209 protein-coding genes, 2 tRNA genes, 3 pseudogenes and 5 riboswitches (2 of these 219 running past the window's edge) are annotated in these 230,686 nt (G+C 54.1%); of the genes and pseudogenes, 135 read left to right on the forward strand and 79 right to left on the reverse strand.

Features of this window, described 5'->3' with window-relative positions; translation table 11 throughout:
- The 4 genes from JC200_RS16960 to JC200_RS16975 form a co-directional block, all read left to right on the forward strand.
- Positions 1 to 440 carry the 3' portion of a GNAT family N-acetyltransferase gene (locus tag JC200_RS16960; protein WP_274432874.1) on the forward strand. It extends 109 nt beyond the left edge of the window, so 440 of the gene's 549 nt are visible here — the last part of the coding sequence; its start codon lies beyond the left edge, outside the window; it ends in the stop codon at positions 438 to 440.
- Positions 441 to 665: 225 nt separating this feature from the next.
- Positions 666 to 1,487 (forward strand): MerR family transcriptional regulator, encoded by an 822-nt coding sequence (locus tag JC200_RS16965; protein WP_274432876.1) that lies wholly within the window; start codon positions 666 to 668, stop codon positions 1,485 to 1,487.
- A complete protein-coding gene (locus tag JC200_RS16970) occupies positions 1,480 to 2,394 on the forward strand; it encodes an ABC transporter ATP-binding protein (RefSeq protein WP_274432877.1) in 915 nt (304 codons plus the stop codon). The genes JC200_RS16965 and JC200_RS16970 overlap by 8 nt, the downstream gene beginning before the upstream one ends.
- Positions 2,391 to 3,137 (forward strand): ABC transporter permease, encoded by a 747-nt coding sequence (locus JC200_RS16975; RefSeq protein WP_274432878.1) that lies wholly within the window; start codon positions 2,391 to 2,393, stop codon positions 3,135 to 3,137. Before JC200_RS16970 ends, JC200_RS16975 begins: the two co-directional genes overlap by 4 nt.
- A gap of 70 nt (positions 3,138 to 3,207) precedes the next feature.
- On the opposite strand, the gene JC200_RS16980 is transcribed toward JC200_RS16975, so the two are convergent.
- From JC200_RS16980 to JC200_RS17000, 5 genes are all read right to left on the reverse strand, one after another.
- Entirely contained in the window at positions 3,208 to 3,936 is a 729-nt protein-coding gene (locus JC200_RS16980) for a hypothetical protein (RefSeq protein WP_274432879.1), read from the reverse strand.
- A gap of 123 nt (positions 3,937 to 4,059) precedes the next feature.
- Entirely contained in the window at positions 4,060 to 5,334 is a 1,275-nt protein-coding gene (locus JC200_RS16985) for an APC family permease (protein ID WP_274432880.1), read from the reverse strand.
- A gap of 396 nt (positions 5,335 to 5,730) precedes the next feature.
- Complete coding sequence (locus tag JC200_RS16990) at positions 5,731 to 6,642, reverse strand: hypothetical protein (RefSeq protein ID WP_274432881.1); 912 nt, start codon at positions 6,640 to 6,642, stop codon at positions 5,731 to 5,733.
- Between the two features lie 81 nt (positions 6,643 to 6,723).
- Positions 6,724 to 7,443 (reverse strand): hypothetical protein, encoded by a 720-nt coding sequence (locus JC200_RS16995; protein WP_274432882.1) that lies wholly within the window; start codon positions 7,441 to 7,443, stop codon positions 6,724 to 6,726.
- On the reverse strand, positions 7,436 to 7,930 hold the full coding sequence (locus JC200_RS17000) for an RNA polymerase sigma factor (RefSeq protein WP_274432883.1): 495 nt from the start codon (positions 7,928 to 7,930) through the stop codon (positions 7,436 to 7,438). Before JC200_RS17000 ends, JC200_RS16995 begins: the two co-directional genes overlap by 8 nt.
- A 273-nt stretch (positions 7,931 to 8,203) precedes the next feature.
- On the opposite strand from JC200_RS17000, the gene JC200_RS17005 reads away from it, so the two are divergent.
- Entirely contained in the window at positions 8,204 to 8,839 is a 636-nt protein-coding gene (locus JC200_RS17005; RefSeq protein WP_274432884.1) for a CPBP family intramembrane glutamic endopeptidase, read from the forward strand.
- An 81-nt stretch (positions 8,840 to 8,920) separates the two neighbouring features.
- On the opposite strand, the gene JC200_RS17010 is transcribed toward JC200_RS17005, so the two are convergent.
- The 6 genes from JC200_RS17010 to JC200_RS17035 all read right to left on the reverse strand — a co-directional run bounded on the left by JC200_RS17010 (position 8,921) and on the right by JC200_RS17035 (position 15,068).
- Entirely contained in the window at positions 8,921 to 9,562 is a 642-nt protein-coding gene (locus JC200_RS17010; protein ID WP_274432886.1) for a hypothetical protein, read from the reverse strand.
- Positions 9,563 to 9,656: 94 nt separating this feature from the next.
- Positions 9,657 to 10,298: an alpha/beta hydrolase family protein gene (locus JC200_RS17015; RefSeq protein ID WP_274432887.1), complete on the reverse strand. Its 642-nt coding sequence runs from the start codon at positions 10,296 to 10,298 to the stop codon at positions 9,657 to 9,659.
- Positions 10,299 to 10,549: 251 nt separating this feature from the next.
- Positions 10,550 to 11,113, reverse strand: a complete 564-nt coding sequence (locus JC200_RS17020; RefSeq protein ID WP_274432888.1) for a thermonuclease family protein — start codon at positions 11,111 to 11,113, stop codon at positions 10,550 to 10,552.
- A gap of 64 nt (positions 11,114 to 11,177) precedes the next feature.
- On the reverse strand, positions 11,178 to 12,440 hold the full coding sequence (locus tag JC200_RS17025; RefSeq protein WP_274432889.1) for an ATP-binding protein: 1,263 nt from the start codon (positions 12,438 to 12,440) through the stop codon (positions 11,178 to 11,180).
- A 78-nt stretch (positions 12,441 to 12,518) separates the two neighbouring features.
- On the reverse strand, positions 12,519 to 13,673 hold the full coding sequence (locus JC200_RS17030) for an MFS transporter (RefSeq protein WP_274432890.1): 1,155 nt from the start codon (positions 13,671 to 13,673) through the stop codon (positions 12,519 to 12,521).
- A 135-nt stretch (positions 13,674 to 13,808) separates the two neighbouring features.
- The gene (locus tag JC200_RS17035) at positions 13,809 to 15,068 is read right to left on the reverse strand and encodes an MFS transporter (protein WP_274432891.1); all 1,260 of its coding nucleotides are present in this window, start codon (positions 15,066 to 15,068) and stop codon (positions 13,809 to 13,811) included.
- A 232-nt stretch (positions 15,069 to 15,300) separates the two neighbouring features.
- Here JC200_RS17035 and JC200_RS17040 point away from each other — a divergent pair, with 232 nt between their 5' ends.
- Entirely contained in the window at positions 15,301 to 15,687 is a 387-nt protein-coding gene (locus JC200_RS17040) for a hypothetical protein (RefSeq protein ID WP_274432892.1), read from the forward strand.
- Positions 15,688 to 15,784: 97 nt separating this feature from the next.
- Here the strand turns inward: JC200_RS17040 and JC200_RS17045 are convergent, their stop codons facing one another.
- The gene (locus JC200_RS17045; RefSeq protein WP_443111918.1) at positions 15,785 to 17,473 is read right to left on the reverse strand and encodes a formate--tetrahydrofolate ligase; all 1,689 of its coding nucleotides are present in this window, start codon (positions 17,471 to 17,473) and stop codon (positions 15,785 to 15,787) included.
- A 177-nt stretch (positions 17,474 to 17,650) separates the two neighbouring features.
- Here JC200_RS17045 and JC200_RS17050 point away from each other — a divergent pair, with 177 nt between their 5' ends.
- The 3 genes from JC200_RS17050 to JC200_RS17060 all read left to right on the forward strand — a co-directional run bounded on the left by JC200_RS17050 (position 17,651) and on the right by JC200_RS17060 (position 23,637).
- A complete protein-coding gene (locus tag JC200_RS17050; protein ID WP_274432894.1) occupies positions 17,651 to 18,472 on the forward strand; it encodes a DNA alkylation repair protein in 822 nt (273 codons plus the stop codon).
- Positions 18,473 to 18,649: 177 nt separating this feature from the next.
- Positions 18,650 to 19,945 (forward strand): exonuclease SbcCD subunit D, encoded by a 1,296-nt coding sequence (locus tag JC200_RS17055; protein ID WP_274432895.1) that lies wholly within the window; start codon positions 18,650 to 18,652, stop codon positions 19,943 to 19,945.
- On the forward strand, positions 19,942 to 23,637 hold the full coding sequence (locus JC200_RS17060) for an AAA family ATPase (protein ID WP_274432897.1): 3,696 nt from the start codon (positions 19,942 to 19,944) through the stop codon (positions 23,635 to 23,637). Before JC200_RS17055 ends, JC200_RS17060 begins: the two co-directional genes overlap by 4 nt.
- A 194-nt stretch (positions 23,638 to 23,831) precedes the next feature.
- Here JC200_RS17060 and JC200_RS17065 read toward each other — a convergent pair whose 3' ends face one another.
- Positions 23,832 to 24,200 (reverse strand): winged helix-turn-helix transcriptional regulator, encoded by a 369-nt coding sequence (locus tag JC200_RS17065; protein WP_274432898.1) that lies wholly within the window; start codon positions 24,198 to 24,200, stop codon positions 23,832 to 23,834.
- Between the two features lie 373 nt (positions 24,201 to 24,573).
- Here JC200_RS17065 and JC200_RS17070 point away from each other — a divergent pair, with 373 nt between their 5' ends.
- From JC200_RS17070 to JC200_RS17110, 9 genes are all read left to right on the forward strand, one after another.
- The gene (locus JC200_RS17070; protein WP_274432899.1) at positions 24,574 to 25,242 is read left to right on the forward strand and encodes a GntR family transcriptional regulator; all 669 of its coding nucleotides are present in this window, start codon (positions 24,574 to 24,576) and stop codon (positions 25,240 to 25,242) included.
- A 42-nt stretch (positions 25,243 to 25,284) separates the two neighbouring features.
- Complete coding sequence (locus tag JC200_RS17075; protein WP_274432900.1) at positions 25,285 to 26,499, forward strand: CaiB/BaiF CoA transferase family protein; 1,215 nt, start codon at positions 25,285 to 25,287, stop codon at positions 26,497 to 26,499.
- Positions 26,496 to 27,386: a hydroxymethylglutaryl-CoA lyase gene (locus tag JC200_RS17080; RefSeq protein WP_274432901.1), complete on the forward strand. Its 891-nt coding sequence runs from the start codon at positions 26,496 to 26,498 to the stop codon at positions 27,384 to 27,386. Before JC200_RS17075 ends, JC200_RS17080 begins: the two co-directional genes overlap by 4 nt.
- Positions 27,383 to 28,264 carry a branched-chain amino acid ABC transporter permease gene (locus tag JC200_RS17085; RefSeq protein ID WP_274432902.1) on the forward strand — a complete coding sequence of 294 codons (882 nt, stop codon included), beginning with the start codon at positions 27,383 to 27,385 and terminating at the stop codon, positions 28,262 to 28,264. Before JC200_RS17080 ends, JC200_RS17085 begins: the two co-directional genes overlap by 4 nt.
- 6 nt (positions 28,265 to 28,270) lie before the next feature.
- The gene (locus tag JC200_RS17090) at positions 28,271 to 29,266 is read left to right on the forward strand and encodes a branched-chain amino acid ABC transporter permease (RefSeq protein ID WP_274432903.1); all 996 of its coding nucleotides are present in this window, start codon (positions 28,271 to 28,273) and stop codon (positions 29,264 to 29,266) included.
- Entirely contained in the window at positions 29,244 to 30,020 is a 777-nt protein-coding gene (locus tag JC200_RS17095) for an ABC transporter ATP-binding protein (RefSeq protein ID WP_274432904.1), read from the forward strand. Before JC200_RS17090 ends, JC200_RS17095 begins: the two co-directional genes overlap by 23 nt.
- A gap of 4 nt (positions 30,021 to 30,024) precedes the next feature.
- The gene (locus JC200_RS17100; protein ID WP_274432905.1) at positions 30,025 to 30,732 is read left to right on the forward strand and encodes an ABC transporter ATP-binding protein; all 708 of its coding nucleotides are present in this window, start codon (positions 30,025 to 30,027) and stop codon (positions 30,730 to 30,732) included.
- Between the two features lie 37 nt (positions 30,733 to 30,769).
- Positions 30,770 to 32,050: an ABC transporter substrate-binding protein gene (locus JC200_RS17105; protein WP_274432906.1), complete on the forward strand. Its 1,281-nt coding sequence runs from the start codon at positions 30,770 to 30,772 to the stop codon at positions 32,048 to 32,050.
- Between the two features lie 65 nt (positions 32,051 to 32,115).
- Positions 32,116 to 32,907, forward strand: coding sequence for a class I SAM-dependent methyltransferase (locus JC200_RS17110; protein ID WP_274432907.1), 792 nt, complete (start codon positions 32,116 to 32,118; stop codon positions 32,905 to 32,907).
- A gap of 80 nt (positions 32,908 to 32,987) precedes the next feature.
- Here JC200_RS17110 and JC200_RS17115 read toward each other — a convergent pair whose 3' ends face one another.
- Entirely contained in the window at positions 32,988 to 33,191 is a 204-nt protein-coding gene (locus JC200_RS17115) for a DUF378 domain-containing protein (protein WP_274432909.1), read from the reverse strand.
- Positions 33,192 to 33,349: 158 nt separating this feature from the next.
- Positions 33,350 to 33,494: riboswitch (cyclic di-AMP (ydaO/yuaA leader) on the forward strand.
- Between the two features lie 7 nt (positions 33,495 to 33,501).
- Between JC200_RS17115 and JC200_RS17120 the strand changes: the two genes are divergently transcribed.
- Positions 33,502 to 34,335 (forward strand): LysM peptidoglycan-binding domain-containing protein, encoded by an 834-nt coding sequence (locus tag JC200_RS17120; protein ID WP_274432910.1) that lies wholly within the window; start codon positions 33,502 to 33,504, stop codon positions 34,333 to 34,335.
- A gap of 141 nt (positions 34,336 to 34,476) precedes the next feature.
- Here the strand turns inward: JC200_RS17120 and JC200_RS17125 are convergent, their stop codons facing one another.
- A complete protein-coding gene (locus tag JC200_RS17125) occupies positions 34,477 to 34,779 on the reverse strand; it encodes a hypothetical protein (RefSeq protein WP_274432911.1) in 303 nt (100 codons plus the stop codon).
- Between the two features lie 157 nt (positions 34,780 to 34,936).
- On the opposite strand from JC200_RS17125, the gene JC200_RS17130 reads away from it, so the two are divergent.
- Positions 34,937 to 35,200: a hypothetical protein gene (locus JC200_RS17130; protein ID WP_274432912.1), complete on the forward strand. Its 264-nt coding sequence runs from the start codon at positions 34,937 to 34,939 to the stop codon at positions 35,198 to 35,200.
- Between the two features lie 5 nt (positions 35,201 to 35,205).
- On the opposite strand, the gene JC200_RS17135 is transcribed toward JC200_RS17130, so the two are convergent.
- From JC200_RS17135 to JC200_RS17145, 3 genes are read right to left on the reverse strand one after another with little or no spacing between them, the layout of a single operon-like run.
- A complete protein-coding gene (locus JC200_RS17135) occupies positions 35,206 to 35,508 on the reverse strand; it encodes a hypothetical protein (protein ID WP_274432913.1) in 303 nt (100 codons plus the stop codon).
- 56 nt (positions 35,509 to 35,564) lie between these two features.
- Positions 35,565 to 37,499 (reverse strand): ABC transporter ATP-binding protein, encoded by a 1,935-nt coding sequence (locus JC200_RS17140; RefSeq protein ID WP_274432914.1) that lies wholly within the window; start codon positions 37,497 to 37,499, stop codon positions 35,565 to 35,567.
- Entirely contained in the window at positions 37,496 to 39,220 is a 1,725-nt protein-coding gene (locus JC200_RS17145) for an ABC transporter ATP-binding protein (RefSeq protein ID WP_274432915.1), read from the reverse strand. The genes JC200_RS17140 and JC200_RS17145 overlap by 4 nt, the downstream gene beginning before the upstream one ends.
- A gap of 174 nt (positions 39,221 to 39,394) precedes the next feature.
- On the opposite strand from JC200_RS17145, the gene JC200_RS17150 reads away from it, so the two are divergent.
- Together JC200_RS17150 and JC200_RS17155 are read left to right on the forward strand one after the other, a co-directional pair.
- A complete protein-coding gene (locus tag JC200_RS17150) occupies positions 39,395 to 40,357 on the forward strand; it encodes a DMT family transporter (protein WP_274432916.1) in 963 nt (320 codons plus the stop codon).
- Positions 40,358 to 40,379: 22 nt separating this feature from the next.
- Entirely contained in the window at positions 40,380 to 41,174 is a 795-nt protein-coding gene (locus JC200_RS17155; RefSeq protein ID WP_274432917.1) for an ABC transporter ATP-binding protein, read from the forward strand.
- Here the strand turns inward: JC200_RS17155 and JC200_RS17160 are convergent.
- Together JC200_RS17160 and JC200_RS17165 are read right to left on the reverse strand one after the other, a co-directional pair.
- Positions 41,171 to 41,560 (reverse strand): VOC family protein, encoded by a 390-nt coding sequence (locus JC200_RS17160; protein WP_443111919.1) that lies wholly within the window; start codon positions 41,558 to 41,560, stop codon positions 41,171 to 41,173. The two genes, JC200_RS17155 and JC200_RS17160, sit on opposite strands and share 4 nt — an antisense overlap.
- Positions 41,561 to 41,591: 31 nt before the next feature.
- The gene (locus tag JC200_RS17165) at positions 41,592 to 42,380 is read right to left on the reverse strand and encodes a phosphosulfolactate synthase (protein WP_274432919.1); all 789 of its coding nucleotides are present in this window, start codon (positions 42,378 to 42,380) and stop codon (positions 41,592 to 41,594) included.
- A 293-nt stretch (positions 42,381 to 42,673) separates the two neighbouring features.
- Here JC200_RS17165 and JC200_RS17170 point away from each other — a divergent pair.
- Positions 42,674 to 42,760, forward strand: a tRNA-Leu gene (locus JC200_RS17170).
- 488 nt (positions 42,761 to 43,248) lie between these two features.
- On the opposite strand, the gene JC200_RS17175 is transcribed toward JC200_RS17170, so the two are convergent.
- The 5 genes from JC200_RS17175 to JC200_RS17190 all read right to left on the reverse strand — a co-directional run bounded on the left by JC200_RS17175 (position 43,249) and on the right by JC200_RS17190 (position 49,014).
- The gene (locus tag JC200_RS17175) at positions 43,249 to 44,172 is read right to left on the reverse strand and encodes a hypothetical protein (RefSeq protein WP_274432920.1); all 924 of its coding nucleotides are present in this window, start codon (positions 44,170 to 44,172) and stop codon (positions 43,249 to 43,251) included.
- A gap of 138 nt (positions 44,173 to 44,310) precedes the next feature.
- The gene (locus JC200_RS24500) at positions 44,311 to 44,424 is read right to left on the reverse strand and encodes a zinc ribbon domain-containing protein (protein ID WP_443111920.1); all 114 of its coding nucleotides are present in this window, start codon (positions 44,422 to 44,424) and stop codon (positions 44,311 to 44,313) included.
- Between the two features lie 1,142 nt (positions 44,425 to 45,566).
- Positions 45,567 to 46,379 (reverse strand): MerR family transcriptional regulator, encoded by an 813-nt coding sequence (locus tag JC200_RS17180; RefSeq protein ID WP_274432921.1) that lies wholly within the window; start codon positions 46,377 to 46,379, stop codon positions 45,567 to 45,569.
- Between the two features lie 296 nt (positions 46,380 to 46,675).
- A complete protein-coding gene (locus JC200_RS17185) occupies positions 46,676 to 47,953 on the reverse strand; it encodes a putative bifunctional diguanylate cyclase/phosphodiesterase (RefSeq protein ID WP_274432922.1) in 1,278 nt (425 codons plus the stop codon).
- A gap of 605 nt (positions 47,954 to 48,558) precedes the next feature.
- Positions 48,559 to 49,014, reverse strand: coding sequence for a hypothetical protein (locus JC200_RS17190; RefSeq protein WP_274432923.1), 456 nt, complete (start codon positions 49,012 to 49,014; stop codon positions 48,559 to 48,561).
- 175 nt (positions 49,015 to 49,189) lie between these two features.
- Here JC200_RS17190 and JC200_RS17195 point away from each other — a divergent pair, with 175 nt between their 5' ends.
- From JC200_RS17195 to JC200_RS17230, 8 genes are all read left to right on the forward strand, one after another.
- Positions 49,190 to 50,761, forward strand: a complete 1,572-nt coding sequence (locus JC200_RS17195; RefSeq protein ID WP_274432924.1) for a spore germination protein — start codon at positions 49,190 to 49,192, stop codon at positions 50,759 to 50,761.
- Positions 50,758 to 51,948, forward strand: coding sequence for a Ger(x)C family spore germination protein (locus JC200_RS17200; RefSeq protein WP_274432925.1), 1,191 nt, complete (start codon positions 50,758 to 50,760; stop codon positions 51,946 to 51,948). The genes JC200_RS17195 and JC200_RS17200 overlap by 4 nt, the downstream gene beginning before the upstream one ends.
- A gap of 3 nt (positions 51,949 to 51,951) precedes the next feature.
- A complete protein-coding gene (locus tag JC200_RS17205) occupies positions 51,952 to 53,094 on the forward strand; it encodes a GerAB/ArcD/ProY family transporter (protein ID WP_274432926.1) in 1,143 nt (380 codons plus the stop codon).
- A gap of 510 nt (positions 53,095 to 53,604) precedes the next feature.
- Positions 53,605 to 55,191 carry a spore germination protein gene (locus tag JC200_RS17210; protein ID WP_274432927.1) on the forward strand — a complete coding sequence of 529 codons (1,587 nt, stop codon included), beginning with the start codon at positions 53,605 to 53,607 and terminating at the stop codon, positions 55,189 to 55,191.
- Positions 55,188 to 56,345, forward strand: a complete 1,158-nt coding sequence (locus JC200_RS17215) for a Ger(x)C family spore germination protein (RefSeq protein WP_274432928.1) — start codon at positions 55,188 to 55,190, stop codon at positions 56,343 to 56,345. The genes JC200_RS17210 and JC200_RS17215 overlap by 4 nt, the downstream gene beginning before the upstream one ends.
- Positions 56,342 to 57,502: a GerAB/ArcD/ProY family transporter gene (locus JC200_RS17220; RefSeq protein WP_274432929.1), complete on the forward strand. Its 1,161-nt coding sequence runs from the start codon at positions 56,342 to 56,344 to the stop codon at positions 57,500 to 57,502. The genes JC200_RS17215 and JC200_RS17220 overlap by 4 nt, the downstream gene beginning before the upstream one ends.
- A 125-nt stretch (positions 57,503 to 57,627) precedes the next feature.
- Positions 57,628 to 58,113, forward strand: a complete 486-nt coding sequence (locus tag JC200_RS17225; protein WP_274432930.1) for a MarR family winged helix-turn-helix transcriptional regulator — start codon at positions 57,628 to 57,630, stop codon at positions 58,111 to 58,113.
- A gap of 24 nt (positions 58,114 to 58,137) precedes the next feature.
- Positions 58,138 to 58,581, forward strand: a complete 444-nt coding sequence (locus JC200_RS17230) for an AbrB/MazE/SpoVT family DNA-binding domain-containing protein (protein WP_274432931.1) — start codon at positions 58,138 to 58,140, stop codon at positions 58,579 to 58,581.
- A gap of 315 nt (positions 58,582 to 58,896) precedes the next feature.
- Here the strand turns inward: JC200_RS17230 and JC200_RS17235 are convergent, their stop codons facing one another.
- Positions 58,897 to 59,031: a hypothetical protein gene (locus tag JC200_RS17235; protein ID WP_274436657.1), complete on the reverse strand. Its 135-nt coding sequence runs from the start codon at positions 59,029 to 59,031 to the stop codon at positions 58,897 to 58,899.
- 308 nt (positions 59,032 to 59,339) lie between these two features.
- On the opposite strand from JC200_RS17235, the gene JC200_RS17240 reads away from it, so the two are divergent.
- Positions 59,340 to 59,879 carry a hypothetical protein gene (locus JC200_RS17240; RefSeq protein WP_274432932.1) on the forward strand — a complete coding sequence of 180 codons (540 nt, stop codon included), beginning with the start codon at positions 59,340 to 59,342 and terminating at the stop codon, positions 59,877 to 59,879.
- A 119-nt stretch (positions 59,880 to 59,998) separates the two neighbouring features.
- Here JC200_RS17240 and JC200_RS17245 read toward each other — a convergent pair whose 3' ends face one another.
- The 7 genes from JC200_RS17245 to JC200_RS17275 form a co-directional block, all read right to left on the reverse strand.
- A complete protein-coding gene (locus JC200_RS17245; protein WP_274436579.1) occupies positions 59,999 to 60,937 on the reverse strand; it encodes a C39 family peptidase in 939 nt (312 codons plus the stop codon).
- A 173-nt stretch (positions 60,938 to 61,110) separates the two neighbouring features.
- On the reverse strand, positions 61,111 to 62,220 hold the full coding sequence (locus tag JC200_RS17250) for a GerAB/ArcD/ProY family transporter (RefSeq protein WP_274432933.1): 1,110 nt from the start codon (positions 62,218 to 62,220) through the stop codon (positions 61,111 to 61,113).
- Between the two features lie 24 nt (positions 62,221 to 62,244).
- Positions 62,245 to 62,463: a hypothetical protein gene (locus JC200_RS17255; protein ID WP_274432934.1), complete on the reverse strand. Its 219-nt coding sequence runs from the start codon at positions 62,461 to 62,463 to the stop codon at positions 62,245 to 62,247.
- Positions 62,460 to 63,677, reverse strand: coding sequence for a Ger(x)C family spore germination protein (locus JC200_RS17260; protein ID WP_274432935.1), 1,218 nt, complete (start codon positions 63,675 to 63,677; stop codon positions 62,460 to 62,462). The genes JC200_RS17255 and JC200_RS17260 overlap by 4 nt, the downstream gene beginning before the upstream one ends.
- Positions 63,674 to 65,143 carry a spore germination protein gene (locus tag JC200_RS17265; RefSeq protein ID WP_274432936.1) on the reverse strand — a complete coding sequence of 490 codons (1,470 nt, stop codon included), beginning with the start codon at positions 65,141 to 65,143 and terminating at the stop codon, positions 63,674 to 63,676. The genes JC200_RS17260 and JC200_RS17265 overlap by 4 nt, the downstream gene beginning before the upstream one ends.
- A 275-nt stretch (positions 65,144 to 65,418) precedes the next feature.
- Entirely contained in the window at positions 65,419 to 65,610 is a 192-nt protein-coding gene (locus JC200_RS17270; RefSeq protein ID WP_274432937.1) for a hypothetical protein, read from the reverse strand.
- Between the two features lie 648 nt (positions 65,611 to 66,258).
- Complete coding sequence (locus tag JC200_RS17275) at positions 66,259 to 66,594, reverse strand: aspartyl-phosphate phosphatase Spo0E family protein (RefSeq protein WP_338000178.1); 336 nt, start codon at positions 66,592 to 66,594, stop codon at positions 66,259 to 66,261.
- 507 nt (positions 66,595 to 67,101) lie between these two features.
- On the opposite strand from JC200_RS17275, the gene JC200_RS17280 reads away from it, so the two are divergent.
- Positions 67,102 to 67,431, forward strand: coding sequence for a winged helix-turn-helix transcriptional regulator (locus tag JC200_RS17280; protein WP_274432938.1), 330 nt, complete (start codon positions 67,102 to 67,104; stop codon positions 67,429 to 67,431).
- 28 nt (positions 67,432 to 67,459) lie between these two features.
- On the opposite strand, the gene JC200_RS17285 is transcribed toward JC200_RS17280, so the two are convergent.
- Positions 67,460 to 68,800: a pilus assembly protein TadG-related protein gene (locus JC200_RS17285; protein WP_274432939.1), complete on the reverse strand. Its 1,341-nt coding sequence runs from the start codon at positions 68,798 to 68,800 to the stop codon at positions 67,460 to 67,462.
- 102 nt (positions 68,801 to 68,902) lie between these two features.
- Positions 68,903 to 68,989, reverse strand: a riboswitch (cyclic di-GMP riboswitch).
- A 193-nt stretch (positions 68,990 to 69,182) separates the two neighbouring features.
- On the opposite strand from JC200_RS17285, the gene JC200_RS17290 reads away from it, so the two are divergent.
- From JC200_RS17290 to JC200_RS17320, 7 genes are all read left to right on the forward strand, one after another.
- Entirely contained in the window at positions 69,183 to 69,617 is a 435-nt protein-coding gene (locus JC200_RS17290; protein ID WP_274432940.1) for an acyl-CoA thioesterase, read from the forward strand.
- Positions 69,618 to 69,680: 63 nt separating this feature from the next.
- Positions 69,681 to 69,755: transfer RNA gene (locus JC200_RS17295), tRNA-Val, on the forward strand.
- Positions 69,756 to 69,965: 210 nt separating this feature from the next.
- Positions 69,966 to 70,670 (forward strand): response regulator transcription factor, encoded by a 705-nt coding sequence (locus JC200_RS17300; RefSeq protein WP_274432941.1) that lies wholly within the window; start codon positions 69,966 to 69,968, stop codon positions 70,668 to 70,670.
- 14 nt (positions 70,671 to 70,684) lie between these two features.
- Complete coding sequence (locus JC200_RS17305) at positions 70,685 to 72,025, forward strand: HAMP domain-containing sensor histidine kinase (RefSeq protein WP_274432942.1); 1,341 nt, start codon at positions 70,685 to 70,687, stop codon at positions 72,023 to 72,025.
- Between the two features lie 166 nt (positions 72,026 to 72,191).
- Positions 72,192 to 73,160: a carbohydrate ABC transporter permease gene (locus JC200_RS17310; protein ID WP_274432943.1), complete on the forward strand. Its 969-nt coding sequence runs from the start codon at positions 72,192 to 72,194 to the stop codon at positions 73,158 to 73,160.
- Positions 73,161 to 73,178: 18 nt separating this feature from the next.
- Positions 73,179 to 74,000, forward strand: a complete 822-nt coding sequence (locus JC200_RS17315) for a carbohydrate ABC transporter permease (RefSeq protein WP_274432944.1) — start codon at positions 73,179 to 73,181, stop codon at positions 73,998 to 74,000.
- 40 nt (positions 74,001 to 74,040) lie between these two features.
- Positions 74,041 to 75,354 (forward strand): extracellular solute-binding protein, encoded by a 1,314-nt coding sequence (locus JC200_RS17320; RefSeq protein WP_274432945.1) that lies wholly within the window; start codon positions 74,041 to 74,043, stop codon positions 75,352 to 75,354.
- Between the two features lie 118 nt (positions 75,355 to 75,472).
- On the opposite strand, the gene JC200_RS17325 is transcribed toward JC200_RS17320, so the two are convergent.
- The 4 genes from JC200_RS17325 to JC200_RS17340 form a co-directional block, all read right to left on the reverse strand.
- Positions 75,473 to 75,820, reverse strand: coding sequence for an arsenate reductase family protein (locus JC200_RS17325; protein WP_274432946.1), 348 nt, complete (start codon positions 75,818 to 75,820; stop codon positions 75,473 to 75,475).
- A gap of 33 nt (positions 75,821 to 75,853) precedes the next feature.
- Entirely contained in the window at positions 75,854 to 77,659 is a 1,806-nt protein-coding gene (locus JC200_RS17330) for an ABC transporter ATP-binding protein (RefSeq protein WP_443111831.1), read from the reverse strand.
- Positions 77,656 to 79,413, reverse strand: a complete 1,758-nt coding sequence (locus tag JC200_RS17335) for an ABC transporter transmembrane domain-containing protein (RefSeq protein WP_274432947.1) — start codon at positions 79,411 to 79,413, stop codon at positions 77,656 to 77,658. Before JC200_RS17335 ends, JC200_RS17330 begins: the two co-directional genes overlap by 4 nt.
- Positions 79,414 to 79,555: 142 nt before the next feature.
- Positions 79,556 to 80,572 carry an NADP-dependent oxidoreductase gene (locus JC200_RS17340; protein WP_274432949.1) on the reverse strand — a complete coding sequence of 339 codons (1,017 nt, stop codon included), beginning with the start codon at positions 80,570 to 80,572 and terminating at the stop codon, positions 79,556 to 79,558.
- A 321-nt stretch (positions 80,573 to 80,893) separates the two neighbouring features.
- On the opposite strand from JC200_RS17340, the gene ytxC reads away from it, so the two are divergent.
- The 27 genes and pseudogenes from ytxC (at position 80,894) to JC200_RS17475 (ending at position 111,776) form a co-directional block, all read left to right on the forward strand.
- Complete coding sequence (gene ytxC, locus JC200_RS17345; RefSeq protein ID WP_274432950.1) at positions 80,894 to 81,766, forward strand: sporulation protein YtxC; 873 nt, start codon at positions 80,894 to 80,896, stop codon at positions 81,764 to 81,766.
- Between the two features lie 544 nt (positions 81,767 to 82,310).
- Complete coding sequence (thrS, locus tag JC200_RS17350) at positions 82,311 to 84,266, forward strand: threonine--tRNA ligase (protein ID WP_274432952.1); 1,956 nt, start codon at positions 82,311 to 82,313, stop codon at positions 84,264 to 84,266.
- A 275-nt stretch (positions 84,267 to 84,541) separates the two neighbouring features.
- Positions 84,542 to 85,075, forward strand: a complete 534-nt coding sequence (gene infC, locus JC200_RS17355; protein WP_274436582.1) for a translation initiation factor IF-3 — start codon at positions 84,542 to 84,544, stop codon at positions 85,073 to 85,075.
- Between the two features lie 99 nt (positions 85,076 to 85,174).
- Positions 85,175 to 85,375: a 50S ribosomal protein L35 gene (gene rpmI, locus JC200_RS17360; RefSeq protein ID WP_274432953.1), complete on the forward strand. Its 201-nt coding sequence runs from the start codon at positions 85,175 to 85,177 to the stop codon at positions 85,373 to 85,375.
- Between the two features lie 47 nt (positions 85,376 to 85,422).
- Positions 85,423 to 85,782 carry a 50S ribosomal protein L20 gene (gene rplT, locus JC200_RS17365; protein ID WP_274432955.1) on the forward strand — a complete coding sequence of 120 codons (360 nt, stop codon included), beginning with the start codon at positions 85,423 to 85,425 and terminating at the stop codon, positions 85,780 to 85,782.
- A gap of 63 nt (positions 85,783 to 85,845) precedes the next feature.
- Complete coding sequence (locus JC200_RS17370; protein ID WP_274432956.1) at positions 85,846 to 86,652, forward strand: TrmH family RNA methyltransferase; 807 nt, start codon at positions 85,846 to 85,848, stop codon at positions 86,650 to 86,652.
- 43 nt (positions 86,653 to 86,695) lie between these two features.
- The gene (locus JC200_RS17375; RefSeq protein ID WP_274432957.1) at positions 86,696 to 87,229 is read left to right on the forward strand and encodes a divergent PAP2 family protein; all 534 of its coding nucleotides are present in this window, start codon (positions 86,696 to 86,698) and stop codon (positions 87,227 to 87,229) included.
- Positions 87,230 to 87,335: 106 nt separating this feature from the next.
- Complete coding sequence (locus JC200_RS17380) at positions 87,336 to 87,551, forward strand: spore coat associated protein CotJA (RefSeq protein ID WP_274432958.1); 216 nt, start codon at positions 87,336 to 87,338, stop codon at positions 87,549 to 87,551.
- Positions 87,551 to 87,814 carry a spore coat protein CotJB gene (locus tag JC200_RS17385; RefSeq protein ID WP_274432959.1) on the forward strand — a complete coding sequence of 88 codons (264 nt, stop codon included), beginning with the start codon at positions 87,551 to 87,553 and terminating at the stop codon, positions 87,812 to 87,814. The genes JC200_RS17380 and JC200_RS17385 overlap by 1 nt, the downstream gene beginning before the upstream one ends.
- 566 nt (positions 87,815 to 88,380) lie before the next feature.
- The gene (locus JC200_RS17390) at positions 88,381 to 89,013 is read left to right on the forward strand and encodes a YhbD family protein (RefSeq protein WP_274432960.1); all 633 of its coding nucleotides are present in this window, start codon (positions 88,381 to 88,383) and stop codon (positions 89,011 to 89,013) included.
- 6 nt (positions 89,014 to 89,019) lie between these two features.
- On the forward strand, positions 89,020 to 89,625 hold the full coding sequence (locus JC200_RS17395) for a polymer-forming cytoskeletal protein (RefSeq protein WP_274432961.1): 606 nt from the start codon (positions 89,020 to 89,022) through the stop codon (positions 89,623 to 89,625).
- 36 nt (positions 89,626 to 89,661) lie between these two features.
- On the forward strand, positions 89,662 to 90,267 hold the full coding sequence (locus JC200_RS17400; protein ID WP_274432962.1) for a bactofilin: 606 nt from the start codon (positions 89,662 to 89,664) through the stop codon (positions 90,265 to 90,267).
- A gap of 40 nt (positions 90,268 to 90,307) precedes the next feature.
- Complete coding sequence (locus JC200_RS17405) at positions 90,308 to 91,834, forward strand: MDR family MFS transporter (RefSeq protein ID WP_274432963.1); 1,527 nt, start codon at positions 90,308 to 90,310, stop codon at positions 91,832 to 91,834.
- Between the two features lie 88 nt (positions 91,835 to 91,922).
- Positions 91,923 to 92,492 (forward strand): manganese catalase family protein, encoded by a 570-nt coding sequence (locus tag JC200_RS17410; protein ID WP_274432964.1) that lies wholly within the window; start codon positions 91,923 to 91,925, stop codon positions 92,490 to 92,492.
- Between the two features lie 127 nt (positions 92,493 to 92,619).
- Positions 92,620 to 92,943 (forward strand): annotated as a pseudogene (locus JC200_RS17415) (alpha/beta hydrolase fold domain-containing protein); the annotation flags it as partial.
- 218 nt (positions 92,944 to 93,161) lie between these two features.
- On the forward strand, positions 93,162 to 94,178 hold the full coding sequence (locus JC200_RS17420; RefSeq protein ID WP_274432965.1) for a LacI family DNA-binding transcriptional regulator: 1,017 nt from the start codon (positions 93,162 to 93,164) through the stop codon (positions 94,176 to 94,178).
- A gap of 100 nt (positions 94,179 to 94,278) precedes the next feature.
- Positions 94,279 to 95,961 (forward strand): ABC transporter substrate-binding protein, encoded by a 1,683-nt coding sequence (locus tag JC200_RS17425; protein WP_274432966.1) that lies wholly within the window; start codon positions 94,279 to 94,281, stop codon positions 95,959 to 95,961.
- Between the two features lie 63 nt (positions 95,962 to 96,024).
- Positions 96,025 to 97,017: an ABC transporter permease gene (locus JC200_RS17430; protein WP_274432967.1), complete on the forward strand. Its 993-nt coding sequence runs from the start codon at positions 96,025 to 96,027 to the stop codon at positions 97,015 to 97,017.
- Between the two features lie 8 nt (positions 97,018 to 97,025).
- Positions 97,026 to 97,871, forward strand: coding sequence for an ABC transporter permease (locus JC200_RS17435; protein ID WP_274432968.1), 846 nt, complete (start codon positions 97,026 to 97,028; stop codon positions 97,869 to 97,871).
- 4 nt (positions 97,872 to 97,875) lie between these two features.
- The gene (locus JC200_RS17440; protein WP_274432969.1) at positions 97,876 to 98,844 is read left to right on the forward strand and encodes an ABC transporter ATP-binding protein; all 969 of its coding nucleotides are present in this window, start codon (positions 97,876 to 97,878) and stop codon (positions 98,842 to 98,844) included.
- Positions 98,841 to 99,875: an ABC transporter ATP-binding protein gene (locus tag JC200_RS17445; RefSeq protein WP_274432970.1), complete on the forward strand. Its 1,035-nt coding sequence runs from the start codon at positions 98,841 to 98,843 to the stop codon at positions 99,873 to 99,875. Before JC200_RS17440 ends, JC200_RS17445 begins: the two co-directional genes overlap by 4 nt.
- Before the next feature lie 6 nt (positions 99,876 to 99,881).
- Positions 99,882 to 102,275, forward strand: coding sequence for a beta-galactosidase (locus JC200_RS17450; protein WP_274432971.1), 2,394 nt, complete (start codon positions 99,882 to 99,884; stop codon positions 102,273 to 102,275).
- Positions 102,272 to 104,497: a glycoside hydrolase family 2 protein gene (locus JC200_RS17455; RefSeq protein ID WP_274432972.1), complete on the forward strand. Its 2,226-nt coding sequence runs from the start codon at positions 102,272 to 102,274 to the stop codon at positions 104,495 to 104,497. Before JC200_RS17450 ends, JC200_RS17455 begins: the two co-directional genes overlap by 4 nt.
- A 1,583-nt stretch (positions 104,498 to 106,080) precedes the next feature.
- A riboswitch (cyclic di-GMP riboswitch) is annotated at positions 106,081 to 106,165 on the forward strand.
- Positions 106,166 to 106,268: 103 nt separating this feature from the next.
- Positions 106,269 to 107,369 (forward strand): class D sortase, encoded by a 1,101-nt coding sequence (locus JC200_RS17460; protein WP_274432973.1) that lies wholly within the window; start codon positions 106,269 to 106,271, stop codon positions 107,367 to 107,369.
- 13 nt (positions 107,370 to 107,382) lie between these two features.
- The gene (locus JC200_RS17465) at positions 107,383 to 109,434 is read left to right on the forward strand and encodes a hypothetical protein (RefSeq protein ID WP_274432975.1); all 2,052 of its coding nucleotides are present in this window, start codon (positions 107,383 to 107,385) and stop codon (positions 109,432 to 109,434) included.
- Positions 109,435 to 109,537: 103 nt separating this feature from the next.
- Positions 109,538 to 109,626: riboswitch (cyclic di-GMP riboswitch) on the forward strand.
- Between the two features lie 95 nt (positions 109,627 to 109,721).
- Positions 109,722 to 109,805: riboswitch (cyclic di-GMP riboswitch) on the forward strand.
- Between the two features lie 168 nt (positions 109,806 to 109,973).
- A complete protein-coding gene (locus JC200_RS17470) occupies positions 109,974 to 110,621 on the forward strand; it encodes a hypothetical protein (RefSeq protein ID WP_274432976.1) in 648 nt (215 codons plus the stop codon).
- A gap of 63 nt (positions 110,622 to 110,684) precedes the next feature.
- Entirely contained in the window at positions 110,685 to 111,776 is a 1,092-nt protein-coding gene (locus JC200_RS17475; RefSeq protein WP_274432977.1) for a glycosyltransferase, read from the forward strand.
- Between the two features lie 200 nt (positions 111,777 to 111,976).
- Here the strand turns inward: JC200_RS17475 and JC200_RS17480 are convergent, their stop codons facing one another.
- Positions 111,977 to 112,960, reverse strand: coding sequence for a hypothetical protein (locus tag JC200_RS17480; RefSeq protein ID WP_274432979.1), 984 nt, complete (start codon positions 112,958 to 112,960; stop codon positions 111,977 to 111,979).
- A 263-nt stretch (positions 112,961 to 113,223) separates the two neighbouring features.
- Complete coding sequence (gene abc-f / locus JC200_RS17485) at positions 113,224 to 115,044, reverse strand: ribosomal protection-like ABC-F family protein (protein ID WP_274432980.1); 1,821 nt, start codon at positions 115,042 to 115,044, stop codon at positions 113,224 to 113,226.
- A gap of 364 nt (positions 115,045 to 115,408) precedes the next feature.
- Here abc-f and JC200_RS17490 point away from each other — a divergent pair.
- Positions 115,409 to 115,573: pseudogene (locus JC200_RS17490) on the forward strand (hypothetical protein); the annotation flags it as partial.
- Here JC200_RS17490 and JC200_RS17495 read toward each other — a convergent pair.
- Together JC200_RS17495 and JC200_RS17500 are read right to left on the reverse strand one after the other, a co-directional pair.
- The gene (locus tag JC200_RS17495; RefSeq protein ID WP_274432981.1) at positions 115,532 to 116,449 is read right to left on the reverse strand and encodes an ABC transporter permease; all 918 of its coding nucleotides are present in this window, start codon (positions 116,447 to 116,449) and stop codon (positions 115,532 to 115,534) included. The pseudogene JC200_RS17490 and the gene JC200_RS17495 overlap by 42 nt on opposite strands.
- A complete protein-coding gene (locus JC200_RS17500) occupies positions 116,446 to 117,342 on the reverse strand; it encodes an ABC transporter permease (RefSeq protein ID WP_274432983.1) in 897 nt (298 codons plus the stop codon). Before JC200_RS17500 ends, JC200_RS17495 begins: the two co-directional genes overlap by 4 nt.
- Before the next feature lie 1,253 nt (positions 117,343 to 118,595).
- Here JC200_RS17500 and JC200_RS17505 point away from each other — a divergent pair.
- Positions 118,596 to 119,273, forward strand: a complete 678-nt coding sequence (locus tag JC200_RS17505; RefSeq protein ID WP_274432985.1) for a hypothetical protein — start codon at positions 118,596 to 118,598, stop codon at positions 119,271 to 119,273.
- A gap of 580 nt (positions 119,274 to 119,853) precedes the next feature.
- Here the strand turns inward: JC200_RS17505 and JC200_RS17510 are convergent.
- Positions 119,854 to 120,570 (reverse strand): SDR family oxidoreductase, encoded by a 717-nt coding sequence (locus JC200_RS17510; RefSeq protein ID WP_274432987.1) that lies wholly within the window; start codon positions 120,568 to 120,570, stop codon positions 119,854 to 119,856.
- Positions 120,571 to 120,866: 296 nt separating this feature from the next.
- Between JC200_RS17510 and JC200_RS17515 the strand changes: the two genes are divergently transcribed.
- Entirely contained in the window at positions 120,867 to 121,250 is a 384-nt protein-coding gene (locus JC200_RS17515) for a DUF2512 family protein (RefSeq protein WP_274432988.1), read from the forward strand.
- Positions 121,251 to 121,263: 13 nt separating this feature from the next.
- Here the strand turns inward: JC200_RS17515 and JC200_RS17520 are convergent, their stop codons facing one another.
- The 11 genes from JC200_RS17520 to JC200_RS17570 all read right to left on the reverse strand — a co-directional run bounded on the left by JC200_RS17520 (position 121,264) and on the right by JC200_RS17570 (position 131,413).
- Positions 121,264 to 121,797 carry a YhcN/YlaJ family sporulation lipoprotein gene (locus tag JC200_RS17520; RefSeq protein ID WP_274432989.1) on the reverse strand — a complete coding sequence of 178 codons (534 nt, stop codon included), beginning with the start codon at positions 121,795 to 121,797 and terminating at the stop codon, positions 121,264 to 121,266.
- Positions 121,798 to 121,815: 18 nt separating this feature from the next.
- Positions 121,816 to 122,007, reverse strand: a complete 192-nt coding sequence (locus JC200_RS17525; RefSeq protein ID WP_274432990.1) for a hypothetical protein — start codon at positions 122,005 to 122,007, stop codon at positions 121,816 to 121,818.
- 53 nt (positions 122,008 to 122,060) lie between these two features.
- The gene (locus tag JC200_RS17530) at positions 122,061 to 122,702 is read right to left on the reverse strand and encodes a hypothetical protein (RefSeq protein WP_274432991.1); all 642 of its coding nucleotides are present in this window, start codon (positions 122,700 to 122,702) and stop codon (positions 122,061 to 122,063) included.
- Positions 122,702 to 124,570 (reverse strand): cytochrome c oxidase subunit I, encoded by a 1,869-nt coding sequence (locus JC200_RS17535; RefSeq protein WP_274432992.1) that lies wholly within the window; start codon positions 124,568 to 124,570, stop codon positions 122,702 to 122,704. The genes JC200_RS17530 and JC200_RS17535 overlap by 1 nt, the downstream gene beginning before the upstream one ends.
- A 31-nt stretch (positions 124,571 to 124,601) precedes the next feature.
- Positions 124,602 to 125,414, reverse strand: a complete 813-nt coding sequence (locus tag JC200_RS17540; protein WP_274432993.1) for a cytochrome c oxidase subunit II — start codon at positions 125,412 to 125,414, stop codon at positions 124,602 to 124,604.
- A gap of 44 nt (positions 125,415 to 125,458) precedes the next feature.
- Positions 125,459 to 126,094 carry a cupredoxin domain-containing protein gene (locus tag JC200_RS17545; protein ID WP_274432994.1) on the reverse strand — a complete coding sequence of 212 codons (636 nt, stop codon included), beginning with the start codon at positions 126,092 to 126,094 and terminating at the stop codon, positions 125,459 to 125,461.
- Positions 126,095 to 126,118: 24 nt separating this feature from the next.
- Positions 126,119 to 126,664 carry a sulfocyanin-like copper-binding protein gene (locus tag JC200_RS17550; RefSeq protein ID WP_274432995.1) on the reverse strand — a complete coding sequence of 182 codons (546 nt, stop codon included), beginning with the start codon at positions 126,662 to 126,664 and terminating at the stop codon, positions 126,119 to 126,121.
- Between the two features lie 90 nt (positions 126,665 to 126,754).
- Positions 126,755 to 127,543 (reverse strand): cytochrome c oxidase assembly protein, encoded by a 789-nt coding sequence (locus JC200_RS17555; RefSeq protein ID WP_274432996.1) that lies wholly within the window; start codon positions 127,541 to 127,543, stop codon positions 126,755 to 126,757.
- Between the two features lie 49 nt (positions 127,544 to 127,592).
- Entirely contained in the window at positions 127,593 to 130,028 is a 2,436-nt protein-coding gene (locus JC200_RS17560; protein ID WP_274432997.1) for a heavy metal translocating P-type ATPase, read from the reverse strand.
- The gene (locus JC200_RS17565) at positions 130,016 to 130,750 is read right to left on the reverse strand and encodes a sulfite exporter TauE/SafE family protein (protein ID WP_274432998.1); all 735 of its coding nucleotides are present in this window, start codon (positions 130,748 to 130,750) and stop codon (positions 130,016 to 130,018) included. Before JC200_RS17565 ends, JC200_RS17560 begins: the two co-directional genes overlap by 13 nt.
- A gap of 39 nt (positions 130,751 to 130,789) precedes the next feature.
- The gene (locus tag JC200_RS17570; protein ID WP_274432999.1) at positions 130,790 to 131,413 is read right to left on the reverse strand and encodes a hypothetical protein; all 624 of its coding nucleotides are present in this window, start codon (positions 131,411 to 131,413) and stop codon (positions 130,790 to 130,792) included.
- 206 nt (positions 131,414 to 131,619) lie between these two features.
- Here JC200_RS17570 and JC200_RS17575 point away from each other — a divergent pair, with 206 nt between their 5' ends.
- From JC200_RS17575 to JC200_RS17600, 6 genes are all read left to right on the forward strand, one after another.
- Positions 131,620 to 132,738, forward strand: a complete 1,119-nt coding sequence (locus JC200_RS17575) for an ABC transporter substrate-binding protein (protein WP_274433000.1) — start codon at positions 131,620 to 131,622, stop codon at positions 132,736 to 132,738.
- Positions 132,716 to 134,524, forward strand: a complete 1,809-nt coding sequence (locus tag JC200_RS17580) for an ABC transporter permease (RefSeq protein WP_274433001.1) — start codon at positions 132,716 to 132,718, stop codon at positions 134,522 to 134,524. The genes JC200_RS17575 and JC200_RS17580 overlap by 23 nt, the downstream gene beginning before the upstream one ends.
- 46 nt (positions 134,525 to 134,570) lie before the next feature.
- A complete protein-coding gene (locus JC200_RS17585) occupies positions 134,571 to 135,674 on the forward strand; it encodes an ABC transporter ATP-binding protein (protein ID WP_274433002.1) in 1,104 nt (367 codons plus the stop codon).
- Positions 135,675 to 136,137: 463 nt separating this feature from the next.
- Complete coding sequence (locus JC200_RS17590; protein WP_274433003.1) at positions 136,138 to 137,076, forward strand: heme-dependent oxidative N-demethylase family protein; 939 nt, start codon at positions 136,138 to 136,140, stop codon at positions 137,074 to 137,076.
- Positions 137,073 to 137,621, forward strand: coding sequence for a hypothetical protein (locus tag JC200_RS17595; protein WP_274433004.1), 549 nt, complete (start codon positions 137,073 to 137,075; stop codon positions 137,619 to 137,621). Before JC200_RS17590 ends, JC200_RS17595 begins: the two co-directional genes overlap by 4 nt.
- A 23-nt stretch (positions 137,622 to 137,644) precedes the next feature.
- A complete protein-coding gene (locus JC200_RS17600; RefSeq protein WP_274433005.1) occupies positions 137,645 to 138,607 on the forward strand; it encodes a PDR/VanB family oxidoreductase in 963 nt (320 codons plus the stop codon).
- Positions 138,608 to 138,647: 40 nt separating this feature from the next.
- Here JC200_RS17600 and JC200_RS17605 read toward each other — a convergent pair whose 3' ends face one another.
- Positions 138,648 to 139,802, reverse strand: a complete 1,155-nt coding sequence (locus JC200_RS17605; RefSeq protein ID WP_274433006.1) for a UDP-N-acetylmuramoyl-tripeptide--D-alanyl-D-alanine ligase — start codon at positions 139,800 to 139,802, stop codon at positions 138,648 to 138,650.
- 176 nt (positions 139,803 to 139,978) lie between these two features.
- Between JC200_RS17605 and JC200_RS17610 the strand changes: the two genes are divergently transcribed.
- Complete coding sequence (locus tag JC200_RS17610) at positions 139,979 to 141,034, forward strand: CapA family protein (protein ID WP_274433007.1); 1,056 nt, start codon at positions 139,979 to 139,981, stop codon at positions 141,032 to 141,034.
- Positions 141,035 to 141,119: 85 nt separating this feature from the next.
- Here JC200_RS17610 and aceB read toward each other — a convergent pair whose 3' ends face one another.
- Complete coding sequence (gene aceB, locus JC200_RS17615; protein ID WP_443111921.1) at positions 141,120 to 142,763, reverse strand: malate synthase A; 1,644 nt, start codon at positions 142,761 to 142,763, stop codon at positions 141,120 to 141,122.
- Positions 142,764 to 142,941: 178 nt separating this feature from the next.
- Positions 142,942 to 144,588, reverse strand: coding sequence for an L-lactate permease (locus tag JC200_RS17620; RefSeq protein WP_274433009.1), 1,647 nt, complete (start codon positions 144,586 to 144,588; stop codon positions 142,942 to 142,944).
- A gap of 219 nt (positions 144,589 to 144,807) precedes the next feature.
- Here JC200_RS17620 and JC200_RS17625 point away from each other — a divergent pair, with 219 nt between their 5' ends.
- From JC200_RS17625 to JC200_RS17645, 5 genes are read left to right on the forward strand one after another with little or no spacing between them, the layout of a single operon-like run.
- Positions 144,808 to 146,151 (forward strand): FAD-binding oxidoreductase, encoded by a 1,344-nt coding sequence (locus JC200_RS17625; RefSeq protein ID WP_274433010.1) that lies wholly within the window; start codon positions 144,808 to 144,810, stop codon positions 146,149 to 146,151.
- Between the two features lies 1 nt (position 146,152).
- The gene (locus JC200_RS17630; RefSeq protein WP_274433012.1) at positions 146,153 to 147,493 is read left to right on the forward strand and encodes a (Fe-S)-binding protein; all 1,341 of its coding nucleotides are present in this window, start codon (positions 146,153 to 146,155) and stop codon (positions 147,491 to 147,493) included.
- 14 nt (positions 147,494 to 147,507) lie between these two features.
- Entirely contained in the window at positions 147,508 to 148,986 is a 1,479-nt protein-coding gene (locus JC200_RS17635) for an FAD-linked oxidase C-terminal domain-containing protein (RefSeq protein WP_274436584.1), read from the forward strand.
- 24 nt (positions 148,987 to 149,010) lie between these two features.
- Entirely contained in the window at positions 149,011 to 149,790 is a 780-nt protein-coding gene (locus JC200_RS17640) for an IclR family transcriptional regulator (RefSeq protein WP_274433013.1), read from the forward strand.
- 21 nt (positions 149,791 to 149,811) lie between these two features.
- Positions 149,812 to 150,729: an oxidoreductase gene (locus JC200_RS17645; protein WP_274433014.1), complete on the forward strand. Its 918-nt coding sequence runs from the start codon at positions 149,812 to 149,814 to the stop codon at positions 150,727 to 150,729.
- Between the two features lie 39 nt (positions 150,730 to 150,768).
- Here the strand turns inward: JC200_RS17645 and JC200_RS17650 are convergent, their stop codons facing one another.
- On the reverse strand, positions 150,769 to 152,085 hold the full coding sequence (locus JC200_RS17650) for a glycosyltransferase family 87 protein (protein ID WP_274433015.1): 1,317 nt from the start codon (positions 152,083 to 152,085) through the stop codon (positions 150,769 to 150,771).
- A 222-nt stretch (positions 152,086 to 152,307) separates the two neighbouring features.
- Here JC200_RS17650 and JC200_RS17655 point away from each other — a divergent pair, with 222 nt between their 5' ends.
- The 3 genes from JC200_RS17655 to JC200_RS17665 are packed head-to-tail and all read left to right on the forward strand — an operon-like array spanning position 152,308 to position 154,783.
- The gene (locus tag JC200_RS17655) at positions 152,308 to 152,907 is read left to right on the forward strand and encodes an FMN-binding protein (protein ID WP_274433016.1); all 600 of its coding nucleotides are present in this window, start codon (positions 152,308 to 152,310) and stop codon (positions 152,905 to 152,907) included.
- 23 nt (positions 152,908 to 152,930) lie between these two features.
- A complete protein-coding gene (locus JC200_RS17660; RefSeq protein WP_274433017.1) occupies positions 152,931 to 153,884 on the forward strand; it encodes an FAD:protein FMN transferase in 954 nt (317 codons plus the stop codon).
- Entirely contained in the window at positions 153,860 to 154,783 is a 924-nt protein-coding gene (locus JC200_RS17665) for an RnfABCDGE type electron transport complex subunit D (protein ID WP_274433019.1), read from the forward strand. Before JC200_RS17660 ends, JC200_RS17665 begins: the two co-directional genes overlap by 25 nt.
- A 25-nt stretch (positions 154,784 to 154,808) precedes the next feature.
- Here JC200_RS17665 and JC200_RS17670 read toward each other — a convergent pair whose 3' ends face one another.
- The 3 genes from JC200_RS17670 to JC200_RS17680 form a co-directional block, all read right to left on the reverse strand.
- Positions 154,809 to 155,918, reverse strand: a complete 1,110-nt coding sequence (locus tag JC200_RS17670; protein WP_274433020.1) for a KamA family radical SAM protein — start codon at positions 155,916 to 155,918, stop codon at positions 154,809 to 154,811.
- 98 nt (positions 155,919 to 156,016) lie between these two features.
- The gene (locus JC200_RS17675; RefSeq protein WP_274433021.1) at positions 156,017 to 158,407 is read right to left on the reverse strand and encodes a Lon protease family protein; all 2,391 of its coding nucleotides are present in this window, start codon (positions 158,405 to 158,407) and stop codon (positions 156,017 to 156,019) included.
- A gap of 54 nt (positions 158,408 to 158,461) precedes the next feature.
- On the reverse strand, positions 158,462 to 158,875 hold the full coding sequence (locus JC200_RS17680; protein ID WP_274433022.1) for a universal stress protein: 414 nt from the start codon (positions 158,873 to 158,875) through the stop codon (positions 158,462 to 158,464).
- A gap of 181 nt (positions 158,876 to 159,056) precedes the next feature.
- Between JC200_RS17680 and proB the strand changes: the two genes are divergently transcribed.
- Together proB and JC200_RS17690 are read left to right on the forward strand one after the other, a co-directional pair.
- Positions 159,057 to 160,184: a glutamate 5-kinase gene (gene proB / locus JC200_RS17685; RefSeq protein ID WP_274433023.1), complete on the forward strand. Its 1,128-nt coding sequence runs from the start codon at positions 159,057 to 159,059 to the stop codon at positions 160,182 to 160,184.
- A complete protein-coding gene (locus tag JC200_RS17690) occupies positions 160,181 to 161,485 on the forward strand; it encodes a glutamate-5-semialdehyde dehydrogenase (RefSeq protein ID WP_274433024.1) in 1,305 nt (434 codons plus the stop codon). Before proB ends, JC200_RS17690 begins: the two co-directional genes overlap by 4 nt.
- A gap of 31 nt (positions 161,486 to 161,516) precedes the next feature.
- Here JC200_RS17690 and JC200_RS17695 read toward each other — a convergent pair whose 3' ends face one another.
- Positions 161,517 to 162,263, reverse strand: coding sequence for a gamma-glutamyl-gamma-aminobutyrate hydrolase family protein (locus tag JC200_RS17695; protein WP_274433025.1), 747 nt, complete (start codon positions 162,261 to 162,263; stop codon positions 161,517 to 161,519).
- 138 nt (positions 162,264 to 162,401) lie between these two features.
- Between JC200_RS17695 and JC200_RS17700 the strand changes: the two genes are divergently transcribed.
- The gene (locus tag JC200_RS17700; protein WP_274433026.1) at positions 162,402 to 162,995 is read left to right on the forward strand and encodes a nucleoside recognition domain-containing protein; all 594 of its coding nucleotides are present in this window, start codon (positions 162,402 to 162,404) and stop codon (positions 162,993 to 162,995) included.
- Positions 162,995 to 163,546, forward strand: coding sequence for a spore maturation protein (locus JC200_RS17705; RefSeq protein ID WP_274433027.1), 552 nt, complete (start codon positions 162,995 to 162,997; stop codon positions 163,544 to 163,546). The genes JC200_RS17700 and JC200_RS17705 overlap by 1 nt, the downstream gene beginning before the upstream one ends.
- On the opposite strand, the gene JC200_RS17710 is transcribed toward JC200_RS17705, so the two are convergent.
- Positions 163,539 to 164,372 (reverse strand): EamA family transporter, encoded by an 834-nt coding sequence (locus JC200_RS17710; protein WP_274433028.1) that lies wholly within the window; start codon positions 164,370 to 164,372, stop codon positions 163,539 to 163,541. The two genes, JC200_RS17705 and JC200_RS17710, sit on opposite strands and share 8 nt — an antisense overlap.
- A gap of 27 nt (positions 164,373 to 164,399) precedes the next feature.
- Between JC200_RS17710 and JC200_RS24505 the strand changes: the two genes are divergently transcribed.
- From JC200_RS24505 to JC200_RS17730, 5 genes are all read left to right on the forward strand, one after another.
- Positions 164,400 to 164,684 (forward strand): hypothetical protein, encoded by a 285-nt coding sequence (locus JC200_RS24505; protein WP_443111832.1) that lies wholly within the window; start codon positions 164,400 to 164,402, stop codon positions 164,682 to 164,684.
- Between the two features lie 85 nt (positions 164,685 to 164,769).
- Positions 164,770 to 165,405, forward strand: a complete 636-nt coding sequence (locus JC200_RS17715; RefSeq protein WP_443111922.1) for a VanW family protein — start codon at positions 164,770 to 164,772, stop codon at positions 165,403 to 165,405.
- Between the two features lie 249 nt (positions 165,406 to 165,654).
- Positions 165,655 to 166,968: a TrkH family potassium uptake protein gene (locus tag JC200_RS17720; protein WP_274433030.1), complete on the forward strand. Its 1,314-nt coding sequence runs from the start codon at positions 165,655 to 165,657 to the stop codon at positions 166,966 to 166,968.
- Between the two features lie 13 nt (positions 166,969 to 166,981).
- A complete protein-coding gene (locus tag JC200_RS17725; protein ID WP_274433031.1) occupies positions 166,982 to 167,644 on the forward strand; it encodes a potassium channel family protein in 663 nt (220 codons plus the stop codon).
- A gap of 90 nt (positions 167,645 to 167,734) precedes the next feature.
- Entirely contained in the window at positions 167,735 to 168,970 is a 1,236-nt protein-coding gene (locus JC200_RS17730) for a cation:proton antiporter (protein WP_274436585.1), read from the forward strand.
- A gap of 117 nt (positions 168,971 to 169,087) precedes the next feature.
- On the opposite strand, the gene JC200_RS17735 is transcribed toward JC200_RS17730, so the two are convergent.
- Positions 169,088 to 169,621, reverse strand: a complete 534-nt coding sequence (locus tag JC200_RS17735) for a DUF7130 family rubredoxin-like protein (RefSeq protein WP_274433032.1) — start codon at positions 169,619 to 169,621, stop codon at positions 169,088 to 169,090.
- 175 nt (positions 169,622 to 169,796) lie between these two features.
- Between JC200_RS17735 and JC200_RS17740 the strand changes: the two genes are divergently transcribed.
- From JC200_RS17740 to JC200_RS17755, 4 genes are all read left to right on the forward strand, one after another.
- Positions 169,797 to 171,905 carry a S9 family peptidase gene (locus JC200_RS17740; RefSeq protein WP_274433033.1) on the forward strand — a complete coding sequence of 703 codons (2,109 nt, stop codon included), beginning with the start codon at positions 169,797 to 169,799 and terminating at the stop codon, positions 171,903 to 171,905.
- 127 nt (positions 171,906 to 172,032) lie between these two features.
- Complete coding sequence (locus JC200_RS17745; RefSeq protein ID WP_274433034.1) at positions 172,033 to 173,040, forward strand: aldo/keto reductase; 1,008 nt, start codon at positions 172,033 to 172,035, stop codon at positions 173,038 to 173,040.
- A 99-nt stretch (positions 173,041 to 173,139) separates the two neighbouring features.
- Entirely contained in the window at positions 173,140 to 173,532 is a 393-nt protein-coding gene (locus JC200_RS17750) for a hotdog fold thioesterase (protein ID WP_274433035.1), read from the forward strand.
- 31 nt (positions 173,533 to 173,563) lie between these two features.
- Positions 173,564 to 174,766: an acyl-CoA dehydrogenase gene (locus tag JC200_RS17755; protein WP_274433036.1), complete on the forward strand. Its 1,203-nt coding sequence runs from the start codon at positions 173,564 to 173,566 to the stop codon at positions 174,764 to 174,766.
- Between the two features lie 350 nt (positions 174,767 to 175,116).
- Here JC200_RS17755 and JC200_RS17760 read toward each other — a convergent pair whose 3' ends face one another.
- From JC200_RS17760 to JC200_RS17770, 3 genes are all read right to left on the reverse strand, one after another.
- The gene (locus tag JC200_RS17760; RefSeq protein ID WP_274433037.1) at positions 175,117 to 175,749 is read right to left on the reverse strand and encodes a permease prefix domain 1-containing protein; all 633 of its coding nucleotides are present in this window, start codon (positions 175,747 to 175,749) and stop codon (positions 175,117 to 175,119) included.
- A gap of 166 nt (positions 175,750 to 175,915) precedes the next feature.
- The gene (locus JC200_RS17765) at positions 175,916 to 176,533 is read right to left on the reverse strand and encodes a permease prefix domain 1-containing protein (RefSeq protein ID WP_274433038.1); all 618 of its coding nucleotides are present in this window, start codon (positions 176,531 to 176,533) and stop codon (positions 175,916 to 175,918) included.
- On the reverse strand, positions 176,534 to 176,872 hold the full coding sequence (locus JC200_RS17770; protein ID WP_274433039.1) for a PadR family transcriptional regulator: 339 nt from the start codon (positions 176,870 to 176,872) through the stop codon (positions 176,534 to 176,536).
- A 639-nt stretch (positions 176,873 to 177,511) separates the two neighbouring features.
- Between JC200_RS17770 and pheS the strand changes: the two genes are divergently transcribed.
- The 4 genes from pheS (at position 177,512) to JC200_RS17790 (ending at position 181,930) form a co-directional block, all read left to right on the forward strand.
- Complete coding sequence (gene pheS / locus JC200_RS17775; protein ID WP_443111923.1) at positions 177,512 to 178,537, forward strand: phenylalanine--tRNA ligase subunit alpha; 1,026 nt, start codon at positions 177,512 to 177,514, stop codon at positions 178,535 to 178,537.
- A gap of 13 nt (positions 178,538 to 178,550) precedes the next feature.
- Entirely contained in the window at positions 178,551 to 181,052 is a 2,502-nt protein-coding gene (pheT, locus tag JC200_RS17780) for a phenylalanine--tRNA ligase subunit beta (RefSeq protein ID WP_274433040.1), read from the forward strand.
- 77 nt (positions 181,053 to 181,129) lie between these two features.
- The gene (gene zapA, locus JC200_RS17785) at positions 181,130 to 181,402 is read left to right on the forward strand and encodes a cell division protein ZapA (RefSeq protein WP_274433041.1); all 273 of its coding nucleotides are present in this window, start codon (positions 181,130 to 181,132) and stop codon (positions 181,400 to 181,402) included.
- A 27-nt stretch (positions 181,403 to 181,429) separates the two neighbouring features.
- A complete protein-coding gene (locus JC200_RS17790) occupies positions 181,430 to 181,930 on the forward strand; it encodes a CvpA family protein (RefSeq protein WP_274433042.1) in 501 nt (166 codons plus the stop codon).
- Between the two features lie 88 nt (positions 181,931 to 182,018).
- Here the strand turns inward: JC200_RS17790 and JC200_RS17795 are convergent, their stop codons facing one another.
- Positions 182,019 to 182,366, reverse strand: coding sequence for a phage holin family protein (locus JC200_RS17795; protein WP_274433043.1), 348 nt, complete (start codon positions 182,364 to 182,366; stop codon positions 182,019 to 182,021).
- A gap of 172 nt (positions 182,367 to 182,538) precedes the next feature.
- Here JC200_RS17795 and JC200_RS17800 point away from each other — a divergent pair, with 172 nt between their 5' ends.
- On the forward strand, positions 182,539 to 184,905 hold the full coding sequence (locus tag JC200_RS17800; RefSeq protein ID WP_274433044.1) for an endonuclease MutS2: 2,367 nt from the start codon (positions 182,539 to 182,541) through the stop codon (positions 184,903 to 184,905).
- A gap of 109 nt (positions 184,906 to 185,014) precedes the next feature.
- Here the strand turns inward: JC200_RS17800 and JC200_RS17805 are convergent, their stop codons facing one another.
- Positions 185,015 to 187,864, reverse strand: a complete 2,850-nt coding sequence (locus JC200_RS17805) for a transglycosylase domain-containing protein (protein WP_274433045.1) — start codon at positions 187,862 to 187,864, stop codon at positions 185,015 to 185,017.
- 150 nt (positions 187,865 to 188,014) lie between these two features.
- Here JC200_RS17805 and yunB point away from each other — a divergent pair, with 150 nt between their 5' ends.
- The 17 genes and pseudogenes from yunB to yajC all read left to right on the forward strand — a co-directional run bounded on the left by yunB (position 188,015) and on the right by yajC (position 203,438).
- Positions 188,015 to 188,719 (forward strand): sporulation protein YunB, encoded by a 705-nt coding sequence (gene yunB / locus JC200_RS17810; RefSeq protein ID WP_274433046.1) that lies wholly within the window; start codon positions 188,015 to 188,017, stop codon positions 188,717 to 188,719.
- Between the two features lie 153 nt (positions 188,720 to 188,872).
- Positions 188,873 to 190,084, forward strand: coding sequence for a LysM peptidoglycan-binding domain-containing protein (locus JC200_RS17815; RefSeq protein ID WP_274433047.1), 1,212 nt, complete (start codon positions 188,873 to 188,875; stop codon positions 190,082 to 190,084).
- Between the two features lie 5 nt (positions 190,085 to 190,089).
- On the forward strand, positions 190,090 to 191,121 hold the full coding sequence (locus tag JC200_RS17820; protein ID WP_274433048.1) for a phosphotransferase: 1,032 nt from the start codon (positions 190,090 to 190,092) through the stop codon (positions 191,119 to 191,121).
- Between the two features lie 76 nt (positions 191,122 to 191,197).
- Complete coding sequence (locus tag JC200_RS17825) at positions 191,198 to 192,124, forward strand: nitrilase-related carbon-nitrogen hydrolase (RefSeq protein ID WP_274433049.1); 927 nt, start codon at positions 191,198 to 191,200, stop codon at positions 192,122 to 192,124.
- Positions 192,121 to 192,972: an NAD+ synthase gene (locus JC200_RS17830; protein ID WP_274433050.1), complete on the forward strand. Its 852-nt coding sequence runs from the start codon at positions 192,121 to 192,123 to the stop codon at positions 192,970 to 192,972. Before JC200_RS17825 ends, JC200_RS17830 begins: the two co-directional genes overlap by 4 nt.
- A gap of 129 nt (positions 192,973 to 193,101) precedes the next feature.
- Positions 193,102 to 193,717, forward strand: a pseudogene (locus JC200_RS17835) (IS607 family transposase).
- A 7-nt stretch (positions 193,718 to 193,724) separates the two neighbouring features.
- Positions 193,725 to 194,849, forward strand: a complete 1,125-nt coding sequence (locus JC200_RS17840; RefSeq protein ID WP_274436587.1) for an RNA-guided endonuclease InsQ/TnpB family protein — start codon at positions 193,725 to 193,727, stop codon at positions 194,847 to 194,849.
- A 155-nt stretch (positions 194,850 to 195,004) separates the two neighbouring features.
- Positions 195,005 to 195,739, forward strand: coding sequence for a YebC/PmpR family DNA-binding transcriptional regulator (locus tag JC200_RS17845; RefSeq protein WP_274433051.1), 735 nt, complete (start codon positions 195,005 to 195,007; stop codon positions 195,737 to 195,739).
- Between the two features lie 146 nt (positions 195,740 to 195,885).
- Positions 195,886 to 196,194: a hypothetical protein gene (locus tag JC200_RS17850; protein WP_274433052.1), complete on the forward strand. Its 309-nt coding sequence runs from the start codon at positions 195,886 to 195,888 to the stop codon at positions 196,192 to 196,194.
- An 85-nt stretch (positions 196,195 to 196,279) separates the two neighbouring features.
- Positions 196,280 to 196,888, forward strand: coding sequence for a crossover junction endodeoxyribonuclease RuvC (gene ruvC / locus JC200_RS17855; protein ID WP_274433054.1), 609 nt, complete (start codon positions 196,280 to 196,282; stop codon positions 196,886 to 196,888).
- The gene (gene ruvA / locus JC200_RS17860) at positions 196,885 to 197,511 is read left to right on the forward strand and encodes a Holliday junction branch migration protein RuvA (protein WP_274433056.1); all 627 of its coding nucleotides are present in this window, start codon (positions 196,885 to 196,887) and stop codon (positions 197,509 to 197,511) included. The genes ruvC and ruvA overlap by 4 nt, the downstream gene beginning before the upstream one ends.
- Positions 197,512 to 197,579: 68 nt before the next feature.
- Positions 197,580 to 198,599 (forward strand): Holliday junction branch migration DNA helicase RuvB, encoded by a 1,020-nt coding sequence (ruvB, locus tag JC200_RS17865; protein WP_274433057.1) that lies wholly within the window; start codon positions 197,580 to 197,582, stop codon positions 198,597 to 198,599.
- Between the two features lie 129 nt (positions 198,600 to 198,728).
- Positions 198,729 to 199,475, forward strand: coding sequence for an RNA polymerase sigma factor SigI (gene sigI, locus JC200_RS17870; protein ID WP_274433058.1), 747 nt, complete (start codon positions 198,729 to 198,731; stop codon positions 199,473 to 199,475).
- A 20-nt stretch (positions 199,476 to 199,495) separates the two neighbouring features.
- On the forward strand, positions 199,496 to 200,668 hold the full coding sequence (locus JC200_RS17875) for an anti-sigma factor domain-containing protein (RefSeq protein WP_274433059.1): 1,173 nt from the start codon (positions 199,496 to 199,498) through the stop codon (positions 200,666 to 200,668).
- A 183-nt stretch (positions 200,669 to 200,851) separates the two neighbouring features.
- Positions 200,852 to 201,901 (forward strand): tRNA preQ1(34) S-adenosylmethionine ribosyltransferase-isomerase QueA, encoded by a 1,050-nt coding sequence (gene queA / locus JC200_RS17880; protein ID WP_274433060.1) that lies wholly within the window; start codon positions 200,852 to 200,854, stop codon positions 201,899 to 201,901.
- Positions 201,898 to 203,067 carry a tRNA guanosine(34) transglycosylase Tgt gene (tgt, locus tag JC200_RS17885; protein WP_274433061.1) on the forward strand — a complete coding sequence of 390 codons (1,170 nt, stop codon included), beginning with the start codon at positions 201,898 to 201,900 and terminating at the stop codon, positions 203,065 to 203,067. Before queA ends, tgt begins: the two co-directional genes overlap by 4 nt.
- A complete protein-coding gene (gene yajC, locus JC200_RS17890; RefSeq protein ID WP_274433062.1) occupies positions 203,064 to 203,438 on the forward strand; it encodes a preprotein translocase subunit YajC in 375 nt (124 codons plus the stop codon). The genes tgt and yajC overlap by 4 nt, the downstream gene beginning before the upstream one ends.
- Positions 203,439 to 203,542: 104 nt before the next feature.
- On the opposite strand, the gene JC200_RS17895 is transcribed toward yajC, so the two are convergent.
- A complete protein-coding gene (locus JC200_RS17895) occupies positions 203,543 to 203,947 on the reverse strand; it encodes a TIGR04086 family membrane protein (RefSeq protein WP_274433063.1) in 405 nt (134 codons plus the stop codon).
- A 210-nt stretch (positions 203,948 to 204,157) separates the two neighbouring features.
- Here JC200_RS17895 and JC200_RS17900 point away from each other — a divergent pair, with 210 nt between their 5' ends.
- Complete coding sequence (locus JC200_RS17900) at positions 204,158 to 206,320, forward strand: sensor domain-containing diguanylate cyclase (protein WP_274433064.1); 2,163 nt, start codon at positions 204,158 to 204,160, stop codon at positions 206,318 to 206,320.
- An 81-nt stretch (positions 206,321 to 206,401) separates the two neighbouring features.
- Positions 206,402 to 207,226, forward strand: a complete 825-nt coding sequence (locus JC200_RS17905; RefSeq protein WP_274433065.1) for a DUF421 domain-containing protein — start codon at positions 206,402 to 206,404, stop codon at positions 207,224 to 207,226.
- Between the two features lie 10 nt (positions 207,227 to 207,236).
- Here JC200_RS17905 and spoVB read toward each other — a convergent pair whose 3' ends face one another.
- Positions 207,237 to 208,829: a stage V sporulation protein B gene (spoVB, locus tag JC200_RS17910; protein ID WP_274433066.1), complete on the reverse strand. Its 1,593-nt coding sequence runs from the start codon at positions 208,827 to 208,829 to the stop codon at positions 207,237 to 207,239.
- 171 nt (positions 208,830 to 209,000) lie between these two features.
- Between spoVB and JC200_RS17915 the strand changes: the two genes are divergently transcribed.
- The 10 genes from JC200_RS17915 to JC200_RS17960 all read left to right on the forward strand — a co-directional run bounded on the left by JC200_RS17915 (position 209,001) and on the right by JC200_RS17960 (position 220,075).
- Positions 209,001 to 209,381, forward strand: a complete 381-nt coding sequence (locus JC200_RS17915) for a post-transcriptional regulator (RefSeq protein ID WP_274433067.1) — start codon at positions 209,001 to 209,003, stop codon at positions 209,379 to 209,381.
- Positions 209,382 to 209,489: 108 nt separating this feature from the next.
- Positions 209,490 to 210,767, forward strand: coding sequence for a protein translocase subunit SecD (secD, locus tag JC200_RS17920; RefSeq protein WP_274433068.1), 1,278 nt, complete (start codon positions 209,490 to 209,492; stop codon positions 210,765 to 210,767).
- On the forward strand, positions 210,764 to 211,675 hold the full coding sequence (secF, locus tag JC200_RS17925) for a protein translocase subunit SecF (protein ID WP_274433069.1): 912 nt from the start codon (positions 210,764 to 210,766) through the stop codon (positions 211,673 to 211,675). Before secD ends, secF begins: the two co-directional genes overlap by 4 nt.
- A 4-nt stretch (positions 211,676 to 211,679) precedes the next feature.
- Positions 211,680 to 212,633 (forward strand): cation diffusion facilitator family transporter, encoded by a 954-nt coding sequence (locus JC200_RS17930; RefSeq protein WP_274433070.1) that lies wholly within the window; start codon positions 211,680 to 211,682, stop codon positions 212,631 to 212,633.
- Entirely contained in the window at positions 212,630 to 214,696 is a 2,067-nt protein-coding gene (locus tag JC200_RS17935) for a single-stranded-DNA-specific exonuclease C-terminal domain-containing protein (protein ID WP_274433071.1), read from the forward strand. Before JC200_RS17930 ends, JC200_RS17935 begins: the two co-directional genes overlap by 4 nt.
- A 10-nt stretch (positions 214,697 to 214,706) precedes the next feature.
- On the forward strand, positions 214,707 to 215,219 hold the full coding sequence (locus JC200_RS17940; protein ID WP_274433072.1) for an adenine phosphoribosyltransferase: 513 nt from the start codon (positions 214,707 to 214,709) through the stop codon (positions 215,217 to 215,219).
- Positions 215,220 to 215,279: 60 nt separating this feature from the next.
- Positions 215,280 to 217,511, forward strand: coding sequence for a RelA/SpoT family protein (locus tag JC200_RS17945; protein WP_443111924.1), 2,232 nt, complete (start codon positions 215,280 to 215,282; stop codon positions 217,509 to 217,511).
- 45 nt (positions 217,512 to 217,556) lie between these two features.
- Complete coding sequence (dtd, locus tag JC200_RS17950) at positions 217,557 to 218,006, forward strand: D-aminoacyl-tRNA deacylase (RefSeq protein ID WP_274433075.1); 450 nt, start codon at positions 217,557 to 217,559, stop codon at positions 218,004 to 218,006.
- Between the two features lie 18 nt (positions 218,007 to 218,024).
- Positions 218,025 to 218,660: an MBL fold metallo-hydrolase gene (locus JC200_RS17955; protein WP_274433076.1), complete on the forward strand. Its 636-nt coding sequence runs from the start codon at positions 218,025 to 218,027 to the stop codon at positions 218,658 to 218,660.
- A 275-nt stretch (positions 218,661 to 218,935) separates the two neighbouring features.
- Entirely contained in the window at positions 218,936 to 220,075 is a 1,140-nt protein-coding gene (locus JC200_RS17960) for an alkaline phosphatase family protein (protein WP_274433077.1), read from the forward strand.
- 77 nt (positions 220,076 to 220,152) lie between these two features.
- On the opposite strand, the gene JC200_RS17965 is transcribed toward JC200_RS17960, so the two are convergent.
- Positions 220,153 to 221,325 carry an alpha-hydroxy-acid oxidizing protein gene (locus JC200_RS17965; protein ID WP_274433078.1) on the reverse strand — a complete coding sequence of 391 codons (1,173 nt, stop codon included), beginning with the start codon at positions 221,323 to 221,325 and terminating at the stop codon, positions 220,153 to 220,155.
- 101 nt (positions 221,326 to 221,426) lie between these two features.
- Positions 221,427 to 222,614 carry an acyltransferase gene (locus JC200_RS17970; protein ID WP_274433079.1) on the reverse strand — a complete coding sequence of 396 codons (1,188 nt, stop codon included), beginning with the start codon at positions 222,612 to 222,614 and terminating at the stop codon, positions 221,427 to 221,429.
- A gap of 165 nt (positions 222,615 to 222,779) precedes the next feature.
- On the opposite strand from JC200_RS17970, the gene JC200_RS17975 reads away from it, so the two are divergent.
- Complete coding sequence (locus tag JC200_RS17975; protein WP_274433080.1) at positions 222,780 to 223,415, forward strand: cation efflux transmembrane domain-containing protein; 636 nt, start codon at positions 222,780 to 222,782, stop codon at positions 223,413 to 223,415.
- 70 nt (positions 223,416 to 223,485) lie between these two features.
- Here the strand turns inward: JC200_RS17975 and JC200_RS17980 are convergent, their stop codons facing one another.
- From JC200_RS17980 to JC200_RS17990, 3 genes are all read right to left on the reverse strand, one after another.
- Positions 223,486 to 223,935, reverse strand: a complete 450-nt coding sequence (locus JC200_RS17980; RefSeq protein ID WP_274433081.1) for a TlpA family protein disulfide reductase — start codon at positions 223,933 to 223,935, stop codon at positions 223,486 to 223,488.
- A gap of 69 nt (positions 223,936 to 224,004) precedes the next feature.
- Positions 224,005 to 224,547 carry a peroxiredoxin gene (locus JC200_RS17985; protein WP_274433082.1) on the reverse strand — a complete coding sequence of 181 codons (543 nt, stop codon included), beginning with the start codon at positions 224,545 to 224,547 and terminating at the stop codon, positions 224,005 to 224,007.
- A 218-nt stretch (positions 224,548 to 224,765) separates the two neighbouring features.
- A complete protein-coding gene (locus JC200_RS17990) occupies positions 224,766 to 225,134 on the reverse strand; it encodes a hypothetical protein (protein ID WP_274433083.1) in 369 nt (122 codons plus the stop codon).
- A 337-nt stretch (positions 225,135 to 225,471) separates the two neighbouring features.
- Here JC200_RS17990 and JC200_RS17995 point away from each other — a divergent pair, with 337 nt between their 5' ends.
- Positions 225,472 to 226,680 carry an MFS transporter gene (locus tag JC200_RS17995; RefSeq protein ID WP_443111833.1) on the forward strand — a complete coding sequence of 403 codons (1,209 nt, stop codon included), beginning with the start codon at positions 225,472 to 225,474 and terminating at the stop codon, positions 226,678 to 226,680.
- A gap of 101 nt (positions 226,681 to 226,781) precedes the next feature.
- On the opposite strand, the gene hemG is transcribed toward JC200_RS17995, so the two are convergent.
- Genes hemG through hemE form a run of 3 tightly spaced genes read right to left on the reverse strand, consistent with a single transcriptional unit; the run spans position 226,782 to position 230,341 of the window.
- Positions 226,782 to 228,290, reverse strand: coding sequence for a protoporphyrinogen oxidase (gene hemG / locus JC200_RS18000; protein ID WP_274433085.1), 1,509 nt, complete (start codon positions 228,288 to 228,290; stop codon positions 226,782 to 226,784).
- Positions 228,287 to 229,255: a ferrochelatase gene (gene hemH, locus JC200_RS18005; RefSeq protein WP_274433086.1), complete on the reverse strand. Its 969-nt coding sequence runs from the start codon at positions 229,253 to 229,255 to the stop codon at positions 228,287 to 228,289. The genes hemG and hemH overlap by 4 nt, the downstream gene beginning before the upstream one ends.
- A 21-nt stretch (positions 229,256 to 229,276) precedes the next feature.
- Positions 229,277 to 230,341 carry a uroporphyrinogen decarboxylase gene (hemE, locus tag JC200_RS18010; RefSeq protein ID WP_274433087.1) on the reverse strand — a complete coding sequence of 355 codons (1,065 nt, stop codon included), beginning with the start codon at positions 230,339 to 230,341 and terminating at the stop codon, positions 229,277 to 229,279.
- Positions 230,342 to 230,505: 164 nt separating this feature from the next.
- On the opposite strand from hemE, the gene JC200_RS18015 reads away from it, so the two are divergent.
- Positions 230,506 to 230,686 carry the start of a BrxA/BrxB family bacilliredoxin gene (locus tag JC200_RS18015; protein ID WP_274433088.1) on the forward strand. The gene runs 248 nt beyond the window's last position, so the window shows 181 of its 429 coding nt (coding positions 1-181); the start codon lies at positions 230,506 to 230,508; the stop codon falls past the right edge of the window.

Consider the following 230,686-nt stretch of genomic DNA (forward strand, 5'->3'; position numbering starts at 1 on the left):
CCGTGACTGTGGACTCACATTACACGTTAGAAGGGCAACAAGAAGTTTTTGAGAAAGTCCAGCGCAATTGGGAAACTGGTTCTGGATACGGATTTGGGATTTTTCTGACTCACCAAGACCGACTGATTGGGCGTGTTAATCTAAGCAACGTGGTTCGTGGAGCGTGGGAGAGTTGTACACTCGGGTATTTTTTAGATGAGCACAGCAATGGACACGGGTTCACCACCGAGGCTGTTCGTTTGGCAATCGGTTTTGCATTTGGACCTGCGAAATTACATAGGGTTCAAGCGGCGGTGATGCCCCGGAATGTGAGGTCAATTAGAGTTCTTGAGAAGACAGGATTTCGGTATGAAGGGTTGTCCAAGTTCTATCTAAGAATCAATGGCGTATGGGAAGACCATAACCTGTACAGCATTACGCGAGAGCTTTGGGACTCATGAGCTTCTAGTGAGTCAGCTGTTGGGTCTTCGTATCTGACCATGGTAACTGTTAAGCCAGCACCAGTGTTCCCCCCAATCATTCGGATGGCGGTCAAGGACTCCAAGCAGGGAGACGGTAAGTGTCACGGTCCTCTACAGCGAATCATCAGGAAGGTGGTACATCAGGGCTTGCTTGTTACGCAACGTAACGTAGTACAGTGAAGTCGAAGGAAGGGGGGAAGCCGTGTGACGAGTTCGCGGACTGCCAATGGCACACAGGGATCCCTGCTGATGATCGGAGAACTCGCTGAGCGGGCCGGAGTCACCGTTCGAACCCTGCAGTACTACGACCGCATCGGGTTGCTTACAGCCACATCGAGTGCAGGCGGCCGTCGTATGTACGGGCGTGACGATTTGTTGCGACTTCAGCAGATTTTATTTTTCAAGTCGCTGGGGTTTCCGCTTGACGAGATAAGGAACCACCTGATTGGTCGCTCCTACGATAACAACCTCGTTGACGAGTTTGTCCGGCAACGCGACATACTGGCTGAACAAGTAGAACGACTCAGTAACGTGGTGAAGCAACTTGACACTGTTGTTGTGGAACTTCGGTCAGGGCGCGAAATGACTTTCCAGCGGATTCTGGCGATTCTCCATCTCATGAAGGAAGGGAATCCGTACGACTTCGCCATCCGGTACATCGGTGACGGGCAACTTGCCGAGATTGCAGGACGGTTCGGCTCGAATGAAGCTGCACAACACATCACGGAACGAATCAGCGACCTGACGAGTGAGGCACAGTCCTTATACCTTGCTGCAGCCAATCCGGGTGGACCTGACGCACAAGACCTCGCAAGGCGATGGTGGGACATCGTTCGCGATTTTACGGGTGGCGACGAGGGTCTCCTCGCTGCGCTCATGTCGGCGGGAATGGATGTGGACAACTGGCCGGACCACACTGCCAACACTCGCGAAGTGGTCAAGAACTTCGTCGGTCCCGCACTGGAAGTTTACTTGCGACAAATCGGCTTCAAACTACCGGAAGTGGAGGAGCAAGAGCATGACTGACCCCGCAATCGAGGTGCACGGTCTGACAAAGCGGTACGGCACACTCGTTGCTGTCGATGGAATTGACCTGGAAGTGCAACGCGGTGAGGTATTCGGGCTACTTGGTCCGAACGGAGCAGGTAAGACCACGGTCCTTGAGTGCCTCGAAGGCATTCGCAGACCCGATGCCGGGCAGATTCGAGTAGCGGGTTGCGACCCGCAGGCGAATACCCGGGCTCTGCGAAGGAAGTTGGGAGTTCAGCTTCAGGTGTCGTCTCTGCCCGGCCACATGCGCGTGTCTGAAGCCATCTCACTTGTGTGCGCATGGCATGGTGTACCCGTACGGGCTGGACTCATCGAGTCCTTCGGTGTCGAGACCTTAATGAACCGGATGTACGGGAAGTTGTCCACGGGTCAGCAGCGTCGACTTCACCTTTTGCTCGCGTTGGTCATCGACCCTGCGGTGCTCGTTCTAGATGAACCCACAGCTGGTCTCGACGTGCAGAGCCGGTTGGAACTGCACGCGCAAATTCGAGCGGCACAGTCACGGGGCGTGACAGTACTGCTTGCAACGCATGACATGGCGGAGGCCGAGAAATTGTGCGACCGAATTGCCATCATCCTGCATGGGAAACTGGTCTTACGCGGAAGTCCGAGTGAAGTCGCTTTGGCCGGAAACAAGGCGGTACAGGTGCGCATCCGTACAGCAAACGATTCCCTGATGCCGGGGTCTGACCTTCCTGGCGCAGTGTTCACTGGGGCGAAGGACGGGTATTTGGCGTGGCGGTCCACTGACTTGACGAGTACCTTGACCGAACTCTTGAACTATGTGAAGAGCGTGGGTGATACCATTGAGGACCTGCGGGTTGAACACCCCTCGCTAGAGGAGCGGTTTATTCAAGTCGTCGAAGGGGTGGTGAGCCGATGAAAACGTTTCTCTCCTACCTCTGGCTGCAGCTGAAGATGGACGTACGGGACAGAGGCACCCTATTGAACTTCTACTTGGTCCCATTGGTATTCTTTTTTGTTGTCGGGGCTGTGTTTGCGTCTGTGAATCCGTTGATGAAAACGACATTGGCAGCATCGATGTCGGTCTTCTCTGTCACAATGGGTGCCGTCATGGGTTTTCCGGTACCGATCGTCAAGCTCCGCGAAATGGGTACGATTCGCGCCTTTGCGGTAAGTGGCATTCCGGGTTCTGCGGTATTGGCCGTCCACGCACTGAGCGCATTTCTGCACTTGCTCGTGGTTGCCGCCGTGATTGTTGTGGCGGCTCCGCTGGCCTATCATGCAAGTGTTCCTGTTGATCTCGGCTCCTATGCCATCATCCTCGTCGTGTTGTTATTCACCAGCATTTCGATGGGGCTCGCAATTGGCGTCACCGCCCGCAGCCAGTCCACCACCGCGATGTTCTCGATGCTGGTCTTTATGCCCTCGCTTCTGCTCAGCGGAGTGATGTTTCCCGCAACTATGTTACCACGGGTGTTAGAGTGGATTGGCCGTGCCCTTCCCGCGACGTACGTGCTACAGGCCTTTTACGGTTGGGCCTATCACACCAAAACAGATTTGAACCCTGGCATGTCACTTCTCATAGCCGTCATCGTAGGACTCGCACTGTTGACTTACGCAGTGTGGAAATACGGACAGAATAGCAAAATGGAACTTCGATAGAGAGCGTGACGGACTGGCATAACATGCGTAAAGAGTCATCGGATGCCCGATGACTCTTTAGCACTCAACACTAGTTTGTTTGGGTGGTTGATGTTGAACTGGTTTTTTGGAACCAGTTTGTTTTGTTAAACATGTTTTGCACCTTGGAATTCACCTGGGTGTCAAGTTTTTGAGTAACTGCTGTTTGTAAGGTGCTCGGCGAAACGCCATGTGCAGTTGCAATTTGGGCTATGGATTGTCCGCCCCTTAGTTGGCTCACGAGCTGTGCGCGCGTCATATGAAGCTGAGTCGCGACGTAATTCAGCACGTCCATGGCGGCGTTGAACCTCATCGGTTTATGAATCAGGTGTGTGTTTGCCATGACTTTAGGCAACTGAGCGTCTAGTCTCTTCACCAACTTCGCTTCGCGCGCAGTGGTCATGTGACCGTTGCTGACCATCTGTTGCAAGTCACTCTGAATCATTGTTTGTAGATCGCTTTGCAACGTTGATTGGGAAACGTTCGAAGTTGCCGCCACATCGTCGAGCGATTTTCCTGACGACAGATCTTTCATCAACTGTGCCTTCGTGATGTGTAAATCACTGGCGATTTGGTCTGCATTTTCATGTAATAAGCGTTGGGACCAGTTTGGATGGAACTTCCCATGGTTTGTCCAAGATGTCGTAGATGACTTTGCAGGATTTGTCGTTCCTGTACTCGTCCCTGCAAACGCTGGCAGCGAAGCCATTAATACCCCACCTACCATCAATCCTGCTACGCCGCTGGAGATAACGGCCAGCTTAACTTTTCCGATGCCCATACAAAATGTTCCTCCTTCCGTTATTTGCAACTCAAGTCTCAAGACAATGCTTAGTATGTTACGGGGCCGTTGAAATCGCATTGAATTCACCGATCGTTTTCAGGCTGCTTGCACATCACGCCATTAGGCAGCATTTTGCTGTGTTGCGCGGCCGATGCCGTACAGAATTAAGCCAAGCACCAAGGCAATCAGAGCGGCGAGAAGTTGGTTGCCAGTTTCTTGGCAGAGTAGCCACACACAGAGGGCCGAAGCAACAGCGGGTATGGTAATGCCGAGCGGCAGTTTAAACGGCCGATTCGCCTCCTTCGCACGGAAGCGCAGGACTATGACGGCAATACAGACCAACAGGTATTCGTACAGGCGCGCTGCGACGTTCAACAAGACAAGGTGTTGGAACGTACCCGTGCTGGCAAGGATCATCACGAGAATGCCTGTCGTCCAAATCGCCACGACTGGGGTTTGGAACCGCGGCCAAATCTTAGCGAACACGACAGGCAGGGAGCGATTGAAAGACAAGGCGTACACGATGCGCGGTGACGACAATGCGATCCCGCTTTTTGTCCCGAAGATGGACAGAGCTGCACCGGCTGTCATGACGGTGGCGCCGCCGGCGAACATGGCGCGGCCTGCGTCTGCCAGCGGGGCACTCGACGATGCGAGTGCGGGGTCGAGCCGTTGAACTGCAACCTGAATCAACATGTAGAGCAGTGTCACCCCAACCAGTGTACCGATGACACCAATGGCCACCGATTTGCGCGGTTTGACCATCTCGCCCTGTGGAATGGTGGCCATTTCAAAGCCACCGTAGGCAAAGATGAGGACCAGAACCGCCTGACCGAAATTTTTTGGAGTTCCAAGGGTGCCTGCCTGAGCTGCGTCGTGTGTCACAAAGAACAGGCCAATAACGATGAGGAGTGCCAGTGGAATGAGTTTTACGATTGAGAAGAACACCACCGTCAGCGCTCCCCTCCGAACGCCAAACGTGTTCAATAAACAAAGCAGCCCCACCAGCACGACGATGATTACGTCTTTATACGGCGTGACTCCTGGCGCCAAGGCAGAAAGGTAGCTGACGAGGCCGTTCGACAGTGAAGCCCAACCAATGACGAACGTGATCCAACTCATCCAGCCAACTGTGAAAGCAACGGTTTTACCCATCGCTCGTTCAGCATACACGAACGATCCACCAGTCTTTGTAAACATACTGCTGGCCTCGGAAAAGGACAAACCAATGAGGATGGCGATGACACCGGCGAGCAAGTAGGCAAACAACGACTGGTCGCCAGCAAGGTCTGCAACCTGGCCAGGCAACAAGAATATGCCACCACCGATGACGCCGTTGATACCTATGAATAGGACTTCAGGTGTACGGAGTACACGCTTTAGGTTCTCTTCCACGTCTGTTTCTCCCCTCGATTCTATCTAATCGACTTATCGCATGCCTAAAACCGATAAATCCGACATGAAAAACGGGATTTATCATACCGGAATCGGAGAAGCGTTGCAAGCGTTGGATATCGGGGATGCAAACGGAGGTATAAACATGTCGGGGACATTCACGGTATGTACAAAATGAGTTCATAGTATGCCATCATCGCTGGGCACGATCAGTTTTTCTGCGCACGCAGCCTGAAGAGTCCAATTAAATTAGCCCCTAGTCGTCTCCCTAGGGGCTAACCATCATTCTATTGGTTTACTTTACAATGAGGACTGGCAATTTGGTGTGGTGAGTGACCTTGTGACTGACACTGCCAATGGCTAGTTCAGTAATGATCCTAACAGTGTACTCGCTACTCAGTGATAGCGAGTCACGGATACCGCCATTTCAACTGCAGACAAATAACCACCGCTGAGATTGGAATTCCACTGGCCTGAACTGGTTGTCGTAAATCCATACTGGCTTTCGCTCCACGACACGTACGTGGTAGCAATCCCTGACGCCAGGCTGGTCAGAACGTAGCCTTTCGAATGCGGGACTGGAAGGAAGTTGGCATGACAATACTGGACAATTCGTTTCGCAACGGCTACACCCTCGGATTGTGCATTTGTGGCATATTGCACTTCCATGGTCCATCGCCCTTCAGTCCAAACTAATGCAGAAATATTCTTTCCTGGCGCGGGTACTCGTTTCACTTTTGCTTGTATTCCATCCCCGAGGTCTAGCGTCGACATGACGGGTACCGAGGACTGAACATACAGAGACGGATTTTGAGGCAGCAAGTGTTGGGCTACCGCATTGTTCGTTTCCCAGTTCGAAACGGAGAATCCGCCAATGTTTGAATTGCCGCGGTTGAACAACACACTGTAACCCGGGGCAGGGGAATCGGTGGTGCTAGTTTGTACCGTCACGGGCAACGGCGTGTGGGCAAACCCGGGATAGGTTGTGGGGGCGTACAGCGGGACTGTGGTTTTCCCCTTGATCTCTTGCATCCCTTGTTGGATGAGGGGTGGAAATGATACAGTCGGCGTGGCCGTAGTTCCGGACGTACTGTTGCTGATTGCTGCACCATTTGGAGCGCCTGCCGTTGCATTGTTTCCAGTTCCACTAGTCGAAATCGAGCGAGTGGTTGTATTTGTGGCGCCGATGGTGGGATTCGTCGATTTCACTCCCGATGTGTGATGACTGTTGATCGATCCGCATCCCGCTAGAACCCCAATTGTGGTCACGACTACGCCCGCCAAGGCCCATTTGCTATATCGTCTCAAGAAAAATATCCTCCCTACCTCTCACGAGTTCACTGCCGTAAATAGACGTGGCCGGTGCCGGTTTCGTTACGTCCGTTGTCGCTACCGGACCCTTGCGAACGACTCACCAACGGCCTTCATGATTTGGAGCGGGATGGCCTGTATCGGCCACAAAACGGAGACATCAATGTATGTGTTACCCTGTTGGAAGGTCAGAGCACTGCTTGGCGGCCCGCTTTGGTTATTGCCAACGACATATTCAGCAGGCACGTTGTGAATCGTCAAGTGCGTGGTCTTCGTCCGGCCTTGTGGACTTGAACTTGGCGGAGGTGATGTCCGCTCAGTTATCCAGAAGTGCTTGTAGTCCAGTACCAAAATGCCTTTACCGTTATTCTTCACAAGGGTCAGGGTATCACCTGCGAGACCCTGATGCGGAATCCAAGCGGTCACACCTACGGCCTGAGCGACTTTCTTCACCCGTTGCAACTGAGCCGAGGTGTAATGGATTGGCACGGTCAAGTGACTCTGCTCAGAGGCCGCTGTGCGGTTGTGCGCCGACGTTGCCAAATGTCCGTGATTCACCAGGATGGTACCAATGGCAAAAACCGCGACTGCGACGGCCGCAGAGGCGCTGCCAACCCAGCCGAACGTTCGCCGCAGGTTCCTTGACCGGCGGCCTTTGTAGCGTTGCCGATGTACTTCTATCTCTCTGTGCAAGACACTGCTAATCTCAAGTTCCCTTTGTGCAGGCATCTGGATGGTTCTCAGAATGGAGAGACGTTCTCGGACCTCTTTGTAGTCGCTCACTTGCCAGTCAGCCATACTGCTGTTCCTCCTCTCGCAATTTTGCGACCGCTCGATGTAGCGTTGTCTTCACTTTTGCTTCGGACCACTTGAGAATTTTGGCTGTGTCTGCAATCGACCAATCCTGAATCAGCCGAAGGACTACGACTTCCCGTTGGTCCCGCGACAACACTGTGAGGAGTTGCTCGGCCTCAAAGGACACGCTGGTGTGAAAGTCCGTCTGTCCACCGAGTTGTTCTTCAAATAGCTGATGATGCCGGTCTCGTCGATGTTTCCGCGCATAATCTGTGATGCAGTTTCTTACAATCGCCCAGAGCCACGTTCTGGGCGTCGAATCTCCTCGATAGCGGTCCCAGCTTCTGAGCACACGAATGAATACTTCTTGCACGATATCCTCGGCTGCTGTGGGATTATTGAGCGTAAGCCGAGCGTATCGGTACACGTCACCTTGGTATGTGGAGAACAACTGCTCTGTTGCTGTTGCAGCATCCCAGTCATGATTCAATCGTTTCACCTCCGGAGGCATTTAATAGACGGAATGTCCTCCCGGATTGGTTACAGACAAACTTGCTTTTTTCAACGTCTGTTAAGAGGGATGACTGCACGGTGGTGATGGACGCGGCGACCTGCGAGGCCGTACCATGTGTCCTCACTTGTGCCGTTATGGAATTGGGTCACCGGCGAATGGGGTTATAATCCGATTGACACATGCTGTGGGTATCGTACGCTCAGAACGGATTCGTGTAGAGCTGTGGGAGCTGGAGGAGGAGTCTGGTCATTGTCTCAGTCGTTCATACATCAGTTGCTGTACTTTGTCGTAGGTTGCATAGTCGGTGGCCTACTGATTGGAATCACGACCGTGGTTCTGCGTGCCTTTGGCGTCATTCGTTTCCAACCACTGCACAACAGAGTATCGGCAGGCATCTCCAAGAACGAGAGATTCATCACAAACCCCTTCTGGCTGCTGATTTTCGCTGGGCTGGAAGAGGCTTTTGCAAGAGCGTTCCTCATCGGGTGGGTCGGCCACTATACTGGGTTGGTGATTGCCTTTGCCATTTCAGCAGTCGTATTTGCCGTCCTGCACCTGCCAAACGGTAAACCAACAGTCATCAGTATGTTAAATCTAGTGCTCGTTACCGTAGTTTTTGGCCTAGTCTACGTGCGATTTGGACTCTTGGCGGCCATCGGGGTTCATTATGGTTGGAACTTGGCACAGTGGCCTCTGCTCGGATACCCGATGTATGGTCGTCAAGTTGGACGGTTCCTCTCCACCCGCGCAACGGGACCGGAATGGGTGTCGGGTGGAGATTTCGGACCCGAATACAGCGTGGTGGCGTCTGTGCTTCTTGGCGCGTGCATCGTCGTTCTGTTTTTGCGAGTGACTTCTCACGTCGCATTCGCTATGCCGCGCTGATGTCCAATCCATCATCCTTTGCGCCTACACTCATCCCATGTTCTGTACCGCCTGCTGGGGTTTGAACAGGGTTAACTGCACTTACGGTGCGAGACCAACAAGTGAAGATGCAATCTCTTCAGCCATCTGTTGTGCCACGCGCTTGTCCGTAGGTTGTATGGACATATAAGTCTGTCCCTGTGTGAAAACGAGTGTATGTTCGATCCCGTTGGCGCTTGGGAAGGTATACCATGTGGCATGTGTACCGTCAGGTAAGACGACGGATTGCTTGCTTGTAGTGTTGCTTGGCGCGAATCCACCGATTTTGGACTCGTTGACCATTATGTTCTTAAAATGCAGTGTGAAGAAGACGAACTTGCCGCTTGCCTCAACACTTTGAAAGTGATCCCCAGCATCAATTTGCTGTGGGATGTACGGTGTTTTTACCCCCGTACTGTGCGCGGCCTGTGCAATTTCGCTCTGTTGCTGCGATGTGTATTGAATTGACGTTGCGCCGCTGGTAGTACTTGTGCTGCCAGTCAGCGTGCTGTTTGTGTTGCCCCCAGGATTCGGGTTTGTCGTTTTCCCTGCTGGTGGGGTAACCTGTTTAGTAGCATGTGCCGAGCGAGTTGCGTTTGACGCGGGCCCCACTTGGGAGACCGCTACCGCCGGGTGAATCGTGCCGCACCCAGCAACTACAGCAATAAGTGCCAATCCTGCTAGGATGGGAAGGGGGTTGCGCATGTTCACTCTCCTCTCAGTGAAATAGACGCAACCGACATCCTCTTTGTTCCATCAGGGTGGGCGATCAGACGTGCGGAAGGACTTTCAACTACCGTTAGTAGAGACTGTTTAACCACTTCTGAATCTCTGCATCTGCTGAGGCCTGATTTTGACCCTTCAACTTTCCGTTCCCGTGAGGAATCAAGTCCAGTGTCACCGGATCATGTGCCTTTTTCAACTGCTCATAGAACATCTGAACAGTTTGCCACGGCATGTTCTTGTCACTCGTGCCCTGTAGCAGAAGCACCGGGGTTGACTGTAGCACCTTGAGATTTGGGGACCGCTGCACGTATGGTTTGGCGCTTGGACTGAACTGTCCATAGGTTGAAACTGCCGTACCCAGGTAATTTTGTGCCAGTGTATTTGACTGGAAGTTCTCTTTGCTCCATTCTGCCAGAGTCCCCCAACCTACAAATGGATCCATTGCAACGATGTACTGGGTGTACTGAGCAAAATTCGGGTTAGATGCGACCATCAGGGCTACACCTGCCCCCAACTGATACCCCCACAATCTAATCATCGACTTGTTGACTGCTTTGAGAGAATCAGCAGCCCGGATGGCGTTTTCCGTGTCAATAGTATCTCCGAGCAATCCTTGAACCTGTCCTTGGCTGTCCGCATATCCGCGATACTCTGGGTAAACGGTTACGTCTGGCAGTGCGTGTGTCTGCGCAGTTTCAAAGTTCGGACTCTCCAAGGTACACCCCCTCACCCCTTCAAGTAGTTAGACGACCGGCGAGCGATTTTGAGTCACTTGTGATGCCTAGCACAGTGTGAATAGTGCCCTGTGATTCCATTCCATGAAATTTATAGGCTGATGGGCGAGGGAGAAAGGGGTACGGACAGGAGGGGGAGTTGCTTTGCGACACGCAAGTGCGGGCAATCTGCACTGCTCCTTAGAAGCCTCATTCGCACGTCTGTGCTTCGGTGACAGTGTGATGGTCCATGTTAGTGGGACGTAGACTTGCCTTTGACTAAAAAGTTGTCTTTTGCGTAGCTGGGAATAGACCATATGCCAACCTTCGCGGCCCGGACGCCAGTTTCCAATTTCGCATAGGCTGCTTCTACCTTTGGTGATGATGTGTCAGCTTTTACAAAGCCAGATTCAAGGGGAACGATTGCAACATCGTGCCCGTTCACGTATAGAGTGGCAGGGATTTGGCCCTTGGCCGCTGTGATTCTTCTTGGGATCACGGCGGTCACCGAACCCTGTTTGAGTAAAGCTGCAAGCAGTGCTTTGGATTCTGCTCCGAAAGGGTCGTTTGTTGGGGGAGCTTGCACTCCATACAGGTCCACCCAAGTCACTTTGTTTCCCATTTTGACCTCAACGGTTGAGCCGCTGGTGACCTGAATCACTTTGACCGGAGTTCCAAATAGTTCAGCCGATCTCGGCCGCAGTTGTGTGGGTGCACTGTGGAGGTTGAGAAATTGCCAACCGAGTGCAAGCAGAACTACAAGTAGAAGTGAACCAAACCCTCCAATTAAGGAGACGGGAAGATGTGATTTGTTCACGTTGGCACCTCCCGTATCAGACACCATCGATTTGGTCTGCATTGACGTAAATAGGATAACAGACTTATGGGCACTTGGTCAGCGGAAGATATACGGTGAATTCTGTCCCTTTCCCAGGACTGCTACTCACTTCAATTTTCCCGCCTAGGCTGCGGCAAATCTGGTAACTTGCCATGAGTCCCAACCCTGTACCGTTGGCTTTCGTGGAGTAGAACGGGTTCCCTAAACGTTTGAGTTCCTCGTTGCTCATTCCAATGCCTGTGTCTCTAATTGAGACCGTGCCACGTGACTTGGAACATTGAGTTCGAATCGTCACCAGACCGCCTGCGGGCATTGCTTCCACAGCGTTTTTAATAACGTTCACAAAAAGTTGGGTCAGTTTCTTCGAGTCTCCTGGAACGCAAACTCGACTTGAAACGTGCAACGAGACCTTGACGTTGTGAAGATGCGCGTAGGGAGAGAGCGTGTCAACGACGTGACGAACCAGTTCGTCAAGGTCGATGCTCGTACTTTCGTCAGTGCTAGGCCGAGCGAGGGACAAGTAGTCGTTAATAATTCCATGTGCTCGGTCTAGTTCATCCACCGCGGTGGCCAAATAATCTTTTTCATCAGGGGGGACCCGGTGACTTTGTATTGCAAGTTGGAGAAACCCACGCGTCACGGTCAGAGGGTTCCTGATCTCGTGCGCGATGGAGGCAGCCAACTCGCCTACGACATGGAGCTTTTCCGTTCGATTGATTTCTTGACTCAATTTAAAATTCTCAGCTACATACTCCATGCCGAGAATGGTCGCGGTTAGCAAAATGAGATTGATGAAATCAAACGCCACTAAGATCAGAATTCGTCCATGTACGTCTTCAAGGGCGTGCCAGAGCAAGATGTCGAGACCACTCAAGAGTAATACCATTGGAGCGGCCGCGAGAACAACCTTCTTTGCGCGAGGAGCATCTGTGAAGTATCTGGACATCAGGAGAGAAAAGCCAACTAACGAGATCCCGATGACGAGACCTTTCATCGTTTGGGGCCCACCAATGAAGATGCGATAAGTCAGAAACAGGGTAAGCATGGTCGCACTGGTAACGGGTCCGCCGTACAGGGGACCCAAAATCATGGGAATCGCGCGAAGGTCAAACGAAAAACCCTTTGCCTGTGTGTAGGGAAAGGACATACATAGGAACATCTCGATGTTCAGCACAGCCTGTACGAACAGGGTCCTAGCCATGCCCCCAGGTTTAATCATCGGCAGGAAGAACTGTAGGGTTAGCGATCCGATGAAGACAATGCACATGTTCAGCAAAAGCTCGCTGGCACCTGGCAAGTTTTGCACTTTTCCACACCCAGACATGCAATCTGAATATTACGTTTCATTCGACGTTTTGGGACAATATCCTGCGGGTTTTCGGCGTTATTTTCGAATCAGGCGCTGTACGAAGAATGACGCTGCAGAAACCAACGATGCACCGGTTGCGATGACAAGAATGGGTACCACGCCGAAAAAGTCGAATAGATTTCCGAACAGTGGCGGACCCATCAATCGGCCGACGCTGCCGATGCCTCCGACTAAGCCTAGGTAGAACGGTGCGCTCCGGCCTGCGGTTTGAGTAATTAACGCTGGAGAGGTTGGAGACACGTGCATTTCGCCAAACGTGCAAATGACCATGCTGATGACTAGAAAAAGATAGTTGTTGTGAAACAACCAAAGGAACGCAAACCCAAGGGTATAGAATACACCACTGGAAATCAGACGGGCGTGCAGGGACTTGGTGATGAACCGGTTCATTAGTGAGATTATGGGCTGTCCCACGAGGATCACGATACCGTTGACAGTCCAAAGAAAACTGAACGCCGCCGGTGGCCGACCAAGTTGATTCAGGAATGGCGCAACGCCGGAACTCCATGTTGAGGTGGCAATCGACAGCATCATCGTACCTGTCGCAAGAAACAGGTACAGACGGTAATCTCCGAGCAATGCCCGGATGCCAGCGTCTCCCGCTTGCAAACCTGCGTCAACCTGCAGCGAGTCCGCTTCTCGGAACCCGATGTGGCGAAGGTATGCGAAAAAAAACAAAGCAAACCCAATTGTGGTTAGACCGTCGACGAGAAACGTCAAATTGAATGAGATTGCCGCGAGAATACCTGCAAGGGAAGTTCCGACGGCGACACCGATGTTGTTGAAAACGTAGATTGCGTTGAATAGACGGTATCGCTGTTCTTTCCAGCGGTAGCCGACAAAGGCATTGACCGCAGGCATGGTGATCGCGTTTAACAGACCGTTAGCGACCATGACCGCAATGTATGGGTCCCACGTCTTTGCAATCATCAGGCTAAGTTGTGCGATACCGTTCAACAGCAAGGAACCGACAATTAGGCGCTTGGCTCCAAGTCTATGGAACAGTGCTCCGCCGATGAACTGCCCGATGATGCTCGCCAGGGACTGGCAAAACAAAACGAAGCCAGCCTCGCCATAGGACCGATGCAACACATTGTGCACGTAAATGACAATCAGAGGCCACAGCGTGGCACTGCCGATGGCGTTCGTCAAACTCGCGACGATGAACATCCAGGATTCCCGGGGGTACTCACCCAACCAGGCGTGAAGTCTATGCTGTATATGCGTCATGCTGACTGATTCGAGTTCCTAGGAGATCTTCCTTCTCATCGCTCATGGAAAAATAAATCACGTGCCTTCTGCCGCCTATAAAGCTGTCTCGCCCCGTGTGGCGGAGGGCAGTACAGTTGTATACTTACGTGTTGCAACCACGGTCACGACGGCGATTACGAACAACACTCCGGCTGCCGCGAACGGTGCGAACAGCCCGATGTGTGTGAGTGAGGATGCGATGCCAGGACCAATGATTCCGCCGATGTAGAGAGGCAAATACACCAGGTTCATGGCTGTGCTGCGGTGCGTCTCCGGGATGCGTGTAGAGAACAAGGCAAACACCATTGCACCGCCCATGCTGTATCCTGCGCTAAACAGCGTGAGTGCCAAGCTGAACCAGGCGACGTTGTGTGAGAAGCCAAGTACCAAGACGGCGGGGAGGGAGACGATGAATGCGAACAGGAGAATTTTGTGGAACCCGATTCGGTCCCCGATACGCCCAGCGATGACCGTAATGACGGCGCCGACCACCGCGGACAACCCCATCAGTCCACCGATCGACAGGGTGGTGGAGACAAAGTGCATCGGCAACTGTTCGATCGCGATGGGGAGATACGGGGTAATCATCTGGCGCGCCATCATTAATACTGTGTAGATGCCGAACAGCGTCCAGGTCACCGGGAGACTGAAGGTGAACCGGATGGACTGCCACGCTGTCGCCCACGCTGATTCAGGGTGTTGCTGAGCCGCCGATTTGACCGAACCCAACTCAGGCTGACGATACAAGAGGAAGAGCATGGTCCCGGTTAAGAAAGACAGGCCGCCGTCGAGCAAATACAAGCCGTGCAGACCAAGCAGGTGAAATCCTGTAATCACACCACCGAAGAGTGGACCGCCTGCCATGCCAAGTGAAGAGGACACACTGAACATGGCGACCGCAAAACCGATGCGGTCGTCTGGTGCGGCCTTGCGGATTGCGGCAAGCATGATGCCAGTATTTCCGAGCTGAAAGCCAACGAGCATCATCGCGATAAAGACCCCTGCCAGAGAGTGGCTCAGTCCGAGCACAATAAACACGACCATTTCCACGTATGCGCTGCGGATTACGACCAACTTTCCGCCGTAGCGACCGGCCCACACGCCCCAAAGTGGTACAAACGGCAGACCGACGAGAAATGTGACCGCTGACAGTATTCCAACCCAAGTCTCCACATGCGGGACATGCATGGATTCCAGATATACCGGCATGAACGCGAATACGTGGCTCATGGACATTGATTCGACTGCCGAGGTGATGAAAAACAGAGCAAGGACGACTCGCCAAGAAGTCGTTCGCGTGGATGTGTGTGTCATGAGTGCCTCCCCGGCTATGCGTATACATCGGTGATGGTAGCAGATTTAGGAGTCCAAGGATAATGGAAAGGTGAGGCGATGCTTACGAAATCTCTAGATTTCGGTGTAGACTGTTAGCCTGCGACTCGCCCAAATGACAGTGCAACGGTCAGAAACATGGGGGGAGTTTCGCAACACTGTAGATAAGGTGTTCATATCAGTGCACCTGTTCATCGGAAAGGGGACGGATACCATGGCACAAAAATACCGGTTGGTAAGAGTGGATGAGTCTGACAACCCGTCGCATGAACAGAGTCACGTTTCGCGAAATGGACAAGGCAGCAATCAGGGCACGATGTACGTCCAGGAACCCACGAAATCTCATCCACTGCGGTGGATACTCGGAATTGCCGCAGTCATTGTGATCGCCTTGGTTGCTGTGTGGATGACCGACGTATCCACTTCGATATCACACCTCGGCCAGCTGACAGCGCAAAACGGGCATTCACTCTCGCAGGACTCGACAAAGCTGTCCGGAATCCAAGCCGGGTTAAACGCGTTAAGTCGGCAATTCTATCACATGCAGGCAGAGATGCAGCGCTTCTTCACGGCCGTTATGCAAAGTCTACATGGCCGTTGACCTTCCTGAATTCTGGCTCTTGGTCCAGTACGATGACATGACTGTGGCCGCCCGACGGTGCAATTCACCTCGGGCGGCCGACGCTGGGTTCAGAGCCTTAGAACAGACCGGTGATGTGGCCCTCTTCGTCGACGTCGATGTGGAGTGCGGCTGGGTCTTTCGGCAATCCGGGCATCGTCATGATGTCGCCGGTCAGACAAACCAGGAAACCAGCTCCGAGCGACGGCCGAATGCCCCGCACGGATAAGACGAAGCCTTCAGGATTTCCAACTGCCTTTGGGTTGTCCGAGAACGAGTACTGAGTCTTTGCTACGCAAATCGGCAGGTGGTCCCAACCGTGGACTTCGCAGTCTTTGATTTGCCGCTTCGCTTCATCTGTGAATACAACGCCGGAGGCCTCGTACACCCGCTTGCAAATGTCTTCAATCCGCTCTTCAATTGATCCCGATAAGTCGTAGATGGGGTGAAACGACGACGCTGACGACTCAACGGTTTGCACGACTAGTTTGGCCAGTTGTTCACCGCCTTGTCCGCCTTGCGCCCAAACATTGGCGGTCGCAACCGGAAACCCGTGCTCGTCGCAAAGTTGATGAACAAGTGCAAGTTCAGCGTCTGTGTCTGACGTGAAGCGATTGAGGGCAATGACAAACGGCACGTGCGCTCGACTCACGATGCGCGTGTGATGAGCTAGATTTGCAAAGCCAGCCCGAATTGCATCGAGGTTTTCTGCTTTCAAATCTTTCCTTGCAACGCCGCCGTGGTACTTGAGTGCCCGAATCGTCGCGACAATGACGGCGGCATCTGGATGGAGTTCCCCTTTGCGGCATTTGATATCGAAAAACTTTTCCGCGCCGAGGTCCGCGCCGAAGCCGGCCTCTGTCACGACGTACTCACCGAGTTGGAGGGCCGTCTTGGTTGCGATGAGACTGTTGCACCCGTGCGCTATGTTTGCGAACGGACCGCCGTGGATGACGGCAGGTGTGCCTTCCAGCGTCTGGACCAAATTCGGCATGATGGCGTCTTTGAGGACTGCGGTCATGGCACCTTCCACATGCAGGTCGCGGACGTACACAGGTTCCTTGTCATAGGTGTAGCCAATGAGGATTTCGCCGATGGCGTGCTTCAATTCCTGGAGGTCTTCCACCAGACAGAGAATTGCCATGATTTCTGAGGCAACTGTGATGTCAAAGCCGCTTTCGCGGGTGACTCCGTTGTTTCTACCGCCAAGGCCGATGACAGTTTGGCGCAGCGCGCGGTCGTTCATGTCGAGGACGCGTTTCCAGACTATCCGTGCGGGATTGAGTTGGAGTTCATTGCCTTGATACAAGTGGTTATCGATCACGGCCGCCAACAAGTTATGAGCCGTTGTGATGGCGTGAAAGTCGCCTGTGAAATGGAGGTTGATGTCCTCCATCGGCACGACCTGTGAGTAGCCGCCTCCCGTTGCGCCACCTTTGAGGCCGAAGTTCGGTCCGAGCGAGGGTTCGCGCAGTGTCGCGACGGTGCGCTTACCCAACTGGTTGAGCGCTTGAGCGAGCCCAACGGTGACTGTCGATTTGCCTTCTCCGGCGGGGGTTGGGCTCATCGCAGTGACGAGGATTAGTTTGCCAGTCGACTGTTGCGGGTAGCGCTGTCGCACAGCAAGGTCAATCTTCGCTTTGTATCGACCGTAAGCGATGATGTCATCCGCGCCGAGGCCGAGTTTTTGCGCTACGTCCCCGATTGGCAGCAACTCCGCCTCCCGCGCAATCTCAATGTCACTCTTGCCCACTTCTGTGCCTGTCACCACTGTCTATCGCCACCTTTGTACGACTGTTGCCGTTTTCATCTTAGTTCATTCCTCAAGGCAGGGCGTGTAACCATGACTCTATCCCCTAGAGTTTCACATCCCGGACACCATTCTATGTCAATTCGCCCCCCGAGTGGCGGAATTCTTGATATAACTGAGACGAGGAGATCAGCCATGGACAGTGTGGATTGGAAAGACCGACTTCGCATCGCGATTGCCGAGGATTGCATTGCTGACCTCGTGGAGGTCCTCGAGTCACAGGTGACAGCTCATGCTGGGACCGCGAGTGCGAAGGTTAAGCGGCTCGCGATTCGCGAACTACTGACGCGTTATGGCACGAGTGACGAGCGCGTGCGCGTCGCCGACGCTCTCTGTAATAGCGGGAGTGACACGGGAGCCGAGGTCGCGGCTCTGGTTTACGCTGCCGGTTATGATGCAAACCCAAACTACGTTGCTCGACAACTCTGCCATTTGGCCGATCGACCGCACTGGGAGGTGCGGGAGTGGGCAGCGAGTGCCGCAGGCGACGTGCTTGAGCATCACTTCAGCGAATTTCATCCAATCGTCACGACCTGGACCAAGGACGCCTCTGAAAACGTCCGTCGGGCCGCGTTGTTGGCGCTGATGTATGCCGGCCGGTCGCGTAATCCAACTTTTGCGGGTCCCATCTTGGACGCGTTAGAGCCGCTGCTCTCGGACACGTCGAAGTATGTGTCGAACAACCTCGGCCCGTTTGCGCTTGGGGCTGGGCTCGCGCGCTACTATCCGGAGGACGTTGTGGCCCGTTTGCATCAGTGGGTCACGCACAACGACGAACAGGTTCGCTGGAATCTGGCCATGATGTTCTCTGCCGCTGACGGAGCGAAGCTGGCGGCGCGCGCGCAGCAGGTGTTGGATACGCTTGTCGCCGACGAGCGGCCAAAGGTCCGACGTGCCGTGACAAAGGCGTTGAAAAATGTCCGCGCGCGTGGGTTGTCAGATGTAACACAACGGTAGGTGCTCAGGCTTTCCCCAGGATATTCCGAGGAGGATAAGGTTCGGTCACATGGAAATATTGTTTGTCGCCCGCCCAAGTGACACGAGCTGTCACCTGGGCGTGGTACTTTCATGACAGTGACAGACGAGCTAAGTCCACTCTGAGTCAAGACCAACTGTAGGGACTGGGGGATTCAGATGCGCATTTTACATACGGCTGACTGGCACTTTGGTAAAACCTTGGAGGGCCGGGACCGCACGCTAGAACAGGCTGCGGTCGTGGACGAACTGATTGCCTTATGTGACGCGGAGTCCATTGACCTCGTGCTCATGGCAGGTGACGTCTATCAGACGGTCAACCCGAGCGCCGATGCAGAGGCGTTATTCTATCGCGCGCTTGACGGGTTGTCAGCGGGGGGCAAGCGCGCGGTTGTCGTGATTGCAGGCAACCACGACAACGCCGAACGCATTCGCGCAGCCCGCCCAATTGCAGACAAGCTGGGGATTACATTGATGGGACTGCCCAAAGACGACCTTCGCCCGACGCCCATGGATTCGAATCGAGTAACGCGTGTCGCTGCGGGCATCGGCTATGTCGAGTTGGCGATTCCAGGTTGCACAGACCACTGCGTGATCGCTCTCTTGCCCTATCCGTCCGAATCTCGCCTAAATGAGGTGTTGGCGAAAACTCTGGATGAGCAAGAGCTTCAGTCGAACTACAGTCGGAGAATTGGCGAGTGGTTTGCGGCCTTGGCCGACCACTTTCGACCAGACACGGTGAACTTGGCGATGAGTCACCTCTACGTTCAAGGCGGCATGGAGTCTGAATCGGAAGTCCAAATTCAAATTGGCGGCGCGTACGCAGTCCATGCCTCTGCGTTTCCAGCATCAGCACAGTATGTTGCGCTTGGACACTTGCACCGCCCTCAAGCTGTCAACGGAGCCCCGGTCCCCGTGCGATACGCGGGTTCGCCGCTGTGCTACAGCTTTTCCGAAGCGGGTCAGACAAAGTCTGTTGTCGTCATCGACGCGGTCCCTGGAGCCCCTGCGACGATTCGAGAGATTCCGCTTCACAGCGGTAAACCGCTCGTGCGTTGGAAGGCCACACAAGGCCTCGCTCAAGTCATGCAATGGGTTGAGGAGGGACGTGACGCTGAAGCGTGGATTGATTTAGAGGTGCTAGTCGAGACAGGTCTTCAGCTTGAAGAGATTCACCGCTTGCGGGACCTGCACCCGGGATTCGTTCACATCCGTCCAGTCTTTTCAGAACAAGCACCGGGCAGTGGCGCAGACCCGACAGAAACTACGGCAGGGCTGTCGGTGGAGGCGCTATTCCGCAAGTTCTTTACGGACCGCTCGAAGACAGATGCGGACGACGAGTTGGTGCAGCTGTTTCTTGAACTCGTGCATGAGGCCGAAGAGACACCTGGGGACACAGGGGGTCAGGAGGAGCCAACGCCGGCGGGGGACGGCGTGGAGGGGGTTGGCGCATGAAACCTATCCGTTTGAGCATTGCTGGGTTAAACAGTTTCCGGGAGCGACAGGAGATTGACTTCACGAAACTGACTGAACTTGGGATGTTCGGGATCTTTGGACCCACAGGGAGTGGCAAGTCTTCCATTTTGGACGCGATTACGCTTGCCTTGTACGGCCACGTTGTACGCGCGGACCGCAGCACGCAGGGGATTCTGAACCAGGCCGAAAAGAAGTTGGAGATCACATTTGACTTTGACATCGGCGCGGGAAGTCAGCGCAAGCACTACCGGGTCGAGCGTCTCTACCGACGCGCAGGTACAGGGGAGTACTCCGTGCAGAATCAAGCGAGCCGCCTGTTACAGCTCGAACGGGGAATCGACGACAGAGACCCAGGGCTTGTGGTCGTGGCAGACAGCAAGCGCGATGTCGACCGCGCCATTCTCGGGATTGTCGGTCTCGAACAGAGCGACTTTACGCGTGCGGTAGTCCTGCCGCAGGGTAAGTTTGCGGAGTTTTTGCAGTTGACCGGTGGCGAACGAAACGCAATGACGGAGCGGCTGTTTGGCCTTGAGCGCCTCGGCCAATCGCTGCTGCGGCGCGTGTCCGATCGGGGTCGCGAAGCTGAACACGCGAGGGGATTAATTGAGGCGCAACAGGCGGAGCTTGGTGATGCCTCCGAGGAAGCCGTGAATGCTCACGAAGTGGCGCTGGAAGAGGCCAGAAAGCAGTTTTTCGAAGCACAGTCCGCGCGGCACGTCGCGCGTGAAACGTTTGAGGAACTTCAGCGCGTCTCTGACCTGCTGCGCCGCATCAAGGAGGTCAAGGTCGAGCGAGAAGCCCTTCTGTCGCGCGCTGGTGGTATCGATATGCTGCGCGATTCGCTTGAACGGCATCGGCAGGCGCTCACTGCATGGCCGCACATTGTCTCCTTTCGCGAAGCAGAGAGTTTGGCACAAGCGGCGCGGACACAGTGGGAACTCGCAGAAGTTGAAGTGAAGCGCGCCAAGGTGGAGCTCGACGCGGTGACAGTGAGGTGCAATGAGGCTCGGGCGAGAAGAGAGGCAAAAGAGCCAGGACTACGAGAGCGCTTGGGAGAATTGACTGAAGCACAGCGAATTGAGCGCGATCTCATGGCGGTGAAGACTGACAGTCTGAGGGCAGCGTCTGCATGGGAACAGGCGGTCGCATCGGCTTCCTCAGCAGCTCAGGTTCGCGACAGGCTAGAAGCAAGTTCGGTGGCTTGCCAACAGCAACTGACCGAGGTTGAGGCCGTAGTCACCAGTCACACGGTGTCACCGGAGCAACGGCGCAGACTGGCTGCACTCGAGAAGGTTTTTGAGGCTTGGCGTGTGCGAGGCGAGGCGTTGCATGAAGCGGAAGTGAAACTGCGTGAACGCCAAACTGTTCTACACACAGCAGCGAAAGCGTCGCAGATGACACAGGGCGAGGAACGGCAGGTGGACAATGAGTTCGAGCGACTGCAACAGGAGCGCAACCTGCTCGAGCGGAACACTCCGGCGTGTACGAGGGAGGTGCTCTCAACTTTACAAACGTGGCGCACGCGGGTGGAGTCTCGCCTTGTGACATTTCGCGAAGCAGTGCAAGCGGAGCGCCTCGCTCAGGCGAACGCTGAAAGTGCGCAGAAGGCACGCGCAGAGTCGCACCAGCGGGCACTGGAAGAACGCAACATCGCTCTGGATTTGGAAGCGAAGCTTGACGCGGCACGGGAAGCGCAGCAACAGTTCCTGGCGGCAAGTGAGACAGCGCTAATCGCACGTCTACAAGCACGCCTTGGCGATGGGGCGCCTTGTCCGGTGTGTGGGTCGATGCACTACGCGCTAGCTGAAGCAGCAGTCCCAGTGGCTTCTGACGAGACTCTGACGAAGATGGGCTTTGACGACCAATTGCGCAGAGTGGAGTCGGCGTGGCGGGAGGCCGAGGCACGCGCCCAAGCGGTGGAGAGAACGGCGGCGCAGGCAGAGGCGACTGCGCAGTTGCGGGCAGTTGAAGCCGACAACAAGGAGTCGCAGCGAATCGCCTTGCAAGACGAACTTCGGCAGCTGTGGCTGCCTGAATTGCAACAGCTTGGTCAAGCCGCGCCGCCACAGTCGTTTGACGCGTGGGAACGCGCTTGGCCTGATTTGTGTGTTCTTCTGGAGAAGGCAATGTCTGACCGTGAGAAGTGGGATGAGCGTTCAGTGAATCTCACCACGGCAGAGTCCAACCTCGCAGAGCGGCGCAGCGCCGCCAGTCACGCCCTCGAGTTGGCACAGGCAGCAGAGCGCGCCGCCGAAGCGGAAGCGTCGGCGCAGCACGCTCATGTGACCGAACTTTCCGACATGGTGTCCGAACTACGCGAAGAGCTGTGGCGAGCTCTACTGGACTGCCAACCGAACGTGCGCCAGGAAGCAGTGGGTCCCGCTGTGGTCGCTGAAACCGTTCGGGAAGTACTGCAACAGGCTGAGCGCATGGACCGATTGTTCGCTCAATCTCAGGCGCGATTGACACAGCTTCGCAGCGAACTGACTGACTTGCAGAGGCAGTTGGCTGCAGCTGAACGCCAGGTGGCGCAAACCGAGCGTGAAGTCAGCGTTGCGCAGACTCGGGTGGAGCACTTCGAGACGGAAGTTACGACACTTGCGTCGGCACTGAAGACCTATACAGACGGTGACCCCGTGTCAGTCGTCCGCGATCGTATTGAGCGAACGCTTGACAACTTGCTTGCAGAAGCAAAGCTGGCTGAAGAGGGAATGCAGGCCGCAAACGAAACGTACCAGACCGCACAGCGGGAAGAGGCAGGCGCCCGGACAGAGTACAAGGCACGCGAAGAAGCGCGTGCGAAGCAGGAACGACGATTGACGGATGCGCTCGCCGCAGCCGGATTTGCCAATGTGCGTGCTGTGGAAGACGCTCGGTTGACGGATGCCGAGGCGGCTGACAGGGCGGCGCAGGTCAACGAATACGAAGCAACTGTTGCGCGCACGGCCGCAGTCGTTGCGGACCTCGAAAAACAGTTGGGCGGCCGCTCAGGTGATGAGGAAGCCCTCCGCCAGGCAACTGTCGCTCTACAGACAGCCGAGGAACACTACAACCTGTGTGCGAAGGCAGAAGGGGCGGCGCAGGAGAACCTAGCACAAATCATCGCAAAGCGCAGCCGCTGGGAAGAACTTGAGCGAGAGCGCGTGACGGCAGATGCGCTGTGCACGCGAATTGGCGCGATTGCGCGAGTCTTGCGGGGAAACGCGTTTGTCCGCTACGTGGCCAGAGAGCAGATGGAGCGTGTGGCGCGTCAGGCCTCCGTACGGTTGTCGAATCTGACGCACGGGCGCTACACGTTGTTGATTGATGACGACGGAGGTTTTCTAATGCGCGACGACCACAACGGCGGTAGTACGCGACCGGTCAGTACACTGTCAGGCGGCGAAACTTTTCTGACGTCCTTGTCACTTGCACTGGCTCTTTCGGCGCATATTCAACTGCGTGGACAGCACCCACTGGAGTTCTTCTTTCTGGATGAGGGATTTGGTACCTTAGACCCTGAACTACTCGACGTGGTTGTGACATCTTTGGAACGTTTGAACCTCGACCACCTCTCAGTCGGACTGATCAGTCATGTCCCAGAGCTTCGCCAGCGCCTGCAGCGCAGACTGATTGTGGAACCGGCTTTGCCTGCTGGTCGAGGGACAACGGTGCGGCTCGAGCTTGCGTAAACGCTCAGTCTCCGACACCGAGCACCCAGCTCGCCGTTGCGGCGTCAAACGGCCAGCAAAACACGGGAATGGCTCACTCGTCACTCGATGATAGGAGCTGGTAGAAAAGGGAACTCGGGCTTTGTCGGTTGAGCGGCAAAGCCCGGGCCGTGACAAACTGTTGGACACGCTGCAGGTCCGGTATTGCGACCCTATTACTTAGGTGCAGTTCCATGCGACAGTTCTGATGGCAGACGTGAAGCATAATGGGTACCGATAGTGGCCCACTTTTCAGCCCACTCCTCAAATGCCTGAACCAGAGGTTCGAGACTTTTCCCCTTCAGCGTCATCTCGTACTCAATTCGTACCGGCACGTCAGGATAGACCACGCGTTGTACCACATTCGCGAGTTCCAGTTCGTGTAATCGCTTCCCGAGAGTGCGCGCGTTGACCTCGGGTACAGATTGCTGGATTTCAATGCGCCGCCTAGCGCCCGACAACAGGGCTCGGACGATTAGAATGGTCCATTGTCGGCTTAGTAAATCGCAGGCAGTAAGGACTTTGTTCGACGGTTGCAACGGCATCACTCGGCATCTTCCTCGTCAATCCAGCTGCGCCGATGGCACGACAACCTAGCGGGTGGCACATGCCGGAAGTCAAAAAATATAGTTCGGTTTCAGTCTAAACCAACCTCCTTGACGTAGATTGGACAAATTTTAAACCATTGTGAAATTTTTATGGAGGAATTGTGGAGGGTATTCGTCAGTTGACGGATCACTGTATCATTCGACAGCGTCAACTATGCCGTTAGGTTATTGAAAAATAATTATTTAAAAACTATTGATGAAAGTGAATATTACGCATATTATTATTGCAATCGGTCGGCTGTCGACAGTCGACTAACGAAACAGAAAGGTGCTTGGTAAGGGACAACCGACCAGCGAGGAGTTTTGATCAGTGGATACGCCAATTGCGAAGGCAGAATCACTTGCGGAGCAAGCCTATCGCTACCTTCGTACACAGATTTTGACGGGCAACATCTCGCCGGGGTCTAAGTTGGTCGAAAGTCAACTGGCAAAGCGTTGGCAGATCAGTCGCAGTCCCCTGCGGGAGGCGATTCGCCGACTAGAGCAAGAAGGATTAGTTGTTACTTACAACGGTGTTACACATTTGTTTGAACCTTCAAGAAAGGACTTTGAGGATTTGTACGAACTGCGAACCGCGCTTGAGCCGATGGCTGCTAGGTTGGCCGCTCGGTACATGACGGCAGGTGCTCTGCAACAACTCAAAGCAGTTCTCGAGAGTACAGACAAGTACCTGGCAGCGGGAGCTATGGACCCGTTTATTGAAAGTAACGCCAAGTTTCACGACCTTATCGCTGAGTCATCCGGTAATCGGCGGTTGCGCAAGGCAATGGAGGACATCTCAGTCCTGGCCCGATACTACCGCTACATCTGCTTTAAAGTGTTCCAGCGCTACGTCGATTCGGCCGAGGAGCATTGGCGAATTTATCGGGCCCTGCTTGCTCATGATGAAGAGTTGGCTTGGCTAGAAATGAAAATGCACATCGAAGTTGACCTACAGTACATTCGCACCGAGGCGCGCTCCGTACGCTTGGGAGACTAGTTTTACAGCATGAATCAATCGGTTACATAGAGGTGGGGAGACATGGGGAACCAGGGGGGCAAGAGGCCACTTGAAGGAATTCGAGTCCTCGAATTAGGGTCACTCATCGCTGGGCCATTCGCCACCCGACTGTTTGCAGACTTTGGGGCCGAAGTCATCAAGGTAGAGTCGAGTGAAGGAGATCCGCTCCGGACTTGGGGGCGAATATCCCCTTCCGGGTCGTCTTGGTGGTGGCACGTCCAGTCGAGAAACAAGAAACTAATCGGGGTGGATTTGCGGCAGTCGCAAGGGCAGCAGATTATTTTGGACCTAATTCCGAAGGTGGACGTAATTATCGAAAATTTCAGACCGGGAAGGTTGGCACAGTGGGGGTTGTCGTACGAAGTTGTTTCGGAGATTAACCCGGAAATCGTGTACGTGAGTGTCTCCGGCTTTGGCCAAACCGGTCCATACCGTGAACGCCCGGGGTTTGGCAACATTGCGGAGTCGATGGGGGGATTGCGGTATGTGACCGGATTTCCTGACCGTCCCCCGCTGCGCGTTGGAGTGTCGCTAGGGGATGAAGTCGCAGCGCTGTACGCGGCGATTGGAGCCTTGCTCGCGTTGCTGCAGCGGGAGCGCAGCGACGTGCGACGCGGTGACCACGTGGACGTCGCGTTGACTGAAGCCGTGTTCAGTTTGACGGAAGGGTCGGTGACAGAATACATCCACACCGGGGCGATACAGGAACGCAGTGGCAATCAACTTCATCGGACTGCACCGACAAACATCTACCCCACTAGGGAAGGGCGCTGGATCGCGATTGGCGCCAACAGCCCGACGACGTTTCCAAGACTGTTGCGTGCAATGAACCGACGTGATCTCGAAGGGGATGCGCGGTACGCCGACAACTTGTCGCGCGTGCGACACGCCGAAGAGCTTGACGACCTCATTGTCGCATGGACGAGTGAACGCTCGATGGGCGAACTACTCAACGTCCTGACTGACGCAGAGGTTCCTGCGGGTCCCGTGATGAACGTGCGAGACATCGCGAACGATGAACAGTTCCGTCAGCGTGACATGATTGTCGAGGTGCCATCTGCTCAACTTGGAAGCGTTTCCATGCCGGGCGTCGTTCCGAAGTTGGCGAATCACCCGGGTTCCATTGTTCACGACGGACAAGAACTGGGGCACGACACGAACTACGTCTTGAAGACACTCCTCGGTTTCGAGGACGCGCGTGTAGACCAATTGCGGGCGGCGGGGGTGATTGCGTGACTGAATGGCCGACTTTTGTAGAAGTTGTGGACGTCACGCCAAGAGATGGCCTGCAAGATGAGACTGGCGAACTGACCACGGAGGAAAAAATTCAACTGATTCGAGACTTGCGAGCTGCAGGTGTGCGCCGAATTGAGGCGACATCATTTGTGTCTCCAAAGTGGATCCCGCAGTTGCGGGACGCTGAACAAGTTCTCGCCGGACTTGCAGAGTGTGACAACCTCATTGCACTCGTGCCAAACGTGCGCGGGTTTGAGCGAGCTCTGGCGACTGTTGCGAGAGAGTTGACCTTTGTGGTGTCAGCGAGTCCGAGACACCAGATGGATAACTTGCATATGAGCCTAGACGCATCGCTCGCGAACTTCCAGGCCATTGTGCAAGCGACGGAGGCAGGAACGGTGCGGTTGCGCGGCGCGATATCCTGTGCGTTTGGGAGTCCGTTTCATGAGGAGATGATTCGTCCTGACGAAGTGGCTGCCATCGCCAAATCGCTCGTCCATCACGGAGCTGCAGAGGTGTCACTCGCTGACACGGTCGGCCTCGGTAAGCCGGACTTCGTTCGGCGTGTGATTACAGCGGTTCAGGATGCAGTGCCAAGCACACCACTCGCATTGCACCTGCACGACCGTTATGGCCTCGCGCTTGGCAATGTGGTCGCCGCGCTGTTTTGCGGTGTAACGACCATTGAGTCAGCACTCGGTGGACTCGGTGGGTGCCCCTATGCGCCCGACGCTCCCGGCAATTTAAATACGGAGGACTTGGTGCGTTGGTTCCATCTCATGGGAATCGAGACGGGCATTGACCTGGAAATGCTAGGGAGTGTTCGAAAGCGCTTGCTCGGACAGCTCGCGCAGGCAGAAACGAGACAGGGGGAGTTGCGGACATGACGCTATCCTTAATTTGGATGGGAGTTGGATTTGGGCTGATAACCGCATCCGTGTTGGCACTCGGTGCGGTTGGACTGACCCTGCAGTTTGGCGTTACCAATTTTGTCAACTTCGCTTACGGTGAGTTTTTGACGATTGGCGCCTACCTAGCATTTGTCTTCAACAAGGGATTGAACTTGAACATCTGGCTGTCCATGTTAATCGCTGGTGTGTTAACGGCGGTGGTCGCGTACCTGTTCAACGTGTGGGTCATCCAGCCGTTCATCAGGCGTAAGTCGCAGATGATTATTCTGCTTGTCGTCACCATCGGTATGGACCTGTTCCTGATGAACTTCGTGCAGGCCATCTTTGGGCCAGAGTTCAAGCAGTACCAAGACTCGCCGGGGAGCATTTTGCACATTGGCCCCTTCCTGTTCACGTTACAGCAAATCATCATCATTCTGATTTCCGCGGCTGCAATGGTCGCTCTGCACGTTCTGCTCAAGTACACCAAACTTGGCAAAGCCATGCGCGCACTGTCAGACAACGCGGAACTTGCCCTCATCAGTGGTATTCCAACGAAACGTGTCACAAACTACGCGTGGCTTCTGAGTGGATTCCTCGGAGGGCTTGCCGGCGTGGTTCTGGCTATCAATGTCAACAACTTTACGCCTGCCCTGGGTTCAGAGTTCCTGTTCATCATCTTCGCGGCGGTCATCATGGGTGGGATTGGTCGTCCTTATGGCGCGATGCTTGGCGCCCTTGTGATTGGTCTGGCGATGGAAGTGTCCGCAACGTTTATGGACTCGGCCTATAAGACTGTAGTTGCGTTCGGTATCCTCGTCATCATGCTCTTGTTTCGACCGCAAGGTATTCTTCCGTCGAGAGGGAGGGTGTAACGCATCGTGCATTACTTACTGACACTCGCCATCTACTTCATGATTTTCGCCATACAAGCGTGGGGGCTTAACTTGCAGTTTGGGTTGACTGGAATTCTTGACTTCACCTACATCACATTCGTGGCCATCGGCGCGTACTTCGCCGGCGTCGCAGCCATGACTCCATCGACAAACGGTGGTATGGGTGGTAGTTACATCCTTGGATGGCACTTACCCTTTCCTTTGAGTCCGGTCATCGGCGGCTTAGCAGCAGCGATGCTCGGCGTCATTGTCGGAATCATCGGCCTACGTCGACTGCGCAGCGACTATCTCGCCATCGTCACTGTCTCCGTGGGCCAAATTGTCTGGATGGTGATTGGCAACGCGACTCCGCTGTTTAACGGCTGGGACGGCATCGTTGGTGTGCCACAGCCGTATAACTCGGTCATGAACCTGAGCACAAACAACTACGAGTTGCCGTTTCTCGTCATCAGCGTCATCGTCGCTGCACTTATCTTTTGGCTAATGCGTTCACTTACTGAGTCGCCATATGGACGCATCCTGCGCGCCATTCGCGAGGATGAGAACGTGGCAGCAGCGCTCGGAAAGAACGTCTTTCGCTACCGGATGTCAGCGTTTGTCATCGGCGCCTTTATTGCGGGCATTTCTGGTGCCCTCCAGATTGAGTACATTGGGGCGTGGAACCCGAGCGGGTGGACGACACTGGAGACGTTTATCGTCTGGGCTGCCATGTTGGTCGGCGGTCGCGGCAACAACCGCGGCATGCTTCTCGGTGCGTTTCTCGTACCCGTCCTGTTTTCAGAAGCGACACGGTTGATCACGATTCCGGGGCATCCGTTGCTAATTCAGGCCATCCGCGGCATGGCGATTGGACTGTTGATGATACTTGCGGTGCGTTTCCGTCCGCAGGGCGCCATCCCCGAGCGCAAGCGCGTCTTCGAACTCTCCGCGATTCCGGGTCTGAAGGAGGACGTCGCCAATGGCCATACCGCTCAGGGATAACTTGCTCTCCGTCAAAGACCTGCGCAAGTCGTTTGGTGGCGTCAAAGCAGTCGCCGGTGTCACGTTTGATGTGCCGCGCGGGACGGTGACTGGACTCATCGGTCCAAATGGCGCAGGGAAAAGCACCGTTGTGAACTCACTCTCAGGGTTTCACGGTGTGGATGGCGGGAGTGTGACGTTCGATGGGACGGATGTCACCAACTGGCAGTCACACAAGGTGGCTCAGCGAGGGCTCATTCGCACCTTCCAACTCGCTCGTGAACTGCAAAGTCTGACAGTGTTTGAAAACATGTTGCTCGCGCCGAATAAGACGCCAGGGCAGACGAGTTGGCAGGCTCTCTTCGCTCGTAAAAAGATCCGCGAGTCAGAGCGTGAGTTGCTTGTAAAAGCGGTTGACTTGCTCAAGCGATTTAACCTGTTTCACGTGCGTGATGAGTACGCGGGTAACCTCAGCGGCGGTCAAAAGAAGTTGCTCGACCTTGCGCGGGCCTTGATGGCCGATCCGCGGTTGATGTTGCTAGACGAACCGATGGCCGGCGTTAACCCAACACTAGCGGGTCAACTCCAGGAGCACATTCGCGATTTGAAAGATGAAAAGGGGATTACGTTTCTGTTGATCGAACACAACCTGCGCATCGTCGAATCGCTCTGCAATCACGTTGTGGTGATGGCTGAAGGCACAATCCTTGCGGAAGGCAACATGTCTGCGCTCCGTGAGAATGAAAATGTGGTCAAGGCGTACCTAGGGGGGTGAGGGTGTGAGTGAAGGACTACAGGTCGAGAATCTGACGGCTGGATACGGCAAAAACGCCATCGTCCACAGTGTGCACCTCAAAGCCGCTCTCGGTACGTCAACCGTGATCATCGGTCCAAATGGCGCAGGGAAGTCGACGCTGCTGAAAGCTATCTTCGGACTTAACAAGGTCTTTTCTGGGTCCGTAAAGATTGGCGATAGAGACATTACTGGCATTTCGACTGACAAACTGGTTTCGCTTGGAATGGCCTACGTTCCACAGACAGGGAATGTCTTTCCCAGCCTGACAATCCGCGAAAATCTGGAGATTGGCGGCTACGGTGAAGCGAAGCATTCCAAGGGACAGATGGAAGAAGTGTTCGCCATCTTCCCGGACCTGCTGAAAGCGGCAAAACGCCCCGCTGGTACACTTAGCGGCGGACAACGACAGATGCTTGCGATGGGGCGCGCACTGATGTCCAATCCGAGTGTTCTCTTGCTTGACGAACCCACTGCGGGGCTTTCCCCTGCCTATACAAAGACAGTCTGGGAACACATTTTGGCCATCGCCCAAACGGGGAAAGCGGTCGTAGTGGTGGAACAGAACGCAACAACCGCGCTGACACTTGCAGACTGGGCGTACCTGTTAGTGGCGGGAGAAAACCGAGAGGAGGGACCGGCGGGCGAATTGTTGTCTCGTCCGGACATCGGCAAGATGTTTCTGGGGCACTGAGCGAGTGGGTAAACAAATCTGGAGGGGGATTCATGTGATGCACAAAGGTTACAAGCTTGCATTGGCGAGTTTGCTTTTGTCCGCTGGCGTTGTCGCGGGCTGTGGTTCGGCTGGCAGTTCGACTGCTTCGAATTCGTCTGGGGGTTCCACTGGGAGCGGAGGGTCATCTTCCAATACTATCAACATTGCGGTGGCAGCTCCGTTCAGCGGGACGGAAGCCTTTATCGGTCCGGACACACTGAACGGAGTGAAAGTGGCTGTCCAGGAGATTAACGCCAACGGCGGGGTACTTGGAAAGAAGTTAAACATTGTTACAGCGGACACAGTCGGCGACCCTGTTGACGCTGTCCCGGCCATCCAACAGGTGATGAGTACGGCTCACCCGGCTGCGATGATTGGCCCGTCTTCACTGACAATCACGTCCGTGATTAACATGTTGAACCAGGATAAACTGGTGACGATGGCGATTGGCGGCACGACGCAGCTCGACAATATGCAGTACAAGTACATCTACCGCGTCACACCGTCCGACTCGCAGATGGGTGTCGCGATGGCATACTACGGGACGAAGGTCAAAGGGTACACGAAGGCGGCCATCGTCCTTGGGTCCAACTCGTCTGCGCAGACCTTGGATGGACCGATTAAAAGTACTCTGCAAAAACACGGCGTAAATGTGGTTCTTGACCAGCAGATTGTACCGGACCAGAGTTCGTACCGAAGCGAAGTTGAAAAGTTGATCGCAGCGAAGCCGCAAGTGATCTACACGCAACTTGATCCGCAAACAGCGTCCACGTTCTTCTCTGAGTTGCAACAGCTCGGCGGCGGCAACATTCCGCTGATTGGGGATGACGTGACAGCATCTACTCAGTTTGCGCAGGCAATTGGCCTCAGTTATGCGCAGAAGGAACTGACCTCTGTCCAAGGTGCGAGCAACACGGGGCAAGCTTCGACACTTTATAATCAATACTATGCACAAGTTTGGCAGGGCACGCAGCCTGTGATTCTCTCGAACAACGGCTACGACGCGATGAACATCATTGCATTGGCGATGATTGAAGCCAAGTCGTCGAATCCATCCGTGTACGTCAATTACATCAAAAAGGTCGCAAACGGCCCGGGTACGCAGGTCTATGACTTTAAGACGGCTGTTGCAGCCATTAAGGCCGGTCAACAGATCAACTACCAAGGTGCGAGTGGTCCGGAAGACTTTAACCAGTATCACAACGTGACGGGTGCCTTTGAAGCGGACGGTTTTGACGCGAAAGGCAACCTAGTCAAGGTGACGGATGTCTCCGCGACGAGCTTGTTTGGTTATTGATTCAGTGTGTTGGGCGGGACAGAGGGCGTCAGCCTTATGTCCCGAGCCTTTTCGGGGGGATGCGCATGAATGAAGAGTTGAAAGAACGAGTTAGGAACCAATTCTCGGGGATTGCGCAGGACTATCTCGACTCGCCGCTGTTTTCACAAGGAGATGATTTAACGCATCTAGTGGACGCTGCACAATTGTCCGGCAACGAGCACGTTCTCGATGTCGGTTGTGGCGCAGGGCATACGGCGATTGCACTTGCACGCCGAGCAGCGTCTTGTGTAGGTATGGACCTGACAGAGTCCATGGTCGCCATTGCTGAGAGATATGCACTTGAAGTTGGTGTGGCAAACGTTGAATTTTGTGTGGGCGACGCTGAGAATCTCGTGTGGCCAGATGAAACGTTCGATGTGGTTGCTTGCCGGTATGCGGTCCATCACTTTGCGGATCCGAGGAGATTCATTGAAGAGGCGGCCCGCGTTCTTAAACCTGGCGGGTGTTTGTTGATTTCGGACCACTATGCAGCTGAAGACCCCGTCCTTGATACGTACGTCAATCACCTCAATCGACTGCGCGACCCTTCCCATGTTCGCGAGCCACGGCGTTCTGAGTACCGGTCATGGTTTGTTTCCGCAGGACTTGCTTATGATGAGGTAGTGACATGGGACTTGATGCTGGATTTTGACGATTGGGTGGCGCGCAGCCGAACACCTCGAGACGTACGCGAGGAACTCGTTCGCTTGTTGCAACAGCCTCCGAGCGGGGCAGAAGAGCGACAACACATCGAGATCGACGTAATGGGGGGGCAACCGAGGTCTTTTTCACTCACATGTGCTCTGTTCTCAGGGCGAAAGTCGATAACACCGTAGAACAGTTTGTTGAATGTGAGGGACGGGGCGAACTCACGCCGGGGGAGTTCGCCCCGTCCAAAGTCCAGATTCTGGCGTCCTTAAACCACTGTTTCTCGATCGAACAAGAGCGAAATCGAGTACAGCCCGGCGATGCCGACGATGATATAGACGGTTCTTGCGATGATACTGCCTGCTCCGCCGAAAAGGGCAGCCACAGCGTCATACTGGAATAGCCCCACAAGCAGCCAGTTTAAAGCGCCAATGATAACCAAGACCAACGCCGTTCGGTTCAATGCCCTCACATCATTCACCCTCCCGCATTTTCGCAAATGATTGTAATTTATTGGTTCACATTATAGTCTGCCCTTTGCTGTAAGGGTTATTCGCAGTTCCGAACTTGTCTCTGACATCACTACCATCATTTACGCGTTTAACCGTCATACGGCCCATGGTATACTGCACGGGAAGTAGGCCGAGTCATCGATGAGAGTCGATGTACGGGGGATTTACTGTCTGCAAAGACTATGGGCGAAGTGGAACTTCACAGGGTGTTCTCGTCACCCGAGCCCGACAACTAACCTCGGAGGCCATAAACGAGAGGATGATTTCAGTATGCGTAGAACTTGGATTACCGGTGCTGTAGCTGCGGCGGCTGTGCTTGCGTTTGGCATTTCGCCCGTACTTGCGGCAACAACACAAACAGTAACTGTCAAGCCCGGGAACACACTGTGGACCCTATCCAAGCAATACGGCACTACGGTGCAGGCTCTTCAGGCGGCGAACCCAAGCGTGAACCCGATGAATCTTCAGGTGGGAACTGTTTTGAAACTCCCTGCCAAGGCTTCCGCAAGCAATACCGTAGTCGTCCAACCCGGGCAAACACTGTGGTTAATTGCCCGTGCCCACGGCCTGTCTGTACAAGCCCTACAAGCTGCGAATCCCCACGTGAGCCCGATGAACCTGCAAGTGGGAACAACCCTTACTGTTCCAGCTTCGAAAACGGCTCCGCCAGCCAAGATAAGCCAGCCATCTACTACCACAAGGGCCGCGGCGACCGCTCAGAATCTGACAACGGCTCAGCAGAATCTGTACTGGATGGAACGAGTGATCAATGCAGAGGCTGGCGGTCTCTCATTGCAAGCACAAATTGCCGTAGGTGACGTAGTCATGCACCGACTGAAAGCTGGTGGGTACGGAACTACCGTTCACGACGTCGTGTTTCAGGTGATCAGTGGTCACTATCAGTTCACATCCGTGGCAAACGGGATGATTTACAGCACCCCGTCAGCAGCGAGCGACCAAGCAGCAGTGGATGTTCTCGACCACAGCTCAGATGTTGTGCCAGGCGCGATGGTGTTTTATAACCCAGCCAAAACGCCGGGAACGAGTTGGGTGCGCAGGCAACCGATTCTCAAGACAATCGGGCCGCTCGTGTTTGCAAAGTGAGCTGGTAAGCGACGGGCCTGGTGAAAGGCAGAACCGAGAGTGAACTGCACCTTGCGAAAAAATGGGTTACAGGTCGGGGAGAACGGTCGGTACATCGAGGTAAACAGAGCTAGTGACGACCTTCCTCCGCGACCTGCAAGGTTAGGAAGAAGCAGTGTACTTGGCGTCGTAGACTTGGAACAACTGAATGGCCGGTCGCCACTGAAACCCGTCGCCAATCATAGCGCAGAACTGGGAGTAGCGTTGTTCGTAGGCGACGGCGGCGTCCTCGCGACTGTTCCAAAACACGATCCACTCATATTCTCCTATCTCGTAGTCACCAAGAAAGACAAACGACTCACACCCGCGTTGATTGCTCAGCATCCCCGCGACGACGTCCGCAATGTGTTCTGACTCCCACTGCGTATCGGGTCCAAGGACGAATCTGATGGTGGTCGCGTACATAGTCAACCCTAACTCCCCACTTCTCAGATTGTGTAGTTACTCTTCATGTATGTCTGCCTGTAGTGACACAATACTGTTTCGCCCAAAACAAAAAAATATTCACCGGAGTGGCATTTTCCAAATTATAATGTATCCTGCGAAAAAGGAGGGGAAAGCGATGTTGGCCGAACAGATGGAACTGATTTTCGCGGCGTTTCCAGATGTATTGCAGTACTATGTTGAACTTCGCGGCGGCGACTGGCAACCGGAGGGAGTGACTTGGACATATGAGACAAGCTCAGGTATAGAGCGGGTGCGCTTCACCATGACGAAGGGTGGGCAACTTGGTTATTTGGAACAAGTTCGGCAATCTGCCGTGACCAAAGACGGCACGCCTGTCGGAGAACCGCGGTACGGAGAAGCATCGTTTCAAAAAGTGTGAGACCCTCAGCCAAGTCCACTGACGGCCCCGAGCGTTAGGGCGATCAGTGCAATGAAGATGGCAACTAAGACTGCAGTTGCGAGGAACGCAATGCCGTAAGTTAACAAGCGCGGAGATTTAACGGCACGGTGTCGAATCAGTGTGTAGATAAACACGAACAGCGGCGTCACCAGCAGGACGTCTCCGTATGGAGAAAGCGGCTGAATCAAACGGTTAATGAACCCAACGAGGGCGACCAGAACAAACATCGAGACAATTGCCAACACCGTAATGCCTAAATACTGAAGAAAGCGGTTAGATCGACGCAAACCACACTTCGCCTCCCGATTGTGAAGTCACACTCTCACGTATTCGCCTTCGCACTTCAAGTTCCTTCCCGCACTGTTGGCCAGTCAAATTCTGGCTGCCATCCCGTGGACGCAAATTGGCTCTCGTACAGCTTCGCGTAAAACCCGCCTGCAGCGAGCAGCGACTGATGCGTCCCCTGTTCGACCAAACGACCGTGATCCATGACTAAAATGATGTCAGCGTTTCGAATCGTGGACAGCCGATGAGCGATCACGAAGCTCGTCCGCCCCTTCATCAGTGATGACATAGCCAACTGAATCTGCACTTCGGTGCGTGTGTCCACATTGCTGGTCGCTTCGTCGAGAATGAGAATTGCCGGGTCGGCAAGCACTGCACGGGCGATTGTCAGCAACTGCCGCTGTCCTTGTGACAGGTTGCTGGCTTCCTCATTTAGCATTGTATCGTAGCCATCTGGCAACGTGCGGATGAAGTGGTCCGCGCGTGCCGCAACTGCTGCTGTCACAACATCGGTCTCTGTAGCGTCTTTACGGCCGTACGCGATGTTCTCCCGAATGGTTCCGTTGAAGAGCCACGCGTCCTGCAGGACCATCCCAAACAGACTGCGCAGGTTTTCGCGAGGGAGCGTGGTGATGTCGTGCCCGTCAATCGTGATGCGGCCGTCCTGTACCTCGTAAAAGCGCATCAACAAGTTGACGAGGGTTGTTTTGCCGGCACCCGTCGGTCCAACGATGGCGATTGTCTGACCCGGCTTCACGTCGAGGCTGAGGTCGCGGATCACGGGCGCGTCCTGGTGGTAGCCGAACACGACGCACTCGAAACTGACTGCCCCACGCGCCTCTGTGAGGACGACTGGGGTCGCCATGTCAGGGCGTTCCTCTGGTTCATCGAGCAGTTCGAACACCCGTTCAGCAGATGCCATCGTCGACTGAATAATATTGGCGATGCTCGCGAGTTGGGTAATCGGCTGTGAAAACTGGCGAGCGTACTGGATGAACGCCTGCACATCGCCAATGGTAATCGACCGGCGGGCAACAAGAATGCCACCGATGACGCTGACAAAGACGAAGCCGAGGTTGCCAATGAAATTCATCATCGGCATGATGATCCCGGAGATAAACTGAGCCCGCTTGGCGGTCTGGTAGAGTTCTTCGTTTACCGACTCAAACGTTGCAATCGCTGCTCGTTCGTGACCGAATGCCTTGATGATTGGGTGCCCCGTGTACATCTCCTCGACATGTGCGTTCAACTGCCCGAGTGTGCGCTGTTGCCCCATGAAGTACTTTTGTGAACGCTTTGCTACAGCTCCTGTCACCCACAAGCTGAGCGGAAGCGTCAGCACGACCGCGACGGTCAAGATGCGGCTGATGGACAGCATCATCACAATCACACCGATGAAGGTCACAATGGACGTAATGAACTGCGTCAAACTCTGCTGTAGTGTGTTGCTGATGTTGTCGAAGTCATTGACAAAGCGGCTTTGCACTTCTCCGTGTGGGTGCGAGTCGTAAAACTCTAACGGCATGCGACTCAGTTTCTGGTCAACTTGCTGGCGGATCTGATAGACTACGCGCTGCGCGACACCGGCCATGATGTACTGTTGTACGTAACTGAACAGAGCACTGAACAGATATAGCCCGAGCAAAATGGCAATGGTGCGCTCGATGTAGGCGAAGTCAATCCCGCCGCTGCCACCGTGTAGACGGGATAGCACACCCGCGAAAATGCGGGTCGTAGCGCCCCCAAGCACCCGTGGGCTGAAGATGCTGAAGACAGTGCTTGCGATGGCGGCGCCGATTACCACCGTCAGACGCGGCCACTGAGGCGCCATGTAGCCTAAAAAGCGCAGGAGTGTGCGGCGGAAATTCCGCGGTTTTTCTACTGGCCGTCCGAGCGCCTGTGGACCGCCGCCAAACCCGCCTCGCTGTCCCCCGCCGGGTCCACCGTAAGCGGATGAACCTGTCACAGTTTGTGGCCCCCGTCGTGCGTTCATGCGCTCGCCCCCTCGCCGAGTTGCGACTCCACAATCTCGCGGTAGACAGGGCACGAGGCAAGCAGAGCATTGTGTGTCCCAATTCCGGCAACCGTTCCTTCGTCGATCACGACAATTTGATCTGCGTCCATCACGGTGCCGACTCGCTGCGCAACCATCAGCACCGTGGCACCCACAGTCTCTTGTCGCAACCCCGCGCGTAGCGCCGCGTCCGTTGTGTAGTCGAGTGCCGAAAAGCAGTCGTCGAGAATGTACACAAGGGGTTGACGGACAAGCGCGCGGGCGATCGACAGACGCTGACGCTGTCCACCGGAGAGGTTTTGCCCACCTTGCGCGAGCCGAGCGTCATACGATCCTTCAAGCGCCTCAATGAACTCCGCTGCCTGTGCGACCTCTGCTGCGTGCCGTACTTCGTCCAACGTTGCATCTGGACGGCCATAGCGAATGTTGTCTGCAACCGAGCCGCTGAACAAGACTGTGTTTCCCGGAACGTAGCCGATTTTGCTGCGCAGTTCCTCTTGTGAGTAGTCCCGCACGTCCACTCCGTCGACAAGGACTTGGCCGCTGTCGACATCGTAGAAGCGCGGAACCAGGTTCATCAGCGTCGATTTCCCTGCACCCGTGCCGCCGATAATCGCTGTAATCTGGCCTGGCCGCGCAGAAAAGGAAATGTGAGAGAGCGCGGGTTGCTCCGCTCCGGGGTAACTGAACGTCACGTCTCGGAACTCGACGAAGCCATCACGCTTAGAGTGACTCGGCGTCTCTTTATCGCGAATCTCAGGCGACACACTGAGCACTTCGTGAATCCGGTCTGCAGACGCTGTCGCGCGAGGGAACATAAAGAACATCATGGAGACCATTAGGACTGCGAACAGGATTTGCATCACGTACTGAATGAACGCCATCAACTGGCCAACGAGCATGGCGCCGTGGTTAATCTGCTTGGCACCAAACCAGAGAATCGCTACGGTCGACACGTTCACGATGAGCATCATCAGTGGCATCATCAGCGCCATCAAACGGTTGACCTGAACGGCTGTGTCAGTAAGGTCGCGGTTCGCCGCGTCAAAACGCGCTTCCTCGTAATCTGCACGGCCAAATGAACGGATCACTCGGACGCCGGTTAGTGATTCCCGCAGCACGCGGTTGATGCGGTCAATCTTCTTTTGCATCGACCGAAACAGTGTCACCCCTCTGCGCATGACCAAGAAGATGGCGATGCTCAGCACGGGGATGACCACAACAATAATCAGCGACAGTTTGGCATCTGTGGTCACTGCCATGATAATTCCGCCGATGGCCGTCATCGGTGCCAGCACCATCAACCGCAGCATCATATTGACAAGTTGCTGCACCTGCGTGATGTCGTTTGTGGTGCGCGTGATGAGCGAAGCCGCTCCGAGTTGGTCAAACTCGTGCAAGGAAAACTGCTCGACCTTCGAAAACACCAGACTGCGCAAAGTCCTGCCAAAGCTCGACGATACGTCTGACGACAGGTAACTGGCCGTAATCGAACAAGCCACACCGCCGACAGAGACGAGGAGCATCAGCACACCAATGTGCAGGATATAGGGAATGTTGCCTTGGACAATGCCAATATCCACGACGTTTTGCATCAGATTCGGCAAGTACAACGTCGACATCGACTGAAGAAAAATGAGTACAAGCACCCCGACAATAGCCAAGCTGTGCGGCGATAAATAACGTAGTAGTTTTCGCACCGAAGGTCACCCCCGTGAGGCACTCCCAGTCTGCCAAGTCGGATGGCAGACTGAAAGGCTGCGTGTGCTGATGGATGCAGCCTCATCCTCGCTGTTATTTTAACCAATAAATCATTGGCTGGAAAGAGTCCGACCCCCTCCACGCCAAGTGAAGTCTGCGCTATGATGGTGACTATGACGCAGTTGGGAGGCGGGGGAGCGGGCGTGATCATGGAAGCGTCACTGCAGACTTCGGAAGGTGCGGTTCGACCCGGCCGCAGAAGGTTGCCGCGGTCGTGGTTTATCGGCATCGGGTCGATCGTTTTGGTGACCGCAATCTGGGGGTTTAGCAACATCGTCATGCTACGCAGCGAAATGGTGATGTCCCCAGTCGTCATGCTGTGGTTCCGCTTCAGCGCAGGAGCAGTGTTGTTCCTGCCGTGGGTGTTACGGCGCCGATTCTTGCCTCGCGACCTCGCTCTCGGTATTGGAACCGGATTTATGCTCGGTATTCCCGTGCTTTGGCAGACATGGAGCATGTACACGATTTCGGTTGATCAAGTTGCCTTCTTGACCGCGATGTACGTCATTTTTACGCCGCTCGGTGTCGCTCTGTTGCGCAGAAGGCTCCCTAAGCCACTCGTCTGGGTTGCCGCGGTTGCAAGTGTCTGTGGGATGGCTTTGCTGCTTGGACGCATATCGCTCCATTTGCACATTGGGGTTCTCTGGTCTCTGCTCGCCGCAGCCGGGTTATCTGCTCAAATCATCGGTACTACCAGCTTATCCAAACGCATGACTTCAGTCGAACAGGCAGGTTTGCAGTCACTCGGAGCGGGCATCTCGGTGTCAATCATCATGTTGGTCCAAGGGCTGCTTCACCCAAGTATCTACAAAGGGTTGTTTCACTGGACGGTCACAGAGTGGGCGGCCATGCTGTTCCTCGCTGTGGTGGCGACGGTGGTCGCAGTTTTCTTGCAGGCTCGGGGGCAAGCACGCGTCACAGCGACCGAAGCCGCGCTCGCTTTCAACATGGAACCCGTTTGGACAGCCGTGTTCGCGTGGTTGTTGCTGGGAGAAGGTCTGAGTCCAGTGCAAGGCCTCGGGGCGTTGCTGATCATTGCGAGCCTCAGCGTTGTCTCAGTCGCTGAGGAGAGTTGAGGATTAGGGGGAATGACCGGGAATGAGTGAGTCAGTTATTCGCTTGCAAGGCGTCACCTATCGCAATCCAGAACCCATTGTTCGTGACGTGGATTGGGAAGTCAAGGCAGGACAGCACTGGGTGGTTTTAGGCAACAACGGATCAGGCAAGACGACACTGCTCAATCTCGTCAACGGCTACCTGTGGCCGACGCGAGGCGCGATTGAAGTTCTCGGTCACCGTTTTGGCGAAGTGGACCTGCGCGAAGTTCGCAAGCACATCGGATGGGTCAGCAACGCATTCGCCGAGCGCGTCTACGCTTCACACCCCACCGACGCGGTGATTGACGTCGTCGCGAGCGGGAAGTTCGCCTCCATTGGCCTGTACGATGTGCCGACAGACGCAGACCGCCAACGTGCGGAGTCACTGTTGGCGGAGTTTGGCGCTGCTTCGTTGGCCGGCCGCAGGTATTTTGCCCTGTCCCAGGGCGAGAAGCAGCGCGTGCTGCTCGCACGCGCGTGGATGGCTGACCCGAAGCTGTTGATTTTGGACGAGCCGTGCACTGGGCTTGATCTGTTTGCACGGGAAACACTGCTAGCCGCCGTCAGTCGACTCGCACAGGCGCAAGGCGGTCCGACATTGGTTTATGTCACGCACCACCCAGACGAGGTGCTGCCGGTGTTTACCCATGCGCTGCTCGTGCGAAACGGTTCGATTCACTATGCAGCGACTAAGGAAGAGGCCCTCACCAGTCGCCAACTCAGTGAAGCGTTCGGCGTGCCGCTTGAAGTCAACTGGCAGGACGGGCGCCCGTTTATCCGAGTGTTGGCCAGTTAGTACATCATGCGGTCGTCAAAGTAGTACTTAAACTCGAGCAGGTTGTTTGACGGGTCAATGAGGAAGAATGTCAGGTGTTCTTCAATTAAACCTTCGAAGCGGCGGCCCATATCTTCAAAAAACGGGATCTCGCGCTGTTTCGCGAGCTTGTACAAATTGTCAAAGGACAGCTTGTCCTTAAACGTGATGCCAAAATGCCGGGGATACATCTTCGGTTCCGTTGCATAGTCGTTCGACAGATGACAGACCACCTGGTCGCCAAAAAAGTCGAGCGTGATGCGGTCCGCGTATCTGCGGGCAAGTTTGCAACCGAGCTTCGTTACGTAAAAGTCGTATGTTTCATCCAAGTCACGAGCCGGGATGGCTAAGTGAAAGACATTGTGCATGTCGCGCACCAGGTGAGCACCTCCACAGAGATCAGCTGTTTTCAAACAGCATAAACGTATCGGAGCGCAGGCCGAGCCGCAGAGTTTCGACGCCAATGACGTCTGTGAAGGCGACATTGGCGAGATTCACTTGGCTGCCTGCCTTTTCAATGAAGTAGGTCTGCAGTGTTTTGTTCGGTGCTTCGAAGATAATCCGACTGTGCTCAATCCCAGAATCCAGGATTTCCTCGATTAAGCCGTAGCGGACTTCCCCGTTCGTTCTGCAGATGCCGCCTGTTCCCGATTCTCTCGCCTCGGTGATGACCTTGGTGGCACCAGCTTCAAGGTCTTGTCTCATGAATTCAATCCAGCGAACAGGGGAGAGGTTGATCGATTTCTGTTGATCCTTGTAGCCGACTTCACTCAGAACCAAAAAGTCCCTCGCAAACTCGTGTACTAACTCTGCCTTTGCCTGGTTGCTCAAGTCAATCGTGCCATTAGACAGTTCAACGTATCTGCAGCCGTATTGGTGGCAATAGCGTTTGTAGGCGTCGACTTTACCCTGAATGAAAAATTTTTCAAACAGCGTACCGCCAAAAAAGTAGTCAATGCCGTGTGTTCTCAACCAGTCAATCTTGGCTCCAATGTGGTCAGACACAATGGAAGTTCCCCACCCAAACTTCACCAGGTCAACGTACTTGTGACCAGACTCAATCATGTCCTGGAAGTAACGCAGTGGTACGCCGTTGTCGATCAGCACAGTCCAGCCGTCTTCTCGTGGTTTCGGCGGACGAGATGGCAGAAGGAGATTGTCTTCCCCCTGGAGTACGTCCTCAATCATCCTTGCTTCGGACTCCCTTCCTGTATCGACCCGAGTATGCAGGCCAATCCTTAGTGGACAGTATGACATTATTCCGACGCGATTGAAATGACCTTGAAGTCGAATTTAAAGGAATTGTTGAGACAGTCAAGTTGCCAGTCACACGCCTTTGCAAACAGCAAACAAGAACAGTGCAGCGGAGATGCGCCTGTATTGGAACTTAGTTTGCGTAATGGCACTGATTAAATGAGAAAATCGTGCTATATTATACTGGGCGAGGGAGCGGTCGACCGAGCCGTTCCTGTCTAAGATGCGCCGGGGTGGCGGAATCGGCAGACGCAGCAGACTTAAAATCTGCCGGGGGTAACCCCGTACGGGTTCAAGTCCCGTCCTCGGCACCAACTGAAAAGCCTTATGTGGCGCGGGATTTCGAGGATCTAGATGATTCTTGGGGTCTCGCGTTTCACTTGTGTTTGGGGAGGCAGTGCGCCTTCAGTGCGCCTACGTGTTTTTGTTCACATTTTGTGCGCCTAGAAGGACCTCCAGTGTCTGTACGACTTGTTCCTGCATTCCAGGGACCACGTGGCTGTAGGTATCCAAAGTTAGGTTCGTTGTGGAGTGTCCCAATCGCTCTGCGACGATCTTCGGATGAACATTTGCGGCCATGAGAAGCTCAAGTGGTTGGTGGACATCGAGAAGATGAGCGAAGAGCTCTACCCAGCGTAGTACAGAGCTGACAGGTTCATTTGATGCAGTATGCATGAGACGTTGATTGCGACGTATAGTGCAACAAGAAACAGAAGAATAGCCGAAACGGTGTTCTCCATAGTGAGCGTGTGTCATGCAACAAGAATTTTCCCGCTAGTAAGGTACCGAAGAGGCTTCACAATCATTTCAGCGGATGACCAGGCATCAGTTGCGATTTCATTAGAGTATTTGAAATTTGCAGGGCTTGCGCCCGCGTATTTGCTGGGACGGTAATCATAAGTCCATTTCCACCGTTCCAGCCGAATCCCTTTCCTTCGTTTTTGTATACAGCAATCGTGAAGGTGTTGAACTCTTCATTTACGTATAGTTGCCCATAGTCGTAGAATTCCCTGGTTTTCCAGTTAAAATAAAGGATTTCACCGCCGAAACCTGGATTGAAAACAATCTTCAAGGTTTCCCCATTGTCCTTGTTCGGAATAGTTGCGTTCTTGATATTTACGGTTCCATCAAATACTCGCTTGCCCCACAACGGTCTGTGTAAAGTTCCATTTAATTGAAGGGTCACAGGTTTGACACCTTGTTTTGGTGCACCGAGCTCATATTCCACACCCTTGAGTGATAGAGCAATATGCCGCGGATACGTGCGAAAGATTACCCACCCTACACAAACAAGCACGAGTAGCCCGACGGTAAGCCATGTAATTTTCATGCCTCGGTCGGAGAACTTGACGCTAAATGTGTTTTTAACCCGCTCAGAACGCAGGACATAGAGTGCCAGGATAATATCTCCAACGATCGTGCATACAACCGAAAAGGTGCTTGTGTAATGGAGCATTGACGAAGCACCAGCACCAAGAACCGACCATGCAAGTAATACAATAAACCAGGGAACGAACCTACGTTTTCTTTGCACGAAGAACACCAGTACGATAAGCGAGAGTATTGTGTTTACAAGAATCAACAGCTGCTCTAGCCAAAACAATTTGCTAACCAACGATTCCGTGAACGCCACCACACCGCCGATTGCTGTGATCCACAATACTATAGCGATGAAAACTAGCCAGCCACGTATTGACACCTTGTCTATGGGGGTCTTGTTATCCATTCCAGCCTCCTCATCTGCACCACATGGAGCTTCGCACCTTTATAGGATCATCAGTGTGTCCACTCCCCATGCCTAAAGGCAGTGGCTGCTCAGAACATGCATGACGCAACCGCCTACGTTACGTTCTGAAGGCTCAGTTTAAGCCAAGTTGAAGCGCTTGGCTAATGCACGTTTCAAGATGTTTTGTGCAGCATTTACGTCCCGGTCGTGAACATAGCCACAGTGTTCGCACCTGTATATATGCTCTGACAGTTTTTGGGGATGATTTCACCGCAATTCGAACATTGCTGACTGAGACACTTTATGTGCGTAGTCCTTGCGTTGATTCGCGACATGCACATGCAATCGCGCCAGTTCACGAACCGCTTTGCGGTGACGAGGAGATCTTCTCCTTTTGCGAAAACGAGATAGGACACCTGCTTGAGTGTACACAGCCGCTCTTCAATGAGGAGTCTGTCTAGTTTCAGTAAGTCTTTCAAACTTTCTCTCGTTGATTCTCCACAGACGCACAGCGGTAAAGGCGCCGACAAGCAATACGAATAATAAGCCGGAGAGATATGACACTGAACTGTGAATAAAAAACAGTGCTTGCTTGTGTCCCAGGAGGTCACCGATTACAGCTCCAATGTTTGAAGAAACCACAAAAAGTATGCAGGCGCGAAGCACATACCTAGTTCGTCCTTTGTTTCTCACTTTAGCCCACCGTTCAACGAATTTTGCTGAGCCCACTTGACCACCTCCGCGCAAAATCGGAACTCCTTCATCCCGCAAGTAACGTCCTGAGAGTACAAGAACGAAAACCCTTGAGATAGTGCTCCTCGTCTGAGAACTAGTTCAAGAGTTCCATATTTCCTCTACTACCAATATACGACTCTCGAATTCGATATACCTTTCAAGCTTAGGGAAACATCAGATGAGGTCGGTCCGCATTGACCAGCCAAGCCGGGTTTTGATAATCAACCTTTTCGGAGAACAGGTCCGCGAGCTTCTTTTCCACATCCTGTGTCAGAGTGGGGAGGACGTGCGAGTAAGTGTTGAGGGGCATTTTAATGTCTACATGCCCAATCGACTCCGGGCGCGCTTTTAGTGACCTGCTTGTTTTTCGGCAAGGAGATCAGTCCCTGAAGGACTGTTTTGCGTGCGCCTGTGGTGCGCCTAACTAGTCTGCACCAATGAAATTTTATTTGATCTCGGTCTTAGTAAACCCGCGCCGCTACAGCACTCAGGGCATCTACCTGGAGCTGCATACATCGCGATTAGTACACGTGAAATCTGCCGTGGGTAACCCCGAATGGGTTCAAGTCCCGTTCTTGGCACCATGGTTAAACTAGCCGTCGTATCCGCCAAATAATGAGGTCCGCAACAACGACGTAAGGAAACTGAACATTTGCCAGCTAGTCGCCTTCCTGGCTTCTTTGTCCATGCATTATTAAACAAGCTTGTTTAATAAAATCTCTTTCGTTCAACGTGAGGGCGTACATTCGCGGTTTTTTGTCATCTGGCAACGAATTGAACGTTTCCCAAGACTTCTTCATTCCCGTGAGTATCTCTTGATCCCATCCCTGAGAGCGTCGCCTGTTTAAATCAGTCAAGTATTGAGCTAGGTTCTGTGCCTCCTGACTGGCTGGGTCTGTATTCTCTTCGACCAAGCGTCTAAGTTCATCGTAAAAGTGACCATATTGTTGATGCATTTCCTCGGTAAACTCCTGTTGTGCCAGCTTCCGCAAGACGTCATCGGAGAATGATTGTTTGGCAATTTCCCGTAAAGTTCTCCGTTCGTTCGATGATAAGTACTTGCTTGCCCACTCGGACTTCAAATCGGATTGAATCGCATCAATGACCTTAACTACAGCTTCGTGGTCCAATCTTTCAGTCTCCATCGCTTCAATCTTCTCGATCGCGGTAATGATGGTGTCAATCTGTCGTCGTTTGTCGAGTAACATTTCCTTTTGCTCTGAAAGTGCAGAAGGAAAATCCTTGCCTCCTTGGTGCATGAGATTTTTTATCTCTTCGAGAGAGAATCCAAGATATTTAAGGGCTAGAATTTTTTGCAATTGAACCAAATCATCGTCTGAGTATAGCCTGTGCCCAGCCTGGGTATACGCCGAAGGCGATAATAACCCCTTCTTGTCGTAGAACTGAAGCGTACGTACAGAAACGGACGATTTGTTTGCGAATTCATTCGTATGGTAAAGTTGCCGAGTCAATCGGCCCACCCCCTTGCGTATCTAGCGTAACTTATTACGTAGCGTCGTACTCAAGGGCTTTGAAAGGACTTTTCCGTCTTTGAGACTTTCACAGGAGGGGCTTTAGTCTACATTCTGTTTTACTGTCTGCGGCAGGACGACGGCGATTCTGACACATGGACTGTGCTGGTGAGACTCACCCGGGAAAACAAGCAGACTATCGGTGTCCGTCACACCTTGATGTGTCTTGATGGAGATAGAAACATCGCAAACCAGCAGGCGGCTCTGCCTGCTGGTTTGCGCATCATGGCGTTATGTCACAAATAGTCAACCGCGACTTTGTTCGCTGTGATGGGGCGACTAAATAGGTGTCCTTGGTACTGGTCACAGCGCTCTTCGCTGACGACAGCGAGTTGCTGCTGGTGTTCAACTCCCTCGGCTAGCACAGTGAGAGAAAAGGAGTGGGCAAGGTGGACGAGGGCAGAAAAGAGCGAGCGGTCCGCAACGCTGCTGTGAATGTCCCTTACAAATGTCCGGTCAATTTTGACCGTGTCAATCGGAAGTTGCCGCAATACCCCTAGAGAATTGTATCCGTTTCCGAAATCATCTAGCATCACGTGAATCCCACGCTGCCTTAGTTGCGTCAGTTTGTCTCGAACTTCTCTTTCGTTCTTCATTAACGACGTTTCGGTGACCTCAATACAAACCAAAGACGTGTCGATGTTATAGTCGGCAATTACGGACAAGAACTTGTCTACGAAGTCTGGTTGTGCTAGTTCTATTTGAGATACATTGACACCAATCGGAAGGATACTTTTGTTTTGTTTTTTCCACTCATTCAATTGGGCGCAGACGGTCTGAAGTACAAGTGCCCCTATCTTGACAATCAGGCCACTATCCTCAGCAATCGGTATGAATTCTGACGGTGGGATCACACCGAGAGTCGGGTGTTGCCATCGAATGAGCGCTTCTAGGGAATCCACCCGGTTGGTTTCAACGTTTACCTGAGGCTGAAATTCTAGGAATAGCTGGTCTCGCTCGTACACAGCTCTTCGCAAGTCATTTTCCAGCCGAAAAGTCGAGTAGAGCTTCTCCTGTAAGGCCTCCATGTGAATGTGCCAGCGATTCTTCCCGTCTCGCTTCGCCTCATACATCGCGAGGTCCGCACTCTTCAGTACAGACGAGACCGTGTCTCCACTCACAGGGCACAGCGCAATGCCGATGCTGGCGGTCAAATAAAACTCATATCCGTTCCATGTAATCTTCTCTTGGAGTCGTTCGAGCAGTGAGTCGGCTGTTTGGACAGCTTCTTCCATTGACACAACCGGGATCATGATTAAAAATTCATCTCCACCAAGTCGTGCCGCGACCGCTCCATTATTAAGAACACCTCGGAAGCGTCCAGCAGCAATCTTCAACACCTCATCGCCAACGTCGTGTCCAAGTGAGTCATTGACTTCTTTGAACCTGTCCAGGTCGATCAGGAGAACTGCCATTGAGTCGCCCGAGCGAATGCTACCGGACAAAAGTTCTTTCATCTTGATGTATGCTAATCGGCGGTTGGGCAGCCCAGTCAGCTCGTCATAGTGGGCCATTTTCCACATGTCCTGGTGTAGGTGTGATTGAACACGTAACTGCCGGGACACGTACCAAAACAGGGTGGGGGTGGTGACCGCCAGAAGCCATGCAGAATGTACTACGTGTTCAAGCGTTCTGCGGGAATGCCAAACGGTACCGAATAGATAGTTACCTAACCATTCGTACACGACTATTTCGAACACTATTTCAATCAGTAGTAGTCCTGCAAACAGTTTTATGCGGTTCCTGAAGTCGTGTGTTAATGCCTTGGTCACAAAGTGATCCCCTCTCGCTCAGCAATAATCGACAGAATTCTAGCACAATCGCGGTCGGCATATACAGCGGCAATTGGGGCGAGCGGGTGTGATTGTGATAAATATTTTCAGCATCGGCGCTGAGTAGGAAACAATCGTAAACTGAGTGAATTCAATGCCAAGGGACTACTGTAATGTTTGGGGTTTGATGGGTACGTGAGGTATCTCTGAGGTTGTTGTCACTCTTGCTCGACAGAAGTTGCCCGATTGACGGGTTGAGTAAAGAAATAATAAAACACGACCAGAAACGCAATAGCGTAGAATCGAACACCTAGTTTGAAAGACTCGTTAGCTTTTTCCATAGTGTTCTACCTTCTCTCGTGGGCATTATTTTGATCGGTAATAGATAGGGCTTGCGTGCGAATATACCGGCCCAACTGTGCTGCCGTACGGGGGTTCATGTCCTTCATTCGTACAACTCCGGCAATTTCCTTGATGCCGAAGAGTTCCCCGGAGAATACGATGAACGCCCGTCTGCTAGTGATGTATGGCCCGGTGACACGAATGACATTGAGTATCAGTAAGAGCGCGGATAATACATTGATCATACCAAAGGCGTAGGAGAGTGCTTGTGTCTTGCCTCGTGAAACGGTCCCTCCCAAAATGGGTCCGGTCGCGGATAGATAGAAACCTTCCGGGACGACAAAAATACCCGTCGTGGTGATACGGCCAGTCAGCAAGAGGATGGCTGTTACGAAATCGATTGAGTACTGAATGGCCTCGAGCCCGTTAGGCACAACCTTCTCTCCACCGACTTGCGACATCTTTTATCTCTCCTTTTGTCATCGTGCATTCAGAATACAAGTGAAGTTCACGTTATGGCACGGCACTGTGACTTTGGCCTCTCGAAGCAACAAACTTACCTTTGCACACATGCCAAACGAACAATTGGACAAGATACAGTCACATTGATTCGGCTGTTGCACGAGGAGTGACACCATGAAGAAGCTGACGCCTCGAGTCCTGCCCAAACGGAACGAACTTCATCGGTCAAGTGTCTCAAACGAAGGTCTTGTTCATGGTGACATAGACGAGGATACTCAGGTGCTTGAGCAAAAACTTCGTGCTGAGCTACAGAACTCGTCTGATGTATGTTTCCGACGGTTTGGAGTTGAGCGGGGTCGCACGCTGCTGATCGTTTACATTGACGGGCTCGTGGATACAGAACTCCTTGATAAAACACTCTTAATGCCACTGAGCATGCGTTGGATGAATCATCCGGATGCACACATCGACAAGACCCTTGTGGATGTCGTTACAGAAAAAATCGTTCCAATTGCACGCATAAAAAACGTCACGACGGTTCGTGACATCGTGGATGGACTGTTGGAAGCGAGCGTGGCTGTCATTGCCCACGGAACAAAGGCCGCCTTACTAGCTGAGTTGAAGAACTGGCCAGAACGAGCCATTCAGGAATCCGTAAGCGAGCCGTCCATTCGTGGGCCCCGTGAGGCATTCAATGAGTCTCTACGAACAAGCATTGCCATGGTTCGCAAGCGCATCAAAAGCACCAATTTAAAAGTCGAGAGTGTATCGATTGGACAAGTCTCCCAAACAGATGTTGCCCTCGTCTATCTTGAAGGGACGGTAAATCCGACTGTATTGGAGGAACTTCGCAGCAGATTGAGTCGCATTCGGTTAGATGCCGTTCTAGAAACACAGTACATTGAGGAATTTATCGAAGACTCGCCGAATTCTCCGTATCCTCAGGTTCAGAACACGGAGAGGCCGGACGTCGTTGTTGCGGCATTGCTGGAGGGGAAGATTGCCATCTTGGTCGATGGAACGCCAAATGTTCTGATTGTTCCTATGACGTTTTGGACGGGGTTCCAAGCGCCAGACGATTACTATGAAAGACCAATATACATGACGGCAGTTCGATGGGTGCGCTTTGTCATGCTCAATATTTCTATTTTTTTGACCCCGCTATATGTTGCGTTAACCAGTTACCATCCGCAGATGCTGCCTACTAATTTGCTTATCACCTTTGCCGCCGCTAGAAGTGGCAGTCCGTTTCCGGTCGCGATAGAGGCTTTTGCGATGGAATTTGTGTTTGAGGGTCTGCGAGAGGCTGGAGTTCGACTCCCTAAGGCGGTCGGTTCTGCTGTCAGTATTGTCGGGGGGTTGGTTGTCGGTCAGGCGGCTGTTGAAGCGGGCCTCGTTTCAGCCCCGACAGTGATTATGGTTGCCACATCTGGCATCGCATCGTTCACCATTCCTCGGTATAATTTTGGGTTTTCGTACCGTCTCTTGCGATTTTTTGTTCTGCTTCTATCGGCAGTCGTTGGGCTCTACGGCCTGACCATTAGTTTCATAGTGATACTGATTCACCAAGTAAATCTGGAGTCGTTTGGTGTTCCCTATATGTCTCCCATTGCCCCGCGGAACCTCAAACAACTACGAGACATACTTACACGGGTATCTCGGAAGGGTCTGTCGGACCGGCCACAATCCCATGTGGATCAACAAAATTCAGGTCGTCAACATTCGTCGCGGTTGAGTCGCTCATGAGACAACGTAAACAGTTCGCAGTAGTGGTCGCGAGTGCGATTTTAATCTGTACCCTGGTGACCGGATGTTGGGACCGTACGGAATTGAATGATCGCGCTTTGGTCATGGCATCGGGTCTTGACCTTGACGCGAATGGGCGATGGCTGCTCACCGACCAGGTCATCATTCCTGTCAACTTGGCGAAACAAGAGAGCATTACCCGACAAAGTTTTCTCACCCTTTCAGCGACAGGAAAAGACCTAGTGGATGCTGGGCAACTCCTTCAAACAAAACTGTCCCGACAGTACTTCCTGGGTCACCGACGTGTGATTTTTATCGGGGAAGAGGCGGCAAGACACGGTTTGACAGGCATTATGGACGAATACACACGAAACCCAGATGTACGTCTTAGGAGTGATATTTTCGTCGTTCGTGGAGCTAGGGCCATAGACGCATTGGAGATAAAAGCGCCCCTGGAACAATACCCGGGTTTGACAATTATCAAGAGTCGGAGATTCGTGGGAGGAACGGTCGGGGATTCCTTGCGGGGGTTTTTAATCGCTGCTGCGAGTCAAACGAGTTGTGCTACTTTGCCGGTGCTGGAAATTGTCCCGGAAACCGTGCAGTCGACCAATAAAACATTTGCGTTCACTGGGCGAGCAATTTTCAACAAGGAGCTGAAAGTGGTCGGATATTTGGATTTTTCCGATGCTAATTATCGACTGTGGGTCACAAATGATTTGAAGAAACGGCAAATTACATTCCAGATTCCGGGACATCCAGGGTATGCGACAGTGGATTTGTCTCAGTTCGCTGGGCGAGTTCACGCCATTGTTCAATATGGACATCCGCGCTTTGAAGTTGAACTGACCGGACAAGGTTTACTTAGAGAAAATCAGACAAACCTTAATGTCAAAGACCCTAAGCAGTTGAAGCAACTGAACGACGCGATGCAACATGAGGTCAACGATGAAGTCACGCAACTGATTGCCAAGGTCCAGAAGCAGTACAAGACTGACATATTTGGATTTGACCAGGCTTTGGCAAGACAGCAACCCAAACAGTGGAAAGTAATGAAACTTCATTGGAATGAACTGTTTCCTGAAGCACACTTTAATGTCGCCACACGACTCAAAATCAAAACGGTGGGCCTGACGTCGAAGAACCCCGTTTCTAGTAAGTTGTCACAAGGCTATGGAAGTTGGTGAGGCATGAAGCCAGGGACAATGGTGATTTCGGGAGGGCAATTATTCTGGATTTCAAGCATGTTTGACCTTGGCATGGCGGCGTTTCTTATGATCTCCCCAACAATTGAACGGGTCGGGAACGATGCCTGGCTATCACTGCTTGCGAGCGGAATTCTCAGCGTGTTTGCCACTTGGATTGGAACTCGGTTAAGTCGCTATTATCCAGACAAGGTTTTTATAGAGTACATTTGCGACCTCACGGGAACTATTATAGGGAAAGCTATCGGCACGGTGTATGTCATCAACTGGGTCGTTGTCACAGCCATGGCAATACGGCAAATCACGGACATTTTCGTCACCGCGCAATTTCATCGCACCCCAAGTTGGGTCTTTATTATCTCCATGGCCTTGGTCTCGGTGTATTTGCTGTATAAAAATGGACTACAGTCATTGGGTAGATTTACAGAGGTCATTGGTCCGGCGGTCATCTTCGTCGCATTAGGAGTATTCCTGTTAGATCTCCCGAACGTAACTTGGAGTCGACTCCTTCCGGTATACGTCAACTCAGGACCATACGGGCTCTTGTATGGTGCAATTCCATCGGTGTCCTTTTTGGCACAAACCTCATTCCTCACGATGGTTTTTCGCTTTGTTAAGAATCAGAATCACAATGTGAGGCAGGCTGTTTTTGGAACTGCATTCGCCAGTCTGTTTGTCGTCATCAGTGGGGTGTTCTCGATTGCCACGTTTGGGGCGGACCTCGGTGCGAAGATGTGGAATCCTGTCTTTGACATGGTCCAGTATATATCGGTTTCTGAAATCATCCAGAACGTTGATGCTTTCGTGATAGTCATTTGGTTTCTTACAGCGTTTGTACGAGTTGCGCTGTTTATGTTCTTAGCCGTCTCTGGTACCGCGGCACTGCTGAATTTGAAAAGATGGCACTCGCCTCTGCTCTGGATTGGTGGGATAACGGTCATCCTCGCCATGATTCCGAAGGATATCACGGAATCAACCATAGAGTACCCCAGGAAATTCGTCGAACCGTTTGTACTCCCTGTATTGATTTTTGGAATCCCACTCGTTCTGTGGATGATTGCGTTTTTACGTCGTCGATTCGGTCATCAAGGGGCTACACCGCGGCCAGGTGGGTCTGCGGTCAAGTGAGCATGGGCGAGGGTAGAGGGGACGAGAGTAGTAAAAATCCCCGAGGTCACTTTGTACCTGCGGGGATTTGACTCCTAGGCTGATTACAGTCGAGTCTGTTCTAGGTCCTCATTTCCGCAAAAGCACATTTTTGCGCCGGTTGATATGGTTCCATCTCTCTCTACACTTCCGCGTAACACGAATGTTTCGCCACACACTTTACAAGATATTCGGACAAGTGGATTACCCGCTTTTTTTATGATTTCGTGGTCAATAGCCACCCTGTTCACCCCCGACATGGTGAGATACGACATCAGCTCGACAATTCCTTTACAGAACCTTTCGCCTTTTGTGGGGTGAGTATCATCTGCGAATTGTTCACTTTTGCGCAGCTCTGAGCATGGTCCTCGTATCCACGAGTTCTCTTACATATCGTCGTACGCTTACGGACACTATTACACATATACCATCAATCTGTTCGAAGGCGGAAAAGTCTTGTTCTTCACGCGACGAAACCGATTATTTGGGAGCATGGGGGATGACCAGCCGAAATCACAACCGGTCGTACCTGATTTTAAGAAGGCTCCCCACTACAAAGGGAATCTGAAAGATGCCTTGCGTTATTTCGCAGAGTCTCTCGGCGCGAGCGACGACTATGTTGTACGCGTCGTTAAGGTTGCCGGCATATCTGCAGCCATTGTGTTCATACAGACGATTAGTGATCATAAGGCAATCGAGGAAACCCTTCGAGAACTACATCAGCATCAATTTCCCAAACGCAGACCCAAAAATTTTTCGCAATACTTAATTGAACACGTCCTGCCAAGTTCTGATGCAGTCTTCATGGAAAACCTTTATGAACTTAAAGAGGCGATTACGGGCGGGGATTTGGTCCTGTTAATCGACACAATCTCACCGGCACTCGTCATGGGTGCAAAGTACGTAGAGCACAGAAGTCCAGAACAACCATTTATTGAATCGTCAGTTCGTGGTTCTCAAGTCAGCTTTGTGGAAAATATCGATGTCAACATTGGGTTGATTCGGAACTCACTGAATACCGAGACATTGCGTGTGAAGAAATTCAAAGTGGGCTATCGCAGTCGACGAGACATCGCTTTAATTTACTTGGAGGATGTCGCAAACCCCGTTTTGATTGAAACGGTCACAGAACGCATTAGTGCAGTCCATATCGACGTGGTAAGCCAAAGCTCAGCAATCGAGCATAGGATTGTTGATCATCCATGGACACCCTTGCCGTTAACCAGGCTTACGCAGCGGATTGATAGTGTAGCGCGGGAAATTAATCAAGGGAAGGCCACTGTAATTGTGGATGGAGACCCGACCGTTCTGATTGTTCCGGCGTCGTTGCAGGACATGTTTCAAACGGAAGAGGATTACGGCCACTCATGGCTCGAAGCGGTCTTTCTCCGCTGGTTACGTGCTTTGGCTCTCCTCTTTTCGGTGTTTTTGCCTGCACTGTATATCGCCTTTGTTGATTTTAATCCGGAACTGCTGCCAAAGGTTCTCGGACTGCAGATTGCGAGGTCACGAGAAGGTGTGCCGTTTCCTGCTGTGATGGAAGTGCTGATCATGCAAAGTGTAGTCGAAATTCTTCGCGAGGCCACACTGCGCATGCCCAAACAAATGGGTCAAACCATTGGTATTGTTGGAGGTTTAGTTGTCGGTGAAGCCAGTGTTCAAGCCGGATTAGTCAGCAATATTCTCATTATCGTAGTGTCATTATCTGCCGTCAGCATATTTGTGACACCGAGTTACGAGTTTGCGACGGTTACACGACTGGCGTCTTGGGTTATGATCGTGTCTGCATCCATTCTTGGTTTATATGGGCTCATTTTAATGACCATTCTACTCCTGTCCGAACTGAGTGCGACTAAATCCTTTGGCCTCCCCTACCTAGCGCCGTTTGATGGTGCACACATCAAGGACGTGTTCACAGATGGCATCATTCGTTTGCCGGTGAACATGATGAGCAGGCGAACCAGCCATCTTCATCCACGTGACAGCACTGGACAGGCGGAGTACCACAATCCAATCCCGCATCCGCAACTCGAAAAGGCGCAGGAAAGTCAGAAGCAGCCGGAAGGCCGAAAAAAGTGAAAACCACTTTACACAAGCTGGCTGTTTGTGCAAGTAGTATTGTCTGTCTGATGTTCATTCCCGGGTGCTGGGACTACCAAAAAATCAATGACCGTGCTCCCGTCATTGGTATTGGTGTTGATCCAGTACCGAATCAACCGAAAATGATGTCCTACACGTTTCAGATTCAGGTATTCGACAAGTCCACTAGTGAGGGCAACTCTGACCAAGGGGAAGGAAGTTCTGGAGGGGCAAGTTCTTCAGCGGAACACCAGAATTTTACGGTAAGGGCACGTGGAGTACAAGATGGTCTCAGGTACGCACAGCTACAATACCCCAAGACGTTTTATTTAAGCAACATCCAGAGTGTTGTAATGAGTGAAAAACTTACAGGCGGCCAGATCCAAAGCGTGATCACAGAATTGGAACGTTCCCCCACAGTCGATAAGCTGGCCTTCGTCTGTTTTACTCCGGAAAGCGCTAAGGACGTAATGGACACACCTGGTCGAGTTGCACCTGCGGATGCGATTGACCGTGTGCTGGGAAGCAGCTTAAAACAGCATGCGTTTACGACACGCACGAGAGTGTGGCAATTTTGGCGTGACTGGAAAGAGTTCGGTGTAGAGCCTCAGGCGCCCATCGTAATTACGGAAGACTCACACGTACAAATGCGTGGAATGTTGGCCCTACGTGACTTGACGCCAACGGAACAACTATCTCCAGCTGAGACGCTGTACTTCAATTTAGTTGCAAGCTCAGTCAATCAAATCGCTGTTTGGATTGATGATCGCGGGAGTTCATTTGAAGTCGGGCACATTCAGTCGAACCGGAGAATTTCCGCATCAATGTTACATGGCGTGCCAGTTCTTCACGCTATCGTGCGTGTGAACGGCGTTATCGTGCAGGACGAAACAAGGAACGAAAAAATTCTGACTAATCCAGAAATTGAACGTTACCGCAAAGTGATGGAGGAAGAGATGCAACGGAAGGCTACTGAAGCTGTGCAGCGACTCCAACAACAACGGGATGATGCGTATGGCTTTGGGAGGTACATTCTCGTGCATGACCCGTCAACCCGACGTGTGGTCTCAACGCGGTGGCCAGAAATGTTCGCCCGCGCCCGAGTCGATATCAAGGTAAAAGTGACGAGGTTACAAAAGGGGACGTTGATGTGAGACAAGCGGCAACACAGAGACGTGAGTATTTGTCCTGGTTTCAAACAGTAGAACTTGGATCTTCTAGCTTCTTGCCATTGGCTTTCTGGGTGTTCCCAAGGATCGCGGTTGAACACGCTGGAATGGATGCACAGTGGTCGGTTTTTCTGGTAATTGTTGGGGCTATAGCAATTGCGCTCATTCATGGTGCCTTAAACGAGCGGTTCCCGGCGGTGACGGGTGCTGACATGCATGTCCTTACGTACGGGAAGTGGTTGTCAATTCCTGTCCTTATTGCATACGAAGCTGTCTACGTGTTTTTTGTCGGGATGTCGTTGTTCTACTTCGTGGCGTCTATCCAGCCATTTTACGCCATGACGCCTCGCTGGGTGATGGCTGGTGCTCTGTGTCTGATTGCCATCCGGATGTCATGGCACGGAGTGGAATCGTTAGGGCGTGTGTCTGCCATTGTTCATCCATTGACGTGGTTCGGGGTGATTTCTGTGTTCACCGTTATCATGTTGCAGGCGAAATGGTTTTGGATTCCGCACACCGTCACGAGTTGGCACGATACGTTTCGAGGAGCCTATTATCTGCTGCCACTTGGGTTAGGGTTTAATCTGTTTCTGATACTCAGTCCGTACTACGAACACAAGAAGAATCGGTCGATTTGGTATCCAATGATTAGTGCTGTGGCGGGCATGATGGCTGTAGTCATTGCGTTCTTTGCCGTGATTCTTAATATTGGATGGGAAGGCGCAAGAGAGGTTACGTTTACTATCCAGTACGCATTACAACTGATTCGGATGCAGGGATGGATCGTCGAACGGCTTGGGATTCTCATCATCATTTTTGCGACTGCATACACGGTTCTCTTCGTCAGCACCCACCTATGGGGGATTTCTATACTCACATGCCGGATATTAAATCAAAGTACCGACGGCTACAAACGGTTCATCATCCCAATCGCTATTGCAATTTTCTCGGTGACCGTATGGTTTACAGACACTCAGCAAGCCTTTAAAATTTTGGATAAGTGGCTGGTGCCAATCAGTTGGATATTGTTGTTGATCATTCCCTTGATGACGTACCTATGTGCGGCGATTCGAGGTGTTCGAACTGAGCAGTTGCCTGTTCCAAAACCGTATGAGAGTCGTGTGAAGACATCAAAACGATAAAACCGGGTCAGTGAGATGCGGGGATAATGAGCCAGTAGATTAGGCACTAAGGCGTCACTTCGTCGCGATTGGACACTTCGTGCTATAATTTCCTAATCATCATAGACTCGGATGGGATGAAAAACATGAAAGTAAACGACGAGACACAGACATCCATTCATAACTTTGATATTACGTTTCAACTCTATATGGCGATGAGAAGAATCTGTAAGATTCAGGAGCACATACGTGCCAGGGTAGGAAAGAATGTCGGGCTGACTGACGCTCAGTATTATTTAATTCGAGCATTGGCATTATGCGATACTCGCCTCTCATACTCTAAACTCGCTCATTTAACTGGGCTATCACACAACTCAGTGTCCACCTTGATAAAAGGTCTTATCAAGTCAGGACTCGTCCAACAACATCCTTGTCCTCATGATGGACGTGTGACTGAACTTTCACTGAGTGAAAACGGATTGAAAGTTGTGCATGAATTATTTACGTGTGACGAAGAACAGTTAGAGTTAATTCAACAGGTAACGACTATGGTGCAAGATGAGGACCTAATCGGAAAACTGAATACGTTACACGACTTTTCTTTGGAATTTCTAAAACGGATCACAGTTTAGATGTGCTAGCGGGCATATCAATCCATGGAAATGAGTTTTGGTCATTCCAACTTTTACGTGAAGGCGTTTCTCAATATATCCTTGCAGACATATGTCGAAACAGATATTATTAATAGGGTTAGTTATGGTACGGTTCAATCTGAATTGAAATTAATAGGAAGTGATCTGGTGAAAGCGACGGGCTTTATTCGTCCACTTGACAACTTGGGTCGTGTAGTGGTTCCAAAAGGCTTACGTTTGGAACGCGGGATGCTTCAGGGCGAACCCATCGAAATTTGGCAAGATGGGCAAAGGATTGTTTTGGAACTATACCGTGAGAGTTGCGTTCTCTGCGGGATAGACAATTCGCTCACCACCTTTAGAAGTAAAACAGTATGTATCGATTGCAGGGACGAGTTAACAAAGCAATATTCGTTGCTGTCTTCCGTCACCGATGGTTGTAACGAATCTCTGAATAAGTTGTCCTAGTGATTGAACGGAAATCGCTACGCATGTAATGCTTGAATTTGAGAAGGCATCCGTACAATTACGGATGCTTTTTTGCTCGCCAAAATGAAGGACGTTGCTTGCAATGCAAGGCAACGCCCGTCAGCCATCTCACTCTGTCAGTACACTGGTGTTGTTGTGCAGGTCGTTACTGTGTAAGGGACGAGCAGAATGAACAGCACAAAGATAATCAGAAACACGACCGCCCATCGTGTGTAGCCTCCGAGGGCACCACCGCCATACATATTAGGTTCCTCCCTTCAACACATGTGAGACAATCTTCGCGCAACTCCTCCTTTAGTATCCTGCCGCTCCTCCGTATCCGGGTACGAGCAAGAAGAACAACACGAAGATGATGAGGAATACGACCGCCCAACGTGTATATGCTCCAAAGCAGCCACCATCGTACACAAGCTCACTCTCCTTCCGCATTGGTACCTCACTTTATGAAAGGTCGTCCGCCCTTGAGTGGGCTCTTGCCTTTCGACGAGAGCCCATTCAAGCGTTTTCCAGCCCCACGGCAAGAACTTCAGCCATGCGCTCTGGACGGTGGCGAGAGACGGAATTGACAGTTGGGGAACAAGAGCCGCGGGACGTGAATCATCAACGGCAAGGCTGCTCAGTGCGTAGAATATTACGGTCAGGACTATATGCCTCGGGACAACTAGGCGTCTCAGCAACTTGCCGCTCTGTAGCCATCGAGATTCGTGATCTGATGAGAAAACTGAGGGGGTTATCGCGTGACCATCACACAACTACTGGTGTCCAAAGAGGCAATCGCCGTTTACGCATTGGCACTTGCAGCACTCGAGAAGAAATTTCAGTTCATCAAGCCCGTTGTGAAGTATTTAGAAAACCACCAAAGCGTCGCGACAGACATTGCCGAGAAGCTCCCACAGAGTGCAGTTGTAGCAGTTGAAGACGGTGTGAAATTTATTGAACACCTCGCAGAGTCGCCGGTTATGGCGCCATTCGTCGCGAAAGGTAAGATTGAGGTTCAACATCTGATTGACGAGGTCGAGCACGACAAGGCCATTATGCAGGCACAGGCGATTTTGCGGCAGGCTGGGGGCGCATATGAGGGTTTAAAGCCCGATGTCAAGGTGAAGGTGGAGACCGTGCTGAAACTTGCGCTGAGCAAAATGGGCATCAACTTCAGTGAGGCGGAGGTTAAATCAACCCTGCACGCTGCAGATACACTCGCCAAAAATGTAGCCAATTCGCCGGAGGTCAAATTGTTGCTCGACGGGTCACAAGGCACGCAAGTTGTAAGAAGCTAACTCGCACTGGGTTTTTCAATCCGATGGCAAACAGGCCGGGCATATGTAGGCCAGTCTCGACAGGACGAGGGCGACGAAGTTCCTCTCCTGTCTACGGCCTCCCAGCCCTGACAACAATTCTAAGTGTCGCTTGTCGAACCGTGAACTGCGATCGTCACCGCCTGATTACCTAACTCGTTCCAGGCACCCAGAAAGTTGGCTCGCTTCACTGGTTCGTCCTTCTGGCCGGTCAGTGGGTTGTTGATAAAAATGTATTTGGCATTATAGCCGACAATCAGTACAGCATGTTCCTGCTCGTTCACCCGTATAGGGCCTTCGGGTGTCTGCCACGTCTCCCAATACTTATTCGTTGGTTTCAAGGTTGCGGTCACCCACGCTTCAACCGGAACGCCCTTCGCGACATAAGACAAAATCTCGTCAAATGGCTGATTGGTCAGGTCTACACCTTCGCCAGGGAGGATTTTGTCGATTAGTTTTATTATCGGCCCATGGTAGATTCCAAACCCATCCGACCATACGTACGGCGACCCCACAAAACCAACGTTAGGGTTGCCCCATGAAATGATTTGACCCGTAGAAGATTCCACGCGTGGCGTCGAGTCATAGGGCTGTTCCGCGGCGAGCGTCATTTTGCTCACAGGGTTTCCAATCGCAGTAAACAACATGGATAGACTGGTGACTTCGCAACCGTTCGGAAGTTGCGGATTTTGATTCTGTGGTGGAACGTTCAACATGACTGAAGCTGGGAGTTCACTTTCGGTCGGCTTTGAATTCTGCTTTGGTGTGGTTCCGCTTTGTTTTTTTGTCAGAACTTTGGGCTTGGCTGTATTCCGCTTCTGTTCTAGCGGGCTCGTCGAGTTGTGTTTCGTCTGAGCGGCTGCTAGCAGTTCCGTTTTTGCCTTAGCAGTCGGCAACCACCACCCGGAACTTGCCCACCCTGCGAATCCGAGAACTACAATCGTCGAAGTTGCCACAAGACGTCTGCGGTGTCTTCGTCGCACGGCGGCCTGATGACGACGATTCTTACGCGTCGCATTCAGCGATCGGAGTTTTTGCATGTCATCCACGTTATCTCCTCCGCCCTTCAAAGTCCACTGGACCGGTCCACCATCGCAAGTATTCTCCGTCCCCTGTACTAGACGTTGCTCGAGGCGATTAGGTTACAAAGTTCGACGGCACGGCGGCGGGTTTTGGCGATTGCTGTCAACGACGGGTAAACATTCTTGTCGACTTATTGTGCCGTGCTTTGTTTATTGGAGGGTTTGTGTATCACTCGTGTGATACGGAAAACCGCAACGGCGAGCAAAGGGAGGCCGACCATAGTTACACCAAAATAAGCTGGCGTAGTGTATGCCATGAACTCGTGCAAGTCAGGAGAATTGTGGAAGAATAAAACATTGGCGGTCCAGACTGCAACGCCTGCGGGGAGGGCTACATTCCGAATGGTTGGGAGACGGAAGACATCCTTCATGGCGGAACACATGGCGTATAAGAACGTAGAAATTTTCAGGACCATGGTAGCGATGACACCCATTACGTAAATCGTGTCAAGGCGTTCGACGAACTGGCCGATGCGAATGCCGCGGACCACCTCTCCTACCGGTAGGGACAGGTACGTCAAGGCCGGGCCCAACACCGCGATCACAATTCCCATAATGAAGAGTCCAGCAACACTAAGAAATGCGCCCAGCCACAGAAGGTCCTTTGCCAAGGTCTTGCCGCCATTCATAGATTTGACCAGTTGTAACGCTACAAGAAATTCAAATGGAAACGAGGTCGTCGGCAATATAGACGCACGCAAGACAGGGGTCCAGCCATTCGCTAGAACGGGTGTGAGTTGGGATACATCCACGTTTTGAAGGGACAGCACAGATAGAGCCAAGGCGATGATGACAGCAATTGGTGTGATGAATTCCCCCAACCGTCCCAATGTCTCGATGCCATGAAATACAACGTACGTAATGGGAGGTACAATGGCGGCGCTAATGACATAGAGTGGCGTCTGGGGCAAGCTTGTAATTTCAACAAATACGGACAGTTCACGCAGAAGCATAGCCGTAGTAATAAGAAACCAAACCAAGAACCACGCGCCCAAAACCCGGCCAATCCATGGACCAAAAGCAGTCTCTAACCCGTCCATCAGCGACTGATTCGGAAAAGTACGGATGAACAACGCACTGACGCCAGCCGTGCACGCCGTCCCAGCGAAAAAGAACAAGGGTACAATCCACCCATCCCGTACCGTATACTGACCAATACTAAATGGTAATAACGTGATACCCGTCCCCAAAATGACCCACAACATCAGATAAATGAACTGCATGCGTGAAATCTGTGTCAATCTTGATCGACTCCTCTTTGTACGTCACAACACAGAATAAAACCACTTCGTGGCCGGTTCAAACAGCCATTTTACCCACACCAGCAGATCGACTTCAGGCCAAACGTTCCAACTGACCATCGTTGAGCCCAGTAAAGCCAGCGCCAACAATCCAATTTTCAAGCCCCATTCCCGCGCTGTCACTTTGGCCATAATCCCGAACCCCACAGCACAAATCGAAAAAATCACTGCGACCACAATCACGACACCGGTCCTCCTTGTCCAGAACTAGGAGGAAGTCCTTGTGGTGAGTACTCCGTATCTGGAGATTTAGAGGCAAGTCCATTACGAAGCAGCTGAATCTGGATGTCATATTTGACTTTGATCGTTGGGAATATGGTCTTCCACTGACTCGCCACCTGACGCCAAGCTGTCGGTTGCCTCTCGAACAGAACGTCTCCAAATTGGACCGAATCCACATCTGTTTTCTGTAGCTGCTCAAACATGTTTTGCATGCGGTGTTGCATGTCGGACGCGAGGTTAGATTCCCACTTCTGGTATGAAGCTGTTGTTGGTCTGGAGCCTGGGCACAGCCGTTCAACCTCAGCCCGGCCTCTGACTCGAACCAAGAACTGAACATCGCGGCCGTGAACAATTGGGACGACGTCTGTATGAGTGCTGAGCATGCGAAATGTGTCGCCCACGTCCGTTTGCGAACTCTTTGCGTCTTCACACGGAAGTACTACCTCTGTCTGTTCGGTATCTTGAATGAACAGCAACAACGCCTGCGCATCTCTCGACACGACGTGTCCTTTATACTGTCCACCATCAAATAGCCCGACCCCACATTGGCATATATGTGAATCTGCCGAAGTGACATAGGCAATGGTTGGCGAGTGGGAGGGACGCAGGTATTCGCGGATTACCCTCAGTTGTGTACTGTTCACTGCAACCCCTTTTTTAACGCCTTGATCGACTAAAGCCCGGATTGCCACCGCTGCGTACAATTCGGGTTTTCCAGAGGCGTTGAGTAAGTCTGCAGCTGTGCCATCGGTAACCACAAACAATTGATTCCGTCGAAGACTGCGGTTTCTTTCCAGGTAATCCAGCGCACGGTCAATCCCGTGGTCGGCGTACGTTTTTCCAAACACGACCACTGAGTTGTGAGATAAAAACAGCTTTCGAGCTACATTTTCGTCAAATTTGTCAATTGCCTGCTCCACCGTTTCTCCAGATTGTTCGCGAACAAACGTGGCCGATTGACGCTTGCCACCGCCACCTGACGCCTGCCCTCGTGCTCCAGTCGGGTCAACAACCTCCACCGACACGCGGACACGTTGGTCAGGGGTCTGGTCGATACCGACGGCTAGCACCAGGTTGAGAGCGTCTACCTCCTGCAGGTCTTTGCATCCGACTGCCGCGAAACTGATGAGCAGGAGTAGCGTCGCGAGCAAGCAGTGATTGGGCAGTCGCTTCATGTCGCATCCCCCGAAGGGGGTGTCGGTCTGGGTGTCGAACTGCGGGTAGAGTCAATCGGCTCATAAACCGAAGGGCGTTTGTTCATGGCCCACCATGGAGCACGGAACAGCGTGTCGCGCATTTCGGGCCAGGAGAACGGCGCCAGCGGGGCCATGTACGGGACGCCGAACGACCGCAGAGACACCATATGAGTGATCATCATCAATCCCAAAGCGACAATGCCGTACAGTCCGAGCAACGATGCAGCAATCATAAAGGGAAACTGCAATAGGCGGTTGGTGTTCACAAGGTCTTGGGAGGGAATAGTGTAGGAAGCCACACCTGCGGCGGCAACAACGATGACCATACCTGGTGAGACAATGTTGGCGTTCACTGCTGCATCTCCGATGATCAACGCTCCGACAATACTCACCGACTGCCCAATGGCTCTTGGCAGACGAAGGCCCGCTTCTCTTAGGGCTTCGAAGGCTGTTTGCATCCCCAAGGCCTCAATTACGGTTGGGAACGGAATTCCCTCGTGCTGGGCCTCCAAACTGATTAGCAGCGGCGTTGGAATCAGGTCTTGGTTGTACGACAGAAGTGCAATGTATAAAGAAGGAAGCAACAGAGATGCCCAATACATGGCATGCCGGAGAATCCGAAGCGGTACAGCTGTCATATAGTGACTGTAATAATCCTCCGCTGAGATGAGCCCAGCAACAAAAACGGTGGGCACCATTACTGCGCCGGGTGTACCATGAATGACAAAACAAATTCTGCCCTGCAACAGTCCGGCGACCGCCCGGTCCGGACGCTCCGTGTTCTCCGTCATTCGGAATGGTGATAGCGGAGCATCACCAATCATTTCTCGAATCTGATTGGATGATACCATTCCGTCGATGTGGATACGAGCAATACGCTTTCTCGCCTCGTCCACCAGTGACGGTTTGACAATTCCCGCGATATAGACCATGGCCATCTGGATGTTGGACTCTGTCCCCAATCGCTGCGTTTCCACTTTCAGCTTGGGAGTGTGCAGAAATTTGCGGATCAAGGCGAGATTTGCCTGGATACTTTCAATGAATGCCTCTTGTGGTCCTTGGATAGTGGGTTCGTTCTGCGAGATTTCAACGGCCCGCCCCGGGAACTGGTTCACATCGACCAGCAAACTTTCTGGCTGACCATCGACCAATATGACCACTTTTCCATCCGCTATGGCTTGATGAATCGATAGAAGTTTTGTCTCGCACTGCACCGTCATGGACCTCAGAGCGTCTTTTAGCCCGCTGATGGTGACGGGTTCCTCGTCGTACTCTGTCAGAGGTTCCATGATACCGCGTTGTGCGGAATTCTGGTCAATTAATCCATTGATGAAAACAAGGCACACAGGCACCCCCTGTACGTGCATGTGTTGATACTTCACGTCTGCACAGTGGTCCCACTCCTGTTGAATCAATGGCAGCGACCGTTGCAGTTCTGTGGCCAATTTTGAATCATCCTGGGCATCGCCATAGAAAGAGATGTCTTGGAATTGCGTTTGGAGTTGTTTGATTCGGGATTTGGACCTCAAACGGGTCCAACCGTTTTTTTTTCTCATGAGAACCCCTTGTTCCGACAGTGAAAAAATGTTGTTTTGTATCATGTTCCACTATGGAGGGGACTATTCACGCAAGTTCGTAGCTGGTTGACCGATTTTGCCCGCGGGTGGATGTGGGTTGCCTGTAAATGCGGTGGTCCCAGCGAAAGTTTCCCTGGCATGCTCTACTGGTTGTTTAAATATCGACACACACATTCGTTCAACCGAGACTCAATGTAGTCGGCATCGTATATGTAATCACTTGTTGTCCGGTATTCACTTCGCGCGTCAATGCCTGCAAGAAGCAAAATCAGGTCCCATGTCCACCAATTCTCAATCGTCGTCTCTTTGTTAGCGAGGATTCCCATCGCCCACATAGCGGCATCCTCTCGTGTGGTTTTGTGACGGAACACACTATTGAATTTCGACAGTACGACTGAAATATGTGGCTGGTCCACAACTTTCATCCTCTCCGATGCAGTGGTTCAAAGGGCAACACGTCAGACCTACCCTTAACATGGATGCTAAAGGAAGTTGAAATGTTCCATTGGTGGTGGAATCTGTGCGTGGGGGGTATAGAACTGGACCTGCCTCTGACTGCGGGTGGATTGTTTGAAGACAGTGGGCAGACTCATGGCTAAACATCATTTCGGAGATGTCCGATGTCGACTACATACTCAAACAAGATTCGACGTCCCTACGCCCACATGTCATCATTCCTGGTCAATCAACTCCACCTGAGGAACCCTTGGATACCCGTATGGTGGTCCATGGCTTTCCCGGGTGGCGGTCACATGATGCTCTGTCCAACGGTCTCATGCTGTGGGCTCGACCTCTGTAGCTTGGCGTTCATTGTGGGCATGGCCGTCATGTTGCTAGGCGCCATTTATGGATTTGTCTTGACATGGGGTCCAATCATCTGGGAACTGATTGGCATGGTGGCAGGTATTGTTGTTGGCCTTCTCATCAGGTTGCGTCTTCAGGAACAAAAGTGTTTCAGGACATCATTCAGGTCGATGTTGTGCTCATTGTCGATTGTAGCGAAAGCCAAGAACGGACGGTCGAACAAATCCAGTGGGGTCATCAAGCGCTTGGTGTTGCAAAAACGCCCCCCTCTTGACTCGGGTGGGTTGGGGAGGATTCAATGTCGTAGAACCTGCTTCAACAGAAGCAGACCCAAGCTTTAATGGCTTGAAATACTCCGCGCAGGGAGTACTTCTTTTTTGTGCCAGAACAATAAATTGATCTAGTCGCTGACTGAGCGCAATGACATCCGGATGAGTCAAGCTACCCCGTTCTTCTGCGACTCGATGCATCTGATTCCGTAGATATTCGATCATAATCTCCATATTTGGCTTCATACCCTCATGCGATATTTGTCACAACGAGGTACAGGATAACAAGTTGAGCTCGCGAAAGCTGTCGGATGGTGTCGGTGTCCAATAATTTTTCCCGACGCTCGATTTACCGCAATTGGGAGTTTCACTCCAAAGGGAAGGCCCTCGCCTCGCTACGACCGGGAACGGAGACCGGTCATGACGACGACGAAGGCCAACCTAAGGAGAAGAGACGGTCTCGAATTGCCGCCGCTTAATATAACCTTTCGGAGAGGTATTACTGTAACTGACGGTCGGATAACTGGATGATTCATACAGATGGCGACTGGTTTCCAATTGTTTCCCTAGCGCTTGCGAAGAGAGTTGTCGCCGTGAATGGATTTTCAGCAAGTTTTCAGGATGCGCTCAGCTTTACCTCAGGCCGATGACTCGGCAATGCGTGACAATGGTAACACTTAGTTGCCCCCTGTACACCGTCATAGGGCTCGCAGCATCAGCGTAAGGGGAGAATCCGGTGAGGAGGGTGTGCACATGAACAGTCGGATGAAGCAACACACGGAGTCGAACGTGTGGAAGCTGATCGGTCAACGGGGTGCGAGAGAAGTGCTTCGAGAGTTGATCGCGGGAAGAAAGCGGTACATGGATATTTTGCATGGTACGGGCGGGATCAGCAGTCGGACTTTGACCAAGCGGTTACGTGAGTTGGAGACCGCAGGAATTGTGTGCCGCGTTGTTTATCCGGAGATGCCAGTGCGAATTGAGTACCGCTTGACGCCGAAGGGGACCCGGCTCGAACTTGCAGTCCGTGAGATGGAACGAGTGGAACACGGTTGGCTGGAAGAAGAACGCTCTCGTGCCTAATTGAACAGGTTTGTCGGCCAGGCAAGGATTAGCGAATGAGGGCTACCTGCCTGAAAGGGACATTCTGTACGACAGCCGAGTCGTAAGAAACGGTGATGTTTCCGTTGAGGGTGTCGTACAGGCCGACGGCCGAACCAGACAGTGTGTCATTTCCGTCGAAAGTAATCGTTCCGTCCGGAGCGTACACAACGCCACTCGTGCTAACGCCTCCTTCTACTGTCACGTTGCCTCCTACCCCGTTCACCGCGAATGCACCAATCGTCAAACCCGGTGAGCTGCCAGCAGATGCGTTTCCACTCAAAGTGACATTTCCACCAACATCAATGATGGAGCCGGTCACTGTACTGGCGCCAATGGTGATGTCAGATGGGGAACTAGCGTTGTTCACGACGTCGATGTTGCCGTTCACTTGGTTTTGCCCCGTCAGTGAAATAGACCCGCCACCGGATGCGTACAAGTTGCCATTGATGGTGGTACCACCACTGAGAGTCAGAGAAGCACCATTCGTCACCATGATAGCCCCAGTTATTGTGTCCCCTTGCAGGGACACGCTCGTCCCGTTGCCTTCTATGATGTAATTTGCCGAGAGCGTTGCGTTCGAGGGCAGAGAGGACACAACTTGCCAGGTTGACGTGTCAGGCAAGTTCGGCGTCGGCCACACGGGCATGCTCAAAATAGGTTGATTGTTTGCGATACTGTGCACGCTTGCTCCACCTTTGATGGAAACGTCGCCTGCGGCACCCGCGTTTCCGGTGATAGTGACAGAACCGTTCACTTGGACATTACCATTCGAGTAGACGTTTGCGCCGCTTGGTCCAATTTGTGACTGCACGTACTGCACACTGTCGTTACCGTTAAATGTAAGCGGTTGGTCGAGGTTGGTCGACCCTTGAAACACAGCGTAATTGAATGGGGAACCAGGTCCAAAGCTCGCAACCGCCCTGGCGGCCACATGAAATGAGGAGAATCCAAACAGTGCAGCAAAACCGCCTGATACGGTTTGTGACGCCTCGGCGTTAACATGTGAAGGCGTCGAGGCGTTAATCCACACCTGACCTGTCGCGTGTGGGTCGTTCTGTTCGATCAGACCACTTTGGCTGGCAGCTGTTCCGCCTTGGGACGCCAACTGAGCACCGGCTAGCGCTGCCGAATCGACGGCGCTTTGCAAAGTCGATTGGGTGTAGTACACGGTAGCTATGGATACACTGACACCTGCGGTGCCGAGCAAGCCCAGGATAATCAGCCCAGTTAGCACTAAAGATTGTCCTTCCGTGCGATTAATCCAAGTCAATACACGGACCGATTTTTTGATGTTGAATGTTTGTACGATGTCAGTTTTTGTCGCGTACTTGCCTTGGCCCAATCTCATGAGCGTCATCTCCTGTTTCGTGCAGTCAACGCAAAAGGCGGCTCGACTAGGTCGAGCCGCCGTACACCGCTCATTGGACAGCCTGAGGGTGTGGTTTTAAAACGTGGCGGCCCGGCGATCATCGGTCAACAGACCCTAAGACCCGTAGCTTTGCGTCCCAGCGTTTCCGCTAGTTTGCCATGAGACACGATTGTGATTATTTTCTACTATCTATCATAGACAAGTGTCGGAAATTCGCAATAGGGTGTTGTGGTTGCGTTTCTTTATGCTGCTTGAGGACGTGAGTCGGGCGACACGGAGCGGTCGTGCAAAGTGCACTGTAGACTTTTGTTATACTACTGAGTGGAGTGATGACGATTGACATCTGTAGGGAGGAGACAACTTGCCAAACGTCAGCGTGACCGAGTTGGAAGTTCGATGGGGAGAATGCGATCCGGCAGGGATTGTCTATCACCCGGCATACATTGATTGGTTTTCCGTCGCCCGCATGCATTTCTTGCGTGACAACGGGGTCATCTACATGGAAGCCTTTCATGACCATGGCATCGTGTTGGTCGTTCTCGAGGCGCGCTGTCGTTACAGGAAGACGCTACGGGCCGAAGACCATGTGCGCGTGGAGGCGAGAATGCGCAAGCTGACACGGACACGGATTGAGATGGTGTATCGAGTGCTCAGTGTCGATGGGGAGTTGTGTGCGGAAGGGGAGACACACCACGCGTATGTAGACGACCATAACCACGCGGTGAACATTTCCAAACGCTCTCCAGAACTGTGGTCGGTTCTGCAGAAGTTGCCAGTCACTGACGGTGAATTTTGACGTTGACTGGCTGTCCGTGGCTGTGCTAAGATAGGCGATGTCGCCGAAGCGGGACAGCTAAACGCGGCTGTAGCTCAGAGGGAGAGCACTACCTTGACACGGTAGGGGCCACAGGTTCGATTCCTGTCAGCCGCACCATAAGACTGGGCAAAGTTAACGACCACCGAGTACTGGTGGTCGTTTTCGATTGCGTATATTGTGCCATTGATGATGCTGGCTGAAGGTGAACACGAGATCTTTATCGTTTTTTGTCGGAATATTTACCCTATCTAGATGGAACGTACATAAATCACCCTTATAATTTCCCTACGCTTTTAACTATGGACATCTGCATGGGGGTGAGTGCTGATGACCAAAATCCTGGTTGTGGAAGATGAAAAACACACGGCCGACACAATTGCACTGTATTTGGAGCAACACGGGTATGAGTGCTATAAGGCGTACGATGGGCAAGACGGTATTAGTTACCTTCTCGAGCACTCGGTCGACTTAATCGTCTTGGACTGGATGCTACCCGGTCTGTCCGGCATTGAGATTTGCAGAATCGCTAAACTCATCTCAAAGGCTAAGGTCATTATCTTGAGCGCAAGGTCGAGTATCTCCGACAAAGTGATGGGATTGGACACCGGGGCGGATGACTATCTTTCGAAGCCCTTTAGTCTACGGGAATTGTATGCTCGCATCCGCATGCTGTTGCGGGAGCAGTACGGAACTGATCAACCAGTGAACCACCGAGAGATTAAGCTAGAACTCGGGAACGGCGTCCTCTCTCTGCACAAAAGTGAATTTTCGGCTCGATTTAACGAACAAGAAATACCGCTCACCGCGACGGAGTTCAGAATTCTCAATTTGTTAGCAGAGCGGGGCAACCAAGTGGTGACGAAAGAGGACATTGCTGCTGAACTTTACGGATCTGACGGGGCCGTGAACGAGCACACGATCACCGTGCATCTGAGCAATATGCGAACGAAACTGCGTCAGATGACCGGTTCCACTGTAATCAAGACCATGTACGGGGTGGGCTACAAATTAGGTGCCGTGAATGAGAAATGAATAGGTGGGTTCAATTGCCTAGGTATTCCTTGCGCCGACGCGTCATGCTGCTTGTGACGAGCGTGATTTTGGCCATGGCCGTCTTAGACTTGGTAGCTGCACACTGGAGCCTGCGCCGCTCGCTTTTTTCGTATTCACAGCATAGCCAGGTTGACGAAGCAGTCGATTGGGCTCAGCTGTTTGGGGTTCTGTATGATGAGTTCGGAACCTGGAAAGCTGTCCAACAACACCTTCCGCATGAGGCCTCATTGCAGATTGATGGGCAACAACTCGGAAGACTTAGCGCTGTGATTATGCTGAAAAGTGGGGGGGTGATTAAAACTCAGCCTCAGGCGGAAATCCAGACAAATTGGCGAACAGCGCCTATTTTGTACCACGGTCTCGACGTAGGTACCTTGTATCTGCAAGGGTACCCTGCGCCTCAGATTCCTGGTTTACAGCGAAGGATCACTTTGGGCTTTGACAAGGCTCAGTTCCTTGTGGTATTTATCATTGCTCTCCTCGCGTTCACATTTGTGGTCGTGGAGATTCGGCATTTTCTAAAACCACTAGAACGATTGGCTCTGTCTGCGACGTTGATGACTGCCGGGGAGTTTAATGCACCGCTGCCGTCCGATGGGGACAAGGAGATTCAAACGGTCGTGCAAGCTTTTTCCGTGACCCGTAGTCAGTTACATGAAGCTCAAGAGACGAGACAGAAGGTGGTCGCAGATATCCACCATGAATTGCGAACCCCACTCAACGTGATCGCCAACCGACTAGAGGCAATTCAACTGGGCCTATTCCACTGGGATGAGCAGACGGCCACAATTTTGCAGGAAGAGACGGAGCGGCTGAAAAGCATTGTCGATGAACTTGCCCGGTTGAATGATGTGGAGTCCAACGTGAGCCAGCCAAACTTCGCCTGGGTGGATATCCACGAGTGGTTACCTAAACTCGTTGGTCTGTTTGGCGCCGAGGCAGCCAATCGAGGTGTGCTGCTCAACGTGGAAGTACCAGACCAGCCTGTACAAGTGTGGATGGACCGGAACCGCATGTCGCAAGTGGTTGTCAATCTGATATCGAATGCACTCCGCTACACATCAAATGGCCAGCGGATCAAAGTGACCGGGGTAAAACGTTTGTCAGCAGTAGCGATTACGGTCGAGGACGATGGGATTGGAATTGCGCCAGAGCACCTTCCGTTTATATTTGAGCGCTTCTACCGTGTTGAGCCGTCCCGCAGTCGAGCGACAGGAGGTGCGGGATTGGGTCTTGCCATTGTCAAGGAAGTTGTAAACGCCCACAACGGAGACGTCACTGTGAGGAGTGTACCCGGCAAGGGGACCCGGTTTGAGATTATCCTTCCGAACTGATCATCGAGACTAGATTGAGATATTGAGATTATATTCGGATAAAGTTTACGAGCCGTGGAGTTCTGGTCCACGGTTGTTTTACGTTGACCCACTACACTCGGGAACTGTAGTCAGCAAGCAAGCTGATGTGCTAAGCCGAGTGCCCGCGTGTCAGAGGAGGGAAAACGTGTCGGTTCCAAGAGAAATCACCGTAACACGGAGTTCGATAGCGCAAAGGACGCGTGTCAAACGCAAGCGTCGAAACACTGCACAAAGCACCGTCGGATGGTTGTTCGTGACACCTGTGCTTGGTGTGTTTGGAGTTTTTACTTACATTCCAATGGTCCTGCTATTCGTCATGGCGCTCTTTCATTGGAATATCACATTCAGTCACTCGCAGTTCGTGGGACTTGGAGAGTTTAAGACTCTGGCCAGACAGCCCATATTCTGGCGGTCTTTGTTGACAACCGCGTACTTCACGTTCCTCATGGTTCCAACGCAAACATTCCTGAGTCTAGGGCTAGCGCTGCTCTTTCGTGAGGCAATTCGTTCCAAATGGCGCGGGTTCTTTCGCTCTCTGGTGTTTCTTCCCCACGTCACCCCACTGGTGGCCACTTCAATCGTCTGGGTCTGGGTATTCAACCCGCAATTTGGCTTGGCGAATTACATCCTATCCTGGTTCCACATCGCGCCACTGAACTGGCTGGAGAGTACCACGTGGGCACTGCCTGCTGTAATGATTTACAGCACGTGGCACTCACTGGGCCTGTACGTCATTTTGTTCCTGGCGGGACTCGCCAACATTTCCAGGGACCCTATCGAGGCGGCGATGATCGATGGGGCTGGAAACGGCACTGTCTTCCGCAGGATAATCTGGCCACTTATCTCGCCGACCACTTTTCTGGTGATTCTCTTTGCAACGATGAATTCCTTGCAGGCCTTCTCGCAAATTTACACGATGACGGGCGGTCCTGTCGGAGGTGGCGGTGGACCGGCGTATTCTACGACAACCGATGCCCTGTTGCTTTACCAGACGGGGTTTCAGTTTTACCACTACGGTTTGGCTGCGGCGATGAGTGTCATTCTCTTTCTGGTCATCCTCGCTATGACAATCTTGCAAAAGTGGATATCCAATAGGCTGGTATTTTACCGCTGAACGAGGGGATGTGATCGCGTGAGGTTCAAGTGGAGGCCCCTAACATGGGTTGTTCAGGCTGTTGTCGCCGCGTTGTTCGGATTTCCTGTGTACTGGGTTGTGGTGACGGCTCTCAATAAGCCACAGGATGTCTACAAGATACCACCGGTATTCCTACCGAAACTGGACTTTCAACCAGCGTACAGTGTCCTTCATCAGACGCACTGGACGACCTACATCCTGAACACTGTGTTTATCTCAGCAATCACCGTCGTGCTCGTGTTAATTACCTCGGCTCTGGCTGGTTACGCATTGTCAGACCTGAAATTCCGAGGGCAAAACTTTGTATTGTTGACCATCCTGGGAACCATGATGATCCCAGGGCAAGCTCTCCTGATTCCGCAGTACGCCGTGATCGAAAAACTGCACCTGCTTAACACCTATGCAGTTGAAATTGTACCGTTTGCCGCCAGCGCTTTCGGAGTCTTTATGTTCCGGCAATTTTTCAAGACCTTTCCCAAGGAATATTGGGAGGCTGTTGAGGTGGAGGGCGGAAGTCGACTGTACTACTTGCGGCACGTTGCGCTGCCTCTCGCTAAACCTGCCGTGATTACGGTTTCGCTGCTCACGTTTATAGGTGCCTGGAACATGTTTCAGTGGCCGCTCATCATGACAAACAGCCGGAGCATTCAACCGCTAGAAGTGGTACTCGCTCATTACATGTCATTCTATCAGGACAACATTCCCAAGATGGCTTCCGCAGTGATGGTCGCTATTGTACCCATTCTGGTGGTGTTCTTTATTGCCCAACGGCACATTGTCGCAGGGGTGGCGGGCCGTGACGCGGGCATTAAAGGTTAACCATAAGCAGTTCCAAAAGAGACACTAGGGAGTGGAGAGAATGAGAAAGTCGGCATTGGCAATGGCCTTGTTTGGGGCAACTGCTGCGGTGGTTACGGGTTGTGGTACAGCAAATTCGACCACGAGCAATACTTCCGGAGGTAATGGGAATTCAGCGGTGCAGAGCGGTTCGGCAAAGAGTGCTCCCGTTAGCATCCAACTCTGGGAGTCCCATTCAAGCGGCGTGGTCGCCAATACGGAACAGAGCCTGGTAAACCAGTTCAACGCCTCGCATTCCCACGTAAAAGTCAGTCTGAACGTTACCCACGCGTCAACGAAGGCACTGTCCGCGGTTGCTGCTGGGAATCCTCCCGTGCTTGCGGAAATCAGTCACTACATTGGCAAGTACATCAACGCGAATGCTCTGTTGTCTTTGCAGCCTCTAGCGTCTTCCAGTTCCCAGGAAGTGTTCTGGCCGGGTGTGACCAAGAACACAACTTGGGGAGGAAAAGTGTACCGGTACCCTGCTGACGTAAAGGTGGAAGAACTCTTCTACAATAAGGCATTGTTCAAGAAAGCGGGAATCACATCGACGCCTACTACTTGGACACAGTTGGAGACAGACCTACAGAAACTGAAAGCCCTCGGTGGAGGCGTCATTCCAATGGGCTTCAAGGACTCTTCAGCACACATCCTGTCCGCCTTCATCTCCAATGGCGGCACGCTGTTCTCGAACAGCGCTCACACCAAAGCTCAATTTGACAATACTGCAGGCAAAACTACATTTCAGTACTTTCACAACCTGTATCAGAACCAGTTGATGGTATTTGATCACGGCAGTACCATGCGGGCGGACTTTGGTGCGCAAAAGATGGCCATCGTGGATGGGACGTCGGCCGGCTACCAAAAAATCCTCGCCGCGACCGGCGGCAAGTTCCAGATGGGGGCCTTCGCGTTCCCTGCAGGCATCTCCGGTCATAGCGGCGGCCTCGTGCAGGGGCTCGGATTTGTAATCTTCAACGGCGTGAGCAAGGCGGACCAACAGGCGGCTTGGACGTTTATCCATTGGTTCAATCAACCAAAGCAGCAGGCCTATTGGGCGATGCACAGCGGCTTTGCACCGACAACGCAAGCGGGAGCTAATGCAATTCCGTCGAGCTGGTTAGCGGCAAACCAAGGCGAGGCCGTCTCCATTCAGATTCTCAAGTCACAGTACACGGTGGCTCGTCCAAACACGGATACGTACTCTGAAGTGCAAAGCGCCCTGGATGCGGCATTTTTCAACGCAGTAACAGGAAAACAATCCGTACAGACCGCTTTGGCCCAACTAGACAAGCAGGCAAATCAGTACCTGACAGGGAGATCGGCTCTATAGCGCTGAATGTATTTGTGAATCAACGGTCAGGACGCGCGCTGTGTCTTGCGGTAATGGGATATCGATATATGGCAGAAGGCCGCGAAAGGCGGCCTTCTGCTTGTCAAATTCACTTGTGTCAGCTGTTCAGCAGACGTTCATACTCTTCCTGCTGAAAGCCAACTAAGACTTGATCGCCGGTCACTAAGACCGGCCGTTTAATCAGTCTGCCGTCTTCGGACAGAAGCTTGAGCCAATCATCCTCCGACAGTTGCTGGTGGGCAAGACCGCGTTCACGGTACTGCGTGCCTTTCGTATTGACGAAAGGCATGACGCCTTGGCTACGCTTCGCGATCCACTCGCGCAGCGTGTCGATACTCGGCGGGGTCTCGACAAAGTCCTGAAAGGGCAGGTCGAAACCATGTGCAACTAAGAACTTGTGCGCATTGCGGCACGTGGAGCACTTCTTGTAGCCGTAGAACTGCATGTGTGTCCCTCCTACATTTCTGTGCGGTTATTCTCAGCCGCTTGTCGTCGACATTGTACCAAACTCTCTCAAACCACCTTGCTGCAGTAAAAACATTTTGTGGTACAAGCCGCCTTTCGCGAGCAGTTCCTGGTGCGTGCCGCGTTCGACTATCTCACCGTGGTGTAGGACCAGGATGAGGTCGGCGTCCTGGATGGTCGAGAGTCGGTGCGCGATGGCGATGGTTGTTCGTCCGCGCCGCATCTTGGCGAGGGCGTCCTGAATTGCCTCTTCGGTCTCCGTGTCGACGCTCGCAGTTGCCTCGTCAAGTACAAGGATAGTAGGCTCAATGGACATCGTTCTGGCAAACGACAGGAGCTGGCGTTGACCGGTTGACAGTGTTGCACCGCGTTCCCCAATAGGAGCACTGTATCCGCCGGGGAGCTTGCGGATGAACGCGTCGGCCTGAACAAACTCCGCTGATTCGACAATCTTCTCGTCAGTGACAAACAAGTTGCCGAGGCGGATGTTCGAACGGACGTCGCCAACGAACAGGAACGGGTCCTGAAGCACCAGGCCGATGTGGCGACGAAGCTGTTCGTCGCGGTAGTCGCGTAAGTCGACTCCGTCGATCCGAATCTGTCCGTGCTCGACCGGGTAGAAACGCATCAGGAGGTTCATCATCGAACTCTTGCCGCTACCCGTGTGCCCAACGAGCGCGACCGTCTGCCCAGGTTCAGCCGTGAAGGAAATGTGCTTGAGCACGTCTGTCTTGCCGTCGTACGAGAAGCTTACGTTGTCGAATTCAATCCGTCCGTGAGCAATCTGCGGATTTCCTTGTCCAATCTGCCGTGGCGCCATCGTCTCGTCGTCGAGAATGGCGAACACGCGCTGTGCTGATACCATCGCTTGTTGAAAGAAGTTCAGGCGCATCATCATGTTGTTCACCGGTTCAAAGAACCGGTCAAGGTAGTTCACGAAGGCGTACAACACGCCGATGTCCACGACATGTGTGAATGAATGGACACCAAAGAACCAGAGAATGGCCATCAATGCGAACATGTAGACGACGTCAGTCAGAGGCCGCAGCATCAACGCATTCATCTGCATGTTGCGAAAGCGTGCCTTGCGGTACGACTCGTTGATATCGCCAAATTCCTTGCGCAGGCGAAACTGCTGACGCATGGCCTGAATCACGTACATCCCCTGTAGCGACTCGTTCAGCTTGGCGTTGAGCAAGGACAGTCGTTGGCGGGCCAGGTGAAACACGGCCGAGGTTGCTTTCCGATACAACACCATGATGCCGACGATGACTGGGAACAGCAGCAGGCAGTAGGTGGCAAGCCGTACGTCGAGAACGAACATCGCGATTAGGATACCAGCGAGTACCGAGATGTTTTGCACAAACGTCGAGAGTACTGTCATGAACATCTGTAGGATGGCTTCCGTGTCGTTGGTGACGCGCGAGACCAGGACACCGACCGGTGTACGGTCAAAGAACGAGAGCGCAAGTTCCTGCAGTTTGTCAAACAACTGGACACGCAAGCGCTGAATAATATCGAGCGCAAGGATTTGGAACAACATCAGTTGAGCGGCGTTCAAAGCTGACGTGACGAGCACGAGCCCGACATACGTGATGGCCAACCGGACGAGCGGCCCTTCCGGAAAGTGACGCGGAATCAGGTTGTTGTCAATAAACCCTTTGACGAGGATTGGCTGCACGACGTCCGTCACAGTGGCTGCGACAAGGACTAGGAGAGCAATCAACAATCGCCCTTTGTACGGTGTGACGTAGCGCAGCAATCTCCACAAGGTGCCACGGTCAGTTTTCGGGATCGCGGATTCGATTTGCACACTCACTCCACGACACCTCCTTGTTCAACTAAAGCTTCTAGTTGCTGTCGGCGGTACATGTCGGCGTACCAACCGTCCTGCGCAAGCAAAGCATCGTGGTTGCCGCGCTCGACAATGCGTCCGTCTTCGATCACGATGATGTGGTCGGCGTGTTCGACTGCGCTGAGCCGGTGGGTCGCGATGAGCGTGGTCCGGTTTGCGCGGTTGTTGCGCAGTTCATCGAGAATGTGCGTCTCTGTGCGCGCGTCAACTGCGGACAACGTGTCGTCAAGGAGCAATATTTCAGCGTCGAGCAACAGTGCCCGCGCGATGGATATACGCTGCTTCTGACCGCCTGAGAGCGTCACGCCGCGCTCGCCGACAACGGTATCGTATCCTTCCGCAAAACTGAGGATGTCGTCGTGAACGCTTGCGATTTTCGCGACGCGTTCAATCTCCGTCTGGCCAGCGTCCGTTGCAGCGAATGCGATGTTCTCGGCGACTGACGCCGAGAACAGAAAGTCGTCTTGCGGTGCGTAAGAGATTGCTCCGCGCAGGCCATGCAAGGTGACGTCATAAATGGACCGCCCACCGATGTGGATGTCCCCGCTTGTTACATCAAATTCACGTAACAACAGCCGTAACAACGTACTTTTGCCGGCACCGAGACGACCGACAATGCCGAGCGTCTCGCCTTGGCGAACAGTCAGGCGAACATCGCGCAGGGCGGGCAGGTCCGTTTCCGGATAGCGAAACTCGCGGATATCGAACGAGATGTCACCGCTCGGCACCACTTCGATGGCACCCGGTCGGTCCTCGACATCGGGCTCAATGGCGAGCAGTCGCTGGATGCGGTCGTAGGAGGCACTCCCGCGCTCGACAGTGTTGAACAAAAAGCCAAAGGCCATCATTGGCCAAATCAGCTGACCCAAGTACATGGTGAACGTAGTCAGTTCACCAAGGTTAATTTGCTTGTGCACCACAAATACAGCACCGACGGCGACAGACAGGAAGTACGATACACCCACAATCGCAGACGTGGTTGGGTCAAACAGAGCGTCGATCTTCGCAACGGCGACGTTTTTGTTCACAACGTCGCGCGACAGAGCGACAAACGTTTCCCGCTCCCATGCTTCCTGGCCAAACGCCCGTACGACGCGTACACCGGTGATATGCTCTTGCACCCGGTCGTTGATGTCCGAGAAAGCTGCCTGGGCTTTTTCAAACCGCTCGTGCAGCTGCCGTCCGTAGTAAGACATCGCCACAGCAATTATGGGTAGAGGCAAGAGTGAGAGCAGCGTCAACTTCCAGTTGATCAACACCGCCATCGTCACGACGACGACGGTTCCGGTCGCAATCGAGTCGACTAGTGTCAAAATGCCGTCGCCAGCTGTCTCTTGCACGGCCTGTACGTCGTTCGTCGAGTGTGCCATGAGGTCGCCGATGCGTTTCTGGTGGTAGAAGCGCGGCGACATCTTGGTGAAATGCTCATAGAGCTGTCTGCGTAATTCAGTCGCGAGTTGAATCGAGCCGCCGAACAGGTAAATCCGCCACCAGTAACGCAGCACGTACGTGAGACCTGCAGTGACTGCAATGGCGCCGATGCCCTCCCACAGATGGGCCATCGTGAGTGTTCGAGATCCAAACTGGTTGACAAGTATGCCCACCACACGTGGTGGGACAAGTCCAATGATTGAGACAATCACGAGCATTGAGATACCACTTACGTACTTATATCTGTGCTCCTTAAAAAACCACATTAGGTCACGAAAAACGCGCACCTCTATCGTCCTTTCCAAAGAGGGTTGGAAGAGTTGTTGTGAGTGGCAAAACAAGCCCTGGTCGGTTGGCAACCAGGGCTTGTGGGACAATGCGGAGTCGAGTCACGTGGAGGAGCGTACGATCCAACGCGTGTGTTTGATTCTACTCGGACTGCGCCACCTTGACCAGTTGCTTACCGGTGTTGTCGCCTCGGAACAATCCGAGGAACGCTTCCGGTACGCGGTCAAACCCTTCTACAACCGTCTCTCGGTATTTGATTTTTCCGCTGGCTAACCACGCTGCAAGTCGTTTGATTGCCTCGGGGAAGCGCGTAGCGTAGTCGGAAACGATAAACCCTTGCATCAGCGCACGATGGACGACCAACTGTGCCAATAGGCGCGGACCCATTTCTGCCTTCGTCGCGTTGTAGAGCGCAATTTGTCCACACATCGCGATGCGAGCCCGGTCGTTGATCCGCATCAGCACGGCATCGGTGACATCGCCGCCAACGTTGTCAAAGTACACATCGACTCCCTGCGGGCAAACTTCCTTCAGCGCCTGACTCACGTTTTGCGTTCGGTAGTTGATCGCGGCGTCGAATCCGAGTTCGTCCGTCAAGTACGAGGCTTTCTCGTCAGACCCGGCGATGCCAACGACACGGCAACCGCACAGCTTCGCGATTTGACCAACTACGCTTCCTACCGCTCCAGCAGCTCCTGAGACGACAACTGTTTCGCCGGGTTTTGGCTGTCCGATCTCAAAGAGTCCGAAATACGCAGTCAGCCCCGTGATGCCCAGTACGCTGAGCGCGGCCGTTACCGGCCCATGCTCCGCGTTCAACTTTCGCAGTCCGTGCCCGTCGCTGGTGGTGTACAGTCGCCACGGGAGCTGCCCGGCAACAATGTCGCCCTTGGCGTACTGTGAGTGGCGGGACTCTACAACCTCTGCGATGACGTCGCCTTCCATCGCTTTGTCGAGTTGAAACGGCGGGACGTACGATTTTACGTCGTTCATGCGGCCGCGCATGTATGGGTCCACTGAAACGTACATCGTCTTCAAAAGTACCTGGCCGTCATGAGCGACGGGCAGGTCAACATCGACAAAGGCGAAGTTCTCGCGGGTCGGCATGCCAACCGGTCGACTCGCCAAACGGATTTCCTGGTTGTGATTCATGGACATCAAATCCCCTCCCGAGCAGTGCGCCTCATACCGCCCTACTACAATGTAGCGTTGAAACCCCTGTCACATTCCCTTTCTCATCATAGCGATTTGACATACAGCCTGTCCACTACTGGACGAGATGGAAAAATCCGCACTTGCACAGGTCCGCTGTCACATACGCTGACTGCTTCCGGGGCATACGATTGCAGGATAGGGCTGGGGACACACCTACTGTATGTCAGTCCGCATAACGGTGTGACAAGTTTTCCGGGTATATCCACATTTCCCTTCGTCCAATACTGTTAGACAGATAAGGCTCGCCAGAGGGGACTGATGCCGGTGAACAAACTCGAACTACAATCTCAGATAGCGCCCGCAGCGCTCTCCCGAGGGCTTGTCGAAGCTGGATTTGTGGACGCCGTGGCGGAAACGGACAGCGGGAGGGTCACGACGTGGTTCGACCTTGCGGACACACTTCGCATGGCGCAAACCATAGCCTGCTTTTTGCTACAAGACTGGCTGTTCGCGTTTATTGAGCAACGTCTACAGACGATGTATGGGTTTCTCGACGAGGAGGAGCGTGAGTACATTGCCCTCCTGACCTTTCACGCTCTGCGCAAGGAACGGGACGCAACCAAGGAGCATGTCGTTGAGAGTGTCGCGGAGATGGTCCGTAGCGCCTTGGTCGATGCGAGTGACCGTAACCTGCCGCTCTCCATCGACGCCTTGGTGCGGTTTCGTCTGCGCACTTCACTGCTATCTGTCGAGCAAGCCGTAACAACAATGGTTGACCAGTTTCTTTCCGACCGGGAATACGAAGAGTTTGTCGCCATGCTCCGCTACATGCTCGATCAGCAGCCAGCTCGCGAACAGGAACTGCACGTCTTCTGCGCTGACGAGCGCGTGTGGATTTGTGACGCGGAAGGCACCCTTGTCCGGGACGAGGAAGTATCAACGGCCGCTACCGCAGCTTCAGAGGGGCATGAGGTCAACGGGGAGGACTTGGCGATGAGTATCCTGATTACCCGGTCACCGTGTAAAATCGTGATCCACGATATTACCTACGCAGCTCCTTGGCCGAGTTTTTCGGAGACGGTCGAGCGTGTGTTTCTTGAACGAGCACAGCGCTGCCGCGATTGCACGACGTGTAGTCGCCTGCTTGCGGCGGGGACGGACCGCCCGCACTTGGCAGACGCACCGGAGCGGAATTAGCTAAGAACTCAGCGAGGTCAATTGACAGGTACACACAGATTGGATTACGATGCTGTCAAACTTTACAGTCGGCATTGCGGGAAGACGCGCCGAGCTCAGACCACCGTGTCAGAGAGGAAACGCCAGGGCTGCAAGCGTTTCTCACGGAGCTGGATTGGACACCACTTCCCAAGCCGTCGCTGGGGATCTCACTTCGTTTGGGTGAAACGGCGACCGGGGCGTACGTTATACGCGAATGAAGGATGGAGCCGAGACAACGTCCGAGGTCGAGCGACAGCGGAGTGGGTACTTGGGCTTCATCGAATGTGGGTGGAACCACGGGAGCACGCCTCTCGTCCCTATGCGGACGGGGGGCTTTATTGTTGTTTCAGGCAGCCCTGTCTCGGCGCAGGCGCTAAAGCGAGCGCGCCGAAGACAGGGCAACCTGAAACCGGGTGAAAGGAAGGGCTGCGCCGCAGCCATTTGGGCCATCGCTTGAAGACCAAGGGATGCTACCCGCCCCCCGGACCGCTTGAACGTACCTAGACGGAGGGAGTAGATAACCATGTCAGTGGCAGAACAAGTCAACATTCGCCTGAAGGATGGCTCGGAGCGAGCGTACGACGCAGGCGTCACGTTCGCAGCCGTTGCTGCCGCCATCAGCTCGCGTCTTGGCAAAGAAGCGGTCGCCGCAAAAGTGAACGGAAAGGTGTTTGACCTCGCGCGCACGCTCGATGCCGATGTCAATGGGGCGGAGGTGGAACTCCTGACGTTGCGTGACCCGGAAGGCGTCGACGTGATGCGCCACACCTGCGCGCACGTCATGGCACAGGCTGTCGCGCGGGTGTTCCCAGGGACAAAGTTCGCGATTGGACCAGTGATTGAGAACGGATTTTACTACGACTTTGCCGATCACGACTTTACACCAGAGGACTTCCCGAAAATTGAGGCCGAGATGCACGCGATTGTGAAGGCAGATTACCCGGTGGTGCGCCAGGTGATTAGCCGTGAAGAAGCGCTCGAGATGTTTCGCGCGCGGGAGGACCGATTTAAAGTCGAGATCATCAACGACTTGCCAGCCACAGAGACCATCACCATCTATCAGCAAGGCGAGTTCATCGACCTCTGCCGTGGGCCGCACTTGCCGTCGACCGGCCGAATCAAAGCGTTTAAGCTGATGTCCATCGCGGGTGCGTACTGGCGGGGCGACTCTGACCGCGAAATGCTGACTCGCCTCTACGCGGTTGCATTTGCGAAGACAAGCGAACTCGACGACTACTTGAAGCTGCTCGAAGAGGCTCGTCAGCGCGATCACCGCAAACTGGGTAAGGAACTCGGCATTTTCATGCTGTCCAAGGAGGTCGGACAGGGGCTCCCACTGTGGCTACCCAACGGAGCCAAAATCCGGCGGACCATCGAGCGCTACATTGTCGACCTCGAAGAGCGGATGGGCTATCACCACGTGTATACGCCACACCTCGCGAGCGTCGAATTATATAAGACTTCGGGTCACTGGGAGCACTACCACGAGGACATGTATCCGCCGATGGAGATGGACAATGAACAGCTCGTCCTGCGGCCGATGAACTGCCCACACCACATGATGATTTACAAGGCCGAAATGCGAAGTTACCGAGACCTGCCGCTTCGAATTGCGGAACTGGGCATGATGCACCGTTACGAGATGTCTGGGGCTCTGGCGGGATTGCAGCGAGTGCGCGCCATGACGCTGAACGACGCTCACATCTTCTGCCGTCCAGACCAAATCCAGAGCGAGTTCACTCGTGTAGTGAAGCTGATTCAGCAAGTCTACAAGGATTTTGGCATCGACGACTACTACTACCGCCTGTCGTACCGCGATGTGAACGATCAGGAAAAGTACGTGCAAAATGACGAGATGTGGGACATGGCTCAGTCGATGCTGAAGCAGGCCATGGACGACCTCGGTCTGGAGTACGTGGAAGCGGTGGGCGAAGCTGCGTTCTACGGGCCCAAGCTAGACGTGCAAGTACGCACAGCACTCGGCAAGGACGAGACGCTGTCGACTGTACAGCTGGACTTCCACCTACCCAACCAGTTTGACCTCGAGTACATCGGCGAAGACGGCAAGCCACATAGGCCAGTCGTGATCCACCGTGGTGTCGTCGGAACGATGGAGCGCTTCGTGGCATTTTTGCTCGAGCAGTACAAAGGCGCTTTCCCAGCGTGGCTCGCGCCTGTGCAGGTGCGAGTACTATCCGTCGCAGACGACTTTGCTCCCTATGCCGAGCGTGTCGTCGAGGCACTGCGCGAGGCGGGCCTGCGCGCCGAGGCAGACGTCCGTGGAGAAAAAATCGGTTACAAGATTCGCGAGTCGCAGGTGCAAAAGACGCCCTACACACTGGTCGTGGGCGAGCGCGAGCAGTCCGACAACGCTGTCAGTGTCCGGCGTTATGGAGAAGGTGACCGGGGGCAACAGTCGGTAGATGCGTTCGCGGACATGCTGAAACAAGAAGTCGCGGACAAGCGGCCGCTGGTGTAAACAACGCCGCTCGACTGCCTTGACGGTGCTCGCGCCGTCCTGTAAAATGCAACATGTACGTTGGAACTTAATATGGAAAGCAGAAGCATCGCGCTTCTCACCTTGGTGGCAAACGCCGGCGGGTTTTGAATGTTCCATCCACAAGGGGACAGAGACATCTACGTCTTTGTCGTTGCTTGAGTTGGAGTATGTGAGGCGCGGAGTGTCCGCGCCTTTTTTGAGACGTCCGCAGGTCTGACGCAAGGCACGGGTAAGTTACTCGGAGGTGACAAGTTATTAGCAAAGACGACTTTCAAGTGAACGACGGGATTCGCGTGCGGGAGGTTCGTGTCATTGACGAAGACGGCACGCAGCTTGGCATCATGCAGATTCGGGATGCTCGCCGTGTGGCTGAAGAGAAGAATCTTGACCTGGTGAACGTGGCGCCGACCGCCCGACCTCCGGTGTGCCGAATCATGGACTACGGGAAGTTCAAATACGAGCAGAGTAAGAAGGAGAAAGAAGCTCGGAAGAACCAAAAGATCGTACTCCTGAAAGAGGTGCGGATGTCTCCGAACATCGAGGAACACGACTTCCAGGTGAAGTTGAAAAACGTCGTCAAGTTTCTCGAAGAGGGAGACAAGGTCAAGATCTCAGTGCGTTTTCGCGGACGCGAAATCACACACTCTTCGATTGGCCAGCAGGTGTTGATGAAGCTTGCACAGGCGGCCGCGGAAAAGGCTGTTGTGGAGCGCTTCCCGAAACTCGAGGGACGCAGCATGGTCATGATTCTCGCTCCAAAGGCGCCGACTGTTCCCCCGAGCGCGTAACCGCGTCGGTCGAATTCCTTGAAGGTGTCCTGGCCTCTCGCGCGGCAGGCCGCGCGGGTAGGGGTTGTTTGCCCAAATTGCAAAATGGAGGAACACAACATGCCAAAAATGAAGACACACAGTGGACTTTCGAAGCGTGTGAAGCGGACAGCGTCCGGCAAGTTGAAGCGACCGCACGCATTTGCTTACCATAAGGCGGCCGCAAAAACGTCCAAACGTAAACGTCATCTGCGCGGCACGACGTTGGTCTCCCGCGGCGATATGCGTCGCATTAAATCGATGATTGCCTACATTAAGTAACTCACCAATCGATTCGACTCGTTTAGGTTTAGAGGGGGATTCGCATAATGGCACGTGTTAAAAATGGTATGGTGACACGCCGTCGGCATAAACAAATTTTGAAGATGGCTCGCGGCTACCGTGGCTCCAAGCATCGCCTGTTTAGAACTGCGAAACAGCAGGTCATGAAGTCTCTGATGTACGCGTATCGCGACCGTCGGGTCCGCAAGCGCGACTTCCGTCGACTGTGGATTCAGCGGATCAACGCCGCTGCGCGTTTGAACGGCATCTCATATAGCCGCCTGATGCATGGTCTGAAACTTGCTGGTGTAGAGGTCAATCGCAAGATGCTGGCCGACCTCGCTGTGGCGGACGCACAGGCCTTTACGGAACTTGTCAACACCGCTCGGGAGAAACTCGAGGCGTAACATACAACCTGCAGCAGGTAGAGGTATCGCTCCCGGACGTTTGCTGCGCCGGGAGCGTTCACTATGAAGGGTGGACCAGGCGTGTATTTGGAGTCTCCTCAGAACCCCAAGATTCACCGCTGGAGCCAACTCAAGTCAAAGAAGGGCCGTGTGACCGAAGGGGCCTTTCTTGTTGAAGGTGTTCGGCTGGTGGACGATTTGCTCCGTTCGTCCTTTGAAGTGGAAGCCGTACTGTGGGATGTCGGCACGGACAATTTGCCTGAGGACCTGACCGAGACTGCCCAGTTGCGAGGCGTGCCATTGATTGAGGTTGCACCGCGCGCGTTCGCAGCCGTGGCAGATACAGTGACGCCACAAGGCGTCATCGCCGTGGCAAAGCTTCCGCAGACGGGAGTCGAGCCGGGGTCGGTGGTATTCGGCCTCGTGTTGGACAACCTCCGTGATCCGGGGAACGTCGGTACGCTTGTCCGCAGTGCGGACGCGTTCGGCACAGACCTTGTCCTGTGCGGCAGTGGCACAGCCGATCCGTATTCGCCGAAGGTAGTTCGAGCATCCATGGGCGGGACGTTCCGCGTTCCCGTGCAAAGTGGGGACACGGCGGCGTTTTTGTCTGCATGGCGCCAAGCTTGGCCCGCAGGAAAGGTTGTTCTGGCGGACGCGCACGGCCAGGTCGACTGCGACCAGTTCGACTTTCGCGGACCGGTGCTCGTTGTGATTGGCAGTGAGGCGTCGGGGGCGTCGGTCGAGACGGAGGCACTTGCCACGGACACGTTGCAGATCCCGATGACGGGCATGGCCGACAGCCTCAACGCAGCGATTGCCGGTTCGGTTTTGCTCTACGAGGCCAATCGGCAGCGGCGCAGTCGGTAACGTGTCGGGTCTCTTGCGTGCGGTATAAGGGGGGAGAGGTTCGATGTTGCGGGACTCTGCGTACATCTGGATTGGCCCATTGGTGGCCATGGTGGTCGCTCAAGTCTTAAAACCGCTGCTCATCATGTTGCGCTTGCGCCGCTTTGACTGGGCGCGCATGCGTCAGTCCGGAGGCATGCCGAGTTCGCACACGGCCTTAGTCGTGGCACTGGTCGCGGAGCTGTGGCTGCGGCAAGGCGGTCGAAATCCGATTCTCGGGATTGCCATTTTCATTGCTCTGATTGTCATGTACGACGCGGCAGGTGTACGCTGGCAGACAGGTCGACAGGCGGCTGTTCTCAATCGTCTGTTGAACGACCTGCGTGGACAGGCGGGACACACACAAGCGAATGTGCCATTAGTGCAGACTGACGAAAACACGACACACAGAGTGAAAGGCCTGCAACCGTTGCCGGTTGCCAAGGCGCCGTGGTTCCTCGTTGACTGGCCGGTGCTCAATGAGCAAATCGGGCATAAACCGATCGAAGTGCTCGGCGGTTTCGTAGTTGGCATTGTCGTGGCATTGTATTTACATTGATGACAGTCTAGTGCAAGTCCCCACTTCTGCAGACAGCGGAAACGGCATAGGGTAAGGGTAGCAAGATACTTCGTTCGCAACCGCGGATGGAAGGAGGACCCGGCCCATGGACCGACAGTGGCGAGTCTACGCACCCTACCGGAGCCCGTTTGACCCCTGTCCGCCAACCGACCCCAAGGCTTTTATCGTCCCACCGAATCAATACGTAGTGTTTCAACCGAAAGGTCTGCGTCAGTTTGCGCCCCGGGAGGCGCTGAAGCGCGGCACTCTTTGGCCAGACTTGTACAGTCCCTACGACCCACCAAAAGGGGGTGGCCAGTGATGGCCAATCCCTTGCCACGCGAGTACTACCAATACCTCGGGGAACTCCAGTCGGTGGACTTTGTTCTGGTTGAACTGACGCTGTATCTTGACACGCATCCGGATGATGCGCAGGCAATCGCGCAATTTGGGCAGTTTCAACGCCGCAAAATGGCGCTCATGTCTCAAATTGAGAATGCCTACGGTCCACTCCGCGAATACGGCAACAGCCCGGCCGGAAATCACTGGTCATGGGCAGACAGCCCATGGCCTTGGCAAGTGTAAGTGACGAATGAGTAGGGAATACTTTGTCGATTGCACATACGCTCGGTGAATGGGAGGCAGGCGGAAATGGAACCGCCTGCAAGACCCACAATGGAGGTCCGTTGCACACAGCTGCGGTCGTGGCCGGTGTCCCGGACCGCCCCACATCGCGTCCTCTGACTCGCGCGTACCCGGAACTTCCTCGCGAATGATGTACATTTCTTCCTTCCGTTCCTCTGCTGTACGCTAGCACTCGGCATAACCCTCTCAAACCTCCTTAAGGCTGCCCCGACGTGTTATCCTGCCCGCACGACCCAATACCGTGTACATAATGCGTTTTCAGGACGTAAAGGTTTCAAAATAAAGGTGCCGCGCATCGTTAACAACTCGCGTGTTCTGGTGCAGACTCAATATTCTGCAACGGAACAGTGTTTCGTAAGAGTGCGAAATAGCAGTGCGTTCCGCAATGAAACTTCTTCACTATAGGAAATTTCGGCGGTTTTCCGCATCTGGACGAATATTTTGGTTCAATTTGTGCTTGATTACGTAACAATGTTTTGTTATGTTCTTTACAGAGGTGAACACGGATGGACCAGGAACTGATTTCAAAGAAGGAACTGCTGGACCTCACAGGTATCTCCTACGGACAGTTGTACCGTTGGAAGCGCAAAAATTTGATTCCGGAGGAATGGTTCATTCGAAAGTCTTCATTTACTGGGCAGGAGACTTTCTTCCCAAAGGAGCAGATCCTTCCGCGAATCAGGCGCATCTTGAACATGAAAGACGACTTGTCGCTCGACGAAATCGCAGGACAGTTTTCTCCAGTGCCGGAGGTCTCTGTGTCCGTGGACGAGGTGCGTAGAAGGGGACTTGTGCAAGGTACTGTCCTCGATGCGTATTTGCAGTTGCGGCCTGGGACGATGGTCTTCCTATTTGACGGTCTGTTGGCGCTCTATGTGTTCAACAGGTTGCTACTGTCCGGAGACGTGAACCTTCAGGAAGGTGAACTCATCCTGAGAGTGTTGGAAGAGCATTACGACAAGTTCAAAGGCAAGGACTGCGAGTTTGTCATGATTCGAAAGCTAGGCGTCGCAACCACAGCGTTAGTGTCGAGTCCCTGTGATTTGTTCATGGAAAGCGGCGCGAAAGTGGTTGCAAAGCTCAATCTAGCCAATTGTGTCGAAGACTTGCGCTTGCAGGTCGTGACCTGGGAAGGGTGAGGAACGGTGGGGGAACAAAGGGAACGACCCAATCTCGAAATCCATGGAATTGGTACGGCTTCTGGAGGTACCTACAACCTGATTCGTATTCACGGTAAAGCCACCATTGATGGCGACGTGGTGTGCACGCGACTCGATGTACACGGTGTTGTTTCTGTTTCAGGTGATTTAGAGGCCGACCACGTTCACGTACACGGACAGTCCGAAATTGCGGGCCGGCTCATCAGTACAGAAGTGCAACTGAACGGCGGTTTGAACGTGGGTGGTGACTGCAGTGCCGAATCGTTTCGCGGACATGGCGTATTTCAAATCGATGGTTTGCTGAATGCCGAGCACATTGAGGTGAAAATACACGGCCCGAGTCGAGCCAAGGAAATCGGCGGACAGTCGATCGAAATCCGTGGTGAACGACGGTCCCCGCTCGGGCGATGGAAGAAGCTGCGTGTGGACACTGTGGAGGGGGATGACGTTCGTCTGGAATCGACTCAGGCGAGGGTCGTTCGGGGCAATCGAGTGTTTGTGGGCCGAGGATGCGATGTGGAGGGCGTTGAGTACCGGGTCGATTTCCAGTCGACAGAAGGCTCCGCGGTGCACGCTGAACAGAAACTGTAACTGAAGTCTTGTGACTTCAAATGCGGAGGTGCGAGCATGGAGCGACAAATGTCGCGCAGGAGAGATTTGCGGGTGACTGGCAACGGATCAACGTCTGGTGGTACTTACCAAAACGTTCGCCTAGTCGGTGAAGGTAGTGTCGATGGACACCTCGAATGCCAGAAGTTTCGGGCCATTGGGTCGTTTCAGTGCAAAGGAGACGTGCACGCCGAACACCTTCGAGTCGTCGGAACGGTTGATGTAGACGGTACTCTGTACGGGGGCCGTACCAGAGTCACAGGAGAGCTCTCGACGACAGGGGACTGCAACGCAGATGTTCTGGAAGTTCGCGGAACACTCAGGGTCGATGGCCTGGTTAACGCCGACCGGATCGACATTCGCCTGTATGGGCCTGCGCGCTGCACAGACATCGGTGGCACTGTCATTCGCATTCGCCCGAGTTTGACGTTTCGTTCCAGCGACAAGGGACTGTCGGCTGAAACGATTGAAGGAGATGAGGTTCATTTGCAGGATGTCCGAGTCCACGTCGTGCGTGGAAAACGTGTGTGGATCGGGCCGGGCTGTGAGATTGGCAGAGTCGAGTACACTGACGAACTGCATGAAGCAAAGGGCGCGAGCATAACTGAGTCCCGGAGAGTGTAAAAATACCCATAAACTTAAAAAGGAGAGGCGGAAACTCGCAGTGAAGGAACGTGACTCGAGATTTGGACTCATCATCGTGGGACTCTTGCTGGGCATCTTGATGTCCGCTATGGATAACACAATTGTCGCGACCGCCATGGGGACGATTGTGGCCCATCTAGGTGGACTCGACAAGTTCGTCTGGGTGACGTCTGCATATATGGTCACAGAAATGGCTGGAATGCCTATCTTCGGCAAGTTGTCCGACATGTACGGACGCAAGCGTTTTTTTATTTTCGGCATTATTCTGTTCCTCGCAGGGTCCATGCTGTGTGGCACATCGCAGTCGATTACACAATTGATTGTATACCGGGCGATTCAGGGTGTCGGCGGCGGGGCATTGGCGCCAATCGCGTTTACCATTATCTTCGATGTCGCACCGATTGAGAAGCGAGGTACTATGGGCGGCATGTTCGGCGCAGTGTTCGGTCTTGCGAGTATTTTTGGACCTCTTCTGGGTGCGTACATTACAGAGTACATCAATTGGCACTGGGTGTTTTACATCAATGTTCCAATCGGGGTGGCGGCATTCATCCTTGTGGCCTTCTTTTACCATGAATCTGTCGATCACGCTCGCCGCATAATCGACTGGGTAGGTGTCGCAACCTTGGTGCCTGCGATTGCAGCAATGATGGTTGCACTCCAACTCGGTGGAGCTAAGTACGCTTGGGGGTCGGCCCGGATTTTGGGCCTGTTCGCGCTCGCGGCCGCGTTGTTCGCCGCATTTCTGTTCGTGGAAACAAAGGTGCCTGAACCGATCATCTCGTACAGTATGTTCCGCAAACGCCTTTTCGCGTACAGCAGCATCATATCGCTTCTGCAAGGTGCTACGTATATCGTCGCAGTCCTCTACATCCCAATTTTCGTTCAAGGCGTGTTCGGGGGAACGGCGACGAACTCGGGAATGACGTTGCTTCCTATGATGCTCGGCACCGTGATCGCGAGTCAAATTGGAATTGTGTTTGCGCGCAAGGTCACATTTCGCACGATCATGCTGGTCTCTGGGGCCATCTTTGCAGCCGGCATCTTGGCGCTCGGCACGCTTACGCCGGAGTCGACACGTATTTTGGTGACCACGTACATGGTGATTGTCGGGTTTGGCACTGGGGCGTTCTTCTCGGTCCTTGGCGTCTCCTCGATTCAACCATTTTCTGCGGTGCAGCGTGGTACCGCGAGTTCGACAGTCACTTTCCTGCGGTCGCTCGGGATGACGGTCGGCATCACCGTGTTCGGCATCGTGCAGCGCAACATTATGCAACACCACCTCACCGCGGCGTTTACGGGGATTCCAGCCGCACACAGATTCAACGTCACGGACCCACACGCAATTCTATCTCCGACACTGAGGGCGCACATCCCTACCCAGGTCCTCACGAAGATCACGAACGCGTTGTCAATTTCGGTCGTCCATACTTTCCTCTGGGCGCTCGTACCCGCCGTACTCGTACTGGTCTTTGTTAGTTTGATGGGACCAGAACGCATGAGCTTCATGGCGGAGTCCTCAGTTGTCGAGGCCGAAAGTTCGTAATCACGTCTTTCAAACCGGGTGAGTTGGCATAGCAATAGGCTATATTCACATATATATCCGTGAAGCATCTCACGGGGGTGGATGAGGCGTGTGGATTTATGAGAAAAAGCTGCAGTATCCGGTGCGAGTCAGTAAGTGCGACCCTCGTCTGGCGAAGTTTTTGATCGAACAGTACGGTGGCGCAGACGGGGAACTCGCAGCGGCGCTGCGCTATCTGAACCAGCGTTACACCATCCCCGACAAAGTGATTGGCCTCTTGACGGATATTGGCACAGAGGAGTTCGCGCACCTTGAGATGATTGCGACCATGGTCTACAAACTCACAAAAGACGCGTCCGCCGAGCAGATGAAGACTGCCGGACTTGGCGACCACTACGCCAATCACGACAAGGCGCTGTTTTACCACAACGCCGCAGGGATTCCGTGGACAGCGGCCTACATCCAAGCCAAGGGTGACCCGATTGCTGACTTGTACGAGGACATCGCAGCGGAGGAAAAGGCGCGTGCCACGTACCAGTGGCTGATTGACATGACGGACGATGTGGACATCCAGGACAGCCTGAAGTTCCTGCGCGAGCGCGAGATTATCCATGCGCTTCGATTTCGAGAAGCGGTCGAGATGCTGAAGAACTACCAAGAGGAGCAGAAAGTGTTTTAGATTGCGTTTGACGGCCGCCTGTGGTCGCGAGACGGCATTACCTATCCAACTTCATCAATGAGGACAAATGACGGTTCGTCTAGTTGATTGGCGCATGTCTTTACTTGTTTGAGAGAGAGGCGGACCCGGTATCTGTTTTCAGATGCCTCTGTATCCAATGGTCGATGATCGCAATGTCACACCATCCAGGTATGAGATTGCGGATCCTAGAGTATGGAATCGTAACACTAACATAGTGGCCCGGAAGGTGTATTTGGGAGACACCTCAACGGACATTCTCCCCTATGCGGCACAGACCCGAAGACAGGACCTTACTGGACTACCGCCTGCAGACACCTGTGTTGGTGATGTAGATGTGTTTCGCGATGAGACCTTGGATTATGTAGCCAGGCGAGTATGGCGACATGCTATAAAAGTGATAATTACCAGAAAAATGGGAAAAAATGGGTAAAGGTCACAGGGCATTGTTGTGAGCCCGGCTTTTCGATCGAGAAAGAACTGGTGGGTGATGTTGACGACCTAGGAGCTAACTCGAGAAAATTATCGGTCAGGTATGAAAGCGCTTGTTGACATCGCTTTCGCGAGGCTGTATATTACGAAATATATCAAGAACTGTACTTTTCTTTGATAAAAATCGAAACGTTTCTATTCTGCGAAGAGGTGCACTCGATGTCCACGATCAAGGATGTTGCAAAAGCTGCAAATGTATCCTTATCTACCGTGTCACTAGCTTTGAGAAGTGATCCAAAGGTAAAGGAGTCGACGCGGCGTCGTGTGCTAGAAGTTGCCCGTGAGTTGCAATACCGACCGAACGGAATCGCGCGAGACCTCAAAACGAGGAAAACGGATACCATCTGCATCCTGCTACACGACCTCGGCGGTCCATTTTACTCAGAGTTGATTCGTGGCGTTCAGGAAGTCGCCAAAAGTAGCGGATACAACACAATTGCGAGTGGGTCTCTTGGCGGGCGCAACGGGTCGGCAGTGAAGCTGCTCTCTGAAAGAAGGGTTGACGGTGCCATCGTACTCGCTCCAGATGTCGAGGACGAAGTCATTGTCCAAGCGGCTGGCGAGGACTTGCCGATTGTCGTCTTGGACCGAGAATTAACAGGTGATTTTGTATACAGCGTCCGGGTAGACAATGAGCAAGGTGGATATCAAGTAACACGCCATCTACTAGAGATGGGGAATCGACGAATTGTGTTTGTAGGTGGACCTGCTGACTCGTTCGATGCAGAGCTCCGCTATCGCGGCTACGCAAAGGCGATGGGAGAATTTTCGGCGCTTGTATCGAAACGTTTCGATTACAACGGCCAATTTACTGAGCAAGGCGGTTATACGGTTGGGAAGGTCCTGGGTGCACAGCCGGAGTTGCCGGACGCCATTTTCGCGTCGAATGATGAAATGGCGCTTGGCATTCTCCGGGCATTTGAAGAAAAGGGAATCCGGGTACCAGATGATGTTGCGCTGGCGGGATTTGACAATATTCGGATAGCAGAGTATGTTCGCCCGCCACTAACAACAGTGCAGCAGCCAATGTATGAGATGGGTGCAGTAGCTGCGCAACTGTTACTTCAGGCGCTATCAGGAAGTAAGGCACTTGGTTCGGTACGGTTGGCTACTAATCTAGTAGCCCGTCAATCCTCACAACGCCACGTCAGTCAGGGGAATAAAACAAAAGTTTAGATATGAAGGGAGTTTCCCTATTTCATATCGGCCAGACCACCTTCTTTAAGTACGTCAGGCGGTCCGATGCACATTCCTTGATTTAGAGGGGGGTTTTACAGTGAGAGCCAAGAAGTCGTTGATTGCACTGGTGGCTGTAGTAGGAGGGGCAGGTGCTTTACTTACCGGCTGTGGACAGACTTCGAACAACTCAATCACTAATGGTTCGTCCAAGGGAACTCCTTCATCGGTCAATTCCAGTCTCACCATCGGTGTGGACAACGGGTCGCCGACCTTTCAAGACAACTTTAACCCATTTGCACCGGGTAACCGTATTGGCACCTCTTACATCTATGAACCGCTTTTCTTCGTCAATAACATCAACGGGAAGGTGACACCGTGGCTCGGGACTGATTACAAGTGGCAAAATAACACGACTCTGGTCGTTACAGTCCGAAGCGGTGTGAAGTGGAATGACGGAAGGCCGTTCAGTGCCTCTGACGTGGCATTCACCTTTAATTACTTGAAAAAATATCCCGCATTGGATTCGCAGGGGCTGTGGCAGGTTCTTAGCAGTGTAACTGCAAGCGGTAACAAGGTCACCTTCAAGTTCAAGAGTCCAGACGTGCCGGCCTTTTATTCCATTGCCAGCACGGTTATAATCCCGCAACACGTTTGGTCCTCTATTACAGACCCAACAAAGGTCATGAACGCGAATCCGGTAGGCACCGGTCCATACATGGTTGGTAATTTCACCCCAGAGCAATACATACTTAAGAAGAACCCAACCTATTGGCAATCCGACAAGGTAAAGGTGAAAACAATTGTGTTCCCTGTTCTGGGGAACAACCAGACTGCTGCGCTGAAGGTGTCCTCGGGTCAGTGGGATTGGGCAACCTTGTTCTTGCCTAATGTCCAAAACACGTTTGTTAACAAGAACCCGCAGTACAACAAATACTGGTTTCCTGCCGGTGGTGTGGTTTCCTTGGCATTGAATCTTACCGAGGCGCCATTTAATAATGTTCAGTTCCGCCAGGCTTTAGCTTATGCCATTCACAAGCAGCAAATTGTAAAGCAAGCTGAAGACGGATATGTGAATGTCGCAAGCCAGACTGGCCTGATTCTTCCTGGTCAATCGAAATGGCTCGACTCGTCCATCCCGAACCAAGGTGTGTACAATTACAATCTTCAAAAGGCTAAGCAATTGCTCACCCAGGCTGGTTACAAGACAAACAGCAGCGGGCAACTACTCGATAAGTCTGGGAAACCCATCTCCTTTAGTATTGAAGTTCCTAGCGGATGGACGGACTGGATTCAGACAGCACAAATTATCCAATCTAATCTGAAACAGTTGGGGATCAGCGTGACTGTTTCCACTCCCCAATACTCTGCCTATAGCTCAAGTCTGTCAGATGGACAATTTCAAGGCGCATTGTTGGGCTTTGGCGGTCAGGCTAGTCCATATCAGGCTTTCAATTCCCTTGTAAATGGCCAGTCTGCGCTCCCCGTCGGACAGAGCACGAGCCAGAACCAAGAACGCTTCAAAGACCCAAGTGTCGACAAGGTACTGGCCAACTGGCAGCAGTCAACAAGTCAGGCAACACAGCAAACGGATGCCAATCAGGTTCAGCAAGCTGTATACAATCTCGTCCCGGTCATCGCATTGTTTTACGGTGCAACATGGAGCGAGTTCAGCACTAAGGCATTCACTGGGTGGCCAAGTGCGAGCGATCCGTATGCACCACCGGCGCCATATGGGCAGCCTCCGCTGATGATTTTCACGCATCTGAAACCTCGTTCATAGAACACGTGCGAGCCTTCCTGGGCAGTTGGCTCGGGAAGGCATCTGTTAAAAGGAGCACTGCGAATGCGGTATTTCGCTCGCAAGATTGGCTTTCTGGTCTTGACGGTTTGGATCGCGGTCACACTCAACTTCATTATCCCGCGATTGATGCCGGGGAATCCTGCACAAGCCATGATGGCGAAATATGCTCAGGAGGGTCCTGTGAGTCCTGACCAGGAGAAAGCATTGGCATTGATGCTAGGATTGCCAACTGGGTCGCTGTGGAATCAGTACTGGAGGTACTTGGTAAATATCATTCAAGGGAATTTTGGAGTTTCCTACTCCTACTTCCCACAGACAGTCTCATCCGTCATCATGCACGCCTTGCCATGGACACTAGTTTTGGTCGGTATGGTGACCGTTCTGCAATTTGTGGTTGGCACTCTGCTTGGCGTGTATGCAGCGTGGAATCGTGGGAAAAAGTTCGATTCTACGGCTACGGTCTTCCTGTCATTTACGTCGGCGTTCCCATACTTTTGGTTCGCCTTGGCATTGATCTATTTCTTTGGTTTCATTCATCGATGGTTTCCGATTTCCGGAGGATACAGTGGGAATCTCAGGCCTTCTTTGACGGCAGCCTTTTGGGGCAGTGCAATCTATCACAGTGTCCTACCAGCTCTTACGATTTTTGTTACGGGCGTCGGAGGGTCGCTCCTCGGTATGCGCAACAATATGATCAACACGCTTGGTGAAGACTACATTCTCTTAGCTCGAGCCGGAGGTCTGAAGAACCGGACCATCGCCATCCGTTACGCAGCAAGAAATGCGATGCTTCCCATTGTCACGAACTTTGCGATGGCGCTTGGCATGGTTGTTGGAGGCTCCCTCCTCATGGAGACGGTTTTTGCATATCCCGGGATGGGGTATCTGCTTGCTACCGCGGTCAGTAACCAGGACTATCCGCTTCTGCAAACGTTGTTTCTCTTTATCACTATCAGCGTATTGCTCGCCAACTTTGCAGCGGATATTGTGGCTGGTCTCCTCGATCCCCGCGTCCGTAAGGGGGTAACGAGGTGACACAGAGCGTGAAACAGCAAAGACCGATTCAAATCGTGTGGCGAAACAGAAAAGCGCGAATTGGTATCGTGATATTGACAATCTTTGTCCTGATGGCTTTGTTTGGCCCGCTCGTGGCACCGTATTCCATCACGAATATATCATTCGCTCCATCACAAGGTCCGACAGCCGCGCACTGGCTTGGTACAACACAGAGTGGGCAGGATGTCCTGACACAGCTCTTGTTTGGAGCACGTGTGTCGATGTTTGTTGGGTTTGTCTCAGGCGGAATTGTGATTCTTGTTGCACTTCTCGTCGGCTTTGTCGCAGGGTATTTTGGTGGCATCATAGATGACGTATTGTCACTTGTGATGAACATCGTGCTTGTCCTCCCAGGTCTTCCGCTCATGATTTTGATTGCTACTTACATTCCACATCACGGGATTGGAGAAATAATCTTTGTTATGTCACTGACCGGATGGGCGTTTGGCGGCAGAACGCTACGTGCACAGATGCTGACGTTAAGTCGTCAAGATTACGTATTGTCGGCGAGGTTCGCGGGAGAGAATCCGTTCCGGGTTATATTTAGAGAAATCTTGCCAAATATGTTGTCGTATATCATTGCGAATTTCTTCGGTGCTGTCACTGGAGCAGTCCTTGCTGAAGCGGGATTGGAGTTTCTAGGACTCGGAAATCCGAGCATCACGAGTTGGGGAACAATGATTTATTGGGCGCAAAATGGTGATGCCTTGCTCAATGGCCAATGGGCGTGGATTATCGCTCCAGGACTTTGTATCGCACTGCTTGCATCATCATTGACACTTATCAACTTCGGTATCGATACGATTGCCAATCCAAGGTTGCAGGAGAACTGATGAGATGTTGCAGGTAAAAGACCTTTATGTTACATACCGTGCGCGTAGCGGTCCTGGAGTTGCAGCGGTAAGGGGCGTGGACTTCGAGATTCCAGACAACACGTTCGTAGGGCTGGTGGGCGAGTCTGGCTGTGGCAAGTCAACACTCGGATTTGCTATTGCTGTTTTGCTTGATGAACGGCGCAATACTGTAAGCGGGCAGGTCCTGCTTGACGGGGTTGATCTGCATCAGTTGTCCCCCGAACGGCTCCGTACCTTGCGTTGGTCGAAGCTGTCCGTTGTGCTACAGGGAGGCATGAATGCATTCAACCCAGTCCTACGGTTGAAGCACCAGTTCATGGACGTCATGAAAGCTCACGCAAATCTGAGTAAGGCAGAGATGACGGACCGTATCGCACAACTCCTTGTCGCTGTTGAACTGGACCCCTCAGTGATGGAATCCTATCCACATGAACTCTCAGGGGGTATGAAGCAAAGGGCCGCTATTGCACTGGCCCTTGCACTTGAGCCGCGGCTTGTGATTTTAGATGAACCGACAACGGCGCTGGATGTGGTGGTGCAGCGGTCAATTGTCACGATGTTGAGTCAACTTCAACAGCAACTTGGTTTTTCCGTACTGTTTGTGAGTCATGACCTGGGGCTGGTGCTTGAAGTTGCGCACCGCGTCATGGTCATGTACGCCGGACAGATTGTAGAGGATAAACCAGCCGATTTGATTATTGATGAGGCGGAGCATCCTTACACGCGGGCTCTGCTTGGATGCTATGCAAATCCCCACGCGAAAAAAGTCGCTCTGACAGGAATACCAGGATCACCTCCTGATTTGCGGGAGCATTTGCGCGGGTGCCCGTTCGTACCAAGGTGCAAACAGCGGATCGAGATCTGCGAAACAGAGGCACCTCGATTACGTCCACGGGGCGGCGGATCGGTTGCCTGTCACCTTGATGTCCATAAGGAGGTGCCTGCGCGATGAATAAACACAGAGGTACAACTCAAACCGTCGCGACCAAAGACACCACTCGAGCGGTGAGTCGTGAAGGCATCCTTAAGCTGGAGAATGTAAGTAAGGTGTACACTAGTCGCGACAGATCGACGGTCGCGGCAAGTAACGTCAATTTCACAGTTGAGCCCGGCACGATTGTGGCACTGATTGGTGAAAGTGGAAGTGGGAAAAGTACACTTGCAAGACTCATTACAGGGATAGAGCGCCCAACGAGTGGACGGATTACTTTTGGGAAGTGGGACGTCATAGGTCTGAAATCGCGCCAACTTCGCAGATATCGGAAGCACGTACAAATGGTGTTTCAGGACCCTTTCGCAGCATTGAATCCACAAAATACCGTGCTTTACAGCATTGTTCGGCCACTGCGTAAACACCTTGAAATGAGTGAGTCAGATGCGCGACAACGGGCGATGGAGATTATGGAAACCGTTCGACTCACTCCGGTCGAACAGTTTGTAAACAAGAGACCTCATCAGTTGTCCGGTGGGCAGAGACAACGGCTTGTGATTGCCAGGGCCATCGCACCGGAGCCTGACTTAATTGTAGCGGACGAGCCAGTGTCGATGCTCGATGTTTCTATCCGAGCGCACGTGCTTGAGCTGATTAACGAGATCCGCCATACACGCAATATGTCTGTCGTTTATATCACGCATGACATACTCAGTGCTAGGGTGCTTGCGGACCAGGTTGTGGTTCTGTATCGCGGGCACGTCGTGGAACGTGGAGTCTCTGACGAGGTACTCCAGAATCCGCAGCATCCGTACACCCGGCTTTTATTTGCTTCAGTGCCAAACCCGTTTGAACGGTCTCGGAATGGGGGCTCCAAAGGAGACGAGCGCGGTCGAGTAACATCTCATATGATTTCCTTAAGTACCGTGAGCGGGGAGTCGGGGTGCACGTTTGCACCGCGTTGTCCCTATGTGATGGACAAGTGCCTGACATCAGTCCCTGCATTATCTGGAAGTGAGGCACATCAAACCGCGTGTTATTGGAAGGACTAAGACGAAATGGGGGCAGCAAGATTGGTATACTACGAGAACAAACATTTTGTCATCAACGGGAGAAAAACTTTTCTATACGGCGCGGAGTGCCACTACTTTCGGCTGGATCCAGATCAGTGGTCAGATAGACTGCAAAAAATCAAGGATGCCGGTTTCAATCTTGTGAGCACCTATGTCCCGTGGATATGGCATGAGCCAGTCGAAGGACAGATAGATCTAGTAGGTCTCACACATCCGCGGCGCAATCTCCGTGAATTCCTCGATATGTGCAACGAGTATGGCATGTACGCTGTGGTTCGACCAGGTCCTTACGTCATGTCCGAGCTCAAGAACGAAGGTATCCCGCACTGGTTGCTCGACGAGTATCCGGAGATAATTGCACACACACCATCTGGGGAACCGCATCCCACTCGGGTGGTATCCTATCTTCATCCGTTGTACCTAGAGTTTGTTGAGAAGTGGTATCGGGAAGTTTCTAGGATAGTTCAACCGCGGCTCATCACAAACGGTGGACCAATCATCATGTTTCAGCTCGACAACGAGATTGGCATGTTGCACTGGGTAACCAATACCGGCGACAACCATCCCCACACTCTAAAACGTTTTGCAGAGTTTGACCGTAGTAAACAGGAGAAGCGGCCGCTCACGGAGTTGGCAAAGCATTGGGCCTGGGCTGAATTTGCACGACAGGAGGCAGCTGAGTATGTCCGTGTGCTTGCACAACTGGCGCGAAGAAACGGGATCGACGTGCCATTTATAGTTAACGTCCATGGGTTCAAAGACTTTTCTGTATACAGCCGCGGCGTCGACTATCCCATCGGCTTATCGCAGCTTCGGGACGCAGCCAGAGTGGACGATGTGGTCTTGGCGGGTGACTTCTACCCAGGCAAGATTGGCTATGACAACTTTCATGACCTGATATTGAGTTCGGCTCTTACAGACGCACTTGCGCAACCCGAACAGCCTTTGTTTTCCGCGGAATTTCAGTCTGGCCGCCTGTCGGACCGCCCGCGCGTGTCTCCGAGTGATGTAGACTTGATTACAAGGCTGTGTGTGGCGAACGGTATGAACGCGCTTAACTACTACATGTACTGTGGCGGCGACAATGTGGAAGGAATAGGCCTTTTTGGGCGCCGTCACGAGTGGCAAGCACCGATTGCCTCGAATGGAGATCTTCGACCTTCTTACGCAGTTACCAGCTACCTGGGACAACTGCTTCATACCTTTGGTGATACACTCTGTGAAGCGCCGAAATTGGTAGACACCTTCATAGGATTCTATTCTCCGTACTACGCAACAGAGATTGTGAACCGAGAAGATGCGGACGTCAGGCGTGTGATTGGCGATATAGAGAGTGAACGTGAAAACATGCATTTCGACGGGGTATGGCGGCTGTTGTCTGCAGCTAACATTGCGTATGGGGCCGTTGATGTACAAAAGTCAGACATTGATGTTAAGAAATACCCTACACTTTGGATGGCGACGACCAAGTACATGGATTGTGTAACGCAGGGGAAGCTCGTTCGATATATCAGGGATGGTGGCCAGGTCGTGATAGGGCCCCAAGTGCCGCGCTACGACATGAATGAGGAACCTTGTGACATCTTGGCTCAGGCAGTCGGCGCTGTTGAAGTTGGCAGCAAAGGTGGGTATCAGCGTGTCAATATCTGCGGTTTGGAGTCAGTGTTTTGCCGGCATTATACGGTCTTTGATAAGCCTGAGGATGCACAGCTCATAGCATTCAGCGAACAGGGTCAACGCGAAGCACTGGCCTATCGCCGCAAGCTCGGATTGGGCCAAGTGGTTGTTCTCGGTGTTGGCATGTCGTACGAATACCAATATCAATTGGAAGTCATTTCTCGCCTCGCAAAGCTTATTGGCGTTCACGCGCGGCTATCCGTTTCCGATGCGAGTGTTTGTGTTAGTGAACGGGCCGGTAAGAACGGTTCTCTTATCTCGGTGCTGAATGTAGACGATACAGCCCGAAGCACTCATGTATTTCGAAGTAAGACTGATTTGTTTGGCGGGTCATCCGTTTCACTTCGACCTCGATCCGGTAAATTGCTCCCAGTGCAGTTTCACGTCGCAGAAGATGTGACCATTGACTATAGCAATGTGGAATTACTAAGAATCGAGGATGATAGGATCATTAAGATGGACATTTATGTCCCCGCTGGGGAAACGGGAGCTATCGCTCTTACGCTCGGAGAACAAGTATCTTTGGAAGACCCGAGTGTGTCAGCGGTAGAGACACTGAAACATGATAGAAATGCATGTGCAGAGGTCGTGAAGCAGGGTAAGCAGCACGTGGTTCACATACCAGAAAACTCCACGGATGCCCTATGGACCCTTCACATTGTTCGCCAAGAATCCGCAGTTGGTATGGAGGCTGGACAGTGAAACAAGTCCTCGGCGGCATGTGGCACTATGAGCCGCTTGAGCACACTGTGATAAAGGAAACCGAAACGATTCATATTTTTGAAGGTCTTCCGCCCACTGGTACGATGGAACTGCCACGTAGCTGGCAGCTCGCCGGCGTTGAGGATTTTAACGGCGTGGTACGTTTTTCACGTTCTTTTAGAGCTGATTTGCCGCCCGGGGAACGGATTTTTCTCCGGTTTGCAGGGGTGGATTACAGTGCGAATGTTCGACTAAACGGAGTTCATCTAGGTACCCATGAAGGCTATTTTCAGGCCTTTGAGTTCGAGGTGACGGACGTCATTGGTCCTGAGAATGAGCTGGAAGTCAAGGTTAGCTGTCCACGCGAAGACGAAAACAGCCTGTGGCCAAACAAAAAGATACTGGTGAAGGGCGTCTTTAACCACCACGATGCAAGACCTGGAGGCTGGCATCCACAGACCGGTCAGAGTAAGGCCACCGGCGGGATCTGGGGGGCCATTACTCTGGAATCGAGACCTGTGAGTTTCATCAAGTCAGTGAAAGTTCAGACGGTATTGCTCGAAGAAGATGAGGCGCTCGTGGAAGCTCAGGTGATGATAGATTCAAGCTCTCGTGTCACAGTGCAGCTATCGTGTGAGATTGCGGGAGAGTCCCACGACGAGATGGTCAGCATTAACGTCGGCATAACCAGTCACAGCCTAGTCATTCGGGTACGAAACCCCCAGCTGTGGTGGACATGGGACCTGGGCACACCTAATCTGTATGATGTAAGAGTCAGCATACATCCCTTGTATGGTCACGAAGCCAGTTATTCAGGTGAATTGGTGCTGAACAGAGGAAATACTCAAGCGTTAAACAAAGGTAAAAATGGTTCGGTATGTACTCATGAGGTCGTAGTCCAAGTTGGTCTACGTTCAGTCCACTATGACAAAGCGACGGGAACATGGTTTTTGAATGGCCAGCGAATCTTTCTCCGGGGAACAAATGTCATTCCAACACAGTGGTTGTCCGACTACACGGACGGAGTTATCGCGCGGGATATGGAACTCCTCCGAGTTGCGCACATTAACGCGGTCCGCGTCCACGCGCATGTCAATCGCAAGGAATTCTATGAAGCTTGCGACAGTGCCGGCATTTTCGTCTGGCAAGACTTCCCCCTGCAGTGGAGCTACCTCGAGCGCAACGATGTACTTAGCAGCGCTGTATCGCAAATACGTGATATGGTGGAACAACTGTACAACCATCCATCGATTTTCACATGGTGCTGCCATAACGAACCGAGTAGCAACGCCCAATCCATGGATGCGCTGCTCGTACAAGTTGTCCGTGGGCTAGACAGCACTCGTCACGTGCATCAGCAGTCCGACTTTAAGGAGCACCCGTATTGGGGGTGGTACCTCGACGACTACACGGTCTTTCGCGACGCACCTATGGGTCCGTTAGTTACCGAATTTGGTGCACAGGCGTTTCCCAATCGGAGAGTCATGGATAGCATTACGACAGACATCTCTGACTGGGCCCGTCTCTCGTATCACAACTTCCAGTGGGACGAGACGGTTAACATAGCGGGAATTAAACTGGATGGAACCATGGATGAAGTCATTGCAGCGTCACAGTCCTACCAAGCGGAACTACTAAAGTTTGTTGTGGAAAATTACCGTCGCCATCGATACAAGAGGGTCGGTGCACTGTTCCAATTCATGTTTATGGACTGCTGGCCATCCATCACATGGTCTGTGGTGGATGTGAACCGCGAACCAAAACAGGGTTACGAAGCGCTACGCGCGGCCTATCAGCCAGTGCTCCCGATACTGGTGATACCACGAAAACGGTGGCTCCCTGGGCGGACGTTGTCGATTCAGATGTGGATTGTAAACGATCTACCTCAGCAATTTGTGAACGTACATATCACGGCCAAGCTCACCTTCATCCGTTCCCGACAAACGGAAGAGAGCAGTGACAAGGTTGAAAATGTTACTTCCACTGTCATCGACGTTTTGGGGTTAGATGCTCTAGCTGTGAACATTCCACAAGACGCGTGTATGGAGATGGAACCGGTGAAATACCAGATTCCGTCCAGTGTACTGCCTGGAGAATATCGGCTGGGCGTTGTCTTACACCAGGAATTTGGCGGTGAGCTTTCGACAAACAGTTATATAATTGTCATTTCTGAACCCGCACCGAACTTTTACGATGGACCGACGGAAGCACTGAACGGATAAAAATTGGCGCAAGTGAGCGTGTCTAAAAGCTGCGTATTTGGAGTGGAAGACCGTTCGTTCCTTTTCCTCATACCATCGACCACACGAAGTAATTTTGACTGAATCTTTTTCAGACGAAATGTTAAGCTGAAGACGGGATTTCTTTGTCTATATTTTCACGGCACAGGATGGTTTCACCATGGACCCTTCGTGGATGGAGCAGCGCTCTTTGACGGGTAGCTTGATATTCAACTTCTTTCCCCTCGGTTGTGAACACTGCCGAGGATGAAGAGGTTTGGAATACCTTGGTTCGAACCGGGCACTATCTTGGCTATCTGTTCCGGGACATGCCGATAGCGGCGATTAGTTTCAATCGCGCTTCATTTCATGTGGGGGTGCAGGACGAGGAGGTTGGTCTGATGAAGATAGATTGATATCAATTGTATGGTGTGCGGCCGTATGTCGTTGAGACCTTCGTTGACGTGGGCCGATACCAATGAACCTGATACAAAGCCGCTAATTGGCGGTATGTAGGGGAAACGCGTGGTTTTCAAAAGTCGGAAAGGCATTTGTATATCACGGCTACCGCAAGGGTGTGGTTGTCTATCCGCTAGACCGTAGGATCTTCAAATTGGTGTCCCTATTTTCGTCACGACGGTCGAACCCGAATCTCTCGAGTGTGAGGTCATGGGACATGATGCCGTAGCCAGCCGGACTGGAGTCCAGAGCTGTTTACTGAGGTGGCATTGGACGAGCAGTCCGTTTTAGCTGGCGGTACGCCTCGAACAGTATCTGTGCTTACATACCCTGCTACACCCATGTTGCATAGCGGGGAAATTTTGAAATGTACATCAAGGGTATAATTAGCGACTTGAAACGTAACAGCGTTGAGCCGATTACGCTGCTCTACCAACCAAAACTTGCAGTTCCAATTGATTGGATGCGATGGCGCGTTCGATAGCTACCTTGAGGTTTGTAAAATTATTCTGAAATATTTTTTTGGAAACCACATGGAATATTTACCATATGGCAACACTGCGCTGGCGAATTGAGCAAATCTTTAAGTAATGTAAAAAACTTCTGAGTATGGATCATTTCGAAACGAGATCATACATAGGTTGGCATCGACACATGCTCCTGGTTATGGTGGCACACTTGTTCGTACTTGAGGTCAGGCAGCGATTTGTAGAAAAAGATACTGGGGAGGATACGGGCATTCTGACAACATCACAATTACGGATTTTGATAATCGCGGACATAACAGGAGTCCCAAGAGAATCCAGACGGCCTTGAGAATGTTGCGTACTACCAGCGCGCAAATGCAAAGACATACAAGTCTCACCGCAAAAGGCGTCTCAGAGATGCGGTTTGTTGTGTTATAACATAAACGGGAGTTCGTTCGTGCGGAGAATCACTACTAGGATTAACACAGGCAAAGAGTAGTGCCCAAACCGGTGTAGGGAAAATCCTAACACCAAACTCCTTTGTGTAACAGCGCGGGGGCCTTCTATTGTCTTTGTGGTCTATCAAACACATATAAATTCGACATTGATATCTACTGTTGCGAAACGTGTAGAGACGTGTCATAGTTTTATTGCATAGAATATAACAATGGGCAAACCCGTCGAAAGGCGGGGACGCAAAGCCACGGGTCTAAGGGATTCGTCCTATGACCGCCGAGTTGCGACATGAAATCTTGTCTCCGAATGGCAGCCCGAAATTTGGCCTGCCATTTTTTATTCTTCATTGCGGGTGATCACTGAGACTCCATTAAAATTAGGAGGAACACGAAATGCGGCATGGGCGCATCAAGCGAGGACTGAGAACTGCTCTTCTTGTCGGAGGAATCGGTGTCAGCATCCTGGGAATCGGCATCATGGCAAGTGTGCCGTACTTTTACTACAGGTCTCATACAGTTGGAAGTAAGCTTCTTAGCATAGCGAACCACCGGTTCCAGAACACGGTTGCGGTTAGTAGTGAAGTGTCTACAACGCCGCCCATTCCCGTGATGCCCAGACCAGACACTCTGGTTGCCGAACTAGACATCCCAACGTTGTCTCTGAAAGCGCCTGTACTGGAAGGTGTGGCTGATAGGGAAATCAACGTCGCGGTTGGTCATTTGCCGACAAGTGTCCTCCCAGGAGAACCGGGGACTAGCATACTGGCAGCCCATAACGCAACGTGGTTTCGACACAGTAATAGGCTCAAGCCAGGTGACAAGATTACTGTAGCAACTTCATACGGTACCTTTGACTATACTGTGACTGGAAATGAGGTGGTCCATACCGGTAGTCCGATCAAGAATACCGGAACTCCGACCCTAATATTGGAAGCGTGTTATCCGCTAAACGCCCTCTACCTGACTCCTTATCGGTACCTGGTGTTTGCAAAACTTACGTCCCAGTTACCAGCGCCCCATTCGCTCGTGACTTTGCGTGGGGTGAACAGCTACGCCGCACAACTTCCGACTGGTCTACCCCAATCAGACACATTGCTGGCAGATAACAACCTGCCTTTAGGTACCTTGTCGTACACTGGCTCCCCGAATGGAATATTTGAACAAAGTAACAAACCTCTGGATGCGGCGAATGCAGTAGTCTCGTTGTATCTCGCTTGGCAACATGCGTCTGCCCACAGCGACATGCGGTATTTGTCTAATCTGTTCGGTCAGACGGGTGTGCAAAGTAGTCCTCTTTCGGGGGTTCCAGTTGACGAATATCGCTATGATTCTTCATTCGACATAAGGCTGCACGTCGAAGGAGAAAAATTGATTGATGCTAGTGCCACAACCGTTACGACAACACCGAGCGGGATTTACCAAATCAGCGTTTCAGCAACGGTGAAAGGTACCCGAGTCTTTCTTACGAATGTATTAGTGAGTCCATACCAGTAAATGGAGAGTGAGTGTGCCCATCGTGAGTCTTCGTGAACGCAAGGACGATTTAGGGATTTCCGCTGATATGGTGTCGTTGCCAGTTCGACTATCCATAGAAAGTGTCTGGATGGCGTTTGCCGGGTTGAGTGAACTGTTTCTTGGACTTCAAATTTGGGATGCGTCAACAAGAGTTCCGTACACCAATATCATGAGTGTCGTCGTGATAGCCGGGGGACTCGCCCTGTCGGTACTGTCGTTGACAGCAACGAAACAGCGAACCCATCGGCAAATTGAAGTGCTCGTAGTCATCCTGTTTGTGGGGGCTGTAAGTGCTTGGGTGTACTCGCAAATCTACGGGAACCCTTCGTATGGTACAGATGAACTGGCGTTTGACCAGTACTCGGCTCAATTGTTGTTGCACCACATTAACCCATACACAGTTAGCCTTGCTCCAGCGTTCAGCGAGTTTCAGGTGCCAATAATTTTTCACACGTTTACGTTGACAGGAGGAACTGTGGCTCAACTGTCGTACCCGGCGATGTCTTTCTTGTTTTACGTTCCTTTGTTGGCCATGGGCATTCATGCGCAAGCGGCTGTCTATGTTGACGTATTTTTTTGGCTGGTTACTTCACTCCTGATGTATCTGATGTTGCCCCGGCCACATAAGGCACTGGGTCTGGTCCTTGGCATGTCGTTTATGTACATGTCATACGTAGTTGGCGGTGTCACAGACGCTCTATTCCTGCCATTTTTGTTGCTCGCCGCGTGGCGATGGGATAAGTTCGCCGACAAGAAAGCAGGATGGATGCGTTGGCTGGGTCCAATAGGCCTAGGAATTGCTATGAGTATCAAGCAGACGGCATGGTTCTTGGCACCCTTCGTAGCTGTAGCGATCTGGAAGGAAACAAGGTCCTCTCGCACAGTCATAAAGTATGTGGCGGTGACAGCGGCGGCGTTCTTTAGCACAAACCTCCCGTTCATGGTTGCAAACTTCCACGACTGGTTTTCCGGAATCATGTCGCCGCTGGTAGCGGACACGATTCCATCGGGCCAAGGACTCATCAACCTGTCGCTAATGGAACACACGGGTGGAGGTCATCTCTCGTATTACTCGGACAGTGCGATGGCGCTGTTGTTCGCGTTTTTGGTATCCCTATATCTTAACTACCGTGGATATAAACGTCTTGTGTTTATCTTGCCATCCTTGGTTCTCTTCTTTCCAACGCGCTCGTTTGCAACTTACCTCATCGACCTATTTCCGATTATGGTTGTGTCAGCGCTGAGCATAAGTGTTGTACCACGAGAGAGCCGAACCAACTTCAAGGCGTGGACCGGATGGGCAAGAGTACTGGCGTTTGTTCCATTTGGATTTTTGACGATATTGGCGCTCATTACACCAGGTCCGCTGCGGATGAAGATTGTTGGAGTGCACACAACCGGCGAGTTGCAGACCATCGACAAATTGCGCGTGGTGGTTGAGAATCGGACGAATAGGCCGCAGACGCCCCATTTCACGCTAACCGTTTCACCTCAGTTGACAAGCTTCTGGCAGGTCGATACAGGGCCGAAAACCCTTGCTGCCGGTCAGGTCGCGACCTATGTTCTTGATGCGCCGAACGTCCCAAGTATGCCAAGTATCACAGGCGGCTTCTTACTTGATGCGTTTACAACAGGACCGGCCACACTGAGCACGAGTCGTGTGTATCGGGCCAATAAGTGGCGTGCCATGATTCTGCCAGAGGCGGTTGATCACGCTGTTCCTGTTCATCGCAAAATCACCTTAACTGTCCAGTTGTATGACCAATTGGGGCGCAAAGTCAAAAAGTCTGGCGTGCATGTCTATTTGGGGCAAATTGTATACGACCAGAGCGGACTGTTTGCAGGTGAAGCGAGCATCAATGGACAAGTCGAAGGGAAATCTCCGGTCTCTGCTCTCACCAACGTTCAGGGCCTCGCCAAGTTCACGGTTGTGGAAATGCAGTTGCAGTCGTCTCCGGTATATTTTCAGGCGTTTGTTCAACCGCGCGGAGAGTATCCATCTGGGTATTCGCAAATTATTAGCATACGTTTCTCGAAGGGGTGAGCTGCTGAATGCCACGCAATCTTCGTGGCATTTTTGCACATATAGTCGAAGTTTGGCAAATTTGCTTGCACTATTGCACGAGATGATATAATCTAGCAGTGTCAACTGAATAGGGCAAACCTCGAGAAATTGGGGGACGCAAAGCCGTGGGTCTACAGGTGGGCAACCACCCATGATTGCCAGGTTGCTGATTAGGGACATGGACCCGGCCCATCGGCACAGGGTTTTTTCGTGCGGAGCTAAGTGGTTTCGAGGCGCAGTGTGGTAGTACTGTAATGGAAGATTAAAAACGAAAAAGGCAAACCTATCGAAAGGTAGGGGCGCAAAGCTATAGGGGCTAAAGCGAATCGCCAAGCCAGCCAGTTGCCGTTGCTCACAGTATTTCTGTTGTGAGAAGAGTAGGCATGGCTTGCCCATTGCCTACTCTTTTTTTGGTACAGATTTTGCAACGGAGAGTCAAATTTGGGATAGCGACGACACTGGTTGTGGGCGTGGTTGAGAAACGGGCGTTGATTTTTTGATACCACGGGGGGTATAAAATGCGTAATTTCTTGTTAGGAACAGCTGTGGCTGCAACTGTAATCGCGATGAGTACTGGGACTGCATTGGCTGCAGGGAGCGGGTACGCCCCAGGCGGAAGCAGCGTAGGTCCTGGTAGTGCTGCCGGTTTTACGTCCGTGTTGTCTGCGAAGACACTTGGTCCTACCGGTGGGACCATTACTGGGAACTCCCCTATGGGTACTGCGACCGTGGAGGTTCCTGGCGGGGCGTTCACGTCACCAGAGCAAATTTCGCTCACCAGCGGAAACCAATCCGCAATTGCGGCTGATGTACCTAGTGGCGACACTCTGCTTACGGCATTTGGTGTAAATTTCGCCGGTGCATTGCCGAAGAAACCGATCACGCTTACCATCACAAATACTGCAATCCCTTCAACTGCCGAAGTGTTCAAAGTTACGGCTTCAGGACTTACAAAAATGAACGCGAGAGTATCTGCGGGAAAGGTCACAATCTCATTTCAAAACGACCCTGATTTTGTTGTAGTTAAGACCACGGCGGGTAACGTACCTGGGGCAACGAGTCCTGTCACTGGTGTTCCGATTGCTTTGGACTTTGGAGCAGGTTTTGGCATTGCGCTACTCGGCTCCGTCATGATATTTATGTCTCGCCGTCGCGAAAGTCAATGACGAGAAGCGTTTGATTTCATCGCTGCTCCCTCTGCTTTGGTTCTAACGAAAGGATGAACTACCGTGATCACAGTTGTAGTCCCGACGTACAACGAACGAGATAACGTTGAAGTCATCACTTCTGCGATTGAAAATGCGTTGTTGAATATACCCTACGAAATTCTCTTCGTGGATGATAGCAAGGATGACACCCCGGAGATTCTTGAACGTATTGCAAGACGTAACCCGGCGGTTCGCTACATCCACAGGGAAACTGAGACAGGGCTCGGAACGGCAGTTGTGCGAGGATTAGAGGAGGCTAGAGGCGAGTATATTGCAGTCATGGACGCTGACTTGCAACATCCACCCAAGATGTTATGTTCCATGATTGACAAGCTGGACGCCGGGGCAGACATTGTGATACCGAGTCGATTTGTCCCGGGAGGCGATGACGGCGGACTCAAGTTACACCGCAAATTGGTGTCTGCCGTAGCACGGTACATGGGAAAGGTCGCTTTGAAGCGACTGCGTAAAATCAGTGATCCGACAGGTGGATTTTTTGCCTTCCGCCGCGAGGTCATCAGCGACGTTGAACTTCGACCGATAGGTTGGAAGATCCTGATCGAACTTCTGGCACGGGGACATTATTGCAGAGTAGCCGAGGTGCCCTATCGGTTTCAACCAAGACGCGCTGGTAATTCAAAACTAACGCTGAAGGAACAATGGAATTACATTAAGCACCTCGGGCGGTTGGTGTCTGAAAGTCGGGAAGACCGATGTTTGTTCCTGTTCGCAGCAGTTGGACTATTGGGTGTTGTTATCAACATGTTGTTCTATGGAGTACTTGTTAAACTCGGAGTAACTGTTGTTCTGGCTGGATTCGTATCTTCCCTAATTGCCCTGTGGTCCAATTTCATGCTCAATGAACTAGTTACTTGGTCTGATGTGAAACAAAATGTCTGGTCCATACGAGCCATCAAGTATCTCACCACATCCTTCGTCGGAATCGGGATCAACATGGGCGTTTTGAGCTTTCTGTATTACGAGGCTCGCGTGCACTATCTGCTATCGGACCTGATCGGCATTGCTATAGCAACTCTTTGGAACTTCATGATAAGCAACACATGGACATGGAAGCCCATTCTGAAGGGAATCGAGGTGTCTGCACCGCAGTAGAGAGGTTCAAGGTCACTAAGCGATAGCTCCTGTTTAGGAGAATGTCTCCGCCCTGGCATCTGTTGAAAAGGGACACACCAACGCCACTGTTGATGTGTCCCTCTTTCAAAAAGCAGAGTTAGCGGAAATTGTCAGGAAACCTAGGCGTAACGATTCACTTCATCAGTTGGAAGAGCACACGTCATACGCCAGCAAGTGAATCATGAGTAATTGCTATCTACCACCACCTGCAATCCTTGTGTCGGCGATTGCACTGTTTCGTATTGATAAACTGTGTTTCCTTCTTGCCACGCCACAATCGTTTTCGGGCTGATCTGTGTCGGGGTCGCACTTGTGCTCTTAATGATGATCGTTCCTTGGCCATAAGGGGCAGGCAGCATGTGACCATGCAGATACGTGACGACGTTTTCTGCCAGTTGTTTCACGCCTTTGTTTTGAGTGTTGAAGAGCACCTCCACATTCCAGTTTCCCTCGTTCCATTGGTAGCCGCCGCGCCCCATCGCGCCGTCAACTCGTGCTGTAATGCCGTAGCCGAGAGTAAGTGTTGGTTTCTCCCCCAAAAAGGCATCCCCACTGTTAGCTTGCTCCATTGATGAGATGACGCGACTGGCTAAAGGGTAACTTGAATACGTGGTTTGCGTAATAGGTCCAGTCGCTTGCGGGCCTAGCATCCAATTGGAAACGTTCCAGGTGGAGGCCATGGACAGGTATTTGTGCAAAAATAGGTTTGCGTAGTATACCGGAACGTACGTGGTGTCTTTATGACTTGCAGGGTCTATGGCGACTAGTTTTGGCGCGCGGATGTAGCCATATTGATTGCCCGCAATTGAAAACTGCATGTCACCTAGCGCTGGGTTGCCTGAAAAGGGCGCGTGACTGGGTAAGTGCCAAGCTGAAGGTACGCGACTCACGTTCAACGTGGTACCGTTCCAAGTTGCATTTACACCGTACTGCAACAAGGCTTCCTGTAAATAAAACAACGGTATCCAACTGGTAACGTGCTTTGACCAGGGGTCATCCGCAACAATGTGTTTGGGATATGCTAAATATGCACCGGACGCTGAAACCGTCGTCGATGCATATTGAATGGTAGCGGCATGAGCGGTGGAGAACACAGCTCCTCCTGCACTCAAGACACCTGCTGTGGAAATAATGCTCATAACAGCTGCTACGCTCCTCTTCATACTTGGCCACGCATCCTTTCGCAATGTAAGTACGGCCGTTCGATTAGCCATCATCGATTCAACCGTCAGGAGTTAGACGACGCGTCCGCAAGGTGCGTTACAGACTCACGCTAAGACCACGTCGAGCGTAAGTGTGCAAGGGGGGCATTGGCAGCGGAAATTCCGTCTCAAGTTTTGCACTCTTTAACACTGTGAAAAGGCAAGCGGCACGAAGGTGTTTTCATGGGCCAGGAATTTTTCAAGCGAACTCGACCTTCCGCACATTACCTGCTCGACCTTAGTTGCTTGAGTTCAGTTTGGACTTTACGAATCTCAGCCAGTAAGCGATTGTTCTCTTCTCGGTCATGGAGTTCCGTGGACAACAAGTTCGTCAACAAAAGTTCCAGGCGCTCGATGTCATTGAGTACATGAATGTCGGGTTGGATGTATCTGGATTTCGATACGAACTCGTCCATTGTTCCGTCGAAGACATGAACTGCTGTCCCCTCAAACCAGACCACACGAGTAACAAGGTTTTGAAGTAGATACCTATCGTGTGAAACGACGATTAATGCACCTGGATAAGATACAAGCGCATCCTGTATACGTTCACGCGTATCGATATCAAGATAGTTTGTCGGTTCGTCCAGCACAAGCAAGTTGGCGTCCGAAAAATAGAGGTTAACAAACGCGACCCTGCAGCGCTCCCCCATGCTGAGTGAAGATATCAACTTAAACACATCATCCTTTTGAAATAGAAAACCGGCGAGCACAGTTCGCGCATAAGTTTCAGTCATTCCTGGCAGAGAGAGGACGGTATCAAGGACTGTGCGCGAGTCAGTAAGGTTATCCAGTTCTTGCGCAAAGTAACCGATTTTAAGCTGAGGGTGGTACGCAACATCTCCAGACTGCGGTTTGAGCGTCCCGGTAAGGATGCCTAGGAGTGTCGACTTTCCTGCGCCATTTGGACCAATAATGCCAATTTTGTCACCCTTACAGACGTCCAAGCGGAAGTCGTGAAACATTTCACGGTCGGGATATGAGAATTGACCGCAGTCCGCCCGCAAGAGAAATTTGGCATCGAAGGCGCTACTTTCAAGTGACAGATTTACGTGAAATCCGTCAGTAGGTCGCTCTGCCTGTCGTTCTTCTAAACGTTCAAGTGCGCGTTTTTTTGCCATATAACGATTAGCATTCTGCTGGGCTCTTTTTTTTGCGTAAGGATCGCGTTCACTTGCCGCATTGTGACCTCTTTCGTACCATTCCTTATATCGCTGGATAGCTTCTAACAGAGCCTTGCGTTCGCGTTGGTGCTTGTCATACAACGCTTGTTGTGTCTTGATCTCAAGATTCTTTGACTCACGAAACGCAGAGTATCCGCCCTTATACCGTTTTGCACCGTTTGATGTCAGCTCATATGTCGTATCAGCGACAGCGTCAATGAAATATCGGTCGTGGGAGACAAATACGACACTCCCTTTGTACGATTTAAGCCAAGTCGCCAACCAATCCAGCATCGGAACATCGAGGTGGTTTGTTGGTTCATCGAGAACCAGAAACTCGGGCTCCATAAGTGACAACTTCGCAATTTGGGCGCGCGTCTTCTGTCCACCACTTAAGTGCTCATAAGGTGTCGAGAAGTGGAAAGTGTCGAAACCAAGACGCTTCAACGACGTTTCTACGTCAACTTCGTACTCGTATCCACTCATCGCGCTGTACGAATCTATCAGTTTCAAATACGTATCAACGACATGCTGGTTCTCTGTCGTGACCTCTAATTTCTGCTGGAGTCGATCCATGTCGCTTTTTAATTGATGAACGTCTTTTCGGGCACCGTGTACGAAATCATACAGTGACGTATCTCTCCCTACACGAATTTCCTGTTCAATCCATCCCCATGATTCGAGAGGAATACCTCGTCGAATAACACCTTTATCAAATTTTGTATGCCCCACAATACCCTCGATAAAACTTGTTTTCCCGACGCCATTTCGCCCAATCAATGCAACGCACTCGCCGACTGAGACTTCCAGAGAGACGTTGTCAAACAGCCTCTGTCCATGAATTTCTTTGGAAACACCATCCACCTTCAAAGCGTACGGCATCAGATCACATCCATTCATAACATTAAAAAGCCACAGGTTATGCACCTGCGGCGGAATGTACGATGAATATGTGCGATCACTAAGTGGATTCATGCACGGCAAGAGCAGTATGCAGTAGACAGAAGCTTTCGCACGTCATTGAGCACACCACAAATCACCGGCAAATCTATAGAGAAGCACAATTAGACACAGTCATTCCGTACGTTCTGCCGCTGGCAGAGACCTTTGTCCGATGAAGTTACTTGGACAAACCGTTGGAATTGGACATGTCGTCTAATTGGATACCTCCATGTGTTCAAGGTTTCATATTGGATATCTTAGACGAACGGTCATAAAAGTGCAATCTTCCCGCTAAAGCAGCCTATTCCTTCTTCCCAAGTTTCCAATGAGGCGAATCGGTACTCCCGAGGATGCAATCAAATTAATCACCTGCTTGGCAACAGAGGATGCTCAATGGGTAACTGGTCAAATTATTCACTTGTGCGGGCTAACGGTCTTGGATTCGGGGATCCACCAATATGGAAACTAAATCGGCGACCAGACTTCCAAACACAGTCATAAACGCAAGAACCAAGGCAACCGTACTGGCATTAGCAAACAGGAGTGCGTTTAACGACCCGATGAACGCTTCACCCACGCCCTGCACTCCGTATATAATTTCAATGGCGATCAAGGTATTTATCATCGTTGGCATTGACAGACCTACTAAGCTGATAAGGGGTAGTAACCCATTGCGTCTCATATGGCGGGAAACTACGCGGGCCTCTGACATGCCCTTTGATCGCGCTGTTCGAATATAATCGCTTTGCGCTACGCTACCCAACGATGTGCGGAGCTGTCTGGTCCACGGTCCAATCACGCTTAGAGACAACGCTGCCGTCGGCAGGATGTTATAGTACACCCTTTGAAAGAAGCCACTCTCCGGAGGGGCAAAGGCGGTTGCCGGAAACCAGGGAACGTTGATTGCCAACAAAAGGACTAGCAAGGTTCCAATGACGAAACCTGGCACAGCACTGAGCATTCCCGTTAGTGCCGAAAGTCCCCTATCGATCATGCTTCCCTGCTTACGAATCTGCCACTGCGCAATGACGATTGATACGACAAAGGCCACAAAGACACCAGTGACGAGCAATTCTAACGTGCGGGGCAGTTCTAGTTTTATGACAGCACCTAGTCCACCCGCCTGAAAAAGGGCTTGTATCCACAGGAAATACTGGACGTACACGGGTCTATTTAACCCGAGCTTTCGATCCAGAGCAGCTCCCTTACTGGGTGTCCATAATTGACCCAACAGAGCCCTCGCTGGATCCCCATGATCCAGATGCAGAACGAAAAATATGACAAGACTAAAGGCAAGCAGGGCGAACAGCGCTTGTACAGTGCGGCGAGGGATCAAACGGCTCATATTCCTGCCTCCTGGGAATCGAAGCTATCACGGACGGCATCAGCCACAAAGTTGAGCCCCAGTTGCAGTAATACTAGACACACGCATGGAAAGGCCCACAACCACCAATATCCGTCGTATAGCAATTGTAATCCGTTCGCAATCATGGAACCCCAGTCAGGGTAGGGAGGCGGTAGGCTGAACCCTAAAAAACTTGCCGTGGCAATCACCAGAACTGCAGTGCCAACACATGTGCTGACCGCTGTCAATAAGGTGGGCAGAAGATGGGGCAGGAGGTGACGCACAATGATACGACGACGGCTTGCCCCTAGCGATTCCGCAGCGACGACGAATTCTCGCGTACGGAGCGATATCACCTCCGCGCGGATTGGACGACCAATGAACGGCCAGGACGTCACGGCCACTATCACGATCATCGTCATCGGTGATGGCCCAACTATAACTTCAAATAGGAGCAACGGAACAAGTTGGGGCACGCTGCTGATAACGTCCATAGTCCACGAAAGAAGGCGGTCTACCCAACCACCGTAAAATCCAGATACTACGCCAACCCAGAGGCCCAAGCCAGTGGCGGTTGCGGCGGAAATTAAGCCGATCAGCAGCATCAGACGCCCGCCGTACATTAGCCGTATCAGTTCATTGCGACCAAGATTGTCAGTTCCCAATGGCCATTTTATAGATGGGGGGTGCCCGACAGCCGCGATGTGAATGGCTGATGGACTGGCCCTGTCTAGAAATGGTCCAGCAAAGCAGAAGAACAGTAGTCCAAGGAAGATAGCGATTCCAATCCAAAATATATAATTTTTTATAAATAGAGGAATAGTCCGTCCGTCTATTTGCGGAGAGTCTCCGATTTTGTCATCCAGGTCAGTAGCAAAAATACTTTTTGGCACTCCAAGTTCCTCCTCGATGCCCGGTACTACAACTTTTCCTCACTTGTAAGTTCCCGTGTACGCATAAGTTGGCCATTTCGGTAGTCAACGATGCCGAAAAACCTCTATGTATTGTAGGTTTATATCTAAATATACTAATTGAAATATGGTTCTAAGATGATAGGCATGCGATGATGAGGGTATTATTATGTTATCGTTCACGCCCCCCCATCCCACTTCCCGCATGTCGTGATTTTGCGGGCAGCACATCCGGACATGGATCTCGTGACAACCTGTATAGACAACCCATATAAGTATATGGCAGGAATGCAAACTGGTAAAGCTTGCTGGAGGGCTGGAATATCGCATTTCATCTAGAGCACGGATTTGTGGGGCAAACATGCAGGTAGCCTGGATGAGTAACAGCGGTTGTATATAGATCCGGTGGAGCTGCGCCGCCACTGTGTCGTTAACGTTTAGTTTAGTTTCATAGTGGACCGGGACGTAAACGCTGCACAAAACATCTTGAAACATGCATTAGCCCAGCGTTTCCGCTTGGCTTGGACTGAGCCTTCAGATCGTAACGTAGGCGGTTGCGTCATGCGTGTTCTGAGAAGCCCCTGCCTAAAGGCTGCCTTTAGGCAGGGGAGTGGTCACAAAAATACTCTAGTATGAGGCGGGGAATGGAATGTACCCCCGACAACAATGATTCTTTGTCCCTTTTTGAAAATGAGTTTTTGATTTCTAGTACCTCGAACAATGGCTGTTAACGTTGCATGATTCGCAGTCGCCACGTAGACTACGTGGCCATCCGATACTCGTTGCCGTTTCCATTTCTTATCGAAGGTAGCTAACAGTACTCGGTTCGATACCGTGAAACCACGGGAAGTGGGCATGTCATGCCCCTCCTTTATCTCAATTGTAATGTATGCTGTGCTACATGACGTTCAAATGAACCGGATAAGAGTCCAAGTGCATCACGTCACGGTTATGGCCCATAACTTCATCTAAGTGGAGGTTTGGGCAAGGGAACTCGGGAGAGAGCCAGAAGCGGTAAGCCTGATTTTAGAGGCTGTTTGATTGAAATCCATTGGTCGTATCAGGGGCATATCAGGTGAAGCAGGTGGGTCTCGGCTGCTTAGAAATTCGATGACGGTACTCTTTCGTTACGGAGCTATTAGGCAACTATGTGTAAGATGACGAGCTGTAATGAAACCGAACAGATGGTTGTTTCGTCTATTGCATAGTGATGTCGTACGAAGGGGGATCGCACCGTGAAGCTATGTAAAAAATGGACCAGTGTGGGTATAGCATTTATCCTTGCTGGCATATTAGCAGGCTGCGGGCAAGCCGTGGGTGGAAATAGGGGTAGAACGACGTCAGCTTCAAATGATACAGCATACAAGGTAACCAATTCAGCAACAACAGATGTAACCAGCGCAGTGAACAACACAAGCGTTGGCGGGAACTCAGTTGCAGTTGAAAAACCCGCTGCTAGTAACACGACACCTCAGCCCATTGCAGCAGGGTCAGAGAATTTTTCTGACATCAAGTTGGTCGCTCCAAAGAACGTAACAGTGAACGGTGTAGCGTTCAATCCTGCTCCAACAATCAACGGAATACTGGAGCCTGTTGTCCTCACCACACAGTTCACAATAGTGACGCAGCCGATCCGTATGGATATGAGTGGCTTAATTTTGAACAATCCGAGTGCAAACATCGGTGGTGGAGTCGCGTATTATCAATACAACAACGTGATCTACAAAACATCTGCGAACTACCCAGGAAACTACCCTGTTGAAGGTTCACTGACGATCTCAAGGAACTCTAAGGTTATCTTTATTTGTACGGTGGGCACCCCGGTTCCACCCGCAAAGGTGAGTTTACTATACAACGACGTGAATTTGGGAATCTATAGTGCTACTACGATGGGTTCGTACTCATTAAATTGAGCAGTCTTGTGACACTACTGGGAGAGCGACACACCGAGGAAACACAAGTCGATGTAACTCAGCGGATAGGCAGACTTTTTTTGCGGTAGTTATAAGACACGCATGAAAGAAATCATATACCGTCGCGGGAAAGGCAGTGGTTGGAATGTCCATCGGGATTACAGGTACATTCATCATGGTGCTATTTCTAGTTGTCTTTCTCTTCGGCGTTGGGTTGTTGGCAAGTAGCCTATGGAACTTGAAGCATTCTGATAATAGGTCAGCATTTAGTTCGAAATTTTACAGCGGGTCTGTTATGGTCTTTTTGGCATTTGTGGCGATTGTTTTGACTACTGAATGGATGTCTCACTGAGCCTCATACATCATCACACCCGGCATTAGAGAATGACTTCTGTCGGGGGCTTAGCCGGTTCTGGAATTGGGAAACACCAAGGCGAAGTGGATGTGAGCCGCCCGCTCCACGGAACCAAGAAATCGATCAATATGCCGAGAAATGTATTGAAACTGCTTAGACATCCCGCCGTGTGTGGCACGGAGGGATGCCGGTAAATGGGGTGTTTGTCGAATGATGAAGAATCCCTTACGAGAGGAGAGCTCCGCCCTCAATGGACAGCGTCGTACCCGTTGTGAAGGTGTTCGACGCCAGATAGACATATGCTTGTGCAATTTCCTCTGGTTTTGCGATGTGTTGTACGAGCAGTTGAGCTGCAACAGCTCTGAACATTCCTTGTCTCGATTCGTCGTCCATTCCACTATAAATTGGTGTGTCTACGAGACCCGGTGATACTACGTTCACACGTATTGGCGCTAGGTCGCATGCCAGCCCGCGCGCCAAACCTTCGACAGCAGAGTTAATCGCGGCGAGTGTGGATGCGCCTTTCGGTGGACGCGCTCCGTACACACCCGAAGTCAATGTGATCGAACCGGACGCGTCGATAAAAGGCAGTGCAGCTCTCACAGTTACATATTGTCCCCAGAACTTGCTGTCAAATGCAGTTCTCACCGCACTGTCAGGAAGTGAAGGAAACGGGCCCATCACACCGTCGCCGGCTGTCACAACTAGGTGATGAAACGGGCCGACTGATTGAAAGAATACTGCCAACGCTGCCTCGTCTCGGAAGTCAACAACATACCCTTCCGCATCACTTCCGATTTTCGACTTTGCCGCTTCCACCTTGTCAGCCGACCGGCTCGCCACAAGGACATGGGACCCGGCTTCCACAAATGCTTTCGAGACAGCCAACCCAATGCCTGAGGTACCACCAATGACCACAACACGCTTGTCTTGCAAAGTCATGATTATTTCTCCTCCGCCATTTATTTGTCCACTACCATTGTACATCATGCCAACTGACTATATCTTTTGACAGGGAAGTAAGTGCACATACCACTGGGGTGTGAGGGAGGCAGAGACTCCGAACGCTCGGGACATGATAAAGTCGTAGGGTGGATCCGGATGTTAAGCAAGTTGGCACACTGTGGGTGTTCAATTTTGGCGCTCAGTTCCAATGACAACTGAGCGCCTTGTGGTGTTTTGCATGCGTTCCCGCATTTGCGGTGACACTGAACACTGACTCGAGAGGAGGGAAGCATATGGGCGTACGAATTCGGTTAGGATGGGCGGACTGGGTCCTCAAATTTGTCTTGACAGTGGTCGTGATCAGCATTGCAAACACGATCTTTACGCTGTATACGTACGACTGGGAAATCGTCATCACTGGGGCCGCAGTTGCTACTGTCGGCCTTGTGCTTGACTGGTTAGTCTTGCCGAACTTGGGTAGTTTCCCAGCACTTTACGTCGACAAGATGGGTTATCTCCTTGTCATCAGTCTGTTGTCGCTTGGTTTGTCTGACGCCACGATTGTTCCCTTTTACGTGGCGGAACTCATTGCCATCTTGCTCGCTCTTTTTGAAGAGGTGATGCACAGAATGGTCCTGCCTAAAAGTGCTCGCATCCCAAGCGGAACCATGGCCTGACGTCTTGAAGCTGTCATTTCACACCAGGGAACTCGCGACGGATGTCGCCAACGATGATGTCACTGCTGACTTCGAGATGAGCTGCGCGGTCAGCTGCGTAACGGTGAAAGTGATTGACGAGTGTCGGATCGGCGCTGACGTACACGTGTGTGCTGGCGGGCGATTGGCGGATTAGCCAGTCGTCCGCTCGCTTTACGATGGACTCCCCAGCAGGGTGAGTTGCCTCTCCGGTGTCAACGCCGACAAATATCGTATGACGCCGCTTCAGCACGACCGCATAGTGCACTCCAGGAACACCTTGTGTGAGCCTCACTGCGAGGTTTGGCACAGGCACGAAGTCCGTCGGTGTGACGTCTGAGCTGTTTAGTCCGGCATTGTTGTATGTGGGGGGGCCTTTGTGATTCGCTCGGTCAATATCGGGCACGGCTCGAAACCCGCTGGCACCTAGAAGCGCCGTTACGGCAAGCGCTGTTAGAGGTGCTGTGCGACGGATGAACCTAGACGTCCATTCTCCTGTTTTCGAAGTTCCGCCTTGTCTTAGCTTCACACCATGTCACTCCTCGTTTCAATCATCCTTGCCACGTAGAAAGTCACGATCAACGCCAGTCGCTACTGCATAGAGCAGCCACAGCAAGAAAGACATAATCCCGAGTTGAAACAACCACCAGACCATATCCCATCCGTTTGGCATCCCTGCGCTGTAGGGGATGTAAAAGGGGGCGTTAGGCCAAAAACCTTGCGGCCACAATCCATTCACGGCTTATCCCTCCTGTGTGTGTACTAGCCGCGGGCACGGCTGCAAGACTTTAGTTACACGAGATACAATGTCACGTAGAGTCCGAACCAGGCGATGGCGTTAAACGTATAGACCACGGCTGCGGACTGGGGACCGAAGGACGTCTGTGGACTGATAATACCTGTACCGGCCCGAAAGACGACACCAAGTACGACAATGACAGCGACGATTGTGTAGAACACAGCAACTCCCTGACAGATTACGTAAATCGATTCATAGTGGCCAAAAGTCGTCCATCCGTGAACCCACAGTGGGATTAGCATCAGGACAATGGCTGCAACGCCGAGGACGGCACTCGCCGTAAAGGACGACTGCAGTCTGCCGGTTTTGCCGTTTCGATTCGCCTCGACGCCGAGTGAAACCAACACAGTACCGACAGCCAGTAAAATGGTCGGCCAGAGTCCACCGAGTTGGTGGTTCAGGTTCGCTGGGATATATCCTCCCGCCATCATCCACCTGACATTCACGAGTACGAAATAAGGAATGGCCTGCGAGATCACGAACAATGTCAAGCCAAAGTTACCAAGTCGGCGATCTCTACTTGACAGTTGGAGCACCGCAGGGTGACGGGTGACAGTCCACGGTTCGGTAGTGGACGCAGCAGTTTGTGTTGATGTTGACATGTTCTCAGTTGTAACTCCGAAGTTTTTGGCCATTAGGACACCTCCACTGGGGAATCGGGTTTCCATACAGGCTGCTCGTCAGAGTAGTCGTAGAAACCAGTCAGTACCTCGGGTGGTGGGTTGAAATTGGTTTCGCCAGGCATTGCCGCTGACTGCCATTCAAGCGTTTTCGCATTCCATGGATTCGCTTCGGCGGGTTTGCCGTATCGCCACATCCAAACAATGTGGATGAGGTTGAACAGGAAGCCAAGACCGAGCAAGAAGGCGAACAGAGAAATTTCGAAGTTCATGTTGCGCAGGTAAGGGGGATAGACAGGCACCCAACGGTTCATGCCGCGAAGCCCAATCAGCAAAAACTGACCAAATGCGCAGTTGAAGGCGACAAACACCCAGATTGCTCCTACCTTTCCCCAAAATTCGCTGTACATCCGGCCGGAGAACTTGGGCAACCAGTAGTATGCTGCGGCCATGAAGGTGAAGACCATCGCGCCAATGATCGTATAGTGGAAATGACCGACAACGAAGAATGTGTCGTGCGCTTGGAGGTTGATGACAGGGTCTGCCAGCATGACGCCTGTTACTCCGCCTATCAGGAAGTTAAACATGCTCATGAACACAAGTAACGTCGGTGTGGTGAGGCGAAGTTTCGACTTCCACACTGTGCCGATCGACGTCAGGAACGCAAACCCGGTCGGGATGGAGATCATCTCCGTAAAGAAGGAAAACGGCAACATTTGATCGTCGCGCATGTTTGTGAACATGTGGTGTGCCCAGACCAGGCCGCTGAACATCATCACGAATACCAAGCCTAGAACACCCCAAGATCTGCCGAAGAGTGTCTTCTGTCCTAGGACAGGTAAAAACTCCTGCCACAGCGCGAAGGCCGGAACGACGACAATGTAGACTTCCGGGTGGCCGAACAACCAGAAGACCTCCATATAGGTCAGTGGCGTGCCGATTTGAGCAAACAGCGGGAGTGACGCGACGTTGCTGACAAGCGCGAGGATGAACGTCATTTCAATCTCCGGGATCCAAATAATGTTCAACAGACTGGCAGCGAGGATGCCCCAAGCGTACATAGGAATCCGGTTCCACGTGAGGCCCTTGGCGCGCTTAAATAAAATGGTCGCCGTGAGGTTGATGGAGACCAACAGAGATGACAACGTCATGGCGAACACGCCGAGGTAGTAAAACACAATCCCGTTCGGATCCTGCTCTGCCAAAGGCGCATAGCCGCGCCAACCGGTGGTCCAAGTACCAAGTATTGGACTGAGTGCCACCGTGATAATGCCTGCCGGCAGCAACCACTGGCTAATCGCGGACACCCTTGGGAAGGCGGAGGAGTTGGACCCAATCATCAAGGGGATGAGGTAGTTGCCAAATCCGCTCACCAACATCACGGTGCCAAACGAGAACATCATAATCGTCCCGTGAATCCCCACGGTTGACAGGTAGGCGTTTGGCGTCGGGAACGTCCACAGGTTGGCATTCATCAGTTCCAGTCGCATCAACATGGCAGCTAGACCGGCGATGAAGAAACCGCCGACTGAACTGACCATGTACTGAAGTCCGACCACTTTGTGGTCGAGACTCATCATGAAATAGCGCCGCCAGTCGTTTGGAACTTCCCACTCGACAGGTTTTCCGAAGTAGGGTCTGACAACCAATTCCCAGGCACCAAGACCAAGTAGCCAGCCGCATGTCGCGGCTGCCCAGCCGAACGTCACGGAAACTTTCGTGACATATGGAGCGAAAGGAGTCCTGTCGAGGACCTGGCTGACGAGCGTGTTCACGACGAAGAAACCGATGGCTGCCCAGAACAATCCCCGCACAACGGGGGGCAACATGCGTCGTCCTTTGCGCAGAAAGCTTTCACTGGTACCTGCAAAAGTGGAACTCATGAGAATCTCCCTTCACGAATCGTATCTCCGCTCAATCCGACTGCAGTTTGAGCTGCTTTTTCACCCAGCTCTGAAAATCACCGGCCGACACAACATGCACAGGAGCTTCCATGTACGGATGCCCCGGACCACAGACCTCCGTACACTGCACTCTCACCATCGGGTTAACGTCGTACGACGTGACTTTGTTCGTGTGCACGTACATGTATCGCGTCTCGCCAGGGATGATGTCCTGTTTGAGTCCAAACGCCGGGATCCAGAACCCATGAATCACGCCGATATAAGGGTCATAGGTGTGCCACGGGTCGTACGACCGGAGAACGAACTTGACGTTGCGGTTCACAGGAAGATAGAGTGTGGCGTTGCCGTTGGCGTCCTGTGCAGACGAGATGCCGTATTGTGGGTAGCTGAAAAACCATTGCCATTGCCTGGCCACGACATCAACCTCGATGTCTTGTCGATTCAGGCGGGCTTGCTCGGAGTTAAACATTTGTTCGAGTGCAGAAGCAGAAGGGTGCACGAAAAACAAGAGGTTCAACCCGATACTGACGAGTACCCAAACACCGATAAACAGTTTGTTCGTGCGAAACTGGTGGCGACTGCGCGGGTTCGTATCGCCGGCGCGAGCGCGAAAGCGGATGAAGTTGTAAATCAACATGACCACGACAAAGGCAATGACTGGGGCGAGTATGTTCAGGATGAACGCCACTGCGTGTTCGCCGTCGACAGCTTGTGAAGACGCTGTGTAGAAGTAGGTCCCATATTGATTGAGTGCGTGGAACAGCCACTCCAGTAGCACCGACCCTACGACCCAAGAAATGGTGAACAGAACTAAATCAAGCATTTGCTATCCCTGCCTCACTGTCAGTTCGTAGTAGAACTCCGTGGTTAAGTTTTGGCGGGCAAGATGGTTATCGTTCCTCGCATACCCGCGATGTAGTGAATGAATTGTTGCACGAAGCAGCCGTAGTACCAGGTGCCGGGTTTGTTCGGCACAGTAAACGTCAGGTCCACGCTGCCGCCTGGGGCCAGAGTGGGACTGAAGTTGCCGCCCTCTGTGACAAACGGTTTGGGGCCGACGTAGTTCAGCACGGCGTGGCCTGGCACGAAGTTGTCGACATTGTGCGCATTACTCACTGTCACGTGAACCCCGTTCCAGAAGTCCTCGTGGAACTGCGTATGTACCGCACCCACACCGTAAGGTGTGTCGTCAAACCCTCGACCAATCATCATCTCGTGCCAGTGTGTCGGACTCTCGTTGTGTAGCGAGATCGTGACTTTGTCCCCCACACGCCAAGTGACGTTTCGAGGATGGAACCCATAATCGTACTGCAAGACGTATGTCGTTGCCGCACCCACGCGCCCGGCTCCAAACATGCGCGTCCACGCATCTCCAATCGGACGCGTCCAAAACAAGGCGATAATTGCCACAACCAGTGCGATGATGGAGACAGTAGCGAACAGTGGCTTGCTCCAGTCCGGGTTGCGGCGTGGTTCTGGGTTCGACACGGGTGAATCTGACATCCCTCTACACCTCCCAATCGCGGGTCATTCAGTCGTTGTCGTTACATGCGGACTCCCAGCAGCCGTCACGTGGAACTCGCCCCACATGCCAATCGGCAAGCGGGCCTCTTGGTGCGCTGGAAACTGGTACAAAAGGTCCGCGAGGCGATAGTCGCCGACTTGGTTCGCGACGAATGAGTACGTTGCAGATGAGCCTGGCATGATACCAGCGCTGGGGTTTTGCACATAGCCTTGCAGCGAAGTGCCTGCACCAGGAAACGCGAGTCTCTGGTCTGTCGTGTACACACCGACGTCGTAGGGCACACCCCCGTCGTTGGTGATGTGGAGGGCAACTTTGTAGCCCAAGGGCACACTCACGCTCAAGTTGCCGTTCGCATACCCATTGAAGTTGTCCCACAGGTTGTTCCGGTTGTAGCCTGCAACCAAGTAGATGTCGGCGGTGCGGGCAGTAGGGTTTGTCACAAGTAAGCTGGACGGTGTGCTGTTGGTATCTGCCCCACATCCTGCCAGTGTCAGGGCAGACACGACCATTGTGCACCCGACCGAAATGATGCGCGTCACTGTTTGCACAGTTGTCCCTCCTGCGGTTGAACCCGGTGTTGACGGTAGCTTGTACGAATGGAAAAAATTCATGCATTGCCGCATCGTGGATTTGTTTGCTTACTCGTACCAGGTTGCTTCTGTGTGCGACAAGAATGGTCGCAACGCACGCAGGCCATAGACGACCCACATTCCACCTACCATCACGAGTGCCCCGACCTGTTGGTCTGCAGTGGCAGAGGTAGCGACAGAGTCGCGTACATAAAAGCTGTACCAAGGGTCTGGCGAGAAGAACAGAAATACTGTGATCGGCATCATGAAATTCATCGCGAACAACAAGTAAATCAGTTGCGCCCCCGGCGTCAGTCGAGGCAATGAGGGGACTCGGCTTAAAAGTGGCCACCACAGGAAGACAGCGGAGAGCATAAGTGTGTACTGCACGAGTATGTGGATTAGGTCATTAGATAAAGCTGTACGCAAAATACTCGGCAACAAAAACAGGGTGGAGAGAGCGCTGTAGGAGACTATCCCCGTGATTGGGTTGCATGCAAATTTGAAGACTCGACGCAAGAAAGGAACTGTGACGACTGTCTCCAGTAGCCAAGGTGGCAAGGCTAAGAGCAAGAGAGGGGCGGCAATTTGTGTGATGACCAGCATTTTTATGACGTAGGCAGTGAAGGAGAATCTCTCGGCAATGAGGTTTAACGGCGTGCCCATTGCGAGGTACAGCAGGATGAGCAGAGTGCCAGCGGCGCTCACCTGCCATACAGTTGCGCGTGATGCGTGTGGGAAGCGGTGCCGTAATGGCCCGACGAGCCCGCAGTAAACTACGCCTGCGAGCGCTAACGCGATGAGGACGTCTGGTCTCCACAAAATCGGCCAACTGTACCCTTGCAGGAAGTTTCCCATCGGATAGTCTCCTTTGCTCGCGATTGAGTGGAAGAACGAAACCGCCGAATTACACTCCGTAACGGGCCAGGATGAAGAGCACCCCTGTGCTTCCGACGACGTAGCTGAACCGTCTTGCGTACACCGCCGGGCGGGTCCCCGACAAGCGCATGGCGTTGCCCAGGACGAACGCGCTGGATAGGACCATGGCAAGTGCTGCAAGCGCCGGTTGAGCAAATCCGGCGACTGCAGCCGTCAAAGAGGCGAGGTTGTACAGAGTGGCCCAGGCCAAGTTCTGCCGGATCACGGTTACAGTCTTTTTGCAGGTGGCAAGAACTTGGGGGATTACGTCGAGGCGTGAGTTCATTAATACTAAGTGTCCTGCTTGTGCCGCGATGTCTGTTCCCGAACCCATTGCTATACCGACGTTAGCCTGAAGCAATGCCGCAGCATCGTTCACACCATCACCAACATAGGCCACCCGCAGCCCCTCTTCTTGCAGGGACCGGATGTAGGCGGACTTCGCCATCGGAGTCAGGCCTGCACACCAAGTTGGGATGCCTGTGGCGACTGCGACTTGTCTAGCAGCTTCGGCTTGGTCTCCTGTTGCCATGTGAACTCTGACACCAGCCGACTGTAAAATCGCCACTGTCTCGAATACGTTGTGGCGCACTGTATCGGAAAATGCCAGTACGGCGCGTGGACGGTCCTCGACCCACAGCACGGACAGAGTGTGTCCCTGAGCGGAGAGTTCGGCCGCGGTTTGTTCAAGCTCTGCGGACAGCTGCTCCCCGGCATGTTTGCGCACAGAGACTCTGCGACCGTTTACCGAGGCAGTCACGCCTTCACCAGGATGAGCGGCGAAGTTGGATATGGGCTGTAACTTCATCCCCTGAGCGTTTGCTGCGGCGACGATAGCGCGGCCAACCGGGTGTTCCGACGCTGCCTCAACAGATGCTGCTAGTTGCAACAATACGGAGTCGGTGGGGTAAAAACCCGTCAGCCGAACTTGCCCTTCTGTCAGAGTTCCGGTTTTGTCAAAAACGACAGCGTCTACCTCAGCACAGCGTTCTATCGCCTCGTCGCTGCGGAGCAATACACCTTCACGACCGAGAGTTTGCACGGCAAACTGACTTGTCACCGGAGCGGCGACGCTGAGTGCGCAAGGGCACGCGATGACGAGAGCAGCCATGGCGCGCAGCAAGGCACTGGTAGTACCGACTGGCACGACCCACTCCCACAAGCAAAACGTACAGACGCTAACAATCAGTACGCCGGGGATGAATGCGGCCAGAGCTCGCTCGGTCAAACGGCGGTAGATAGGCCCCTGTACCTGTGCGTCGCGAACAAACTGCAAGGTCTGCGCCAAAACGGAATCATCAGCACCGCGTTCAGTCGCGATCACGAGCCGCCCCGAGAAGTTGGTGGTCCCTGCATACACGTGACTGCCTGCGTGTTTGACGACAGGCACTGATTCACCGGTTAAAAACGACTCGTCGATGTCTGATGTGCCGTCGGAGACGACGCCGTCGACCGGAACTCGCTCACCTGGGCGTACAATGACCTTGTCACCCGGCGACAGTGAGTTGACAAGAACGCGTCGCTCCTGTCCATCGCAGAGGACTGTCGCCTCTCGCACCCAGAGTCCGGAGAGGTGGCGGGTGACTGCGAGCGCTCTCTGCCGCGTACCGATTTCGAGGATGCGACCGAGTAGCAGGAAGGTGACCAGAAACCCGCACGTATCGAAGTATAAGTAGGGTCCGTCTTTCAACATGCTGACCAAGCTGTAGGTATACGCTGTCACGCTCGCAAGCGTGACCAACAGGTCCGTGGTCGGAATCAAATGGCGCAAGGATGTCCATGCGCCGCGCAGAAAGGGCCAACCTGCCCAAAAGACAACGGGTGTCGTCAAAACCCACAGCGAGATGGACAAAAACAGACGGAGGTCGGGTGGGAACTGTGGCAGATAGCCAGACCAGATGGGGACACTGCCCATCATCAGGAAGAGTGAGAGTACAGAGGATACAGCCAATCGCCAAAGTAAGCCGCTGTCTGCAGTTGATTGGTCGCTATGCCCTGGTGTGTCACCGTCGATGCCATAGCCAAGGCTGGTAATGGCTTGGGAAATGACGGACGGTGTTGTCACTGTTGGGTCGAACTGGGCTTGGAGCGATTCTGATGCGTAGTTGATTGAAGCTTCGGCAACGCCCGGCAGTCGATTGACGACGTGCTGCACCAACAGGCCACAGGAGGCACACCACAGTCCACTGACGTGGATTGTGATGTCGTCGAGATTGCCTGAAGGAGTGGGTTTGGCGTCGCGGTCTGAAAGGGTCGTGCGGGCCGCCGTCCAATCCACGACCGGTTGATTTTTCAGTTGCGCCAAGTGCTCTTCGCCAAGCAGACGCCATACATCACGACAACCGTGACAGCAGAAGGTCTTGCCGTCCGCTAAAACTGGTTTTTGCACGGGGCCGTCACAGAGTTGACAGGTCAGAACAGCCACATGTTCACCTTCGGAAACCAGCCGTTTGAAACGAGGCCGCGCAGAATGAACAAAACACCGGAAGCGCCGACGAGTGATGCGGCGAGGTACGTAAAGGCGACTCCATGCAAGCGCTTGCGCCCGTACCAGCCCATGGCGGCAACTGCTAACAAAGAGGGGAGGGTCCCGACTCCAAACGCAAAGAGAACGAGGCCACCCCGCAGTGCCGAGCCCGACGCAGCAGCGGCGAACAGCATGGCAAAGAGGAGCCCGCATGGGTGCAAACCAAGGAGCGAGCCAGATATCACTGACGCGACGGGCTGCTGTCGGCGACTCAAGGTGCTGAACCACTGTTTCGTGAGGGGGAGCCGCAGAATCGACAAACGTTCTAAAAACGCCCCAGCGTGACGGGTGCGAAACTCGTCTACCGCCCACCAGATCATTAGACCACCTCCGAACAATCCAGCGGCCGCCTGCAACCCACGAAGGTGGGCCGCGGAGTCGACAAACGAGCCTAAGACACCGAACAGGGCGCCGAGTACTGTGAAGGTGGCAATTCGACCAAGGTTATAGAGTCCGTGCCCAGTTATTACGTGCGTGAGGACTGGGCCAGCGGGTTTGGTTTTGTCGTAGCCGGCAGACAAACTGTAAGCCATCACAAACGGGCCACACATGCCAGCGCAGTGGAGAAAACCTTGTAGCAGACCGACGCCCGCCGCCCAAGTTAACAAGGTCCATGTCATTACCTTTCACCTCGTTTACGGATGTGAGCGCTTTTCGTTTTACGACCAACTGTGACTGGACAGAGTGTTGCTGACAACCATCAGGCTCATCGCAGACGAAGCCACGATACCCCAACCGGACTGCCGGCGCAGTAACACATACCAAGCTGCGCCCATGAGGACTCCCATGACGTAAACCAAGACAAGAATCTCTGCCTTCAGTACTGGGTGTGCGTCCACGAACTGATTTAGTCGATGCACGAGAAGCAGCAGATTGGCAAGCGAACTCAGTGTTAAGACCGTGATGGACAGGCGTACTTGGCTGCGGTGAAAGTAGCCGTTGTCCGGGGCATCGTGCAAGACGCGCCATAGTCCACGTGCAGCCCCTTCAACACTGGGTCCAATAACTGTGCCCATCAACATTCCAGCGAAGGTGACAAGGACGTACTGACAAGATTGCGCAACGAGAGCCTCGTGCGTTGTTTCTGAGGCGCAGAATGTGGATACAGCCTGGGTTACAGAGAGCCCATATAGCAACACAGAAAACACGGCAATCACAACCGCTGGTCGAACCCTGTGAATGACAAGAGGCAACTGGGTGAGGTGCGACGTGCGGAGCAATCTAAGGTCTGTGAGCGAGCCTGTGGATGCGACTTTGACCTTTCTCCATGTGATACTTGCCATCTCCATCCCTGCCAGTCGCATGAGTAGGTTTGTGGATCTAGGTCCAGAACATGCATGGCATAGGTTGCGCGAAGCCGGTTTGGGTTATACACAAATTGATAATTCCTTTAGAAACCTTTACGTTCGCTACATTATTTATTTATAGTCCTCTGTTAAATTGATCCCTGACATAAGAACCGCATCCGCTAGGGGAGAGGAGCAACACCGTGAAATCGAAGTCAGTACAGTTTGTAGCTACAGGGGCCGTAGTTCTGGTACTAGGAGCCGCGTTGGCGGGCTGTGGTACGACATCTGGCTCAACTACGACTAACTCAAATAGCAGTGGAAACAGCAGCGCAAACAGCACTGGCAGCAGCGGCTCTTCGAAAGGAGAAACGCTTGTCCTGTACTCTGCTCAGGGCTACGATCAGGCAATGGCCACGGCGTTCCATAAGGCGACAGGCATCACGGTGAAACTTGTAGACGACTCGACAGGGCCGTTGATTGCGAGAGCTGAGGCCCAAGGTGCGAACTCTCAGTGGGACGTCATCTGGTTTGATGGCCCGTCCTCAATGCAAGCCCTTGATAACCAAGGTATGCTGTTGAAAAACTGGACACCAAATGATGTCAGCAACTATAACTCGCTCGGACAGTCGCTCATTCCGCCTGACAAGTCTTACTATCCAGGGGGAGTGACGGGCGAGGGCGCGATTGGATATAACCCGAAGTATGTCTCGCCTTCACAATTGCCCAAAACTCTAAACGCCTTGCTGAGTCCAAAGTGGAAAAACCAGGTGTCCATGCCTGACCCGGCTGTCTCGGGACCCACGTATCCACTGGTTGCTGGAGTCATTCAGCAGATGGGCAGCGTCCAAAAGGGCGAGGCTTTCTTCTCGAAACTGAAGCAAAACGGCCTGGTTATTTCCAACGTCAACAGCGACAGCATTAACGCAGTTGTGAACGGTCAAGTCAAGCTTGCATTTGTTCAGGATTCCGCTTTGATTGGCGCCCAACAAAAGGGTGACCCAATTGCGATTGACTACCTGCAGTCCGGAACTTACACCCTGCCAGACGTGATGGGGATTAACAAAAATGCGCCGGACATGGCGGCCGCGAAGAAGTTCGTGGAGTGGGTTTTATCTCCAGCCGGGCAGGCCGTCATGAGCAATCCCAACAACGGCGGTTCTGATTCCTACTATGAGCCGGTCATCAAGGGCGTCAATGCGGCTCCTGCAGCTGCTAAGGCACGTGCCCATGTGAAGTGGATTGGAGTCAACGCTGTAACAGCGGCGAACGAGAAAAATAGTGTTGAGGCGTGGTTCAGTGCCAACATCACAAAGAAGTAAGGCGCGGATACTCGGTCTGAGGCGTGGACTTAGCTCGGCTCCTAGTTTGCTCGTCATGGGGATTCTCATTGTCTATCCAATGGGGACACTCATGCTGCAAATTTTCTTTCCAAACGTATTCTCGATGCATCCGAATTGGCATTTTTCAGTCGCCACGGCTGGCCGGGTCCTGACGGACCCGGTCAACCTTCAGGCCATCGTGAATTCATTTTGGATCGGAGCCCTCGCCTCCATTATCTCTGCTGCACTTGGCACTGTGACTGCTTTTGGCGTGAAAGTAGCCGGACCGCGGACTCGCTCCGTGCTGAATGCGGGCATCTGGATTATTTTCTTCGCCCCGTCGTTTATGATTGCCTCTGGTTGGGTGATCTTGTTCCAGACGGGTGGCATTTTGCAGCAACTGCTGAACCTTCAGCCAAACTCGTTCAGCTGGTTCTTTTCACCGGCTGGTTTGATTTTGGTGATGGGTCTACAGTACTTTCCGTTTGCACATTTCGCGATGTATCAGGCGATTGAGAACGTCGGACCGCAGTTGATTCAAGCGGCAAGAATGCTCTCTGCGAAGCGCAGCACGGTGTTCTTTCAGGTCTGGTTGCGCCTTCTTGCGCCGGCACTCTTGGCTGGGGCCACGATTGCCTTTGCTGAAGGGTTCAGCGATTTCGGCTTAGCTTCTGTAATCTCGCCGAACATGAACATCCCGCTTTTGTCCTACCAGATTTACATCGCACTTACGCAGTTGCCGACCAATTTTTCCGCTGCGGCCGTTCTGTCGTTGTTGGCAATTGTTGTAACGTCAGGACTTCTGGTACTCCAGTTTAGGTGGTTAAGTCGGCGGTCCTACAGCACAGTATCGTCTGCCTCCCGAGTTGGCGTAGAGTCAGTCAAGCCACGTCGCTCTTGGACGGTCGGCGCGCTGGCGATTGTTTTCGTTGGGTTGGTTCTGCCATTTGGCGCGACGTTCATTCAGTCGTTCTGGAAGCTTCAGTTCAAGGGATTCAGCAAAGGAAATTGGACACTCGCTAATTATCAGACTGCCTTCACTTCAGGGGGGGCAGGACTGCAGGCGCTGGCTCGAACGGCGGAGTACGCTGTGATTGTCGCCGTGATTGTGATGATTCTCGGACTTTACATCGGACGCCAGTTGTCATTCGAAAAGTCTCGTCTCAGTCAGGTCCTGAACAACTTGACAGTAGCTACTATTGCAATTCCTGGAGTCGTGCTTGGCGTGGGCTACGTTTTTGCATGGAATGCGTGGTGGCTGACACCTTTACATTTGGTTATATATGGGACACCGATCTGTTTGGGGCTGGCGTATGCGGCGGTTCACCTGCCCTACGCGGTGCGGCTGCAGAACAGCGCAATGGCGCAAATTCCTGGGAACCTACTGACCGCAGCGCGGAGCTTCGGGGCTCGGAACGGTCGGGTTACGCGCGCGATCATCGTGCCGCTCGTGCTGGAAACGGTGATTTCTACGTTCCTGATTGCATTTACGGGTGTCATGTTCGAGTTGCCTGCTGCTTCACTTCTGTACCCGAATGGCGAGCCGCCGTACTCGGTGCTCATCGAGCATCTGTTTGGAGACAACCAGTGGGCAGCAGGGTCTGCACTGACAATTGTCGGTATGGCAGTCGTCTTCGGTTCGTATCTCTTTGGGAACTTTGTGTTGCGCAAGGTGTTTGCCTCCAGGCATCTGCAAGACATAAATGCTGCACACTCGGAAGTAGCCGAAGAACCGCGCCAGACTGTGAGCGGGGTCGGTGCAAGAAGACAGGAACTGGCCGAGTAATCCAGTGATGGCACTGTAGTCACGAATATGTGGGGGGTCCGTTCCGATGATTGTAATGGACGGCGTAAAGAAAGAGTACGATGGCAAGTCGGTCCTGTCGGGCGTGTCTCTGTCCGTCGAGCAGGGGCAGTTGCTCGCATTACTTGGCCCATCTGGCTGCGGCAAGACGACGTTGTTGAACTCATTGGCGGGCTTAGTGGACATTGACGGTGGGAGCATCTCCGTTGGAGGGAAGACGTATTCCTCAAAGGGCTTTACACTCCCTCCGGAGGAACGACGCATCGGAATGGTGTTTCAGGACTTCGCACTGTGGCCGCATATGACAGTGTTCGAAAATGTTGCGTTTGGGCTGAAGGTGCAGAAGTTGTCTAGGTCGGAGACTAAGGAGCGAGTCCGGGAAGTGCTGGAGATTGTCCAGATGAAAGGGTATGAAGACCGCTTTCCGCACCGACTGTCAGGTGGGCAGAAACAGCGCGTCGCGATTGCCCGCGCCCTCGCGCCAAGGCCGAACGTCTTGCTCATGGATGAACCTCTGTCGAGCCTCGACGCGAAGCTCCGTGAAGAAATGCGCTGGCACATTCTCGACATCGTACGCAAAACCGAAGTTACTACGGTATACGTCACGCACGACCAAATCGAGGCGTTGACGATGGCGGACCGCGTCATTCTGCTCAACCAAGGCAGAATCGAACAACAAGGCGCACCGATGGAGTTGTATGCTTTTCCAAACAACCAGTTTTGCGCCTCATTTGTTGGCGCATCCAACCTCATTCCTTGTAAGGTGACGAACAACACTGGCAATGTTGCGAAAGTGGATTGTGGTGGCTTTCTTGCCACAGCAGTGATGGACCGTGAGTTTGCCGACGGTGAAGCTGTGTGGATGGTACGCCCTTCACATATTGTGATGGCTTCCGGCGACGTCGAACCCGCTGCGCAAGGGACTCTTGTGGAGGGGGTTGTCGAACAACGCGCATTCCTTGGGAGTGTCTGGCAGTTTCATGTTCGTTTGCGCGACCATCAACACATCTCACTCGAAGTGTGGAATGAGACCCCACGCCACGTCGGTGAACCTGTCACTCTTTGGATTGAGACAGCGAAAGCGCGCCTTGTCGAACCAGACCGGGCGCACACGAAAGCCGCGAACATGTAAGTAGTACTGCGTTCGCAAAAGTGCCAATCACGACGGTGCGCCGCACATCGAAAACGTTCGGTAAAAGCAGGCTACTAAAGGGTTGCCCCGGAGTGGATTGAGCTCTGGGGTAGCCCTTTGTGTCACTAGGGTTTGAACAGGCTTGAGCAACTGAGATGTAAGTCCACGGGCAGATTTTAACCACCCTGAAGGGGATGGGTGCGTGACAAGTCCTAGGGAAGTGGGAGTCTGGTTGGATGGGGACCAGACAAGTGAGCCTGTACGGGAACAAACGTTGTACTCCGATGTAGGCGGGACTCTCGTCGGCTGGCTGTGTATCATACGTGATGGAAGAGTATGTTCTATCCTTCCTCTTCAGGCTGTGGCATCATAAAATAGACACAGCCGCAGTGCCGGCGCCTGACGTTTAACTTGGTTTACTGAATGGGACGTGCCGGCTCGCTGGAATAGAGGAGGCACATACGTGGATAGGTCGGAATTCCCGTTTCCTCTTAACGGTGACACTTTTGCTTACTCGAACAACCTTCGCCCCTTGGAACCACCGGTCGTGATTGATGTGACCACTGCGTACGAAGATGAAGTTCGTCTTAAGCGTGGTCTGTTGCAACGTGACGCAGAGCGTTGTTTCCTCGCCGAACCGGAATCTGCTGATGGTCAGTGGGAAGTGCTGGATTATGTTCTACATGAGCTCTCGACTGTTCACCCTAACCTGTTTCAACTCGAGAAGAATGGCAATGTATGGACATTTACAAACTGCGTTCTCCGAGAATCGACCGTGTTTACATTCTATAACGCTGCAACCCTTCCATTTGCACCGCTCGACTTTGCCGGCCGGCAGGTGCAGGAGGACTTGTTGTTGTTGGGACAGTACGACGACCGGCTGATGCTCGAAGCCGGACAGCTGTGCTTCCCGGGAAACTGGTCGCTGCACTTTGACATGGGCATGCCGTTTCAGCGCATTCACGCACCTGTGCCCGGGCTTCTTTCAGACGGATTGGCGAAGCAAATAGAGAGATTCCTCATGCACTTAGAAACAGGGAAGCCTTGGACACGACTCAACTGGTCGCTCAACGCTGGTCGTCGCCTCGACACCTCTCCAGAGACGTTTGACGAGTGGGGGCCTACACGCTATCAGGTGACGCGGGACAACGTCGCGTCACTCGTCCACTTGCGCGTTGAAGTGCAAAACCTGGTGAGGATGCCGCGGACGAACGGTCTGTTGTTCACAATCCACACACACCTGCTTGCTCTTCACGAAGTCGCACAAAACCCACTGTGGCTGTCGCGGCTCTATCATGTTCTAGAATCCCTCTCACCAGACTTGACAGACTACAAAGGGCTCAGTGCATACCGAGACGTCGTAGTCGAGTACCTGCATGAGAAACTTGCGGTGCAATCATGATGCAAGGACTCTTCGGCGGCTACGACGAAGGGAACTGTGCAAGGTTCCTTGCCAGAGTACGGTCGCTCGTAATCTTAGCCGACGCGCGAGGCCGGCGGCGGATACAGGCTATTATCGATGCGGCAACCGAGCAGGGGCTTCCGATCACGGAATTCGACTTTTGTCGCGACACCGCGCTAGCAGATGTTGACCGCGCAGGTTCGTTTTTACGAGACCAACCCATCGGTACGCGGGTGGTCATGGCGGTTGATGAGGCCGTGATGAAGGTGTTAGAGCCAGTACTGCAGCACATCGGACTGACGAGTGAGGAAGTTTGGGTTGACGCCGAGGGGCCAGAGACCGCCCCGGTCTTTTGCGTAGCCTGCTACTTTCAGAATCCCCCCACTGGCCAAACTTACATCCTTTGCACACAGTGTTCACGCATCTTGGAAGTGTCGGACCACTACTCCCCACGACTGCATGCGGTAATGGGGTATGTGTCGCTGCCGGAACAGCGGGGCAAAGCGGCAAGTCGATGCGTTTCAAGGCAAGCCGATGACCAGTAGACGTCACGAGAGGTGTGTCGAGGTTGCAGACGCAAAATCGATTGTCAGCGATTGTGGCTCGTATTGACGATATAACGGATTTGGTGAAACGCTACACACTTGTACGAAGTGATGGAGGTCCGCTGCCGCCATTTTGTCCAGGCGCGTACACGGAGACGTTTTTGCCTGTCGACGACCACTGGATTCGACGTTTCTACTCGATTTGCAGTTCGGCGGAGGAGCGGTACTTCTACCAAATCGCCGTACGCCGCAGTGAGCGATCCCGCGGCGGTTCGGTGTTTTGGCATGACGGCGTGAAGGTTGGCCAATCACTTGACATCTCTCTCCCGGTCAATCACTTTGCTTTGAGTAAGCGGGCCCGTCATCACGTGTTTGTCGCAGGTGGAATCGGCGTCACGCCGTTTTTATCAATGATGACGGCGCTCGAAGAGTCCGGGAGTGCCTCCTTTGAGCTGCACTTTGCAGCGAAATCTGAGACTAACTGTCCGTTCTACGAATGGCTGTTAGAGCGCTTCGAGCCGCACGTCGCGTTCTATTTTTCCGAACAGGGTGAACGCCTCACACCCGAACTGCTGGGTCGTCAGAAACTAGGAACGCACGTCTACCTGTGTGGTCCAACTCAGCTCATGTCCGAGTTTCGCAGTGCTGCAAGTGCGTTTGGTTACCCCCAGCAAAGTATCCATATGGAGGTGTTTGTGCATTCTGGACAGGAAGACAATCGGCCTTTTCGCGTTCACCTGGCCAGGCAAGGACTGCAAGTTGAGGTGGGTCAGGAGCAGACTTTACTAGACGCGCTGCGAGCCGCTCATGTCGAGGTGGCTTCTTCGTGCGAGGTCGGTGGTTGTGGAACTTGTCTTGTCCAGGTCTTAGACGGAGAAGTAGAGCATCGAGATTTTTACCTAAGCGAAGAGGCACAACAGTGCGGGCGGCAGATGCTGTGCTGTGTGTCCCGGGCCAAAGGTGACACATTACTGCTCAACCTGTAAAGGGGCCCGGTGCAATCGAACCAGGCCCGCCATCACAGTGTTACCGCTTCTTTTTGACGGATTGCTTGACGTTTGCCTGCTGTTTCCTGTTGGTGGCTGATAACCGACGGCGCAGCAGGTCTGCAGTGTCCATCAGGCGCAACCCGTGAGATGCTTTGACGAGCACTGTGGTATTTGATTGTAAGTCGCTCAACAGCCTGCGATTCAGCGCGGCTTTATCAACGAAGTGCAGGACTTGAACTTTTGGGTATCCAGCCTTCACGGCAGCAGTCCCAATCGTCTTGGCGAGAGTGCCAAACGTGTACAGCTTCGAGATGTTTCGCTTTGCCACGTGACGACCGACTGCACTGTGTCCTGCCACGCTGTATTTGCCGAGTGCTTGCATACTGCCTAAGACAGCATACTTTTTGCCGTTGCCGACTTGCATCAGCGTGTCCAGCGCCGCTGTGGCCGCATCCGGATTGGAACTAAAACTGTCGTCGATAAGGAAGATGTTGTTCCTAAGTCGGTATATGCTAGTGCGTCGGTACATCCGCCGGAACCTCGACAGACCGATGCGCATCTGCTGTGGGTCAAAACCAAGTGCATCTGTGAGTGCGATGGCACACAGCGCGTTGTAGACGTGGTGCCGCCCCAGTATCGGGATCCGAAAGTGGTGCAGTTTGCCCCTGAGTTTGACATCAAACGTCATCCCCCCGGACGAGTAATGAACATTTTCAGCTCGATAATCTGCTTTGTTGTCAATGCCCACGGTCAGTCTTTTGCCACGAAACCTGCCTGTTTCGATCAAACGTGTATTTGCGTTGTCGTTGTTCAGGACGACGGTACCAGTGGGTTTCATCCAGCGAATGAGTTCTGACTTAGCGCGCGCAAGTTTGCGCACGTCACCGCCGAACGCACCAATATGTGCAGACCCAATGTTCGTGATGATTGCGTAGTTCGGTTCGATAATCTGGCAGTGCCTCTTGATATGTCCAGCACCTGACATACCGTATTCCAGTACGAGTGCTCGGTGTTCAGGACGTACCTTCTGTCTGGTTTGCTGTGTATGGTTAATGAAATTGAGATTGTCTACTGACTTTAAGATTCGCCATCGCGTGGAGAGAATGGAGGCGACCATCTCTTTGGTGGTTGATTTCCCTGCACTTCCTGTAATGGCGATAACAGGTTTGTTCAGTCTCAGTGGATTTGCCATACTGTGCCTCCTCCCCTGCCTGCTAGGCTTTCTCTGCTCGATGATATGTCGATTTCCGAAGCACTGTATGGGCGGTTCTCTATAACACCGTGTCCGTTTTTGAATAGGTTGGAACGAGTGTAGAGTGCCAAGCACTGTCCGTGGGCGACACTAACCGTCAGCAAGGAGGTCCGGAGATGACGACGATTCAAATTGCAGCTGTCGGCGACCTGCTGATGTGGAGACGTCAAATTGCATCAGCGAAGAGACCAGGGAACGCATATTCGTTTGACAGTATGTTTCACGCAGTGGCACCGCACCTACGCAGTGCAGATTTGACCATTGGCAATTTGGAGACCACGCTCTCAGGCAGAGAAGAAACATATCAACGCCAGAATCCGAAGACAGGATGGCCGATGTTCAACTGTCCGGATGAACTCGCTGGAGCGCTCAAGCGAGCCGGCGTCGATGTGTTGACCACAGCAAACAATCACTGCTTGGACCGGGGATTAATGGGGTTGCGTCGTACCCTCCGTGTGTTAGACAAGCATGGGATACAACATACGGGTACCTATGCCACGAAGGCCGATGCGACACGCCTTTTGGTTCGCACAGTGAAGGGAATTCGCGTCGGGATTTTGTCGTACACCTACGGGACCAACGGCTTTACGCTGCCTGTGGGGGTTGGCTGGTCAGTCAATCGGCTCAACCTGCAGAAAATGCGCTTGGACCTGAAGCGCATGCGCAGCCAAGCAGACGTCGTCGTCGTTGCGGTACACTTCGGGCAAGAATTTCACCGCTATCCCAATGAACGGCAAAAGACAGTGGTCAACTCGCTGTTTCGAAACGGCGCTGACATTGTGCTCGGAGCGCACCCGCACGTCCTACAACCGATGGTGAAGACGACCGTGCGCGAAGCGGGGGGCCGAAGCGCGGACAAGTTTGTTATTTACTCGATGGGGAACTTCATTTCGGACCGGATGATGGGAGGGATTCACTCAGACAGCGGCGTCATTGTGAAAGTCACCGTTGAGAAAGACATGCAAGGGGCCATTCACCTGCGTCGCGTTCAAGCTGTCCCTACTTGGGTGCATCGGTATGCAACCAAGTCGGGCACGAGGTTTCGCGTGTTACCTGTGCGCAGGTTCTTAACCGCTCCAGATAAAACTTTGGGTCAGGCAGACATTGCGACCTTGCGCCGCGTGTACCGGCTAACGACCGGTCACCTGCTCGGGCAGGGACAGCGAAAATGAGTTGTATGGTTTGGACCAAATCACGCCCCGCCGAGGTTGCGGGGCGCATTTAATGGGTAAACAGGTTTCTGTGCAAGCGGCCTTATTACAGATACGCGTAGCCGGGGACGGTGAGGAAGTCCTCGAACTCGTCGCGGACCGACAGTTCGTCAAACAACTGTGCAGCTTGCTCGAATTTTCCTTGCGCATAGGTGTTTGCGCCGACCGCGGCGCGGATTTTCTCTAGTTCCTCCTGGACCACTGTCCGGAACAGTTCCACAGTTACTTTGCGACCGTCGTCGAGGACGCCTTTCGGTTGGTGGATCCACTGCCAAACCTGCGCTCTGGAGATCTCAGCTGTCGCCGCGTCTTCCATCAGGTTAAAAATCGGTACGGCGCCGGAACCGTTAAGCCACGCGGCAATGTATTGTATGCCGACACTCACGTTTGTTCGCAAACCGCTCTCCGTGACGGTGCCGGTCGGCACAGCCACAAGTTCGGCAGCTGTGACGTGGACGTCTTCACGCTTGCGGCTGAGTTGGTTTGGCGTTGGCATCAGTCGGTCGAATACGTCTTTCGCGACCGGGACGAGTCCAGGATGAGCTACCCACGTGCCATCGTGGCCATCGCCTGCTTCGCGTTCCTTGTCTGCCCGAACTTTGGCAAGCGCATCCTCGTTAGCGACTGGGTCGTTTTTAATCGGGATTTGAGCAGCCATCCCGCCAATGGCAAACGCCCCGCGCTTGTGACACGTTTGAATGGTAAATAAGGTGTACGCGCGCATGAAGGGCACAGTCATGTTCACTTGTGCGCGGTCAGGCAAGATCATTTCAGGTTGATGGCGGAACTTCTTGATGTAACTGAAAATGTAGTCCCAGCGGCCACAGTTAAGTCCGGCAGCGTGATCGCGAAGTTCGTAGAGGATTTCATCCATTTCGAATGTCGCCAGAATGGTCTCGACAAGTGAGGTCGCCTTGATGGTCCCGTTTGGAATGTCGAGTTGCTGTTGTGCCTCGACAAAGACGTCGTTCCAGAGACGGGCTTCCAGATGGCTCTCCATCTTCGGCAGGTAGAAGTACGGTCCTGAGCCGTGAACGATGAGCTCTTTGGCGTTGTGGAAGAAGTAGAGGCCGAAGTCGAACAGTCCGCCAGAGACTGGTTCCCCGTCGACAAGCATGTGCTTTTCTACGAGGTGCCAACCGCGTGGCCGCACGATGAGTGTTGCGATATTTGGGTTCAGACGGTAAGCCTTACCCTCCGGGCTAGTGTAGTCGATCTCCCGCCGGATGGCGTCGCGCAGATTACTCTGTCCCTGCACACTGTTCTGCCACGTGGGCGAGTTGGCGTCTTCGAAGTCCGCCATAAAGCACTTGGCGCCTGAGTTAAGTGCGTTGATGACCATTTTTCGGTCGCTGCTTGGCCCAGTAATCTCGACGCGTCGGTCTTGCAAGTCTGCAGGAATCGGCCCGACGGTCCAATCACCACTGCGGATTGAGGCGGTCTCCGGGAGGAAATCCGGGAGTTTCCCTGAGCGAATCTCCAGCTCGCGTTCTTGACGTTTTTGCAGCAGTGCTCTTCGACGCGGGCCAAATTTTCGCTCGAGGTTTGCCACGAAGTCCAAGGCTTCTGGCGTGAGAATACTCGCAAATTCTGGTCGGTAGTCACCCGTAACAGTAATACCCGGTGGACAGGTGTACGCTTCGGACACGACGCTCCGCCTCCTTCTCTCCCATTCCCTGCACGAGTCCATTGTCGCGTATTGAAAATATTCGCACTCGTCGAAGGGGCTTTTGCCCATCATAGCACCTCGTTGTGTAAAATGGAATGATATTCTGCATTATAGAACAAGGACCGATGAGGACGGAAAATCAGTAGAGGCCGCAGAGTCTCCTCTGGGCCTCTCGGGTCTAACGAAAACAGAACAGGAATCAGCCCTTTGGCACCATGCCGCTCAGTCCGTGCGCTTGCAGCATGACAAGCAGTCCCAGAATGCAAGTGAGGATGATGCTGTGGACGAATGTCCTGCGAATGACTAAGCCTTCCTTGCCACGCAATTCCCCGGTTGATACGCCAGTCGAGACGTTTTGGGGAGATATCATCTTGCTCATGACAGCACCTGATGAGTTGGTCGCCGCCATCAGGTACGGACTCAGGTGGAGTCGGTTGGCCGCAACTACTTGAAGATTGCCAAACAGCGCGTTTGAAGAGGTGTCGGACCCGGACAGGAAACAGGCGATCCAGCCGAGAAATCCGGAGAAGAAAGGAAACGCAGCACCGAGAGCAGCGACGCCGATTCCGAGCGTGTATGCCATCCCGGAGTAGTTGTATAGGTACGCAAGACCGACGATGCACATGACAGTAAAGATGGGGAGGTAGAGTTGTCTCCAACTGTCGCCGGCGGCAGCCCAGAAATCCGTCCAGCGGGCGCGAAGCATGAACGCACTGATGATCACGGCGACCAGAATCGCTGTTCCGGTGCCAAGTGGCTGGAAGCTCCAGACTGCCCCGTAGAGCTTGTGGTACAGCGTCAAGTAGACAAGATTGTCGAGCCCCGGCCAATGAACGTCTTTTGCTCCCAGGTCAGCGACCTTCGCGAAAGTCCATATGATGACGACGATGGTGACCGTCAACCAGGGGACCCAGCCGCGCCAGCTTACACCCGGCTCTTGCCCAATACCTGGCTCGCGTGCCGCGGCCATTTCAACGGTGCCCGACGAGTGAACGTAAGACTGGTACGCAGCCGTGTTCTTTGGTCGCCAAACCCGCGTAAAGCCGACGAGACAAATCAGGGAAACAAGCGCCGCCAACACGTCGGGGAGGGCAGGACCGATGTAGTTTGAGACGACGAACTGCGTCACGCTGTACGACAGTCCGCCGACCAGTGCCGCCGGCCATGCGCCTTTGAGGGCCTTCCAACCACCCATCACGATAAGAACGTAAAACGGGAGAAGCAAAGCAAAAAACGGAAGCTGGCGGCCAACCATGGCGGACAAAGCTGCCGGGTGCAGGTTCGTGACGGACCCAAGCGTGACAATCGGGACACCGAGCGCCCCATAGGCGACAGGGGCCGTGTCGAAGATGAGACAGTAGACCACCGCATCAAGCACCGGAAATCCGAGCCCCACCAACAAGGCGGACGCGATCGCTACAGGCGTTCCGAAGCCGGCAATGCCTTCCATGAGAGCACCGAAGCTGAAAGCGATGATCAGCACCTGGATGCGCCGGTCAGTCGTCGCATACCGATACATCCAGCGCTTAAACTGCTCGAAGGCGCCGGTTCTCTGGCTGAGGTTGTATAGCCACATGGCGGCAAACACGATCCACATGACTGGCCAGAGGGCGAACACTGCCCCTTCACCGATTGAGGACAGCGCCATCTGGCCAGGAATTTTCCAGAATACCAGTGCAATGATACAGCCAACGACCAAGCCGGACAGCGCAGAGATCCAGGCGGGGGCGCGAACGACACCGAGCAGGACAAGTACGACAGCGATAGGAATCAAACCCATGAGAAAAGAGACCAGTGTGGACCCGCCTACGGGCGTCAACAATTGGTGAAAAACGGACTGCGGCATTCCCAAATCCTCCTTACGTGTCAAGAGAGTGTAGAAAGGGATTTCTCACAAGCCGACGACACACCGAAAAAAAACCTCACCTCCCACAGAAAACTACCGGCATGGATATGAACTCTGTGATGGTGTGGTGCACACCGGTTGTATTTAGAAATGTAGCAATTTAACATAGAATTAGAATATTATTCTGTGATACAGAACAGCTTGCGCTGAGGCGGTCGGATGGAGCAGCAACTGAGCGGGGGAGTGAAGCATACGGAAACTTTAGGTCGAGAAACTGCACAAACCATTCTTGCATCCCTTTCCGAAATTTGCAGTGCAGATGCAGTCCATGCTCTGGCGAACGGAGGCGAGTTGCTGCAAACCGGCGGTGACTACCCCGCTGTTTTGGTCGAACCGGTGGACGAGGCCCAGGCGGCCGCAGTCATGAAGAGAGCGAGTGAGGCTGGTTGGAAGGTAAAACCGCTTGGCGCTGGTACGCAGCTGACGGGCGAGGCGCTAGGGGAAAGAGTACACATTGTGCTGTCGATGGGCCGTATGAAGCAAGTGCTCGACTTTTCACCTTCAGACTTGGTCGTCACTGTCCAGCCAGGCGTCACCCTATCTGAACTCGAGGGTGTTTTGGCCGCTGAGCAAAAAATGCTTCCGCTAGACCCGTGGCTACCGTCAGCTTCGACAATCGGAGGCATTGCTTCGACTGCGGCAAGCGGGCCACGGCGAGCTTTGTACGGCGGCGTCCGCGATATGGCGATTGCACTGCGCGTTGTCTACCCGGACGGGACCGTGATCAGAACGGGCAGCAAAGTGGTGAAGAATGTCGCTGGGTACGACATGACGAAGCTGTTCGTGGGTTCACGCGGGACACTTGGGCTGATTACGGAGTTGACGTTTAAACTGCGACCGCTTCCGCTGCACAGGGAAACGGTTGTGCTCGTCGGAAGCGCGGAAGATATCCGTTTGATGCGAAGTAAACTCGTCGCCTCAGTACTCGTCCCGGCGAGAGTTCAGGCACTCTCCAGTTTCGAAGAGCCATCGGGAGTTTGGACGCTGGCGGTGGACTGCGACGAAAACGAACGGTCGGCGCAGTATCAGACGGAGCAGCTCAAGGCGTGGGCGACGGAACACAGCATGTCGGTAGACGTACTGCGCGGTTCGGCGGCAAATGACTGGTGGGGGCTTGTGCGGGAGCAGACACTCGGCGCAGACCTGGTCGTCCGTTTGGCAGCAACTCCGACAAATTGGTCTGACCTCGCTGCCAAAGCGGCCGAGGTTGCGACTCGTTACGGGGTGGACGTTCGTCAGTCTTGGGCGCTCACCCTCGGCACAGGGGAGGTTTTCGTGCGCAGGTTAGATCCGGAACTTGCGATTCAAGTCGTCACTGAGCTGCGCGACGCAGCCACGCGAGTGAACGGAACGGCCGTGATTCAGCACGCAGCAGCACAGGTTCGCCAACGGGTAGACCCGTTTGGGCCGGTCGGTCGGGCAGGCGTGCTGTTTGAACGCGTCAAGCATCAGATCGATCCGGGTCGCATCATGAGTCCCGCAACCTTTGCAGGGGGGATTTGAGATGGCAAAGGCAGAACCAGAGCTCGTGCAAATGTCTCGGCAAGTGAGCTCGTTCCGTTGGCCAGATGCACCAGAGGAAGAGAAGTTCTCGGTTTGCGTTCACTGCGGATTCTGTTTGGATGTGTGCCCCACGTACCAGGAGCTCAAGGACGAGAACCATTCACCGCGTGGACGGGTGCTGTTGATCAAGGAGGCAGCAGAGGGGAAACTGCCACTCGACGAGTCAGTGATTGACCCGGTGTTCACGTGTCTCGACTGTCGCGCGTGTGAGACAGTCTGTCCATCCGGGGTGCAAGTCGGGTCGCTTATTGAAACGGCTCGCGGACAGGCACACGCCGCCTACCCGCCGATTGGACGCGCTGGCGCTTTGGAGAGAGTCTTCTTGCGCGGCGTCTTTCCGCACCGTTCGCGTTTGCGTGCCATCGGCAAGTTCATTCGCTTCTACCAGCGTTCAGGACTCAGGACCATCGTTCGCAAAACAGGTGCCCTCAGTATACTGCCGCACGCGGCTCGAGAGATGGAAGCCGTGATTCCGGAGGTTGCAGCGGACATGGCGGTCGATTTGCTTCCTGAGCGAATCCCTGCGCGCGACGCCAAGAAGGGTACGGCAGTGCTGTTTACGGGGTGTGTCATGGATGTCTTTTTCGCCGCTGTGAACGAGGCGACTGCTCGCGTGGCTGTGCGCAATGGACTCGAACTTCTGGTGCCGCGGGAACAGGTCTGCTGTGGCGCGCTGCAGATTCACGCTGGCGACCGCGAACAGGCGCGCATCCTGGCCAAGACCAACATCGATGTTTTCCTCGCTACTGGAGCGGACTACCTGGTCATCAACGCGGCAGGCTGCGGCGCCGCCCTGAAGGAGTACCCAGACTTGTTCCGGGATGACCCTATCTACGGGGAACGGGCTCGCGCCTTCTCTGCCCGTGTCCGCGACATCTCAGAGCTCTTGGTGGAGGTCGGTTTTGCAGCGCCAAAGGGACACATCAACCGGACAGTGACCTATCACGACGCCTGTCATCTCTGTCACGCGCAACACATTCGTTCGCAACCCCGCCAGCTGCTGCGAGCCATCCCTGGGCTAAAACTCGTGGAACTACCGGACTCCGAGCGGTGTTGCGGGAGTGCCGGAATTTACAACTTGACCCATCCGGACATGGCGAGCGCTCTCCTGGAGCGGAAGATGGACGATATTCCCGAAACAGCGGATGCGGTTGTTATGGGCAACCCAGGGTGTATGATGCAGATTCGGCTCGGTGTGCACAAGCGTCAGCGCGACCTCGACGTGTTACACACGGTAGAACTGCTCGATGCAGCGTATCGGAAGGAGGCGGCGGAACAGTGACGAGCCCCGTTGAAATGGTGCGTGCGATGAAGGCGATTGTCGGGGAACAACACGTCATCCACGAGCAAAACAAGCTCCACGTGTTCAGCTGCGATGGCTACGTGGCTAGACAAGCGCTGCCGCGGGCGGTGGTGGCTCCCGCCAATACAGAGGAAGTGGCCGCTGTTGTGAAATGGCTGCACGAGCATAAGACCCCGTTTCTCCCGCGCGGCGCTGGCACCGGATTGAGTGGGGGCGCCATCGCACTGAACAACGAAGTCGTCATCAGCCTGGTGCGGATGAATCAACTTTTGTCGGTCGACTTCGAGAACCTGCGGGCCGTCGTGCAGCCAGGGCTTGTCAACCTGACTTTGACCAAGCAGATTATGGGCGATGGCTACTACTACGCGCCTGACCCGTCGAGCCAGTCGGTCTGCACAATTGGCGGCAACCTGGCGGAAAACGCTGGTGGGTCGCACTGTCTGAAATACGGCGTGACGACGAACCACATCGTGGCAGCGAAGTTCGTGTTGCCAGACGGTGAAGTCATCGACGTTGGACAGCCGTACGGCGACGCCGTTGGGTACGACATTTTGGGACTGGTCGTCGGTTCAGAAGGGACACTTGGGATCGCGACCGAGATCACGGTGAAAATCTTGAAGAAGCCACAAGCTGTGCAGACCGCGCTGGCGATGTTTGACAGAGTGGAAGACGCCTCCAACACCGTGAGTGCGGTCATCGGGACGGGCATCATTCCTGCCGCGATTGAGATGATGGACCAACTTGCGATGCAGGCGGTCGACAAGAGCAACTTCCACGTCGGCTACCCGCCGGATATTGAAGCTGTGCTGCTGATTGAAGTGGACGGACTTGCGGCGGGGGTAGAGGAAGACGCTGAGCGTGTCGTCGAGATCTGCAGGCAGAACCACGTACGCACCGTGAAAATCGCGGCGAGCACGGATGAACGGGCGCTGTGGTGGAGCAGCCGCAAGATGGCGTTTGGCGCCACGGGGCGCATTTCCCCAGACTACCTCGTACAGGACGGTGTCATCCCGCGCTCGCGTTTGACCGAGGTGCTTCAACGGATCACGGAAATCAGCCGGGAGTCAGGTCTGCGCATCGCCAACGTATTTCACGCAGGCGACGGCAACTTGCACCCGCTCATCTGCTACGATGGACGGGTACCGGGCGAGACAGAAAAGGCCATCCGCGTCGGTTCTGAGGTGCTCCACGTCTGCGTCGACGTGGGCGGGACAATTACCGGCGAACACGGCGTGGGGATTGAAAAGATCGAAGACATGCGCTACCAGTTTCGCGACGAGGAAATCGCAGCCCAAATGGCCATCCGCAGAGCTTTCAACCCGGATGACCTGTGCAACGCCGGAAAGCTCATCCCGGAACCGGCTCGCTGCGTCGAAGTGAAGCACGCACAGCGCATCATCGAGCAGAACCTTGAAGTCTTTAGCGGGTTTCAGGAACAGACTGCTGTGACTGCGCCGGACTCAACATGCTAAGAGCAGACGAGGAGTGACAGCGAGATGGATGACTACACAGTCAAGTCGGTGGACAAAGCCTTTGCTCTGCTCGAAGTGGTGAGTGAGTATCCGAATGGCGTGAGCATTACCGAGCTCGCCAACCACGTCGGGATGTACAAAAGTACGGTGCACCGCCTACTCACCACCATGATGCGGCACCGTGCCATTGAACAGGACAGCGAGACCGGCCGCTACAAACTTGGGTATGGTGTGCTTGACCTCGGTATGCGATTGCTGTCATCGATCGACTTGCGCGCGGAAGCGCTACCGTACCTGAAGGAATTGTCCGCACAGGTCAACGAGGTCGTCCATCTGGCATTCCTTGACCAGGGTGAAGTGGTGTACATTGAAAAGGTTGAAAGCGCGCAGACAATCCGGATGCATTCCCGAGTTGGGACACGCGTACCGGTGCACGCCACGGGACTTGGCAAAGCGATTCTGGCCTTACTGCCCCGGCCCGAGCAGGTTCGCATCATCGAGCGCTACGGCCTGCCGCGGCTGACAGAACACACTGTGACAGAGCGCGAATCGTTCTTGCGTTCCCTTGAGACGACGCGGGAGACTGGATTTGCTTTTGACTTCGAGGAACACGAACTCGGCGTGTGCTGTGTCGCAGCGCCAATCCGCGACAGTGCCGGACGAGTTGTAGCGGCGTGCAGTGTGTCGGGACCGAGCATTCGCTTGGACCAGCGCCGGTTACATAATCTGGTCCAGCCAGTGAAAGAGACCGCGGCGGCAATTTCGGCTAGACTCGGGTACTCACTCGTACCCGGTCGGTTGTAGTGGAGAGAAGGAGGAGTTTTTGTGGCAGAAGGATGGACAACAAGGTCGCTATCGGACCAAAGCGGTCGGCGCATACTCGTAACAGGAGCGAACAGTGGCATTGGCTTTGAAGCGGCCAGAGCACTCGCAGCGAAAGGCGCGGAGGTGATTCTCGCCGTTCGCAACATTGAACGCGGCGAAACGGCGAGGAAGACCATTTTAACGGAATACCCGCAGGCGCAAGTGCAGGTGATGTCGCTCGACCTCTCGAACCAGGCGCGCGTCCGCTCGTTTGCGTCCGAGTTCACCGCGCGCTACGACCGTTTGGACGTGTTGATCAACAACGCTGGCGTCATGGCGCCGCCCTACACCCGCACTGAGGACGGCTTCGAACTTCAGTTTGGCACCAATCACTTGGGTCACTTTGCCTTAACCGGACTCATTTTGCCGACGCTGCAGAATGTCTCAGGCTCGAGAGTGGTAGTCGTCAGCAGTTTGGCACACCAAGGAGGGCAAATCTATTTTGACAACCTGGACGGGAACAAGGGCTATAAACGTTGGGCGTTTTATAGTCAAAGTAAGCTCGCAAACCTCTTGTTCATGCGCGAACTCGAGCGAAGGCTCCGCGCTGCGGGTGCTCAGACGATAGCTGCCGCATGTCACCCAGGATTTGCGTCGACTCAGTTGGTGAAAAACGGCATGGGTGGATTTACGGCTTGGCTGTCGAAACCATTTGGTCAGAGTGCTGAAGCGGGTGCGCTGCCGACTCTCTTCGTCGCGACGGACAAGAGTATCCACGGCGGCGAGTACATTGGACCAACCGGATGGCGCGGTATGCGCGGTGCACCGGGGCCGTCGCCCTCAACGTCGGTGTCCAACGACATGAAGCTTGCAGGGCGGTTGTGGAAGGTATCTGAGCAGATGACGGGAGTCACGTACGCGTCCCTTTCGACAAGCTGACATTGGCGTAACCTGATGCTGGTGAGGGGTGCCCGTGGCCTAATGTGCAGAGAGTGCCGCGGGTTCACCAGTGCGAGGTTGCCGAAAGAGAATCCAGACGCTGCTAGCGAACGTGATCAGTTGGACAGCGTACATGGGTGCGTCGAGCCAATAGATTTTTGGGATGTGTTTGACCAACTCGTTAATGGAGTAAGTCACTGGAAGCGACATCAGGGCAAGGCTGAGCACCGCCCCAGCCCACAGCACGAACGACGTTGTCGAAGCTGAGGTGACAGTGGGAGCACCACGCACAAACGCCTTGGCATTGGCCGCTGCCTTGAGCAGAACGAGGACGGCAGGCAGCGCAAGGACCATGTGGATCTGCTCCACCAACGGCGAAAACAAGAGCGGAGTCAAACAGGCGAGCGCCATGTCCGCTACAGGGTGCGGCTTCGTACGCAGTAGCGTCCACAAAATGACAAGCCCGACGACGAGCGCGTAACCGACGAAGGTGATTCGCAGTGCCGACGCGCTTGCTGGCAAGGCGTGATGCAACGCAAACAACTGCAACAGGCCGAGCAGTGACTGGTTGTAGGGTGCAGGACCGTTGCGCATGCTCGTCTGCCCAAACTGGATGAAGTGTGTGACATAGTGCTGGAGCGGCTCGACCCCTACGAAGAGGACGGCCACTGCCGTCAAAAGCAGAGTTGTAGCCAGTGCGGATGCTGCCGTGCGCCACTGCTTGCGCAAAAGCAGATAGACGACAACGGCGATTGGCGTCACTTTGAAGGCGATGGCTAGCCCGAGAGGTACGCCCGCCAGCCAAGTATGAGGTCGCCTGCGCAGGATGGCGAACGTTGCGATGATAGAGAATAGTAGCACACAGTCGACGTTTGCGAACCCGGCGTCAAGAATGAACGGGGTGAGTACTGCCGTCATAAGCGCAAGTCCGATGGCCGGTTGAAAACGGATGTTTGGCCAAAGCATTCGCGTGAGCACGACCACGGCGGCGCCGTAGGATACCACCTCGATGATCAACCAGAGGATGAGGGATACATAGAAGGGAAGCAAACCGAGAAAAGACCAAAAAAGCGCAAACTGTGGCGGGTAGACGTACTGGTCGTAGACAATCACGGGGTAGCCTAAGCCGTGCAGGTACATCTGCTGCAGCGTGCTGTTGTACAGGGCGGCAACGCTCTGAGGATGTAGCACGTGATTAAATGCATAGTAGAAAATTGCGTAGTCGTACCCGAACAGGCGCAGACGGATTAGCGCCTGCCACTCGATGTTGATGAGTCCCCCAGCGATGACGGCAAGGATGGTCCACATAATTGTCTGGCGCAGTGTGCGTGCGTCGACCTTCAGATTTTGAAACACAAGACCCCTCCAAAGTATCGACGTCTCTGTAAAGTTCAATCCGGTAGCATTCGAGCCTATTCTGTGAGCAGGTTGAAAACTTGTCAAGGAGGCTCCATAAGAACTTCATGGTGTCTTCAATGATTTTTGACCATCCTTCAATCGCGCCCGGATATACTTGGACACTGTAAGGCCCAATCGGACGATTGCGGGGTTGGGCTTGTCCGTCAAGGAGGTATGACAGTGGCCGGCAGGATGAGTAACAGGTTTGTGGCCTTGGCCTCAGCCGCCGTAGGTGCGGTGTACGTTGCAGGGTATGTTTTGACGAATTCAGGCAACACGGCATTAGCCTCAAGTCAGGCTGTGCCGATTTCCGGGCCGAGCGCAACGCAGTCGCCTTCTTCTAGCTCACAGCACAGCGGAGGTGGGGGGACGAGCTCCACAAATGGGGGCGGGTCCAACAAGTCGACCACACCGTCCGGAGGTTCATCCAACAAAAGTACCTCGAAAAAGGGGTCCACAGGGAGTTCGACCACATCAACATCGAGCGCTTCGCAGCACAAGTATTTAGACGGAACATACAACGGCACGGGCACAAACCCAATTGGAAGTGTGTCTGTGGCGTTAAAGATTAAAGGCGGCAAAATCACCAACGTCCAGATCACACAGTGTCTCACACACTACCCGGAAGCTTACATTGACCCGGTTTTACCGCAAGAGGTTGTGCAGAGGCAGTCTTACCAGGTCACCATCGTCACTGGCGCGACTCTCAGTACGTACGACTTCGCCTACGCAGTCTATCAGGCATTAAACAAGGCAAAGAATCCTCACTATAAAGCCTGATAGTATCGAGAGGAGGGGCGACCATGGCTGTGCAAACACGGCAAGTTCACTTGTGGCAGAAATCCGCGCTGTGCATGGGAACGTTGGTGCGTTTACAGGTCGTCACTTCTCGGCCGCAGGCTGACGTACAAGCGGCCATGGACGACGCCTTCGATTTGATGAGACAGGTCGAAGCGGCGTGTACACGGTTTGATCCCGACAGCGAACTGATGCAGTTGTCTCGCACGGTCGGCCGCGCGGTTCCCGTCACACAGGCCTTGTTCTCTGCTCTGGAGTTCGCGCTTGAAGTCGCGAATTACACGGACGGTCGCTTTGACCCTACAGTCGGGCGGGCTATGGAGCAAAGCGGCTTTGACCGGCATTACTTAACCGGCGAAACTGTGCAGTCGACGTGGTCAAGCGAGGATGGAAGTTGGCGTGACATTGAGTTAGACGCTGCCGCAAGGACTGTATTGCTGAAGAAACCGGTGGTCCTTGACTTGGGAGCCGTGGCGAAGGGGCTGGCGGTGGACTTGGCCGCTGAAACTTTGCGGGCATTTGACTTGCAAGGATTCTCCATCAACGCCGGTGGGGATGTGTATGTTTCGGGCCGCGACGAGTTCGGTGAGCCTTGGCTTGTTGGCGTTCAACACCCTACAAAGAAGGACGAACAGATTGCTTGCTTGCGCTTGACAGACTGTGCGGTTTGCACCTCTGGGAGCTATGAGCGGAGGAGCCCGTTTCGTGATGACACTTTTCACATCTTGCGGACGGACACACTCGAGTCCCCAACCGGTCTGACGAGTCTGTCGGCGATTGGACCGTACGCTATGATGTGTGATGCCTTTTCAACAGCGGCCTACTTGTATGGAGTCCAAGAGGGGTTGGAATTACTCCAAGAAGTAGACCTAGCAGGTATAGCTGTGACCGACACACTGCGGGTTGAAATGACTGAATCCGCCGGGAGGTACCTATGGGACAACAGAGTGGGAATGTGAATCAGACTCGACAGGCGAATGGTGGAGCGCAGCCAGCTGTGGCTCGCCAGAGCCCAGCTCAACTGAACGCTCTGCAGAAGTATCTAAAGACGCCAAAGGGTTACGTGCTTATTTTACTGCTCATCTTGATGGCCATCGACACCGCTTTGTACGCACCGGACCGGCAAGGTATTTTGAACGTAGCCGTGGCAATGGCGACTGCAGTTGTGATTGATTTGATCGTGGCTCTATTACGTGGTCAAAGCAAACGTCTGTTGTCAGACGGTGGGCTTGTTACCGGCGCGATTATCGGATTGGTACTTGCCCCGTCCGTGTCCGTACCGATTACGATGATTACGACTGCTGTTGCGGTTGCATCGAAACACGTGCTTAAGAGCGGGCGGAAACCGTGGTTTAACCCTGCTGCAATCGGCCTCCTGTTTAGTTCTGTCGTGCTTCATACTGGGCAGAGTTGGTGGGGCGACTTGGCCGATTTGCACCCGTTGGAAATCGTGTTTGTGATTGTCATTGGGTATTTAATCACCAGCCGCATCAACAAGTTCCCACAGGTGCTCAGTTTTCTTGGCGCGTACTTTGCCATCCTGGCTGTTACCGGTTTACTGCACTGGGGGCACGCTGCTTTCACTCCCGGTGATGCGCTGCGCTGGCCACTCATCAACTCGGCGCTGTTCATGGCTTTCTTCATGTTGACGGACCCGCCCACGTCGCCTGGAAAGTACAAGGACCAGGTGTGGTTTGGGGTTATCACGGGTGCGGTTGGAACTTTGATCTACCTGCTGTTTGGCGGACTAAACTACTGGCTCATTGCTCTTCTCGTCGCAAATGCTTGGAAAGCCTGGGCAAGTCGTCAAGTGGTTTCGAGCACATTGAAAGAGCCGGTGCAGCGGGCGACGGGCTGAACAGGCTCCACGCCGCCGTCTTTGACTACCGTGCGGCGTTCGCGGTGGCGGGTGCCTGCACGAGGTCGTCGTACCAAGCAGCACCGGGTGGTAGGTCAAGCGCTAGGAACTTCCCGACATGGCTTTGGTCTCGAGCTTGGTGGTATTTCAGGTAAATTTGGTTATCCTCTACGGCGAGAATTTCGATCTTGCCTGAGTCGTGACTCATGACATATTTCACGCGCTTGCCAAGACCTGACGTCTTGGCTTTTGCGGCTTCAATAATTCGATAACCTTCAGCAAGCGGCACCACAAAGGCAGAGTTGCCGGCGACTGGGCGGTTTTGGAAAATATAGTACGGCGCCACGCCAGCATAGGAAAGTCTTGCAAGGAGTTCTGCCAGTGTATTAGCGTTATCGTTGATGCCTCGCAAGAGCGGTGTTTGATTGACCATAATCACACCCGCTGCTTGTAGTGCAGAGATGGCCCTCAGCGCCTTGCTGGTCAACTCACGCGGGTGGTTAAAGTGCGCCATTTGATAGATGCGCGCGTCACCACGGCTGTACCGGGACAGCACTGCGAGCAAGTGCTCGTCTTCATAGATGCGCATGGGATTAAATGCAGTCAGTTTTGAACCGAGCCGAATGATGCGAACGTGCGGAATGGCTCGCAGTTGGTGCAAGATGTCCTTGAGTTTGCTTGTTGAGAGCATTAGGGAGTCACCGCCGGTCAAAAGTACATTGTTGATTTCCGAGTGCAGAGCAATGTACCTTACGCCCTCACTGATGTCGAGTGAGGTTTCATGGACATCGTTCTTGAACAGACGCTTGCGAAAGCAGAATCGACAGTACGCTCCGCAAACCTCTGCGACAAGCAGCACGGCAGTGGTGGTGTACTTGTGTTGACAACCGGGCGCGACGTAGTTGCTATATTCATTCGACGCGTCCAACTGCCCGTACTCGTCAAGCTCAGTTAGGCTTGGAATGACCAGTTTGCGCAGCGGGTCGTTCGGGTCGGCCCAGTTGATGAGGCCGCTGTAGTAGTCGTTCAGGCGAAACACGTATTGTTCAGTAATTTGGCGGAGTTGACGCTGTTCCTCAGCAGTGAGTTCGGGCACTTGTTCGATGCGTGTAAAGTAGTTGGGCTGCACGGCCATTCCCTTCCTTCAGGTCGTCGTACGTGGCTCCGTTCCTCCATTTCTTCGGCTAGAGGTTCAGCGGAGGTAATGTTGATGCGGTGAAATCCCCTTCGAAATTAGGAGGGGTGTTCTGCATGGGTAGCGACATGCGAGAGAGTCTGTAAGCGCCGCTCGACCTTCCCAAACACCGTGTTCTCGTCGAATGGGCGTTCACCGGCAGGGAGGCCAGTCAGGATTTCAATGCCCTCGGAGACGTGGGTGACTGGCCAAATGTGAAACATGCCAGATTGCACAGCCTCTTGTACGGGACGGGAGAGAAAGAGATGGCGCACATTTTGGTGCGGAATGATGACGCCCTGTGTACCCGTCAACCCTTTGGCTCGACAGATGTAGTAGAATCCCTCAATCTTCTCGTTGACGCCGCCGATCGGTTGGATTTCTCCAAACTGGTTGACTGAACCCGTCGCTGCAATTCCTTGTTGAATCGGTACACCCGAGAGGGAGGAGAGGATAGCGTACAGTTCAGTGCTCGACGCACTGTCTCCGTCGATCATGCTGTAGGTCTGCTCAAACACCAGCGTCGCTGTGACGGACAGTGGTGTTTCGGCCGCAAATTCTCCCGATAGGTAGGCACCAAGGATGAGCAATCCCTTGTCGTGAATGTGACCAGATAAGGCTGTCTCTCGTTCAACGTTGACGACCCCGCGCCGTCCTGAGTATGTGCGCGCAGTAATGCGGTGCGGTTCGCCAAATGCGTAGTCTCCGGTACTGAGTACAGCGAGTCCATTTACTTGACCGACTCGCTCTCCACTCACTGCTACCAGGATGGTCCCATCGAGGATCTGCTGGAGGACCTTTTCACGGATTAAGCTCGAACGACGTCGGCGTTTGTCGAGCGCCTCGTCAACGTCTCTCGCGTCGACAGCGTCAGATCCGCGGATGCGAGTAAAATAACCTGACTCATTGAGAAGTTCGATGATCGGGTTAAAGCGAGTGGACAGTTTGTCATGGCTGCCGGATTGCTTCGAACTTTCGTCGAGGATGCGTGCCACGGCAGCTGCGGAAAACGGCGGGAGGCCGTTGGCATTGGCATAGGCTGCAATGAAGTGCGCGTACTGCCGGTTCGCCTCAGGGGTGCGGTCCATGGATGAATCAAATTCAACCTTGACCTTGAAGTGTTTCTGCAACTCTTCGTCGTACTCGTACAGCCACTGAAAAATGTCAGCCGTACCGAGGAGGATGACTTTTACCTGCAACGGGATGACTTCCGGCCGTAGGCTTGAGGTCGATGGCCAAAGTTGGTCCTCCAGGGGATTTTCGACCTTGATGAAACGGTTGCGTAGTGCTCTTTTCAACCCATCCCACACAACCGGGCGGGTGAGTAGGTCGCGAACCTGTAAAACCAGATACCCGCCGTTTGCGCGATGCAAGGCGCCGGGTTTAATCATCGTGAAGTCAGCCACCATCCCACCCTGCACACTTTTGTACTCCACTCGGCCGAACAGATTGAAGTAAGTCGGGTTAGACTCTATCACGACAGGGGCCGACGATTCGCCTGTCTGGTCAACCAGTACGTTTACTTTGTACCGACGCGTCAAGTCCACAGATGCCTGTATGGTAGTCCCCTGTGCAGGTACGTCTACAGAGCGAAGCTCGCGGTGATGTAAGATGACGTCATCGCGCAACGCCGACAGCCATCCCTGGATTCGTGCGTTGCCAGACTCCGTGAGTAGAGGTGTGAACAAGTGCTCGACAGCAAATCTGGCGGTCCGCTCGTCAAGAGTCCGCTGTGCAGACAGCGCTTCTGCCTGAAGGCTCGTGACATGGTGCAAGGTTGCCTCCAAAGCGTCGGCGATGACTGTCTGGTGCTGTCGGATCTCATCTTGTTCTTGCTGTGGCATGGCCTCAAACTCCGGGCGAGTGAGCGGCGTACCATCAGGCTTTTGCATGACAGTGACAACGCCAGTGGCGGTTTTTCGCAGAGAGAACCCGAACTCGCGGGCGTAGGCCTCAAGTTTGGACCACAATTCCTCGACGCGAAGCGCGATTGACTTTTCGAGCTCTGAACACTCGTGGTGGTAGGAGTCACTATTGAAAGCTGACGTCAGCGCGCCCTCAACGGCATCCATCAAGTTAGCGACTGAGCGGGCAAATTCCCGTCCATGGCATGGAGGGAAGGAGAGAGCATATGGCTCGTCTGGAGCAGAAAAGTTATGAACATAGCACCAGTCTGAAGCAGCTTTGCGGTGCACGGCGACCTCGCGAACTTTATCAAGGACGTACGTGGTCTTGCCTGTTCCTGTTGGCCCTGCCACAAACAGATTGTACCCTGGTGCGTTCATGTGTAGCCCGAAGTCCATGGCTGCGACTGCGCGAGACTGGCCAATTATAAATGACTCTGGCGTTAGCTCGGAGGTATCTTCAAACCCGAGCTCCGATGGCCGTGTACGAGCTTCAAGGTCTTCGACCGTCAACTCTCTTGCGCTCCTAAGGTTGCCGTCTGGCATGTCCAACACCGCCCTTCATTCGCTCGGTTACTTCTGGCCTAGCGCCTACAGTCGTTAGCGACTGTCCTCTTTGACGACGAGCACCGGCTTATCGCAGTGTCTAACGATGGCCGAACTGACACTGCCCGGCCACAGGTATTCCACGACACCAATACGGTGACTCCCCACGACCACTAAGTCGGCAGACACGCCGCGGGCAAACTGGCAAATTTCTTCCCATGGTTCGCCAATCCGATGGTGCAGCTCAATTCGGTCCTTATGCTGCGGAAAGTAGTGCGTCCTCGCGATGCGCCCGAGTTCATGGACGTAACCCTGTTCATTTTCGTGAGAGGAGTGAGCGAGCCGCACCGGCCTAGACACGTACACCGCGTGGAGCATGGCATCCGGGAAGTGCTCAAGCAGGGCCGCGGTCAGCCCAACAAGCTTCGGTGTCTCCGAACCGTCCATGGCGAGTACGATGACGTTCATTTGCGACACCTCCTTACTCTCATTGTAGGTTCTTCAGTTTTGACGGCATGTTCAAGAAGAACCATCTTCGTGTAGTCACATTAAACTATCAGTCGATTTTGACGTTGTACGGCTGTAGGTTGTCGGCTCTGCCGACAACCGTGGTATTATCGAGTGAACGAAGGCAATGGAGGCAACCTGTGTGAGTGGAATTACGCGTCACCGCCGGCGCATCGTCGTAAAACTTGGGTCAAGCTCAGTAGTCGGCGAGGACGGAACTCTGTCACTTGCTAAACTGACACGGCTCGTGACACAAATGGTGACCCTGCAGCGCTCGGGTGCATGGCAACTCGTGTTGGTCTCGTCAGGAGCCATCGCGGTCGGTCTAACGGAACTAGGCTGGCGGCGGGGGAGTATCACGCTTCCTGAAAAGCAGGCGGCTGCGTCTGTCGGGCAGACGCGGCTGATGGAACACTATCAACGACTGTTCGGGTCGCAAGCCGTGCGCGTCGGTCAACTTTTGCTGACGCGGGCAGATATTGAAGACCGCAAGCGCTTTTTGCACATTCGCAACACCGTGCTGACCCTGCTTCGCAACGGCATCGTGCCGATTGTGAACGAAAACGACACAGTTGCTGTCGAGGAGATAAGGTTCGGCGACAACGATACCTTGGCTGCGCTGGTAGCACTCGTGGCAGAAGCCGATGTGCTGGTTTTATTGACCGATATTGACGGACTCTACACGGGTGACCCCCGGGTTGATGCAGAGGCACAGCGAATTGTCGAAGTTCCCGTAATCACAGAGCAAATCGAACGTCTGGCAGGCGGGGCGGGCAGTGCTGTCGGCACAGGCGGCATGCAGACCAAGATTACAGCAGCGAAGATCGCGGTCCAGGCCGGAACGCGAGTTGTCGTGGCCGCCGCGTCCGAACTTGATGTCCTACTGCGTGTGGCAGCGGGCGAGCAAGTCGGTACGTCGTTCCACCCGCGTCAGAACCCATACTCGCTGCGCAAGTCCTGGCTCGTACACGGGCCCCACCCTGAGGGCACAGTCGTGATTGACGCCGGAGCAGTTGCTGCACTCCTGCACCAGTCCGGCAGCCTGTTGTTACCAGGGGTTTGTGGTGTAACTGGAGACTTCCAAGAAGGCGCTATTGTCGCACTCACTGACCTGAACGACCACGTGCTCGGCAAAGGTATCGTCAACTTTGCCGCTCGCGACTTAGCAGACCTGCTGACGCGCCGGCGTGACGGAGAGAACCTCCACAACTTGCCGGAGGTCGTGCATCGGGATCATCTCGTGATTTGGAGAGAGGGAGACGCGCCATGACGACACAGGATGCCCTGGAGGCAATCGGTCTCAAAGATGTGGTGTACCGCCAGTTGCGCGCAGCCAGGCGCGCTGCGGCAGTTGTTGGCTGCCTGCGGACTGAGGTCAAGAATAACGCTCTGCAGCAGATGGCCGCAGCAGTTTGGTCAGCGCGCGCAGAGGTGCTTGATGCGAATGCGCGCGACATCGACGCGGCCAAGACAGCCGGGCAGCCTGCCTCACGCATCGACCGCCTGCAACTGACAGAAACGCGTTTGTCGACCATTCTGGAGGGTTTGCAGCAAGTAGCGTCACTGCCAGACCCGGTTGGGGACGTGCTCGACGCCTTCGTCCGTCCGAACGGTCTGTTCGTCGAGCAGGTGCGCGTCCCAATGGGCGTGGTGGCGATGATTTATGAGTCTCGGCCGAACGTCACCGTTGATGGCGCCGGCCTGTGTCTGAAAACGGGAAACGCTGTGGTGCTGCGCGGCAGTCGAGAAAGCCTAGAGTCTAATCGTGCCTTGGTGCGAGCACTGAGAAGTGGTTTGCAGGCGGCTGGCTTGCCGGAGGATGCGGTGCAATTAGTGGAGGGTGGACGTGAGGCCGTCGACATCATCCTGCAGGCGCGCGGGTTCGTCGACCTCGCCATCCCGCGTGGTGGTGCAGGGCTCATCGCGCGCGTCGTTGAACAGGCGAAAGTGCCCGTGATTGAGACAGGCGTTGGCAACTGCCACGTGTACGTGGACACAGCGGCGGACCTTGAGCAGGCGACAGCCATCGTGATGAACGCGAAGACACAGCGGCCGTCAGTATGTAACGCGGCGGAAACCCTGTTGGTGCATGAGGAGGTTGCTCTAGCTTGGCTGCCAGTCGTACTTCGTGCGCTAGAAGCGCGGGGAGTTGAGGTGCGTGCCTGCCCGCGGACACAGGAACTCTTACAGGCTGGCGGCGCCGGTCTCGCGACAGCCGTTGCCTTAGCCTCGCAGGAGGATTTTGCAACCGAGTTCCTGGACCTCGTGCTGGCGGTACGGACTGTCAAGAGCCTGGAAGAAGCGTTGGACCACATTGCCGAATACGGCACCAAGCACTCCGAAGTGATCGTAACCGAAGACGCCGCCGCGGCCGAAACGTTTTTGCGCCAAGTCGACGCTGCAGCTGTGTACCACAACGCATCGTCCCGATTTACGGATGGGTTTGAATTCGGGTTTGGCGCCGAAATTGGTATCTCGACACAGAAGCTTCACGCGCGCGGGCCGATGGGCTTGCGTGAGCTGACCAGTTACAAGTACCTTGTGCGTGGCAACGGCCAAATCCGCAGCTAATAGACTTGAGCCGCAGCGTGCATGTGCCGTTTTACGGCGCGAACGCTTGCTCGCTGCACGCAGCGACAAAGCTGGTAAACAGCTTGAGAAACAAGTCGTGACTGGACCACAGGTTCTCAGGGTGCCATTGCACACCGACGACAAATCCGTGTTCTGTTGATTCGATGGCTTCGATGAGACCTTCATCATCCCACGCCGCAGCGGTAAAGCCCGCCGCGACTTCCCGCACCGCCTGGTGGTGGAAGGAGTTGACGCGCAACTCGGCTTTATTCTCAAGCAAGCTTGCGACCAGACTACCTGGTTTCAACTGGACACGGTGGCTCAAGTGGTTGCGGGGCGCCTTTTGGCTGTGCTGGATACGTCCGTGCCACTGGTGGGCAAGGTCTTGGTACAGCGTCCCACCGAACGCGGCGTTGATGACTTGCATGCCGCGACAGATTCCGAACACTGGCTTCCCTTGGGCCACGCAAGCTCGCGTCAGCGTGTACTCCATCAGGTCGCGCTCCGGGTAGACTTCCCCGAGGCCGACGAGTGGCTGTTCTCCCCACACAGACGGGTCGACGTCGTCGCCGCCGGACAACAGCAGTCCATCCACATACAGCGCAATTTCCTGCAACGCAGACTCCGTGTCCACAAACGGGATCACAAACGGGACACCGCCGGCTGCCTCAACGCCCTGCGCATAGTCATCCGCCGATACCGCGCCCATGAGAATCGGTCCTGGCGCAGTTTGCGGCAGGCGGTGGTGGTTGCAGGTAATGCCGATAAGTGGCTTCATGACCGTCGCCTCCTGTGCGATCGTATGCATGGTGTCACTCAACCGGTGCAAGTGCCGTCGCTTATCCGCTGCCACGTCTATCGTTGCTTGGACGGGCATACGCATGAAGTGAGGACTTGTCCTGTTGGGGGTGGCGGTGTGATTGACTTCATCTGGTTATTGTTGTTTCTCGGTGGCATTGCGACGGCGATGCTGACTGGTCATATGGCGCAAGTCTCAGAGGCCATTTTGAACGGTGCGAAAAACGGTGTCGACCTCGCACTTGCGCTCATCGCCGTGATGGCGCTGTGGATGGGCCTGATGCAAGTTGCCCAAAATGCGGGGTTGGTGCAGTGGTTGTCCAAGTTGCTGCGGCCGGTCGGCAAGTGGCTATACCCGTCCGTGCCTGCAGACTCCAAAGCAATGGGAGCCATTTTGGCGAACATGAGCGCGAACCTGCTCGGGATTGGCAATGCAGCGACACCGCTCGGGCTTGCGGCCATGAAAGAACTGCAGACGCTAAATCCGAACAAGCGCAGGGCCAGTGACGCCATGTGTACGCTGCTGGCTGTTAATACGGCGAGCATCACCGTCATCCCGACGACAGTAATCGCGGTGCGGCTCCAGTATGGTTCACATCACCCGACCGACGTGGTCGGGACGACGATTGTCGCCACCCTAATCGGCACGGGTGTAGCGGTTATCCTCGACCGAATGTTCCGCCGCTGGTCCAGAAGGAGGGAGCGGGTCTGATGCAGTCGGCAGTTGAGGTTGCATCCATCTGGGTCTTACCTGTAGTCGTCGCGTCGATTCTCATCGCAGGCGCGTTCAAACGCGTGCCACTCTACAACACATTTGTGGACGGCGCTAAGGGTGGATTCGGTACGTCGATCCGCCTCATTCCCCACATCGTCGCGATGATGGTGGCTGTGTCTGTGTTTCGCGCATCGGGTGCTATGGATATCTTGGTCGGGTGGCTGCATCCGGTCGCCACATGGTTTCACATTCCGAGTCAGGTCGTACCCATGGCTCTGTTGCGACCGATTTCAAACGCGGGGTCACTCGCGCTTCTGACCGACTTGTTCCAGCAACCCCACACAGCCCCGGACACCTTCGTTGGGCTGCTCGCGAGCACGATGCAAGCGAGTACGGATACAACCCTGTACATTCTCACCGTGTATTTTGGCAGTGTCGGTATCGGGCGCTTTCGCTACGCACTTGCCGTGGGACTCCTCTCTGATTTCGCGAGCGTAGTCGGCAGTGTCGTGGCAGTTTGGCTGTTGCACCCTGGCCTGTTTAGCTAGGGTGCCAGTGGTCGAGCAACAGGCAGAGCACACCGAGGGTCATGAGCGTACACGCGACAATCTTTCTTCGCCCGTCTGTCTCCCGGAAGAACACAACCCCAAACAACGTAGCGAGCAACCCTGCTAAAGAAGACACTGCCTCGACGATGGTCGGAGGCAACCATTTCAACAGAGCGAAGAGGGTCAGGTAAGCAATCGCATTCGCCCCTGCGGCAGTGACGCCCCAGAGTGGGCGTGCCGCTGCCAATTGGAGCACGTTTTTATGCTTTTGAAAGAGGAACGTTGGCACAAGCATCCACAGTGCAACAGAGGTAAACTGACTCGCCGCGTATGCGTACAGAGGATATCCGGTGTGCGAAGCGTCGACGAGCCGTGCGGTGACGAGCAGAACATCCCCGGCGACCATCATCACGACGGCTTTCGATACCTTTCTTCCAACCAGTTTCCATGCACCGACTGCGAACAACACCATGGCGAGGGCTGACACAATGCCGCCAGTTGGGCGGACCAGCCACATGAGGACAATGGTGGCGTTCGTCCATGGACTGACTTCCCCCACGGGGCCAATGCCAAGCGCTGTGGTGTACAGTCCGAATGTGATGGCGTAAATTGCCCCAGACCAAATCGTGATGCCGATCCACTCGACTTGGTCGTGTAAAGCTGCTGCCCCCCACAGGACGCACGCTGCTCCACCGAACGTAATCACCATAGTTGCGAGTGGCTGCCGGACCTCTCGCCCCAAGCCGTGCACCGAAAGCTGTTCTGTGCTTAATGAAAGAACCCGAATGAACATCAGCAAGCCCAGCATGATGAAGTCAAAATCCACAGCACAACCCCCATCCACCTCATACTTATGAGCCAGGAAGCACAGAGTAGACATGCTGTGCACATCCATCTGTGCCAGGTGACAACCATGGGTGCATATAGAGGGGGAACTATCAGTGATATTCAAACAAATGCTCGTGAATTTTACCGGGGCGGCCATTGCGACGCTGCTGACGGTCACTCCGACGGCATCAGCACAGTCGAGTGCGCCGCCAAGTCTCTCAGACCCTGTGCTAGGGCAAACGGGGACACAAGTTTCTCGAATGCAGCCCCCACATCCGGTCATGCCGACGCTGCCACCGCTTGGACGTGACTTGGCCGTCAAGCATGGATTGACCGTCTTGCTGTCGCAACGCACGACCAATTTCAACCACGCCAGTAGCACTCAGGCCAAGAACATGGCGGTGCTGGCAAAGCGCCTGAACGGTGTCATCGTCGCTCCAGGAGCAACTTTTTCGTACTATCGAACCGTCGGGCCATACACGGCAGAGAACGGTTTTTACTGGGGACGGGCCTTTTCAGGCGATCGGATTGTGCCGTCGATGGGGGGGGGTGTCTGTCAAGGTGCGAGCACTCTCTACTCGGCGCTCATGCGCACCGACCTGAAGGTCGTCGAGCGCCACCAACACTCGCTCACAGTGCCGTATCTGCCACCAGGTGAGGATGCGACAGTGGCGGGCACATACCTCGACTTCAAGTTCAAAAACAGCCGTGCGACACCTGTCATGCTGGCGGCGACTGCGGACTTGTCGCGTCGCTACCTAACGGTTGCTGTGTGGGGAAAAACGGCGCCACCAAAAATCACCGTGAAACACGAAATCCTTGCCACTTACCCGTACCGAACGATTCGTCACTGTATGAGCAAGGCGAGTGAGGTGGGTGTAAAGAGCCCGGGGCAGCCTGGTGTGAAGGTCAAGACCTGGGTAGTGACTGAGGCTGCCAACGGTTCGATCGAGCGGTACCTTGGCATGGACACTTATAAAGCAAGTCCGAGAATTGAGGACGCAGTTTGTGTACAATCGAAGCGAAAGTGATGTTCGTATGATAGAAAATCGCGCCTGAAATAGAGGAATGCATAGGTGGGCAGCCAATGCAACTGTGCATTCCTAACTATGCTCGAGCAGAGATTGGGAGGGCCGAGGAAAACAGTCGGCAACACAGCTGACGGTTGAAAATGGGCGATGTAAGCGAAATCATTAGGCGTGACGATGGTTGCAATCCACTATGCTTGTTGTAGAATGGCGTTGTTTTACATCTGAGCGGTTGACCCAGGAGGAATCTGGTTGAAGTCTCTGCCGCTGAAACCTGCGCAGAAGATCGCTTTTGGCTACGCTGCCGTCGCACTGCTTGGCGGCTTTCTATTGCTGTTGCCTGTCTCCCGCACGGTGCCGGTCAGCTTCACAGACGCGGTCTTTACGTCTGCGAGCGCTTCTTATGTGACAGGCTTGTCTACCGTATCCACCGCGACGACGTGGACCCCGTTTGGTGACGTTGTCATTGCGCTGTTGATGCAAGTTGGCGGGTCTGGCATTACGCTCGTGACAACCTTGGTGTACCTGATGCTCGGACGCAAAATCAGCATCGGACAACGGCGCTTTATGGCCGAGGACAAAAACACGGGCGTTCATGGCATCGTGAGACTGATCAAAAGCATTCTTTACTTCAGCCTGTCCTTCGAGGGCGCCGGATTTGTGATTCTGGCGCCCTACTTGCACTTTAGATACGGATACACGTGGCAGCGGGCTGCAGGATTTGCTGGGTTCCACGTAATCTCCGCGTTTAACAATGCTGGTTTCGACTTGTGGGGCAACAATCTGGAAGGGTTCCAGCACGACCCGCTCGTGCTCATTCTCACCAGTTTCCTCATCATCGCTGGTGGCATCGGGTTTGTCGTGCTTGTCGAACTGTACTCTTATCGGCAGACGAGGCTACTGTCGCTTCACACGCGTGTCGTCCTTAAGGTCACAGCCTTATTGTTGATGGCAGGTACGTTGATGACCCTCTTGTTCGAGTGGAATTACAGTATGAGTCACTTGTCGTGGCCCTACAAAATTCTTAACGCGTGGTTCTCCTCAGTGACGCTGCGAACAGCCGGGTTTGACTCGGTGCCGATTGGGAACATGCGTGAAGTGACCTGGTTTATCTACACGATTTTCATGTTTATTGGTGCGTCGCCCGGGTCTACAGGCGGAGGTATCAAGACGACGACTTTTTATATGATGGTGAAAACCACCGTAGCGACCGTGCGAAATCGGGCTGACATCATTGCACATGAACGGACGCTGCCGTGGGATTTAGCGACGAAGTCGCTTGTTATTTTCATGCTTGCCATCGGCCTCATTATGACTGGAACGCTGATCAACGCGATTGTTGAACCACACATCCAAATCATGCGCCTCATTTTTGAAGAAGTGTCCGCATTTGGTACAGTTGGCCTCTCAACGGGTATCACCGGTTCCATTGGCGACACCATGAAATGGGTTTTGATTGTTACTATGTACTTTGGACGCATCGGCATCCTGACGTTCTTGGTCAGCTTGGCGCGTCAAAAGCCATCACACGCTCGCTACCTGCAAGAGCGAATTCTCATCGGATAAGAGGGTATTTAACATGGCAAAACGGCCGAAAACCATCGGGATCATCGGAGCGGGTCGCTTTGGGACAGGGGCGGCGAGGGAACTCATCCGACTCGGACACGAAGTCATCGTGGTGGACCGTGATCCGGAAGCGCTTGAAGTGTTGCCGGACTCGTGTCACACAGCGATTGGGAATGCGGAGAGTAGTGAGTTTCTCGCAGAGGTAGGGTTTAAGAATGTGGATGCTGTCATTGTCGCGATTGGTGATAATGAAAGCGCATCGAATCACGCCACGATTAACTGTAAAGACTTCAATTTGTACACGGTGACGAAGGCGTTGAACACAACGCACGGCAAGATCCTCGACCGTTTGGGCGCAGACAGGATTATTTACCCTGAGTACGACTCCGGCGTGCGCTTAGCGCGATTTCTGACGCGGACCGCCATTCTTGAGATGGTTGAGCTGTACGAAGAAATCTTCATGATGGAGATGCAGGCGGGGGGGCCTATTGTCAATCACACCTTGATGGAGTTGAACCTCCCGAAGAAATACGGCGTGCAAGTGGTCATGACTCGACGAGGACGTAAGGTTCACTTTCCGATGTCGGCCAATGACAAGGTCTTTGAAGGGGATGTGTTGGTCTGTATCGGCACATCTGAAGCGCTAACGGCACTTGCACAACGAATGGAGGATTGATTCGGGCCCGTAGACAACCAGTTCTCCGGTTGAGCGGGCCCTTGTGGCAGTCAGTTCGTGCACTAAAGGAGACTTGTTGAATTGGTACATATGGATAGTTGGCAGCACGCGTGGACGGCCTTGGTGATCATTTTCGTTGGCGGGCTGATTGTCGGCAAGCTGTCAGAGAAGCCCCGCATTCCGGACGTGGCTGCGTATCTGGTGTACGGCATTATCATTGGACCTGCCGTATTGAACCTGCTCAGTGAACCAAGTCAGTCAAACGTAAACCAGTTCATCCTCAATTTTGGTGCGACGCTCATACTTTTCGAGGGTGGACGAGGCGTGTCGCTGTCCGTGTTGCGGCGCGTCTGGGTCAGTATTTCACTGCTTGTGACACTTGGTGTGTTTGTGTCGACCTTCGTCGTCGGACTCGCAGTCCATCTGTTGCTTGGCACTCCGTGGGTGTTTTCATTGTTAGTGGGTGCCGTCATCGCGTCGACTGACCCGGCGACTCTGATTCCGGTGTTCCGACGTGTCTACGTTTTGCCCATCCTGCGGCAGACTGTGGAGTCTGAATCCGCGTTCAACGATGCGACGGGTACTGTTCTCACGATGACACTGCTCGCGGCTACGACGGGCGGTTCGATTCACGTTGGCACCGCAGTCGTGACCTTTGTGAGCTCTGCAGTTCTCGGTCTTTTGATTGGCATTGTGCTTGGACTGATTGCGTTAATTCTCATTTCACGCAAGGCGTGGGGGCTGTTTCACGAGTATGGTTCGTTCGTTCTGCTGATTACAGCCATTAGTTCTTACCAATTGGCAAGCACACTTCATGCGAGCGGATTTATGGCGGCGTTCGTGGCGGGCATCGTCGCAGGCAATGCACAGACGTTCAAGTGGACGTTGGCGTCGCATACAACGGATAACATCATGCACTTTGGCAACGCGATGACGCTGATGATGCGGATGCTGATCTTCGTTCTGCTCGGGACACAGGTCAATTTTACGGTCGTACACCAGTACCTGTGGGCGGGCCTGCTCATCGTGGCTGTTTTCATGCTGATTGCGCGACCGGCGTCCGTGCTTTCTTCCGTGTTGTTTGACAGGCGCGCGGCATGGCAGGGACGTGAGGTTACGTTTATGTGTTGGGTTCGCGAGACCGGCGTAATTCCGGCTGCCCTCTCCGGAATGCTTGTCGCCAAGGGTGTCAAGGGGGCAGACGTGATTAGTGCGATTACGTTTATGGCCATCTTGCTCACAATTTTGATCCAGGCGAGTACCACAGGGGTTGTGGCGAAGTGGTTGGGCGTGCTCGGACCGAGCCAACCGCAGGAGGAGGTCTAGTCAAGACCGACCTGTCAGGTCAAGGTGATGAGATGGAGTCAGCAAACGAGGGCTGTCCCGGGCATGACAATGCCTTTGGACAGCCCTGTTTGCTGAATCGTGAACGCATCGTGGTCTTCAGTCCTCTGTGTAGAGGCTGATGTCATTCGGCCCGGCCCCGCAACTTGGACACTGAGCGGGAATGCCCGAGTTGCGGGGGATCATCTCTCCGCAGTCGGTGCACTTGTAGAGTAAGTGCATGGACGCTGTGCGAGCTTCCAGGGGGTCGCGCGGGTAGCCACTCTGGGTCTTGGCCTCGTCCACAGCCCAGTGCACATGAGGCACGACTCCCCGGAAACGGTTTTGTTCGTCGACAACCATGATGGTTTGGTGCGGTACAGGAGACTGTGCGTCGTGAGCGAAGTGTTCAAGTGGTTTGCTGGGGGTACAGACCAACGCGTCTGTGCAACACGCGTCCTCGACGCGTTTTTGGTTGTCGTGCAGGTTTTCGACCAAAGCGGCCTTCGATACGGAGCCGTGGTACTGACCGCTTCCGTCAACAACGGGCAAGATGTCCAGTGTCGACCGTCCGGCGTGGCTGGCTGCTTCTTGAATCGACATGCCCAAGTCGAGTGTGACAGGGGTTTCAATCATAATTTCGCTAGCATTCATGGCGGTTTCCTCCGTCTTCGAATTCGCAGATGGCAAGCAGCCCGATGGCGACTTTGGTGTTCGTAGTTTGTACGGGACGGGATGGGTTATACGGGTGCAGGCTGTCTGTAAGTCTTGGCTGATTTGGTATGATACAAGGGTAAGGTACTCTGGATTTATAAGGAGATGTCCGAATTTGACGAAACGTCATGTTGCAGTAGACGACATTTTACGCTTGGAACTCGTTGCAAATCCGTCTCTGTCCCCGGACGGCGCCCAAGTGCTGTTTGAGGAAACGCACACCGATGTGGAGGCTGATGGATATACCACTCAGTTGATGATCGCGGACGTCGAAGGCAACTCAGTGCGCGCCTTGACGAGCGCTGGAAAAAGGAATCGGGGGGCTGTTTGGTCGCCGGACGGCAAATCTGTTGCATTTCTGTCCGATCGCGCCTTTGGTTTGCAGGCCTGGGTGCTCTCTATGTCAGGTGGTGAGGCCCGCCGCGTGACAAAGTTTCGGTACGGGATTTCGAACCTGGTGTGGTCGCCGGATGGCACTACTCTTTACGGTCTGACCGAAGCTCCAAGAGACGGTGAAGTCGCCGTGTTCGAGGACAACGTCACTGAGAAAGAAGCTCGTGAACAGTCGGAAAAGGAAGACAAAGATTGGGCTGACAGTCCGAAGCGTTTTGACCGTCTCTATTACAAACTCGACGGAGCGGGGCTAACGCACCACAGGTATTCGCAACTCGTCGCAGTCGACGTCGCCTCTGGCTCGTTTCGGCAGCTGACGAGAGGAAACTACGATGTCGGCAGCCCGACTGTTTCGCCGGACGGGCGCAGTGTTGCGTTTGTGTCTAATCGGCGCGAAAATCCGGACCTGGAGTGGTGGGCAGCTGATTTGTACCGCGTTCCGGCTGCTGGAGGCGACTTGGAACTGTTGTCGAGTGAAGTTTCCGCTGGCCAACTGACGTATTCGCCAGACGGTCGCCAGCTCGCAGTACTTGGAAATGGCGACGAACAGTTTACATACTGGTCTGCCGCGCACACGCACCTGTTTCTGATCCCGTCCGACGGCGGCCCGGCTGTCAAATTAACTGCCGACTTCCCTGACACCGTGGATGACCGGGTGCTTTCGGACGTCCATGCTAGCTCGCGAGCACAGTCTCCAATCTGGTCCGCAGACGGAACAGCCATTTACGTGCTCAGCACGCGCGAAGGCGCGACAGAAGTGGTGCGTTTTGACGTAGCCGGGAAAGAGTCCCCACAGGTCGTGATCGGCGGTTCGCGCGAAGTGATTGGCTTCGCATCTGATGGCGTTACTAAGTTCGTGATCTGCTATGCGACGCCCACAACGCCTGGAATGATTGCGACTGTCGACATCGCTGGCGTCAAACCGGCCGCGCGCGCGTTCCGCGACGTGAAGGAGCACATGACGGAAGTGCGTACGCCGTTCTTCCCGGCTACCGAGATCCGCCTTGACCGCACGAACGCGTTCCTTGCCGATGTCCAGCTCGTCGATCCGGAGCCGTTCTGGTACCAGTCGCAAGACGATTGGCAAGTCCAGGGTTGGGTGATTAAGCCGCCGCAGGCGCAAGCTGGCAAAAGGTACCCGGTGCTGCTGGAGATTCACGGTGGGCCACAGCTGAACTATGGTTATGCGATGTTCCACGAAATGCAGTGGATTGCGGCCCAGGGATATGCGGTCGTGTTCGTCAATCCGCGCGGCGGCACGAGTTACGGTCAGGAGTTTGTAAACGGCGTGCGCAATCACTACGGCGAGGGCGACGCAGCCGATGTCATGAACGGGCTCGAAGCTGCAATTTCGAAGTTTGACTTCCTTGACGGCACCAAGGTGGCGGTGACAGGCGGAAGCTACGGTGGCTTTATGACGAACTGGCTGGTAGGCCACGAAGACCGCTTCTTTGCCGCTGTGTCGCAGCGGTCCATCAGCAACTGGTTCTCATTTTACGGAGCGTCTGACTGCGGTCCGCTGTTTGTCGAGTCGCAGTTGGGCGGCGACATCTTTACGAATGCCGAAGCATTGTGGCAGATGTCTCCGCTGAAGTACGCGCAAAACGTGAAGACACCGCTGCTGTTGATCCACTCGGAAAACGACCTGCGTTGTCCGATGGAACAATCCGAGCAGTTCTACACAGCAATTAAGCGCAACGGCAGCGAAGTAGAGCTGTTGCGGGTGCCAAACGCCAGTCACGGGTTGTCCCGAGACGGCAAGCCGAAGTTGCGTTTGGCCCGTCTGAACGCCATCTTTGACTACATTCACGCGCGCCTGCCGCGCGCTTAGGAGACCTTGTGTGTGGTACTGAAACTGGTGCGGGGAAAGCAGCGGAGGCTGTTTCCCCCAATCAGGTAGGTGTGAGCGTGCTGTGTCGTGGTGCGCATGAAGTACAGAGCGGAATGGAGGAGAGCAAATGGAGGTCCGAAAGCTCGGACGTACGGGACTGAAGGTATCGGCTCTTTGCCTTGGAACGATGACGTTTTCGAATCAGGCTGACGAAGCCACCTCGTTCGCGATTCTTGACAAGGCTTTTGACGCAGGTGTGTTCTTTATCGACACAGCAGATGTCTACCCGCTTGGGGGAACGTACGAGACGTTTGGCAACACGGAGGCGATTATCGGCAAGTGGCTCAAAGGTCGCCGCAACAAGGTGGTTCTCGCGACCAAGTGTTTTGGTCAGTCGAGTGCCTTCCCAAACGACGTTGGACTCAGTCGAGGACACATCATGGACGCTGTTGACGCGAGCCTGCAGCGGCTGCAAACCGACTATATCGACCTGTATCAGGCCCACCGCTTCGACTCATCGACGCCGGTGGAAGAAACCATGCGGGCCTGGGACGACCTTGTGTCGTCTGGCAAGGTACGCTACATCGGCGTATCAAATTGGCGCGCCTGGCAAATTGAAAAAGCTCTTGGCGTATCGCTCGCAGAACACTACGTTCGGATCGCCAGTGTACAGCCTCGGTACAACCTGTTGTTCCGGATGATCGAAGATGAACTCGTACCGATGTGTCTTGACGAGGGTGTCGGCATCATGTCCTACAACCCACTCGCGGGCGGAATGCTGACCGGTCGCTATCAACCTGGAGACAAACCGCAGGCCGGCACAAGGTTTACTCTGGGCGGACTCGGGGTCGGTGCCGGGTCCATGTACCAGGAGCGGTACTGGCAAGATGCGACGTTTGCTGCAGTGGAGGAATACCGTGACTTCTGTGAATCCCGGGGCCTGAACATGGCGACGACCGCTGTGCGCTGGGTGACGCAGCAACCTGGCATCACCAGCGCGATCATCGGCGCCAGCCGCCCTGAGCAGCTCGATGCATCCTTAGCTGCAGCGAATGCAGAGCCAATTGGTGAAGAGGACCTTGCGGCCCTCGATCAGTTATGGTGGTCCTTACCGCGTCGCAAGGAAGCGCGCTAGGGCACGAGCGGGGACAACCGCTTGGGTTGACGGCTTCGTCTCACGCGTCCACCCAGGCGGATCCCGTCAAGTCAGCTGTTGAAGGAGTGTGGGAGCGCGGTGGACTTATCGACAAAGGGAACGTTGCTGGAGGCACTCGGCATTGACATCGTGGAATTGACGGCAGACCGCGTTGTCGCGACGATGCCTGTAGGACCTGCCACACGCCAGCCGTACGGAATCCTCCACGGCGGCGCATCGGTCGCGCTCGCCGAGACTGTGGCGAGCTTCGGCGCCGCGGCCAACGTAGATTCGCAGAAGTACGCGCCGGTTGGACTCGAGATCAACGCAAATCACATTCGCTCCAAACGAGATGGCGTGGTGACGGCGGTGGCTACGCCTCTGCACAGAGGCCGAACGACCATGGTCTGGCAGATTGAGATTAAGGACGAGGCGGAGCGCCTCATCTGTGTCTCTCGTTGCACAATGGCAGTGGTTCCACGCGTAGAGTAAGCCCGGGCACATGAGCAGGAGGCGGACGACGATGGAATTCGATTACTCGGACAAGGTGCAAAAGCTTCGTAACCAGTTGATGGAGTTCATGGACGAGGTCGTCTATCCGGGCGAAGCGGAATACCACCGCTACATTCGGGAGGCGGAAAACCGTTGGACAATTCCACCTATCATGGAAGAGATGAAGGCGAAGGCGAAGGCCGCTGGTCTCTGGAATCTGTTTCTGCCCGAGAGTGAGTACGGGGCTGGACTCACCAACCTGGAGTACGCACCGCTCTGCGAAATCATGGGGCGCTCTTCGATTGCGCCGGAAGTGTTCAACTGCAATGCGCCAGACACAGGCAATATGGAAGTGTTGGTCCGCTACGGCAGTGAGGAGCAGAAGGAGCAGTGGCTGAAGCCGCTCCTGAATGGAGAAATCCGCTCTGCCTTCTCGATGACCGAGCCGCAAGTGGCGTCGTCGGACGCGACGAATATCGAAGCTCGGATTGAGCGCGACGGGGACGAGTACGTCATCACCGGTCGCAAGTGGTGGTCTTCTGGAGCGGGTGACCCGCGCTGTCAAGTCGCTATTGTCATGGGCAAGACGGACCCGACTGCAGAGCGACACGTGCAGCAGTCGATGGTCCTGGTGCCGCTCGATTCGCCAGGGGTTCACATCGAGCGCCAGGTTCCTGTCTTTGGCTACGACGAAGCGCCACACGGGCACGGTGAAATTTTCTACGATCACGTCCGCGTCCCGGTCACCAACATCCTGTGGGGTGAAGGGAAAGGGTTTGCCATTGCGCAAGGGCGCCTTGGACCCGGGCGCATCCACCATTGCATGCGCCTCATCGGCGCGGCGGAGCGGGCGCTAGGGTTGATGGTGACGCGCGCGAAGGACCGAGTCGCCTTTGGCAAGCCGTTGGCAGACCAGGGCGTTGTGCGCGAGTGGATCGCGGATTCGCGCATCGAGATTGAACAGGCCCGGCTGCTCACTTTGAAAGCCGCGTACATGATGGACACGGTGGGCAACAAAGTCGCGCGCAAAGAGATCGCGATGATTAAAGTGGTGGCGCCAAACATGGCGTTGCGCGTGATTGACCGCGCGATTCAGGTGCACGGTGGTGCTGGGGTGAGCGACGACTTCCCGCTCGCCGCGATGTGGGCCGCGGCGCGCACACTGCGTCTGGCGGATGGTCCGGACGAGGTGCACCGCCGCGACGTGGCGCGACTGGAACTACGCGGGCTGTAAGGTTTTCGGGCCGCCAGCGGCGGGCAGTGTGGCGTGGCGTGGGTGCCACGGGTGCCACGGCGTGGGCGCAACAACGCCCAAAATGTACGTTAAAGTCGCGAAGGTGACATAACGATGGACTCTAATGAGCATAATTTTCGCTATTTCGCGAGATGCCCCCAAAAAACGGGCTTTTGACGAGGCGAGCGAACAAAAGTTTCGCTATCGCCGCCGCAAAACGCCCGTTTCGCGATATAACGCTCACTTTGATCACATGCCGTGGGCCAGGTGGGCCAGGTGGGCCAGGTGGGAAGCTGCGTTTGACAGGGTGAGAGCCTGTCTACTATGAGAAAGTGGATTTCGCGCATATGTTACGGGTGGCCTCCGGTAGCGGTCACCGCCCCCTGTGAAGTAGTGATGTGGTGAGCAGAACTTGACCCTGTGACGTGGAAGTACAGCACGTAGTTGAAGATGCCGAGAATGTAGAACAACTGCCAGATGAGAGCGATGATCGCGATGGCGATTGCAAGACCTGACACTATCGGCACTACGGTCTGCGAACGTGCTCTACGCAAGTTCTGGACGGCTCGAACGAGGGCGATGATGGCGAACGGGATGCCGACGACAGGGATGAAGACGGCCAAAATGGCGTAGACCAGTGCGGAGATGCCACGTCGCGGACCGCCACTGTCGCTGGCGCCGTGGGGTTTCATTGGCGGCTGACCCGGTTCAGCCAGGGTCTGCGAAAGGCTGTCACTGTGGCCCTCACCTGGGGATGCATACAATGCGTCGAGACCTTGGCGCACGGATGCCTCGTCTCCGAATCGCTCCATTGCGACGCGCACGCTATCTGTTTCGGAGTAGCCCTCTGCTCGCAATCGTTGCGCCGCATCCTCTAGGTGATCTCGCATTTCCTCCTTCAGCTCAGCGGCATCCCCGCGACCGTCGATACCGCGGTAGAGCGACTCGACGTAGTCGTCAATACTCATTCCGGTGTTGTCCATTTACTGTTCATCCCTTCCCGGGAACGTGTCCACTACCGACTTCACGAACACCACTCTACTCTCTGCTGCGCCGGTTGCTCGTGACCTGCAACGCGCAGGTGGTAGTAGCTGCGGCGAGCGCCGCCCCGTGTGGATTTCCACGAGCAGCACCTCATCAGGGCTGTGCCTATGGACCCCCGACAGCGTTGGCTACGGCTTGGTTATAGTGAACTTGCGTCGCGCTACCGCTGGTGGCGACCCCAAAATACATGACAATTCCAGAAAACACTAAAAACTGCATCAGTATTCCGACAATCGCAAGGGCGAGGGCAATGCCGGATACAACCGGGGACACGACAGTAGGGCCGGGACGCCGCAGGTTGCGGATCGCGATGACGAGGCCGATGACGGCAAGAACGAGGCCGGCCACCGGGATGAACAAGGCGAGGATGGCCAGCACAAGCGCAGACACGCCTTTGCGCGGAACGACGTCAGCACTCGGCTGGAGCGGTGGGATACCAGATGTCCCCTCAGTCGGCCCAGACCCAGACCCAGGCGGGGGCAGGGGCGGGGAAGACGCGTACAAACTGGAGAGGTCGCGGCGCACTGCTGCCTCGTCTCCGAATCGCTCGATTGCGATGCGCACGCTGTCTGCTTCAGAGTAGCCCTCCTCTCGCAGTCGTTGCGCCGCATCCTCTAGGTGACCTCGCATTTCCTCCTTCAGCTCAGCGGCATCTCCGTGACCGTCGAGACCGCGGTAGAGCGACTCGACGTAGTCGTCAATACTCATTCCAGTGTTGTCCATCTACTTTTCATCCCTTCCCAGGAACGTGTCCACTACCGATTTCACGAACACCCATTCCGCTCTGCGCTGCGCCAACTGCTCGTGACCTGCGATGCGCAGGTGGTAGTACTTGCGGCGAGCGCCGCCGCCCTCCGTCCCACCCCAGTAGGACTCGACGAGTCCGGCTATCTCGAGGCGCTTGAGGGAAACGTACATGGTCCCCTCCTTGAGTTGAAAATCTCCGTTTGACCGATGTTGCACCTCTTCCGCAAGTTCGTAACCGTACATGTCGCGGTCTGCAAGCAGGGCGAGGATGATGGCATCGATATGGCCTTTTAGGACCTGCGTGTTGATCTCCACGAGCAGCACCTCATCTTAGCAACATCGTAATCAATATTACCTCGCATTGCAAGGTAATTGTGCGGAAGTCTTCCGGTGTCGCTGTGTCGAGCAATGTCTTGCCTACCTCTCTCTTGATCTCCCTGACTCGCCTTCGCTATACTAAAAGGCAATGCGGCACGCGGGGAAGCACCGGGCGACATTCCTCGTAAGTGACGCGCATATCGTACAGAGCGATGACAGGGAGAGTACCACTTGACAAGGCCCGTACCAGGGAGGTTCCGCCGAGACTGAGAGCGGACTACGCGGCAGTGAGTGGGAAGTTCACCTTGGAGCTGCGCGGTGGAACGGCTGAACGCACATGCATTGCAGACCTAGACCTGTGGACAGCTCAGTACATTACGCCGATTTGCCCCCGATACAGGGCCGCGAGAGGACAGTTGAGGTGTGCTTTGCAACTGTCAAAAAGGGTGGTACCGCGAGCAGTCGTCCCTTGTGACGAACTGCTTTTTTTGATCCCGCTCGCACTCGCAGGGATGGCGCCGTCAAGGCGGGCGGCGTGACCCCGCCAAAGTGGGTTTGTGATGCTGCGGGGGCGGGCGAGACTAGATGAGAGCGACTGGAGGGTGAACCTTGGAACTACATGAAATCGAGTCACAAGTGGAAGCGGCAAAACGTGAAGGGCTGGACAGCCTTGATGCTGTGACAGACGCGCGAGCACTAGACGATTGGCGAGTGACGTACCTCGGCAAGAAGAGTCCACTCACGCAGGTGTCCCGGCAAATGGGCGGTCTATCGGCGGAAGAGCGACCTGTCGTCGGCGGTTGGGTCAACGAGGCTCGGGCAGCACTGCAGGAGGCCTTTGACGCTAAGCACGAGGCGGTTGAAGAGGCGGCGTTGGCAGCGCGGTTGGCTGCTGAGACGATTGACGTCACCTTGCCTGGGCGCAAGAGGCCACGGGGGGCGATGCACCCACTGATGCAGGTCATTGAGGAGATCGAAGACGTCTTCCTCGGCATGGGCTTCACCATCGCAGAGGGACCGGAAGTGGAGACGGACACCTACAACTTCGAGATGCTGAACATCCCGAAAGACCACCCGGCGCGCGACATGCAGGACACCTTTTACCTGACGGAAGAACTGTTGTTGCGGACGCACACGTCCCCGATGCAGGTGAGGACGATGGAGCAGATGCGGCCAAACGCGCCAGTGAAGGTGATTGTGCCGGGCCGCGTGTACCGCCGCGATGAGGACGACGCGACACACTCGCATGCGTTTACGCAGATTGAGGGTCTCGTCGTGGACGAAGGAATTCGCATGAGCGACCTCAAAGGCATTCTCGAACAGTTTGCGCGCGCCATCTTCGGACCTGACCAGGCAGTCCGTTTGCGGCCGAGTTTCTTCCCGTTTACGGAACCGAGCGCCGAGGTCGATGTCCGCTGCATTACCTGCGGCGGCAAGGGTTGCCGCGTTTGTAAAGACACCGGCTGGATTGAAATTTTGGGCTCCGGCATGGTCCACCCCAACGTGCTTGATGCAGCTGGGTACGACAGCAAGCGCTTCAGTGGATTTGCGTTTGGCATGGGGCCTGAGCGCATTGCGATGCTCAAGTACGGAATTGACGACATTCGTTTGCTGTATCAAAACGACTTGCGGCTGCTCAAGCAGTTTACGCGCGTGATGTGAGGGGGATGGCAAAGTGAAGGTATCCATACAGTGGCTGAATGAGTACGTCGACGTTCACGACATTAATCCGGCCAATCTCGCCAATCTCCTCACCAACGCCGGCCTGGCGGTGGATGCAATCGAACCGCGCAACCAGGGGGTGCAGGGCGTCGTGGTTGGACATGTGCTCACGTGTGAGCAACACCCAAACGCGGATAGGCTCCATGTCTGCAGCGTCGATGTCGGTGAGGCGCAGCCGCGCACGATTGTCTGTGGCGCCGCAAACGTTGCGGCGGGCCAACGTGTGCCTGTAGCCCTTCCAGGGAGTTCCTTGCCTGGCGGCGACATCGGTGTGGCAAAGCTGCGGGGGATTGAGTCCCAAGGCATGATTTGCTCTGCGAAGGAACTCGGTCTTGAAGTCCGACTGATGTCGAAAGCCCAGACGGACGGGATTCTTGTCCTGCCGGAGGATGCGCCAATTGGCGCGGACATCGTGGAGTTACTCGGCCTTGATGATACTGTGCTTGAGATTGACTTGACGCCAAACCGCAGTGACTGTCTGTCACTGCGTGGTCTTGCCTACGAAGTCGGGGCACTGCTTGACCGCCCGGTTCGCTTTGATGAGTCCGGACGCAACGGCGCAACGGCCACAGTCGGTGGAGGTGGAGGTGGTCGCACAGACGTTGGCGCGACCAGCGCAGCAGTTACCGCTCTGCCAGCCGTCGAGATCAAAATTGAGACGCCGCGCTGCAGCCGTTACGAAGCGCAGGTTTTAACTGGGCTTGGACAGGGGGCAGCGCCACTGTGGATGCAGATGCGGTTGCTGGCCATGGGGGTGCGCCCAATCAGCCTGATTGTCGACGTGACCAACTACGTCATGCTCGAATGGGGACAGCCGCTGCACGCGTTTGACCTCGACCAGGTTCACGAGCGCACGATTGTCGTCCGTCAGGGCCGTGTGGGAGAACAGATTGTTTCGCTCGATGGCGAGACTCGCGAACTGACCGAGGACACCATCGTCATCGCGGATGTTGACCGTGCCATCGGCATTGCAGGTGTGATGGGTGGAGCGAACTCGGAAATCACGGACGCAACACAACAGACCATTATTGAATCTGCTGCGTTTGATGCGCCGAGTGTGCGCCGGACCGGTCAGCGCCTTGGGCTGCGCTCGGAAGCACAGCAGCGCTTTGAAAAGGGAGTCGACAGCAAAGCCGTGACTGGAGCGCTAGAACGCGCCACCGCTTTGCTCGAGAGTTTGTCCGGGGCGAGGCGGGTCGGGGAAATTGTCGTGCAGGTGAGTGGGGCGACGCCAAGTGAAGGTGTAACGATCGCATTTTCGCCGCAGCGTTGCAACGACATGCTTGGCACGAATTTCACGCCGGCGCAGATAGATGACGTGTTCCGCCGCCTTGGCCTGTGCGTAGAACAAGGCCAGTCAGCCAGTGAGTGGCAGGTGGCTGTGCCAACCAGGCGGCCAGACCTGCGCATCGAAGCCGACCTCGTGGAAGAAGTCGGACGCATCTGTGGTTTTGGTGAAGTACCGTCGACGCTCCCGGAAGGCCCAACGACGGTCGGTGTGCGCAACCGCGGTCAGCGTTTACGCCGCGCTACTCGTCAGGTTTTGCTGGGCTTTGGTCTGACTGAAGTGTACACGTACACGTTTAGTCACCCCGCTGCGCTCGTGCCGCTGCGCTTGCCCGAAGACTCCGCTTATCGCCGGATGATTCCGCTTCTGCGTCCACTCTCTGACGAGCGTATCGCCTTACGCACGCACCTTTTGCCAGGTTTGGCGCAGGTCGCTGCGCACAACCTGGCGCACGGCGTCGCAGGTGGACAGGTGTTCGAGATCGGCAAGGTCTATTGGCCGGACGCGTTGCCCCTCACAAAACAGCCGACAGAGCGCATGGAGTGGGCAGGGCTGTGGTTTGGTGCGGTAGACAGCGCTTTTGGCGAGCGGTCAAGGAAGTACGACTTTGCCGATGTAAAAGGCGTAGTAGAGGGCTGGCTTGAAACGATTGGGTTAGCGCACCGCGCTTCTTACGAAGCAGGCGAGGTCGCTTGGCTGCACCCAGGTCGTACTGCTGTGGTGAAGATTGACGGCGAAGTGGTGGGGTCATTTGGTGAACTTCACCCGGAGACCGCCGCCAAGCTCGAGTTAGAACGCGGGCTATACGCACAGATGAGTTTGGACCACTTGCTGGAGTTAACGGTACCAGTGCTGCGGGTGCAGAGTCTACCCCGCTACCCTGCGTCGCGCAGGGACTTGGCGGTGGTTGTACCACGCGGGCTGGAAGTCGGACGGCTGGTTACCATTGCCTACGACGTGGCGAGTCTAAATGGGGATTTGCTGGAGTCATGCGAGGTGTTTGACGTGTATACCGGTACTGGCGTTCCCGAAGGAATGAAGAGCGTTGCCCTGGCGTTGACCTTCCGTGCTGCGGACCGTACCTTGACAGATGACGACATTGCAGTCGCTGAACGAGCTGTCCTAGATGCCTGGGAAGGGCAAACAGGCGCTGTGCTGCGCGGCTGATTCGACGGTGTTCGGCAGGAATTTCGCCTGCCGGCACGAATACCAAGGCAACAGCGGCTAGCCGGGAGGGACGTCCAGTGGAGCGCAGCAGCACAAACAAAATTCGAGTAGACATACACGGGAATCAGTACACGCTCCGCGGCAGCGAGTCTGTTGACCATATGAAACAAGTCGCCAAAACCGTAGACGACCTGATGCGAGCGTTGTCCATGTCGCACACATACTTGGACGCGAAACGGGTGGCTGTGTTGACTGCAGTAAATTTGGCCAACGACCTGTTGCTGCTGCAAAAGCAGTATGACGAACTGGTTGCGTTGCTTGATGAGCGCACGAAGTCACCGCCGCGGTAGACGCTGCGGAAGCAAGGAGGGCACCCAGTGAACATCGTCGACCTCGCCATCGTGATTATCGTGGCGATTGGCGGTTGGAACGGCTACCGAACGGGCCTGGTCCGTCAGGTTACACGGTTGTTTGGAGTGGTCATTGCATACTTGCTCTCGCTCTGGCTGCGTCCGTATTTGTTGCCAGTCATTACGCCGTTGCTGAAAAACAGCCGCTGGGCGCCGCCGCAAGGCAGCCCATTTCACTACATGCTTGGCGGTCTGTCTGGAATGGTGTCGTTCGCAGTGATTTTTGTCGTCGTCTACATTCTGCTTCGGTTTGCGGCGGGGCTCGTGGATGCGCTGTTCCACTTGCCCGTATTGTCGACACTAAATCGGCTGGCAGGTCTCGCTGCTGGCCTCATCCTGTCGATTGTGTTCGTGTACGTAGCTGTGTTAGTCCTGCAGTATGTCAATTCGCCGGGGTTGCAGTCGAGTTTGAACGGGTCGCAAATCGTGCAGTGGATGAACATTCACCAGACGCTCAAGAAGGCGTAGGCCTGCAAACACAAACGGAGCCCTGCGGGGCTCTGTTTTGGGTTGTGGACGAGCGGATGGGGGCTGTGCGCCCCCCCTGCTCGAGCTGTTACGTGGGCGTTCGTCCGCGCATTTCTGTCGGGATGAACAGGTCGATGATGCCGATCACCAGTGAGGCGAGCAGCGCACCGAGGATGGTGACGTGCATTGCCGGCACAAACAGCTGTGCTACATACAAGACAACGGCACCGGAGATAAAGCCAACGAGACCACGGCCGTAAGGCGAGATCCGTCGACCAAAAAGTGCCTCCATGGCCCACCCGAGGAGTGCAATGACGACAGCGGCCACAATTGCTGAGCCGAAGCTCAAGTGACCAAACCCGGGGACGAGGAAGCCGACGAACATCAGAACCAGCGCCGACACAACAAACCGAACAATGGTACCTAAGATGTTCATGCGTAATCCCCCCTTCGCGGTACAGGCATAGGTTGCCCGCGAAGAATGCCTTCATGTGATACAATCGGGTGGTATTTTTCGGGACGCTCACGACTGCTGAAAAGGTACGACTGAGTTCCGACTGACCATGAGTTGGGGCATTTCGCCCTGTTGACGGGAGTCAAAATGGATTATGGATCGCGCTGAGCGAATTCTTGAATTTGAACGTGTCAAGTCCGATATGCTGTCCTTTGTTGCATGCAGTTTGGGGCGTGCCCGGATGACTGCACTGCATCCGTATACAAGCCTTGAAGAGGCAACGCGGGAGCTTGAGGCTGTGGACGAAGCTCTGCAGTTCACTGTGCGTTTTGGTGCGCCGGCGTTCGGCGGTATCACGGACGTCCGTCCCTGGCTTCGAAAGACCATCATTGGCGGGGTTCTGTCTGCGGACCAGTTGCTTGCGATTGCCAACTTTATCGCCGGGGGGCGTAGCATTCGGCAAGCAGTTGAAGGGCGCGAACAGGACATTGATTTGGTTCATGTGAAAGCTGCTGTAACCAGTTTGTTTGACGCGCGCCAGACGGAGCAAGAGATTCGACGCCAGGTACTGGATGACGCTACCATCGCTGACTCTGCGAGCCCTGCTCTGCACCGTCTGCGCCAGGAACGGCGCCAACTTGAGCAGCGCATGCGGCAAGTGCTGGACGACTGGCTTCGCAGGCACCAGCGACTGCTGCAAGAGCCCGTGATCGCTATGCGCGGCGACAGTTTTTGCCTGCCGGTACGAGTGGAGTTTAAAAACCAGGTACCGGGTATCGTGCATGACGTCTCAGCTTCGGGGGCGACCGTGTTTATTGAGCCACAGCCGGTCGTGGAAGCTAACCAGCGCGTGCGCTCGATTCTGGCTGAAGAGGAGCGAGAGATTGAGCGCATCCTGCAAGCACTGTCCGCTGTTGTAGCGTCGACAGCCGAGCCCCTACTCACAAACGCGGAAGAACTGGCGACAATTGACACTTGGTTCGCAAAAGCGGGTCACGCCAATGCTCGCAAGTGGACGCGGCCGACACTGCGCAGCGACGGGGTGTGGCGGCTCACTGAGGCGCGTCATCCGCTGCTCGACCCCAACACGGCCGTGCCCATTACGATTACCTTAGGGGAGTCGTTCCGTATGCTGCTCATTACAGGGCCGAATACGGGCGGAAAGACTGTCACGTTGAAGACGCTCGGCCTGATGACGCTGCTTGCCATGTCTGGCTGTTTCATCTCGACGGCACGACCGAGCGACGTTGCTTGGTGTGACGAGGTGTACGTTGATATCGGCGATGAGCAAAGTATTGAGCAAAGTCTGTCCACCTTTTCGTCGCACATGAAAAACGTCGTACCACTGTTTTCGAAGGTGACGGCGCACAGCCTGGTGCTGCTTGACGAACTCGGCGCAGGAACCGACCCGACAGAGGGCGCGGCGCTCGCTATTGCTATTCTGGAGGAACTAAAGGAACGCGGCTGCAGGATTGCAGTGACGACACACTACCCGGAACTCAAAGCGTACGCGTTTACTGAACCGAATGCGGTGAACGCCAGTGTGGAATTTAATGTGGAAACACTGCAGCCGACATACCGGTTGTCGATCGGGATTCCAGGGCGGTCGAACGCGTTAGCCATTGCCGAGCGACTCGGTATACCGCGAGTGGTGCTGTCGCGTGCGCGTGCGCAACTGTCATCTGAGGATGTCCGGGTCGAGGACGTGATCGCGCAGATGGACCGTGCGCGACGTGCCACAGACGAAGCACTTGCGCAGGCACTTTCCGAACGCCGGGAGACGGCTAGGTTGAAGACTGAATGGGAAGAGCGCGTGGCGAAACTCGACGCGGACACGGATCGCGTTCGAAACGAGGCGGCCCAGCGGGCTCGGCGTGAGGTGGAGAAGGCGTATTCTGAGGCCGAGCGCATCATCAAGGAGCTCCGAGCGATGCGCGAGCGCGCAGAAGCGGGCGTCAAGGACCACGAACTGGTTGCCCTTCGCAAACAGTTAGAGGAGGCGATGCCGCAAGCGCCGACATCTCGCCGCGGTCGTACTGGACACGGTGAAAAGAGCGGCGCAAAAGACGCTCACCCCATTCATCCGGGCGCCTCGGTTCGCGTGTTGAGGCTAGGACAAAAAGGCGAAGTACTTGAAGTCGACGGTGATTCTCTTGTCGTCCAAATGGGCGCGCTGAAGATGAAGGTCACGGCCTCTGACGTCGAACTGCTGCAAAATGCGCCCAAGGCACAGGCTGCTGCAGCCACAGTCAAGCGCCCCGGTTTGGCCAAGGAAGTGCGGATCGAGATCGACATCCGCGGTGAGACGGTGGATGAAGGGTTAATGCGGCTCGACAAGTATCTGGACGACGCAGTGGTGAATGGTCTTGGACGAGTCGCTGTGATTCACGGGAAGGGAACAGGTGCACTGCGCGACGCCGTGCGGCACGAACTTGCGCATCACCCGCACGTTTCGTCGTGGGCGCCTGGTGGACCGGGAGAAGGCGGTGACGGCGTCACGGTGGTGTCGCTGCGCAAATAGGCTTGACCTGCAGCACGAGTGGAGCGAGGATTCGGAGCTGTTAACTCCTTAAAAGGGGCCATCCCGTCAGGCATTTTCAATGCCGTCTGGGTTGGCCCCTTCACAACGATTACCCGTTCGATCCCGTACTGTTTCCGGTCCTTCTCCCGGTTCCGCCCCCTGATTGGTTCCCTGTAGGAGGGGTTCCGACTGTATTCCCTGTCTGGCCGCCTGATCCACCCGTGCCTCCGCCACCTGTCGTTGGCGCTGTCAGATGAACGGTGATTTCCGCAGATGGGTCCGACATGCCTTGGCTCGACGTCGCATACACCTGGTAATACAAGTCTGTCGAGTTTGGCGGCAGGCTGCTGTCGGTGAAGGTTGTTTGGGTCATTGGGCCCCCAATGGTGACGAACGGACCACTCGGTGAAGTGGAGCGGCTGACGAGGTATCCCGTCGCTCCGGGAACGTGGCCCCAAGTTACAGTTACGCTGCTTCCATCCGTTGCAAGTACGGCGTTCACGTTGCTCGGTGGGTTAATGGCGCTAGGCAGCTGACCGCCGGTTGGCGCCAATAATACGGTACCGCCGCGTGGGTCAGGCTGCGTTGGCACGAACTGGCTGTCCATCATCGTTGGAGCCGATAGCGGTAACTTAAACGGCGGGTTGATGAAAATTCCCGTCCGTACCTGGCTTGCAGGGGTTGCAGTCGTCGCAAGGTAGCGCTTGCCCTGGTACACTGTGTAATCCACAAGTACGTGCGCCGTGTCTACTATACTTGGCTCCGTTCCTTGAATGAAGTACTCATTGTAGACGGCGTTGTCTTGTTTACACAAGGTGCTCGGCATCTGTCCAGAGTCTGCGCAGACCGCCGCCGTGACGATACCAGGTGGTTTCGGCCACGGTTGGTTGGCTGGATACTTGGTTAGGAGCGGCTTCATGATGTCGCTCCAAAGTGTGAACTTAAGCGGGTAGTACGCCGTTGGAATGCGCTCATGGTTGTTGTAGCCCATCCAAATACCCGCTGTGTACTTCTGGGTGTAGCCGATAAACCAGCCATCGCCCTGCGTATCGGTGGTCCCTGTCTTTCCTGAAATGTACTGGCCGGGGAACGTCGTGGAAATGTCTGACCCGCTTGTCGTCGCGGCGGTTCCGTCAGACCGGTAAATCACGTCGTGCAGGATGTTCGTCATGACCCACGCAGTTTGCGGGCTGAACACCTGGTTAACCTGTTGGTGCACTTGATACACTCGATTCCCCGTCCGGTCATCGATGCTTGAAATGACGTATGACTGCCGCCACGTGCCCTGATTCGGGAACGTTGTATAGGCGCTCGTCATTTGTTCGACTGTGAGGCCGTGCGTCATGCCGCCGATGGCGGTCGCGAGTTGCTGTGTGTCTGATTTGACCAGCGTAGGTTGACCATTGATCGTAGTGGCGCCAACTGGAATTCCTTCTTTTGCAAAATAGCTAGTACCCACTTGAGGTGTTATTTTGTCGAGGGTTTCGACGGCTGGAACGTTGATTGATTCGACGAGGGCAGTGCGTACACTGACGAGCCCCTGCCACGTGAGCGTGTCGTCCTTTGGTGCGTACGGCTTTTGGCCGGGTCCGCCTGGATACTGCACCGGAACATCAGGCAACCAGGTACCGGCTGTCTCTCTGTGCAGATTAAAAGCCGGTCCATAGTCAATCAGTGGTTTCACGGATGAACCAGGCTGGCGGGCAATATTGGCGTGATCAATCTGATCAAGCTGGATGTCCTTCGGGGAATCACGCCCGATGCCAATCGCTGTGATGCCGCCCGTTTGGTTGTTAATAATCGTCACACCTGCGTTGTAGAGGTCGTACTTATTCTTTGTGCCGGGTATCAATTGGTTCGTGTTTCCAAACAGTTGGTCTTGTGCGAGCACGTTGTCGACGTGGTCTTGAACACTCAAGTTAAGCGACGTATGAATCTGATAGCCCGCGGTTGGCAATGCGTCAAACGCCTGCTGCGTGGTCGAGTACAGCCCCGCTTTGACGAGGTCCTGAACCACTCGAGGCGTGATTTCGTCGACCATTAATAGCGGGTAGTTGGTGTTTGCTGACGCCTGCGCAGGAAAAATGTGTTTAATCACTGGGTAGTTAATGGCTGACTGGTACTGCGCTGACGTGATGAAGTGGTTCCTGAGCATTTGCTGTAACACATAGTGCTGACGGGCGATCGCGTTTTGCGGGAACACGTATGGAGAGAACAGGTACGCGTTGTTCACCATCCCCGCCATCAACGACGCCTCTGCGATGTTGAGGTTTTTGGGGCTGGTGTGGAACAGGATCTGTGAAGCGGATTGCACGCCGTAGACAGGCGTTCCGCCCATGTCCCCCATATAGACCCAGTTCATGTAGTCGGTGAGGATTTCGTTTTTGGTTAAGATATGATTCAGTTTGAGTGCCAAAGCAATTTCTTGAATTTTTCTTTTAAGGTCTCGCTGCTGTGCCGGGAAAACGGCCAGTTTGACGGTCTGTTGGGTGATGGTACTGGCCCCGCTTTGAATGTGATGACTGGTGACGTCTTCCACAAAAGCGCGAGCCATTGCTAACGGGTTGATCCCGATGTTGGTGCGAAACGTCTTGTCCTCTGCTGCAATGAAGGCATTCGCGAGGAATGGAGACACTTGGTCAACCGATGCAATCGGCTGACGGTCCCCACTTGACGTGTAGCGCCCGATTACCTTTCCGTGAATGTCGTAAACCACCGATGCTTGACTCAAGTTGCTAAACGTGCTCGCCGATATTTTCGGCAGGCCCTTGAGCATGGCGGTCGCGTATCCTACCCCGGCGCCGACGAGGACAATGACGAGCCCGCCCAACCCGAGGCTCGCCCACTTCAAAACCGTCCGAACCGGATGCCGCCCCTCGCGTTGGGGCTGCTTGGAGCGAGCTTGTTTCGGACTGTCGCTGCGCTCTGCCGGACCTGACGGCTTAGTGCGCCTCTGCATTCTTTGGTTCCTCCCCCCGTTAGACAAGATTATACGAGTTGTCGAAAAAGCGGTCAAAGCATAGGATTGCCTGGAAAGTCTTGAGGTCAACACGACACGTGTATCTGCGCCAACTCCCAGCGTATACATGGACAAAGGGGGCTGGCAGAAATGGCTGGCAAGCGGTTTCGCAGTGTGGGGACGAGACGCTCCGTCCGCAGTCTCCATGCGACTGGGCAGGGTATGACGAGCTTCCGTTTGCCTGGCTACTGGCTGTTGATTTTTGGTGTCTTGGCAACGCTCATTGGGGCACTTCGGTTGATGGAAGTGAAAGTGCGCCCCGTTGTCCTCGCCACCGGACAAGCGATCGCGGCCAGAGCCGCAACAGACGCCCTCAATGAGGCGCTGACTGAACAACTTGCAGTCCAAGCTGAGATGCCACCGCTTGTGCAAGTGGAACGCGATCACGCTGGCGATCTGTCCGTCGCCAGATTTGACTTTGGCGCCATTGCACAACTGCAGTCGCTGGTAACGCGTCGCGCAAACGAAGACCTCTTAAAGCTGTCACGGGAGACGTTCCGACTGCCCGTTGGCGAAGTGGTCGGCGGGGCACTGTTCGGTGTTGTGGGGCCGCAGTTACCTGTTCGCTTTACACTGATTGGTCATGCGCACGGCAGTGTTCACACGCAGGCCAAGACGGTCGGGATCAACCAGTCCGTCCACGAAGTCGACCTCGAGCTGACCGCGACAGTTCGCGTCTTAACTCCGCTTACTGCTACGCCGACAACGGTCCACGCCGTCCTCCCTGTCGCCTACATTGTGTTTGGTGGGTCAGTGCCAAACACCTACCTATATAACGGTTCCCAGCACCCGTAGAGAAAAGTCTCCGACGCTGCCCTTCTGGATGGGCATGCGCCCAATTTGGTTGTGGACGAAGGACGGACGGTTGTCCTCCCCGGGCACACGCACAGTGGGCGCATATACTGTGTCAGCGATGCCTCACCAGAGAGGTGGGAGGAGGAGGCTGACATGAAAAAGTACATTGTCCGCGATGGCGATACGATGTGGAACATCAGCAAAATCACTGGAGTTCGGCTCAACCTGTTAATGGCAGCAAACCCACAGGTGCATGACCCGAACCATTTACAGCCCGGGTCTGTACTGTCGATACCTGAGCTTGGGAAGGAAGCTACACCCTTTGTCGGAGCGGCAGAGCCACCTGGACCTGGCGAGGGTCCGCAGTTTGGGGGCCCTCATGCACATGGAACTGCAAAAGCAGCGAATGTCGCGCCACCGAGTGTCGTGCATGGCCAGGCACATGGCGGGACGGCTCCGTATTTTGGATTCGTCTGGCCGCACGTCATACAACCGGGTGAGAGTTGGGACACCGTAGCTGGCATGTACAATGTGCCCGTTGACAGTCTGCGAAGGATGAACCCGAGGCAGTCTGTCAGCCTACAGCCAGGTGACGTGATATACGTACCGGGTACTGCTGGTCAGGTACCGGCCGCTGTGCCTTCACACCAAGCGCAACCAGGTGCCGTGCACGGCTCGGGGCAAGCTTCCTGGGGATGGCCGCAAGGACCCGGTTACGACGCGAGCGGTGGGCAACAGTACCCACACCCAACACAGGCGCCAGGCTATGGGTATCCGAGCGCCGGGGCGATGCCGCAGGGGCCGGGGTATGGGTATCCGAGCGCCGGGGCGATGCCGCAGGCGCCAGGGTATGGGTATCCGAGCGCCGGGGCGATGCCGCAGGCGCCAGGCTATGGGTATCCGAGCGTCGGGGCGATGCCGCAGGCGCCGGGTTACGCGACAGACCTGCCACAAGGGGCGGGTTACGGTGCCCAGTGGTCGGGGTTGCCGAATTACCCGCAAGGGGACGGACCACACACGCACAATCCTATTCGCAATGTGTGGTATGACAACATGGTCCTGCCCCCGTATCCGGTCTACGTGCCAACCGAACCTAACACGCAAGCGGACTACGGAATCCCGCTTAGGAATCTAACTGACTATGATGTCAATAACATCAGCCGCGAAGACCTGTGGCAGGAGTCCAGTTCGAGCTGGCGCACAGGTCCCGGCGCGGATGGCGCCTTCCTATACAGAGAAGGTGGCGACTCAAGCAAGGACGGGACGAGTGACGCGCCGCGCCGACCGTCAGAAACTTGGCACTGGCCAGATACCCCGACTGAGAAGGATACGAGCAGTGGAAAACTGCCAGACGCAGAGGGATGACTGGGTTGCCGTTCCGTCTGTCGGGGACTGAGGGACTCCCAAGCCTGTTAAGAGGTGCCTACGGCGTAGAGGTTGACGCGCTTGTACGGTTAAAGACAGTAGTTGGCGTAGTCGCGGCAGACGGCATGCGTTTTGTTTGGAAGTCTGCCCGGCCACGAGATACGGAGCGCCGCCTCTCACTCCTAGCTCTGCTGGCCGACAACCTGTCGGACTCGGGTCTGCCGGCGGCAGGCCCGCTTCCCACGCGAGCGGGTACGTACCGTGTCGAGGTGGCAGACGGGGAATTTGGATACCTTCAGCCGTGGCTTCCAGGCAGACATGTTCGGTTCACTGAGGTCGAGGAGAAACTCACCACGGTTGCAACACTGGCACATGTCCATCGCTGGACAGCCCGTCTGACCGAGTTGGACCACCCGCTTGTCGGAGGGCCAGAGTGGCATGAATTGTCAGGCGGCACACTGGACATTAAATTGTTCGAAAAGTGGCGAGTGTTCCAGCAAGTGTGGCCTGTAGCGTGCGAGCGTGAACCGGATATCAAGAGTCTTGAAGATGAAGTGCGTACGGCTGCAGAAGTCGCTCTCGATGCCGTTCGAGCGGCAACCGAGAGAGCGGAGTTAGGCGCACATGCACTACCAGTGCCATTTCGGCGAGCGCTGTGTCACCGCGATGTCGCACCGCACAATGTCTTGTGGACTACAGCTGCTGCGCCTGTGGCCCTGATTGATTTTGATCACGCCGGTTGGGATGACCCGCTTGGCGACCTGATGCAGGTATCCAATCACACGTTCGCTCTGTGTGACCCGGGCGCTCGTCATTTCACAGATGTTCTCGATGCGTACCAACGAATCTGTCCGTTGTCCGCAGAGAGGCAGTTGTTTGCCTGGAAACTGCTTCGCTTTCCGGACCTCGTGACTCGTGCAGTGATGGAGTGGGCGCGTGACGATTATCCGGCACAGGGCCAAAGACGCGTGCGCGACGCAGCGGAGAAGGAACGTCTGCGACAGATGCGTTGGCGTGAAGCCATGTACCGACTATAGATGAGGCGGCTAGACCCAGACTCACAGGCGTAACCGTCTTTGACATCGCAGGTCGCCAATGTATACTAGGGGCGGAATGCAGTGTTCCGCTCTGCGCGACCTGCGCTGTGAGGGGACACTTGCGAGAGGAGTGTCGGTTACGGAACGAATTCGCGTGGCGTTGGCCCAAATTCGCCCACTGCTCGGTGAGGTTTCGGCCAACTTGGACAAGCATCTAGAGTGGATTGAAACAGCCCGTGCCAAGGAAGCAGAACTGGTTGTGTTTCCGGAACTGGGCGTCACGGGGTATCAAGTCCAAGATTTGACGCTGGATGTTGCCCGTCCACTCCATCACCCGCAAATCCAACGACTGGTTCGCGCGAGCACGAACGTCGATGTCGTGTTCAGCTTTGTAGAAGAGTCCGAGTCGCATCTGTTTTACGTAACGGCGGTGTATGCGTCAGGTGGAGAGGTGGCAGGCGTTCATCGCAAAGTATACTTGCCTACGTACGGAATGTTTGATGAGGGACGGTATTTTGCGCACGGGGATGGGTTCCGTACGTTCTCCACGCGGTTTGGGCGAGTAGGTATAATGATTTGTGAGGACGCGTGGCATCCCTCGAGCCCCAATCTGCTTGCGCTTGGTGGGGCCGACTTGGTCATATTACCTTCGAACAGCCCGGCACGCAGCGTGACGGATAGTCGTCACTTCGGTTCTCAGGCTTTTTGGCGCCAACTAGTGCAGACCTATGCGCAGATTTTTGGCTTCAACTTGGCGTTTGTGAATCGCACTGGGTTTGAAGACGGCGTGAACTTTTTCGGCGGCTCTGTTGCGGTATCGGCTGCCGGTGAATTCTTAGCTGAAGCGCCAAAGATTGAAGAGGCGTTAGTCTTTGCTGAGTTCGACCCGTCGGCTGTGCGGCGCGCCCGGTATCTGAGCGCGGTCCTGCGCGATGAGAGGCCAGAGTTTGTTCGTCGCGAGTTGTCCCGATTGATCCGCCGTAACGAGGAGGACGGATTGTGAAGGAAGCGATTGCTCGGCAGTTGACGCTCAACTCAGATTTGACGATTGAGGTCCTCGTTGCCTTCATCCGCGAAGAAGTTCAAAAGACCGGGCTCGATACGGCAGTCTTTGGACTTTCGGGCGGCATCGACTCTGCGCTCGTCGCGTATTTGGCTACCCAAGCACTTGGGCGAAACCACGTGCGGGCCGTACTCATGCCCTATCAAACAAGCAGTCAAGCCAGCCTTTCGGACGCCGAGCAGGTTGTCAATGACTTGGACATTCCGTCTTTCACAGTACCCATCACGGCGTCAGTCGACGCTTACTTTGACACTATCGATCAGGTGCTCGGCGTCAAGGCAAATGCCCTTCGTCGCGGAAACCGGATGGCGCGGGCGAGAATGGCGACGCTCTTTGACTTGTCTGCTCATTTTGGCGCACTTGTCCTTGGCACAAGCAACAAAACGGAACTGCTGCTCGGATACGGTACTCAGTTTGGGGATTTGGCCAGCGCGCTGAACCCTGTCGGCGACCTATATAAATTTCAAGTGCGGCAGTTGTCTAAAGTTATCGGGGTACCGCAGAGTATTTTGGACAAAGCGCCGAGTGCCGACTTGTGGGAGGACCAAACTGACGAACAGGAACTCGGGTTCTCCTATGACGAAGCGGATGAACTGTTGTTCCAGTTGGTCGACTTGCGTGTCGATCCCGCTCGACTCGTTGCGGCCGGAGCGCGACCCGAACTGGTGGAGACCATCTGTCGACGGATTGCGCGCAACCACTACAAACGCAAGCCGCCAATCATTGCGAAAGTGTCGAACCGGACAATCGGGATTGACTTCCGTTATCTGCGTGACTGGGGACAGTGAGCTACACTACTGAGTGTGGAATACTTGGTGTTTGAATATCGGAAACATGTCGGGGGCAAACCGGGAAGGAGGAATTAAAATGTTGATGATAGTATAGGCAAATAACGATTAGCGTGGTAAAACATAGACATGGAAAAGACATATAAGCCACACGAATTTGCTGGACTGTTGAATGTTACTGTACGAACGCTTCAACGGTGGGATACGGAGGGGAAGTTAAAGGCTTACAGAACGCCGACAGATAGGAGGTTTTATACACACGAACAATATCTAGAATGCATCGGCAAGTCGGTGACGAACACAGCAAAGGGAAGGTCGGTGATTTACGCTCGCGTATCCAATCAGGGTCAGAAAGATGATCTTGCTAACCAAGTTCATTTTCTGCGCGAGTTTGTGAACGCTCGCGGGATCATTGTGGATGAAGTGATTCAAGAAATCGGGAGCGGATTGAATTACAAGCGCAAGAAGTGGAATGAACTGTTGCAGCTTGCTTTCGACGGAAAAGTAAGTCGTATTTTCGTATCGCATAAAGATCGCTTTGTTCGCTTTGGTTTTGATTGGTTTGAAACCTTTCTCACGTCACGAGGCGTTGAAATGGTCATTGTCAACAACGAAACACTTTCGCCTCAGGAAGAGATGGTTCAGGATCTCATTTCGATCATCCACGTCTTTTCTTGCCGTATTTACGGTTTGAGGAAATATAAAAAGAAGATAAAAGATGACCCGGAATGTTAAGAGCCTATAAAACCGAGATCAAACCAACAGGCGAACAAAAACGGCAACTAAACAAAACGTTCGGTGTCTGTCGCTATCTGTATAATCTGTTCCTAGCGACGAACAAAGAGCGATACGCAAACGGCAACAGGTTCATGTCTGCGAATGATTTTGATAAGTGGGTTAATAACGTTCATTCGGTTGAGTGCCCGTGGATTAAAGAGGTTTCATCAAAAGGCCGTAAAAAAGCCATCGTCAGTGCGGAAACGGCTTACAAACGGTTTTTTAAGAAACAAGCGCAGTTCCCTACGTTCAAGAAAAAACGAGTGCAAAACACTAGCTTCTATGCACCCAAAAACAACGCGGGAGACTGGACGATTGAACGCCACCGAATCAAAATTCCAACCATCGGGTGGGTGCGCCTCAAAGAGTTCGCCTATCTCCCTATCGGCGTGAAGGTCACAGGCGGAACGGTCACGCAAAGGGCCGACCGATACTTTGTGAGCGTGACAGTCGAGCGAGAAGAATCAATGCCCGAAAGAGCGACGGGTGAAGGAATTGGGATTGATCTTGGCATCAAAGACTTTGCCATTTGTAGCGATGGACGCATTTTTAAGAACATCAACAAATCTTCCGCAATCAGACGCGCAGAAAAACGTCTGAAGCGAACGCAACGGGCGTTATCCCGTAAATATGAGCACAGAAAGAAGGTGAAATCTGCTACTGAATGCGGAAGTAACATAGCCAAAAACGTGCTGAGAGTACAGAAGTCACAAATGCGTCTTGCAAACATGAGAAGTGCCTACCGCACCCACGTCGTGAATATGTTGGTGAAAACCAAGCCAGCGTATATCGCGATTGAACGATTAAACATCAAAGGGATGGTACGCAACCGACATTTGAGTAAATCCATAAGTAGCCAAGGGTTTTATGACTTCAAGCTCACGCTCGCAAATACGTGTAGAAAACTGGGTATCGAACTTCGAGAAGTTTCACCGTTCTACCCATCCAGCAAAATATGCTCGTGTTGCGGCAATAAAAAGGTGAATCTCTCCCTTTCTGAGCGCGTGTATGTTTGTGAATCCTGCGGTAACGAAATGGACAGAGACTTGAATGCGGCAGTGAATCTCATGCAAGCGCACGAGTACATGGTACTCACTTAACGAGACCGTGTATATGTACGGCGGGCTACGTCGGAATTTACGCCTGTGGAGTGTCGCACAAACTGCAGTAGCGAGAATTTGGCGAGACAGGACACGTTGAAGCAGGAAAACTCTAGCATGGACGTTTGTCTATGTTTTCAGTAGCAGGCCGCTAGATGTCTGGGCACTCTAAATGGCACAATATTCAACGGCGAAAGGGAAAGCAGGACGCTGTTCGTGGGCAGTTGTTCACGAAGCTGTCACGGGACATTTATCATGCTGCGAAAGAAGCCGGTGGCAACCCAGACACGAACTTCCGCTTGAAAGTCGCGCTTGAGAATGCCAAACAGAACAATCTGCCTGCGGACAGCATCGCCCGCACGATTGCCAAAGCGACCGGTTCAATGCCAGGCGTGACGTATGAGGAACTATTGTACGAGGGGTATGGACCAGGCGGTGTCGCGGTCATGCTCGAGATTGTGACTGATAACCGAAATCGGACAGCTGCTGACGTTCGACACATCTTTTCCAAACGCAGTGGGAACCTTGGCGAAACCGGGTGCGTCAGTTGGATGTTCAACCGAGTCGGTCGAATTGAAATTGAAAAAGACTCCTGTCCTATGTCAATGGACGATTTGATGATGCTTGTGCTCGAAGCTGGGGCTGATGACTTGAAGGAAGACCATGACAGCTATGTCGTAACCACGGCTGTCGAATCGTTTGCCCGGGTTCGCGATGCCTTGGAGGCTGAAAAGATTGCGCTTGCCGACGCGGAGCTCTCCTACGAACCAACAACGACTGTCGAACTGACAGAGGAGCAAGCAGACCCCATCCTCGACCTTGTCGAAGCGCTTGAGAACAACGATGACGTGCAAAACGTGTACGCTAACTTCTTAATCGCAGAGGAATAATTCGACACGTCCGAGACATGCTATGGCCAGAGGAAATAGACAGCACTCGGGCGAGGTGAAGAATGATGCGGTCAAGGGGGAACGCGACAGGTAGACAGAGCGTACGCGGGTTGCTAGGTGCAACTATCGTCACAGGGGCAATCACCATGGCATGGCCTCACGTCGCCTTCGCGGACACACCTGCACCGACGGATTTTAGCCAGGCCGAGGTGGCGTCACGCACGGTCGTACCAGCCTTTGTGGGCAATGTGTCACAAGCCATGTTTCTTACGGTGTACGGCAACGGTCGCGAGGTGATGGAGGTGCGTCCTGTGCACGGGGACGCTGTGAATGCCTTCGCCGGTGACCACCTAGGATGGCACTTGGATCATCGCATGACGTGGCTGATCCAGATGCCCGTCTATGTGCGGGAACTGGGCACACAAACGTTTCAGTCCGACCGCGCTGGTGTGTAATCCGTGCAAACGCTAGTCGTCAAGTAGGAAATTGAACAGCATACGGCGAATCTCACTCCCAATCCAAGCGCATTGCACGCTGGAGATGGGAGTGTTTCTCACGCGCATTCTAGGCATCGATCCAGGCATTGCTCGCATGGGTTACGGCGTAGTTGAGGTGGTTGGGAGTCGCCTGCAGGCACTCTGCTTCGGATGCATCGAGACGCCACCCGATCGCACAGACCCACAGCGGCTCTACCAAATATACGACGAGCTTCAGCAACCAATCGCAGCTTACCAGCCGTCAGTGATGGCTGTTGAGCAACTGTTTTTCAACCGCAACACGACCACAGCGTTCACTGTCGGCCAGGCCCGCGGCGTGGCTTTGCTGTGCGGGGCGCAGGCAAACCTTGAGGTAGTCGAGTACACGCCGATGCAAGTCAAGTTGGCGGTGACGGGGTACGGTAAGGCGGATAAGACTCAGGTTCAGGAAATGGTCAAGCTTCTGCTCGGTTTGCGCTCGCGCCCGCGACCGGACGACACAGCCGACGCTCTTGCAGTTGCCATCACGCACGCACACACCGCTGCAACGCTTGTCGCTGCCAGAGACGTACTTGCGCAGAGCAGCAACACAGACGCCGAACGGGCCGACCACGGGCGAATCGTCACCCCATTGGGTGTGCGGCCTGGCACGACACGGAGGGGTACATTGTGATTGCATTCTTACGTGGAGAAGTGTTTCAGACAGGTACGGGGTTCGCGGATATCGACGTGAGCGGCGTCGGGTACCGAGTGTGGATGACAGATCCGGCGTTGGCACAGCTTTCAATCGGAGACAACATTCGGGTCTTCACCTACTACCACGTGCGAGAAGATGCAATGCTATTGTTCGGTTTTTTGACCGATCACGACCGTGATTGGTTTGAACTTCTGATCTCGGTCTCTGGCGTTGGCCCGAAGAGCGCGTTGCAACTGATGTCTGCGAGTTCTGCCAACGCCTTTTTGTCCGCCATCGCAGCGGACGACGTGGCCTACCTCTGTACTCTGCCTGGAGTGGGGAAGAAGACGGCACAGCGGTTTGTTGTGGAACTAAAGGACAAGGTCGAGCGCTTGGCGATACCGTTTTCGGCTCCTAGCATAGCGACAGACAAGCGAACTAGTGCCTCCATTGCGTTCAGTCAACTGGGTAACATTGGCAAGGACATCGTTGAGGCCCTGATGGTGCTCGGATATAATGAAAGGCAGGCTGCGGAAGTTGCACAGTCTGTTTTGCAGGAAGAAGGTCCTGGTTCTGTCGAGGACGGCATCAAGTTTGCCTTGCGGCGATTGGTCGGTTGAGCAGGTACGTGGTTTGAACGTCAGTTTGGAGAGATGCTTTCCGGCTGTCGAGATGAAGGGGTGAGGGTATGTCAGAGCGCATCATATCGGCGGAGTGGAACGCCGAGGACGTGGCGTTCGAGTCTTTTCGCCCCCGTTATTTGGACGACTATATTGGTCAAAATGCCGTCAAGGACAATTTGCGCGTTTTTATCCAAGCGGCGAAAGCGCGCAGTGAGTCGCTCGACCACGTGCTGTTATACGGTCCACCGGGTCTTGGGAAGACGTCCTTGTCGATGGTGATTGCGAATGAACTAGGCGTACACATTCGCGTGACGTCCGGACCGGCGATTGAGAAGCCGGGCGACTTAGCGGGGCTGGTGACCAATCTTCAACCTGGCGATGTTCTGTTTATTGATGAGATTCATAGGCTTTCAAAGTCGGTAGAGGAAGTGCTGTACCCGGCGATGGAGGACTACGGGATTGACATCCTGCTTGGCAAAGGACCAAGTGCGAGGTCTGTCCGGCTCGACCTGCCGCCCTTTACTCTTGTGGGAGCAACGACGCGGGCAGGGCTTCTGTCAGCGCCATTTCGCGATCGCTTTGGCGTTATAGTACACTTGGACTATTACTCGGTGGCGGACCTGACAAAGATTGTAACCCGCAGTGCCGGAATTTTGCGACTACCAATCGCTCCAGCGGCAGCCGCTGAAATTGCTCGTCGGTCGAGAGGAACGCCGCGGGTGGCGAATCGTCTGTTAAAACGGGTTCGTGACTTCGCTCAAGTAGCGGACGCGCCATTACTCGACCTCGAGGTTGCACAGACTGCTCTACAACGCTTGCAAGTCGATGCCCTCGGCCTTGACGAAGTGGACTACAAGTTGCTTGAGTCGATTATTTACAAGTTTCAGGGAGGGCCAGTAGGACTTGAAACACTAGCCGCAACGATTGGTGAAGAGGCCGGTACTATTGAGGATGTCTACGAACCCTATTTATTGCAAATGGGCTTGATTCAGAGAACACCGCGTGGTCGTCAGGCTGCGCTCGGAGCCTACAAGCACCTGGGAATTGAGCCTCCGGATGTGGTTCGAACGCAGCCGCTCGTGTGAGTTGGTACAGTCGCCACACGAGCAGCTCGATACTTCCAAAAAACTGCAGAAATTTGCTGTTTATACGACGCAGTCACCCCCAGTTAGCCAGCATTTGCGTCGAATCTTTGTAGAGGCGAGGTGGCACGGGTGGGCGGATTGCCCTTTCGCCGGAAGAAGCCGGAAGAGTCCAACCAGCTCTACACCATGCTCGAACTCGCTCAGTCAGGAGACGCACAAGCACGCAATGACTTGCTTGCGGCGTATACACCATTTATCCTGCGCACTGCGTCTCAAGCGTCAAAGCGGTACATTGACCGCTCACAAGACGACGAGTTCAGCGTTGCACTGATTGCCATGAATGAGGCGATTGACCGATTTGATGGCAGCCGTAAGGCCAGTTTTTTGGGGTTTGCTGAGACGATAATTCGCAGACGGTTGATTGACTACTACCGGTCTCAGCGGTCTCAGCGACAAAAGAGCGTGCCTTGGACGCAGTTTGACGTGGCCGACGACGAAGACAATGTCGTCAATTACGTGGAAGTGAGGACTTCTGTCGAAGCGCATTTGCAGGCCGAAGAGCAGGCGGCTCGTCAGAGTGACATAGAGCTGTACAACGTCGCCTTGCAAGCGTTCGGACTCACCTTCTCGGACTTGGTCGAACTGTCTCCAAAGCACGCGGATGCCAGACAGACAGCCATCGCGATTGCTCGCGAAGTCGCTGGTGACCCACTCCTTAGCTCATATGTGGAGGAGCGAAAGGCGTTGCCGCTTAAACTTCTCGAAGAGCGGGTCAGCGTGTCGCGCAAGACGCTGGAACGACAGCGAAAGTACATTTTGGCGATTGTTATCTTGCTGACGGGTCCTTACGAACACCTGCAGTCGTACTTGTCGTAGCGAGAAAGGAGTGACAGAACATGCACGGGGAGAGGCGCGGTGTCGTAGTACAGATTGCTAAAAAGCATGCGATTGTACTCACGCCGGATGGCCAGTTTTGCCGCGTGGCGCGCGTGAAGGATGTTGCGGTCGGGATGGAGTTGTCGTTTGAGGAGGAGCAGTCCTCTTTTGAGCGGCGAACCGCGCTTCATCGTGGCGTGCAGTGGCGGCGATGGACGAGTGTTGTTGCGGCTGCCTGCCTGGCAGTCGCGGTCGGCGTGTGGGCGGGCCACGGTGGCCGGTCGCAGCCGCAGGTTCCGACCGGAACCCCATACGCACTCGTGTCTCTAGACATCAACCCCTCCGTGACGTTAGGCGTCAACCCGCGCATGTACGTTCAGACGGCGTCCGCGAATGACAAGGACGGAAAAACTGTTCTGTCACAGTTGCCCCATCTCTCTGGGGAATCTCTGCAGCAAGCGGTGAGCCAGATTGTGAGTCAAGCTTTGAAAGACAAGTTAGTGCCGACAAAGGACAGTATTGTCATTGCTGCTGCTCCCGTTCAGCAAGCTGCAAACGCTCAAGTATCGACACTCGTCGCGACTGCCCGTCAGACAGTCCTCCAGACTCTTAAACAGAGTGGCGCAAGTCAAGGACTCCACCCGTCAGTCTACACTGTCAGTATGCCACAGAGTGTATTTACGGCAGCTCAGCAGGCAAATATTCTGCCTGGGGAGGTCGCGTCTTATCTGTTGGCGCAGCAACACGGTCTGTCGGTGTCACACTTGAATGCCACGATAGTGGGGCAAATTTTCGGAAATGGAAACTCGATTCTGTCCATCGACACCACAAAATCAACTGAACAGATCACTTCCATGTTGGACCAGTTGAAAATCTCAGGTATCTTCAGTCGGCCATCGACCGCAACGAGGTCTGGCGGGACGTCCAGTAACAAGGGCACAGGCGTGGGTCAAAGAGTCGGCACGGGTGGGACGACAAACGGTACTCCACCGCCAAGAGGAGGAGGGACTCAACCAGCTAGCCATGGTAGTAGCGGGAGTGGTCCGGGCGGGTCGGGAAGTACCATCTCGCCTGGCTCAGGGTTGACCAACGAGATCACGAACATCGTTGGCCAGTCGAACGGGACAGGTGTGGGGCCGAGTCCCCTACTTGGGAACACACTGAACACGGTCGGTGGGCTTTTCTCTCATTAACAATCACAAAAAAATCACAGAATAGAGGGTACACATTGCGACAAAACCGACGGGGCTCCGCTCGGTTGATTTTTTGATCCTTGCGCAAAGACTCCATATAATGAGTTGGACGAGGTTACGTGCACGTTGCGCGTACGCCCAGGACTACATCAGTTCAATGTGGACGACAAAGGAGTTTAGGCGTTGCAGGTCAATGACTTTGATTACGAATTGCCGGAAGAGTTAATTGCACAAACACCACTTCGCGAGCGTAGTGACTCACGTCTGATGGTGGTCGATCCCGTTTTAAACACAGTTTTGCATGACAGGTTTTCCGCGCTAGCGTCACACCTCGTTTCGGGTGACGTCCTCGTGCTCAACAATTCGCGCGTCATTCCTGCCCGTGTCTACGCGGTGAAGCGAGACTCAGGCGCTCGGGTTGAACTCCTTCTGACCGAAGAAGTGGCTCCATTACGGTGGCGGGCGCTCGCTCGCCCGGCGAAACGGCTGCGAGTAGGAACAGAGTTGTCATTCAAGGATGATCAACAGGCGGAGATTGGGTTTGCCGAGGTTACTGCAGAACTTGATGATGGGATGCGCGAACTCGTTTTTCACCTGAACGAACCGATGATGGATTTTCTCGACCGCGTGGGCGTCATGCCGCTGCCGCCGTACATTCATGCACCCCTCGCGGACCGCGAGCGGTACCAGACGGTGTACGCGCAGCCACCAGGGTCTGTTGCAGCCCCAACAGCCGGTCTGCACTTTACGAAGGACTTGTTGCACGAACTCGAACAAAGAGGTGTGAAAGTTGTCTTCGTCACCCTACATGTCGGGATTGGGACGTTTAGACCCGTGAGTTCGGACACTGTGGAAGGTCATCAGATGCACTCAGAGTGGTACGAAGTGACACCTGAGACGGCAGCAACTGTGAACTTGGCGAAGGCTGCAGGAAGGCGTGTCATCGCTGTTGGGACCACGGCGATGCGCACTCTTGAGAGTGCAGGTGAGAGTGGCACTGTCGTCGCGGGAGCCGGTTCAACCGATATCTTCATTTACCCTGGGTACCACTTTCGGGTGGTGGACGCACTGATTACAAATTTCCACTTGCCCAAATCGACGCTAGTCATGCTTGTCGCTGCGATGATGGGGGTTGACTTCACCAAAGAGGCGTACAGTGTAGCTGTCACGGAGAAGTACCGCTTTTTCAGCTTCGGGGATGCGATGTTCATCACGAGGAGGTCTCTCACTTGACAGTCCCGGTTCGTTTTGAACGGCTGCCGATTCCTCCAGCGGGGCTCGCTCGGCGGGGGCGACTCACGACGCCGCATGGCGTGATTGAGACGCCGGTGTTCATGCCTGTTGGCACACAAGCGACCGTGAAAACACTGTCGCCGTTTGAACTTCGTGAAATCGGCGCCGGCATCATTCTTTCGAACACGTACCACTTACACCTGCGGCCAGGTGACGACCTTGTGGCTGAAGCAGGTGGGTTACACGAATTTATGCATTGGGACGGAGCAGTGCTTACCGACAGTGGCGGGTTCCAAGTGTTCAGTCTGGCGGACTTGCGGAAGATCACGGATGAAGGTGTGCAGTTCCGCTCGCACATTGACGGCAGTCCGAGGTTCTTTTCACCAGAGTCGGTCATGAAGATTGAGAACAACCTTGGCGCTGACATAATCATGGCGTTTGACGAGTGTCCGCCCTACCCGGCTGAACGCTCTTACCTAGTAACGTCACTGCGCCGAACACTAGACTGGGCACAGAGGTGCAAGGTTGCACATGGGCGAGCGGATGAACAAGCGCTGTTTGGGATTGTGCAAGGCGGCATGGAACTTGACCTGCGTCGGGAATCGGCGGAACGGTTGGTGGAATTAGATTTTCCTGGCTACGCTGTTGGCGGCCTCAGTGTCGGTGAACCGAAGCCGCTGATGTACGACGTCCTCGCTCATACGACGCCGTTTTTGCCTGCGGACAAGCCTCGTTACCTGATGGGCGTTGGCTCACCAGACGATTTGTTCGAAGGTGTAGAACGAGGTGTGGATATGTTTGACTGTGTCCTGCCAACTCGCATTGCGCGCAACGGTACGGTGTTAACGCACGCTGGTAAAGTTGTGTTGAAGAACGCACAGTACAAGCGCGATTTTCAACCGCTCGACCCCGACTGTGATTGTCAGGTTTGTCGAACGTACTCGCGAGCGTACATTCGCCACTTGCTCAAGGCCGGCGAAGTGCTCGGAATTCGTCTCACGAGCTATCACAATGTCTACTTTCTGATACGTATCATGGCAAACATTCGTCGCTCCCTGGACGAGGGGCGGTTTGCGACGTATAAGCGAGAATTCTATGGGCGTTTCGGTTATAATGACCATACTGCAGTGGGACAAACCACGGCTGGAGAGGGTGTGTCTGATTGAAGACTCAAAGTATTCTTTTCATCGTTTTGATTGTGGTGGTTTTTTATGTGCTGTTTATGTTGCCCCAGCGGCGGCAGCAGAAGAACCGTCAGACGATGATGAACAAACTCGGCCCGGGAGCAAAGGTGCTGACATCGGGCGGGATTTACGGAGAAATTGTCTCGGTTGAAGGAGACGTTTTGCTCGTTCGAATTGCTGAGGATGTGGAAATCGAGCTTGACCAGCGCGCTATCATTCGCGTTGTCGAAGAAGCTCCTCTGACTGATATAACCGAAGATGAAGATGGCGAGGAATTTGGTGACGACGAGGAGAATGAAGGTTTTTCGCACGTCGACGACGAGGAGTCTCAGAGTGCCCCGCCCCGCTCGTGAGCAGTTGAGTTGTCATTTACCGAATCAAATTAACGACGACCCCGCAAAAGACAAAGGCGGGGTCGTTTTGCTTGCGACGCAATGCGAAAGTGAGGTGGCCGAAGTTATCGGTTGCCACCGCCGGCGTTGACGCCGATGATGCCTCCGAACGCTCCAATCAGGGCCATCAATAGAACATGGAAGAGTCCGGTTGCATCCCAAGAGAACGTGCTGTAGACGACCAGTCCGATGCCTAGCATGAGCAAGGCATACAGTAGGCCGACCATGCCTCCTGAGTACCAACCGCGCTCTCCTGCCGCGCGACTCGCCGCGATTGACCCGAACAGCACGCTGGCACAATGAATGATGTACGCGAGCGTTGTGATTGTCGAGGTAGCGAGAGGGTGGACATGAACCCATAGGGAAACTGCGAGGACGCCTATTACCGCGTAAAAGAGCGCCCAAACGAGTCCGTACAGAATCGGAAAGCGGCGCAGGGCGCGCGGGCTGCTGCGCATACTAGACTCCATCGGCTTCACCTCCTGCCTGCGGACTGCCACTTGGACACGAAGGAATCTGTCTGGGCCCGCAGAACTGTAGAATTTACATAATCCTCTTTCATTTCTATTCAAGTTGTCCACCTAATATGAAGTAATGTGGTACAATGGCGAAAATACCGAGTTGTGCGGATGTGTGGAAATTACTGGAAGTTTTCCTGGGACCGGGGGCAGGTGAGTGGCTTGGATGTTCGACGCGATCGGTTCGTAAGAGTGTTTCAGTTACTAGTGGGGATTGTCGGCATCGGCTCTGCTCTGTGGTACATTCCTCACTTGTTCCATCACAACCTCTTCGTGACTTTAGGACTGTTCGTGCTCGCCGTTGCGCTTGAAGCGATTCCAGTGCCGCTTGGGCAAGTCGTCAGTTCTCTGCTCTATGCCCTGCCCATCGGGGCCTTGGTGGTCTACGGACAGTCGGAAGCCGTTTGGCTAATGGTGGCAGCCGCTGTTTTTGGCACGATGTTGTCACCGGAGAAGTCACGCTGGCAAACGGTTGTCTTTAACGCTGGGCAATATGTGTTATCTGTGCTAGTCATGGCGCGGGTGTATGACGCCATTGTTCAGTCGACCGAGCCCCTTCTGAATTGGTTGGTCTTCGCCGGTCTGTTGGCGGGCGCAGCGGTGTTTATCGTCGTGAACCACTTGTTCATTCAGGTTTATCACGCGATGCGCGGGGTGTTCAGTGTCCGTGAAATGTTCTACACCTTGGCCGTGGACTCTGTCTACATGCTGTTGTCCCTGCCGTTTGCTTTCCTTATGATTGGCATTGCGACGAGCAACCAGCTCCTCGCTCTCGTGGCGATTCTTCCGCTCGTGTTACTGTCGCAGATGTTGCGCTTGCACAGGCGGACCTCGTTCATTCAAAGCATCCATGATGCCACTGCTCAGCTCACCTCAGAGTTTGACATCGAACGAATTGTAGGAGTAGCGGCGACTACGGCCGCAAAACTCACTTATGCAGATGCAGTGATGGTGCTCGCGCTCGACGAAGAGGATGAAGCGCTGTATCCCATCCTTGTGTATCCAAGTGAATCGGAGCAAGACTTCAACAAGGACAGGTTTTACCGTCAAAGTGGAGGGGTCATTTGGCAAGTTATCGACGAGGAAGGGTGGTCCTACGTTCCGGACGTGCGCAAGGATGAACGAGTTCGGTCAGACGGCATCACAGCTCGCGTGCCGTACTTGTCTATGGCCATTTTTCCGATGCGCTCGCGCGGGAACGCAAAGGGCGCGCTTGTGTGCTATGCGCATGGACCGTACGCCTTTGGCGAACTGACCAAGGAAATCCGCACGTTGGCCTCCCAAGTTGGCGTTCTGGTCGACAACGCAAAACTGTACCAGGAACTCCAGCGCCAGTCGTGGAGAGATGCCGCTACAGGGCTGTATAATTACCGTTATTTTTACCAAGAACTGTCCAGTCGCCTGATGACGTCCCGTTACACGGGTGAACCATTGTCCGTGGTGGTGGTCGACGTTGACTATTTCAAGAAGTTCAACGATACTTACGGCCACCTTGCCGGTGACGCCGTGTTGCGCTCTCTCGCCGTAGTGTTGACGTCTGAGGCTGGAGAGGGCGCCGTAGTGGCGCGCTACGGTGGAGAAGAGTTCGCGATGGTCTTGCCGCTTGCGCCCGAGCAGGCGCTGAATATTGTGGAACGCGTGCGCAACTCCATCAGTCGACACGTCGTGACCTTTGAGGGCCTCGACATTCACGGCATCACGGTGAGCAGCGGCATCGCTGGCTTCCCGCAAGATGGAGACAGCGACCGCGACATCTTGCTTAAGGCGGATTCTGCGATGTACTGGGGTGCCAAGCAACGCGGTCGAAACCGCACTGCGTTATACACACCCGACTTTGACGCCCAATTGTTTGTGGACTCCTTAACGGGGCTTTACACATATCACTTTGTGGCGATTCAGGTGCGTGAATCGCTGCTGCAAGGGCCGCAAACCTGGGGCGTACTGTGCCTTGATATGGCCCGTTTTACAGATGTAAACGCCGCGTTTGGATTTGAGACTGGCAATCGCATTTTGCAGGAAATCAGCGTATTGATTCGCGAGAGCGTGCGCGATCAGGAACTGATCTGCAGGTATGGCGGTGACCAGTTCTTGGTTTTGTTGCGTGACGTCGCTGAAGAAGAGGTGACATCCGTTGGCGGCCGCATTGACCGGATGCTTTCGACCCACCACTTTCAGTCTTTGCCGAACATTGCGCTTGCCCTTCGGGTTCGTTACCAAAGTCGCGTGTTGACGGATGTGGATAATGTGGAAACCGTGTTCGCGCACATCAGCAAGATGTTTTCATCACTCAAGACGAACGTCTCTGACGCGCGTGGGGCCGGTTAAACTGCGCGATTATAAAAGGACATAGCGAGCGTAAATTTACCCGTTTCGGCCATACTACCGATGCCGAAAGGGGTTTTTTTAATGGGGCACATCACGTTCTGGCACTTTATACTTCGCATTCTAGTATTGTATCTATTGGTGATGGTCGCCCTGCGGGTGATGGGCAAGCGCGAAATTGGCCAGTTATCGGTGTTCGACTTTGTCGTCTCTGTCATGGTAGCCGAACTTTCAACTCTGCCCATGGAAGACACGAATGTCACCCTGTGGCGGTCCGTCGTGTCGATCGCGATGTTAGTGGTGCTTCAGGTCATTGTCGCTTTCGGACAGTTGAAGAGCCACCGCTTCCGTCACTGGGTTGACGGGGAACCTTCTGTCCTCATCGAACACGGCTCGATTCAAGACGCGGAGATGAAGAAGACGCGCTACACCATGCACGACTTACTCATGCAATTGCGAGAAAAAGGTGTCGCGAATGTGGCCGACGTTGAATTTGCGATACTTGAGACATCTGGGAAATTAAGCGTGTTCCCCAAAGCCGAAAAGCGGCCGGTGACGCCCGAGGACCTCGGCAGAGCTGTCCGTCACGACTCCGTTCCACTGCCGCTGATTGTGGATGGTGTGCCCGTGCAGAAAACGCTCGACATTCTCGGTCAGCCCGTTGAGTGGCTGGAAGGTGAACTCAAACGGCGCGGATACGGACCGACTCATCAGGTGTTTTATGCAGCGATTGATGAAACCGGCCAAATTCATCTTGACCCGCGGGATGCCAGCGTCGGCCAACGCTGGCAAGGTGCGGCACAGCAGGCGCAGAGGGGCGATGCTGCAGGGGCAGCGCATATTCACAACGCAAACGTCTCACAGTCTGAACAGAAATCCGGGGACCGCAGACCCGACGGTCATCAGTAAAGGTGCTCCATCACACAGCGAAGGGCAGGTAAGACACAATATTCGCCAGCACTGGTCCAATGCGCGGAATCCGGCGAATACTCCTTGACGTTAGTACGCGAAACGAGCAGAGCAGAGTGAAGTACAGTATAAACCCGAACAGTATGGCGGACAGCAGGTGAGTGCCACTCAGTTGCGCTGCGTGACCGCGCGACAGCGCGAGCATGCCAATCAAGCTGATGAGGGATGCGACCGCGATCTTCAGTGTGTCGATAAGGCGGATGGGAAAGCCCACGTAATGAACGATGCCAATGAAATGTAGGACGGCCGTCAGCACGACGGAAATTGACGTCGCGATGGCTACACCGTATATCCCGAGGTGTGGTTGAGATGCGAGCACGTAAATGAGGCCAAGTCGAACCACGCCGCCAGCGATCGAATTCACCATGGCTAGACCCGCCTTGTCGAGTCCCTGAAGAATGCCAGCAAAGGGGGCCTGCAAGTAGAGCAAAAACCCGACCGGTGCCATCAGAGCCAAGATTGGACCGACAGACGGTTCGCGGTAAATCATGGCGCACAAAGGCGTGGCAAACAAGGTCAATACGATGGATGTAGGGAATCCGACGATTGCCGTCACACGCCAGCTTTGGTCAACCCGGATGCGCACTTGTCGGTCGTTGCGCGTCTCGCCGGCCATCGCCTCTGAAACAGATGGGACGAGGTTGACGGCGAGTGACCCTGTAATCACGGTGGGAAATACCAACAGTGGCAACGCCATGCCACCGTACTGGCCGTACAGGGCTGTCGATGTGTCTTTCGCTACGCCTGCGAGCCACAGCGACCTCGTCACGAGGATGGGCTCAATCGCGTAGATGAGTGACCAGATGAGGCGACTGCCGGTCACCGGGGCGGCAATTTTCGTGATCGCTCGCAGCGTTTGGCGTACCGTTTCAAGACTGCGAGCAGGCGCGTTGGGTAAAACGTACGAGATTCTCCCTCGCCGCCGGTACGCGACGATGAGAAAGACCATGCCAGCTAACTCACCGAGCAGCATTCCGACCATTGCGCCAGCAGCAGCGTAGGCGAGACTGAACCGGACGAAGTAGGCGGCAAGGACCCATACACTGAGAATGCGAACGGTCTGTTCGAGAATCGATGCCCACGCGGGCGGGGCCATATCTTGGAGACCCTGAAAGTAGCCTCGATATACACTCGATACAGCGATGATCGACACAATCGGAATCATTGCCAAGTACGTTGGATACGCTCTCGGGTCAGTTAACCAATGTGAGGAGACGAACCCTCGCATCAGCCACATCAGCAGCGTAAAGATAACCGTCATGGTGCCGATGACACCCGTGCTGACTCGCAAAATCCGCTGTACGCGGACACGGTCCTGCTGCACCAACGCTTCAGCGACGAGTTTGGAAATTGCGACGGGGAGCCCGGCAGTGACAAACGTCAGCACGAGGCTAAGTAGCGGGAAGACGATTTGAAATAGACCGATGCCCTGTGCGCCGATGATACGAGTGAGGAAGATGCGGTAGACAAAACCCATAATGCGGGTGACGAGACTGGCTGCGATGAGCACGACAGCCCCACGCAGGAATGAACGTTCGGTCACGGCACACCGCCCCTTTACTTAGATGTCGTGTACGCAGACGTCTGTACGCAGGGAGAGACACGGACAAGGCACAACCATTCAAGAGACTATGCTGTCGTGACTTGTGATAGTCCAAGCTAAGAAGGAAACCGCCGTGTTTCTCGCGAATTGAACCTTGATGGAGGTGGGGAGATGTTGGATGAGGAGCTTCGCCAACAAGCAGACGGGGAAGCAATGGACGTGAGCGAACGCGACGACAGTGCGTTGGTGCAGAGTAAACCGGTTGTGCCGCCGAGCGTGAACCCTGCGTGGCAGCAGTATGAACGGGAGATGATGGAACTGTGCGCCGTCAAGGCGGATGAATTTCATCTCCTCGGGTACGAAGAAGTGACGGCCTCGGAAGTCTGGCAGTGCGTGCTGGCGATGACGAAAGGGCGCGGTCGGTTGCACGAAATGGTTGAGGCTGTGCTCGGATTGAACGCGGGTCGGTTCATGAGTTACACGACGATCAACGCGTATCAGGGAATTTTCCATGAACAAGGCACACCGTTTGACGCTCTGAACCATGCTTGATTATACTAGAGGCTGTGCCATATACGTATGGAACCGCACGGAACGTTCCTCTGGGACTTGACCTAGTGGTGTTCTGAATTGGTGTTGTTTTAGAGGAGGACAAGCTGTATGAAGTGGGGCCGATTTTTGGGGTTCATCGCCCTGGTCCTAGTGGTGGTGGGCCTCACGGCCGGAACCTCAACACAGTTATGGAAGTCTATCCGCCTGGGCCTCGACTTGCAAGGCGGATTTGAACTGTTGTACCAAGTCGAGCCGAATACTCCAGGTGGCACGGTGACATCACAAGGGATTCAGGCAGCCCTCGAAGCTGTGAATACCCGGGTGAACTCGCTTGGCGTCTCCTCACCGCAGATTGAACTGGAGAACAGGAATCAGATTCGCATTGATTTGGCTGGCACCTTCAATCAGCAGAAGGCTGAGCAGATTATTGGCTCCACGGCGAACCTGCAGATTTACGGCAGTGCGACGCTTGACCCAAAGACTGGTCAGTTCGTGTTACCCAAAGGCGCAAAACCGCTGTTGACTGGCCAGGATTTGCAGAGCAACGCAACGGCAGGACAAAATCCGAATACCGGACAGTACGTCGTGGACGTCACTTTTAAGAACAAAAAGGCATGGCAGAACATCACGCAGCAGTACCTCGGCAAACCACTTTACACTTTTTTGAACGGTCAGATGATTACTGACCCCGTCGTGAGAAATGTCATCTACAGTGGTCAGACTGAGATTAGCGGTGGTTCCCTGACGACTCTGCAAGCTTGTCAAGCGCTTGCGAAGCAGTTGAACGCAGGTTCGCTCCCGTACCCGCTCCAGCGCATCAGTTCGACGAGCGTGGGCCCGTCGCTTGGCGCGCAGTCGCTGAGGACGACCCTAGAGGCCGGGCTAATCGCAGTGATTCTGATCTTCTTATTCATGATTTGGCTGTACCGCATGGCTGGATTGATAGCAGACGTTGCGCTGGTCGCGTACGTCTATCTGTTATTGCTCACGTTCTCCGGGCTGCACGTGGTGTTGACTCTCCCAGGTCTCGCTGCGCTTGTCCTTGGTATTGGCATGTCGGTTGATGCAAACATCATCGCGTATGAGCGCATCAAGGAAGAACTACGCAACGGGCGAAGTTTGCAGTCAAGTGTGCTTGCAGGTAACAGGCGTTCACTGCGAACTATCTTAGACGCCCATGCGACGACCTTTATCGCCGGTGCGGTCATGTACTGGTTCGGGCAAGGAGAAATTCGAGGGTTTGCCATTTCACTCATGATCAGCATTATTGTCGGCCTCATCACCGCCGTGGCGCTCAGCCGCATCATGCTGATGCTGTTCACTCGGTCAAACGTCGTGAAACGACCGTGGTGGTACGGCTTCCGGAAGAAGGCGGTGGCATCGTGAAGGTACATTTTTCTTTGATTAAACGCAGCAAGTGGTTCTTTCTGTTGTCTGGCCTCATCACGGTCACCGGTCTGGTGGTGTTTCTGATTTCCGGTTTTAACCTCGGCACGGACTTCGTCTCCGGGTCGCGGATTCAACTGCAGATTAACCAGACCGTGAATAACGCAGAGGTGCGCGACCTGTTCAACAAAGCGGGAATTACTATCGAACAACAAGCCATCACCTCGGCAGGGACAGGTGCGCGGGAAGCGGCAATTGTCCGTTTGACCACGAGACTGACCCCTGCGCAGCAAAATAAGATTTTGTCGCTGGAAAAGCAGATGTACCCGAAGTCGAGCAGCGCCTCATTTTCTGTGGTGGACCCAATTGTCGCGAAGCAGACATCTCGGCAAGCGATCTGGGCGATATTGCTCGCGTCGGCGTTTATCATCGCGTATATTGCGATTCGCTTTGAATATCGGTTTGCCATCGCTGGTGTGGTGGCAGTGTTGCACGATGCCTTTATCGTGCTCGCGACTTTTTCGCTGTTGCGCCTTCAAGTTGACCTGCCGTTTGTGGCAGCAGTGCTGACGATTGTCGGCTACTCAATCAACGATACCATCGTCATCTTTGACCGTATCCGTGAGAACATGAAGGCGACGCCGCCCAATTCGCGCGAAGAGCTGCAGGAGCTCGTCGATAAGAGTTTGTGGCAGACCATGAGTCGCTCGATCAACACGGTCGTCGCAGTGCTCGTCGCGGCCGTAATGCTGTACTTCTTCGGCGGTACAGCGCTTCATAACTTCACGTTCGCGCTGATTGTCGGTCTCGTCAGTGGCGCGTACAGTTCAATCTTCATCGCCAGCCCCCTGTGGGTCGCATGGCGCAGCCGGCAGTTCCGTACCGCAGCTCCGGTCAAGACGTCGTAGAGCGATGCGGGCATCTACGTCTTCGCAGAGACAAGCACAGACCGCGGCGTGGGTCAGCGCCGCGGTCAATGTTCTCTTAATGCTTGGTAAAGGCGTGATCGGCATTACAGCAGGCAGTGAGGCGCTGTTTGCCGATGCGGTGCACTCAGCAGCCGACGTCGTAGGCTCTCTCGCCGTAATCGTCGGACTGCGCATTGCTCGAAAACCCCCGGACGAGGACCACCCCTATGGCCACGGCAAGGCAGAGCTCATCACGACGGCTCTCGTGGCACTTCTGCTGATCGGTGCAGGCGTTGAAGTCGCATATACATCGCTTCACGCTTTGTTTCTGCCAGCGCGGGCACCCGCTCTGATTGCTGCAATCGCGGCGTTTTTGTCCATTTTTATCAAAGAGGTCATGTTTCAGTATACGTACCGTTTGGGCCGGAGAATGAACAGTGCAAGCCTCGTCGCGAGTGCCTACGACCATCGCTCCGACGTTTTTTCATCGATCGCTGCCTTGATTGGAATTCTGCTTTCGGACCTCGGCAGCGCCGTGCACGTCCAGTGGTTAAAACACATGGATGCCGTAGCGGGGGCGCTGGTCGCGCTGTTAGTCCTGCGTATCGGGTACGGACTCCTTCGCGATTCCTCGCAAACCCTGATGGACCGAACAGCACCTGACAAAGACTTGGCGGGTTACGCTCTGTGTGTATCACAGACGTCAGGGGTGATGCGGCTGGACGACTTGCGAGTTCGTGACCATGGGCAGTACGTCATTCTTGATGTTGAAGTAAGTGTTGACGCTGCGATTTCTGTAGCAGAAGGTCACAGCATTGCGTCACAGGTGAAGACAAACTTACAAGCGCAGTTCTCACGCGTGGCGGATGCACTGGTACACGTGAATCCATACGAGAACGAGGACGATGAAGCCGTCGAGGAAGTTGGGACGTCGCGGACCAAGGGAGGAGAAGAGTGAACAGAGCACAGAGTCATTCACAAGCCTGGGCCCTGCAAGCAGGCATGGAACAGCAGCCAATGTTGTGGCGGACAGCCGCAGTTGACAAAGGTGTCGCAGAGCGTCTCGCCGCCGAAATGCTCATCCCGGTGCGCGTGGCACGGTGGTTGTGCGCGAGGGCAGGGGATGAAAATGAGGCGAGGGAATGGCTGAGTGCTCCTGACAATGCGGCCGGGCTCCCATGGCAGTGGTTTCATGGCATGGAAGCTGCGGTCCGGTTGTTGTTGGAATATATCGCTGCTGGCCAGCGAGTGTGTGTTGTGGGAGATTACGATGTAGACGGCGTAACCGCGAGTGCCATCCTTGGGACATGCCTAGATGCCGTCGACGCCGACTGGTTTTGTGTCATTCCACACCGCGTGGAAGACGGGTACGGATTGTCAACCCGTTTGGTCGAGCGAGCCAGAGAAGCCGGAGCTAAAGTGATTGTCACGGTCGACAACGGCATTCGAGCGAACGAAGCTGTCACATATGCTACCGAACTTGGACTTAGCGTGATTGTCACAGACCATCACGAACCTGGCCAGGACCTTCCAACCGCTGCGCAGGCCATCGTTCACTGGGTCGCGTCGGACGAACCCACTGCCGTCGCCCGCCTGTCGGGTGCCGGCGTCGCGCGAAAACTGGCCGACGCCATGTTTGATGCACTGCGTAGCCTTCGCGCGACCGAAGCGGCTGAGAGACTGGCTGGCCTTTGTCCTTGGCTCGATGGACTGGCAACGCTAGGGGCCTTGGCGGACGTCATGCCAATGCGGGGTGAAAACCGACGGCTGGTCCGCGCAGGCATCGAAGCGTTGCGCAGGACGACCATGCCTGGCTGGATTGCGCTCTGCCAATCGGCAGGCATCGATGCGGCCAATGTAACTGAACAGTCACTGCTATGGAACATCACACCGCGTCTGAATGCGGCGGGACGAATGGGCAGTGCAACCGTGGCGTTTGAGTTGTTGATGGCTCCAGACCCGACGTGTGCACAGCGGGCGGCCGAACAGATTGAAGCGTGGAACCGCGCGCGCCGCGAAGCGACCGACAAAGCGGCCACCGAGGCCGCAGCCGACTGCGTGGAGCGCTTTGGAGAGACCGTTCCCGGGGGCATTGTGGTCTCAGGAACGTGGCCGCTCGGAGTGGTTGGCATCGTAGCTGCCCGGTTGTGTGACCGTTACAAGCGCCCTATCATCGTTTTGGCAGACGACGGTTCCGGTCTGTTGCGCGGCTCCGGACGAGCACCCGCCGGCTTCCCCTTGCTTGAGACAGTGAGCCACTGCGCGACGTACCTTGCGCACTTCGGTGGGCATGATTCCGCCATCGGATGTGGACTCGAAAAGGACCAGTTGAACAGTTTTCGAACAGCCTTCGACCACCACGCCGAGGCATGGTGGCAATCGCGAGCAGCGGATTCGGACGTTGCGAACAGCGCTGGCGTGTTCGCAGACGATTACCTGCCACTTGCGGAAGTGACGTTGGACACGTGGTCGTGGGTGAACCGGGTCGGCCCTTTCGGACCAGACAATGAACCGCTTCTGTTTTACCTCGGTCCGCTTGAAGTAGTTCGGGTCCGAACGATGGGGGGCCGCGGACAGCATTTGCGCGTTGAGGTGCGCGAAGGCGCGAACAAGTTGGAGCTCGTCTGGTTTTCTGCCGACGACGTTGCGAAGACGTGGCAACCAGGGAGACGGATAGGGGCACTGGTCCACCTCGAGGAGAACGTCTGGCAGGGGGTGCGGCGAGTGCAGGCCCGCGTGGTGTCTGCGCACAGTCTGTCGGGCGCCGTGATTGACCGAGGGCTATTTACCGATGTCTATCGGCTTTTGAGGGCGCGTCGACGGTTACATTTCGGCGAGACCTCTCAGACTCAGGCGCTTGAAGCCGACAAATTGAATGTCATTCTTGACACCTTTGTCGAGCTTGGGTTTGCTCGCCGAGAGGCGAGCGCGTATCATATGGTTGATGAGGCAACCCCTTGTGATTTAAGAGAATCCCCTAGCTATCAACAGCACTTAGCTTGGGCGTGGTCTAATCCCTAGGAGCGATGACATGAACTTTGAGAGCTATATCCGCGACGTTCCGGACTTTCCTCAGCCCGGTGTGCTGTTTAAAGACATCACCCCACTCTTGGCAAACGGCGTCGCCTACAAGGCAGCCATTGAAGAGTTGGCAGAGTTCGCTCGTGACTGCGACGCTCAAGTGATTGTAGGGCCGGAGGCACGTGGCTACGTTGTCGGCGCGCCGCTGGCACACGCGACGGAGTGTGGGTTTGTGCCGGTGCGAAAACGCGGCAAATTACCTTGGCAAACGATCGGTGTGGATTACGCGCTGGAGTATGGCACAGACCGACTTGAAGTGCACCGCGATGCGGTATTGCCCGGGCAACGGGTTTTGCTTGCGGATGACTTGCTCGCTACAGGCGGGACAATGGAAGCTTGTGCAACTCTAGTCAGGGAACTTGGTGGAATCGTTGTAGGAGCCGCATTTCTGATTGAACTCAGTCACCTCGGCGGTCGGGCACGCCTTCAAAATACCCGAATCAAGACTTTGGTTCAGTTCTGACGCGCCTCGTATTGTATTGAAGGCGGGTCTGCAAGGGTGGATGCATGGGTGGAGACGTGGATGCAACAGGACGACGGAAGGCCTCCGGAGGCAGAAATAGAACAGTCAAGTGCTCGAACGCGTAAAAATAGTCCACTCACGGTCGACAAGCTGTGTGAACAGGTGCTCTCCTACGGCACGGCCGACGATGCGACTGTGGTTCGACGTGCCTATGAGTTCGCTGAGGCTGCTCACAGAGGACAGTTTCGCAAATCGGGTGACCCGTACATCACTCACCCGCTGGCTGTCGCGAGCATTCTAGCTGAGTTGCAACTGGAAGCGACGACGCTCGCGGCCGCTCTCCTGCACGATGTGGTCGAAGATACCGCTGTGACTGATGAGGAACTCGTCCGTCAGTTCGGGTCCGAGGTTGCTGCGCTGGTTGATGGCGTCACGAAGCTGAAGCGGATTAAGTTTGACTCCCGCGAAGAACATCAGGCGGAGAACCTGCGTAAGATGTTCCTCGCCATGGCAAAAGACATCCGTGTCCTGCTCATCAAACTCGCTGACCGTCTGCACAACATGCGCACCCTGCGCTTCCAGCCGCCCGACAAGCAACTGCGGACTGCGCGGGAAACACTCGAGATCTTTGGTCCGCTGGCACATCGACTCGGTATCAACACGATGAAATGGGAGTTAGAAGACCTCGCGCTACGCTACTTAAATCCCCACGAGTACTACCGTATTGTCCACTTGATGGCGCAAAAGAGGCAGGAACGTGAGACTTATGTCGGAGAGGTCATGGACCTGCTGCGCGAGCGACTCGCGAACCTAGAAATTCAAGCCGATGTCTCTGGGCGTGCCAAACACATTTACAGCGTCTACCGCAAGATGGTGAACCAAGGCAAGTCGTTCAACGAGATCTACGACCTGTTCGCTGTGCGTGTCATCGTCGAGAGTATCAAGGACTGCTACGGTGTGCTCGGTGTCGTACACACTCTGTGGAAGCCGATGCCGGGACGGTTTAAGGACTACATTGCCATGCCGAAAGCGAACATGTACCAGAGCTTGCACACCACCGTGGTCGGACCGCACGGGGAGCCGCTCGAGATTCAGATTCGGACCTGGGAAATGCACCAGACCGCAGAATTTGGCATCGCAGCGCACTGGGCCTATAAAGAGGGAGAAACTCGGGCAGAAGGGAAGTTTGCCCAAAAACTGGCCTGGTTTCGCGAGGTCCTCGAGTGGCAACAGGATTTCCGCGATGCTCAAGAATTCATGGAAACACTGAAGCTCGACTTGTTTTCGGACGAGGTTTTTGTCTTTACACCGAAGGGCTCGGTGATTGAACTGCCAGCTGGGTCGGTGCCGATTGACTTTGCATACCGGATTCACACCGACATCGGCAATCGCTGCATCGGGGCAAAAGTCAACGGAAAGATTGTTCCTTTGGACTACCGTATGCGAACAGGCGACATCGTAGAAGTTCTGACTTCTAAGCACAGTTATGGACCAAGCCGCGACTGGCTGAAAATCGTCCAGTCCTCTCAGGCGAAGAGCAAGATTCGTCAGTGGTTCAAACGTGAGAAGCGCGAAGAAAACGTTGCTCGCGGTAAAGAACTGATTGAAAAGGAACTCTCTCGCCAACGCTTTGAACCGCGGACTCTGATGGTCCCAGCGTATATGGCAGAGGTTTTGACCAAGTTCAACTTTACAAAGGACGAGGACATGTTTGCTGCAGTCGGCTATGGCGGACTGAGTGCGGCGCAGGTCACGACGCGGCTCATCGAGCGGTACCGGCGTGATCATCAAGAACAACCCCCTGATACACTGGCGCTTGAATTGCGCGAACGAGACAAGCCGACGGGCAGCGGTGTTCGCGTGCGCGGCATAGACAACCTGTTGATTCGCTTTGCGCGCTGCTGCAATCCCGTGCCGGGGGACGAGATCATTGGTTTTGTCACGCGTGGACGAGGTGTGTCCGTACACCGCCAGGATTGCCCAAATATAGATTCGCTCCGCGAGGAGGGAAGTCGCGTACTAGAAGTTGAGTGGGCGACGCGCGCCGATCAGGCCTACCACGTGGAGCTAGAGGTGATTGCGCTGGACCGACACGGGCTCGTGAACGAAGTGATGAACGCGGTCGCCGAGACAAAGACAGACGTGACAGCCATGAGTGCGCGCGTCGACAGTAAACGGATTGCACACTTGTCGATCAGCATCCGGATTCGCAATCTCGACCACCTGCGCACGGTAGTTGAACGAATCAAACGTGTCAAGGATATTCACAGTGTCCGGCGGATTGTTCAATAACGTACAGGCAAAACGACGGTGTTTTGGCAGACGAGGAGTGAGTGTATGCGTGCGGTAGTACAACGCAGCGGTCGCGCCAAGGTGACAGTTGGAAACCGGACAACAGGGTCCATCGACCACGGTTATGTGGTACTCCTCGGTGTTCGCGACGGCGACTCGGAGACGGATGCACACTATTTGGCTGAGAAGGTTGCTCACTTGCGCGTCTTTGAGGACGACAGCGGAAAGATGAATCTGGACCTCGAGGCAGTGGGAGGAGCTGTGTTATCCGTGTCGCAGTTCACGCTCTACGGAGACGTCAGGAAGGGCAGACGGCCAAACTACATGCAGGCGGCTGCACCCGAGGCAGCTCGTAGACTTTACGAGGTGTTTAATGACGCTCTCCGCAGTTACGGCTTCGACGTGGAGACTGGTGAATTTGGCGCGATGATGAAGGTGGAACTGGTCAACGATGGCCCAGTGACCATCCTCATCGACAGTGAGCGGAAGATTTGACGGGGATGAGGTGAAAAGATGCAGTTAGCTACGTTTGTAATCAGCCCGATTCGTTCTAATTGCTATATCTTGTCTCAGGACGAAGCCGTGGGGCGGGACGCGGTTGTGATTGACCCCGGTGATACAGCACTCGACGCCGTCTTTGCCTACATCCGTGAACACCAGCTGAATGTCACCGCCGTGTGGAACACACACGCGCATTTTGACCACGTGATGGGCGTCGATCTCGTGCGGGCCAAATACGGCGCGCCTGCCTATGTCCACCCCGCAGATATGCCGATTTGGGACAATGTGGCGCAAGCGACTCAGGAGATGTTCGCTCGCTCGGTGCCAGCGCTTAATCCGCCTGATGGTTCCTTTGAGGATGGTCAGAAGCTAACGCTTGGGTCAGACGAATTTACCATCTGGCACACTCCGGGACATTCGCCTGGCAGTGTCTGTATTGTCGGGGAGCGGATGGCCTTTACCGGAGATACGCTGTTTGCTGGTACGATTGGGGCTACACACTTCTACCTTGGCGACGCCAAAGCGATGGAAACCTCTTTGCGCAAGTTGCTACAACTCCGAGACGACCTCGAGTTGTACCCGGGGCATGGTCAACCGACATCTATGGGCCGTGAGCGCACCTCGAACATGTTCCTCGTTCAATTGTAAAGTCTCTGGCTGTGGAAAACTTGGCTATGACTGTGCAGAGCGGAGCTCAATCGCGGGCTCCGCTTGTCTTTGAGTTGTGCACAACGATATCCACAGGCTGTGGACAAATGCGATAGGCCTCCGAACCACTGCAGGGTGTCGAGAGTGGGTCCGGTTTACAACGTAAACACAAGCTTCACGCAACTTTTACGATGTCACCGCAGAGTGTTTGAACAAACCTGCTATTCTTATGGACGTCCGAAGGGGAACTACTATAGATACGGGAGGCGTTTGTTGTGAGAAGGAAGACGTGGTTATATCCGTTATCAGTGGCAACAGTGGCTGCAGGCGTGCTCGGTGTGACGACCCTGCCGACGTATGCGTCCGCGGACCATGGCACACAGCACGACAAGCCAGCCAAGCATGTCGAGCGCACGAACGCACCGTTCCAACACGTGTATGTAATCATGATGGAGAATGAAGGAACCCCGCAGATTATCGGAAACGCGAACGCGCCGTACATCAGCAAGCTTGCGAACACATACGGCTATGAAAACAACTACTTTGGCGTTACCCACGAGAGCCTTGCCAACTACGTCGCCTTCTTGTCGGGAAACAACTGGGGAACAAACAGCGACGACCCGACCCAAATGTTTAATCACACAAACCTTGTCGACCAGTTAGTTGCTCACCACATCTCGTGGAAGGGTTACATGGAAAGCATGCCGTCTGCGGGCTACACAGGGTACTGGTACCCAAACAATGAGCCGGCAGGTACCGCTCCTTCGACAACGCCATCCAATGCGCTCTACGCGAAGAAGCACAACCCCTTTATGCTGATGACAGACATTGCGAACAATAAGGCGCGCGCGAAAAATGTCGTGCCGCTCACGCAGTTGCAGAAGGACTTGAAGAGCAATCACGTGCCTAACTTCTCGTTCATCGCGCCGAACGTGATTAACGATATGCACGGACAACCCCCGTACACGATGACGAATGACCAGTTGATCGCAGCGGGCAACAAATTCATCCAGAACACGGTACAAGAAATTATGTCGTCAAAGAGCTGGAAATCGAGCAAATCCGTGATCTACATCACCTGGGACGAAGCCGAGTATCCCACGTACGGTGTGACGCCGAGTGCTTCTACGCTTGCCACGTTCACTGCCCCAGGTCCGGACGCGCCGATTGTACCTGCTGGCACGGTTGACGGATACAACTGGAGCGGTGGCGCTTACGGCGGCGGCAAAGTGCCGATGATTATGATTGACAATGCTGCAAAGGGTCACTTTACCCTGAACACTTGGGCCGACCACTACTCTTTGCTGCGTACCATTGAACAGAACTGGAACATCGGATTCATCGGTTACGCGTCAGACGCGCAACAGGTCAAGACGCTCAATATTCCGGGTGAGCCTCAGTTGGGCGAGCGTTAAGCAGTTCAGTGTGACAGGCAAGGAGAAGCGGCCGTCTCGGTGAGACGGCCGCTTTCTCCGGAACTGCGCGAGCGTGACTACCCGCGTACATCACGTATACAGGCCCGGTCGATGTCTCGAACCGCACGCTGTCCGGCGAGCGCCAATTGTAAATCAAGTTCTGCTGTCCATTGGGTCAGGAGTTCGTCTACACCAGCCTGACCGCCAATCGCCAAAGCGTAGGCGTATGGGCGTCCAATCAGTACGGCGTTTGCTCCGAGCGCCAACGCCTTCACGACATCTGCTGCATGGCGGATTCCGCTGTCTAACAGCAACGGATAACTATCACCGACGATGGCGCGCGCATCGGCGAGGGCGTCCAGAGTGGTCACGGAACCGTCGACCTGTCTTCCACCGTGGTTGGAGAGAATGACGCCGTCTGCACCACGCCGCGCGGCCTCTTGGACGTCTTCGGGATGCGTGAGCCCTTTAACCAACAACGGTAGGTGAGTCTGAGCGCGGATTTTGGACAAGTCGTCCCAGGTAAAGGCCGGGTTCACGTAGATGGAGAGGAACTCCTGAATCGCTGCGGACAAGTTTTCTTCGGGCAGAGCACCCAGTCTGCGGCAAAATGCGGGATCGGACAGGAAATTTGCGATTCCTTGCCCCTGCAGGAACGGCAGATAAAGGTTCTTCAAGTCTTGTTCACGCCAGCCAAGCATCGTCGTGTCAACCGTAACGACGAGCGCGGAGTAACCTGCTGTTTCCGCTCTGTGGATAAAGCTCGAGACAACGTCGGCATCGCGACCCGGATAGAGTTGGAACCACCGAACAGCGTCCGTCGTCTCGCGCGCAACTGTCTCGATATCAACTGAGGACACGGTACTAAGAATAAACGGGATATGGTGTTTGGCCGCAGCGCGGGCACTGGCAAGGTCCGCGTCTGGGTGAATGATGGATTGAACACCAATCGGAGCCAGCAGGAATGGCGTGGGAAAGGAGTGCCCAAAGAGGGTCACTGTGAGATCGCGGTCCTCCACGTTGCGCAACAGGCGAGGGCGAATTTGCCAGCGTTCAAACGCTGCTCGATTGGCACGCATTGTGGACTCGTCACCCGCGCCGCCGTCCACATAGCCCCATGGGCCTGCTGCCAGTGTTGTTCGCGCCTGTGCTCGCCAGTCGTTCGCTGAGACAGGCCACTGCCACTCAGTCTGTCCCGTCAGCGAACGTGTGTACATGTTGAGTTGTGCCTCGAAACCGTGTTTGGTCATTGGCGCTGATGCACTCTCCCGTCGCTATGAGCTTTGCTGGTTTTAGTATAGCAAAGCCCACGGCCGAAACGGCACGTGGGCTGATGTTCGTGCAAGAGGACTTAGGCAGTGCGGGTTGTCACAGAGTTTGCTGCGTTTCGACGCGGCCAGTTGACCTTTCGCCCTACGATGTAGGCAAGGATGGGAACCTTCCCAATCCAATGGGCGATGACCATAGAAGACAAGTACACAAACAGGATGCAAAACGGCCACAGACTAAAGTGCAGCCAAGCAGGGTTTCCCGCTCGTTGCCAAGCGGAAATTGTATTTTCCATATAATGCAGCGGCAGCGGCTGAATCAGAAAGATGCCAAACGACGCAGACGAGGCAACGGTCACAAACCACGAGAATGGCTTCCAGCCTGGCGTCAACCTTCGTCGCGACCACTGGACGCCGGCGTACCACATATTCGCGGTCACCAAGAGGCTGTACGGAATCATGATAGGTTGCAAGACGGTGTCGGCCATATGCTCAGGTTGATGGAGGACGAGGTGGTCGAACACATAATGAGCCCACACAAAGAGGATGGCAAACACGAGCCAAGCTCGTAGGGCCAATCGGTGGCGATCGACAAAAGCAAGCACCTTGTCGTAGTGGCACGCCATAATGCCGCCTGCGATAAACCAGAATTGATAGGTGAGGACAAAGCGGTCTCGATAGAAGTAGACCTGGCGCAGTCCCCACGGGAGGTCTTGGCCTGGTATCTTGTTGAATTTGAACGCCCACATCATCACTAGTTGGAAGATAAAACTGCCAATGAGAATGTAGAGTTGATAGCGTTCAAACTTGCGCAGGCCTTTGAGCAGCAACGGGAAGACGATATACAGCTGCATAGATACGAGTACGTAGTACAAAAACCACTGATGGCCGGTTGCAACCGAGGTCCACCACGTGCGCCAAATGCCTGCCCAGGACCAAGTCACGTTCGGAGCAAACAGATAGCCAGATAACACGTAGATAGCGTTGAATGCCAGATAGGGTACGACAATCAGCGTAAACCGTTTCTTCCAAAACTGCAAAGTACGAAACGGGCGATGATAGTAGGTAACGAACAGAACAAGGCCGGTGATAAAAAAGAAACCTTCGCGCGTGTAGTGCAGCGTCGTAATTAGCGCACCCATGGAGACAAAAGGAAAAGTGTAGTCGAAGTTCATGGAATTGAAGAACGATGTAGTATGAACCGACAAAACACAGAGCATGATAAATGCCCGCATTAGGTCGATCTCGTATAAGTGTCTTCGTTCGGCCAAAGCACGGTTCCCCTCTCAATTAACATGATGACAACAAAAATAAGATACCACGTTTTTGTTGAATCAGTATCGAAAACGTAGATCGGCATGTCTACACGTATGTCATCATATCTTGAAGCGTGGCGCGGGTCTACTCCAGTTACAGGGAGGGGAGGGGGGTACTTAGTGAACCGACTTCACAGCATCAAACGCGGTCTGCGGGTGGAGGTCTTATCACTCACGTGGCTTGTGGTGGAAGCCGGAGTCGCCCTATCTACTGGACTCTCTGCACATTCAGTAGCACTCACGTCGTTTGGAGCAGATTCTGTGATTGAATTCGTATCCGGGGCCGTGCTGTTGTGGCGTCTGTGGGTCGAGGCACGCGGGGCCGGGGCTCCAAAAAGCGAAGCTGCCGAACGCATTGCCTCCTGGGTCGTTGGCCTGTCCTTGATGGCACTTGCCATTTACATACTGCTTGCAGCTGGTCACGAGTTGCTAGCGCGTCAGACTCCCGGACACACGCCGCTTGGTTTGGCTCTGGCCCTTGCCTCCGGGCTGCTCATGCCGAACTTGGCAACGTTTAAACGCAAGATTGGCAGTGATATCGGGAGTGCGGCTCTACTCGGTGACGCAGCCTGTACGGTGGTTTGTGCGTACATGGCCTGGACAGTCGTTGCCGGAGTCATGCTGACGTCTTTGTTCGGTTGGTGGTGGGCTGATGGCGCGGCGTCACTGTTGCTTGTCTATTTTGTCTTCCAAGAAGGTTGGGAGGCGATTGAGGCTGCGCGTTCAGGTCAACACGCTCATATCCACGGGCACTGAAGCAGACCAAGTGTCTCAACAGGCTTGATGCCCGTTGAGACACCCACGTGTTCACCAGAAAGTAACGCTCTCAACTGTCGAGCCCGAGGACCTCGCGAATTTTACCTTCGACCTTCGCAAACCCTTTGTCTCCCGCAGCGCGGAATGCGAGTTCACCGTTGGCGTTAAAAATGAAAAACGCCGGGACGTACTCGTTTTGAAAACGTTCTGCAATGACGCGGTCGTGGTCTAGGCCGACGGGTTGTGTCATGTTGAACTGGTCAATGTCACGCTTGATTTTGTCGAGATCAATGTCTTCTTCCATGCGCGGCAGGTGAAACGCAAAGGTCTGAAGACCGTGTTCAATGTATCGATCTCGCATGGCAGACACGTCTGGCATGGTTTCATGACAGATATGACAAGAGACCGCCCAGAAGTGAACCAAGGTCACTGGCGCTGGCTCGACTTTTACGCCGCCAGTAGGCTGCAGCCACTGTGCACCTTCGAGACTCGGAATCGGAGTACCTAAACGCATTGGCATAATATTCACCTCCGTGTATGGAAAAGCGGGTGGGCGACGGCTTGTCGTCCCACCCGCTGACTGTGCGGCTTAGTGAGCGGTGAGGAGCTGTCCGCCGCGCTTCCAGTTTGCCGGGCACAGACCGCCGGCTTGCAGAGCTTCAAGCACACGCAACGTCTCATCGACGCTGCGGCCAATATCCATGTCATGTACGACCTGATAGCGCAGGATGCCTTCTGGGTCGATGATAAACAATCCGCGCAGTGCCTGACCGGATTCCTCTACGAGCACATCGTACTTGCGCGCGACTTCCTTCGTAAAATCTGCTGCGAGCGGGTAGTTGATCGAACCCAGGCCATCCTTGTCTTTCGGTGTGTTGATCCAGGCACGGTGGCTGTGCACGCTGTCTGTAGAGCACCCGAGCACTTCGCAGTCGAGGTCGTGGAACTCCTGCAGACGTTCATTCAGGGCCTGGATTTCCGTCGGGCAGACGAAAGTGAAGTCTGCCGGGTAGAAGAAGAACACCAACCACTTGCCACGGTAGTCAGACAGTTTGACTGGCTCGTCCAAGTTGTTCAGGTTTTTGGTCGACTTCATTTCAAAGTCCGGTGCTGGGTTTCCGACGAATGGCATAGTCGTGTCCTCCTTCAAATCTGCAGGTGAAATTTGGTCTGCGCTGCGTTCGCAGGCCTGTAGCTGCCTCGGCTATCGTATCATTTTAGAATCGTTCTAATCAAGTTGAGGGAGTGCTCTGCTACAATTTCACAAGCAAACGGCAACGATGGGAGGACCCAGCGTTGCCGTTTAGCCGACCGATAGCCTGCCTGAACTCCGTGTGGTCACGGTGTTAACTACGCGGCGCCCGGCTGCCGACGCCGTTGCTGCGCCTGACGCGCGCCGAAGACTGTGGCAGCGCCGAGAATTAAAACGCCGAAGTCCCAGAACCACAGCATCAAGTCTTGGTAGATGAGCGCAACCAACACACCGATGATGAGGGTAATGGCGTACAGTGGCAGTGCTATGATGGCCTTCCACATGCCCGCAATACCTGCCGTTGCAAGCACCACTGCAAACAGCAGAGCGCCACCGCCATCTCCTTCGAGCTGCGGGATTTGATTGGCAACCCCGGCCTGTGCAATGGCAATCGCCTGTGAGGCGGCGTACGTAGCAAAGACCACACTAACAATGCCGACTATAATTTTCCATCTCACAACAAACATGCATTCACCTCTTCTCCCATTCCGAAAATCGGTTTGAGAAGTTGTGATCTATGTCTATGGGCTTGTCCCAGCCTTTATGACGGCGTGCCGACAGCTGAGGTGCAGGCACGTGAGCTGTTGGCAGTCAGGTGCGCCACCAGTACGAACTGACGCTTGACTCCTTGGCCTAGGGTCTCATTGGTGGGAATTGCTTGTTTTGCACAGCTGTTCTGATCGAGTGGCGTTTTGGCGGTAAGTTCCTCATAATAACAAGGTTGTTTGTGTTGTTCAGAGGCCGGTGTCATGCGGATGCGGTGAGAAACACCCTAGACTCAAGAACAGACAGGAGGGAAATGCGGTGTCGAATCATGCCACAGGTGAAACCGCGGGTCCCGTTGCACGTGTGCGTCAGCCGTTGGTGAAGAGAGCCGTCTTTACATTCAGTGCATCCCACTTTCTCAATGACTTGATGACGACAGGGTTGGTGCCTGCCCTGGTTGTGATGTATAAGCAGGCGTTTCATCTGAACTACGTACAGTCCACAAGTATTGTCCTGGTCTCTTACTTGACGTCTTCTGTAATGCAGCCAATTTTCGGCGTGCTGAGTGACCGCAAACCTCGTGTTTGGTGGTACATGATTGGTCTGTTCCTGTCTTGCTTAGGGCTGGCGCTGACTGGTGCTGTTCACACGCTGCCACTCTTGTTGCTGTGCGTGGCGATTTCCGGTTTTGGCTCCGGTGCTTTTCACCCGGAAGCCTCGCGGGGCACGCACTACGCGTCCGGTGGCAAGAAGGGATTGGCTCAATCCATCTTTCAAGTGGGGGGTAACGCAGGGCAAGCATTCGGGCCTTTGATGATCCCGTTGTTTCTCTCGCGGACCGGCATCAGCGGCTTGCTCTGGTTCTTGCCGGTGGCGCTGCTTTCGCTCGGTCTGACCGGGCAAATCTTGGGTTGGCTTGGCGCGAAGGTAAAAGAGGGAAACGCAAAAGTTGCAGAGCGAGCGGGGGAGAACAATATCCCTGGCGTGGTCGTTCTACTGCTCGTGATTATTTTTCGGTCTTGGTGTCAGGTTGGAGTTGTGGTGTTTTTACCGTTTTACTTGCACCACTTATCGCTCCAACAGTCTGAGTTGCTGAACTTCGTGTTTGTCGGCTCCGGTGCGCTTGGCACGTTTCTCGGGGGTGTCTGGTCTGACCGCATCGGTCTGAAGAGACTGTTGGTTGGGTCGATGGTTGTAGCGACGCCTTTTGCGCTTTTGTTCCCGCACGTACACGGGGTGTGGTCGGTTCTTGACCTAGTGTTCTTCGGTGCCAGTGTGTTGTCTTCGTTTGCTGTAACGGTGGTGTATATGCAAATGCTTCTGCCGCGCAACCTCGCGATGGCATCTGGCCTGTCGATCGGCTTTGGCGTTGGGGCCGGAGGTATCGGAGCGACACTGCTCGGCGGAGTTTCTGACGCTTTTGGCGTGCCAACGGTGTTTACCGTGCTCTCTGTACTGCCACTAGTCTGTGCGGTGGTTGCGTGGTTTTTGCCGTCCGACCGTGTGCGCAAGGCTGCTCTTTCGTGAGGTGACCCCTGCCGAGCTACTCACGACTCAGGCGAATAAAGGCCGCCCGTTCGGTCAGTAAGCACCTGCGGGACGGCCTGTTCTCCCCTTATGTTCGCTCATCAGCGCACTGCCGCGCCCGTCAGATAGTCGAGCGCACTTGCCGCTACCTGTTCGCCGTGGCGAATGCAGTCTGGGACACCGATGCCGTAATATCCTGCTCCCGCGATGTATACGCCTGGCGCGGACTGTGCCAGTGCTTGCTCGGCCCGTTCCACCCGCTTGAGGTGTCCCACTTGATATTGCGGCATCGCGTGATTCCAACGCGTGACCAGCGTGTACTGCGGCTTGGCGTCGAGGTGGAGAAGGGATTTCAACTCAGCTCGCACCGCTTCGACGATGCCCGGGTCGTCGAGTTCCAGTCCGGATTGCTGCCCAGCCCGTCCGACATAACAGCGGATCACGATATGCCCGTCCGGTGTCGTATGTGGCCACTTGCTCGACAGCCACGTGCTAGCGGTGATGGCTCGATTCTCCGTGCGAGGCACAAGAAAGCCAGAGGCATCGAGCTCACCTGGCACTTGGTTCTCTCGGTAGACTAAGATCACGGTTGCCGTCGAAACGTATTCAATCTGAGCAATTTCCGCTGCTGCCTGAGGCGAAATTTGCTTCAGTATCTGTGCGGCGCTCATAGCCGGCGTTGCGCAAATAACCGTGTCCGCGTGCAGGGTTTCTTGGACACCTTCGCGTATCGTTGAAACACTGTAACTGCCGTCTGGTCGAGCACTCACATCGATCACCGGCGCAAGGGTACGCAGGTCGGCCCAATCGGCGAGTTCATCGTACAGCCGCTCGATTATGCTCTGCAATCCGTGTCGTACGGTCACAAATGTGCTGCGGCCTGCGGCTGCGCCGATCGGTGCACTATCGGTTGCGGCCCCACTCGAGGCGGACGCTTGTTTCGCCTTTTCCAGCCGTGCCAATAGGGCTTGGCGCTCGGTTCGCGATCCGATGATGATACTGCGGTACTTTCGCTCGAGCTCGAGAAACTGCGGGAACGTCGTCTGGAGGCTGAGGTGGTCGATCGACCCTGCGTAAATTCCAGCTTGCAGAGGTTCACAGATGCGTTCGACCACAGCATCGCCCAGTCGACGGCGCAAAAATGCTCCGACCGACTGATCTTTGTCCTGGTGACCTCGGGGCAAAACCATATCCATGAGCGCGCGGGCTTTCTCAGAACCAGAGAGGAGCTCGGTCTTCATGAACAAGCCGAGGTCTGCAGGGATACCCATATTTGTGCCTGCCGGCATCGGAGTCAGTTGGCCCCGATAGACCATGTACGTCTTCTGAGCCTTCGGGTTAGGATTTGTACCCACCATTTCGGACTCCAAACCGAGGTCGCGAATCAAGCGCGTCGCAGCTTCTTTGCGGGCTAGTAAAGAATCGGGTCCGCGTTCGAGAACAAAACCGTCTTGGCGATGGGTGAAAATCTTGCCGCCAAAACGGTCGCCTTGTTCAAGGACAGTACAGTGAATGGATATATCTCGTGCGTCAGCAAGCTGCTTCAATCGGTAGGCGGCTGTCAGCCCCGTAATCCCGCCGCCGACAATCACGACATCCTGGCTTTTCATCGTTCTGTCTCCGCAGCCGTCTCCCGAGACCGCACAACATCTCGCAATACGTCGATGAACGCGGGGTCTGCGTTCAAGTTTTCTGTGCGAGCCAGCTTGATGCCAAGCTCGTGCGCGAGGGCTTGGGCTTCGATATCGACGTCGTACAGCACTTCAAGGTGGTCTGAGACAAAACCGACGGGGCACAAGAGCACGTTCTTGCGGCCGTTTGCAGCTAGGTCGCGGAGCACATCAAGAATGTCTGGACCGAGCCATTTGTCCGCCGTCCGCCCAGCACTTTGCCACGCGAACATGTACTGCTTGAGATTCAGAGCTTTAGCTACAGCATCGCCGGTGGCGTGCAACTGGTCTTGATATGGGTCGCCAGCTGCAAGGATTTTCTCTGGCAGGCTGTGAGCAGAGAAGACCACCATCACATCTTCTGCGTTGCCAAAGTCAGTCAAACGGGAGCGCACGCGGTTCGCAATCAACTGTAAAAACTTCACGTTGTCATACCAGAAGTCCACGTGATAGAGCGCTAAGTTTCCGGCTTCGCGCGCGGCGTCCGAAGCCGCTCGTTGGTATTCGGCCACGCTCCGGGTCGAGTAGTGTGGAGCGAGCACGAGCGTAACGGCTTCTGCGATACCGTCTTGCGCCATTTGCTGGACTATGTCGCCGATAAACGGGTGGGTGTGTTTCATCCCTAGATAAACACGAACCGGTCGACCGCCATCAGCGTTGAGAGCGGTCTCGAGTCCACGGGCCTCCGCTTCGGTAATGGCGTTGAGCGGAGACAGGCCGCCAATCGCCTGGTAACGCCGGAGCAAATCATCTAGAAGTTCCTTCGTCGGAGGGTGGCCGTGTCGAATGTGCGTGTAGTAGGCCTCGACTTCGTCGACTTGACGCGGGGTGCCGTACGCCATGAGTAAGATGCCAAGCGGTGCCTGTTCAAGTGGGGTATCGGTTGACGATGGTACTTGTGTCAAGCTAGTTCCTCCTTACCATGCCTAAAACTTGGCGACAGACTGCGCAATGCACTCGCTGCTGTAGGCGTGGACAAAGTCGGTTAATTGCCGCAATATAGCGGTCTCAATCGGCGGATTGTTGTGAACAACCCCGTGACCGAGGTTGAAGATGAAACCCGGTGCCGCAAGTCCCGCATCGACGATGGCACGTGCTCTAGGTAGAATGGCTGACCAAGGGGCAAACAGCATCGCAGGGTCGAGATTGCCCTGGATCGCGATATTTGAACCGAGTCTCGCGCGCGCAGACTCGATTGGAACGCGCCAGTCAATGCTGACAACTGTCGCTCCAGTTTTAGCAATGAGAGGCAACAGTTCGCCTGTGACGACGCCAGAGTAAATGAGTGGAACACCGTGCGGCTCTAAAGCTGCGAATACGCGTTGAATCACCGGCAGCACAAAAGTTTCGAAATCCTCAGGGGCGAGGCTGCCAACCCAACTGTCAAACAACTGCACGGCGCGCGCGCCAGCGTCGATTTGTGCTGTTAGATACGATATTGTCATATCCGCGAGCTTGTCCATCAGCGACTGCCAAACGTCGGGCTCACTCCACATCAGTTGCTTGGTGCGAACGTAATTTCGGGAAGGTCCACCTTCCACTAGGTAACTGGCCAGTGTGAAAGGCCCACCTGTAAAGCCGATCAGCGGCACCTTCAAATCCCGATGCAACATCTGAATGGTGTCAAAGACATAGGGAAGTTCAGCAACGGGATCGTACAGATGTAAGCGGTCGACGTCGCTCTGTGACCGGATCGGTGACTCAATGACAGGGCCAACGGCCTCTTTGATGTCAAATTGTACCCCGAGCGGCCCAACCGGAACCATGATGTCTGAGAACAGAATGGCAGCGTCCACGTTAAGCTGTTCGACAGGAAGCATGGTGACCTCTTTGCACACTTCTGGGTGACGGACAATATCCAGCAAGGAGTAACGCTCGCGAATCTTGCGGTATTCAGGCTGGTAGCGCCCAGCCTGGCGCATGTACCAGACCGGCAGACGGTCGACAGGACGGCGCCAGCAGGCGTCGAGAAAACGCGTATTTTCCAGCATGAACACCCTCTCTTCCGACAATGAGTCCAGGTTAGTTATACCGTGCCAACGCGGGGGATGCAACCGCCTCCCAGATCTTGACCGTCAGGGGTATAATAGTACTGTCTGAACTCGGTTGTATCAGTCGGCTTCAGCCAACTGACGACCACCAGGGGGGTATTTCCATGAGTCTTGAACTCGACTTCTACGCCATGATGATTCAACCCATGCGCGATGAACTCACTGAAATCGGCTTCCAAGAGTTGAAAAGCTCGGAAGCAGTCGACGAAGCACTTCAGAACAAGCCAGGTACGACACTCGTGTTTGTGAACTCCGTCTGCGGATGTGCTGGCGGCATCGCTCGTC

The organism is Alicyclobacillus sp. ALC3 (assembly GCF_028751195.1).
GTDB lineage: Bacteria > Bacillota > Bacilli > Alicyclobacillales > Alicyclobacillaceae > Alicyclobacillus_L.

Coding starts and splice junctions, on each gene's coding strand:
- JC200_RS17460 (WP_274432973.1), top strand. CDS start 106,269: ATGCGGCATGGGCGCATCAAGCGAGGACTGAGAACTGCTCTTCTTGTC.
- JC200_RS17190 (WP_274432923.1), bottom strand. CDS start 49,014: ATGTCGCAAGTCGGTGGAGAGAAGGTTGTGCCTAACGGGCTCGAGGCC.
- JC200_RS17280 (WP_274432938.1), top strand. CDS start 67,102: ATGAACAGTCGGATGAAGCAACACACGGAGTCGAACGTGTGGAAGCTG.
- ruvC (WP_274433054.1), top strand. CDS start 196,280: ATGGGAGTGTTTCTCACGCGCATTCTAGGCATCGATCCAGGCATTGCT.
- JC200_RS17110 (WP_274432907.1), top strand. CDS start 32,116: ATGAATGAAGAGTTGAAAGAACGAGTTAGGAACCAATTCTCGGGGATT.
- JC200_RS17695 (WP_274433025.1), bottom strand. CDS start 162,263: ATGAAGCCACTTATCGGCATTACCTGCAACCACCACCGCCTGCCGCAA.
- JC200_RS17610 (WP_274433007.1), top strand. CDS start 139,979: ATGACGACGATTCAAATTGCAGCTGTCGGCGACCTGCTGATGTGGAGA.
- JC200_RS17800 (WP_274433044.1), top strand. CDS start 182,539: ATGGATCGCGCTGAGCGAATTCTTGAATTTGAACGTGTCAAGTCCGAT.
- JC200_RS17445 (WP_274432970.1), top strand. CDS start 98,841: ATGAATAAACACAGAGGTACAACTCAAACCGTCGCGACCAAAGACACC.
- JC200_RS17235 (WP_274436657.1), bottom strand. CDS start 59,031: ATGCGGAAGGAGAGTGAGCTTGTGTACGATGGTGGCTGCTTTGGAGCA.
- JC200_RS17705 (WP_274433027.1), top strand. CDS start 162,995: ATGCAGTCGGCAGTTGAGGTTGCATCCATCTGGGTCTTACCTGTAGTC.
- JC200_RS17670 (WP_274433020.1), bottom strand. CDS start 155,918: ATGGCCGTGCAGCCCAACTACTTTACACGCATCGAACAAGTGCCCGAA.
- JC200_RS17155 (WP_274432917.1), top strand. CDS start 40,380: ATGAGTGAGTCAGTTATTCGCTTGCAAGGCGTCACCTATCGCAATCCA.
- JC200_RS16995 (WP_274432882.1), bottom strand. CDS start 7,443: ATGGCTGACTGGCAAGTGAGCGACTACAAAGAGGTCCGAGAACGTCTC.
- JC200_RS16975 (WP_274432878.1), top strand. CDS start 2,391: ATGAAAACGTTTCTCTCCTACCTCTGGCTGCAGCTGAAGATGGACGTA.
- JC200_RS17715 (WP_443111922.1), top strand. CDS start 164,770: ATGGCGGTGCTGGCAAAGCGCCTGAACGGTGTCATCGTCGCTCCAGGA.
- hemG (WP_274433085.1), bottom strand. CDS start 228,290: ATGAAAAGCCAGGATGTCGTGATTGTCGGCGGCGGGATTACGGGGCTG.
- thrS (WP_274432952.1), top strand. CDS start 82,311: ATGTCAGTGGCAGAACAAGTCAACATTCGCCTGAAGGATGGCTCGGAG.
- JC200_RS17125 (WP_274432911.1), bottom strand. CDS start 34,779: ATGTACGCGACCACCATCAGATTCGTCCTTGGACCCGATACGCAGTGG.
- JC200_RS17245 (WP_274436579.1), bottom strand. CDS start 60,937: ATGCAAAAACTCCGATCGCTGAATGCGACGCGTAAGAATCGTCGTCAT.
- JC200_RS17905 (WP_274433065.1), top strand. CDS start 206,402: ATGGGGCACATCACGTTCTGGCACTTTATACTTCGCATTCTAGTATTG.
- JC200_RS17515 (WP_274432988.1), top strand. CDS start 120,867: ATGGGCGTACGAATTCGGTTAGGATGGGCGGACTGGGTCCTCAAATTT.
- JC200_RS17540 (WP_274432993.1), bottom strand. CDS start 125,414: ATGCTTGATTTAGTTCTGTTCACCATTTCTTGGGTCGTAGGGTCGGTG.
- JC200_RS17630 (WP_274433012.1), top strand. CDS start 146,153: ATGGCAAAGGCAGAACCAGAGCTCGTGCAAATGTCTCGGCAAGTGAGC.
- JC200_RS17390 (WP_274432960.1), top strand. CDS start 88,381: ATGGACCAGGAACTGATTTCAAAGAAGGAACTGCTGGACCTCACAGGT.
- JC200_RS17480 (WP_274432979.1), bottom strand. CDS start 112,960: ATGAAGAGGAGCGTAGCAGCTGTTATGAGCATTATTTCCACAGCAGGT.
- JC200_RS17795 (WP_274433043.1), bottom strand. CDS start 182,366: ATGAACATCTTAGGTACCATTGTTCGGTTTGTTGTGTCGGCGCTGGTT.
- JC200_RS17165 (WP_274432919.1), bottom strand. CDS start 42,380: ATGATTGAGGACGTACTCCAGGGGGAAGACAATCTCCTTCTGCCATCT.
- JC200_RS17945 (WP_443111924.1), top strand. CDS start 215,280: ATGCAACAGGACGACGGAAGGCCTCCGGAGGCAGAAATAGAACAGTCA.
- JC200_RS17690 (WP_274433024.1), top strand. CDS start 160,181: ATGACGACACAGGATGCCCTGGAGGCAATCGGTCTCAAAGATGTGGTG.
- JC200_RS17605 (WP_274433006.1), bottom strand. CDS start 139,802: ATGGCAAATCCACTGAGACTGAACAAACCTGTTATCGCCATTACAGGA.
- JC200_RS16980 (WP_274432879.1), bottom strand. CDS start 3,936: ATGGGCATCGGAAAAGTTAAGCTGGCCGTTATCTCCAGCGGCGTAGCA.
- abc-f (WP_274432980.1), bottom strand. CDS start 115,044: ATGCCGTACGCTTTGAAGGTGGATGGTGTTTCCAAAGAAATTCATGGA.
- JC200_RS17755 (WP_274433036.1), top strand. CDS start 173,564: ATGGAATTCGATTACTCGGACAAGGTGCAAAAGCTTCGTAACCAGTTG.
- JC200_RS17725 (WP_274433031.1), top strand. CDS start 166,982: ATGGCAAAACGGCCGAAAACCATCGGGATCATCGGAGCGGGTCGCTTT.
- JC200_RS17075 (WP_274432900.1), top strand. CDS start 25,285: ATGGGGAACCAGGGGGGCAAGAGGCCACTTGAAGGAATTCGAGTCCTC.
- JC200_RS17875 (WP_274433059.1), top strand. CDS start 199,496: ATGCACGGGGAGAGGCGCGGTGTCGTAGTACAGATTGCTAAAAAGCAT.
- JC200_RS17430 (WP_274432967.1), top strand. CDS start 96,025: ATGCGGTATTTCGCTCGCAAGATTGGCTTTCTGGTCTTGACGGTTTGG.
- JC200_RS17965 (WP_274433078.1), bottom strand. CDS start 221,325: ATGACCAAACACGGTTTCGAGGCACAACTCAACATGTACACACGTTCG.
- JC200_RS17400 (WP_274432962.1), top strand. CDS start 89,662: ATGGAGCGACAAATGTCGCGCAGGAGAGATTTGCGGGTGACTGGCAAC.
- JC200_RS17260 (WP_274432935.1), bottom strand. CDS start 63,677: ATGAAGCGACTGCCCAATCACTGCTTGCTCGCGACGCTACTCCTGCTC.
- JC200_RS17130 (WP_274432912.1), top strand. CDS start 34,937: ATGTTGGCCGAACAGATGGAACTGATTTTCGCGGCGTTTCCAGATGTA.
- yunB (WP_274433046.1), top strand. CDS start 188,015: ATGGCTGGCAAGCGGTTTCGCAGTGTGGGGACGAGACGCTCCGTCCGC.
- rplT (WP_274432955.1), top strand. CDS start 85,423: ATGGCACGTGTTAAAAATGGTATGGTGACACGCCGTCGGCATAAACAA.
- JC200_RS17570 (WP_274432999.1), bottom strand. CDS start 131,413: ATGGCAAGTATCACATGGAGAAAGGTCAAAGTCGCATCCACAGGCTCG.
- JC200_RS17915 (WP_274433067.1), top strand. CDS start 209,001: ATGTTGGATGAGGAGCTTCGCCAACAAGCAGACGGGGAAGCAATGGAC.
- JC200_RS17085 (WP_274432902.1), top strand. CDS start 27,383: ATGACGCTATCCTTAATTTGGATGGGAGTTGGATTTGGGCTGATAACC.
- JC200_RS17760 (WP_274433037.1), bottom strand. CDS start 175,749: ATGGACAACACCGGAATGAGTATTGACGACTACGTCGAGTCGCTCTAC.
- JC200_RS17285 (WP_274432939.1), bottom strand. CDS start 68,800: ATGAGATTGGGCCAAGGCAAGTACGCGACAAAAACTGACATCGTACAA.
- JC200_RS17845 (WP_274433051.1), top strand. CDS start 195,005: ATGTCTGGGCACTCTAAATGGCACAATATTCAACGGCGAAAGGGAAAG.
- JC200_RS17340 (WP_274432949.1), bottom strand. CDS start 80,572: ATGTCCATGAATCACAACCAGGAAATCCGTTTGGCGAGTCGACCGGTT.
- secD (WP_274433068.1), top strand. CDS start 209,490: ATGAAGTGGGGCCGATTTTTGGGGTTCATCGCCCTGGTCCTAGTGGTG.
- JC200_RS17535 (WP_274432992.1), bottom strand. CDS start 124,570: ATGAGTTCCACTTTTGCAGGTACCAGTGAAAGCTTTCTGCGCAAAGGA.
- JC200_RS17370 (WP_274432956.1), top strand. CDS start 85,846: ATGAAGGGTGGACCAGGCGTGTATTTGGAGTCTCCTCAGAACCCCAAG.
- JC200_RS17440 (WP_274432969.1), top strand. CDS start 97,876: ATGTTGCAGGTAAAAGACCTTTATGTTACATACCGTGCGCGTAGCGGT.
- JC200_RS24505 (WP_443111832.1), top strand. CDS start 164,400: ATGAGCCAGGAAGCACAGAGTAGACATGCTGTGCACATCCATCTGTGC.
- JC200_RS17850 (WP_274433052.1), top strand. CDS start 195,886: ATGGCATGGCCTCACGTCGCCTTCGCGGACACACCTGCACCGACGGAT.
- JC200_RS17210 (WP_274432927.1), top strand. CDS start 53,605: ATGGGGGATGACCAGCCGAAATCACAACCGGTCGTACCTGATTTTAAG.
- JC200_RS17175 (WP_274432920.1), bottom strand. CDS start 44,172: ATGGATAACAAGACCCCCATAGACAAGGTGTCAATACGTGGCTGGCTA.
- JC200_RS17470 (WP_274432976.1), top strand. CDS start 109,974: ATGCGTAATTTCTTGTTAGGAACAGCTGTGGCTGCAACTGTAATCGCG.
- JC200_RS17030 (WP_274432890.1), bottom strand. CDS start 13,673: ATGTTCATCGTCGCGAGTTTGACGAACGCCATCGGCAGTGCCACGCTG.
- JC200_RS17375 (WP_274432957.1), top strand. CDS start 86,696: ATGTTGCGGGACTCTGCGTACATCTGGATTGGCCCATTGGTGGCCATG.
- JC200_RS17230 (WP_274432931.1), top strand. CDS start 58,138: ATGGAAATGAGTTTTGGTCATTCCAACTTTTACGTGAAGGCGTTTCTC.
- JC200_RS17555 (WP_274432996.1), bottom strand. CDS start 127,543: ATGGGAAACTTCCTGCAAGGGTACAGTTGGCCGATTTTGTGGAGACCA.
- JC200_RS17640 (WP_274433013.1), top strand. CDS start 149,011: ATGGATGACTACACAGTCAAGTCGGTGGACAAAGCCTTTGCTCTGCTC.
- JC200_RS17065 (WP_274432898.1), bottom strand. CDS start 24,200: ATGCCGTTGCAACCGTCGAACAAAGTCCTTACTGCCTGCGATTTACTA.
- JC200_RS17200 (WP_274432925.1), top strand. CDS start 50,758: ATGAGACAACGTAAACAGTTCGCAGTAGTGGTCGCGAGTGCGATTTTA.
- JC200_RS17195 (WP_274432924.1), top strand. CDS start 49,190: ATGAAGAAGCTGACGCCTCGAGTCCTGCCCAAACGGAACGAACTTCAT.
- JC200_RS17010 (WP_274432886.1), bottom strand. CDS start 9,562: ATGCGCAACCCCCTTCCCATCCTAGCAGGATTGGCACTTATTGCTGTA.
- JC200_RS17275 (WP_338000178.1), bottom strand. CDS start 66,594: ATGAAGCCAAATATGGAGATTATGATCGAATATCTACGGAATCAGATG.
- JC200_RS17320 (WP_274432945.1), top strand. CDS start 74,041: ATGAGAAAGTCGGCATTGGCAATGGCCTTGTTTGGGGCAACTGCTGCG.
- JC200_RS17595 (WP_274433004.1), top strand. CDS start 137,073: ATGATGCAAGGACTCTTCGGCGGCTACGACGAAGGGAACTGTGCAAGG.
- JC200_RS17955 (WP_274433076.1), top strand. CDS start 218,025: ATGCAGTTAGCTACGTTTGTAATCAGCCCGATTCGTTCTAATTGCTAT.
- JC200_RS17940 (WP_274433072.1), top strand. CDS start 214,707: ATGAACTTTGAGAGCTATATCCGCGACGTTCCGGACTTTCCTCAGCCC.
- JC200_RS17150 (WP_274432916.1), top strand. CDS start 39,395: ATGACGCAGTTGGGAGGCGGGGGAGCGGGCGTGATCATGGAAGCGTCA.
- JC200_RS17325 (WP_274432946.1), bottom strand. CDS start 75,820: ATGCAGTTCTACGGCTACAAGAAGTGCTCCACGTGCCGCAATGCGCAC.
- JC200_RS17035 (WP_274432891.1), bottom strand. CDS start 15,068: ATGACACACACATCCACGCGAACGACTTCTTGGCGAGTCGTCCTTGCT.
- JC200_RS17450 (WP_274432971.1), top strand. CDS start 99,882: ATGGGGGCAGCAAGATTGGTATACTACGAGAACAAACATTTTGTCATC.
- JC200_RS17745 (WP_274433034.1), top strand. CDS start 172,033: ATGGAGGTCCGAAAGCTCGGACGTACGGGACTGAAGGTATCGGCTCTT.
- JC200_RS17160 (WP_443111919.1), bottom strand. CDS start 41,560: ATGCACAATGTCTTTCACTTAGCCATCCCGGCTCGTGACTTGGATGAA.
- JC200_RS17040 (WP_274432892.1), top strand. CDS start 15,301: ATGGCACAAAAATACCGGTTGGTAAGAGTGGATGAGTCTGACAACCCG.
- JC200_RS17895 (WP_274433063.1), bottom strand. CDS start 203,947: ATGGAGTCTAGTATGCGCAGCAGCCCGCGCGCCCTGCGCCGCTTTCCG.
- aceB (WP_443111921.1), bottom strand. CDS start 142,763: ATGGACTCGTGCAGGGAATGGGAGAGAAGGAGGCGGAGCGTCGTGTCC.
- JC200_RS17185 (WP_274432922.1), bottom strand. CDS start 47,953: ATGGCCCACTATGACGAGCTGACTGGGCTGCCCAACCGCCGATTAGCA.
- JC200_RS17980 (WP_274433081.1), bottom strand. CDS start 223,935: ATGCCAATGCGTTTAGGTACTCCGATTCCGAGTCTCGAAGGTGCACAG.
- JC200_RS17225 (WP_274432930.1), top strand. CDS start 57,628: ATGAAAGTAAACGACGAGACACAGACATCCATTCATAACTTTGATATT.
- JC200_RS17930 (WP_274433070.1), top strand. CDS start 211,680: ATGCGGGCATCTACGTCTTCGCAGAGACAAGCACAGACCGCGGCGTGG.
- JC200_RS17380 (WP_274432958.1), top strand. CDS start 87,336: ATGGACCGACAGTGGCGAGTCTACGCACCCTACCGGAGCCCGTTTGAC.
- JC200_RS17140 (WP_274432914.1), bottom strand. CDS start 37,499: ATGAACGCACGACGGGGGCCACAAACTGTGACAGGTTCATCCGCTTAC.
- JC200_RS17510 (WP_274432987.1), bottom strand. CDS start 120,570: ATGACTTTGCAAGACAAGCGTGTTGTGGTCATTGGTGGTACCTCAGGC.
- JC200_RS17105 (WP_274432906.1), top strand. CDS start 30,770: ATGCACAAAGGTTACAAGCTTGCATTGGCGAGTTTGCTTTTGTCCGCT.
- JC200_RS17095 (WP_274432904.1), top strand. CDS start 29,244: ATGGCCATACCGCTCAGGGATAACTTGCTCTCCGTCAAAGACCTGCGC.
- JC200_RS17205 (WP_274432926.1), top strand. CDS start 51,952: ATGAAGCCAGGGACAATGGTGATTTCGGGAGGGCAATTATTCTGGATT.
- JC200_RS17825 (WP_274433049.1), top strand. CDS start 191,198: ATGCAGTGTTCCGCTCTGCGCGACCTGCGCTGTGAGGGGACACTTGCG.
- rpmI (WP_274432953.1), top strand. CDS start 85,175: ATGCCAAAAATGAAGACACACAGTGGACTTTCGAAGCGTGTGAAGCGG.
- JC200_RS17665 (WP_274433019.1), top strand. CDS start 153,860: ATGGGACAACAGAGTGGGAATGTGAATCAGACTCGACAGGCGAATGGT.
- JC200_RS17545 (WP_274432994.1), bottom strand. CDS start 126,094: ATGTCAGATTCACCCGTGTCGAACCCAGAACCACGCCGCAACCCGGAC.
- JC200_RS17495 (WP_274432981.1), bottom strand. CDS start 116,449: ATGAGCCGTTTGATCCCTCGCCGCACTGTACAAGCGCTGTTCGCCCTG.
- JC200_RS17050 (WP_274432894.1), top strand. CDS start 17,651: ATGGACAGTGTGGATTGGAAAGACCGACTTCGCATCGCGATTGCCGAG.
- JC200_RS17815 (WP_274433047.1), top strand. CDS start 188,873: ATGAAAAAGTACATTGTCCGCGATGGCGATACGATGTGGAACATCAGC.
- hemE (WP_274433087.1), bottom strand. CDS start 230,341: ATGCTGGAAAATACGCGTTTTCTCGACGCCTGCTGGCGCCGTCCTGTC.
- JC200_RS17985 (WP_274433082.1), bottom strand. CDS start 224,547: ATGCCATTCGTCGGAAACCCAGCACCGGACTTTGAAATGAAGTCGACC.
- JC200_RS17565 (WP_274432998.1), bottom strand. CDS start 130,750: ATGACATGGACCTTGTTAACTTGGGCGGCGGGCGTCGGTCTGCTACAA.
- JC200_RS17660 (WP_274433017.1), top strand. CDS start 152,931: ATGGCTGTGCAAACACGGCAAGTTCACTTGTGGCAGAAATCCGCGCTG.
- JC200_RS17385 (WP_274432959.1), top strand. CDS start 87,551: ATGGCCAATCCCTTGCCACGCGAGTACTACCAATACCTCGGGGAACTC.
- JC200_RS17990 (WP_274433083.1), bottom strand. CDS start 225,134: ATGTTTGTTGTGAGATGGAAAATTATAGTCGGCATTGTTAGTGTGGTC.
- JC200_RS17730 (WP_274436585.1), top strand. CDS start 167,735: ATGGATAGTTGGCAGCACGCGTGGACGGCCTTGGTGATCATTTTCGTT.
- JC200_RS17120 (WP_274432910.1), top strand. CDS start 33,502: ATGCGTAGAACTTGGATTACCGGTGCTGTAGCTGCGGCGGCTGTGCTT.
- JC200_RS17060 (WP_274432897.1), top strand. CDS start 19,942: ATGAAACCTATCCGTTTGAGCATTGCTGGGTTAAACAGTTTCCGGGAG.
- dtd (WP_274433075.1), top strand. CDS start 217,557: ATGCGTGCGGTAGTACAACGCAGCGGTCGCGCCAAGGTGACAGTTGGA.
- JC200_RS17680 (WP_274433022.1), bottom strand. CDS start 158,875: ATGAACGTCATCGTACTCGCCATGGACGGTTCGGAGACACCGAAGCTT.
- JC200_RS17765 (WP_274433038.1), bottom strand. CDS start 176,533: ATGGACAACACTGGAATGAGTATTGACGACTACGTCGAGTCGCTCTAC.
- JC200_RS17530 (WP_274432991.1), bottom strand. CDS start 122,702: ATGGCCAAAAACTTCGGAGTTACAACTGAGAACATGTCAACATCAACA.
- JC200_RS17420 (WP_274432965.1), top strand. CDS start 93,162: ATGTCCACGATCAAGGATGTTGCAAAAGCTGCAAATGTATCCTTATCT.
- JC200_RS17055 (WP_274432895.1), top strand. CDS start 18,650: ATGCGCATTTTACATACGGCTGACTGGCACTTTGGTAAAACCTTGGAG.
- JC200_RS17675 (WP_274433021.1), bottom strand. CDS start 158,407: ATGCCAGACGGCAACCTTAGGAGCGCAAGAGAGTTGACGGTCGAAGAC.
- JC200_RS16970 (WP_274432877.1), top strand. CDS start 1,480: ATGACTGACCCCGCAATCGAGGTGCACGGTCTGACAAAGCGGTACGGC.
- JC200_RS17735 (WP_274433032.1), bottom strand. CDS start 169,621: ATGAATGCTAGCGAAATTATGATTGAAACCCCTGTCACACTCGACTTG.
- JC200_RS17625 (WP_274433010.1), top strand. CDS start 144,808: ATGGAGCAGCAACTGAGCGGGGGAGTGAAGCATACGGAAACTTTAGGT.
- ruvB (WP_274433057.1), top strand. CDS start 197,580: ATGTCAGAGCGCATCATATCGGCGGAGTGGAACGCCGAGGACGTGGCG.
- JC200_RS17620 (WP_274433009.1), bottom strand. CDS start 144,588: ATGCCGCAGTCCGTTTTTCACCAATTGTTGACGCCCGTAGGCGGGTCC.
- JC200_RS17635 (WP_274436584.1), top strand. CDS start 147,508: ATGGTGCGTGCGATGAAGGCGATTGTCGGGGAACAACACGTCATCCAC.
- JC200_RS17805 (WP_274433045.1), bottom strand. CDS start 187,864: ATGCAGAGGCGCACTAAGCCGTCAGGTCCGGCAGAGCGCAGCGACAGT.
- JC200_RS17300 (WP_274432941.1), top strand. CDS start 69,966: ATGACCAAAATCCTGGTTGTGGAAGATGAAAAACACACGGCCGACACA.
- JC200_RS17270 (WP_274432937.1), bottom strand. CDS start 65,610: ATGTGGGCGATGGGAATCCTCGCTAACAAAGAGACGACGATTGAGAAT.
- JC200_RS17585 (WP_274433002.1), top strand. CDS start 134,571: ATGATTGTAATGGACGGCGTAAAGAAAGAGTACGATGGCAAGTCGGTC.